At 71.0% G+C, this 228,401-nt stretch carries 206 protein-coding genes, 1 tRNA gene, 1 pseudogene and 2 riboswitches (2 of these 210 only partly in view); of the genes and pseudogenes, 76 read left to right on the plus strand and 132 right to left on the minus strand.

The features are described 5' to 3' along the window. Positions 1-1,897, minus strand: partial view of an FAD-dependent oxidoreductase gene (locus ACIBVN_RS10285; RefSeq protein ID WP_397134736.1) — the 5' portion only. The gene continues 461 nt to the left of window position 1, outside the view; only the first 1,897 of its 2,358 coding nucleotides appear in the window; the start codon lies at positions 1,895-1,897; its stop codon lies beyond the left edge, outside the window. 68 nt (positions 1,898-1,965) lie between these two features. On the opposite strand from ACIBVN_RS10285, the gene ACIBVN_RS10290 reads away from it, so the two are divergent. Both ACIBVN_RS10290 and ACIBVN_RS10295 read left to right on the plus strand, forming a co-directional pair. Continuing rightward, positions 1,966-2,871: a phosphotransferase gene (locus tag ACIBVN_RS10290; RefSeq protein ID WP_397134738.1), complete on the plus strand. Its 906-nt coding sequence runs from the start codon at positions 1,966-1,968 to the stop codon at positions 2,869-2,871. 4 nt (positions 2,872-2,875) lie between these two features. Beyond that, positions 2,876-3,475 (plus strand): DUF4126 domain-containing protein, encoded by a 600-nt coding sequence (locus ACIBVN_RS10295; RefSeq protein WP_397134740.1) that lies wholly within the window; start codon positions 2,876-2,878, stop codon positions 3,473-3,475. A gap of 27 nt (positions 3,476-3,502) precedes the next feature. On the opposite strand, the gene ACIBVN_RS10300 is transcribed toward ACIBVN_RS10295, so the two are convergent. Then, on the minus strand, positions 3,503-4,297 hold the full coding sequence (locus tag ACIBVN_RS10300) for an alpha/beta fold hydrolase (protein ID WP_397134742.1): 795 nt from the start codon (positions 4,295-4,297) through the stop codon (positions 3,503-3,505). After that, positions 4,298-5,062, minus strand: a complete 765-nt coding sequence (locus ACIBVN_RS10305) for a glucose 1-dehydrogenase (RefSeq protein ID WP_397134744.1) — start codon at positions 5,060-5,062, stop codon at positions 4,298-4,300. A 121-nt stretch (positions 5,063-5,183) separates the two neighbouring features. Between ACIBVN_RS10305 and ACIBVN_RS10310 the strand changes: the two genes are divergently transcribed. The 3 genes from ACIBVN_RS10310 to ACIBVN_RS10320 all read left to right on the plus strand — a co-directional run bounded on the left by ACIBVN_RS10310 (position 5,184) and on the right by ACIBVN_RS10320 (position 7,366). Continuing rightward, positions 5,184-5,789, plus strand: a complete 606-nt coding sequence (locus ACIBVN_RS10310) for a hypothetical protein (RefSeq protein WP_397134746.1) — start codon at positions 5,184-5,186, stop codon at positions 5,787-5,789. Between the two features lie 21 nt (positions 5,790-5,810). Next, on the plus strand, positions 5,811-6,086 hold the full coding sequence (locus ACIBVN_RS10315) for a hypothetical protein (protein ID WP_397134748.1): 276 nt from the start codon (positions 5,811-5,813) through the stop codon (positions 6,084-6,086). Positions 6,087-6,490: 404 nt separating this feature from the next. After that, on the plus strand, positions 6,491-7,366 hold the full coding sequence (locus ACIBVN_RS10320; protein WP_397134750.1) for a serine protein kinase RIO: 876 nt from the start codon (positions 6,491-6,493) through the stop codon (positions 7,364-7,366). A 285-nt stretch (positions 7,367-7,651) separates the two neighbouring features. Here the strand turns inward: ACIBVN_RS10320 and uvrB are convergent, their stop codons facing one another. The 3 genes and pseudogenes from uvrB to ACIBVN_RS10335 form a co-directional block, all read right to left on the minus strand. Then, entirely contained in the window at positions 7,652-9,760 is a 2,109-nt protein-coding gene (gene uvrB, locus ACIBVN_RS10325) for an excinuclease ABC subunit UvrB (protein ID WP_397134752.1), read from the minus strand. Positions 9,761-9,829: 69 nt separating this feature from the next. Continuing rightward, positions 9,830-10,058 (minus strand): annotated as a pseudogene (locus ACIBVN_RS10330) (transcriptional regulator). Then, positions 9,959-11,575, minus strand: a complete 1,617-nt coding sequence (locus tag ACIBVN_RS10335; protein ID WP_397134754.1) for an IS200/IS605 family accessory protein TnpB-related protein — start codon at positions 11,573-11,575, stop codon at positions 9,959-9,961. The pseudogene ACIBVN_RS10330 and the gene ACIBVN_RS10335 overlap by 100 nt, the downstream one beginning before the upstream one ends. Positions 11,576-12,073: 498 nt before the next feature. Here ACIBVN_RS10335 and ACIBVN_RS10340 point away from each other — a divergent pair, with 498 nt between their 5' ends. From ACIBVN_RS10340 to ACIBVN_RS10365, 6 genes are all read left to right on the plus strand, one after another. Then, positions 12,074-13,678, plus strand: a complete 1,605-nt coding sequence (locus tag ACIBVN_RS10340) for an SPFH domain-containing protein (RefSeq protein WP_397134756.1) — start codon at positions 12,074-12,076, stop codon at positions 13,676-13,678. A 1-nt stretch (position 13,679) separates the two neighbouring features. Then, positions 13,680-14,921 (plus strand): SPFH domain-containing protein, encoded by a 1,242-nt coding sequence (locus ACIBVN_RS10345; RefSeq protein WP_397134758.1) that lies wholly within the window; start codon positions 13,680-13,682, stop codon positions 14,919-14,921. Positions 14,922-14,930: 9 nt separating this feature from the next. After that, positions 14,931-15,704, plus strand: coding sequence for a sporulation protein (locus ACIBVN_RS10350; RefSeq protein WP_397134760.1), 774 nt, complete (start codon positions 14,931-14,933; stop codon positions 15,702-15,704). Between the two features lie 113 nt (positions 15,705-15,817). After that, entirely contained in the window at positions 15,818-16,906 is a 1,089-nt protein-coding gene (locus ACIBVN_RS10355) for a hypothetical protein (RefSeq protein ID WP_397134762.1), read from the plus strand. Continuing rightward, the gene (locus ACIBVN_RS10360) at positions 16,903-17,520 is read left to right on the plus strand and encodes a hypothetical protein (protein WP_397134764.1); all 618 of its coding nucleotides are present in this window, start codon (positions 16,903-16,905) and stop codon (positions 17,518-17,520) included. The genes ACIBVN_RS10355 and ACIBVN_RS10360 overlap by 4 nt, the downstream gene beginning before the upstream one ends. A 10-nt stretch (positions 17,521-17,530) precedes the next feature. After that, on the plus strand, positions 17,531-18,358 hold the full coding sequence (locus ACIBVN_RS10365) for an inositol monophosphatase family protein (RefSeq protein WP_397134766.1): 828 nt from the start codon (positions 17,531-17,533) through the stop codon (positions 18,356-18,358). Positions 18,359-18,409: 51 nt separating this feature from the next. On the opposite strand, the gene ACIBVN_RS10370 is transcribed toward ACIBVN_RS10365, so the two are convergent. Continuing rightward, the gene (locus ACIBVN_RS10370) at positions 18,410-19,582 is read right to left on the minus strand and encodes an SLC13 family permease (protein ID WP_397134768.1); all 1,173 of its coding nucleotides are present in this window, start codon (positions 19,580-19,582) and stop codon (positions 18,410-18,412) included. Between the two features lie 67 nt (positions 19,583-19,649). On the opposite strand from ACIBVN_RS10370, the gene ACIBVN_RS10375 reads away from it, so the two are divergent. Next, the gene (locus ACIBVN_RS10375) at positions 19,650-25,223 is read left to right on the plus strand and encodes a TIR domain-containing protein (protein WP_397134770.1); all 5,574 of its coding nucleotides are present in this window, start codon (positions 19,650-19,652) and stop codon (positions 25,221-25,223) included. A 173-nt stretch (positions 25,224-25,396) separates the two neighbouring features. Here the strand turns inward: ACIBVN_RS10375 and coaE are convergent, their stop codons facing one another. The 7 genes from coaE to polA form a co-directional block, all read right to left on the minus strand. Further along, positions 25,397-25,999: a dephospho-CoA kinase gene (coaE, locus tag ACIBVN_RS10380; RefSeq protein ID WP_397134772.1), complete on the minus strand. Its 603-nt coding sequence runs from the start codon at positions 25,997-25,999 to the stop codon at positions 25,397-25,399. Between the two features lie 58 nt (positions 26,000-26,057). Next, positions 26,058-26,537, minus strand: coding sequence for a GNAT family N-acetyltransferase (locus tag ACIBVN_RS10385; protein WP_397134774.1), 480 nt, complete (start codon positions 26,535-26,537; stop codon positions 26,058-26,060). Next, complete coding sequence (locus ACIBVN_RS10390; protein ID WP_397134776.1) at positions 26,534-28,003, minus strand: alpha/beta fold hydrolase; 1,470 nt, start codon at positions 28,001-28,003, stop codon at positions 26,534-26,536. The genes ACIBVN_RS10385 and ACIBVN_RS10390 overlap by 4 nt, the downstream gene beginning before the upstream one ends. A 91-nt stretch (positions 28,004-28,094) precedes the next feature. Continuing rightward, positions 28,095-29,228 carry an epoxide hydrolase family protein gene (locus tag ACIBVN_RS10395; RefSeq protein WP_397134778.1) on the minus strand — a complete coding sequence of 378 codons (1,134 nt, stop codon included), beginning with the start codon at positions 29,226-29,228 and terminating at the stop codon, positions 28,095-28,097. Positions 29,229-29,369: 141 nt separating this feature from the next. After that, on the minus strand, positions 29,370-30,851 hold the full coding sequence (gene rpsA / locus ACIBVN_RS10400; RefSeq protein ID WP_357598304.1) for a 30S ribosomal protein S1: 1,482 nt from the start codon (positions 30,849-30,851) through the stop codon (positions 29,370-29,372). 192 nt (positions 30,852-31,043) lie between these two features. Beyond that, positions 31,044-32,138: a polysaccharide deacetylase family protein gene (locus ACIBVN_RS10405; protein ID WP_397134779.1), complete on the minus strand. Its 1,095-nt coding sequence runs from the start codon at positions 32,136-32,138 to the stop codon at positions 31,044-31,046. 59 nt (positions 32,139-32,197) lie between these two features. Next, positions 32,198-34,888, minus strand: coding sequence for a DNA polymerase I (gene polA, locus ACIBVN_RS10410; protein ID WP_397134780.1), 2,691 nt, complete (start codon positions 34,886-34,888; stop codon positions 32,198-32,200). An 80-nt stretch (positions 34,889-34,968) separates the two neighbouring features. Between polA and ACIBVN_RS10415 the strand changes: the two genes are divergently transcribed. The 6 genes from ACIBVN_RS10415 (at position 34,969) to ACIBVN_RS10440 (ending at position 40,227) form a co-directional block, all read left to right on the plus strand. Beyond that, positions 34,969-35,364 (plus strand): PaaI family thioesterase, encoded by a 396-nt coding sequence (locus ACIBVN_RS10415; protein WP_397135301.1) that lies wholly within the window; start codon positions 34,969-34,971, stop codon positions 35,362-35,364. Positions 35,365-35,748: 384 nt separating this feature from the next. Beyond that, the gene (locus ACIBVN_RS10420) at positions 35,749-37,041 is read left to right on the plus strand and encodes a branched-chain amino acid ABC transporter permease (RefSeq protein ID WP_397134781.1); all 1,293 of its coding nucleotides are present in this window, start codon (positions 35,749-35,751) and stop codon (positions 37,039-37,041) included. A gap of 16 nt (positions 37,042-37,057) precedes the next feature. After that, on the plus strand, positions 37,058-38,056 hold the full coding sequence (locus ACIBVN_RS10425; protein WP_397134782.1) for a branched-chain amino acid ABC transporter permease: 999 nt from the start codon (positions 37,058-37,060) through the stop codon (positions 38,054-38,056). After that, on the plus strand, positions 38,046-38,984 hold the full coding sequence (locus tag ACIBVN_RS10430) for an ABC transporter ATP-binding protein (protein WP_397134783.1): 939 nt from the start codon (positions 38,046-38,048) through the stop codon (positions 38,982-38,984). Before ACIBVN_RS10425 ends, ACIBVN_RS10430 begins: the two co-directional genes overlap by 11 nt. Further along, positions 38,981-39,763: an ABC transporter ATP-binding protein gene (locus ACIBVN_RS10435; protein ID WP_397134784.1), complete on the plus strand. Its 783-nt coding sequence runs from the start codon at positions 38,981-38,983 to the stop codon at positions 39,761-39,763. Before ACIBVN_RS10430 ends, ACIBVN_RS10435 begins: the two co-directional genes overlap by 4 nt. 89 nt (positions 39,764-39,852) lie before the next feature. Then, the gene (locus tag ACIBVN_RS10440; RefSeq protein WP_397134785.1) at positions 39,853-40,227 is read left to right on the plus strand and encodes a hypothetical protein; all 375 of its coding nucleotides are present in this window, start codon (positions 39,853-39,855) and stop codon (positions 40,225-40,227) included. A gap of 46 nt (positions 40,228-40,273) precedes the next feature. Here the strand turns inward: ACIBVN_RS10440 and ACIBVN_RS10445 are convergent, their stop codons facing one another. Further along, positions 40,274-41,572, minus strand: coding sequence for an ABC transporter substrate-binding protein (locus ACIBVN_RS10445; protein ID WP_397134786.1), 1,299 nt, complete (start codon positions 41,570-41,572; stop codon positions 40,274-40,276). 301 nt (positions 41,573-41,873) lie between these two features. On the opposite strand from ACIBVN_RS10445, the gene ACIBVN_RS10450 reads away from it, so the two are divergent. After that, positions 41,874-42,602 (plus strand): hypothetical protein, encoded by a 729-nt coding sequence (locus ACIBVN_RS10450; RefSeq protein WP_397134787.1) that lies wholly within the window; start codon positions 41,874-41,876, stop codon positions 42,600-42,602. 19 nt (positions 42,603-42,621) lie between these two features. Here ACIBVN_RS10450 and ACIBVN_RS10455 read toward each other — a convergent pair whose 3' ends face one another. After that, a complete protein-coding gene (locus ACIBVN_RS10455) occupies positions 42,622-43,206 on the minus strand; it encodes a response regulator (RefSeq protein WP_360711417.1) in 585 nt (194 codons plus the stop codon). Positions 43,207-43,320: 114 nt separating this feature from the next. Between ACIBVN_RS10455 and ACIBVN_RS10460 the strand changes: the two genes are divergently transcribed. From ACIBVN_RS10460 to dapD, 4 genes are all read left to right on the plus strand, one after another. Further along, positions 43,321-43,393 (plus strand) — tRNA-Leu (locus tag ACIBVN_RS10460). Between the two features lie 152 nt (positions 43,394-43,545). Further along, entirely contained in the window at positions 43,546-44,217 is a 672-nt protein-coding gene (locus tag ACIBVN_RS10465; protein ID WP_397134789.1) for a hypothetical protein, read from the plus strand. A gap of 117 nt (positions 44,218-44,334) precedes the next feature. Next, positions 44,335-44,757 (plus strand): pyridoxamine 5'-phosphate oxidase family protein, encoded by a 423-nt coding sequence (locus ACIBVN_RS10470; protein ID WP_397134791.1) that lies wholly within the window; start codon positions 44,335-44,337, stop codon positions 44,755-44,757. A gap of 90 nt (positions 44,758-44,847) precedes the next feature. Then, a complete protein-coding gene (dapD, locus tag ACIBVN_RS10475; protein ID WP_397134793.1) occupies positions 44,848-45,810 on the plus strand; it encodes a 2,3,4,5-tetrahydropyridine-2,6-dicarboxylate N-succinyltransferase in 963 nt (320 codons plus the stop codon). A gap of 301 nt (positions 45,811-46,111) precedes the next feature. On the opposite strand, the gene pyk is transcribed toward dapD, so the two are convergent. The 4 genes from pyk to ACIBVN_RS10495 form a co-directional block, all read right to left on the minus strand. After that, positions 46,112-47,542, minus strand: coding sequence for a pyruvate kinase (gene pyk, locus ACIBVN_RS10480; protein ID WP_397134795.1), 1,431 nt, complete (start codon positions 47,540-47,542; stop codon positions 46,112-46,114). A gap of 34 nt (positions 47,543-47,576) precedes the next feature. Further along, complete coding sequence (locus tag ACIBVN_RS10485) at positions 47,577-47,927, minus strand: DUF2784 domain-containing protein (RefSeq protein ID WP_397134797.1); 351 nt, start codon at positions 47,925-47,927, stop codon at positions 47,577-47,579. Continuing rightward, entirely contained in the window at positions 47,924-49,591 is a 1,668-nt protein-coding gene (locus ACIBVN_RS10490) for a S8 family peptidase (RefSeq protein ID WP_397134799.1), read from the minus strand. The genes ACIBVN_RS10485 and ACIBVN_RS10490 overlap by 4 nt, the downstream gene beginning before the upstream one ends. Positions 49,592-49,738: 147 nt before the next feature. Next, positions 49,739-50,800, minus strand: a complete 1,062-nt coding sequence (locus tag ACIBVN_RS10495; RefSeq protein WP_397134801.1) for an aldo/keto reductase — start codon at positions 50,798-50,800, stop codon at positions 49,739-49,741. Between the two features lie 93 nt (positions 50,801-50,893). On the opposite strand from ACIBVN_RS10495, the gene ACIBVN_RS10500 reads away from it, so the two are divergent. Then, a complete protein-coding gene (locus ACIBVN_RS10500) occupies positions 50,894-51,727 on the plus strand; it encodes a helix-turn-helix domain-containing protein (protein ID WP_397134803.1) in 834 nt (277 codons plus the stop codon). Positions 51,728-51,768: 41 nt separating this feature from the next. Here ACIBVN_RS10500 and ACIBVN_RS10505 read toward each other — a convergent pair whose 3' ends face one another. Continuing rightward, positions 51,769-53,247, minus strand: coding sequence for a glutamate synthase subunit beta (locus ACIBVN_RS10505; RefSeq protein WP_397134805.1), 1,479 nt, complete (start codon positions 53,245-53,247; stop codon positions 51,769-51,771). A 14-nt stretch (positions 53,248-53,261) separates the two neighbouring features. After that, positions 53,262-57,767 (minus strand): glutamate synthase large subunit, encoded by a 4,506-nt coding sequence (gene gltB, locus ACIBVN_RS10510; protein ID WP_397134807.1) that lies wholly within the window; start codon positions 57,765-57,767, stop codon positions 53,262-53,264. A gap of 443 nt (positions 57,768-58,210) precedes the next feature. Between gltB and ACIBVN_RS10515 the strand changes: the two genes are divergently transcribed. Further along, positions 58,211-59,755, plus strand: coding sequence for a bis-aminopropyl spermidine synthase family protein (locus tag ACIBVN_RS10515; RefSeq protein ID WP_397134809.1), 1,545 nt, complete (start codon positions 58,211-58,213; stop codon positions 59,753-59,755). A gap of 53 nt (positions 59,756-59,808) precedes the next feature. Here ACIBVN_RS10515 and ACIBVN_RS10520 read toward each other — a convergent pair whose 3' ends face one another. The 7 genes from ACIBVN_RS10520 to ACIBVN_RS10550 all read right to left on the minus strand — a co-directional run bounded on the left by ACIBVN_RS10520 (position 59,809) and on the right by ACIBVN_RS10550 (position 65,792). After that, on the minus strand, positions 59,809-60,396 hold the full coding sequence (locus tag ACIBVN_RS10520; RefSeq protein WP_397134811.1) for a hypothetical protein: 588 nt from the start codon (positions 60,394-60,396) through the stop codon (positions 59,809-59,811). Positions 60,397-60,718: 322 nt separating this feature from the next. Beyond that, a complete protein-coding gene (locus ACIBVN_RS10525; protein ID WP_397134813.1) occupies positions 60,719-61,405 on the minus strand; it encodes a hypothetical protein in 687 nt (228 codons plus the stop codon). A 377-nt stretch (positions 61,406-61,782) separates the two neighbouring features. Further along, the gene (locus tag ACIBVN_RS10530; RefSeq protein WP_397134815.1) at positions 61,783-61,938 is read right to left on the minus strand and encodes a hypothetical protein; all 156 of its coding nucleotides are present in this window, start codon (positions 61,936-61,938) and stop codon (positions 61,783-61,785) included. Between the two features lie 756 nt (positions 61,939-62,694). Beyond that, a complete protein-coding gene (locus ACIBVN_RS10535; protein ID WP_397134817.1) occupies positions 62,695-63,399 on the minus strand; it encodes a VIT1/CCC1 transporter family protein in 705 nt (234 codons plus the stop codon). After that, positions 63,396-64,535 carry a prolipoprotein diacylglyceryl transferase gene (lgt, locus tag ACIBVN_RS10540; RefSeq protein WP_397134819.1) on the minus strand — a complete coding sequence of 380 codons (1,140 nt, stop codon included), beginning with the start codon at positions 64,533-64,535 and terminating at the stop codon, positions 63,396-63,398. The genes ACIBVN_RS10535 and lgt overlap by 4 nt, the downstream gene beginning before the upstream one ends. Before the next feature lie 26 nt (positions 64,536-64,561). After that, the gene (locus ACIBVN_RS10545; protein ID WP_397134821.1) at positions 64,562-65,320 is read right to left on the minus strand and encodes a DsbA family protein; all 759 of its coding nucleotides are present in this window, start codon (positions 65,318-65,320) and stop codon (positions 64,562-64,564) included. After that, positions 65,307-65,792, minus strand: coding sequence for a MauE/DoxX family redox-associated membrane protein (locus ACIBVN_RS10550; RefSeq protein ID WP_397134823.1), 486 nt, complete (start codon positions 65,790-65,792; stop codon positions 65,307-65,309). Before ACIBVN_RS10550 ends, ACIBVN_RS10545 begins: the two co-directional genes overlap by 14 nt. Before the next feature lie 175 nt (positions 65,793-65,967). On the opposite strand from ACIBVN_RS10550, the gene ACIBVN_RS10555 reads away from it, so the two are divergent. Together ACIBVN_RS10555 and ACIBVN_RS10560 are read left to right on the plus strand one after the other, a co-directional pair. Continuing rightward, entirely contained in the window at positions 65,968-66,561 is a 594-nt protein-coding gene (locus ACIBVN_RS10555) for a TetR/AcrR family transcriptional regulator (RefSeq protein WP_397134825.1), read from the plus strand. Then, entirely contained in the window at positions 66,558-67,037 is a 480-nt protein-coding gene (locus tag ACIBVN_RS10560; protein WP_397134827.1) for a VC0807 family protein, read from the plus strand. Before ACIBVN_RS10555 ends, ACIBVN_RS10560 begins: the two co-directional genes overlap by 4 nt. On the opposite strand, the gene ACIBVN_RS10565 is transcribed toward ACIBVN_RS10560, so the two are convergent. From ACIBVN_RS10565 to ACIBVN_RS10610, 10 genes are all read right to left on the minus strand, one after another. After that, entirely contained in the window at positions 67,024-70,893 is a 3,870-nt protein-coding gene (locus ACIBVN_RS10565; RefSeq protein ID WP_397134829.1) for an endo-alpha-N-acetylgalactosaminidase family protein, read from the minus strand. The two genes, ACIBVN_RS10560 and ACIBVN_RS10565, sit on opposite strands and share 14 nt — an antisense overlap. A 136-nt stretch (positions 70,894-71,029) precedes the next feature. Next, positions 71,030-71,824: a tryptophan synthase subunit alpha gene (gene trpA / locus ACIBVN_RS10570; RefSeq protein ID WP_397134831.1), complete on the minus strand. Its 795-nt coding sequence runs from the start codon at positions 71,822-71,824 to the stop codon at positions 71,030-71,032. Between the two features lie 97 nt (positions 71,825-71,921). Further along, the gene (trpB, locus tag ACIBVN_RS10575; protein ID WP_397135303.1) at positions 71,922-73,142 is read right to left on the minus strand and encodes a tryptophan synthase subunit beta; all 1,221 of its coding nucleotides are present in this window, start codon (positions 73,140-73,142) and stop codon (positions 71,922-71,924) included. A 23-nt stretch (positions 73,143-73,165) separates the two neighbouring features. Next, positions 73,166-74,005, minus strand: coding sequence for an indole-3-glycerol phosphate synthase TrpC (trpC, locus tag ACIBVN_RS10580; RefSeq protein ID WP_397134833.1), 840 nt, complete (start codon positions 74,003-74,005; stop codon positions 73,166-73,168). A 120-nt stretch (positions 74,006-74,125) separates the two neighbouring features. Further along, a complete protein-coding gene (locus ACIBVN_RS10585) occupies positions 74,126-74,557 on the minus strand; it encodes a DUF2752 domain-containing protein (protein ID WP_397134835.1) in 432 nt (143 codons plus the stop codon). A gap of 23 nt (positions 74,558-74,580) precedes the next feature. Continuing rightward, positions 74,581-75,144, minus strand: a complete 564-nt coding sequence (locus ACIBVN_RS10590) for a CD225/dispanin family protein (RefSeq protein WP_397134837.1) — start codon at positions 75,142-75,144, stop codon at positions 74,581-74,583. A 162-nt stretch (positions 75,145-75,306) separates the two neighbouring features. Beyond that, the gene (locus ACIBVN_RS10595; RefSeq protein ID WP_397134839.1) at positions 75,307-75,930 is read right to left on the minus strand and encodes a DUF4190 domain-containing protein; all 624 of its coding nucleotides are present in this window, start codon (positions 75,928-75,930) and stop codon (positions 75,307-75,309) included. Positions 75,931-76,066: 136 nt separating this feature from the next. Beyond that, positions 76,067-76,624 (minus strand): Trp biosynthesis-associated membrane protein, encoded by a 558-nt coding sequence (locus ACIBVN_RS10600; protein ID WP_397134840.1) that lies wholly within the window; start codon positions 76,622-76,624, stop codon positions 76,067-76,069. Positions 76,625-76,633: 9 nt separating this feature from the next. Continuing rightward, entirely contained in the window at positions 76,634-76,981 is a 348-nt protein-coding gene (hisI, locus tag ACIBVN_RS10605; RefSeq protein ID WP_349447928.1) for a phosphoribosyl-AMP cyclohydrolase, read from the minus strand. Positions 76,982-77,045: 64 nt separating this feature from the next. Further along, positions 77,046-77,381, minus strand: coding sequence for an STAS domain-containing protein (locus tag ACIBVN_RS10610; protein ID WP_397134843.1), 336 nt, complete (start codon positions 77,379-77,381; stop codon positions 77,046-77,048). A gap of 89 nt (positions 77,382-77,470) precedes the next feature. Between ACIBVN_RS10610 and ACIBVN_RS10615 the strand changes: the two genes are divergently transcribed. Next, positions 77,471-78,352, plus strand: a complete 882-nt coding sequence (locus ACIBVN_RS10615) for an MEDS domain-containing protein (RefSeq protein ID WP_397134845.1) — start codon at positions 77,471-77,473, stop codon at positions 78,350-78,352. Further along, positions 78,345-78,734 (plus strand): ATP-binding protein, encoded by a 390-nt coding sequence (locus tag ACIBVN_RS10620; RefSeq protein ID WP_397134847.1) that lies wholly within the window; start codon positions 78,345-78,347, stop codon positions 78,732-78,734. Before ACIBVN_RS10615 ends, ACIBVN_RS10620 begins: the two co-directional genes overlap by 8 nt. Here the strand turns inward: ACIBVN_RS10620 and ACIBVN_RS10625 are convergent, their stop codons facing one another. Together ACIBVN_RS10625 and ACIBVN_RS10630 are read right to left on the minus strand one after the other, a co-directional pair. Further along, positions 78,735-80,516, minus strand: a complete 1,782-nt coding sequence (locus tag ACIBVN_RS10625; protein WP_397134849.1) for an ABC transporter ATP-binding protein — start codon at positions 80,514-80,516, stop codon at positions 78,735-78,737. After that, positions 80,513-82,297 carry an ABC transporter ATP-binding protein gene (locus ACIBVN_RS10630; RefSeq protein WP_397135304.1) on the minus strand — a complete coding sequence of 595 codons (1,785 nt, stop codon included), beginning with the start codon at positions 82,295-82,297 and terminating at the stop codon, positions 80,513-80,515. Before ACIBVN_RS10630 ends, ACIBVN_RS10625 begins: the two co-directional genes overlap by 4 nt. 115 nt (positions 82,298-82,412) lie before the next feature. Here ACIBVN_RS10630 and ACIBVN_RS10635 point away from each other — a divergent pair, with 115 nt between their 5' ends. From ACIBVN_RS10635 to ACIBVN_RS10645, 3 genes are all read left to right on the plus strand, one after another. Beyond that, on the plus strand, positions 82,413-83,042 hold the full coding sequence (locus tag ACIBVN_RS10635) for a TIGR03085 family metal-binding protein (protein WP_397134851.1): 630 nt from the start codon (positions 82,413-82,415) through the stop codon (positions 83,040-83,042). Between the two features lie 139 nt (positions 83,043-83,181). Then, positions 83,182-83,397, plus strand: coding sequence for a hypothetical protein (locus ACIBVN_RS10640; protein ID WP_344985121.1), 216 nt, complete (start codon positions 83,182-83,184; stop codon positions 83,395-83,397). Between the two features lie 61 nt (positions 83,398-83,458). Beyond that, positions 83,459-84,820: a glutamine synthetase family protein gene (locus tag ACIBVN_RS10645; protein WP_397134854.1), complete on the plus strand. Its 1,362-nt coding sequence runs from the start codon at positions 83,459-83,461 to the stop codon at positions 84,818-84,820. A 95-nt stretch (positions 84,821-84,915) separates the two neighbouring features. Here the strand turns inward: ACIBVN_RS10645 and hisF are convergent, their stop codons facing one another. The 9 genes from hisF to hisD are packed head-to-tail and all read right to left on the minus strand — an operon-like array spanning position 84,916 to position 90,941. Further along, a complete protein-coding gene (gene hisF, locus ACIBVN_RS10650) occupies positions 84,916-85,677 on the minus strand; it encodes an imidazole glycerol phosphate synthase subunit HisF (protein ID WP_349447935.1) in 762 nt (253 codons plus the stop codon). Continuing rightward, positions 85,674-86,084 carry a Rid family hydrolase gene (locus tag ACIBVN_RS10655; RefSeq protein WP_349447936.1) on the minus strand — a complete coding sequence of 137 codons (411 nt, stop codon included), beginning with the start codon at positions 86,082-86,084 and terminating at the stop codon, positions 85,674-85,676. Before ACIBVN_RS10655 ends, hisF begins: the two co-directional genes overlap by 4 nt. Positions 86,085-86,105: 21 nt before the next feature. Next, complete coding sequence (gene priA / locus ACIBVN_RS10660) at positions 86,106-86,828, minus strand: bifunctional 1-(5-phosphoribosyl)-5-((5-phosphoribosylamino)methylideneamino)imidazole-4-carboxamide isomerase/phosphoribosylanthranilate isomerase PriA (protein ID WP_397134857.1); 723 nt, start codon at positions 86,826-86,828, stop codon at positions 86,106-86,108. After that, positions 86,829-87,158 carry a hypothetical protein gene (locus ACIBVN_RS10665; RefSeq protein ID WP_397134859.1) on the minus strand — a complete coding sequence of 110 codons (330 nt, stop codon included), beginning with the start codon at positions 87,156-87,158 and terminating at the stop codon, positions 86,829-86,831. 28 nt (positions 87,159-87,186) lie between these two features. Then, complete coding sequence (hisH, locus tag ACIBVN_RS10670; protein ID WP_397134861.1) at positions 87,187-87,819, minus strand: imidazole glycerol phosphate synthase subunit HisH; 633 nt, start codon at positions 87,817-87,819, stop codon at positions 87,187-87,189. After that, positions 87,816-87,971, minus strand: coding sequence for a hypothetical protein (locus ACIBVN_RS10675; protein WP_349447940.1), 156 nt, complete (start codon positions 87,969-87,971; stop codon positions 87,816-87,818). Before ACIBVN_RS10675 ends, hisH begins: the two co-directional genes overlap by 4 nt. Further along, positions 87,968-88,561 carry an imidazoleglycerol-phosphate dehydratase HisB gene (gene hisB, locus ACIBVN_RS10680; RefSeq protein ID WP_349447941.1) on the minus strand — a complete coding sequence of 198 codons (594 nt, stop codon included), beginning with the start codon at positions 88,559-88,561 and terminating at the stop codon, positions 87,968-87,970. Before hisB ends, ACIBVN_RS10675 begins: the two co-directional genes overlap by 4 nt. Beyond that, on the minus strand, positions 88,558-89,628 hold the full coding sequence (locus ACIBVN_RS10685) for a histidinol-phosphate transaminase (protein WP_397134864.1): 1,071 nt from the start codon (positions 89,626-89,628) through the stop codon (positions 88,558-88,560). The genes hisB and ACIBVN_RS10685 overlap by 4 nt, the downstream gene beginning before the upstream one ends. Next, positions 89,625-90,941 (minus strand): histidinol dehydrogenase, encoded by a 1,317-nt coding sequence (gene hisD / locus ACIBVN_RS10690; RefSeq protein WP_397134866.1) that lies wholly within the window; start codon positions 90,939-90,941, stop codon positions 89,625-89,627. The genes ACIBVN_RS10685 and hisD overlap by 4 nt, the downstream gene beginning before the upstream one ends. A gap of 390 nt (positions 90,942-91,331) precedes the next feature. Between hisD and ACIBVN_RS10695 the strand changes: the two genes are divergently transcribed. The 3 genes from ACIBVN_RS10695 (at position 91,332) to ACIBVN_RS10705 (ending at position 94,114) form a co-directional block, all read left to right on the plus strand. Beyond that, positions 91,332-91,517 carry a hypothetical protein gene (locus ACIBVN_RS10695; RefSeq protein WP_397134868.1) on the plus strand — a complete coding sequence of 62 codons (186 nt, stop codon included), beginning with the start codon at positions 91,332-91,334 and terminating at the stop codon, positions 91,515-91,517. A gap of 20 nt (positions 91,518-91,537) precedes the next feature. Then, entirely contained in the window at positions 91,538-92,545 is a 1,008-nt protein-coding gene (gene ligD, locus ACIBVN_RS10700; RefSeq protein ID WP_397134870.1) for a non-homologous end-joining DNA ligase, read from the plus strand. A gap of 105 nt (positions 92,546-92,650) precedes the next feature. After that, the gene (locus ACIBVN_RS10705; protein ID WP_397134872.1) at positions 92,651-94,114 is read left to right on the plus strand and encodes a trypsin-like peptidase domain-containing protein; all 1,464 of its coding nucleotides are present in this window, start codon (positions 92,651-92,653) and stop codon (positions 94,112-94,114) included. A gap of 8 nt (positions 94,115-94,122) precedes the next feature. Here the strand turns inward: ACIBVN_RS10705 and ACIBVN_RS10710 are convergent, their stop codons facing one another. After that, positions 94,123-95,259 (minus strand): MFS transporter, encoded by a 1,137-nt coding sequence (locus ACIBVN_RS10710; RefSeq protein ID WP_397134874.1) that lies wholly within the window; start codon positions 95,257-95,259, stop codon positions 94,123-94,125. A 53-nt stretch (positions 95,260-95,312) separates the two neighbouring features. Here ACIBVN_RS10710 and ACIBVN_RS10715 point away from each other — a divergent pair, with 53 nt between their 5' ends. Together ACIBVN_RS10715 and ybaK are read left to right on the plus strand one after the other, a co-directional pair. Next, the gene (locus ACIBVN_RS10715; protein ID WP_397134876.1) at positions 95,313-96,146 is read left to right on the plus strand and encodes an AraC family transcriptional regulator; all 834 of its coding nucleotides are present in this window, start codon (positions 95,313-95,315) and stop codon (positions 96,144-96,146) included. A gap of 59 nt (positions 96,147-96,205) precedes the next feature. Further along, the gene (ybaK, locus tag ACIBVN_RS10720) at positions 96,206-96,661 is read left to right on the plus strand and encodes a Cys-tRNA(Pro) deacylase (protein ID WP_397135306.1); all 456 of its coding nucleotides are present in this window, start codon (positions 96,206-96,208) and stop codon (positions 96,659-96,661) included. 15 nt (positions 96,662-96,676) lie between these two features. Here ybaK and ACIBVN_RS10725 read toward each other — a convergent pair whose 3' ends face one another. Further along, a complete protein-coding gene (locus ACIBVN_RS10725; protein ID WP_397134878.1) occupies positions 96,677-98,911 on the minus strand; it encodes a transglycosylase domain-containing protein in 2,235 nt (744 codons plus the stop codon). A gap of 74 nt (positions 98,912-98,985) precedes the next feature. After that, a complete protein-coding gene (murA, locus tag ACIBVN_RS10730) occupies positions 98,986-100,293 on the minus strand; it encodes a UDP-N-acetylglucosamine 1-carboxyvinyltransferase (protein ID WP_349448255.1) in 1,308 nt (435 codons plus the stop codon). A 66-nt stretch (positions 100,294-100,359) separates the two neighbouring features. Between murA and ACIBVN_RS10735 the strand changes: the two genes are divergently transcribed. Continuing rightward, complete coding sequence (locus tag ACIBVN_RS10735; protein ID WP_397134880.1) at positions 100,360-100,881, plus strand: hypothetical protein; 522 nt, start codon at positions 100,360-100,362, stop codon at positions 100,879-100,881. Between the two features lie 49 nt (positions 100,882-100,930). On the opposite strand, the gene ACIBVN_RS10740 is transcribed toward ACIBVN_RS10735, so the two are convergent. Further along, entirely contained in the window at positions 100,931-102,301 is a 1,371-nt protein-coding gene (locus tag ACIBVN_RS10740; RefSeq protein ID WP_397134882.1) for an amidase, read from the minus strand. After that, a complete protein-coding gene (locus tag ACIBVN_RS10745) occupies positions 102,298-103,146 on the minus strand; it encodes a lysostaphin resistance A-like protein (RefSeq protein ID WP_397134884.1) in 849 nt (282 codons plus the stop codon). The genes ACIBVN_RS10740 and ACIBVN_RS10745 overlap by 4 nt, the downstream gene beginning before the upstream one ends. Positions 103,147-103,271: 125 nt before the next feature. Here ACIBVN_RS10745 and ACIBVN_RS10750 point away from each other — a divergent pair, with 125 nt between their 5' ends. After that, positions 103,272-104,420 carry a sensor histidine kinase gene (locus ACIBVN_RS10750; RefSeq protein WP_397134886.1) on the plus strand — a complete coding sequence of 383 codons (1,149 nt, stop codon included), beginning with the start codon at positions 103,272-103,274 and terminating at the stop codon, positions 104,418-104,420. A gap of 77 nt (positions 104,421-104,497) precedes the next feature. After that, entirely contained in the window at positions 104,498-105,145 is a 648-nt protein-coding gene (locus ACIBVN_RS10755) for a response regulator (protein WP_397134888.1), read from the plus strand. A 210-nt stretch (positions 105,146-105,355) separates the two neighbouring features. Here ACIBVN_RS10755 and dnaE read toward each other — a convergent pair whose 3' ends face one another. Beyond that, positions 105,356-108,883: a DNA polymerase III subunit alpha gene (dnaE, locus tag ACIBVN_RS10760; RefSeq protein WP_397134890.1), complete on the minus strand. Its 3,528-nt coding sequence runs from the start codon at positions 108,881-108,883 to the stop codon at positions 105,356-105,358. Positions 108,884-109,050: 167 nt separating this feature from the next. On the opposite strand from dnaE, the gene ACIBVN_RS10765 reads away from it, so the two are divergent. Next, on the plus strand, positions 109,051-110,412 hold the full coding sequence (locus ACIBVN_RS10765; RefSeq protein WP_397134892.1) for an amino acid permease: 1,362 nt from the start codon (positions 109,051-109,053) through the stop codon (positions 110,410-110,412). Between the two features lie 278 nt (positions 110,413-110,690). Next, positions 110,691-111,548, plus strand: coding sequence for an SGNH/GDSL hydrolase family protein (locus ACIBVN_RS10770; RefSeq protein WP_397134894.1), 858 nt, complete (start codon positions 110,691-110,693; stop codon positions 111,546-111,548). 8 nt (positions 111,549-111,556) lie between these two features. On the opposite strand, the gene ACIBVN_RS10775 is transcribed toward ACIBVN_RS10770, so the two are convergent. After that, positions 111,557-112,408, minus strand: coding sequence for a chorismate mutase (locus tag ACIBVN_RS10775; RefSeq protein WP_397134896.1), 852 nt, complete (start codon positions 112,406-112,408; stop codon positions 111,557-111,559). 288 nt (positions 112,409-112,696) lie between these two features. Between ACIBVN_RS10775 and ACIBVN_RS10780 the strand changes: the two genes are divergently transcribed. Genes ACIBVN_RS10780 through ACIBVN_RS10805 form a run of 6 tightly spaced genes read left to right on the plus strand, consistent with a single transcriptional unit; the run spans position 112,697 to position 119,343 of the window. Continuing rightward, on the plus strand, positions 112,697-114,589 hold the full coding sequence (locus tag ACIBVN_RS10780; RefSeq protein ID WP_397134898.1) for a serine/threonine-protein kinase: 1,893 nt from the start codon (positions 112,697-112,699) through the stop codon (positions 114,587-114,589). Positions 114,590-114,599: 10 nt separating this feature from the next. Beyond that, the gene (locus ACIBVN_RS10785; protein ID WP_397134900.1) at positions 114,600-116,180 is read left to right on the plus strand and encodes a serine/threonine-protein kinase; all 1,581 of its coding nucleotides are present in this window, start codon (positions 114,600-114,602) and stop codon (positions 116,178-116,180) included. Further along, positions 116,177-117,019 carry an AraC family ligand binding domain-containing protein gene (locus ACIBVN_RS10790; RefSeq protein ID WP_397134902.1) on the plus strand — a complete coding sequence of 281 codons (843 nt, stop codon included), beginning with the start codon at positions 116,177-116,179 and terminating at the stop codon, positions 117,017-117,019. The genes ACIBVN_RS10785 and ACIBVN_RS10790 overlap by 4 nt, the downstream gene beginning before the upstream one ends. Positions 117,020-117,030: 11 nt before the next feature. After that, positions 117,031-117,693 (plus strand): AzlC family ABC transporter permease, encoded by a 663-nt coding sequence (locus tag ACIBVN_RS10795; RefSeq protein ID WP_397134904.1) that lies wholly within the window; start codon positions 117,031-117,033, stop codon positions 117,691-117,693. After that, positions 117,690-118,001, plus strand: coding sequence for an AzlD domain-containing protein (locus ACIBVN_RS10800; protein ID WP_397134906.1), 312 nt, complete (start codon positions 117,690-117,692; stop codon positions 117,999-118,001). Before ACIBVN_RS10795 ends, ACIBVN_RS10800 begins: the two co-directional genes overlap by 4 nt. 10 nt (positions 118,002-118,011) lie before the next feature. After that, positions 118,012-119,343: a serine/threonine-protein kinase gene (locus tag ACIBVN_RS10805; protein ID WP_397134908.1), complete on the plus strand. Its 1,332-nt coding sequence runs from the start codon at positions 118,012-118,014 to the stop codon at positions 119,341-119,343. 63 nt (positions 119,344-119,406) lie between these two features. Here ACIBVN_RS10805 and ACIBVN_RS10810 read toward each other — a convergent pair whose 3' ends face one another. From ACIBVN_RS10810 to ACIBVN_RS10820, 3 genes are read right to left on the minus strand one after another with little or no spacing between them, the layout of a single operon-like run. Next, positions 119,407-120,336: an RluA family pseudouridine synthase gene (locus ACIBVN_RS10810; protein ID WP_397134910.1), complete on the minus strand. Its 930-nt coding sequence runs from the start codon at positions 120,334-120,336 to the stop codon at positions 119,407-119,409. Beyond that, a complete protein-coding gene (gene lspA / locus ACIBVN_RS10815; RefSeq protein ID WP_397134912.1) occupies positions 120,329-120,838 on the minus strand; it encodes a signal peptidase II in 510 nt (169 codons plus the stop codon). The genes ACIBVN_RS10810 and lspA overlap by 8 nt, the downstream gene beginning before the upstream one ends. A gap of 47 nt (positions 120,839-120,885) precedes the next feature. Further along, positions 120,886-121,278 (minus strand): TraR/DksA family transcriptional regulator, encoded by a 393-nt coding sequence (locus tag ACIBVN_RS10820; protein ID WP_397134914.1) that lies wholly within the window; start codon positions 121,276-121,278, stop codon positions 120,886-120,888. Positions 121,279-121,742: 464 nt separating this feature from the next. Here ACIBVN_RS10820 and ileS point away from each other — a divergent pair, with 464 nt between their 5' ends. Next, the gene (ileS, locus tag ACIBVN_RS10825) at positions 121,743-124,889 is read left to right on the plus strand and encodes an isoleucine--tRNA ligase (RefSeq protein ID WP_397134916.1); all 3,147 of its coding nucleotides are present in this window, start codon (positions 121,743-121,745) and stop codon (positions 124,887-124,889) included. A gap of 469 nt (positions 124,890-125,358) precedes the next feature. Here the strand turns inward: ileS and ACIBVN_RS10830 are convergent, their stop codons facing one another. From ACIBVN_RS10830 to mraZ, 18 genes are all read right to left on the minus strand, one after another. After that, a complete protein-coding gene (locus tag ACIBVN_RS10830; protein WP_397134918.1) occupies positions 125,359-127,662 on the minus strand; it encodes a hypothetical protein in 2,304 nt (767 codons plus the stop codon). Positions 127,663-127,704: 42 nt separating this feature from the next. Then, positions 127,705-128,580, minus strand: a complete 876-nt coding sequence (locus tag ACIBVN_RS10835; protein WP_349447968.1) for a DivIVA domain-containing protein — start codon at positions 128,578-128,580, stop codon at positions 127,705-127,707. A 106-nt stretch (positions 128,581-128,686) separates the two neighbouring features. Beyond that, on the minus strand, positions 128,687-128,974 hold the full coding sequence (locus ACIBVN_RS10840; RefSeq protein WP_397134921.1) for a YggT family protein: 288 nt from the start codon (positions 128,972-128,974) through the stop codon (positions 128,687-128,689). 80 nt (positions 128,975-129,054) lie between these two features. After that, complete coding sequence (locus tag ACIBVN_RS10845; RefSeq protein ID WP_397135308.1) at positions 129,055-129,555, minus strand: cell division protein SepF; 501 nt, start codon at positions 129,553-129,555, stop codon at positions 129,055-129,057. A 139-nt stretch (positions 129,556-129,694) separates the two neighbouring features. Further along, entirely contained in the window at positions 129,695-130,387 is a 693-nt protein-coding gene (locus ACIBVN_RS10850; RefSeq protein WP_397134923.1) for a YggS family pyridoxal phosphate-dependent enzyme, read from the minus strand. A gap of 100 nt (positions 130,388-130,487) precedes the next feature. Beyond that, complete coding sequence (gene ftsZ / locus ACIBVN_RS10855; RefSeq protein ID WP_397134925.1) at positions 130,488-131,972, minus strand: cell division protein FtsZ; 1,485 nt, start codon at positions 131,970-131,972, stop codon at positions 130,488-130,490. A 323-nt stretch (positions 131,973-132,295) separates the two neighbouring features. Continuing rightward, positions 132,296-132,961 (minus strand): cell division protein FtsQ/DivIB, encoded by a 666-nt coding sequence (locus ACIBVN_RS10860; RefSeq protein WP_397134927.1) that lies wholly within the window; start codon positions 132,959-132,961, stop codon positions 132,296-132,298. Between the two features lie 289 nt (positions 132,962-133,250). After that, positions 133,251-134,651 carry a UDP-N-acetylmuramate--L-alanine ligase gene (gene murC / locus ACIBVN_RS10865; protein WP_397134929.1) on the minus strand — a complete coding sequence of 467 codons (1,401 nt, stop codon included), beginning with the start codon at positions 134,649-134,651 and terminating at the stop codon, positions 133,251-133,253. Continuing rightward, entirely contained in the window at positions 134,648-135,724 is a 1,077-nt protein-coding gene (gene murG, locus ACIBVN_RS10870; protein WP_397134931.1) for an undecaprenyldiphospho-muramoylpentapeptide beta-N-acetylglucosaminyltransferase, read from the minus strand. Before murG ends, murC begins: the two co-directional genes overlap by 4 nt. Before the next feature lie 12 nt (positions 135,725-135,736). Continuing rightward, positions 135,737-137,011 (minus strand): putative lipid II flippase FtsW, encoded by a 1,275-nt coding sequence (ftsW, locus tag ACIBVN_RS10875; protein ID WP_397134933.1) that lies wholly within the window; start codon positions 137,009-137,011, stop codon positions 135,737-135,739. Beyond that, a complete protein-coding gene (gene murD, locus ACIBVN_RS10880; protein ID WP_397134935.1) occupies positions 136,995-138,371 on the minus strand; it encodes a UDP-N-acetylmuramoyl-L-alanine--D-glutamate ligase in 1,377 nt (458 codons plus the stop codon). The genes ftsW and murD overlap by 17 nt, the downstream gene beginning before the upstream one ends. Then, positions 138,368-139,426, minus strand: coding sequence for a phospho-N-acetylmuramoyl-pentapeptide-transferase (gene mraY / locus ACIBVN_RS10885; protein WP_349447977.1), 1,059 nt, complete (start codon positions 139,424-139,426; stop codon positions 138,368-138,370). The genes murD and mraY overlap by 4 nt, the downstream gene beginning before the upstream one ends. Further along, entirely contained in the window at positions 139,423-141,435 is a 2,013-nt protein-coding gene (gene murF, locus ACIBVN_RS10890) for a UDP-N-acetylmuramoyl-tripeptide--D-alanyl-D-alanine ligase (RefSeq protein WP_397134937.1), read from the minus strand. The genes mraY and murF overlap by 4 nt, the downstream gene beginning before the upstream one ends. After that, positions 141,435-142,973 (minus strand): UDP-N-acetylmuramoyl-L-alanyl-D-glutamate--2,6-diaminopimelate ligase, encoded by a 1,539-nt coding sequence (locus tag ACIBVN_RS10895; protein WP_397134939.1) that lies wholly within the window; start codon positions 142,971-142,973, stop codon positions 141,435-141,437. Before ACIBVN_RS10895 ends, murF begins: the two co-directional genes overlap by 1 nt. A 40-nt stretch (positions 142,974-143,013) precedes the next feature. Then, positions 143,014-145,164 carry a penicillin-binding transpeptidase domain-containing protein gene (locus tag ACIBVN_RS10900; RefSeq protein WP_397134941.1) on the minus strand — a complete coding sequence of 717 codons (2,151 nt, stop codon included), beginning with the start codon at positions 145,162-145,164 and terminating at the stop codon, positions 143,014-143,016. Between the two features lie 497 nt (positions 145,165-145,661). Beyond that, on the minus strand, positions 145,662-146,333 hold the full coding sequence (locus ACIBVN_RS10905) for a hypothetical protein (RefSeq protein ID WP_397134943.1): 672 nt from the start codon (positions 146,331-146,333) through the stop codon (positions 145,662-145,664). After that, complete coding sequence (rsmH, locus tag ACIBVN_RS10910) at positions 146,323-147,312, minus strand: 16S rRNA (cytosine(1402)-N(4))-methyltransferase RsmH (protein ID WP_397134945.1); 990 nt, start codon at positions 147,310-147,312, stop codon at positions 146,323-146,325. The genes ACIBVN_RS10905 and rsmH overlap by 11 nt, the downstream gene beginning before the upstream one ends. 195 nt (positions 147,313-147,507) lie before the next feature. Then, positions 147,508-147,939 (minus strand): division/cell wall cluster transcriptional repressor MraZ, encoded by a 432-nt coding sequence (gene mraZ, locus ACIBVN_RS10915; protein ID WP_397134947.1) that lies wholly within the window; start codon positions 147,937-147,939, stop codon positions 147,508-147,510. A 408-nt stretch (positions 147,940-148,347) separates the two neighbouring features. On the opposite strand from mraZ, the gene ACIBVN_RS10920 reads away from it, so the two are divergent. From ACIBVN_RS10920 to ACIBVN_RS10930, 3 genes are read left to right on the plus strand one after another with little or no spacing between them, the layout of a single operon-like run. Further along, entirely contained in the window at positions 148,348-149,388 is a 1,041-nt protein-coding gene (locus tag ACIBVN_RS10920; RefSeq protein WP_397134949.1) for an AAA family ATPase, read from the plus strand. Continuing rightward, positions 149,385-150,647 carry a DUF58 domain-containing protein gene (locus ACIBVN_RS10925; protein WP_397134951.1) on the plus strand — a complete coding sequence of 421 codons (1,263 nt, stop codon included), beginning with the start codon at positions 149,385-149,387 and terminating at the stop codon, positions 150,645-150,647. Before ACIBVN_RS10920 ends, ACIBVN_RS10925 begins: the two co-directional genes overlap by 4 nt. A gap of 46 nt (positions 150,648-150,693) precedes the next feature. Then, on the plus strand, positions 150,694-153,123 hold the full coding sequence (locus ACIBVN_RS10930) for a transglutaminaseTgpA domain-containing protein (protein ID WP_397134953.1): 2,430 nt from the start codon (positions 150,694-150,696) through the stop codon (positions 153,121-153,123). Positions 153,124-153,327: 204 nt separating this feature from the next. Here ACIBVN_RS10930 and ACIBVN_RS10935 read toward each other — a convergent pair whose 3' ends face one another. The 8 genes from ACIBVN_RS10935 to ACIBVN_RS10970 form a co-directional block, all read right to left on the minus strand. Continuing rightward, a complete protein-coding gene (locus ACIBVN_RS10935) occupies positions 153,328-153,732 on the minus strand; it encodes a DUF3040 domain-containing protein (protein WP_349448257.1) in 405 nt (134 codons plus the stop codon). 229 nt (positions 153,733-153,961) lie between these two features. Continuing rightward, entirely contained in the window at positions 153,962-155,203 is a 1,242-nt protein-coding gene (gene dinB / locus ACIBVN_RS10940) for a DNA polymerase IV (RefSeq protein WP_397134956.1), read from the minus strand. 26 nt (positions 155,204-155,229) lie between these two features. Continuing rightward, entirely contained in the window at positions 155,230-155,982 is a 753-nt protein-coding gene (locus ACIBVN_RS10945) for a methyltransferase domain-containing protein (RefSeq protein WP_397135310.1), read from the minus strand. Between the two features lie 186 nt (positions 155,983-156,168). Then, complete coding sequence (locus ACIBVN_RS10950) at positions 156,169-156,507, minus strand: MmcQ/YjbR family DNA-binding protein (protein ID WP_397134958.1); 339 nt, start codon at positions 156,505-156,507, stop codon at positions 156,169-156,171. A gap of 133 nt (positions 156,508-156,640) precedes the next feature. Next, positions 156,641-157,051: a transcription antitermination factor NusB gene (nusB, locus tag ACIBVN_RS10955; protein ID WP_397134960.1), complete on the minus strand. Its 411-nt coding sequence runs from the start codon at positions 157,049-157,051 to the stop codon at positions 156,641-156,643. 1 nt (position 157,052) lies between these two features. Further along, complete coding sequence (efp, locus tag ACIBVN_RS10960; RefSeq protein WP_397134962.1) at positions 157,053-157,613, minus strand: elongation factor P; 561 nt, start codon at positions 157,611-157,613, stop codon at positions 157,053-157,055. Positions 157,614-157,639: 26 nt separating this feature from the next. Continuing rightward, positions 157,640-158,689: a M24 family metallopeptidase gene (locus ACIBVN_RS10965; protein WP_397134964.1), complete on the minus strand. Its 1,050-nt coding sequence runs from the start codon at positions 158,687-158,689 to the stop codon at positions 157,640-157,642. A gap of 66 nt (positions 158,690-158,755) precedes the next feature. Next, the gene (locus ACIBVN_RS10970) at positions 158,756-160,207 is read right to left on the minus strand and encodes a protein kinase (RefSeq protein WP_397134966.1); all 1,452 of its coding nucleotides are present in this window, start codon (positions 160,205-160,207) and stop codon (positions 158,756-158,758) included. Between the two features lie 135 nt (positions 160,208-160,342). Here ACIBVN_RS10970 and ACIBVN_RS10975 point away from each other — a divergent pair, with 135 nt between their 5' ends. Further along, entirely contained in the window at positions 160,343-160,531 is a 189-nt protein-coding gene (locus ACIBVN_RS10975; protein ID WP_397134968.1) for a hypothetical protein, read from the plus strand. Further along, positions 160,531-160,740, plus strand: a complete 210-nt coding sequence (locus tag ACIBVN_RS10980) for a helix-turn-helix transcriptional regulator (protein WP_349447994.1) — start codon at positions 160,531-160,533, stop codon at positions 160,738-160,740. The genes ACIBVN_RS10975 and ACIBVN_RS10980 overlap by 1 nt, the downstream gene beginning before the upstream one ends. A 19-nt stretch (positions 160,741-160,759) precedes the next feature. Here ACIBVN_RS10980 and ACIBVN_RS10985 read toward each other — a convergent pair whose 3' ends face one another. Continuing rightward, positions 160,760-162,043, minus strand: a complete 1,284-nt coding sequence (locus tag ACIBVN_RS10985) for a dicarboxylate/amino acid:cation symporter (RefSeq protein ID WP_397134970.1) — start codon at positions 162,041-162,043, stop codon at positions 160,760-160,762. Between the two features lie 225 nt (positions 162,044-162,268). Further along, positions 162,269-163,309 carry an LLM class F420-dependent oxidoreductase gene (locus ACIBVN_RS10990; protein WP_397134972.1) on the minus strand — a complete coding sequence of 347 codons (1,041 nt, stop codon included), beginning with the start codon at positions 163,307-163,309 and terminating at the stop codon, positions 162,269-162,271. A 94-nt stretch (positions 163,310-163,403) separates the two neighbouring features. On the opposite strand from ACIBVN_RS10990, the gene ACIBVN_RS10995 reads away from it, so the two are divergent. Beyond that, positions 163,404-164,291 carry an endonuclease/exonuclease/phosphatase family protein gene (locus ACIBVN_RS10995; RefSeq protein WP_397134974.1) on the plus strand — a complete coding sequence of 296 codons (888 nt, stop codon included), beginning with the start codon at positions 163,404-163,406 and terminating at the stop codon, positions 164,289-164,291. Here the strand turns inward: ACIBVN_RS10995 and ACIBVN_RS11000 are convergent. The 34 genes from ACIBVN_RS11000 to pyrR all read right to left on the minus strand — a co-directional run bounded on the left by ACIBVN_RS11000 (position 164,277) and on the right by pyrR (position 200,282). Next, positions 164,277-164,843: an NTP transferase domain-containing protein gene (locus tag ACIBVN_RS11000; RefSeq protein ID WP_397134976.1), complete on the minus strand. Its 567-nt coding sequence runs from the start codon at positions 164,841-164,843 to the stop codon at positions 164,277-164,279. The genes ACIBVN_RS10995 and ACIBVN_RS11000 overlap by 15 nt on opposite strands. Then, positions 164,840-165,931, minus strand: a complete 1,092-nt coding sequence (locus ACIBVN_RS11005) for an XdhC family protein (RefSeq protein WP_397134978.1) — start codon at positions 165,929-165,931, stop codon at positions 164,840-164,842. The genes ACIBVN_RS11000 and ACIBVN_RS11005 overlap by 4 nt, the downstream gene beginning before the upstream one ends. Continuing rightward, complete coding sequence (locus tag ACIBVN_RS11010) at positions 165,924-167,006, minus strand: VWA domain-containing protein (RefSeq protein WP_397134980.1); 1,083 nt, start codon at positions 167,004-167,006, stop codon at positions 165,924-165,926. Before ACIBVN_RS11010 ends, ACIBVN_RS11005 begins: the two co-directional genes overlap by 8 nt. Further along, positions 166,999-167,889: an AAA family ATPase gene (locus ACIBVN_RS11015; protein WP_397134982.1), complete on the minus strand. Its 891-nt coding sequence runs from the start codon at positions 167,887-167,889 to the stop codon at positions 166,999-167,001. The genes ACIBVN_RS11010 and ACIBVN_RS11015 overlap by 8 nt, the downstream gene beginning before the upstream one ends. A 32-nt stretch (positions 167,890-167,921) precedes the next feature. Continuing rightward, the gene (locus ACIBVN_RS11020; RefSeq protein WP_397134984.1) at positions 167,922-168,374 is read right to left on the minus strand and encodes a PH domain-containing protein; all 453 of its coding nucleotides are present in this window, start codon (positions 168,372-168,374) and stop codon (positions 167,922-167,924) included. Between the two features lie 19 nt (positions 168,375-168,393). After that, on the minus strand, positions 168,394-168,861 hold the full coding sequence (ribH, locus tag ACIBVN_RS11025; RefSeq protein WP_397134986.1) for a 6,7-dimethyl-8-ribityllumazine synthase: 468 nt from the start codon (positions 168,859-168,861) through the stop codon (positions 168,394-168,396). After that, positions 168,858-170,087, minus strand: coding sequence for a bifunctional 3,4-dihydroxy-2-butanone-4-phosphate synthase/GTP cyclohydrolase II (locus ACIBVN_RS11030; protein WP_397134988.1), 1,230 nt, complete (start codon positions 170,085-170,087; stop codon positions 168,858-168,860). Before ACIBVN_RS11030 ends, ribH begins: the two co-directional genes overlap by 4 nt. Then, positions 170,084-170,743, minus strand: a complete 660-nt coding sequence (locus tag ACIBVN_RS11035; RefSeq protein ID WP_397134990.1) for a nicotinamide riboside transporter PnuC — start codon at positions 170,741-170,743, stop codon at positions 170,084-170,086. The genes ACIBVN_RS11030 and ACIBVN_RS11035 overlap by 4 nt, the downstream gene beginning before the upstream one ends. Then, the gene (locus tag ACIBVN_RS11040) at positions 170,740-171,330 is read right to left on the minus strand and encodes a riboflavin synthase (protein ID WP_397134992.1); all 591 of its coding nucleotides are present in this window, start codon (positions 171,328-171,330) and stop codon (positions 170,740-170,742) included. The genes ACIBVN_RS11035 and ACIBVN_RS11040 overlap by 4 nt, the downstream gene beginning before the upstream one ends. Further along, positions 171,311-172,513, minus strand: coding sequence for a bifunctional diaminohydroxyphosphoribosylaminopyrimidine deaminase/5-amino-6-(5-phosphoribosylamino)uracil reductase RibD (gene ribD, locus ACIBVN_RS11045; RefSeq protein WP_397134994.1), 1,203 nt, complete (start codon positions 172,511-172,513; stop codon positions 171,311-171,313). Before ribD ends, ACIBVN_RS11040 begins: the two co-directional genes overlap by 20 nt. A 109-nt stretch (positions 172,514-172,622) precedes the next feature. Further along, a riboswitch (FMN riboswitch) is annotated at positions 172,623-172,753 on the minus strand. A 77-nt stretch (positions 172,754-172,830) separates the two neighbouring features. Then, positions 172,831-173,640 (minus strand): oxygenase MpaB family protein, encoded by an 810-nt coding sequence (locus ACIBVN_RS11050; RefSeq protein ID WP_397134996.1) that lies wholly within the window; start codon positions 173,638-173,640, stop codon positions 172,831-172,833. A 30-nt stretch (positions 173,641-173,670) separates the two neighbouring features. Continuing rightward, positions 173,671-174,333: a ribulose-phosphate 3-epimerase gene (gene rpe, locus ACIBVN_RS11055; protein ID WP_397134998.1), complete on the minus strand. Its 663-nt coding sequence runs from the start codon at positions 174,331-174,333 to the stop codon at positions 173,671-173,673. Between the two features lie 12 nt (positions 174,334-174,345). Next, a complete protein-coding gene (locus ACIBVN_RS11060) occupies positions 174,346-175,326 on the minus strand; it encodes a phosphatase PAP2 family protein (RefSeq protein WP_397135000.1) in 981 nt (326 codons plus the stop codon). Between the two features lie 259 nt (positions 175,327-175,585). After that, positions 175,586-177,238, minus strand: a complete 1,653-nt coding sequence (locus tag ACIBVN_RS11065) for an RsmB/NOP family class I SAM-dependent RNA methyltransferase (RefSeq protein ID WP_397135002.1) — start codon at positions 177,236-177,238, stop codon at positions 175,586-175,588. Positions 177,239-177,254: 16 nt separating this feature from the next. After that, the gene (locus tag ACIBVN_RS11070) at positions 177,255-177,956 is read right to left on the minus strand and encodes a hypothetical protein (RefSeq protein WP_397135004.1); all 702 of its coding nucleotides are present in this window, start codon (positions 177,954-177,956) and stop codon (positions 177,255-177,257) included. A 41-nt stretch (positions 177,957-177,997) separates the two neighbouring features. Continuing rightward, a complete protein-coding gene (gene fmt / locus ACIBVN_RS11075) occupies positions 177,998-178,924 on the minus strand; it encodes a methionyl-tRNA formyltransferase (RefSeq protein WP_397135006.1) in 927 nt (308 codons plus the stop codon). A 4-nt stretch (positions 178,925-178,928) separates the two neighbouring features. Continuing rightward, positions 178,929-179,477 carry a peptide deformylase gene (def, locus tag ACIBVN_RS11080; RefSeq protein WP_397135008.1) on the minus strand — a complete coding sequence of 183 codons (549 nt, stop codon included), beginning with the start codon at positions 179,475-179,477 and terminating at the stop codon, positions 178,929-178,931. A gap of 27 nt (positions 179,478-179,504) precedes the next feature. Then, positions 179,505-180,839: a hypothetical protein gene (locus ACIBVN_RS11085; RefSeq protein WP_397135010.1), complete on the minus strand. Its 1,335-nt coding sequence runs from the start codon at positions 180,837-180,839 to the stop codon at positions 179,505-179,507. A gap of 37 nt (positions 180,840-180,876) precedes the next feature. Further along, a complete protein-coding gene (locus ACIBVN_RS11090; protein ID WP_397135012.1) occupies positions 180,877-182,316 on the minus strand; it encodes a hypothetical protein in 1,440 nt (479 codons plus the stop codon). A gap of 49 nt (positions 182,317-182,365) precedes the next feature. Beyond that, positions 182,366-184,630 carry a primosomal protein N' gene (locus tag ACIBVN_RS11095; protein ID WP_397135014.1) on the minus strand — a complete coding sequence of 755 codons (2,265 nt, stop codon included), beginning with the start codon at positions 184,628-184,630 and terminating at the stop codon, positions 182,366-182,368. Positions 184,631-185,137: 507 nt separating this feature from the next. Then, positions 185,138-186,325 carry a methionine adenosyltransferase gene (gene metK, locus ACIBVN_RS11100; protein ID WP_397135016.1) on the minus strand — a complete coding sequence of 396 codons (1,188 nt, stop codon included), beginning with the start codon at positions 186,323-186,325 and terminating at the stop codon, positions 185,138-185,140. Positions 186,326-186,454: 129 nt separating this feature from the next. After that, positions 186,455-186,817, minus strand: coding sequence for a hypothetical protein (locus tag ACIBVN_RS11105; RefSeq protein ID WP_397135018.1), 363 nt, complete (start codon positions 186,815-186,817; stop codon positions 186,455-186,457). Between the two features lie 145 nt (positions 186,818-186,962). After that, positions 186,963-188,378 carry a bifunctional phosphopantothenoylcysteine decarboxylase/phosphopantothenate--cysteine ligase CoaBC gene (gene coaBC / locus ACIBVN_RS11110; protein WP_397135020.1) on the minus strand — a complete coding sequence of 472 codons (1,416 nt, stop codon included), beginning with the start codon at positions 188,376-188,378 and terminating at the stop codon, positions 186,963-186,965. An 8-nt stretch (positions 188,379-188,386) separates the two neighbouring features. Further along, a complete protein-coding gene (gene rpoZ, locus ACIBVN_RS11115; protein WP_043638590.1) occupies positions 188,387-188,656 on the minus strand; it encodes a DNA-directed RNA polymerase subunit omega in 270 nt (89 codons plus the stop codon). A gap of 5 nt (positions 188,657-188,661) precedes the next feature. Beyond that, the gene (gene gmk, locus ACIBVN_RS11120) at positions 188,662-189,255 is read right to left on the minus strand and encodes a guanylate kinase (RefSeq protein WP_397135022.1); all 594 of its coding nucleotides are present in this window, start codon (positions 189,253-189,255) and stop codon (positions 188,662-188,664) included. A gap of 116 nt (positions 189,256-189,371) precedes the next feature. Then, on the minus strand, positions 189,372-189,695 hold the full coding sequence (mihF, locus tag ACIBVN_RS11125; RefSeq protein ID WP_020541698.1) for an integration host factor, actinobacterial type: 324 nt from the start codon (positions 189,693-189,695) through the stop codon (positions 189,372-189,374). 719 nt (positions 189,696-190,414) lie between these two features. Next, complete coding sequence (gene pyrF, locus ACIBVN_RS11130) at positions 190,415-191,110, minus strand: orotidine-5'-phosphate decarboxylase (protein WP_397135312.1); 696 nt, start codon at positions 191,108-191,110, stop codon at positions 190,415-190,417. Positions 191,111-191,168: 58 nt separating this feature from the next. Beyond that, positions 191,169-192,146, minus strand: a complete 978-nt coding sequence (locus ACIBVN_RS11135) for a dihydroorotate dehydrogenase (protein WP_397135024.1) — start codon at positions 192,144-192,146, stop codon at positions 191,169-191,171. Continuing rightward, positions 192,136-193,002 carry a dihydroorotate dehydrogenase electron transfer subunit gene (locus ACIBVN_RS11140; protein ID WP_397135314.1) on the minus strand — a complete coding sequence of 289 codons (867 nt, stop codon included), beginning with the start codon at positions 193,000-193,002 and terminating at the stop codon, positions 192,136-192,138. Before ACIBVN_RS11140 ends, ACIBVN_RS11135 begins: the two co-directional genes overlap by 11 nt. A 23-nt stretch (positions 193,003-193,025) precedes the next feature. After that, complete coding sequence (carB, locus tag ACIBVN_RS11145; RefSeq protein ID WP_397135026.1) at positions 193,026-196,313, minus strand: carbamoyl-phosphate synthase large subunit; 3,288 nt, start codon at positions 196,311-196,313, stop codon at positions 193,026-193,028. Continuing rightward, positions 196,300-197,406, minus strand: a complete 1,107-nt coding sequence (gene carA, locus ACIBVN_RS11150; RefSeq protein ID WP_397135028.1) for a glutamine-hydrolyzing carbamoyl-phosphate synthase small subunit — start codon at positions 197,404-197,406, stop codon at positions 196,300-196,302. The genes carB and carA overlap by 14 nt, the downstream gene beginning before the upstream one ends. Continuing rightward, positions 197,403-198,761: a dihydroorotase gene (locus ACIBVN_RS11155; RefSeq protein ID WP_397135030.1), complete on the minus strand. Its 1,359-nt coding sequence runs from the start codon at positions 198,759-198,761 to the stop codon at positions 197,403-197,405. The genes carA and ACIBVN_RS11155 overlap by 4 nt, the downstream gene beginning before the upstream one ends. A 61-nt stretch (positions 198,762-198,822) precedes the next feature. After that, positions 198,823-199,740 carry an aspartate carbamoyltransferase catalytic subunit gene (locus ACIBVN_RS11160; RefSeq protein ID WP_397135032.1) on the minus strand — a complete coding sequence of 306 codons (918 nt, stop codon included), beginning with the start codon at positions 199,738-199,740 and terminating at the stop codon, positions 198,823-198,825. Beyond that, positions 199,737-200,282, minus strand: coding sequence for a bifunctional pyr operon transcriptional regulator/uracil phosphoribosyltransferase PyrR (gene pyrR / locus ACIBVN_RS11165; protein WP_349448028.1), 546 nt, complete (start codon positions 200,280-200,282; stop codon positions 199,737-199,739). Before pyrR ends, ACIBVN_RS11160 begins: the two co-directional genes overlap by 4 nt. A gap of 191 nt (positions 200,283-200,473) precedes the next feature. On the opposite strand from pyrR, the gene ACIBVN_RS11170 reads away from it, so the two are divergent. From ACIBVN_RS11170 to ACIBVN_RS11190, 5 genes are all read left to right on the plus strand, one after another. Continuing rightward, complete coding sequence (locus ACIBVN_RS11170) at positions 200,474-201,718, plus strand: arginine deiminase (RefSeq protein ID WP_397135034.1); 1,245 nt, start codon at positions 200,474-200,476, stop codon at positions 201,716-201,718. Positions 201,719-201,730: 12 nt separating this feature from the next. Beyond that, complete coding sequence (gene arcC, locus ACIBVN_RS11175) at positions 201,731-202,666, plus strand: carbamate kinase (protein ID WP_397135036.1); 936 nt, start codon at positions 201,731-201,733, stop codon at positions 202,664-202,666. 10 nt (positions 202,667-202,676) lie between these two features. Continuing rightward, the gene (locus tag ACIBVN_RS11180; RefSeq protein ID WP_397135038.1) at positions 202,677-204,098 is read left to right on the plus strand and encodes an amino acid permease; all 1,422 of its coding nucleotides are present in this window, start codon (positions 202,677-202,679) and stop codon (positions 204,096-204,098) included. After that, complete coding sequence (locus ACIBVN_RS11185; RefSeq protein ID WP_397135040.1) at positions 204,099-204,959, plus strand: universal stress protein; 861 nt, start codon at positions 204,099-204,101, stop codon at positions 204,957-204,959. A 301-nt stretch (positions 204,960-205,260) separates the two neighbouring features. Continuing rightward, positions 205,261-205,755 carry a transcriptional regulator gene (locus ACIBVN_RS11190; RefSeq protein ID WP_055503136.1) on the plus strand — a complete coding sequence of 165 codons (495 nt, stop codon included), beginning with the start codon at positions 205,261-205,263 and terminating at the stop codon, positions 205,753-205,755. 567 nt (positions 205,756-206,322) lie between these two features. Here the strand turns inward: ACIBVN_RS11190 and ACIBVN_RS11195 are convergent. The 3 genes from ACIBVN_RS11195 to ACIBVN_RS11205 form a co-directional block, all read right to left on the minus strand. Further along, a complete protein-coding gene (locus ACIBVN_RS11195; protein ID WP_349448033.1) occupies positions 206,323-206,709 on the minus strand; it encodes an SAV_6107 family HEPN domain-containing protein in 387 nt (128 codons plus the stop codon). 475 nt (positions 206,710-207,184) lie between these two features. Then, on the minus strand, positions 207,185-207,376 hold the full coding sequence (locus ACIBVN_RS11200; RefSeq protein WP_349448034.1) for a ferredoxin: 192 nt from the start codon (positions 207,374-207,376) through the stop codon (positions 207,185-207,187). Between the two features lie 6 nt (positions 207,377-207,382). Further along, positions 207,383-208,576: a cytochrome P450 gene (locus tag ACIBVN_RS11205; protein ID WP_397135043.1), complete on the minus strand. Its 1,194-nt coding sequence runs from the start codon at positions 208,574-208,576 to the stop codon at positions 207,383-207,385. 96 nt (positions 208,577-208,672) lie between these two features. On the opposite strand from ACIBVN_RS11205, the gene ACIBVN_RS11210 reads away from it, so the two are divergent. Both ACIBVN_RS11210 and ACIBVN_RS11215 read left to right on the plus strand, forming a co-directional pair. Continuing rightward, the gene (locus ACIBVN_RS11210; protein WP_397135045.1) at positions 208,673-209,293 is read left to right on the plus strand and encodes a TetR/AcrR family transcriptional regulator; all 621 of its coding nucleotides are present in this window, start codon (positions 208,673-208,675) and stop codon (positions 209,291-209,293) included. Between the two features lie 51 nt (positions 209,294-209,344). Beyond that, positions 209,345-209,875 (plus strand): hypothetical protein, encoded by a 531-nt coding sequence (locus ACIBVN_RS11215; RefSeq protein ID WP_397135047.1) that lies wholly within the window; start codon positions 209,345-209,347, stop codon positions 209,873-209,875. Here ACIBVN_RS11215 and ACIBVN_RS11220 read toward each other — a convergent pair. After that, entirely contained in the window at positions 209,866-210,741 is an 876-nt protein-coding gene (locus ACIBVN_RS11220; RefSeq protein ID WP_397135049.1) for an NAD(P)H-binding protein, read from the minus strand. The two genes, ACIBVN_RS11215 and ACIBVN_RS11220, sit on opposite strands and share 10 nt — an antisense overlap. A gap of 81 nt (positions 210,742-210,822) precedes the next feature. Here ACIBVN_RS11220 and ACIBVN_RS11225 point away from each other — a divergent pair, with 81 nt between their 5' ends. Continuing rightward, positions 210,823-211,212: a winged helix-turn-helix transcriptional regulator gene (locus tag ACIBVN_RS11225; RefSeq protein WP_397135051.1), complete on the plus strand. Its 390-nt coding sequence runs from the start codon at positions 210,823-210,825 to the stop codon at positions 211,210-211,212. Between the two features lie 3 nt (positions 211,213-211,215). Here ACIBVN_RS11225 and ACIBVN_RS11230 read toward each other — a convergent pair whose 3' ends face one another. Beyond that, complete coding sequence (locus tag ACIBVN_RS11230; protein ID WP_397135053.1) at positions 211,216-212,907, minus strand: hypothetical protein; 1,692 nt, start codon at positions 212,905-212,907, stop codon at positions 211,216-211,218. Between the two features lie 148 nt (positions 212,908-213,055). After that, the gene (locus ACIBVN_RS11235; RefSeq protein ID WP_397135317.1) at positions 213,056-213,763 is read right to left on the minus strand and encodes a peptidoglycan-binding protein; all 708 of its coding nucleotides are present in this window, start codon (positions 213,761-213,763) and stop codon (positions 213,056-213,058) included. Positions 213,764-213,980: 217 nt separating this feature from the next. Here ACIBVN_RS11235 and ACIBVN_RS11240 point away from each other — a divergent pair, with 217 nt between their 5' ends. Together ACIBVN_RS11240 and ACIBVN_RS11245 are read left to right on the plus strand one after the other, a co-directional pair. Continuing rightward, positions 213,981-214,457, plus strand: coding sequence for a YbaK/EbsC family protein (locus tag ACIBVN_RS11240; protein ID WP_397135055.1), 477 nt, complete (start codon positions 213,981-213,983; stop codon positions 214,455-214,457). Positions 214,458-214,467: 10 nt separating this feature from the next. Then, the gene (locus tag ACIBVN_RS11245) at positions 214,468-215,028 is read left to right on the plus strand and encodes a GNAT family N-acetyltransferase (protein WP_397135057.1); all 561 of its coding nucleotides are present in this window, start codon (positions 214,468-214,470) and stop codon (positions 215,026-215,028) included. A 470-nt stretch (positions 215,029-215,498) separates the two neighbouring features. Here ACIBVN_RS11245 and metF read toward each other — a convergent pair whose 3' ends face one another. Further along, entirely contained in the window at positions 215,499-216,419 is a 921-nt protein-coding gene (gene metF / locus ACIBVN_RS11250) for a methylenetetrahydrofolate reductase [NAD(P)H] (protein ID WP_397135059.1), read from the minus strand. Between the two features lie 168 nt (positions 216,420-216,587). Between metF and ACIBVN_RS11255 the strand changes: the two genes are divergently transcribed. Next, positions 216,588-217,655, plus strand: a complete 1,068-nt coding sequence (locus tag ACIBVN_RS11255; protein ID WP_397135061.1) for a polyprenyl synthetase family protein — start codon at positions 216,588-216,590, stop codon at positions 217,653-217,655. Positions 217,656-217,839: 184 nt separating this feature from the next. Here ACIBVN_RS11255 and thiE read toward each other — a convergent pair whose 3' ends face one another. From thiE to ACIBVN_RS11270, 3 genes are read right to left on the minus strand one after another with little or no spacing between them, the layout of a single operon-like run. After that, positions 217,840-218,478 (minus strand): thiamine phosphate synthase, encoded by a 639-nt coding sequence (thiE, locus tag ACIBVN_RS11260; RefSeq protein WP_397135063.1) that lies wholly within the window; start codon positions 218,476-218,478, stop codon positions 217,840-217,842. Further along, positions 218,456-218,830: an Rv2175c family DNA-binding protein gene (locus ACIBVN_RS11265; protein WP_397135065.1), complete on the minus strand. Its 375-nt coding sequence runs from the start codon at positions 218,828-218,830 to the stop codon at positions 218,456-218,458. Before ACIBVN_RS11265 ends, thiE begins: the two co-directional genes overlap by 23 nt. A gap of 30 nt (positions 218,831-218,860) precedes the next feature. Continuing rightward, positions 218,861-220,030: an NAD(P)/FAD-dependent oxidoreductase gene (locus ACIBVN_RS11270; protein ID WP_397135067.1), complete on the minus strand. Its 1,170-nt coding sequence runs from the start codon at positions 220,028-220,030 to the stop codon at positions 218,861-218,863. Positions 220,031-220,084: 54 nt separating this feature from the next. After that, a riboswitch (TPP riboswitch) is annotated at positions 220,085-220,201 on the plus strand. Here ACIBVN_RS11270 and thiO point away from each other — a divergent pair. From thiO to ACIBVN_RS11320, 10 genes are all read left to right on the plus strand, one after another. Next, complete coding sequence (thiO, locus tag ACIBVN_RS11275; RefSeq protein ID WP_397135069.1) at positions 220,191-221,288, plus strand: glycine oxidase ThiO; 1,098 nt, start codon at positions 220,191-220,193, stop codon at positions 221,286-221,288. Its footprint overlaps the riboswitch before it by 11 nt. Further along, entirely contained in the window at positions 221,285-221,485 is a 201-nt protein-coding gene (gene thiS, locus ACIBVN_RS11280; protein ID WP_397135071.1) for a sulfur carrier protein ThiS, read from the plus strand. Before thiO ends, thiS begins: the two co-directional genes overlap by 4 nt. Further along, entirely contained in the window at positions 221,478-222,233 is a 756-nt protein-coding gene (locus ACIBVN_RS11285) for a thiazole synthase (protein ID WP_397135073.1), read from the plus strand. Before thiS ends, ACIBVN_RS11285 begins: the two co-directional genes overlap by 8 nt. Before the next feature lie 111 nt (positions 222,234-222,344). Continuing rightward, the gene (pknB, locus tag ACIBVN_RS11290) at positions 222,345-224,249 is read left to right on the plus strand and encodes a Stk1 family PASTA domain-containing Ser/Thr kinase (RefSeq protein ID WP_397135075.1); all 1,905 of its coding nucleotides are present in this window, start codon (positions 222,345-222,347) and stop codon (positions 224,247-224,249) included. A gap of 124 nt (positions 224,250-224,373) precedes the next feature. Continuing rightward, positions 224,374-224,874, plus strand: a complete 501-nt coding sequence (uraD, locus tag ACIBVN_RS11295; RefSeq protein WP_397135077.1) for a 2-oxo-4-hydroxy-4-carboxy-5-ureidoimidazoline decarboxylase — start codon at positions 224,374-224,376, stop codon at positions 224,872-224,874. After that, positions 224,871-225,170 carry a hydroxyisourate hydrolase gene (gene uraH, locus ACIBVN_RS11300; RefSeq protein WP_349448054.1) on the plus strand — a complete coding sequence of 100 codons (300 nt, stop codon included), beginning with the start codon at positions 224,871-224,873 and terminating at the stop codon, positions 225,168-225,170. The genes uraD and uraH overlap by 4 nt, the downstream gene beginning before the upstream one ends. 2 nt (positions 225,171-225,172) lie before the next feature. Further along, positions 225,173-226,033 (plus strand): factor-independent urate hydroxylase, encoded by an 861-nt coding sequence (pucL, locus tag ACIBVN_RS11305; protein WP_397135079.1) that lies wholly within the window; start codon positions 225,173-225,175, stop codon positions 226,031-226,033. 5 nt (positions 226,034-226,038) lie between these two features. After that, positions 226,039-226,899, plus strand: a complete 861-nt coding sequence (locus ACIBVN_RS11310) for an FAD binding domain-containing protein (protein WP_397135081.1) — start codon at positions 226,039-226,041, stop codon at positions 226,897-226,899. Then, on the plus strand, positions 226,899-227,372 hold the full coding sequence (locus ACIBVN_RS11315; RefSeq protein ID WP_397135319.1) for a (2Fe-2S)-binding protein: 474 nt from the start codon (positions 226,899-226,901) through the stop codon (positions 227,370-227,372). The genes ACIBVN_RS11310 and ACIBVN_RS11315 overlap by 1 nt, the downstream gene beginning before the upstream one ends. Beyond that, positions 227,369-228,401: the 5' portion of an 8-oxoguanine deaminase gene (locus tag ACIBVN_RS11320; RefSeq protein ID WP_397135083.1), read on the plus strand. The gene runs 356 nt beyond the window's last position; 1,033 of the gene's 1,389 nt are visible here — the first part of the coding sequence; the start codon lies at positions 227,369-227,371; its stop codon lies off the right edge, out of view. The genes ACIBVN_RS11315 and ACIBVN_RS11320 overlap by 4 nt, the downstream gene beginning before the upstream one ends.

Consider the following 228,401-nt stretch of genomic DNA (forward strand, 5'->3'; position numbering starts at 1 on the left):
TGGAGCAGTACAGCTCCCAGCCCGTCTCGCCCACGAACGTGACCCGCAGCGCCAGCACCGGCACGTCGCCCACCGTGATCTCGCGCGAAGACATGAACGGGAAGTCCATCGGGTCCGGGGTGAGCCCCGCGATGATCTCGGGCGCGCGTGGCCCCCACAGGGCGAAGCACGCGTGCTGGCCGGTGACGTCCGCGATCCTGGCCGCCGAGCCGGTGAGCGCGGCCTGCTTGCGCAACCAGCCCAGGTCGTGCGAGCCGGACGCGGTGCCGGTGACGATCAGGAACTCCTCCGCCCCGCGCCTGGTGACGGTGAAGTCGCACTCGATGCCGCCGCGCCGGTTGAGCGCCTGGGTGTAGGTGACGGCGCCGATCTCGCGGGCGACCCGGTTGTCGCACACCCACTCCAGTAGCTCGGCCGCGTCCGGCCCGGTGACCTCGATCTTGGCGAACGAGCTCTCGTCGAACAGCCCCGCCGTGGTGCGGGTGGCCCGGTGCTCGACCCCGATGGCGGGCGACCAAAGCCGCCCGGCCCACCCTTCCGGGCGCTCGTCCTCGTCGGAGAGGTTCGAGCGGTAGTGGTTGACCCGCTCCCACCCGGCCTTCTCGCCGAAGACGGCGCCGTGGGCGGCGTGCCAGCCGTACACGGGCGAGACCCGCAAGGGGCGGCCCGCCGACCGCTCGTGGCCGGGGTAGCGGATGTCGTAGTACGTCTCGTAGTTCTCGATTGCCCGCTTGATCGTGTACGACGGCGAGCGGTACTGGCGGCCGAAGCGGCGGATGTCCATGTGCCGGACGTCCATGCTCGGCTCGCCCTCGACGATCCACTCGGCCATCACCTTGCCGATGCCGCCCGCGCCCGCGATGCCGTGCGCGCAGAACCCGGCCGCGACGAAGAACCCGCCGACCTCCGTCTCCCCGAGGCAGAACTCGTTGTCGGGGGTGAACGCCTCCGGGCCGTTGATCAGCTTGCGGATGCCGACGTCGGCCATCACCGGCACACGAATCCGCGAATTATCGGAAATTTCCTCGAATCTTGGCCAGTCTTCGGACAGGAGGCGGCCGTTGAAGTCGGCGGGGACGGCGTCGTAGGCGTTCAGCCCGGCCGTCCAGGGGGCGCAGGTGCGCTCGTACCCGCCCATGACCAGGCCCTGCACCTCCTGCCGGTAGTAGACGAGCAGGTCGGGGTCGCGCAGCGTGGGCAGCCCCGTGTGGTCGTGGCAGGCGTCGGTCACCACGTACTGGTGCGACATGGGCACGATCGGGATCCGCACCCCGGCCATGCGGCCGATCTCGGCGGCGAACATGCCGCCGCAGTTCACCACGATCTCGCAGTCGATGTCCCCCTGGTCGGTGCGCACACCGGTGACGCGGCCGTTCGCCGTCCTGATGCCGAGCACCCTGGTGTGGGTGCGGATCACCGCGCCGCCCTCACGGGCCCCCTGGGCGAGCGCGTAACAGAGCTGCGACGGGTCGATCTGCCCGTCGGTGGGCAGGTACGCGGCGCCCACGACCCCTTCGGGATCCATGAGGGGGAACAGCTCGACCGCCTCGGCCACCGAGATCTCCTCCAGCGGCAGCCCGAACGTCCGCGCCCAGCCGATCTGCCGGCGGATCTCCGCCATGCGCTCGGGCGTGGCGGCCAGCTTGATGCCGCCGCACTCCGTCCACCCGGCGTCGAGCGTGCGGTAGAGCTCGACGGAGTACTGGTTCATCCTGATCAGCGTGGGGTCGGCGCGCAGCTGGCCGACCAGGCCCGCCGAGTGGAAGGTGGAGCCGCTGGTGAGCTCGTCCCGCTCCAGCAGGACGACGTCGCGTTCGCCGAGTTGGGTGAGGTGGTAGGCGACGGACGCGCCGCCCACTCCGCCGCCGATGATCACGATGCGGGCCGAGTCGCTCATGGGGCGAGGCTAGCCCTCCGGCCATAAAAGGTCTAGACCGTTTAGCGTCGCACGTCCTAGCATCGAGCATGGCCCTGCCCGAGGTGCTCGACCGCATCCCCTTGCTCTCCGGCGTGCCGCGTTCCGTCGAGGAGCTGCCCGGTGGGCTGACGAACCGCAACTACAAGGTCACGACCCCCCGCGGCGTGTACGTGGCGCGCGTGTGGGCCGGCGACGGCTCGCTGCTGGGGATCGACAGGGACGCCGAGCACGCCTGCTCGCTGGCCGCCGAGGCGGCCGGGGTGGGGGCGCCGGTGCACGCGTACCTGCCTGACCTGGGGGTGCTAGTGGTGGGGTTCCTGCCGGGGCGGACGTTCACGGAGGCCGATCTCCGCGACCCGGCGAACCTGCCCAGGGTGGCGGAGGCGTGCCGTCGCCTGCATGCCGGGCCGCGGTTCGTACGGGACTTCGACATGTTCGACGTCCAGCGGCGTTACCTGGGGATCGTGTTGGGCCGCGGTTACCGACTTCCTGCGAAATATCTCGATTTCATGCCCGCTGTTGACCGGATCCGGAAATGTCTGGAAATACGGGCAGAAGGCACCGTGCCGTGCAACAACGACCTCCTGCCCGGCAACATCCTCGACGACGGCCGCCGCCTCTGGCTGATCGACTACGAGTACGCGGGCAACAACGACCCCTGCTTCGAGCTCGGCAACATCTGGAGCGAGTCCGACCTGCCGCCCGGCCACCTGGAGGAGCTCGTCACCGCGTACTACGGCCGCCGCCTCCGCCACAAGATCGCCCGCGCCCGCCTGCTCGGCCTCATGTCCAAGTACGGCTGGACGCTCTGGGCCTCCATCCAGGACGGCTCGAACGAGACCATCGACTTCGACTTCTGGTCGTGGGGCATGGAGAAGTACGAGCGGGCGGTGGCCGAGTTCACCGGATCCGGCCTTACGGACATCATGGACGAGGCGGCGCGGGCAGACTAGAGGCATGATCGCCGCACTGACGGGCCTGGGGCTGTCCACGGCCGCCGGACTGAACGCCTACATCCCGCTCCTGGTCGTGGGCGTCCTGGCCAATTTCACCGACGCCGTGAAGCTCCCCGACGGCTACTCCTGGCTCTCCAACTGGGGCGTGCTCGCGGTGATCGCCGTCCTGCTGGCGGCCGAGTTCGTCCTGGACAAGGTGCCCGCCGTGGACAGCATCAACGACACCATCCAGACCGTGGTGCGCCCGGCGTCGGGCGGCGTGGTCTTCTCGGCCACGAGCGCGGCGGCCGAACTGGACAACTCCACCTGGATGGCCGAGCACCCGTGGGCCAGCTGGCTGCTGGGCATCGTGATGGCGCTGGCCGTACACGCGATCAAGGCCGTCGCCCGTCCGATGATCAACGTCGGGACGGCGGGCGTGGGCGCCCCGGTGGTGAGCACGATGGAGGACGCGGGCTCGCTGGGCATGAGCGTGGTCGCCGTCTTCGCCCCCGTGCTCGTGATCGTCGCGCTGCTCGTGCTCGCCGTGCTGGCGTGGTGGCTGATCAGGCGGGTACGCCGATTCCGCGCCCGCAGAAGGGCGGCGCGCGGTCAGATCTGAGCGTGCGCCGCCCTTCTGCGGGCGCGGTCAGATCTGAGCGCGCAGCCACTCCTCCACCAGGCCGACGAACTCCTCCGGGCGCTCCTCGTGCAGCCGGTGGCTGGCGCCCTCCCAGCACACGACCTTGGACGCGGGGTCCTTGAGCAGGCCCGACTCCCAGCTCGCCCGTTCCTGGTCCGACCAGATCGACAGCACAGGGCACTGCCTGCGCACCAGGTAGCCGTCGCTGGCCGGGCGCAGGCCGATGGCGTCACGGGCCGTGAACATGGCCTCGAACGCCTGGGCCAGCACGTGCGGCGGCATGCCGTACAGCCTGCGCTTGTGCCAGCGCCTGAGTACCGGGGGCGTGCCGGCGTTCGTGCACCACTCGTCGATCCGCTCGGCGACGGCGTGGGCGTGCTCACCGCGCAGGCCCGCGACCATCCTGGGGAACCTCTGGGCGATCTCGTCCGTCATGCCGTAGCCGGGGTCGACGGCGACGAGCGCGCGCACCAGTTCGGGGTGCTCGACGGCGAGGATGGACACCACCTGGGCGCCCATCGAGTGCCCGACGGCGATCACTTGGGGGATGCCGAGGCCCTCCAGGAGAACCCGCAGGTCCTCGGCCATCATGCGCGGGGTGTTGCCGTCCTCGGGGACGGATGAGTAGCCGTGCCCGCGCAGGTCGACGGCGACCACCCGGTGAGCGGCGGCCAGCGCGTCGATGTGCCAGGACCACTGGTGGGAGTCGGCGCCCCACCCGTGGACGAGCAGCAGTGGCGGCCCGTCCCCGTCGTCGGTGTAGAAGAGCCGGATATCTCCGCCTACGTCCGCGTACGGCATCTACCGCCCCCCACCCTGCGCCCAGGACATCAGCGCGCCCTCGCCGGCCGTCCACCCGCCGTCCACGGCCAGCTCCGCACCCGACACGTACGAGGCCGCGTCCGACAGCAGGAACACGATCGCCTCCGCCACCTCCTCCGGCTCGCCCCACCGCCCGGCGGCGGCGAGCGGGAAGGTGCCCTCTCCCGACACGGCCCCGAGCGGCTGCGTCATCGGGGTGACGATCATCCCGGGATGCACGGAGTTGACCCGGATGCGGTCCTTGCCGAACTCCAGGGCTGCGATCTTGGTGAGCCCGCGCACGCCCCACTTGGACGCGCCATAACCGGCCGTACCGGGGAGGGCCGTGAGGCCCGCGACCGACGACAGGTTCACGACGGCGCCGCCGCCGGACTCGCGCATGGCCTTGACCACCGATTTGAGGCCCAGGAAGACGCCCACCAGGTTCACCTGGAGCACGCGCTCGAACTCCGCCGGCGACTGGTGCTCGATCGTCTGGGTGAGGGCGATGCCCGCGTTGTTCACCAGCCCGTCCAGCCGCCCGTACGCCGCCACGGTGTCGGCGACCACGCCCGTCCACTGGCCCTGATCCGTCACGTCATGGGCCATGAACCGGGCGCCCAGTTCCTTGGCGGTGGCCGTACCCTCCTCCACCAGCACATCGGTAATGACAACCTGTGCCCCGGCCGCGACGCAGCGCCGCGCGGTGGCCGCCCCCATCCCCCTGGCGCCACCCGTGATGATCACAACTTTGCCACTGAGCACGTCGCCCTCCTGCCAGCACTGAAGCACAGCCCCACCCATCTGATCAAGTGCTTGCTTGGTAGCAGGCTGCGCCGGACCCGCCTCGGCGCACTATCCTTCAATTCATCAACACCGACAGGGGGTGACGGAGATCAGCGAGTTGCTCGTCGTCCTACTGGTGATCCTGGCGTTCGTCCTGCTGCTGGGAGGCGTGGGCATCTACTTCCTGGTCAAGCTGGGCAGGAAGGCGGCGTCCAAGGCCAAGCAGGCCACGACACGGCTCACCACGCACGTCAACGCCATGGGCACGGGCGACGCCGCCGAGGTCGAGCGCCTCCGGCTCGACCTGCGCCGCGAGGTGTCCCTGACCCGCCAGGCCGTCGACCAGGCCCAGAGCCAGGGCTGGGGCCTCGGCGACCTGCCCCGCCTCTTGGCCGACCTGTCGGCGCAGGCGGACGTCCACGACGGGCAGCTCGGCATGTACGCCCAGCAGCGCCGCGTGTCGCCGTACGTCGACCACGCCACACTCGACCGGCTCAGGGAGCACCAGGCCAAGCTGACGGCCATGTGCGCCCGCATCCGCGCCGACCTCCTGGGCGACCAGGTCCGGCACACGGCCACGGGCATCGCCGACCTCAACTCCCGCACCGACCTGGAGATCGAGGCCCGCCGCCACGCGCCCGACCCGCTGGACCAGATCGACGAGCTCTACCGCCGCTCGATGGAGGAACGCAAAGACCTCTCCTGACGGCTACTCACTGTGGCAGCAGTGATCCACTACGTGAGCCGGTCGAGGGGAGGCACGACGATGGTCGCCGTTCGGCTGTTCGAGCGGCATCTCCACCCGCCCAAGGGCTTGATGGCCCTTCGGGGGATGACGGTGACGCTGGGCGCACGCCAGCGTCCGGAGGCCGATGTCCTCGTGGTGAACAGGTCTGCGTTCACGCTGGCCACCACCTCCGTCAGTCCAGCAGACGTCCATCTTGTGGTGGAAGTGGCGTCAGAGGACTCGCTGGAAAGGGATCGCACCACCAAGCCGTCATGACCTATGTCCCCACCGGGATTCATCGCAAGCGCCTGCGGACCGACATCGGATTCGAGGTCGACATCGACCTCCATCTGGAGTGGCCACCACGCTAGGCCTCGCCTCATTCGCGGTAGTGGCTCCGGCGGGCTCCCCGTGACCGCTTTCGGGGCAGCGGCGCATGCCCGCACGTGGCAAGCCGGCCGCGCACCGCGTTTGTGCGTGCGCCATTAATGGGTTGCGAGCCGCTCGCCCGGCCCGGCATACTCGGGCGCGTTGATCGCTGAGCTTTGTGCGAAGGGAGAGTGAGACCGTGATGACGACTGTTCGCGTGCCGTTTTCCGCGTCCTCAAACCTTCCCACCGGGTGTCCGCCACTGATCTGATCGGCGCGCCGGTGGGCCTCACACCTGGAGCAATCCCACCGTGCCGAAGCACTCGCAGCACCGTACCCGTGGCAAGCACGCTCTCGACGCCGATGACATCGAATGGCTGGAGAGCACTCCCGAGACCGACGACGGGCCGCCCGAGGGTGACCGCTGGTCCACCTGGGACCAGAGCACACCGACCGAGAAGGGGCCCAAGCCGTACCCCGACTGGCTGGTCACCGAGCTGGCCGCCGTCGACACCGAGTACGGCGTGCTCAAGACCGGCAAGGAAGCCGACGTCCACCTGATCTCCCGCGGCGTGCCGGGCACGGACCGGGTCTGCCTGCTGGCCGCCAAGCGCTACCGTTCCTCCGACCACCGGCTCTTCCACCGCGACTCCGGCTACCTGGAGGGCCGCAGGACCCGCGAGAGCCGCATGAACCGGGCCATGGCCAACCGCACGGCGTTCGGCAAGCAGGTGATCGCCGCCCAGTGGGCGGTCGCCGAGTTCTCGGCGCTGTGCCGGCTGTGGGAGCTTGGGGTCCCCGTCCCGTACCCGGTGCAGATCGTGGGGACGGAGATCCTGCAGGAGTTCATCGGGACGGAGGACGGGTACGCGGCGCCGCGGCTGGCGCATGTGTCCGACGATCTGGACGATCTGTGGGAGCAGCTCGTGACGGCCATGCTCACGCTGGCCAGGGAGGGGCTGGCCCATGGCGACCTGTCGCCGTACAACCTGCTGGTCCACGACGGCAGGCTGGTGATCATCGACCTGCCGCAGATCGTGGACGTGATCGCGCACCCGACCGGCCCGTCCTTCCTCGACCGGGACGCGCACAACGTCGCCACCTGGTTCGCCGCCAAGGGCGTACCGGACGCCGACCCGGACTCCCTCGCCGCCCTCCTCCGCAAGGAGGCCGGACTGGCCTCCTGATCGCGAGCCTGCCGAAGCCGCCGCGTGCACCCGGCCGGGCAACCGCGGGTCCGACGGCGGCGGCGCGCCTCATGCGTCCGGACGAAGCGGTGCGGCGCGCCGCCTCATGCGTCCGGACGAAGCGGTGCGGCGCCCCTCGCGTCCCGGCGGGCGAGCAGTGTCCCGCACGTGCCGAGCACGCGACGCGACGAGCCGGGTGCCGCTCGGCGGCACGAAGCCGGGGCCCGCCCCCGAAGTCACGAGCCAAGCGAATGAGCGGCGCCTCCGCGCGTCACGCGCCTGGCGTCACTTGACCCCGGCCTCGCGCATGTCGCGCAGCTCGCGCTTGAGCTCCTTGATCTCGTCGCGCAACCGGGCCGCCACCTCGAACTGCAGATCGGCCGCCGACTGGTGCATCTGCTCGGTCAGCGACTCGATCAGGGACTCCATCTGCGCCCGCGGCATCTCGCCCGCGATCGCCTTGGCGTGCTGGCCGGCCTGCCGCGCCCCGAAGCCGGGCACCGGGGCCTTGCCGCGCGACTGCTGCCGGCCGCCGCCGAGCAGGCGGTCGGTGTCGGCGTCCTCACGCTGCAGCGAGTCGAGGATGTCGGCGATCTTCTTGCGCAGCGGCTGCGGGTCGATGCCGTTGGCCTCGTTGAAGGCGATCTGCTTGGCCCGCCGCCGGTTGGTCTCGTCGATCGCCCGCTCCATCGACGGCGTGACCTTGTCGGCGTACATGTGGACCTGGCCGGACACGTTACGGGCGGCGCGGCCGATGGTCTGGATCAGCGACGTCTCCGAGCGCAGGAAGCCCTCCTTGTCGGCGTCGAGGATGGCCACCAGCGACACCTCGGGCAGGTCGAGGCCCTCGCGCAGCAGGTTGATGCCGACGAGCACGTCGAACTCGCCCGTGCGCAGCTCCCGCAGCAGCTCGATGCGGCGCAGCGTGTCGACCTCGCTGTGCAGGTAGCGCACGCGGATGCCGAGCTCCAGCAGGTAGTCGGTGAGGTCTTCGGCCATCTTCTTCGTCAGCGTCGTGACCAGCACGCGCTCGTCGCGCTCGGCCCGGTCGCGGATCTCGTGGACCAGGTCGTCGATCTGCCCCTTGGTCGGCTTGACGACGATCTCGGGGTCGACCAGGCCGGTCGGGCGGATGACCTGCTCGACGACATCGCCCTTGACCCGCCCCAGCTCATAGGACCCCGGCGTGGCCGACAGGTAGACGGTCTGGCCGATGCGCTCCAGGAACTCCTCCCACTTCAGCGGCCGGTTGTCGAGCGCCGACGGCAGCCGGAACCCGTGCTCGACCAGCGTGCGCTTGCGCGAGGCGTCGCCTTCGTACATCGCGCCGATCTGCGGCACGGTCTGGTGGGACTCGTCGAGGACCAGGATGAAGTCCTCGGGGAAGTAGTCGAGCAGCGTGTTGGGCGCGCTGCCGGGCTCGCGCCCGTCCATGTGGCGCGAGTAGTTTTCGATGCCGGAGCAGGTGCCGATCTGCCGCATCATCTCGATGTCGTACGTCGTGCGCATCCGCAGCCGCTGCGCCTCCAGCAGCTTGCCCTGGCGCTCCAGCTCCTCCAGCCGCTCGGCCAGCTCCGCCTCGATGCCCGCCACGGCGGCGGCCATGCGCTGCTCGCCCGCGACGTAGTGGGAGGCGGGGAAGATGTAGAGCTCTTCGTCCTCCGTGATGACCTCGCCGGTCAGCGGGTGCATGGTCGAGAGCTTCTCGATCTCGTCGCCGAACATCTCGATGCGCACGGCCAGCTCTTCGTACTTCGGGATGATCTCGATCGTGTCGCCCCGCACCCGGAACGTGCCCCGCGTGAAGGCCAGGTCGTTACGCGTGTACTGCATGTCGACCAGGCGGCGCAGCAGCTGGTCGCGGTCGACGTCCATGCCGACGCGCAGCCTGGCCATGCGGTCGACGTATTCCTGCGGCGTGCCCAGGCCGTAGATGCACGACACGGAGGCGACCACGATGGTGTCGCGGCGGGTGAGCAGCGAGTTGGTGGCCGAGTGGCGCAGCCGCTCGACCTCGTCGTTGATCGAGGAGTCCTTCTCGATGTATGTGTCGCTCTGCGGAACGTATGCCTCAGGCTGGTAATAATCGTAATAAGAAACGAAATATTCGACCGCGTTGTTGGGCAGCATCTCCCGCAGCTCGTTGGCGAACTGCGCGGCGAGCGTCTTGTTGGGCTGCATGACCAGCGCGGGCCGCTGCAGCCGCTCGATCAGCCAGGCGATGCTGGCCGTCTTGCCGGTGCCGGTGGCGCCCAGCAGCACGCTGTCCTTCTCCCCGGCCTTGACGCGGCGCTCCAGCTCGGCGATGGCCGTCGGCTGGTCGCCAGAGGGAGTCATCTCGGTGACGACCTCGAACGGCGCCACCTTCCGCTGCAAATCTGTGACCGGTCGCATGTTGCCACTGTAGGCCGCTCCACCGACAGAAACGCCACCCCGCCCACCGGCCGGGAAACACTCGCTTCGTCAGGCGGACCGCTCCCCTATCCGGGGGAAGGGGGTCGTGGAGAAGACCACCTCGACGGGCACCTAGGAGTATTCGGCAATCTTCAACGCCACGTAAAGGCTCGGGGACGGTCTGGTAGTGCACCGTTCCTAAGGACTGAGCATGAGTTGCGCATGCTCGGCCGAATGCTCCGAACGGTGTTGAGCGTTCTGGTCGCCCGCGTTCGCGCCGTGTCCGGGCGGCACGGATCGTGTCCGTGGTCCGGGGATGCGGGGGCGGGGTCCCTCACGCCCGTGGGCTTGCGTTGCGGCCTGGATGGTCCGATGCCCCTGCTCATCGCTCTGGTGGGCAGGGGGCGGTGCCGTCCGTCGCCGGATCGGGTGCCCTTGGGCGCGTCTGCCGATCGCCACGGCGGCTGCGTCGTGGCGGGTGGTCGTACGTTTGGTGGTGGTGAGGGGCTTTTGCCAGTGCTGGGCGCCCCACTTGGAGGTGTAGGCCGGGTCGACGGCGATGATCGCGATCCCGCTCTGGTCGGCCATCGAGGTGAGCCGGGCGCGCAGCTTGCTGGTGGGCATGCCGGAGATCAATTGGCGGAAGCGTTTGCGGCGGCCGTGCTTCTCGCGGCTCTTTTCCGCCTGAAAGTCGAGGTCTTCGATGGCGATGGCCTTCACCCCGCAGGTGCGCGCCCAGTGCAGCAGCCGGGTCAGGGCGTGGCGGACCTGCGCGTCACGGTGCTCGGCGGTGCCGGACAGGTCGTAGGCGAAGCGGCGGGGGTTGCCGATCGGGTTGCCGTGGACATCGAGGCGCCAGGCGGCCAGGTGGTCGGCGTTGGCGTCCACCCCGATCACCCCGTGCGCGAGCGCGGCGGACATCGGCACGGCTGGGACTGGAGGAGTCTGCCAGGAGGCGGTGATGTACCAGCGTCCGCGCGCGGTGTCCAGATGGATGCGGTAGGCCACGGCCCGGTTGGCCTCGACCCGATCGGCCCATTCAGCGCCCCGGTGGGCGAAGGCCACCCGGCAGGCCAGCACGTAGCGGCCGTGTGGCGCGTTGGCCAGGTGCGCCAGCGGGACGGGCAGCTTGATCGACACTTGGCCGTCGGGGGTGATGCGGATGGTCTCGTTGCCGTAGCGTTTGCCGGACTCGCCGTCGGCGGCCAGGAACCAGCGTGCGGCCTCCCACCGCTGCCGCCATCCGTCCTGGGTGAGCCCGGTGGCGTCCAGTTGGTGCCGGGCGCGGGCGAGTCGTTTGCCGCCCCGCACCACACGGACCCGCCCGGCTCGATGATCGGCCCGCAGACGCTTCAGCCGGTCGCGCAGCACGCCCAGGCGGCGGGACTTAGCGAACCACTCCAGCCGGGAGCGGTAACCGCCCGGCTCCTTGCCGGTGCCCTTCTTTCCAACGGGCAGCGACAGCCGGCGCGTGATCGTGGCGATGGCAGCCTGGAGGCCGCGGATATGGTCGGCCTGGCCGCGGCGGGCCTGCGCCCACTGATCATGTGACGCCTTGGTGACGGCTCCCGCCCAGCGCGCCGACGACTGCACGGTCAGCTCACGCTTACGCGCCGCCCACGTGGCAGCGCAGTGCCCCAGCCCATCGGCGCACCGGGCTTTCAGGTCGGCGGAGGCCAACGCGCCCAGATGCACGCCCACCAGGCGCAACGCCTCGTCATCCTCAGGTGTGAGGTGCTTGAGCCGATCGCGGACGGCGACACCAGACGGGCCAGGCACCACGAATGCAGGGGCGATCGCGCGCAGCTCAGTCATGCTGGAGGACCTCCGGCGCGATGCCGGCACGGTCCGTGGCCGCCCCACCGGCACGAGCGGTCTGTACAGCTGGATGGGGGGCAAACGGGCACGCTGGCATGACTGGCACGCAACCTTCCTGGGTTTCACGTTGCGTGGTCGCAACGATACCAAGAGTTGACTCTTCTGGTAGAACATATGCGCGATACGCGCCAGCAAGCTCATATACAGCCCGCCCGGCTGAGCCATGATCGGCAAGCTGCCCTGACGTGACAGCGGTATTGCCGGACGAGGGCCGACCCCTTACGCACGTGCATGCCCAGCGAATCCGTAGGCAACCAGAGTCACCTCATACAGCACGAGCGTGGTCTCCACCAGCCGCCACGGAGCCGCCGATCTCCGCAGTAGCGGCCATGTGAGTCAGCAGCCCCGAATGCGTGCCGCGATGTGGCATTGCAAGCGAACAGTAAGTCACACCCGATACGGTCGGATTCGCCTGTAGCGGAAAAGGAAGGTTCGATGTCACGACCCAGAGAGGCAATGATCCAAGCGGGGCAGGGCATAGCCCAAGCGGTTGCCCAAGGGGGTGACGTACGGCAGGCGATGGGGCAGGCAGTGGGCCAGGTCGTGGACCAGGCCGGGCAACTGGCGGGCCAGGCCCGCGGCTTCGCGCTCAACCCGCACGACTTCGCCGCGGCGCGTGACGGCGGCGCGTCCGTCGGCACTCTCATCGAGGCCAAGTCGGCGTCGCTGAACGAGGCCGGCGAGATCGTCAACCGCAGCTTCGCCGAGAACGGCATGCACGTCATCTCGCCGGTGGTGATCCCCAAGGGCAGCACGGCGAAGGTGGTCGTGCCGCTGGGCATCCTGGTGGTGCTGGGACTGATCGGCGCGCTCGGCAACGTCATCCCGAACACCGAGCTGTTCTTCGGTCCCCACTACTGGGTGGTGCTGGTCCTGGCGGCCGGGTTCCTGTGGTGGCGGCGCAGCGTGGTGATGGTGCCCGAGGGCTGCAAGGCGCTGATCACGCAGTTCGGCAAGCTGGTGCACATCGCGGACCCGGGCCGGGTGACGCTGTTCAACCCGTGGAAGCGGGTCAGCTACATCGTCAACACCACGCGCGAGTACCCGTTCAACGCGCCGATCAGCGAGGCGCCTACCCAGCAGGGCGTCAAGGCGAGCGTGGACCTGTTCCTGCAGTTCAGGATCGAGAACCCGGCGGAGTTCATCTTCGTGCTCGGCTCGGTCAGCGGCTTCCAGTCCAAGCTCCAGAACGCCATCAGCGAGGTCACGCGTTCCCTCATCTACGCCCAGCGGGCCGAGGAGATCTACGACCTGGTGGGCGAGAGCACGCTGGGCATGCTGGAGAGCCTCAACCAGCAGTTCCTGCCCGCCGTACGGCTCACCGACGTGAACATCACGCACGCCGAGCCGTCCAGCCAGGAATACCGGATGGACCTGGCCGCCCCCGAGATGGTCCGCGTCGCCAAGGAGGCCTACACCTACGAGTACGAGCTCCAGCTGCGCAAGGAGCAGAACGAGGGCGACCTGGTCAAGGAGCTGGCCGGCCTCCAGGAGACGCTGAGCGCCATCCAGGCGGAGATCGCCGGTTACCAGGCCCGCATGGACACCGCGCTCGAACGCGCCAGCCACCAGGCCACGGCCCAGGCCAGGCAGCGCCTGGTCGAGGCCGAGTCCACGGCCAACGCCAACGCCGCACTCCTGGAGGCGCAGGCGCTGGACATCCGGGCGCTGTCGGCCGCGGAGGCGCCCGAGATCCTCGACTACCGCTTCCAGCAGGACCTGCTGAACAAGCTCGAGTCGGTCGCCACCAGGCTGCCGCAGGTGGTGCAGGTGGGCGAGGAGACCGACATCGACTTCCTGGCCCTGGCCCAGCAGCTCGTGGGCGGCAAGGACGCGGCGCTGTTCTCCGCCGAGGACATGGCCGCGATCCGCTCCAGGCTCGACGAGATCGGCGCGCGTGTGCAGAGCCGTGAGGCCGAGATCGCCGCCCTGCTCAAGAAGGCCGCCGCCGACGTGACCGAGCCCCAGGCCCCGCCGAAGCCCGACGAGGAGCTGGAGCGCACCGTCGAACGCCTGCTGCCCGGCAAGGGGGAGATCTGACATGACCCGCGAGTTCTCCAAGATCAAGGAATCGCTGGCCTCCTGGGGCGACATCCGCCAGCTGCTGCGCGGCGGCGAGCAGGGCCAGCTCGTGCCTGTCGTGATCCCCAAGGACCGGCGCGGCTTCGCGTGGATGGCGCTGGTGTTCCTGGCGCTGTACTTCGCCGGCATGGCCGTCCTGACCGAACTCACCCTGATCCCCGCGCTGGCCGCGCTCTTCTTCCTGGTCGTGGCGCTGGTCACGATGTGGCGCAAGGCCATCATCGAGATCGAGGAGGGCACCACCGGCGTGCGCAGCCGCTGGGGAGCCATCACCGGCACCCTCCCGCCGGGCCGCCACTACCTCTGGCTGCCGTGGGACCGGGTGGACGCGGTCGTCGACACCTCCACCGAGATCCCGTACTCGGCGCCGATCGTGGCCTGCCCGACCGCCGAGAGCGTGCCGCTGAAGTCGATCGAGTTCTTCCTCAAGTTCCGCATCGTGGACCCGGTCGCGTTCGTCCGCACGATCGGCGCGGGCAACTTCGACCTGGTGCTCTCCAGCGCGGTGCAGGACGCCATCAGGCAGCGCAGCCGCCGGGTCAACACCGAGCGCGCGTACGACCTGCGCGGCTCCGACGTCGGCGACATGCAGGACGCCCTCAACCGCCAGCTCGGCAGGTACGGCGTGCGCATCACGGGCGCCAACATCCCCGACGTCCAGCTGCCCGACCAGTACCAGCAGCACCTGGCCACCCGCGAGAAGGTGGCCAAGGAGCTCTCGGCCTACGAGCGCGAGTGGGAGCTGACCCGCAAGCGCCGCATCGACACCCTGCTGATGGAGATCGAGCGCTCCAAGAAGACCCGTGACGCCCGCGTCGTCGAGGTCAAGGCCGCCCACAACAAGGCACGCAAGGACGTGGCGCGCATGCTGGAGGAGCAGGAGACCGAGGCGCAGCGGGTGACGTGGGAGATCGAGGCGCGCGGCCGGGCCGAGCTGACCGCCGCCGAGAACGAGGCCAAGGCGCTGCGCCGCCTCGCCGAGTCGTACCGGGACAACCGGGCCGTGCTGCAGTACGAGCTGGCCCGCAGGCGCCTCGACGTGGGCGCCAAGCTCGCGGAGAACGCCCCCCAGCCGCTGGTCGTACGGACCCAGCAGGGCCAGTCGGACTCCGCACTCTCCACCCTCCTCCTCGCCCAGTTGCTCCCCCGCATCTCGGGCACGGGTACCGGCCAGCTGAACGGCCACACACCTTCCGCTTAGGAGAACCCCATGGTGTTCCGCAAGTTAATGGCCGCGTTCGGCGCGGGCGTCGAAGTCGACACGGTGCTGACCAACACCGGCGTGCGCCCCGGCGAGCTCCTGCGCGGCGTCGTCCACCTCCGTGGCGGCAACTCCGACTACAAGGTCGAGGGCATCCACATCAACCTGACCGCGGTGGTCGAGGTCGAGTCGGGCGACAGCGAGTACAAGACGACCTACAGCTTCCTGCGCCAGCAGGTCGCGGGGACGTTCCAGCTGGCCGCGGGCGGGCAGCACCAGCAGCCGTTCGAGATCGCGATCCCGTGGGAGACGCCGATCAGCGCCATCGCCGGGCATCCGCTGCACGGCATGAAGCTGGGCGTCCAGACGGAGCTGGCACTGGCGGGCGCGCTCGACAAGGGCGACCTCGACCCGCTGTTCGTCAGCCCGCTGCCGGCGCAGGACCACGTGATCGGCGCGCTCGACCGGCTGGGCTTCCAGTTCAAGAAGGCCGACCTGGAGCGCGGCACGCTGTACGGCTCGACGATGCCGTTCTTCCAGGAGATCGAGTACTACGCGGGCGGGCAGTGGCGGCGCCACTTCAACGAGCTCGAGCTGACGTTCATCGCCGGGCCGCGGCAGATGGACGTCATCCTGGAGGCCGACAAGCGGGGCGGCTTCCTGACCTCGAGCCACGACGCCTACAACCGTTTCACCGTGCGCTACGACGACCCGCCCCACTCGGCGGACGCGGCGCTGCAGCGCGGGCTGGAGACCATGGCCCGCCACCGCGGCTGGTTCTGATCCCGGCCGCCGCCCCGCCGATCGACGGCGGGGCGGCCGGCGGGTAGGTGATCGCTCCTTTGCGTGCCCTGGCAGTCGCATGGCGCTGTCGTTACCATGACGTCGGGGACTCAATGATCGTCGGACGGCGGGGCGAGGCGATGGCACGGTTCGTGGCGGCGGTGAAGCGGGTCGCCCCATGGGCGGCGCAGAACGCCGACGGCGCCATCGCCCTCCTGCTCGCGATCGTGATCGGCGTGCTGGGCGTGCTGCCCAACGAGATCGTCCCGACCGAGGTGCAGACGCAGCTGGTCAACGCCGCCACGCTGGTCATCATGGCGCTGGTGGCCACCGCGCTGCTGCGCGACCGCGCCCGCCAGGCCCCGGTCGAGGAGACGATCACCTCGGGCGCGCTGGCCGAGCTGCCCGTGCGCCTGGCGCGCATGGAGGAGATCGAGACGCTGGTCGGCAGCACCCGCAAGGCCCTCGACTCCCTCCAGCTCGTCAGGGTGCTGGGCAGCAAGCACGAGATCGCCCAGTCCCACGCGGAGGCGCGCAAGGACACCCCCAGGTGGAGCTTCAAGGGCGGCACCGGCACCTACCTGCGCGCGGTGACCCTGCCCGAGTGCGTCGCGGCCGCCCGCAGGGACAAGCGCCACCTCACGGTCAGGGTCGAGGTGATCGACCCGTCCAACCTCGAGGTGTGCGAGACGTACGCGCATTACCGCCGCTCGCTGTCCGACGCTCCCGACGGCACCGGCGAGACGTGGACGACCGACCGGGCCAGGAAGGAGTCGTACGCGACGATCCTGGCCGCCTTCTGGCACCGCCAGCGCTACGGCCTGCTCGACATCGCGGTGGGCCTGTCGTCGACGATGACCACGTTCCGCTGGGACCTGTCGGCCACCCGTCTCATCATGACGGTCGAAGACCCCAACAAGGCGATGACCGCGCTGGCCGGCACGTTCTACTACGAAAACTGCGACACCGAGCTGCGGCTCAGCTTCGAGCAGGCGCGGCGGGTGCCGCTGGAGATGTACAAGAAGGTGCCCCTCAGCGATGAGCCCACCATCGAGGAGGTGCAGGAGCTGTTCGAACGCATCGGGGTGCCCCTGCCCAAGTCCTACAACGGCCGCGACGTCGTCGACATCGCCCGCAAGGCGTTACGCGCCATGGACCCGTACGGTGAGCCGCGCCCGGCCGCTCACCCGCGAGAGCCATGAGCCATCACGGCGTCCACCAGCGGGTGCTCGGGGGTGAGGCCAGGTCGTGGGCCCTCGAGACGCTCTCCGCCGGCCACCTGACCGCGGTGCGCCACCCGCTCGGATTCGTCTGCCTGCCGCTGGAGCGCGACGGCGGCGAAGGGGTATGCATCCACCTGTGGTCCGACTCGCTCGCGCACGCCGAGAGCACCACCTCGCAGATCCACTGCCACAGCTGGGACCTGGTGAGCCACGTGCTCTACGGCCAGGTGCGCAACGTGCACGTGGTGGTCGCCGACACCGGGACGGACGCCACGCACCGGGTGTTCGAGGTGGTCAGCGGGGCCGACGGCGACCGCATCTCGCCGACCCGGCGCACCGTGCGGCAGGCCACGGGACTGGTGGAGGTGTTCGGTCCCGGCGAGACGTACACGCTGGCCGCCGGCCGCTTCCACAGCAGCGTCGTGCCCGAGGGCGGCGAGGCGGCCACGATCGCGCTCGGGCGGGGGCGCCCGGGCAGCCGCGACCTGTCGCTCGGCCCGCTGGACGGCGGGCCGCACCACGTGGCCAGGCAGCCGCTGGACGCCCGCGAGACCGAGCTGGCCGTACGCCTGATCACGGCCCACCTGACCTGAGAGGCACCCGATGGACCTGGATCACGCCCGCACGGTCGCCGTCGAAGCCGCCGAGGCCGCGGGAGCGCTGCTCCTGGAGGGCATGCGGGGCGCGGTCGGGGGCGCGGTCGGCGTCCGGGCCAAGGGGGACGCCGGCGACGTGGTGACCGATCTCGACCTGGCCTCGGAGAAGCTGCTGCTCGAGCGCATCCTGACGGCGTACCCGTCGCACGCGGTGATCGCCGAGGAGTCGGGGCTGGTCGGGGCCGCGGGCGGCGAGTGGACGTGGCTGGTCGACCCGCTGGACGGCACCAACAACGTGGCGATCGGCCTGCCCGCCTACGTGGTGGGCGTGGCGCTGTGCCGGGGCGGGCGTCCCGTGCTCGGGGTGGTGCACGACCCGGTCTCCGCGCAGACGTGGTCGGCGATCCGCGGGCATGGCGCCCTGTCCGCCCCGGCGGGGTCGTCCTCAGGGGTACGGCTGGCGCCCCCGTACGCGCCGAGACCGCATGGGCCGCTGCTGGCCTGGACCCAGGGCTACGACGTGACCAGGGACGACACGGCGGTGCGTGCGCTGAAGACGGCCCTGGAGCTCCACGCGCGCAGGCTGCTGCAGCTGTGGGCGCCGCTGCTGTCGTGGGCGATGCTGGCGCGCGGCGACATCGACGGCATCGTGGGCTACCGCGCCGAGGCGGTGGACCTGCCGGCGGGCGCGCTGCTGGCCAGGGAGGCGGGCATCGAGATCAGGGCGCTGGACGGCGGCCCGTTCGAGGAGTGCTTCGACGGCACGCCCGACGACCGCAGCTTCGTCGCCGCGCACCCGCGGGCCATGCCCGGGCTCCTCGCCCTCCTCACGTGAGGAGAAGTCCGCAGAAGACGAGGCGGCGGGGCTCGACGCCGCGGGGGCCGCTCAGCCGAACTGCACCAGCGCCCACACGGTGGCGAGCAAACCCACAACGGCCAGGCCCGTGCCGGTGAGCAGGAAGCGGCGCATCGGCACCTTGACGTCGTGGCGGCGGCACGACTCGAACCACAGCAGCGTGGCCAGCGACGCCCACGGCGTGACGACCGGCCCCACGTTGGCGCCGACCAGCAAGGCGAACAGCTGGTTGGTGTCGCCGGCCGGGATGACGGTCTCGACGGCCTTGTACGCGGGCAGGTTGTTGATCGTGTTGGCGAGCCCGGCCCCGACGGCGGCCGTGCGATAGGGGTCGCCCTCCGTGCCGACCAGCCAGGTCATAAGGTCGGACAGGCCGTGCCTGCTGAGCGTGGGCACCACGAGGAACAGCCCCGTGACGAAGACGACGAGCTGCCACGGGATCAGGCTCCACGTCAGGCGCTTGCGGTCCCGTACCAGGAAGGCCGCCACGACGATCGCGGCCGCCGCCGTGGCGGCGACGGCCACGTGCGCCTCGAACAGCAGCAGGGCGATGAACAGCAGGCAGCCGGCCGAAGCGGCCCCGAACAGCACGCGGTCGGCCACCGGCTCCAGCAGCGGCGGCGTGTAGCGCAGGTCGCGCCGCTCGCCGCGGCGCCAGTAGAACACCCACAGGAACGCCATCGTCACCGCGATCGAGGCCAGCTGCGGCGCCCACATGCGCGCGGCGAACTCCTGGGCGTCGAGGCCGATCTTCTCCATGCCCAGGAGGTTGGTCAGGTTGGAGACGGGCAGCAGCAGGCTCGCGGTGTTGGCCAGCCAGATCGTGGTCATGGCCAGGGGAAGCGCGGCGATGCGGGCCTTGGGGGCCAGGGCGAGCATGACGGGGGTGAGCAGGACCGCCGTCGTGTCCAAGTTCAGAAATATCGTGATAAATGACGCGAAAGCAGTGCAAAGAAAGAAGAGCGCGGCGTAGTTGCCGCGCCCGAGCACCGCCATCCTCGCCGCGATGGCGTCGAAGACCTGAGCCTCCTTGGTGAGCTCGGCCAGCACGATGATCGCCACCAGGAAGATCAGCAGCGGCCCGATCTCGTCGAGGCTCTCAGCCGCCGCCTCCCACGGCAGCAGCCCGGTCGGCACGAACGCCACACCGAGACCGAGCAGCCCGATCCTGATCCTGTCGAGCACGCCAAGACGCCGCCACACCCGTCGATCTTATGGCTTGGCTGGTTCAGTCGCTTAAACCCCCTGTCCCACAGGGGATACTGAGCTCATGGCGCGTGACGGCAGGCCCACAGAGATCTTCGTCAGCTACTCTCCGGCCGACACGGCCTGGGCCACCTGGATCGCATGGGAGCTCGAGGCGGCGGGCTACCGGACCATGATCCAGGCGTGGGACTTCGTGCCGGGCACCAACTTCATCGACTTCATGGACCGTGGCGTCAGCGAGGCGCAGCTGGTCGTGGCGGTGCTCTCGCGCAACTACCTGACCTCCCGCTACGGCCGGATGGAGTGGCAGGCGGCGATGCGGGCCGACCCCGACAACCCCTCCAACAAGCTCGTCACGATCAGGCTGGAGGACGTCCGGCTCGAGGGCCTGCTGTCCACGATCACCTGGGTCGACCTGCTGGGCGTCACCGACCCGGGGCAGGCCAGGGCGCTGCTGCTGGGCAGGGTTCGGGAGGCGATGGCGGGCCGGGCCAAGCCTGAGGCGGCGCCCGCGTTCCCCGACGGGTCGATCGTGGCGGCGCCCGCCCCGACGCTGCCCGAGCCGGGCGAGCGGGCCAGGGCGCGGCGCACGCCGGTGACGGCGCCGAAGTTCCCCCCGGCGGCCAAGTCCGACCGGGGGCGCGAGTCGATCAGCGTGCTGCACATCGGCGGCCCGAGGTTCGGCAGGGCGCTGCCCGATCCCGGCGAGCCGTTCACGCCGGAGGACATGCAGGCGCGGATCTGGGCGGATCTGACCGCCATGTACGACCGGGGCATGCCACGTCCGGACCTCATGGTGGTCAGCGGCGACCTGACCGAGTCCGGCAGCCTGGGGCAGTTCGGGCAGGCGACGCGGTTCGTGACCGACCTGCGGCTGCTGATCGGGCTGGAGCCGCACCGGCTGGTGCTGCTGCCCGGGCCGCGCGACGTGACCAAGGCCGCGGCCAGCGCGTACTTCATGACCTGCGAGGCCGACGACGTGAGCCCGCAACCTCCCTACTGGCCCAAGTGGCGGCATTTCGCGGGGTTGTTCGGCGAGGTCTACCAGGGGCTGGACGACCGGGTGTTCGACGGCGGGCAGCCGTGGACGCTCTTCGAGGTGCCCGACCTGAAGGTGGTCGTGGCGGGGCTCAACTCGACGATGGCGATGAGCCATCTGGAGCGCGACGCGTACGCGATGCTCGGCGAGGCGCAGGCGGCCTGGTTCGCCGAGCGGCTGCGGCCGTACGAGGAGGGCGCGTGGCTGCGGCTGGGCGCGATCGGGCATCCGCCGGGCGAGCTGCGGGACGCGCCGACCTTCGACCGGCTGCTCGCGCACCGGCTCAACCTGCTCTTCCACGGGGGTGCGGCCGACGCGCCGAGTGATGGGGAGGGGGGCAGGATCGCCGCGCCGCGCTCCGGGCGGCACCAGGTGGTCGAGATCACCCCTGACGGCCTGCGCACGTGGCTGCCCGACGCGGGCGAGCCCGAGCCGGCCCCGCACCGGTGGAGGGCCGTGCGGGCCACGTTCACCGGCGAGAGCCCGTCGGCCGAGCCGCCCGCGCCCAAGCCGGACGAGCGCGCGCCCAGCCCGGTCGAGCTGCTGCTCGACCGCATCGCCGAGGTCTGCGAGGCCCGGCACGAGCGGGCCAGGATCCGCAGGTTCGACTCGCATCTGGTGGTCACCCACCCCGAGGACGGTTTCGTCCGCCAGACCATGATCGGCGCCCACGTGGGCGAGCTGACCGGCGGCGCCGCCGACGGGTTCGTCCGGCAGGCGCACGCCACCGGTCTGGCCGCCGAGCTGGTCTATCAGGGGCCGCCCGCCTCCCGGGCGCTCCGCGACGACCTGATGCGCAAGGGGGTGCGGCTGCGCAGCTTCACCGAGTTCCAGGGCCTGCTCGACCTGACCGGCTACGTCACCGAGCAGACGGCCAGGCTGACGACCGACCGCCGCTACCCGCCCGACCTGTACGTGCCCCAGCGTTACCGCGAGCTCGACCGCCAGGGAAACCAGATCAGGCAGGGCCTGACCGACGAGCTCATGCGGCTGCTGGCCACCGACCACGGCCGCTTCCTGCTGCTGCTCGGCGACTTCGGCCACGGCAAGACGTTCGCGCTGCGCGAGCTGGCCCGGCGCATCCCGGCCGAGCTGCCGCACCTGACGCCGATCCTGATCGAGCTGCGCGCCCTGGACAAGGCGCACTCGGTGGACGCGCTGGTGGCGGCCCACCTGGCGAGCCACGGCGAGGAGGTCATCGACCTGAAGGCGTTCCGCTACCTGCTCAGGCAGGGGCGGATCGTGCTGCTGTTCGACGGGTTCGACGAGCTGGTGACCCGCTTGACGTTCGACCGGGCGGCCGATCACCTGGCCACGCTGCTGGCGGCGGCGGAGGACAAGGCGAAGATCGTGGTCGCCAGCCGCACCCAGCACTTCAAGTCGCACAGCCAGGCGCTGACCTCGCTCGGCGAGATGGTCGGGGTGCTGCCGCAGCGGCGGGTGCTCAGCGTCGAGGACTTCACGCACGACCAGATCCGCTCCTACCTGGCCAACCGGTTCGACGACGGCAACGAGGCCAGGGCGCGCATGTCGCTGATGAGCGAGATCGCGGACCTGCTCGCGCTGGCACAGAACCCGCGCATGCTGAGCTTCATCGCCGACCTCGACGCCGACCGCCTGCGTACGGTGGCCGGCGCCCGCCACACGATCAGCCCCGCGCTGCTGTACGAGGAGATCCTCAGCTCCTGGCTGGCCTTCGAGGAGCGGCGGGCCAGAGTCCCCGGCGCGGCCACCGCGCTGACCGTCGAGGAGCTGTGGCGGGTGGTGACCGCGCTGGCGGTGCGGCTGTGGGACACCGGCGAGTCGCTGCTGGGCGTGGACGAGCTGACCGAGATCGGCGAGACGCTGACCGACCTGGCCGACGGGCAGCTGTCGGCGGCGCACGCGGCGTACCGGATGGGCTCGGGCAGCCTGCTGGTGCGGACCGAGGAGGGGATGTTCGGGTTCATCCACGCGTCGGTGATGGAGTGGCTGATCGCCCGCCACATCGCCCTGGACAACCTCGCGCTGCTGTCACGCAGGCCGCTGTCGGCGCTGACCGTGGAGTTCCTGTGCGACCTGGCCGACGTGCGGGCGCTGCGCGCGTGGCTCGCCGACCCGCCGGGCGACGACGTGGCCAGGGCTAACGCGGTCAAGATCTCGGCCAGGCTGCGCACGCCCGCCCGCGCCGACCTGCGCGGCGCCAACCTGAAGGGGGAGGACCTGTCGGCCAGGGACCTGCGCGAGGTCGATCTGACCGGCGCCGACCTGTCGGAGGCCACCCTGGCGGGCACCAACCTGTCCAGGGCCACCCTGCGCGAGGCCAGGCTGGTCGGGGCGCGGCTCGACGGCGCGGCGCTGACCGGGGCCGACCTGACCGGCGCCGACCTGTCGGGGGCGCGGCTGGCGGAGGTGGACCTGAGTGACGCGGCGGTCGAGGGCGCCCGCTGGCACCGGGCCTCGCTGATCAACGTGACCGGCACGCTGCCCCACCTGCACGGCGCGGCGGTGGTGCCGGGGCAGCCGGTGGAGGTGGAGTTCGCACCGGCCGGCATCGGTGTCCCGTACGGCTACCACTTCCAGACCACCCGCCTGCCCGAGCCCATCACCTACAGCCCCGACGGCGCCACGATCGCGATCGGCAACGAGGACGGCGGCGTGCTGCTCTGCGTCGGCGGCGCGCCCGTGCGCACGCTGCAGGGGCACCGGGGCCGCGTCTACGCGGTCACGTTCGCGGGCGACCTGCTGGCCACGGGCGCGAGCGACGGCACCGTGGTGCTGTGGGACGCCCTCACCGGCGAACGCCTGCGGCGGCTGAGCGGCCACGCCGACGGTGTCTGGCCGGTACGCCTCAGCCCTTCGGGCGACCTGGTGGCGGCAGGCGGCGGCGACGGCGTCGTACGCGTGTGGGAGAGCGCCACCGGGCGGCTCGCGCACGAGCTGGGCGGGCACCGGGCGCCGATCTACACGGCGTCGTTCGGCCGCTCGACGCTGGTGACGGGCGACGCGGCCGGCGTGGTGCGGGTCTGGGACCTGGCGTCGGGGCAGGTGAAGGAGACGCTCGACGGCCATCGCGGCAGCGTCTACCGGGCCGTGCACAGCCCGGACGGCCGCCTGCTGGCCACCGGCGACGAGGCGGGCACCGTACGCCTCTGGGACGCCGCCACGTGGACGCCGCTGCACGTGCTGACCGGGCACGCGGGCAGCGTCTACTGCGTGGCGTTCTCCCCCGACGGCTCGCGGCTGGCCACGGGGGACACGGCGGGCGGCGTACGCGTGTGGGAGGCGTCGGGCGAATCCCTGGGCGTGCACACCACCCACGCGGCGGCCGTCTACCAGGTGACCTTCAGCCCCGACGGGCAGACGCTGGCCAGCGGCGACTCGGGCGGCGTGGTCCGGCTCCAGCCGATCGGCGGCGGGCGGCGGGTCGAGCTGACCGGGCACCGCAGCTCGGTCTGGCCGTTCGCGTTCCGGCCCGACGGGCAGCAGCTGGCCACCAGCAGCAACGACGGCACCGTACGCCTGTGGGACCCCGAGTCGGGCAAGTGCCAGCGGGTGCTGCGCGGGCACGGGCGGCGCATCTCGTCCGTCAGGTTCAGCGCCGACGGGTCGATGCTGGCGACCAGCGGCAACGACGGCGTCGTACGCGTGTGGGAGTCGCGCACCGGGCGGCGGCTGCGGGAGTTCACCGGCACGGCCGACCGGCTCATCTCGGCCCTGTTCTCCCCCGCCGGGCCGGTGCTGGCCACCTCCAGCAACGACGGCGGCGTGCACTTCTGGAACGCCACCACCGGCGACTACGAGCGCGAGCTGCACGCCGAGACCGACCACGTCTGGGCAGAGGCGTTCAGCCCCGACGGCGACCTGCTGGCCACGGCCAACGACGACGACAGCGTCAGGATCTGGTACCGCCCGACCGGGCGGCTGGCGGTCAACCTGGCCGACCACCGCGGGCGGGTGCGCTCGATCGCGTTCAGCCCGGACGGCGAGTACGTGGCCACGGGCTGCGACGACAAGCTCGTACGCCTGTGGCACGTGGCCTCCGGCGGCCGGGTGGCCACCCTCGAAGGGCACACCGACCGGGTCTACTCGGTGGCCTTCTCCCCCGACGGCCGCCACCTGGCCAGCGCCGGCAACGACGGCCGGGCGATGTTGTGGGAGCTGCGCCCCGGCCAGGCGTGGCAGCCCCGGCTGGTGCACGAGCTGCGGCACGAGGGGCGGCTGTGGAGCCTCGCCTTCAACGCCTCGGGCGACCGGCTGGCCACCGGCGGCGACGACCTGGTGGTGCGGGTCTGGGAGACCGCGACCGGGCGGACGCTGCAGGAGCTGGCCGGGCACGCCCGCCGGGTGTGGTCGGTCGCCTTCAGCCCCGTCTCCGACCTGCTGGCCAGCGCGGGTGACGACGGCGTGGTGATCCTCTGGGAGGGCGGTGAGCGGCGGGCGACCCTGCTCGGGCTGACCGAGGGGTGGGCGGCGCTGGCGCCCGACGGCCGCTACAAGATCCAGGGGGCGCCGGCGGGGCAGTTCTGGCACGTCATCGGGATGTCGCGGTTCGAGCTGGGCGAGCTCGACGCCTACCTGCCGGGGGTGCGGCAGGTGCCCCTCGACTCACCCTTCTGAGGCCTGCCCCTCTGCGGCCGGCCCTTCCGCGGCCGGCACGCGCGGAGACCGGCTGGAACACCTCGATGCGGTCCATGCTTCGGCACGGGGGTCCAGTCACAGGTGACACGCACGCGCAGCGTGTCGGCGGGACCGCCGTCGATGGAGATCGCGGCTGCCGTCGCCGCGATCGCTCAGCCGCGGGCGGCGCGCCTGGTCAGCTCCGCCCAGACCTCTTCCACCCGGGCGTCCAGCTCATCGAGCGCGCCCTCGTTGGGGATCACGATGTCGGCCACGGCCAGCCGGTCCTCCCGGCTCGCCTGGGCGGCGATGCGGGCCTTGGCGTCGGCCTCGGACATGCCGCGGTGCTCGGCCAGGCGTCTGATGCGGACCTCGTCTGCCGCGTCGACCACGATGACCACGTCGTACATGGGGGCCAGGTTGTTCTCCGCGAGCAGCGGCACGTCGTACACGGTGATCGCGTCGTCGGCCGCCCGGCTCTGCAGCTCCGCCACCCGCTCGCCCACCAGCGGGTGGACGATCGCGTTGAGCGCGGCGAGCCGCTCGGAGTCGGCGAAGACGATGGAGCCGAGCTTCTCCCTGTTGAGCGACCCGTCGGGGCGGAGCACCTCGTCACCGAACGTGGCCGCCACCCTGGCCAGCCCCGGCGTGCCTGGCTCGACGACCTCGCGCGCGATCCTGTCGGCGTCGATCACGACGGCCCCCCTGGCCGCGAGCCGTTTCGACACCTCGCTTTTGCCGGATCCGATCCCGCCCGTGAGCCCTGTCTTCAGCACGGCAAAAGCCTACGGGGTCATCGTCGAAGGTATGAAGTCCGCGATCGCCGCGCCATGGTCACGGCTGCCTGCGCAGGTGGATCAGCGTCAGGTGATCGTCCATCCGCTCCCGGTGCGTCTCCCGGTAGCCGAGACGGCGGTAGAGCTTGAGGTTGGCGTCGGACAGATGCCCCGTGAACAGGTCGAACGCCTCGGCCTCCGGGACCGCCTCGTGCAGGGCCGTCAGCAGGGCCGTGCCGAGGCCCTGGCCCTGGCGATCGGGCGCGACGACCAGGCGGCCGACCAGACAGGTCGTGCCGGCGACCTGTCCGCGCACCGAGCCGACGACACGGCCCGCGTCGAGCGCCTTGAGCACGACGGCGCTCTCGATGACCTTGCGGACCTGCTCGAGCGACTCGACGAGCGGCGGGATGTACGGGTCGCCGTACAGCTGGGCCTCGCTCACGTAGGCCGCCCGCTGCACGGTGAGGATCTCGCCCGCGTCCGCCGCCACCGCCCGTTCGATCAGCACGGGCAGCACCCTACCGCCACTAGTCACGAATAGAGGCTCGCCGTGAGCTCTCTGGGGCAGGAGGTGTCCTTCTCCGGCAGGACGCCGTTGACGAGGTAGTCGTGCACGTGCGTACGCAGGCAGGTCGCGCGGAGCTTGCCGGCCCCCTGGAGCAGGTACGCGCCGGGCCCGTCACCGTGCCACAGCACCCGCGCCCCGGGGATCTGCCCGAGCGGCTGGGCGGAGGTGTCCAGCCGCCCGACGCCGACCAGCACCGGGCGGCCGTTGCGCACGTCCGGCGCGTGCGGGGGCCAGCTCGGCGCGTCCTGCCGCGACATGCCCAGGCAGCGGGCGATCTCGTACCGGCCGGCCATCCACCCGACCCGCGGCGCCACCTCGCGCAGCCGCCTCTCCATGGCGAGGAAGCGCCGGTAGCTCGGCACGGCGGGCATGAAGTCGTGGCAGAACATGGAGCCCGTCACCGTCCCCGGCGGCGCCGGCGCGGTCACGGTGGCCATCGCGGCCAGCGTGCTCGCGTCGCCCTCCTTGGCCGCCGACAGGGCCCGGGCCAGCTCCGGCCAGTGCTGCGGGGCGAGCCCGGCGTTGACGGCGGCCAGCAGCCGCCTGACCTTCACCGTGTGCCCGGGGCCGGCGTTGAGCGGCGTGCTGCGGCGCAGGTCATCGAGGACCGACACGGGGTCATCGTCTTTGAGCGGGCACACCAGGCTGGTCCTGCACCAGTCGCGGAAGGCGATGAGCCGCCGCTCGGCCGCCCGCGCCTCGGCGGTCAGGCGCTGCTCCAGGCTGGGCTCGGTGTGGTCGAACCCGCCCTCGAGGTACATCCGCCCGGCCCGGTGCGGGAACAGCTCCAGGTACGCCTGCCCGTACACGGCGCCGTAGGAGGAGCCGAAGTAGCGCAGCCGCGGCTCGCCGAGCGCTTCGCGCAGGGCCTCGAGGTCGTGAGCGACCTGCCAGGACGTGAGGCCGTCGTAGACGGGCCCGGCGGCGGCCCGGCAGCTGTTGTCGTAGGCGGCGTTGTCGCGCGCGTAGGAGCGCCATCCGGCCCTTCCAGAGGCGAGGAGCAGGCGCAGCGGGTTGGGCTGCGCCACGGCGCAGCGCACCATGGCCGCGCTCCCCCGGTCGCCGAGCCCGCGCGGCTCGACGAGCACCACGTCGAACCACCTGGTCAGCTCGCTCACGGTGTCGGGCTGAGCGCGTACCGCCTCGATGGCCGGGCCATGGCCGGTGTTCACCACCAGGGTGCCGAAGCGCTGCTCCGGGATCTGCGCGGGCATCAGGGCGAGATCGATCTCGGTACGGGGCCCGCGCGGCCTGGCCCAGTCGACGGGGACGGACAGCTTGGCGCACCGCAACCCGTCGCCGCAGTCCTGCCACTGGGGAAGGGCCGTGGCGGCCCCGCCCCTCGCCGCCGGCGAAACGGCGGCGGCCGCCAGAACGGCCGTCACCAGGATGGTCACCCGCTGAGCCTTGCCCACCGCATCGTCCCTGAGCATCGTAGGTGTCAACAGCGCAGGTCAGTTTGGCAGCGCCGGGCCCGGCGAGTGGCGGGCTCGCGGGGACCTCAAGGTAAAATCTGCGGCCCGCTCAGCGGATCATCCGGAAAAAGGCGCGTATGCCCGCCACCAGCGGCTCCGGCGCCGCCATGGCGACCATGTGGCTGGGGCTCTGGGCGTCGCCCCAGTACACGATGTCGTTGTCCCGCTCGGCGATCCGCCGCATCAGCGCGGACCCGCCGTGCGTCACGCCGGTCGGCACCGCGCTCTGGTGGATCGGCAGCCCGGCGGCGCCCTCGTAGTATGTCCACGACGACGACCCGCCGGTGTCGGTCAGCCAGTAGACGGCCGCGTTGGTGAGCACCAGGTCCCGGTCGATCGGCTCGGCGCCCGTCCCCCACCCGTCGAACTCCTTGAACCGCTCCACCAGGTACGCGAGCTGCGCCACGGGCGAGTCGGCGAACCCGTGCGCGAGCGTCTGCGGCCTGCTCGCCAGGTAGGGCCCGTACCCGCTGCCTCCGGTCATCCACGCGGACATCTCCTCGAGCTCGTCCAGCTCGTCCTTGCTCAGCCCTTCGAGCTGTGCGGGGTCCCCCGTGGGGATGCCCAGCCCGGCCGTGATGAGCGAGCCCACGACGTGCTCGCTGTCCAGCGCGGCCAGCTGCGGCGTGACCAGCGCCCCGGCGTCGTTGCCGTGGGCGCCGTAGCGCTCGTATCCGAGCCCGCGCATGAGTTCGGCCCACGTACGGGCCACCCGCTCGATGCTCCAGGGCCGCTCGTCGGCCGGTTCCGGGAACGGCGAGAAGGCGAACCCCGGGAGGGAGGGCGCGACGACGTGGAAGGCGACGCCGGGGTCGAGCCCGTGCCTTCCCGGGTCGGTGAGCGGGCCGATGACGTCGAGGAACTCGGCGATGGAGTTCGGCCAGCTGTGCGTGATGATCAGCGGGAGCGCGTGGGGCTCGGGCGAGCGGACGTGCAGGAAGTGGATCGTCTGGCCGTCGATGTCGGTGGTGAACTGCGGGAACGCGTTCAGCCTGGCCTCCTGCGCCCGCCAGTCGAACCCGTCGGCCCAGTACTCGGCCAGTTCCTTCAGGTACGCCACGGGCACGCCCCTGCTCCATCCGCCGGGCAGCCGGCGCGCCCACCTGGTACGCCGCAGCCGCGCCCGCAGGTCGTCGAGGTCTTCCTGGGGGATGTCGATGCGGAAGGGCTTGATCGCGTTCATGGGGACGACCATAGGAGCCAATGCGGCAAGGATCGTTCCGCGTTCATCCTTTTCCGGAAGGTCCCGGTCGCAGAACGCGGAAGGCCCCGCACCACGTTCGGTGCGGGGCCTTCCGGAAAACGGGTCAGTCAGACCAGATCGTCAGCTCTGGCCGCCGGCGAGCTTCTCGCGCAGAGCCGCGAGGGCCTCGTCGGAGGCGAGGGCGCCACCGGCCGGGCTCGAGGAAGAGCCGCCCGAGGGAGCCTGCGTCTCGCCGCTGTAGGAGGAGGGAGCGGCCTCGCCCGCCTCCGCCTCGGCCTTGCGGGCCTCCTCGATCTGCTTCCTGTGAGCCTCGAAGCGCTGCTGGGCCTCGGCGTACTGCCGCTCCCACTCCTCGCGCTGCTTGTCGAAGCCCTCGAGCCACTCCCCGGTCTCCGGGTCGAAGCCCTCGGGGTAGATGTAGTTGCCCTGGTCGTCGTAGGTGGCCGCCATGCCGTAGAGGGTCGGGTCGAACTCGACCTCGGTCCCGACGCCCTCGTTGGCCTGCTTCAGCGAGAGGCTGATGCGACGACGGTCGAGGTCGATGTCGATGATCTTGACGAAGATCTCGTCGCCGACCTGGACGACCTGCTCCGGGATCTCCACGTGGCGCTCGGCCAGCTCGGAGATGTGGACCAGGCCCTCGATGCCCTCCTCGACCCGGACGAACGCGCCGAACGGCACCAGCTTGGTGACGCGGCCCGGCACGACCTGGCCGATCTGGTGGGTGCGGGCGAACTGCTGCCACGGGTCTTCCTGGGTGGCCTTGAGCGACAGGGAGACGCGCTCGCGCTCCATGTCGACGTCGAGGACCTCGACCGTGACCTCCTGGCCGACCTCGACGACCTCGGACGGGTGGTCGATGTGCTTCCAGGACAGCTCGGACACGTGGACCAGGCCGTCGACGCCGCCGAGGTCCACGAATGCGCCGAAGTTGACGATCGAGGAGACGACGCCCTTGCGGACCTGACCCTTCTGGAGGGTGTTGAGGAACGTCTGGCGAACCTCGGACTGCGTCTGCTCGAGCCAGGCGCGGCGCGACAGGACCACGTTGTTGCGGTTCTTGTCGAGCTCAATGATCTTGGCCTCGAGCTCGCGGCCGACGTACGGCTGCAGGTCGCGGACACGGCGCATCTCGACCAGGGACGCCGGGAGGAAGCCACGCAGGCCGATGTCGAGGATGAGACCACCCTTGACGACCTCGATGACCGTGCCGGTGACGATGCCGTCCTCGTCCTTGATCTTCTCGATCGTGCCCCAGGCGCGCTCGTACTGCGCGCGCTTCTTGGACAGGATCAGGCGGCCTTCTTTGTCCTCCTTCTGGAGAACCAGGGCTTCGACGTGCTCCCCGACCTCCACGACGTCAGCAGGGTCGACATCGTGCTTGATCGAAAGCTCGCGCGAGGGGATGACACCCTCGGTCTTGTAGCCGATATCGAGAAGAACCTCGTCTCGATCGACCTTGACGACGGTGCCCTCGACGATGTCGCCGTCGTTGAAATACTTGATGGTCTCGTCGATCGCCGCGAGGAAGGCTTCCTCGGACCCGATGTCGTTGACCGCTACCTGCGGGGTGCTCGAGGTGGCCTCAGTGCTGGACGTCATGTGTGGAATTGCTCCGAACGCGGACAGGATGTCGATGTGGCGGACTGCGCGGCAGGCCCTCTTCCGCATCAAGCCGAGGAATTACGACATCGACGTGACCGAGCGCGAGCCCGCTCCGTCTGAGGCGCGCGCGAGCCCACAGCGCAGCGATCAGCATATGAGACCTTCGCCACGCGGTCAATCCGGGGCCTGTCAATAGGCGATGATCTGGAGCCCACGCTTGGCGACGATATTACCCCGTAGTTTCTCCGGTATGGAGATCCGGGCCGGGTCACCGTCGGAGACGTAGCGCTCCCGGGGGTGCTTGTTCAGCCATTCCAGCCAGTACTGCGAGCACCACTTGCGGCACTCGCCCTTCTTGCCGTTGCTCTGGATGCGCTGGATCGCTCCCCTGTCGAATTTTTTCGCGTAGGGCGAAAGCGACGGCTCGGCTCCGGCGAGGAACACGCCGGCGAAATCATAGCGAGTGCCGTCCCAGGATCCGGTGCGGGCGACCTTCTTCGACCGGGGCATCGAGCCGAACGGCAGCGCCATGGTCTTGGACGGCGGCGCGCCGACCTTCTTCAGCAGGCGCTCGATCCGGACGATCTGCTCGCGGACCTTCTTCTTCCCCAGCACGCGCAGGTTGGGGTGGCCCCAGGTGTGGTTGGCCACCTCGTAGCCGTGGTCGACCAGCCACTTCACCGCCGTCGCCTGCGCCTGCCCGTCGGTCAGCCCGAACGGCTCCCGGTTGATCCAGAACGTGGCGACCGGCCGGAACGACGGGTATTTCCTGGCCACCTCCTGGATGACGCCCACCGCCGTGCCGGGCTTGGGGTTGCCGCTCTCGTCGAGCGCGAAGTGGCTCGGGTGCCCGTCGTCGAAGGTCAGCACGACGGGGAACTTCCCCGCCGGGACCCTGATGTCGCCGGTGGCGAACTCTCTGGCGGTGATCGGCACGTAGCCCTGCTTGGCCAGCTTCTCCAGCTCTTTCCTGAGCTGGCCGGGCGTGCGGTCGATCGAGGCCAGCCGCTTGGCGACGATGCGGTGGTACATCAGCACCGGCACCAGCCCGCCCTCGTTGGCGTGCACCTGGCGGGCGAAGTCGGGGGTGGCCACCACCCCCGGCGGCTCGCCCACCGGGGAGGGGCTCGGCGGCTCGGTGCTGCCCTGGACCTTGGCCACGGTCTTGGTCCTGGCGGGCGGATGGTCGTCGCCCGGTAACAGGATCAGGCCGATGACGGCCACCGTGACCACCACGACGTTCGCGACACCGATGATCCGTGTGGAGAACGCTGAGATCCGCACAGAACTCCCGCCCGCTCGGTGAAATTACGTTCAGGCTAGTGCAGATCTACCCAAAAAAATCAGTGACCTGCGTCCTCCCAGGTCCGCCCGACGCCCACGGAGACCTCCAGCGGAACCCGCAGGTGGTAGGCGGCGTTCATCTGGTCGCGCACGAGCTGGGTGAGCTGCTCCAGCTCCCCTGCCGCCACCTCGAACACGAGCTCGTCGTGGACCTGCAGCAGCATCCTGGAGGTCAGCCCCTCCTCGCGCATGGCCTGGTGGACGTTGAGCATGGCGACCTTGATGATGTCGGCGGCCGAGCCCTGGATGGGGGCGTTGAGCGCCATCCGCTCGGCCATCTCGCGGCGCTGGCGGTTGTCGCTGGTGAGGTCGGGCAGGTAGCGGCGGCGGCCCATGATCGTCTCGGTGTAGCCGTCGGAGCGCGCCTGCTGGACGATGGCCTGCAGGAAGTCGCGCACGCCGCCGAACTCCTCGAAGTATTCCTCCTTCAGCGCCCGCGCCTCCGACACCGGGATGTTGAGCTGGCCGCCGAGACCGAAGTCGGACAAGCCGTAGGCCAGGCCGTAGTTCATGGCCTTGATGCGGGCCCGCAGCTCGCCGTCGATCTGCTCGGGCGGCAGGTCGAACACCCTGGCCGCGGTGGCCTGGTGGAAGTCGTGGCCCGACTCGAAGGCCGCGATCAGCGACTCGTCGCCCGACAGGTGGGCCATGATGCGCAGCTCGATCTGGCTGTAGTCGGCCGTCAGCAGCGTCTCGTAGCCCTCGCCGACCACGAACCCCTGCCGGATGCGGCGGCCCTCGGCGGTGCGGATCGGGATGTTCTGCAGGTTGGGCTTCTCCGACGACAGCCGGCCCGTGGCGGCGATGATCTGGTTGAACGTGGTGTGGATGCGCCCGTCGTCGGCGATCTCCTTGATCAGGCCCTCGACGGTGGTGCGCAGCTTCTGCTGGTCGCGGTGGCGCAGCATGATCGTCGGCAGCTCGTGATCGGTCTGCGTGGCCAGCCAGGCGAGCTGGTCGGCGTCGGTGCTCCAGCCGGTCTTGATCTTCTTCGTCTTCGGGAGGTTGAGCTTGACGAAGAGGATCTCCTGCAGCTGCTTGGGCGAGCCCAGGTTGAACTGCTCGCCGACGGAGCGGTGCGCCTCCTCCACGGCGTGCTTGACGGCAGCCCCGAACTCGGCCTCCAGGCCCGCGAAGTATTCGCCGTCGACCGCTATGCCCGCGCGCTCCATCTCGGCCAGCACGGCCAGCAGCGGCAGCTCGACGTCGGCCAGCAGCTGGGTGCCGCCGCGGCCGGCCAGGAAGGTCTCGAGCGCGTCGGCCAGCTCGCGCACGGCGTGGGCGCGCAGCGCGAGGTCCTTGGCCGGGGCGTCCTCGTCGTCGCCGAACAGCGCGGCCTGCCCGGTGGACTCCTCCTCGGCCCGCAGGTCGCGGTTGAGGTAGCGCCTGGCCAGGTCTTCCAGCGCGAACGTGCGCTGACCCGGCATCGCGAGGTAGGCGGCGAGCGCGGTGTCGCAGCCCAGGCCGCGCAGCTCCATGCCCTGCGCCCAGAGCGCCAGGATGGGCCCCTTGGCGTCGTGGACGGCCTTGGGCTTGGTGTCGTCGGCCAGCCAGGCCCGCAGGGCCACCTCGTCGGCCTCGGTGAGCTTGATGGGGTCGATGTGGGCGGCGGTGCCGCCGGGCGAGGCGATGGCGATCCCCTCGATGCGGCCGGTGCCGCTGCCGTAGACCCCCTTGAAGGCCAGCCCGGCCCGCCCCTCGGGCAGCGCGGACAGCCAGCCCGCCACGCGGTCGGGGCCGAGCAGCACGGTCTCGACCTCGAAGCCCTGGTCGGGCTCCTGCTCGCCGGAGCCGAACACCTTGAACACCCGCTCGCGCAGCTCGCCGCGGAACTGCAGGCTGTCGAACAGCTTGTTGATCTCCTCACGCTCCCAGCCGCCCTGCGTGAGGTCGCCGAGGTCGACGTCGAGCGGGACGTCGCGGAGCAGCTCGGTCAGCCGCCGGTTCATCAGCACCTGGGCGACGTGCTCGCGCAGCTTGTCGCCGACCTTGCCCTTGACCTCGTCGACCCGGTCGACCAGCGCGGTCAGCGAGCCGAACTCGCGCACCCACTTGGCGGCGGTCTTCTCCCCCACGCTGGGAATGCTCAGGAGGTTGTCGCTGGGGTCGCCGCGCAGGGCGGCGAAGTCGGGGTATTGCGCCGGGGTCAGGCCGTATTTCTCCATGACCGCCTCGGGCGTGAACCTCGTCATGTCGCTGATGCCGCGCCGCGTCATCAGGACGGTGACGCGCTCGTTGACCAGCTGCAGCGCGTCGCGGTCGCCGGTGACGATGAGGACGTCCATCCCCTGCTCGTCGGCCCGGGTGGCGAGCGTGGCGATGAGGTCGTCGGCCTCGAACCCGGCCTTGGACAGGCGCGGGATGCGGAAGGTGTCGAGCAGCTCGAAGATGAGCTGCATCTGACCGCGGAAGTCCTCGGGCGTCTCGCTCCTGTTGGCCTTGTATTCGGAGTAGGCCTCGTGGCGGAAGGTCGGCTCCGACCTGTCGAAGGCCACCGCCACGTGGGTCGGCTGCTCGTCGCGCAGGACGTTGGTCAGCATCGAGGTGAACCCGTAGACCGCCTCGGTGTGCTGACCGTCGGTGGTCATCAGGTTGGCGTCCTTCAGCGCGAAGAACGCGCGGTAGGCCAGGGAATGCCCGTCAAGCAGCAGGAGGCGCGGGCGGCTGGGGGTCACTTCACTCTTCGGCACACACGCAGCCTAGTCTGCGTCTGCGACAGAAAACCTGAGCTCGGAAGAGTGGAGACGTCCCTTTGACGCAGACCAACCCCATGGACTTCTCGCTGTACGGCGCCACGCACGAGGGCACGTTGGCCGATCGCATGGGCATCGAGTTCCTCGAGGCCGGCCCAGAGCGGGTGGTGGGCCGGATGCCGGTCGAGGGCAACACCCAGCCCTACGGCCTGCTGCACGGCGGGGCGTCGGCGGTGCTGGCCGAGACGCTCGGCTCGGTGGCGGCGGCCATCCACGCGGGACCCGAGCGCATCGCGGTGGGCATCGAGATCAACGCCACCCACCACCGCCCGGCGACCTCGGGGTACGTCACCGGGGTCGCGACCAGGCTGCACGGCGGCCGGACATTGGCGACATACGCCATTGAGATCACCGATGAGGGCGGAAAACTCATCTGCACCTCTCGCCTCACTTGCATGCTGCGCGACAGCTGAAACTTCCATCCCTTTGCGCGCGGCGCCCGCGGGTCGCTACGGTGGTCCGAACGCGAGCCCGCGGGGAGGCTTAGTAGATAACGTGTACGGCCGGGGAAGCCTTACACGGCCCCAAAGGCCGCCTCGCGGGCTCGTCCAGCTTTTTCGTTGATCGTTACGCATTCGTTCCATAAAGCGCCAGGCGTCTACCTCGATTTAGCCCCTGACCAGGCTTGTTGGTTCCTCACATGAGTGACACGCACTTGTCACTAATTGGTGACGAACGATACTGAAACGGGCGGCACCAGAATAAGCTCCCGCCACAGCATCCCAGTTGTGCCTGCGATGCGCGCGTGTCGAGACGGAGGGGCACAACCCCTTCTTGACCTACTTGAGGGAGCACCATTGCGCAGAGCCGTGATCGCGTTCACGGCCTTCCTGGGTGGACTCGTCTTCCTGCTGGCAGCACCCGCGTATGCGGGTCCCGCCGATTGCCAGGGACTGAAGGGGACACTCAAACTCCAAGGCCAGCCAGTGAACGGCGCCAAAATCGCCGTGACCACCGAGAGCGGACAACCCGTCAAGGAGGTCACCAGTAACGCACAAGGCGCGTGGGACGTTCAGGTCGACAAGCCGGGCAAGTACAAGGTCACCCTGGATGTCAGCACCCTCCCGAAGAATGCTGAAGTGCGGGGCGGCAACAATGTCCGCACGCCGACCGTCTACGAGGGCAACTGCTCGACGGTCCTGTTCGCGCTCACGCCCAAGGGCGCCCCGGGCCAGCCGCAGCAGCAGGGCACCGGCGGGGAGTCCTCGTTCCTGGACGAGGCCGCCCAGCTCACCTTCGAGGGGCTCAACCTGGGCCTCATCATCGCCCTGGCCGCGCTCGGTCTGTCGCTCATCTACGGCACGACCGGCCTGACCAACTTCGCGCACGGGGAGCTGGTCACGCTCGGCGCAGTCCTCGCGTACGCGTTCAACGTGGGCATGGGCCTGCATCTCATCCCCTCCGCGGTGATCGCCGTCGCGGTCGCCGGCATACTCGGCTACCTGCAGGACCGCCTGTTCTGGGGCCAGCTCCGCAGGCGCGGCACCGGCACCATCGCCATGATGATCATCTCGATCGGCGTGGCACTCGTGCTCCGGTACGTCTTCCTGATCTTCTTCGGCCCCCAGAACGAGGCCTACGCGCAGTACACCGCGCAGCCGGGCATCGACATCGGCCCGATCACGGCGGCCCCGAAGAACTTCGTCGCCATGGGCCTCGAGCTCGCGGTCCTGATCATCGTCGGCATCGCGCTGCTGCGCACCCGCACCGGCAAGGCGGCCCGGGCCGTGGCCGACAACCCCGCGCTCGCGGCCTCGTCCGGCATCAACGTCGACCGGGTCATCCGGATCATCTGGACCGTGGGCGGCGCCATCGCCGCGATGGCGGGCATCATGCTCGGCCTGTCGCAGAACCTGAGATACACGATGGGCCAGGACGTCCTGCTGCTCATCTTCGCCGGCGTGACGCTCGGCGGGCTCGGCACCGCCTTCGGCGCGCTGGTCGGCTCGCTGGTGGTGGGCCTGTTCATCCAGGTCTCCACGCTGTGGGTGCCGCCGGAGCTCAAGAGCGTCGGCGCGCTGGCCGTACTCATCATCGTGCTCCTCGTCCGGCCACAGGGCATCCTGGGCCGCCGCGAGCGGATCGGCTGATCGGGGGAGGATCAGAATGGACTGGATCACGATCATCAGCACCACGCTCAAGGCCGCGATCGGCGTCGAGACCGTGCTGTACGGCGTTGCCGCCATCGGCATCAACATCCAATTCGGCTACACCGGCCTGCTCAACTTCGGCCAGGCCGCCTTCATGGGCGTCGCCGGCTACGGCCTGGCGGTCACCGTCAGCACCTTCGGCCTGCCGTTCTGGCTGGGCCTCGCCATCGGCGTGGTCGCGGCCGTGATTTTGGCGATCCTGCTCGGCATACCGACCCTGAAGCTGCGTGCCGACTATCTGGCCATCGTCACCATCGCGGCCGCCGAGATCGTCAGGCTCGTCTTCCGCTCGGTGAAGTTCAAGGAGGTCTTCGGCGGGTCCGACGGCCGGCGCGGCTTCTCCGACGGCTTCTACGCCCTCAACCCCTTCCCCGAAGGGCAGTACGGCATCAACCTCGGCCCGGTGCCCATCTTCTGGAGCGAACGGCAACTGTGGGTCATCCTCGTCGGCTGGGTGCTGATCGCGCTGTGCTGCGCCCTGGTCTACCTGCTCATGAAGAGCCCGTGGGGCCGCGTGCTGAAGGCCATCCGCGAGGACGAGGACGCCGTGCGCAGCCTGGGCAAGAACGTCTTCTCGTACAAGATGCAGTCGCTCGTCCTGGGCGGCGTCGTCGGCGCTCTCGGCGGCTTCCTCTACGGCCTTGCCTACGCCTCCGTGCAGCCCGACGTGTTCGGCACCGAGACCACGTTCTACCTGTACACGATGGTCATCCTCGGCGGCGCGGCCCGCGTGCTCGGCCCCGTCGTCGGCTCGATGCTCTTCTGGGGGCTGCTGGTCCTCATCTACAACGTGTTCGCCGAGGCGGTCGGCGCCGGGTACATCACGTTCATGAACAGCAACCAAGTCGGCGCCATCCGCTGGATCCTGGTCGGCCTCGGCTTGATCCTGTTGCTCATCTTCCGGCCACAGGGCATCTTCGGTGACAAGAGGGAGATAGCAATCGATGCACGCTGAAACCACTGCCACCGGGCGCAAGGCCGCGGCCCTGGCGGCGTTCAAGGACCTGGCGCACGAGCCCGGCGTGCCCAAGCCCGACCCCATCCTCGTAATAGACAACGTGGTGCGCCGCTTCGGCGGCCTGACCGCCGTCGAGGTCGACCACGTCGAGATCCAGCGTGGCTCCATCACCGCGCTGATCGGCCCCAACGGCGCCGGCAAGACCACGTTCTTCAACCAGCTCACCGGGTTCGACACGGCCGACTCCGGCTCGTGGACGTTCAACGGGCGGCCCATGAACGGCGTGCCCGCGCACAAGGTGGCGCGCGCCGGCATGGTGCGCACCTTCCAGCTCACCAAGGCTCTGTCCCGCCTGACGGTGCTGGAGAACATGCGCCTGGGCGCCCAGCAGCAGCTCGGCGAGACCTTCTGGCGGGCCCTCATACCGTCGTTCTGGCGCGCCCAGGAGGAGGAGATCACCGACCGGGCCAAGGAACTGCTGACGCGGTTCAAGCTCCACGCCAAGCAGGACGACTTCGCCGGGTCGCTGTCCGGCGGCCAGCGCAAGCTGCTGGAGATGGCCCGCGCGCTGATGGTCAACCCCGAGCTGGTCATGCTCGACGAGCCCATGGCCGGGGTCAACCCGGCGCTGACCCAGTCGCTGCTCGGCCACGTCAAGGACCTGCGCGAGCAGGGCATGACGGTGCTGTTCGTGGAGCACGACATGGACATGGTCCGCGACATCAGCGACTGGGTGATCGTCATGGCGCAGGGCGCGGTCATCGCGGAGGGTCCACCCGGGACGATCATGTCCGACGAGCGCGTGATCGACGCCTACCTCGGCGCGCACCACGACGCACCGCTGTCGGAGACCGAGCTGACGGCCCAGCTCCACGAGGCGGAGGCGGCGCTGGAGGCCGAGATCGAAGAGGAGACGCAGAAGTGACCGTCCCCGAGTCCAAGGCGGCCGTCACCGACCGCAGCGCCCACCTGGAGGGCGCCGAGGACGCCGTGCTGCGGTGCGACGAGCTGATCGCCGGCTACCTGCCGGGCGTCAACATCCTCAACGGCTCCGACCTCTACGTCAAAGAGGGCGAGCTGATCGGCATCATCGGCCCCAACGGCGCCGGCAAGTCGACGCTGCTCAAGGCCATGTTCGGGCTGGTCACCATCCGCAGCGGCACGGTGCTGCTCAAGGGTGAGGACATCACGAACATGAAGGCCCACGCGCTGGTCTCCCGCGGCGTCGGCTACGTGCCGCAGACCAACAACGTCTTCCCCAGTCTCACCATCGAGGAGAACCTCGAGATGGGCGCCTTCCAGGTGCCGGGGAAGTTCAAGGAGCGCTTCGAGTTCGTCGCCGAGCTGTTCCCCGCGCTCAAGGAGCGGCGCAAGCAGCGCGCCGGATCCCTGTCCGGCGGTGAGCGGCAGATGGTGGCGATGGCCAGAGCCCTCATGACCGAGCCCTCCGTGCTGCTGCTGGACGAGCCGTCGGCCGGCCTGTCGCCCAAGCTGCAGGACCTGGTGTTCATCCAGGCCCAGCAGATCAACAAGGCGGGCGTCACGGTGATCATGGTGGAGCAGAACGCGCGCCGCTGCCTGCAGATCTGCCACCGCGGCTACGTCCTCGACCAGGGCCGCAACGCCTACACCGGCACCGGGCAGCAGCTGGCCAACGACCCCAAGGTCATCCAGCTCTACCTCGGCACGCTCGCCAAGGCGTAAAACGCGATCGAGAACGGCGGAGGGGCTCCCATGAGCCCCTCCGCCGTTCTTTAATGAGCGTTGTGAAACGTTTAGCGGCAGTAGCGCTCATGATCCCCGCCCTACTCGTGGGCTGCCAGGGAAACGCCTCCTCGACGGCGAAGTACAGCACCGGCGGCGACCCCACCGACGACCCCTGCGCCCGCGTGGTCTCCGCCATCGGCTACGCCGGCCTCCTGCTGGAGCCGAAGGGCCAGGAGGACCGGCAGAACTTCGAGGACGCCCTGATCGGCCGCCTGGCGGAGGCGCGCGGAATCACGCTGGAGTACGGCGACCGGCTGCCCCAATCACTGCACGGGGCCGCGGAGCGGGTCAAGACGGCGACCGGAGGCCTGTCCAAGGGCGACCTGCCGCGAGAGCGGCAGGTCGCGCTGCTGAAGCAGTACCGGGTGGCCGCCGACGAGATCGTGGCGGGGTGCAAGTAACGCGAAAGGGCCCGGTCGCGAAGACCGGGCCCTTTCTTACGCCTGCCTAGCCGGCGATGTTGCCGTTCTTGTACTCGACCGCCTTGGCGGGGTAGGTGTTGTCCTTGCCGTACTGGTAGATGCCGATGGACGCGACGGACGGGTCACCGGCCTCGTTGAACTCGACCGGACCGCTGACGCCGTCGTAGTCGATGTCCTTGCCCGCCTTCAGCAGGTCCGCGCACTCCTTGAAGTTCTTGCACTTCTCGCCGGTCTTGCTGACCTCGATCAGCTTGGCGGCGATGTCGGTGCCCGCGTCGCTCTTGGCGGCCTCCGCCGCCAGCGCGATCAGGTTCGTCGCGTCATAGGACTCGCTGGCGTAGGGGTAGTCCTTGAGGTCCTTGTTGATGCCCAGAAGCTTCTTCCGGAACTCGTCAGGAGCCGCGGCGCCGGGGTACGTGCCCTTGACACCGTCGAGCGTGCCCTTCGGGAACTTGAGGAAGTTCTCGTTCGACAGGTTGCCGTCGACCATGTACCACTTGTGCTTGTCCGCCGTCAGGCCCTGCTTGACCAGCTCCTGCACGACCTTGGTGGTCTCCTCGAAGCCGATCAGGACGATGCCCTTGGGGTTCTTCGCCTTGATCTTGGCGACGTCGGCGGAGAAGTCAGCGGCCTTCGGGTCGTAGTCGACGCGCTCGACCACTTCGCCACCGCCGTCGGTGACCGTCTGCTGCACCTGGTCCGCCAGGCCCGTGCCGTACGAGTCCTGCATCGCCAGGATGCCGACCGTGTCGTTGCCTTCGGACACCACGAGGTCACCCAGCACGCGGCCCTGCAGCTTGTCCGGCGGCGCCGTACGGAAGAACAGACCCCTGTCGTTGACCGTGGTGAGCTCGTTGGAGGTGTTGGCCGGCGAGAACTGCACGACACCCGCGCCCGTGATCTTGTCGATCACCGACAGCGACACCGAGGACGACGCCGCACCGATGATGGCGTCGGCCTTCTGCGCCAGCAGCTTGTCCACCGACTGCGAGGCGATGTTGGTGGACGTGTCACCCGAGTCGGTGTCGTACTTGGTCACCGGCTTGCCGAGAACGCCCCCGGCCTCGTTGATCTCCTTGACCGCGAGGTCGACCCCCGCGAACTCGGGCGGGCCGAGCTGGGCGAGCGAACCGGTCTGGGGCAGCAGCGTGCCGAGGGTGAGCGTGCCGTCGCCCTTCGCCGCGGGTGCCGACGAGGCGGGCGCCGCAGAACTAGGGGAAGTCTGCGTGGCGGTGTCGCCGCCGCCACCGCCGCAGGCTGTCAGGGCGAGGCTGGTGGCAGCCACGACAGCCAGCGCCCGCCCCACGGGAGCAATGCGGATCATGAAGTGTCTCCTTCAATGCCAGGCCGGGATCGTCAGCACCGCCGAGCGTTCCCGATCGAATGCTGGAAAGGTATAAAACCGCAGCGTGTTCCAACCAGATCCGGCGAGGAACTGTCGGCACTTGGATGCGGAGTCGTAATCAGTCCTCAACTTACGGACCTGGGCAAGGAGGCTTAATGTTCATCGAGTGAAGCGTTTTACGCCACTTCTTACCTTAGGCATGCTCGTCGCCAGTTGCGCCAGCTCCGAGCCGCCGGCAGCCCCACCTGCCACACCGCCCGCAGGCGTATCCGTCTCCCTGGTGCAATGGCGCTCCGACGAGCCGCTGCACGCGCTTCATGTAGCCGTCCGTAATACCACCGACACGCCAGTACATTTCGCGGACCTCCAGCTGGTCACGCCGTCCTTCAAAACGCTCCCCGCGGAAAAGACCGACGCCGTGCTCAAGAGGACCGAGCGCACCGACCTGCGCATCCCGTACGGCGTCGGCAACTGCCCGCCCCAGGGCCTGCCCGAAGTGAGCCCCGCCACCGTCGTGGCCCACCTCAGCACCGGCTCAGGACAGCCGTACAAGGTGGTCTTCAAGGTGCCCCACCCCGACCCGCTGCTGGCCAGGCTGCTCCGCGACGAATGCTCCGCGTACCTGATCAGACAAGTGGCGGACATCGAGTTCGGCCCGGAGTGGAAGCCGTCCGGCAAGACCATGCGAGGCGAGCTGGTGATCAAACGCCGCAACCCCGGCGAAGTGACCTTGAAGGACATGGGCGGCACCACCCACTACCAGGTCGAGCCCGAGCACCGGCCGCTCGCCACGCTCGAGCCGGACCGGCAACGACTGGAAGTGCCGATCACGCTCACTCCGGCCCGCTGCGACTCCCACGCGTTCGCCGAGGCCAAGAAGGCGTTCCTGTTCCCCGTGCGGGCAAGCGTCGACGGAGGCCAGGAACGCGTGGTCATCGTGACACCGCCCAAGCCACAGCAGGACTACCTCATCAAATGGGCAGCCAAGGTCTGCGGCCTGACCCACTGACCGCTGTAGACGGCCGAGCTCAGCCCCGCTCGGCCGCGTCGTCTATAACGATCTGGGCAACCTCACGCATGCTCAACCGCCGATCCATCGACGCCTTCTGAATCCACCGGAACGCCTGAGGCTCGCTCCAGCCGTGCTGCGTCATCAGCAGCCCCTTGGCGCGCTCCACCAGCTTCCGCGTCTCCAGCCGCTCCGACAGGCTCGAAACCTCGGCCGCCAGCGCCACCATCTCCTCGTGCCTGCTGACCGCCATCTCGATCGCCGGCACCAGATCCGCCTTCGTGAACGGCTTCACCAGATAGGCCATCGCCCCCGCGTCCCTGGCCCGCTCGACCAGGTCACGCTGGGAGAACGCGGTCAGGATCAGGCACGGGGCGATCCGCTCCGCCACGATCCGCTCTGCCGCCGAGATGCCGTCGAGCACGGGCATCTTCACGTCCAGGATGACGAGGTCGGGCTTCAGCTCGGCGGCCAGCCGGATCGCCTGCTCACCGTCCCCGGCCTCACCCACGACGACGTAGCCGTCCTCCTGGAGCATCTCCTTGAGGTCGAGGCGGATCAGGGCCTCGTCTTCCGCGATCACTACTCGCCGCTGCGTACTCACGAGCAGAAGAGTACCGATGTCCGGTACATTAGATCCACGCCGGACTGGTGTGGCCCCAGCTTGAGCTAAGCTTCAGCCGTGCGGCCCCAATGAGTCTGGCATTTCCGGATTCAAGCCCCGGTAGACCAACGGCAGAGTCAATGGATTCAAAACCCATACAGTGTGGGTTCAAATCCCACCCGGGGCACCGACCAGCCGCCCGGCCCTTTCGGCCGGGCGGTTTGTCGTACCCAACTGCAACACTCTCCGCATGTACGATCTCGCTGTGCGCAACCGCACGCTCCGTCTGCTGGAGTCCGGTCTCAGCATTCGCGAGGCAAGCCGTCAGACCGCATCAGCATGAACACCATCCGGCGGTGGCAAGACCTGCCTGACACGCACTCTCCCATAACCCGCAGTTGCCCCCGTTGTTCGCCGATCCCGCTCTCTCCGACACCCGCCGACAGCTATGCCCATCTGCTCGGCCTCTACCTTGGCGACGGCCACATCGTGCACTGCCCCAAGGGGGTCTACCTGCTCACCATCTACTGCGACGACAACTGGCCCGGCCTCATCGAGGAAGTCGCCGCCACGATGGCACAGGTGATGCCCGCCTCAGCAGTAAGCCGACGCAGACGCAACGGCTGCACCGAGATGAAAAGCCTCTCCAAGCACTGGCCGCACCTGTTCCCCCAGCATGGGCCTGGTAAGAAGCACGAGCGGCCGATTGTGCTCGAGCCCTGGCAGCGGGAGATCGTCACGTCCCATCCTGGGCGGTTCGTGAGGGGCCTTATCCACTCCGACGGCTATCGCGGGATGAATCGGGTGCGTCGTCCGCTCCCCGGCGGCGTGCGCTGGTACGAATACCCCCGCTACCTGTTCAAGAACGAGTCCTCCGACATCCTTGCCCTCTGCGGTGAGGCGCTCGACTTGCTCGGCATCGCCTGGCGGTTCAACAACCGCAACGAGTTGTCCGTCGCCAGACGGGAAGCCGTGGAATTGCTGGACCTTCACGTAGGGCCGAAATACTGAGGCGGCGTCACGGTGTCCGCCGCCTTCACAAGGGGGCAAAAGCCGTGGTGATGAGCTTTCGGGATCGCTCCCACCGGGAATAGCCGTCTCAAGATCGATGAAACGGGGTGGGGTGGGATGCCGTTGAGCGTGGCGGCGCGGGAGGCGTTCCTGGCGGAGCCGCACATCGCGAGCCTGGCCGTGGAGGCGGATGACGGGCGGGCGCCGCTGACCGTGCCCGTCTGGTACGACTACGTCCCCGGCGGGGACGTCCGGTTCCTGACGGACGGTGACTCGCGCAAGGCGCAGCTGATCGCGAAGGCCGGCAGGTTCTCGATGCTGGTGCAGCGGGTCAGCCCGACATATCGGTACGTGTCCGTTGAAGGCCCCGTCATATCCTCCGAGCCCACCACGCTGGAGGACCTGACCCGCATCGCCTCCCGCTATCTGCCGCCCGACGCGGTGGAGGGATACGTGCAGGGCTCGGACCTCCACGTGCTCATGACGTTCACGATGCGGCCAGAGCACTGGCTGTCCGCCGACCTGGGCGCTCTCGGCTGACTCCCGGCCGACGGGCTCTCAGCCGGCCTGGACACACCACGGCGGACCTGCGCGCTCTCCGCTGACCCGGGAAACGGTATTTTTGGGCCCGTGACTGCTATCGATCCCACCTCGACCGGCGCTTTCGGCGTCGGACTCGCGACCATCGCCACCGACGGCACCGTACTCGACACCTGGTTCCCCGCCCCCGAGCTGGGCGACGCGCCCTCGACGGGCACCGAGCGGCTCTCCGCCGGCGAGGCCGGCGAACTGGCCGGGCTGACGGGTCCAGACGCGGCGCGGGGCGTGGAGGTGGTGGCGGTGCGCACCGGCATCGCCAAGCTCTCCGAGCCGCCCGTGGATGCCCACGACGTCTACCTGCGGCTGCACCTGATCTCCTCGCGCCTGGTCAGGCCGCACGGGGTGAACCTGGACGGCGTCTTCGGCCTGCTCGCCAACGTCGTGTGGACCAATTTCGGCCCCTGCCCGGTGCCGGGCTTCGAGCAGACGCGCCTGCGGCTGCGGGCCAGGGGCGCGGTGACGGTGTACGGGGTGGACAAGTTCCCGCGGATGGTGGACTACGTGCTGCCTTCCGGCGTGCGGATCGCCGACGCCGACCGGGTGCGTCTCGGCGCCCACCTGGCCAGCGGCACCACGGTCATGCACGAGGGCTTCGTCAACTTCAACGCCGGCACCCTGGGCGCCTCCATGGTGGAGGGCCGCATCTCGGCCGGTGTGGTGGTCGGCGACGGCTCCGACGTGGGCGGCGGCGCCTCGATCATGGGCACGCTCTCGGGCGGCGGCAAGCAGGTCATCTCGATCGGCGAGCGCTGCCTGCTGGGCGCCAACGCGGGGATCGGCATCTCGTTGGGCGACGACTGCGTGGTCGAGGCGGGGCTGTACGTGACGGCGGGCACGAAGGTCGCCCTCCCGGACGGCACGGTGGTGAAGGCGGCCGAGCTGTCCGGCTCGAACGGAATCCTGCTGCGCCGCAACTCGCAGTCGGGCGCGGTTGAGGCGGTGCCCCGCACCGGCGACGGCATCGAGCTCAACGCCGCTCTGCACGCCAACTGACACCCTGCTCTTCGCGGGCGGCGCTGCGGGCCTGGGGCCCACGCCGCCCGCACACCACTGTGTGTGGCGGGCCTGCGCCCCAAGGCCACCCTGCCGCCTGCTCGGCGCCGCGTGTGCGGGCACGACGGCGTAAGCGCGAGCCGCATGGCCATCGCCATCCGCGCCACCCAGGGCACAGAGGTCATCCCACGACCGGCTCGCCGGCGTGCCGGTCGAACGGGGGCCACGGCGCGCCGGTGAGGCGGGTAAAGCGGCTCCGTAGAGCAGCACTCACCGTACGCAGCCGCAGCGGACCTGAAGCTCAGTGGGCGTGGGACACCGCGGAGCCGATGGTGTGGACGCGGAGGGCGTTGGTGGAGCCAGGGGTGCCGGGAGGGGAACCGGCCACGATGACGACCTTGTCGCCCTTCTCCAGCCGCCCGGACGACAGCAGCGACGCCTCCACCTGCCGCACCATGTCATCCGTGTGGTGCACGAACGGCACGTGGAACGTCTCCACCCCCCACGTCACCGACAGCTGCCCCCGCACGTGGGGCGACGAGGTGAAGGCCAGGAGCGGGATCGGGGAGCGGTAGCGGGCCAGGCGGCGCGCCGTCTCCCCCGACATCGTGAACGCCACCAGCGCCTTGGCCCCGACGACGGCCCCCACCTCGGCGGCGGCGCGCGCGATGGCGCCGCCGGTGGTCTCCGGCATGCGCTCGAGCTTGTGGGTGGCGCGCAGGGACGTCTCCTCGGCGGCGCAGGCGATGCGGTCCATCGTGGAGACGGACTCGATCGGGTAGTTGCCGACCGACGTCTCGCCCGACAGCATGACCGCGTCGGCGCCGTCCATGACCGCGTAGGCCACGTCGGAGGCCTCGGCACGGGTGGGCCGCGGGGAGCTCATCATCGAGTCGAGCATCTGGGTGGCGACGATGACCGGGTGGGCCTTCTCGCGGCAGAGCTCGATGATGCGCCGCTGGACGATCGGCACCTGCTCCAGCGGCAGCTCGACGCCGAGGTCGCCGCGGGCCACCATGATGCCGTCGAAGGCGTCGACGATCTCGGGGAGGCGGTCGACGGCCTGCGGCTTCTCGATCTTGGCGATCAGCGGCAGGCGTACGGCCTCCTGCTCCATGATGTTGCGCACCACGTCGGCGTCGGAGGGGCGGCGCACGAAGGACAGGGCGATCATGTCGAAGCCGGTGCGCAGCGCCCAGCGCAGGTCGGCCTCGTCCTTGTCGGTCAGCGCGGGGGCGCTGACGTTGACGCCTGGGAGGTTGAGGCCCTTGTTGTCGGAGATCATGCCGCCGATGACGACGCGGGTGATGACGCGGTCGCCGTCGACGCGGGTGGCCTCGAGCACGAGGCGGCCGTCGTCGACCAGGATCGTGTCACCGGGGTGTACGTCGTTGGGCAGCCCCTTGTAGGTGGTGGAGACCTGCTCACGGTCGCCCGGCACGTCTTCGGTGGTGATGGTGAAGACGTCGCCGAAGCCCAGCCTGACGGGGCCCTCCTCGAAGGTGCCCACGCGGATCTTGGGTCCCTGCAGGTCGGCGAGCACGCCTACGCCGCGGCCGAGGTCGGCCGCCACCTCCCTGACCCGGTCGTAGACCTCTCTGTGCATGTCATGGTTGCCATGGCTGAGGTTGAACCGTGCCACGTCCATGCCTGCGGCGATCAGCTCACGCAGGCGCTCTTTGGAGGATGTGGCGGGGCCTAGGGTGCAAACGATTTTCGCGCGACGAGTCACGAGTCCTACCTTAATTGGTACAGACCACTGGCAGTCACTGACGACGGAGAACGTAGCCCACATAAGAGAACAGAACGAGAACGGCAACCCCCAGGCGTGCCAAGTTCGTGTACTCCTCGGGGTAGATGACGCCCTCGATGTAGTTGTCGATGAACCCGCTGGGCGGCAGCCCCCGTAACCCTGCCTGGTGGCGTGCCCAGTCCTCGAGCACCGTCAGTGGGCACTCGACGCCGGTCACGATCGAGATCACGCCCCAGGCTGCGACCGCTGCATGCACCCATATCGTACGCCGCCACCGCCACGCGACGAACCCGCCCACCACCAGGTAGGCCAGGAAGGCGAAGTGCACCACCATCGCGGCGTCCGCGATGATGCGATACGTCATGGCTCGACGATGGCCGCGTTCCAGGCGTTCACGACGCCGCGGCCGTAGAAGCCGTTGTCGGCCTGGTCGCCCTCACAGTCCTGCGTCACGGTCTCGCCATAGGTCTTGTACACGTACTTGCGGGGCGTCGGGCAGGCCTTCTGGGTCGCCGTCTTGTACAGCAGGTCCTCGACCGTGGCGGGAGGCAGGTCGAGCCCGCCCTTGCCGGGTTTGCCGAAGCGGCTGATGAGGATCGCGGCGACGCCCGTGGCGTGGGGGGCGGCCATGGAGGTGCCGTCGAGGTACTGGTAGTACGAGCAGGGGCCGGCCGTGCAGTCCTTGACGACGTCCGCGCCCTTGGGCTCGCCCTTCGCGTCGATCCGCCCGGCGGCGCGCAGCACGCGCTCGGGCGCGGCGGCCAGGATCGACCTGGTGGCCTTGGCGCCCTTGCCGTCCAGGGCGTCGCCGCCGGGCGCGGCCAGGTCGGTCTGCTCGACGCCGTAGTCGCTGTAGATCGCCTTGCGCCCGGAGGGGCCGAGCGCGGAGACGGAGATGACGCCGCCCGACTCGGCGGGCACGTCGATGCAGGAGTTGTCGATCTGGCGGACCTTCTTCTCGCCCGCCGGGTAGCCGGGGCTCGCCTTGTCGACCTTGGGGTTGCCGAGGTCGATGGACTCGTTGCCGAGGGCTGAGATGAGCGTGACGCCGTGCTGGCGGGCGTAGTCGAGTGCCCGCTGCATGCCGGTGATGATGGCCTGCTGTTCGAGCTGCTGCTTCTTCGTGTCGCCCTTGTTGGCCTTGCAGTTGAACAGCCAGGGGTCGACGTAGTAGCTCATGTTCACGACGTCCACGCCGATGTCGGCGGCGTAGGTGAGCGCGTCGAGGCTGGGCTTTAGGAAGAAGAACCCGGAGTCCTGCCCCGCCCGGATGTTCACGATCTGCACGTTGGGGGCCACGCCCGCGATGCCGATGCCGTTGATGGGGGAGGCGATCGTGCTGGCCACGTGGGTGCCGTGGCCGTCGTCGTCCTGGTCCACGGGGTCCTTGCAGCCGCCGGCCTCGCATGGCCCGTCGAGCGTCTCGCCGTTCTCGTCCTTGGGCTTGTCGGTGACGAAGTTGCGGCTGAGCTCGCGGTTGAAGTTCGGGGCGATGTCGGGGTGCTTGCCGTCCACGCCGGTGTCGATGACGCCGACCAGCACCTGCTTGGTGCCCGGCGCCTTGGCGTTGGCGCGGTCCGCGCCGATCATCCGCATGTCCCACTGGCGGCCGGCCAGCGGCTCTCCGGCGCGGTTCTTGGTGAACGACCCCGCGTCGGGGAAGGACGCCGTACTCGACTTGGATCCGGTACGGCCGGCGGGAGCGAGGACGCGGTTGGTGGCGAAGCCGATGCTCCGGTCCGGGGACACCCCGATGACGGCCCGGTTCGCGCCCACCGCCTCCACGAACCCGCCGCTGCCCGAGGCCATCAGGTAGCCGAGTCTGGCGTCCCCGCCCATCGTGGTGCCGCCGGCCCGCTCGACGGCCTCCCGCGCCTGGCGCTGCTGCCCTTCGGCGTAGAAGACGAGGTATTCGGCGCCCCGGGGGGCGGCGGGCTTTCGCGGGGTCGTGGTCGGGGTCGAGGTGGAGCAGGCGGTGAACGTGGCCACGGCGGCCAGCGCCACCAAGCCAGAGGCGACTCGCCGCATACTTCCCCCATCCACCCAGTGCCGCAGATTCTGCATCTTCCCGACAGCCATCGGCTGATGCAACTTCGCAGTGAAATTTCGGATGGGAAGGAGGGAAGCGGACCCCAGCCATGGGGTCCGCTTTGCCGTGCGTCCGGGCCGGGTCGGTCAGCGGGTGAGGTCGAGCTTGACGCCGCCCAGCATGACCTGGCGTGGCATGGGACGGTTCAGGAACTCGTGCGGGAACCCCAGATCCACCCGGCTGGCCTCCTCCAGCGTGGCCAGCTGGCTCTCGCTGAACCGCACCTCCAAGGCCCCCAGGTTGTCCTCCAGCTGCGCCGGCGTGCGCGCTCCCACGATGGGCGCCGTGACGCCCGGGTTGAGCGTCGTCCAGGCCAGGGCGACCTGCGACGGCGTCACGCCCAGCTCGGAGGCCACCTGCTTGACCACGTCGGCGATGTCCAGGGCGCGCTCGGTCAGCGACCCGTTGGCCGCCGCGACATTCTTGCGCGTGCCGGACGGATCGGCGGAGACCTGCTGGTCGAGGTCGGCGCGGCTGTACTTGCCGGTCAGCACTCCGCTGGCCAGCGGCGACCACGGGACGACCCCGAGCCCCATCTCCCGCGCCATCGGGATGAGGTCACGTTCGACGGTCCGCTCGACCAGGCTGTACTCGATCTGCAGGGCGATCAGCGGCGCCCACCCGCGCAGGTCGGCGATGGCCTGCATGCGGGCGACCTGCCAGGCGGGCGTGTCGGAGATGCCGGCGTAGAGCACCTTGCCCGCCCTGACGAGGTCGTCCAGGCCGCGCAGGATCTCCTCCACCGGGGTGGTGAAGTCCCAGGCGTGCAGGTAGAGCAGGTCGATGTAGTCGGTGTTCAGCCGGCGCAGGCTCGACTCCACCGACTGCACCATGCTCTTGCGGTGGTTGCCGCCGGAGTTCGGGTCGCCGGGCCGTCGGGCCAGGGTGTACTTGGTGGCCAGCACCAGCTGCTCGCGCCGCCCCGACGCGAACTCGCCCACCAGGGTCTCCGAGGTGCCCTCCGTGTACTGGTTGGCGGTGTCGATGAAGTTGCCGCCGCGGTCCACGTACGTGTCGAAGATCCGGCGCGACTCGTCCTTGTCCGAGCCCCAGCCCCAATCCGTGCCGAACGTCATGGTCCCCAGCGCCAGCGGCGAAACGCGCAGTCCGGACCGCCCGAGCAGGCGGTAGGTGTCAAGAGTCGTCATGCCATCAAGGCTGCTCCGCCGGCGGGCGGGGCGGAAGGGAAGGCTCTTCCTGGGAAGAGCCTTCCTAGGCAGGCGCGTCGTAGGATCGAAGGGATGAGCACCGTGGATCAGACCCGCGAGCTCGCGGCCTTTCTCCGCACCCGCCGCGAGCGACTGACTCCCGGCGACGTCTCCCTGCCCGCCCGCCGCGCCCAGCGCCGCACTCCGGGCCTGCGCAGAGAGGAGGTCGCCGAGCTTGCGGGCGTCAGCGTCGACTACGTGATCCGCCTGGAGCAGGGCCGCGGTCTGCGCCCCTCGCCCGAGGTGCTGGAGGCGCTGGCCGGCGCGCTGCGGCTGAACGAGGACGAGCGGGCCTACCTGTTCGACCTGGCCCGCCAGCGGCCCACCCGGCAGGCTCCCCCGGCGGACGAGGCCGGTCCGCTGGCGCAGCTCGTCCTGGACCTGTCGCCGCTGCCCGCCATGCTGGTCAACCACCGCTTCGACATCCTGGCGTGGAACCCGGAGATGGCGGCGCTGCTGTCGCTGGACCTGGCCGCGCTGCCCCCGCCGCAGCGCAACACGCTGTGGCTGTGCATGCTGCATCCGGGCCTGCGCGACTACTTCGGCGACAGGGAGCGCGCGCTGCGCGAGGGCATCGCCGACCTGCGGGCCTCGTGGGCGGCCCACCCCGACGACAAGGCGCTCACGGAGCTGATCGACGAGCTCACGACCGGCAGCGAGGAGGTCGCGCGGCTGTGGGCGCAGCGCGACGTGCGGGTGAACGGCCGGGGCCAGAAGCGGCTACGGCACAGGACGCAGGGCCCGCTGACCGTCGACTACGAGGTGCTGGCCCCGCTCCAGACTCCTGAGCAGCGGCTGATCATCTACCGCGCCGCCGACCCCGACTCGCAGAGCGTGCTCGACGCCATCGCCCGCGAGTGCACGTGAAAAAGCCCGGGGCTGCGCTGATGGCAGCCCCGGGCTGAATGTCACACGAGCGGCCGTGCGGTCGGCAGGATCGGGTACGGCAGCGCCGTGTCCCCGGTCAGATACCGGTCCACGCCCGAGGCGGCGGCGCGCCCCTCGGCGATGGCCCACACGATGAGCGACTGCCCGCGCCCCATGTCGCCGGCCACGAAGACGCCGTCCACCTTGGACATGTACGTCTTGTCACGCGAGACGTTGCCCCGCGCGTCGTAGAAGCCGTCACCGGCGACCTCGGCGAGGTCCTGCAGCAGCGAGCCCTTCTCCGGCCCGACGAAGCCCATGGACAGCGTCACCAGCTCGGCCGGGATCTCCCGCTCGGTGCCCGGGATCGGCTTGAACCCGGACTGCGGGCCCCCGACCTCGACCAGCCGCAGCGCCCGCACGTTGCCGTCGGCGTCGCCGACGAACTCGGTGGTGGAGACCGCGTAGACCCGCTCTCCCCCGCCGTCGGCCAGCTCCTCGTGGGCGCTCTCCATCTTGAACAGGATCGGGAACGTCGGCCACGGCTGGCTGCCTGGCCTGCTCGCCGGCGGCTGAGGCATGATCTCCAGCTGGGTGACGGACTTGGCGCCCTGCCGGATCGCCGTGCCGATGCAGTCGGCGCCGGTGTCGCCGCCGCCGATCACCACGACGTGCTTGCCCTCGGCCGAGACGGGCGACTTGTCGAAGTCGCCCTCCTGGACCTTGTTGGACAGCGGCAGGTACTCCATCGCCTGGTAGACGCCCTTGAGCTCGCGCCCGGCCACCGGCAGGTCGCGCCACTGGGTGGCCCCGCCTGACAGCACCACGGCGTCGAACTGCTCGCGCAGCTCGGCGGCGGTGATGTCGACGCCGACGTTGACGCCGGTGCGGAACTCGGTGCCCTCGGCCCGCATCTGCTCCAGGCGGCGCTCGATGTGCCGCTTCTCCATCTTGAACTCGGGGATGCCGTACCGCAGCAGCCCGCCGATCCGGTCGGCCCGCTCGAACACGACCACGTCATGCCCGGCCCTGGTGAGCTGCTGCGCCGCGGCGAGGCCCGCAGGACCCGAGCCGACGACCGCGACCTTCTTGCCGGTCTTGACGGCCGGGGGCTGCGGGGTCACCCAGCCCTCGGCGAACGCCCGGTCGATGATCTCGACCTCGACCCGCTTGATCGCCACGGGGTCGGAGTTGATGCCGAGCACGCACGCCGCCTCGCACGGGGCCGGGCAGAGCCGGCCCGTGAACTCGGGGAAGTTGTTCGTGGCGTGCAGCCGCTCGATCGCCTCGCGCCAGTCGGTGCGGTAGACGAGGTCGTTCCACTCGGGGATGAGGTTCCCGAGCGGGCAGCCGTTGTGGCAGAACGGGATGCCGCAGTCCATGCAGCGGGCCGCCTGCTTGGTCAGCTTCTCCTGCGAGAAGTCCTGGTAGACCTCGCGCCAGTCGCTGATGCGGACGTCCACGGGGCGGCGCGCCGGCAGCTCCCGGTCGTGCGTGAGAAAACCCTTCGGGTCAGCCATTCGGTACGCCTCCCTTAACCCTGAACCGCGGCCGCCATGACGGCCTCGTCGATGTCCCTGCCTTCGATGCGGGCGGCCTCGGCGGCCGCCAGCACCCGCTTGTAGTCGGTCGGCATGATCTTGCCGAACCGGGCGAGCGCCGAGTCCCAGTCGGCCAGCAGCTCCTTGGCGACCGGCGAGCCGGTCTCCGCGAAGTGCTTCTCGACCGCCTCCTTGAGGAACTCGCCGTCCTCCTCGGTGAGCGTCTCGATGGCGACCATCTCGCGGTTGACCCGCTCGGGCTTGAGGTCGAGCAGGTACGCGATGCCGCCCGACATGCCGGCCGCGAAGTTGCGCCCGGTCGGGCCGAGCACCACGGCACGACCGCCGGTCATGTACTCGCAGCCGTGGTCGCCCACGCCCTCGACGACCGCCGTGGCGCCGGAGTTGCGGACGCAGAACCGCTCGCCGACGACGCCGCGGACGAACACCTCGCCGGACGTGGCCCCGTACAGGGCGACGTTGCCGGCGATGATGTGGCCGTCGAGCGGGGCCTCCTCGTGCGGCCGGACGGTGATCCGCCCGCCGGACAGGCCCTTGCCGAGGTAGTCGTTGGCGTCGCCGGTCAGCCTCAGCGTGACCCCGCGCGGCACGAACGCGCCGAACGAGTTGCCCGCCGAGCCGGTGAACGAGATGTCGATCGTGTTGTCGGGCAGGCCCTTGCCGCCGTACCGCTTGGTCACCTGGTAGCCGAGCATGGTGCCGACCGTGCGGTTGACGTTGCGGATGGGCAGCTCCAGCGTGACCGGGGTGCCCTCGTTGAGCGCGCCCTCGGCGAGCTGGATCAGCGTGTTGTCCAGCGCGTGCTCCAGCCCGTGGTCCTGCTCGATGACGCGGCGCAGCGGCGTGCCGGCGGGCAGCTCGGGCTTGTGCAGGATCGGCGCCAGGTCGAGCCCGCTGGCCTTCCAGTGGTCCTCGGCCGCCGACATGTCGAGCATCTCGACGTGGCCGATCGCCTCGTCGAGCGAGCGGAAGCCCAGCTCGGCCAGGTATTCGCGGATCTCCTCCGCGATGAACTCGAAGAAGTTGACCACGAACTCCGGCTTGCCGGTGAAGCGCTTGCGCAGCTCCGGGTTCTGCGTGGCGACGCCCACGGGGCAGGTGTCGAGGTGGCAGACCCGCATCATGACGCAGCCGCTGACGACGAGGGGCGCGGTGGCGAAGCCGTACTCCTCGGCGCCGAGCAGCGCGGCGATGACGACGTCGCGGCCGGTCTTGAGCTGGCCGTCGACCTGGACGACGATGCGGTCGCGCAGGTCGTTCAGCAGGAGCGTCTGCTGGGTCTCGGCCAGGCCGAGCTCCCACGGCGCGCCCGCGTGCTTGAGCGACGTGAGCGGTGAGGCGCCGGTGCCGCCGTCGTGCCCGGAGATGAGCACCACGTCGGCGTGCGCCTTCGACACGCCCGCGGCCACCGTGCCGACGCCGACCTCGGCGACCAGCTTCACGTGGACCCTGGCCTCCGGGTTGGAGTTCTTCAGGTCGTGGATGAGCTGGGCCAGGTCCTCGATCGAGTAGATGTCGTGGTGCGGCGGCGGCGAGATGAGGCCGACGCCCGGCGTGGAGTGCCTGGTCTTGGCGATCCACGGGTAGACCTTGTGGCCGGGCAGCTGGCCGCCCTCGCCGGGCTTGGCGCCCTGGGCCATCTTGATCTGCAGGTCGGCCGCGTTCACCAGGTATTCGCTGGTGACGCCGAACCGGCCGGAGGCGACCTGCTTGATCGCGGACCTGCGGGTGTCGTCGTAGAGCCGCTCGGGGTCCTCGCCGCCCTCGCCGGTGTTGGACTTGCCGCCGAGCCGGTTCATCGCGATGGCGAGCGTCTCGTGCGCCTCCATCGAGATGGAGCCGTACGACATCGCGCCGGTGGAGAACCTCTTGACGATCTCCGAGGCCGGCTCGACCTCCTCGATCGGGATCGGGTTGCCCTTGCGCAGCTTGAACAGGCCGCGCAGGGTCATCAGCCGCTCCGCCTGGGAGTCCACGAGGTTCGTGTACTCCTTGAAGATCTCGTAGCGGCGGGTCCGCGTGGCGTGCTGCAGCTTGAAGACGGTCTCGGGGTTGAACAGGTGGGGCTCGCCCTCGCGCCGCCACTGGTACTCGCCGCCGACCTGGAGCCTGCGGTGGGCGTTCTCCGCGCGCGGGTAGGCGTGGCGGTGGCGCTGCGCGACCTCCTCGGCCAGCACGTCGAAGCCGACGCCGCCGAGGCGGGAGGTGGTGCCGGCGAAGCAGGAGTCGATGACCTCCTGGCTCAGGCCGAGCGCCTCGAAGATCTGCGCGCCGGTATAGGAGGCCACCGTGGACACGCCCATCTTGGACATGACCTTGATGACGCCCTTGCCGTACGCCTTGATCAGGTTGCGCACCGCCTTGCGCTTGTCGAGTTGGAGCACGCCGGTGTCGACCAGGTCCTCGATGGTCTCGATCGCGAGGTACGGGTTGATCGCGCCGGCGCCGTACCCGATGAGCAGCGCCATGTGGTGGCACTCGCGGGCCTCGCCGGTCTCGACCACCAGGCCGATCTTGGTGCGGGTCTTCTCCTGGATCAGGTGGTGGTGCACCGCGCCGGTCAGCAGCAGCGACGGGATCGGCGCGAGCGTGTCGGACGAGCCGCGGTCGCTCAGCACGATGATCCGCGCGCCGTTCGCGATCGCCTCGGACGCCTCGGCCCTGATCTCCTCCAGGCGGCGCAGCAGCGCCTCGCCGCCGCCGGCGACCTCGTACAGGCCACTGATGACGTACGGGTGGAAGCCCGGCAGGTCGTGCTCGTCGTTGATGTGGATGATCTTGGCGAGCTCGTCGTTGTCGATCACCGGGTACGGCAGCACGAGCTGGCGGCACGACGACGGACCCGGGTCGAGCAGGTTGCCCTCGGGGCCGATGGTGCTGGCCAGCGAGGTGACCAGCTCTTCACGGATGGCGTCCAGCGGCGGGTTCGTGACTTGCGCGAACAGCTGCGTGAAGTAGTCGAACAGCAGGCGCGGCTTCTCGCTCAGCACGGCGACGGGCGTGTCGGTGCCCATCGAGCCGATCGGCTCCTGGCCGGCCTTGGCCATCGGCGACAGGATGATGCGCAGCTCTTCCTCGGTGTAGCCGAAGGTCTGCTGCCGCTTGACGAGCGCCTCGTGCGTGGGGATCTCCCGCTGCCGCGCCGGCAGCTCCTCGAAGCGGACGAGCCCCGCGTGCAGCCAGTCGGCGTACGGCAGCTCGGCGGCCAGCTCGGCCTTGATCTCGTCGTCCTCGATGATCTTGCCGCGGGCGGTGTCGATGAGGAACATGCGGCCCGGCTGGAGGCGGCCCTTCCTGACCACGTCCTCCGGCTTGAAGTCCAGCACGCCGGCCTCGGAGGCCAGCACGACCAGGCCGTCGGCGGTCACCCAGAAGCGGCCCGGGCGCAGGCCGTTGCGGTCGAGCACGGCGCCGGCCAGGGTGCCGTCGGTGAACGTGATCGACGCGGGGCCGTCCCACGCCTCCATCATCGAGGAGTGGAACTCGTAGAAGGCCCGGCGCGCGGCGTCCATCTCGGTGTGGTTCTCCCACGCCTCCGGGATCATCATCAGCACGGCGTGGGGCAGGCTCCGGCCGCCGATGTGCAGCAGCTCGAGGACCTCGTCGAAGCTCGCGGTGTCGCTGCCATCCGGGTCACAGATGGGGAAAAGTCGCGAAATTTCGCCCGGGATGTGGGCAGACTGCAGCATCGCCTCGCGGGCCCGCATCCAGTTGCGGTTGCCCTTGACCGTGTTGATCTCGCCGTTGTGGGCGACGTAGCGGTACGGGTGGGCCAGCGGCCAGCTCGGGAACGTGTTGGTGGAGAAGCGCGAGTGCACCAGCGCGATCGCCGTCTCGTAACGCTCGTCGCTCAGGTCGGGGAAGAACGGCTCGACCTGGTCGGGCGTGAGCATGCCCTTGTAGACGATCGTCCTGGCGGACAGCGAGGGGAAGTACACGTCGGCCTCGTGCTCGGCCCGCTTGCGCACGCAGTACGCGAGCCGGTCGAGCTCCAGCCCCTCCCGGCCCTCCGGGTCCGAGACGAACAGCTGGGCGAAGTGCGGCATGACGGCCCTGGCGCTCGGCCCGGGCAGCGCGCGGTCGACCGGCAGCTCGCGCCAGCCGAGCACGGTGAGACCTTCCTCTGCGGCGATCTCCTCGATCAGGCCCTTGGCGACGCTCCTGGCCTGCTCGTCGATCGGCAGGAAGGCGATGCCGGCCGCGTACGCGCCGGCAGGGGGAAGCGCGAACGGCGCGCTCGCGCGGAAGAACCCATCGGGGATCTGCGTCAGGATCCCGGCTCCGTCGCCGGTGTCCGGCTCGCTACCCTTGGCCCCCCGATGATCAAGATTGCACAGAGCCGTCAGCGCCTTGACCACGATCCCGTGTCCCCGGCGTCCGGCGACGTCGGCAACCATGGCGACACCGCAGGCATCATGCTCGTTGGCGGGGTGGTACAGGCCCTGGGGCTCGGGGAACCCGAGGTGGGCAGCAGGCATTTAATCCCTCCCGTCGTCATCGTCTGTCTAGAACTGCTTTACAGGCGGGGACGACGTTGGCCCTGCTGCATATCGTGGGTAGAGATTACCGCACGCTGCCGGAATGGTGCCCGGCACGTCCGCATTGCGAACATTCGATCTCATCCCAGCATCCGAACTCTCTATCTCAAACCCGGGATCTGGGCTCCACATTCCCGCTGGGCAGGCACGTTTTCCGCCACGGGGAGCGACTCCCACCCTCGCCGCTCCGCCCCGCCCGCCAACCGCCACTCCCACCTCACCTCACACCGGCTGCCCTTTGGCCTCTTCACCGCCTCCTGCACCGGCCAAAACGCAAGCATCAGGAACACCTCATCAGCCCCGCAGGCGCCCTCCGGCGCAGCGGCGCCGGCGCACCGTGGCCGGCGGCCAGACGGCCGGAAGACCCTCGATAGGGTTGCCTCATGGAGCGTGACGGGGTGGAGCGTCTGCTCGCCGAGGCCGGGGCCGACAGCAGGCGGCTGAGGCACGCCCTGACCCTCCTGTGCGACGCCCGGTGGTGGACGCTGGCCGACCTGGTCAGGGAGACCGCCACGTCCAGGCGCACCATCGAGGCCCTGCTGCGCGAGCTCCCCATGGAGCGCAGGGGCGACACCTTCCGGATCCCGCCGGCCCACGGCCCCGACTACCAGGACCTCATCGCCCTGGCCCCGCCACCCGAGGACCCGGTGGCCCACCTGCTCCCCCACTACACGCACGAGCTGGACCGGCTCAACGACCTCATCGCCAGAGCCCCGCGCGGCCGTCACGTGCTCGACCACGTCTCGGCCACGCCGGAGACGGTGCTGCGGCGGGCGCTGCTGCTGGGCTCCCGGTTCTGGCTGCCCGGCACGCGCCTGCTCTGCGTGGGCGACCACGACCTCACCTCCCTGGCCGTCAAGCTGGTCCACCCGGAGACCGACGTCACGGTGGTCGACATCGACGAGCGCATCCTGGCCTACATCGACGACCAGCGGCTGGGCGTCCGCACCCGCTGGGCCGACCTGCGCCTCGGCCTGCCCGCCTCCGCCCGGGACCACGACCTGGCGATCACCGACCCGCCGTACACGCCGGAGGGCACTGGGCTGTTCGCGGCACGCGCCGCCGAGGGCGTGAAGGACAACGGCCGCATCCTGCTCGCGTACGGCGCCGGCGAACACACCCCGATGCTGGCGCTGAAGGTCCAACAGGCCCTCGGGGAGCTCAACCTCGCCTACGAAGCCATTTATCCCGACTTCAACCGATATTTCGGGGCAGAGGCCATCGGTTCCGCCGCCGACCTGTACATCCTCCGCCCCACCACCAAGACCCGCCCGGCCGTGACGTCCCGTCTAAGCCGTCAAACCACCGCTATCTACACACAAGGCCCACAATCGGTCGAAAGCGCCCAGAGCGCCCTCTCAGCGCCGCTGGAGGCCGTTCAGGGCTTCGACCCCGACCTGCTGGTGGGCGACTGGCCCAAGGAGCTCACCCAGCCCCGGACCCGGCTCTCGACCTGGCTCTCCAAGCCGTACGCCGCCGCCTCGGACCGCGTGGCCGTGGCCCTGCCGCCCGGCCTCGAGGCCGCCCTGCCGCGCCTGCTCCTGGCGACCCGCGCGTCCCACGTACGCGTCGTAGGGTCCGGCCTCCCGCCCCTGCCGGACGTGCTGTCCACCGTCTACAAACTGAGCACCGCCGGCGGCATCCTGGATGCCGTACGCCTGCCGCAGCCGGACGGCGAGGCCGCCTCGGTGCTGCGCAGGATCCTGGACAACGGGCACGCCAAGCTGGCCAACACCTGGCGCGAGGCCCTCATCGCGGTGGCCCGCGCTCAGGGCACGACCCTGACCAAGAACGAGGCCCGCGCGCTCATCGGCGAGGCGGCGCCGTGGGCGGAGGGCCTGACCCCGCTGGAGGCCCCGCTCCACCGCCTGGCCGGCCTCCCTGAGGCCGTCACCGCGACCGTCACAGCCCTGACGACGACCACCTGACCACCCCCCGGCCCCGGCGGCGTCCACTCGTGAGGGTCGAGCCGGCTCTTGGGTCAGGTCGCGGCGACGATGCGGCTCTGGACCACTCGTCCGAGCCCGTCGAGCGCCACGAGGGCGCTGATCAGATCCTGGTCGGGCGCCGTCCCTCCGACCCAGCTCACGGTCACGTAGTGGCCCATCGCCCGCGCCTGGGCCCGGCTGCGGGCGGGCTCGAACACGCCGTCCTGCCGTACGAACCCGTCCTTGCCCAGCGCCGACACCAGCGCGTCGGCCGCTCGCCCGTCGCTCACGTTGAAGATGAGGAACTGGCCCGACACCGTGCTCCCCCTGTACGTCGCCTGAAGCGCCTGCGTGCAGCCGGTGGCGGAGACGCCCCGGAGCACCTCGTCGCAGTCGGTGACCTGCCGCGTGGAGTCCAGCCGCATGGTGCCGAGGGTCCGGGTGGCCGGGGTGAAGACCTCGTTCAGGGTCAGCGGGGCGGCGTCGTTCTGGCGGGTGTCGATGGCGGCGTAGAAGGCGGAGGTGGGCTCGGCGCGGAGGCTGGCGGGCCTGGGGGCGTCGCGACGCAGCGACAACCAGCCGCCCACGGCGATGGCGGCCACGCTGACGAGCACAACGGGGATGACGACACGACGCGACATCAGCCGACCACCCCCAAGAACGCGACCCCAGCACAGGACCTCGGATGACCACCCCTGGTGGCCGTCACAACGTCACAAGGCATCGGCGGACCGCCATGGGATCGAGGCCGCGGCGCACGGGTCACCACCCGGCACGACGCACCGGATCGAGGCCACGGCGCAAGGGACATCATCCGGCACGAGACCCCGGATCGGGACCACGGTGGACGTGTCACCACCCGGCACGAGGCAACGGAGCTCCGGCCAGAGCAACTGGGGCCCCGATCGCCGATGACCGGAGCCGGGTGGCGTGACCTGGCGGACAAGGCTGGATGGCTTGACGTCAAGAGGATGGCCCTGCGATCGATACGACGCGGCGGTATACGGCCTTCTCCGCTCCGCGCAACGCCAGCGTGAGCGAGACGAAGTCGTCCTTGGCGCCTGGCTCCGCGCCGTCGGCCCTCCCGAGCCACACCAGGCCGACATAGTGGCCGAGCGCGTAGCCGCCCGCCTCGGAGTAGCCACCTGCGGGGAAAGCGGCCTTGGTGGACTCCAGGGGTCGCGTCCACCCGCCCCGGTAAAGAGTCTTCAACGACTCGACCAGGTCAGCGGCGGACTGGCCGTCTTTGAGGTTGAGCAACGTGTACTGGCCGATGTAGCGGCCGTCGGAGCTGGCGTAGAGGCCGCGCGCGGCTTGCGTGCATCCGGCGTCCGACACCTGCTCGAGGAGGCTCGCACCCCACAGTGCCGCGGAGCAGTCGGTGTCGAGCTTCTTGCTGACGAGCTTGAGCTTGAGCTTCTTGGAGACGGCGAGCTCGCGCTGGCCGAACACCTCCTTCTCGGTGAGCGCCCGCTGGTCCTTGGCCCGGTCCGTGACGGGTTCGAACAGCTTGGGCGAGCCCCAGCCCCTGAAGACGTGCGGCAGCGCCGTGTCGGGCCCCACCACGGCGGCGCCGGTCTGACGTTCCGGGGCGGAATAGGTGCCGAGGGAGTTGACGACGGCCACCAGCCCGCCCAGGCCCGCCAGCACGCCGACGACCGAGACGATGATGACGAGCAGCCGCTGCTGCTTCGGCCGCAGCCCCCAGTCGGTGAGCAGCGGAAGCTGCCAGTCAGAGGGCGGGGTACGCCGCCGCTTGCTCGAGAACCGACCGGACCGCCCACCATCGACTTCACCGGCGGACTTCCCACCATCGGCACCGACCGCCGAAGGAACGGCCTCATCCGCCGAACCCCGATCGTGGAACCCATCTGCGGGATAGCCACCACTTACCCGTCCGGTCGACCGCCGGCCACGCGACCCGCCAGCCGAACGACCGCCCGTCGCCCCATCGGCCGAACGACCGCCCGTCGCACTGTCGGCTGAACGACGACCCTCCCCGACAGCCGAATCGCCACCATCGGCCGCTAATCCACCACGATCCCCACCGACCGGAGCTCCACCATGAGCCGGTCCACCACCGTGGATTGGCCCACCACCATGGGCCGGTCCACCACCATGGGCCGGACCACCACCATGAGCCAGCCCGCCGCCATGGGCACCAGCAGGTGAAGCGCCATCATCGGCCGCCCAGTTGCCGGCATCGGCATCGCCCGCCGAGCGGCCGCGCCGCATGCGCGCCGCCCTCCGCCCGCCACGCGACCCCGCCGAGCGCCCGCCGTCGTCGGCTCCAGCCACCGACCGGCCGCCGGCACTCGACTTCCAGCCACCGTCCGCGCCGGCCGCCGGCCAGCCGCCAGAGGCGTGACCACTGACACCACTGCCCGTGTCCGCCGCCGACCAGCCACCGCCGCCACTCGCCGACCGGCCACCATCTGCCGCGGCCCAGCCACCGCTCTCCGCGCCCGGCGACCCACCGCCGTTCGCTGCGGGCCAGCCGCCACTCGCCGACCGGCCACCATCCGCCGCGGCCCAGCCACCAGCCCGATCGGCACCAGCCGCGTCCTCGCCGAACGAACCGGAGCCGTCAGCGCCCTGTGCGGACCGGCTGCCACCATCCGAACCACGCCTGGCCCGGCGGCCACCTGAACCACGCCTGGGCCGACCGCCGCTGTCGGCACCTTGCGCGGACCAACCGCCACCGTCCGCACCTTGTGCGGACCAGCCGCCGCCATCCGCACCCTGCGCGGACCAATCACCACCATCGGCACCCTGCGCGGACCAACCACCACCATCGGCACCAAGGCTCGGTCCGGTGCCGTCCGTCCCGGTGGGGCCGTCGGTGACCGGTGCATGGCGGGTGCCGCGGGGGCGCCCCGTGTCGTCCGTACCCGGCGAAGGTCTGCCGTGCGACCCGGAGCCGGCTCGTCTGCGCGCCATCACACCCCCGCCGCGCCGATGAGGTTGCCGACGCCGAACGTGACCGCCGCGGCGACCCCGCCCACCGCCAGCTGCCGCAGCCCCGAGAACCACCAGCTGCGCGCCGTCACGGCCGAGACCAGCGCGCCCGCCGCGAACAGCGCCAGGCAGGACAGCACAGCGGAGAACACCAGCTCCCGGGCTCCCAGCAAGTACGGCAGCAGGGGCAGCACCGCCCCCACGCTGAAGGACAGGAACGACGACACCGCGGCCACCATCGGCGAGGGCAGCTCGCCGGGGGCGACGCCCAGCTCGTTGCGGGCGTGGATCTCCAGCGCGCGGTCGGGGTTGCGGGAGATCTGCCTGGACACCTCGGCGGCCAGGTCAGGTGCCACGCCCTTGTCGATGAAGGTCTGCGCCAGCTCCGCCTGCTCGTCGTCAGGGTGGCGGGCCAGCTCACGCTGCTCCACGGCGATCTCGGCCTGGGCCAGCTCGCGCTGGCTGGCCACCGAGACGTACTCGCCGCCCGCCATGGACAGCGCACCGGCGGCGAGACCGGCGACGCCCCCGAGGGCGATGACCCTCGTGTTGGCCGTGCCGCCCGCGACCCCCGCGATGAGCGCGAAGTTCGACACCAGGCCGTCCATCGCGCCGAACACCGACGGCCGCAACCAGCCGCCGGTGACGTCGCGATGCTGGTGGTGCATCTCCGCGCGCCCGCTCATCTAGGGTTCTTCTCCTTCGTCACGACCTCGCCGTCAGGGTCAGAGGACTCCGGTGCGGCCTCAGCCTCGGAGGCTTTGGCGTCAGAGGCGTCCGGCCCCGGCTCCTCGGCGGCTTCCTGCTCGGGAGCCGCCGGGTGCTCGGTCTCGGAGGCTGCCGCAGTGGCGTCCCCTGGCGTGTCAGGATCCGCTGCCCGGTCGTCCCCTGACCGATCCTCCTCCGGCCGGTCGGCGTCCGGCGCATCGGCCCCCGGATCGCCGTCCTGCGGCGCCTCGGCACCCGTCGAGCCGGCCTGGTCGGGCGGCAGCACGACCTCCGCGCTGTCCCGCTTCCTGGCCAGCCAGAAGTACGCCAGCGCCGCCACGAACAGCACGATCGACGTCCACTGGTTGAGCCGCAGCCCGAGGAACGTCACCGCGTGGTCCACCCCGCCGACGGGGTCGATGCGCAGCCCCTCGATCCAGAAGCGGCCCAGCGTGTAGCCCGCGACGTAGAGGGCGAACAGCCGCCCGTGGTGCAGCGCGAAGCGCCGACCCGCGAAGAGGAGCACGAAGCCCAGCCCCACGTCCCACAGCGACTCGTACAGGAAGGTCGGGTGGTAGGTGGCCACGTCCTCGTAGCCGTCCAGCCGGTGGGCGGCGTCGATCTCGAGGCCCCACGGCAGCGTGGTGGGCGAGCCGTACAGCTCCTGGTTGAACCAGTTTCCCCACCGGCCGATGGCCTGGGCGAAGGCGATGCCGGGCGCGACCGTGTCGGCGACCGCGCCCATGGAGATGCCGCGCCGGCGCACGGACAACCAGACGCCGAGCGCGCCGAGCGAGATCGCGCCCCAGATGCCGAGGCCGCCCTCCCAGATGTAAAGCGCCTGGATCGGCTCCTTGATCGCGCGGCTGCCGAAGTAGGTCTGCCAGTCGGTGATGACATGGTAGAGGCGGCCGCCGATCAGGCCGAAGATGACCGCGGGGACCGCGATGTCGACGATCGTCCCCTTCTGGCCACCGCGGGCCTGCCAGCGCCGCTCGCTAAGCCAGACGGCGACGATGACGCCGAGCACGATGCATAGCGCATAAGCCCGGATCGGGATGATTCCGAGATACCAGACCCCCTGGGAAGGGCTGGGAATCGAGGCAAGGGGCATGTCAGGTGAGGGTAGCGGAACTGAGCCTACTTAGCCGCCCCCGTAATCGCTTGGCGCAGCTCCTGCGGGCTGAAGAGTGCGGAATTGTCGATTTCCGTACCGTTCAGTTTCACCGTCGGCGTATGGTTGATCTTCTGCGCGTCGATGACCTTCTTGCTGTACGAGAGCTGCGCGTCTGAGTTCTTCCCCGTCGTGACGCACTGGTCGAAGTCCGGCGCGCTCACCCCGGCCTGCTTGCCCCAGCTCTTCAGCTGATCGGGCGTGAAGCCGGCCTCGGTCTCGGAGGGCTGGTTCTGGAAGAGCAGCTCGTGGAAGGCCATCCACTGCTTCCCGTCCGCGACGCACCGGGCGGCGGCGCCCGCGCGCACGGAGTTGGACTTGGTCGGCTCCTGCGAGAAGATCGTGATCGGGTGGTAGACGACCTTGGCCTTGCCTTCGGCGGCGAGGTTCTTGAACGTCTGGCCGCTGACCCGTTCGAGCTCCTTGCAGGCCGGGCACTGGAAGTCCTCGTAGATGTCGACCACGGGCGCGGTGACGCCCTGCTTGGCCATCACGACCGCCCCGTCGGCCTGCACAGTGATCGGCGCGAGGTCGCCGGCGGCCTCCTCCGAACGCGAGCTGCTGGCCGCGTACCACCAGCCGAGGCCCACCGCCGCCACCGCGACCGCGCCCGCGGTCACGTAGGTGGTGATCCGCTTGCGCTTGTCACGGGCGCGTGCGGCGGCCTGCTGTTCCTTGATCTTCTCGCGCGCCGTCTTGGCACTGGTGCGCTCAGCCTTGCTCATCGTCGTACTCCCCCTCATTACGATTGTCGCCCCCCAGGCCCAGGGCTCCGTCAAGCGCGTAGCGGCCCGGCGGGAAACGCACGGTCCAGGCGCCGAGCAGCACGAGCCCGAAGTCGCGCAAGATGTCGAGCAGGTATGCCGGCTCCTGTCCCGCCCCGAGCTCGCCGCCGCCGCCGAAGCAGCCGCAGTCGATCCGCAGGCCGTTCGCCCAGGCCCAGGCGATGCCGAACACGAACGCGAACATGAGCAGCCCGGCGATCACCGCGGCCACCCTGGTCAGCAGACCGACGACCAGCAGCAGGCCGACGACGATCTCCAGGATCGGCAGGGCGTAGCCCACCGTGACGGCGACCGACTCGGGCAGCAGCTGGTATGCCTTGACCGCCACGACCGAGTCGGCCGGGTTGCCGATCTTGAGCGCGCCCGCCGCGATCAGCACTCCGCCCAGGACCAGCCGGGCAACGGTCGTCACCCAGGGTATCGCTGAAAAGGCGCTGCGTGACGGTAGTGACGCGTCCACAGGTCATCTCCTCTTTCTCTGTGCCGGGATGGGCACAGTACCGGGATCCCATATGACCACGTGGCAGATAAGCACTGATTAAGCAGCGGTCCTTGTCGGAGTTACTCAGCCAAGTTAATATTTACTCGTGTCAGTAACTGTCACGGGCTCCGCGAGGCGGGCGCAGATCGTGACCGCGACCATCGCGACGATCGCCGAGCTCGGCTACCAGCACGCGTCATTCGCCCGGATCGCCGAGCGCGCCGGGCTCAGCAGCACGCGCCTGATCTCGTACCACTTCGACGGCAAGGACGAGCTGATCGGCCAGGCCATCGTCACGATCTACGGGAAGCTGTCGGCGTTCATGAGCGAGCGGGTCAGCGCCCAGCGCACGCCCGGAGCGGCGCTGGAGACGTACATCCGCTCGCTGGTGGAGTACATCAGCGAGCACCGCGCGGAGATGCGCGCGGCCACGGAGATCTTCCTCAACTTCCACCCGCAGGGCGGCTCGCCGGCGCGGGAGGCGGCCACCGACCTGTCGGCGCTGTCCCACGTCGAACGGCTGCTGGCCTGGGGTCAGGAGACGGGAGAGTTCGGCGAGTTCAACGTGCGGGTGACGGCCATGGCGATCCAGCGGGCCCTCGACGGGCTGCCGTTCCTGCTGGAGGCCGACCCGGACGCCGACCTGGCCGAGTACGCCGACGAGCTGGCCGGGCTGTTCGCCCGGGCGGTCAAGGCATGAACACCCGGCTCAGGGGCCTGCTCACCCTGGCGGTGGACATCGGGCTCCCCATCGGCCTCTATTACGTGCTGCGCGCCTTAGGCACCGGCTACCACACCGCGCTGCTGATCAGCTCGCTCGTCCCGGGCATGAGCGTCGTCTCCGACCTCGTACGCCGCCGCAGGCCCGAGCGCCTGGGCCTGTACATGACGGTCATGATGCTGAGCAGCGCCCTGGTCTCCCTGCTCGTCCACGACACGCGGTTCCTGCTGGCCAAGGACGGCTGGTTCACGGCGGTGGCGGGTTTGTGGTTCCTGGCCAGTGCGCGCGGCGAGCGGCCGCTGGCGTTCGTGTTCACCCGCTTCCTGCTGGAGGGCCGGGTCGGGCCGAACCGCGAGTCGTGGGACGTGCTGTGGGAGCGGCTGCCCGCCTTCCGCCGGATCTGGCGGGTGGTCACCGGCCTCTACAACCGCTACTCCAGCCTCAGCCGCACCTGAACCTGGCCTCACCCCAGTCCGCGTGGTCGTTGCCGTTGCCGTCGCCGCCGTCCCCGGCCACGAGGTCCACGTACCGGGCTCCTGACACGTCGGCACTCAGCTCGTACGCCGCGTCGGCGGCTCGCAGCACCGGGCTGCGCGCCTTCTCCACGCCGTCGGCGACCACGCTGAACTGCACGGAACCCCGCGTGGCCTGCACGTCGTCAACACCGACGAACGCTGTGAACCCCGTACACGCTCCCCTCAAGTAGAAACGCACTTTGGCGGGCGCGTGGGTGCCGAGCCCCTTGGCGAACGTGCGCCCGCCGATGACGATCGGCCCGCCGTCGGCCTCGCCGGTGTCGCCGTTGGACCGGTCGCGCTCGACCGGGCCCCAGCCGTTGGCGGCGCTGACCCACTCCAGGTCGCTCGCGTAGGCGTCCCCGGTGGGCGGCGGGGGCAGCGTGCGCACGGTGGCGGAGGCGGTGAGCCGCTTCGCCGCCCCTCCTGCGGTGTAGGTCGCGGCGGCCGTGAGCTGGTAGGCGCCGTAGGCGGCGTCCGCGGGCGGGGTGACCTGCCAGGTGGTGGTCAGCTTCCCGCCGGGCTCCACCGTACCGGTCCCGTCGCCGCTGACCGCCCACCCGTCCGGTACGCCCAGCACCACGCGGACGTCCCTGACCGTCACGTCCTCGAGGTTCGTGAACGTGGTGACGACCTCGCCCGCCGCCCCCTGCTCGAAGACGGCGGCGGGCGCCACGTCCAGCGACCCGCACGCCGGCGCGTCCGGCGCCGGGCCGAGGCCGGTCACGGAGAAGTCGTCGAGGATGAAGTCGGCCCCCGCCTGCTCGGGCTTGAGCGAGCGCAGCCCCACCCACACGTCACCGCAGCCGCCCACCACGCGCTCGGTGAACGTGGCCGTGGCGCGCCGCTCGGGGATCGGCGTGCGCCGCGTCTCGACGCTGGAGCCGCCCTTGTCGTAGCCGGTCACCCACTGGTACGTGTCCGCCTGCGCGCTCTGGTAGCGGAACGACACCTCGTACGCCTGCCCCGGCTCGAACCGCGCCGTCCACGGCAGCGTGCGGTAGATCAGCCCCTGCCGCTCCTCGTGCGCCTTCAGCGACCAGTTCCCGTTCAGCACGTCGTCGACCGTCTTGCCGTTCCACCCGGCCTGCGTGTACGGCTCGTGCCGCTCCGCCAGGTGCGTGCGCGCGTCGAACGACCCGCCCGCGTCGCCCTTCACGAACGGCCCCCAGCCGGGCTCCGCCGACTCGAACGTCTCCACCTGCCCCTCCGGCTCCCGCTGGAACAGCCGCACGTCGTCCACCCGCACATCCCCCTCGGCGGCGGCGGCCGTGATCCGCAGCGTGGCCGACTCGCCCGGCGCGGTGAACGTCACCTTCGCCCGCTGGAAGAAGGTGTCGTGCTTCTCGTCGGAGGCGATGTAGTTCCTGGCCGTGGACCGGCTGACGGTCACCGACCGCCCGGCGACCTCCAGGGTGGTCTCGCGGGTCTTGCCCGGCTCGACCTCGACGAACGCGGAGGCGGTGTACGTACGTCCCGGCTGCAGCCCGCTCAGGCGCTGCTCGAGCCGCGCCCGCGCGCCGCCGCCGAGCAGCGCCACCCGGTGACCCAGCTCGTTCTTCCCCACGCTCACCGGACCGGTGACGGTCCACCCGCGGAGCCGGTCGCCGTTGAAGCCTGGGTCGCGCACGCCGCTGCCCTGCCCCCAGTCAGGCTCGGCCTGCTCGGGCGCCCTGCCGGGGTAGAGCACGTACGGCACGCCCGCCTCCGCCCGTAACGTGATCTTCCCGTCGACCGGGGTGACCGTGCCCGCCTTGACGCGGCCCTGGTCGGTGAGCCGGTAGACGGTCATCGGCCGGTCGGCGTCCCAGCTGGTGGCCCCTCCTGCGGGGTTGAAGTGGTAGTACTTGCCCTGCCACGGCAGCAGGTACGTGGACCCGTCGAGCACCTTGTGCCCGCCGGCGAACAGCTCGCGCTTCCCGTTCCGGTACGTGCCGCGCACGCCGCCGGTGAAGACGATCTCGTCCGCGTTCCAGTCGATGATCTTGTAGTGCTGCAGGAACTTGACCGGCAGGTTGTGCTCCCAGATGTTGCGGTAGAACGCGGTGAAGTCGTTCTTCGCCTGCCAGCCCTCGAACTCGACGATGCGGGCGTTGCCGAGAATCGGGTGGGCGTTCCAGACGTCCTTCTCGTCGTTGCGGATGAACCGGATGATCTGCGAGTTCAGCCCCTTGTTGGTGACCCCGCCGTAATCGAGGTCGTTGGCCCAGTGCGACCACAGCGACGAGCGTTCCAGCTTGTCCGACCACTCGGTGGTCACCTGCCATCCCTGCCTGCGCAGCTCGGCCAGCGTGCGGTCGGCGATCCAGCCGAACGGCCGGAACACGTCCACGTACAGGACGGCGAGGTTCCTGTCGGTCTCCGCGCGCAGCCGCCCGAACCGCCGCGCGAGCGTGCCCCTGGTCAGGTCGCCGCGCTGGTCGATCAGGTAGGCCTGGTCGAGCCAGTTCCAGCCCTTGGTGTCCTTGTTGACGAGTTGCTCGCTGAAGCTCCTGGCCTCGGGGTAGGACTCGGTGGCGTTGACGTGCACGCCGAACGTGGCGTTCCACCCCTTCCCGGCCTTGAGCAGCGTGTTCAGGTCCTTCAGGCCCCCGGCGCGCCGGTTGTAGTTGCCGCCGTAGTCGGGGTGGGCCGAGTCGTGGCCCTCCGACTGGTAGCCCTTGAGCAGCGCGAGCTGGCCGAGGCCGTCGGTGGCCAGCGAGATGCGTTTGACGTCGTCGAGCGTGCGCAGGAACGGGTGCGTGGCCTGGCTGGAGAAGTTGAACGGGATGTGGGTGACCACGCGGTCCCTGGTCTGCTCGGCGCCGGGCGGCTTGACGGCGATGTCCCTGAAGGCCACCGCGCCGTCCTGCCAGTCGAGCCTCCCGTCACCGTTCGCGTCCGGGGTGACCACGACCTTGGCCCAGGGCGGCTCCTCGGTGAACGGCGAGCCGTCCGCGCGGTGCGTCCACTGCCCGCTCCACACGCCCACCGCGACCGTGCCGCCGGCGTCCTTCCTGGCCTGGTGCCAGAGCCTGGCCGCGTCCTTGTCGGTGACGCCGGAGGGGCGGTCGTAGGTGGAGTTCGACTCGACCGCCGCGGCCAGCCGATCGGTGTTCACGATCGCGTACGTCGCCCCGACCGGACCGGCGTCGGGCGCGGTGTCCGCCGTGACCTGGGCGAAGACGTCGGCGGTGCGGGTCGAGTTCGGGTCCAGCCGGGTGAACGCGGTCGCCGCGCCCGGCTGCGCGCTCGACACCGACACCAGGTCGTGGCCCGGCAGGTCGATCGTGTTGACGCGGAACGCCTCGGTGTCGGCGACCGAGTCGATCCTGAACGTCGTCACCCGGCCCTTGACCCCGATGCTGGCTCCCAGGAAGACGCCTTCGAGATCGGGGAAGGCCAGCCGGTAGCGCGCGGTCGCACCGTCGTTCCCGGTCAGCGTCACGGCGGCGGTCCGCGCCTGGCCGTTGAGCACGACGGCGGGCACGCCCGCGCCGCCGCCGAGCCAGGCGCCGCCGGCGCGGTCGAGGTAGCGCAGGACGCGCGGGAAGCCGGGGTCCAGCTCCACGGTGAGCGCGGGCGACGAGATCGTGATCGGGTTCGCCACGTCCGCGGGCCTCGGCGGCACGTTCTGCGCCGTGGGGCTGGACGAGGGCGCTCCGGTCGCGGACGGCTCCGGGGACGACAACTCGTACGTGGGCGCGGGTGTGGGGTCGGCGGACGCCGGGGCGGCCCCAATCATCGCCATGGTCCCGGCGATGAGTGAGGACGTCAGGGTGAGGGCTGCCGCGAAGATGACGGGACTGGGACGCATAGGTGTCCTTTCGGGTCATGCGTCACACCGCTCGGGGAACCGATCATCACCCGTGCCGGACCGCACGCCAAGGACCTAAGCGCCAGAACCTTGCACTAATCGCGAAATTTCGTCATATGGCCGGTAAAGCTCTGCCCTACCGGCGTACGCCCTTGGCCATGTCGCCGGCCAGCTGGGCGATGGAGGCCCGGCCCGCCGCCTCGTCGGGCGCGTCGAGGATGCGCCGGATGAACGCCGACCCCACGATCACGCCGTCGGCATAGGCCGCCACCTCGGCCGCCTGCGCTCCCGTGCCGACCCCCAGGCCCACGCACACCGGCAGGTCCGTGTGCGCACGGGTGCGCTGGACCAGGCCCTCGGCGGCGGAGTTGACCGTCTCCCTGGCGCCCGTGACGCCCATCAGCGAGGCCGCGTACACGAAGCCCGTGCAGCAGTCGACGACGGCCTTGATGCGCTGCTCCGTCGAGCTGGGCGCCACCAGGAAGACCGTGTCGATGCCCGCGCCCGCCGAGGCCGCCCGCCACGGCTCCGACTCCTCCGGCGTCAGGTCGGGCGTGATCGTGCCCACGCCGCCGGCGTTGGCCAGGTCGCGGGCGAACCGCTCGGCGCCGTACCTGTCGATCGGGTTCCAGTAGGTCATGACGAGCGTGGCGGCGCCGGTGGCGGCGACGCCCTCGACCGTGCGCAGCACGTCGGCGATGCGCGTGCCGTTGATCAGCGACCTGTGCACCGCGTCCTGGATCGTCGGCCCGTCCATGAGCGGGTCGGAGTAGGGCAGGCCGATCTCGATGACGTCGCAGCCGGCCTCCACCAGGGCCGCGGCGGCGGCGACGTCGCCGCCCTTGGAGGGGAAGCCCGCGGGCAGGTAGCCGACGAGCGCGGCCCGGTTGTCCGCCTTCGCCTTGGCGAAAACCGTCTGAAGAGTCGTCATGTCTGTCCGTTTCGAAGGTCGAGTCTCACCATGATGCCCTGCCGTACTCCTACTCCTGAATGAGCGCGGTGGGCGGCCCGGCGCAGGCCGTCGCGGATTAGAGGTTGAAGTACTTCATGGCCGTGCCCATGTCCTTGTCGCCGCGCCCCGAGAGGTTGACCAGGATGGTCGCCTCGGGGCCGAGCTCGCGGCCGAGCTGCAGCGCGCCCGCCAGGGCGTGGGAGGACTCGATGGCCGGGATGATGCCCTCGGTCCTGGCCAGCAGGGAGAACGCGGCCATCGCCTCGTCGTCGGTGACGCCGTGGTAGGTGGCGCGACCCGAGTCCTTCAGCCAGGCGTGCTCGGGGCCGACGCCCGGGTAGTCGAGCCCGGCCGAGATCGAGTGGGACTCGATGGTCTGGCCCTCGTCGTCCTGCAGCACGTAGGTGCGCGAGCCGTGCAGCACGCCGACCGAGCCCGCGGTGAGGGTGAGCGCGTGCTCGCCGCTCTCCAGGCCGTGCCCGGCGGCCTCGTAGCCGTGCAGCTGGACGCCCTGGTCGCCGATGAAGGCGTGGAAGATGCCGATCGCGTTGCTGCCGCCGCCGACCGCCGCGCACACCGCGTCGGGCAGGCTGCCGGTCAGCTCCAGCATCTGGCGGCGGGCCTCGACGCCGATGATGCGGGCGAAGTCGCGCACGATCTCGGGGAACGGGTGGGGGCCCGCGACCGTGCCGAAGAGGTAGTGGGTGGTGTCGACGTTGGTCACCCAGTCGCGGAAGGCCTCGTTGATGGCGTCCTTCAGCGTCTGGGAGCCGTTGGTCACCGGGATCACCGTGGCGCCGAGCAGCTTCATCCTGGCGACGTTGAGCGCCTGGCGCTCGCAGTCGACCGCGCCCATGTAGATCACGCACTCCAGGCCGAGCAGGGCGGCCGCGGTGGCGGTGGCCACGCCGTGCTGGCCCGCGCCGGTCTCGGCGATCACGCGCTTCTTGCCCAGCCGCTTGGTCAGCAGCGCCTGGCCCAGCACGTTGTTGATCTTGTGGGCGCCGGTGTGGGTGAGGTCCTCGCGCTTGAGGATGATCCTCGCGCCGCCTGCCTGCTCGCTGAAGCGCGGCACGTCGGTCAGCGTGGTCGGCCGCCCCGCGTAGGTGCGCAGCAAGTGATCGAACTCGCGGATGAACTGCGCGTCGTTCTTGGCCTTCTCGTAGACCGCGGCCACCTCGTCGAGCGCCGGGATGAGCGCCTCGGGGACGAACCGGCCGCCGAAGATGCCGAACTTGCCGTGCACGTCGGGGTCGTCGCCCTGTGCGCCGTTGCCTGCCAGGTCGGCGGTGGTCAGGATGGAGCCTTCGTGTGCCACTGCTATCCCTCTGCTGAGTGGTCGGGGCGCGTCGACGGATGGGCGCCGGCGGTCACGAGCGCCTCCACTGCCTTGCGCGGGTCCTTGCCGGTGACCAGGCTCTCTCCCACCAGAACGGCGTCGGCGCCGGCCCTGGCGTAGGCGAGCAGGTCGTGCGGGCCGCGCACGCCCGACTCGGCGATCTTGATCACATTGTCCGGGATCTTCGGCGCCAGCTTCGTGAAGACCTCGCGGTCGACCTCGAGTGTCTTCAGATTGCGCGCATTGATCCCGATGACCCGGGCGCCGGCGGCGACCGCCCGCTCGAGCTCCTCCTCGGTGTGCACCTCGACCAGCGGGGTGAGCCCGATCGACTCGGCCCGCTCGATCAGCGACACCAGCGCCTCCTGCTCCAGGCAGACGACCATCAGCAGCGCCAGGTCGGCGCCGTGGGCCCTGGCCTCCCAGAGCTGGTAAGAGGTCAGAATGAAGTCTTTGCGCAGAATCGGGATGTCGACCCGGGCCCGGACGGCCGCCAGGTCGTCGAGGCTGCCACCGAACTTGCGCCGCTCGGTCAGCACACTGATGACGTGAGCGCCGCCCTCTTCGTAGTCGGCCGCGAGCGCGGCCGGGTCGGCGATCGCGGCGAGCGCGCCCTTGGACGGGCTCGACCGCTTCACCTCTGCGATCACTGAGATCCGGTCACCCCCGAGCGCGGCCATCGCGTCTCGCGGGGCCTGGGCCCGCTCGGCCCGCCGCTTGAGATCGTCAATGGACACGGCCTGCTGACGGGCGGCGAGGTCGGCGCGCACCCCGTCGAGGATGTCGTCGAGGACACTCGGCCCTTCCGTCCGCTCACTCACGCGCTTGGGGTCCCTCCGGTCGACAGTGGGGGCGGCGGAGAGTTCGCGTCGCGTCCGCTCTCTGCCTTGTCCTGCGATGGTATCGGCCCGAGTGGGGTCACCTCACCACAGGCCCCCTGACTAGGGAGCGAGGAACGCCCCGAAAGGCAGGTTTCGGACGACCCAGTAGACCATGATGAGGGCGATGAAGGCCCACAGCCACGCCGGATGGGCGAGCGTGGTGCGTCTCGGCCGGCCCTGCCAGGCGCGCACGACCCATCTCCCCCACCAGAACAGCAGGAGCGGGATCATGGCCACCGCGAGCGGGTTGAGCCCGAGGGCGGTGACGGGGTCGAGGTGGGCCAGCGCGTGGATGGTGCGCAGCGTGCCGCAGCCCGGGCAGTAGAGGCCGGTGAGCCAGAGGAACGGGCAGGTCGGGTAGTGGCCGGGCTGGTTGGGGTCCACCACGCCGACGAACGCGAACACGGCGCCCGTCGCGCCCGCAACACCGAGCGGCGCGAGCAGCGCCTTGAGGCGACCCGTGCCGCGCCGCTCGGTGGTTGCGATGCTCATGTTCCTAGTATCCGCCTTCCAGCTCAGTAGGAGGACGTGCTCGGGACGCTGGCAGCCAGGATGACGAACAGCAAGATGTAGCCGACGATGACCAGCACCCACCAGATGATGCCGGCGATCAGGCTCCGCTTCCACCAGGTCTTGGCCTCTTCGGACGCCTGCACGGCTCCCTGGTAGTCGCCCATCTGCCACTTCGAGTTGACCTGCGTCGACTTGACGATCGACACGATGCCCAGCGGAAGGCAGCAGAACAGGGTGGTGATGATGGCCCAGACCAGGTGGTTGTCCGGCGGGGTCCCCCCGGCGGGAGGCTGCCCGTAGCCGCCACCGTAACCGCCGCCGCTCGGCGGCTGCTGGCCGTAGCCGCCACCGCTCGGGGGCTGCTGCCCGTAACCACCGCCGTAACCACCGCCACTCGGCGGCTGCTGGCCGTAGCCACCACCGCTCGGGGGCTGCTGGCCATAACCGCCGCCGCCACTCGGGGGCTGCTGCCCATAACCGCCGCCGCCGCTCGGAGGCTGCTGTCCGTAGCCGCCGCCCGGCGGCTGGGCCCCGTAGCCGCCGTCGCCCTGGTTGCCGTAACTCATGCTAATGACCCCTCATGTCGTCATCTTTGTGGTGAGTCGCGCGGCAGCCTAGCGAGGATGCGTGCCCTACGTGGAAAAACGTCCATTTTGCGGACAATTCGTAATCGGACCGCAAGCGGCTCGTCACGGTCCGGCTACGTGGATCAGCAGCTGATCGAACGGTCAGTAGTCGTACGAGGACGACGTGGCGGCGGCGCTGAGGCCGATGAGGGAGAGCAGCATGCCGCCGAAGATGATCCAGCACAGCACCCAGAGCACGACGGTGATGTACGACGTCACCAGACCGCCGACGGCCATGCCCGAGCCTTCCTCGCCGGTCTTCTTGATCCGGTTGAGCGCGATGTGGCCGAGGATCACACCCGGGATGCTGGTGAGGCCGCAGAAGATCAGGCCGACGATGCCCAGGACGAGCGAGGCCACCGCCATGCCGTTGGTCGGCTTGCCGGGCTGGGGCGGCGCTCCGTACTGGCCGTAGCCCTGCTGGCCGTAGCCGCCGTAGCTCGGGGGCTGCTGGCCGTACCCGCCACCGCTGGGCGGCTGCTGGCCGTAGCCGAGCGGCTGCTCCTGCGGATAGCTCGGCGGCTGCTGGCCGTACCCGCCGCCGTAGCTGGGCGGCTGCTGGCCATAGCCACCGCCCCCGCTCGGCGGCTGCTGGCCGTATCCACCACCCCCGCTCGGCGGCTGCTGACCGTATCCGCCATCCCCGCCGGGCGGCTGCTGGCCGTATCCGCCGCCGGGCGGCTGTGCGCCGTAGCCGCCGCTACCGCCCTGATCCCCGTAGCTCATGCCCTTGGCTCCTCAAAAAGTTCGTGGCGAGTTGCAACGGCAGCTTATTGAGGAAACGTTTGCCAAGCAGACACAGGATCAAAACAGTAAAGAAAACGTCATAGCCGGTGCGGGCTCGCCGCAGGCCCGGCGGGGCTCAGCGCAGATCTGTGGGGTCGTCGCCGCGGTCAAGCGCGTCCCAGAGCGCCCGGTCGTCCTTGGCCTGGGCCCGGGGCTTGCCGTCGGTCCTGTCGTAGCGTGCCGACATCCCCGCCCACCTGCCACCGCGTACGACGGCGACGATCCCGCCGGCGATCACCAGGACCGCGCCGGCGGCGGCGACGGCGGGCCAGAGCGGCGTGACCTCCCAGGGGAGGTCGGCGGTGCCGCGCAGCACGTTGCGCTCGCGCAGCCAGCCGGTCACGGTGTCGCCGTTCAGCGCCGCCCACGTACCGGCCGCCGCGCCCGCCCCGCACAGGGCGATCAGCGCGCCGACGACGCGCCGCCCCGCGCCTCTGGTGGCCAGCACGGCCACGATCCCGGCCAGCCCGGCCAGGGCCACGGGCGTCAGCACGGGGCTGAGCTCCCCGCCGGTGGGCGCGCCCGCGCCTCCCGGCTCCAGGAGGCGCACCCAGGCGCGGCTCGCGGCGAACAGCACGAGCACGCACCCCAGGGCGGTCGCCCCCAGCCAGCCCCACAGCTCTCTGTGCCCCATCTGGCCCCGCTAACCCAGCGCGATCTCGAGCTGGTCGGCGTCGAAGCACGTGCGGTCTCCGGTGTGGCACGCGGCGCCGACCTGGTCGACCTTGACGAGGAGGGCGTCGCCGTCGCAGTCGAGCGCGACGGACTTGACGTGCTGGACGTGGCCGGAGGTGTCGCCCTTCACCCAGAACTCGGCGCGGCTGCGGGACCAGTAGGTGGCCCTGCCGGTGGTGAGCGTGCGATGCAGCGCCTCGTCGTTCATCCAGGCCAGCATGAGCACCTCGCCGGTGTCGTACTGCTGGACGATCGCGGCGACGAGGCCGTCGGGGTTGCGCTTCAACCGCGCGGCCACCTTGGGGTCGAGGGACATGCACCCATTCAACCAGCCCACCCGCACGCCCCCGCCACCACCGCACCCCCTCCCGTTGGGTGGGTCAGGCCAGGGCCTGGGAGAGGGTGTCGTAGATGGGGAACAGCGGCGCCAGGTTCGTACGGCGCAGCCGCCGGAGCACCTGGCCGTCCGGGGCCACCAGGGCCAGCGTGCCGTTGCGCTCGCGCAGCGTGGCCAGCAGGCGCACCAGCACCCCGAGGCCCGTCGTGTCGATGAAGGTCAGCCCCGTCAGGTCGACCACCAGCCGCGGCCTGGGCGCCGAGGCCGCCTCGTCGAGGCACTGCCGGACCTGCGACACGTTGTCCACGTCGACCTCGCCCGCCAGGCTGACCACCACGAGATCGCCGTGCTGGCGTCGCGTCATCCGCAGGATATCCACGCCCGTGCTCCTCATGCCTTCTCCCGCCCCGCCGAAAAGGTACACCTGTCTGCGGCGCGTCACGGTAGGTTTTCCTGACAATGCGCTGCGTGACGACTCCGGACGGAGTAGCTTCGGGGCGCGACGTGTGCAGGGAGGACACCATCGTGGTGCAGGGCTCCGTCCTCGATCCCGACCTGGGGGATCATGTGTGCCTGCCGTTCGAGGACGAGCGCGAGCGGATGGCGGCCACGACGGTGTTCACGGTGAACGGCCTGCGCCGCCGCACCAAGGTGGTGATCATCACCCATGCCGACAGCCCGGAGCGCACGCGCGGCTGGCTGGCGCCGCTCGTGCCGGGGTTCGCCGACGCCGAGTCGGCCGGGCAGGTCGAGATCCTGGCCTGCGCCGACACCCACTTCACCGACGGCCGCCTGGACCCGGACCGGGTGCTCAGGAAGCTGGCCGACGCCGAGGACCGGGCGCGCAAGCACGGGCAGCACGGCGTGTACGCCCTGGTCGACGCGTCCTGGGGGGTGTGCGACGCGCCGGGGCAGGCGGCGTTCGAGGCGGCGGCCAACGAGTTGTTCGGCGACCGGTGGCTGGCGGCCGTCTGCCAGTACGACCGCAACCTGTTCCCACGCGAGGCCATCGAACGGGCCATGTCCGTGCACCCGATCGCACCCGAGCAGGCGCTGCTGCGCTTCGCCAACGAGCCCTGCGGGCTGCGGGTCTGGGGCGACGTCGACCTGACCAACAGGCAGGCGTTCGCGTCGCTGCTAGGGCGGCTGGAGAAGGAGCCGGCCGAGGTCGTGATCGACGCTTCCGATCTCGCCTTCATCGACGCCGGCTCGGCGCAGCTGCTGACCGTCACGGCCATGGCCAGGCCCCGGGGGTCCACCGTGGTCGTCTGCGGCGAGTCCATGGCCAGGGTGCTCCGGCTGATCAGGGCGGATGAGTTCATCACCGTTCGCCGGGTGGGCGATGCGTAGACAGATAATGTGCGCGAGCTTCGCGCGCGGGCGCATCACGCTCCTTCGCAAGGCGGTCGCCGAGCACGCCGCCTACGAGGGGCTGAGCGGAAGGCGCCTGGAGGACTTCGTGCTCGCGGTCAACGAGATCACCACCAACGCCGTGGTCCACGGCGGAGGGTACGGGCGGCTGCGGCTGTGGTCGCACGGCGGCCGGTTGTGGTGCGAGGTGACCGACGAGGGGCCCGGGCTGCCCACGGGGTGGATGGGCGACACGCGGCCGCCCGCGGGGTTCGAGTTCCGCGGGCGGGGGTTGTGGTTGACGCGGATGTTGTGCGAGCACATCACGATCGTGTCCGGGCCAGGGGGCACGACGGTGACCTTCGCCGCCGTGGCCCCCTGATCACGAATGGGCGGCCGAGACCCAGGAGGCGTGCAGGTCGGCGTACACGCCCGGCTCCTTGACCAGCTCGGCGTGCGGCCCGCGCTGCACCAGGCGGCCCGCGTCGAAGACCAGGACCTCGTCGGCGTTCTCCGCGGTCGACAGGCGGTGCGCGATCGAGATGGCCGTACGGCCCCGCGTGACGCCCTCCAGCGCCCGCGCGAGCCGTACCTCCGTCGCCGGGTCCACCGCCGAGGTGGCCTCGTCCAGCAGGAGCAGGTCGGGGTCGGCCAGGTAGGCGCGCGCCAGCGCGACGAGCTGCCGCTCGCCGGCCGACAGGGACTCGCCGCGCTGGCCCACGGGGGTGTCCAGGCCCGCGGGCAGGCCCTCCAGCCAGTCGGCCAGGCCCAGCTCGGTCATCGCGAGCTCGATCTCCTCCGTGGTGGCCGACGGCTTGCCGTAGCGGATGTTCTCCTCCAGCGTCCCGTCGAACAGGAAGCCGTCCTGCGGCACCATGACGATCCGCTCGCGCAGGGAGGAGAAGCGGATCTCGCGCAGGTCGCGGCCGTCCACCGTGACCCGTCCCGCGGCCGGGTCCATGAGGCGGGTCAGGAGTTTGGCGAACGTGGTCTTGCCCGATCCCGTCTCCCCCACCACGGCGACCCGGGAGCGCGGCGGGATCTCCAGCGTGATCTCCCGCAGCACGGGCGCGCCGCCGGGATAGGAGAAGTGCACGTCCTCGAAGGCGATCGAGATGGGGCCGCGGGGCAGCTCCACGCCCTCGTCGCCGGGGTCGGCGACGTCGGGCGGGGTGTCGAGGACGCCGAGGATGCGGCGCCAGCCGGCGACGGCGTTCTGCGCCTCGTTCAGCACCTCGGTGGCGGTCTGCAGCGGCGAGACGAAGAGGGTGACCAGGAAGAGGAACGCCACCAGCTCCCCCTGCGTGATGTCCCCCGACAGGCCGAGCCGCACGCCGAGCAGCACGATCCCGGCGATGGCGACGGCGGCCACGATCTCGGTCAGCGGGAAGACGAAGCCGACGATGGTCTGCGCCCTGACCTGGGCGCTCCTGTTGGCGTTCACGGCCTTGTCGATGCGCTCGGCGGTGCGGCGCTCGGAGGCGTACGCCCTGATGACGGCGGCCCCGACGACGGACTCGCTGACGGCCGCAAGCATGTCGCCGGTGCGCTCGCGCACGACCGTGTACGCCCGCGACAGCAGCTTCTGGAAGCGCGGCAGCGCGATCATCAGCGGGACGAAGCAGGCCCAGACGAGCAGCGTGAGCTGCCAGGAGTAGACGAACATCAGGGCGGTGGCCACGAAGAGCTGGCCGAACGCCACGATGATCATCAGCCCGCCCCACTGCATGAAGTTGCTGATCTGATCGATGTCGTTGGTGACCCGCGAGACCAGGGCGCCGCGCCGCTCGGTGTTCTGGGTGAGCACCGACAGGTCGTGCACGTGGCGGAAGCCGCGCACGCGCAGGGTCGCGAGGGACGACTCCGTCGCCTTGTAGAGGCGGACGTTCATGATGTACGCGGCGAGCGCCGTGAGCAGCACGGCAACCGCGCATATCAGGACGGCTCCGGTGATGTAGGGAATGTCCGGAGAGCCGCTCTTGAGGCCCGTGTCGATCGTCTGCTGGACCGCGATCGGCACAATGATCTTGCCGGTGGTCGCCACGACGGCCAGCGCCAGCGTCCCCGCCAGCCCCTTGCGGAACTCTGGAGCGAGCGCGAGCCCCTGCCGGATCGTGGCCAGCGCGGAACGTTCGGAATTGCCCTGGATGCTCTGCGCCGTCATGCGCCGACCTCTTCCCCTTCCACTGTCACCTCTATGGCAGCGCGCTCGGCCTCCTCGCGCTCGTACGCGGTCACCAGGTTGCGGTAGCCGGCGCAGCGCCCGAGCAGCTCCTCGTGCGTCCCGCGGTCCACGACGCGGCCGTGGTCGAGGTAGACGACCTCGTCGGCCAGGGCGATCGTGGCCATCCTGTAGGCGACGACCACGACGGTCGACGCCTCGGCCGCGTCCCGCAACCCGTACAGGATCTTGGCCTCGACCTGCGGGTCCACGCTGGAGGTGGCGTCGTCGAGGATGAGCAGGCGCGGCCGCCGCACGACCGCGCGGGCCAGCGCGAGCCGCTGGCGCTGGCCGCCGGACAGGGACGCGCCGCGCTCGCCGACCCGGGTGTCGAGCCCGTCGGCGAGCCGGGCGACGAACCCCTCTGCCTGGGCCAGCCGCAGGGCCGCCCACACGTCCTCGTCGCCGGTCTCCAGCCCGAGCGCGATGTTGCCGCGCACGCTGTCGTCGAACAGGAACGTCTGCTGCGGCACGAGCGCCACCGACTCGGCGATGCCGCCGTAGGCGAGATCGCGCAGGTCGACGCCGTCGAGCAGCACGCGCCCTGAGTCGGGGTCCACGAGCCGGACGAGCAGCTGCACGAGCGTGGACTTGCCCGCTCCGGTGGGCCCGACCAGGGCCACGGTACGGCCGGCGGGCACCTCGAAGCTCACGTCGTGCAGCACCTCGGCCTCGCCGTAGGCGTAGGAGACGCCCGAGACCTCCAGCGCGGCCGGCGCGGAGGAGGCCGTGGTGGACTGCCCGTACTCCATGGAGCCGGTCGCATCCAGCACCGCCTGCACCCGCTGCCAGCCGACGACGCTGCGCGGCAGCTCGGCCAGCACCCAGCCGAGCGCTCTGATCGGGAAGGCCAGCAGCGTGAACAGGTACGCCACCTGCACCAGGTCGCCGGAGTCGATCGAACCGGCCGACAGCCGCATCGCGCCGACGGCAAGCACCGCGAGCACGCCGATCGTCGGCAGCGCCTCGAGCAGCGGGTCGAACAGCCCGCGCACGCGCCCGACCGCGATGTTCGCATCGCGCAGCTCGTGGGCGCGCCGCCGGAACCGGTCGGTCTCCAGCCCCTCCCTGCCGAGGGTCTTGACGACGAGCGCGCCGTCGAAGCTCTCGTGCGCGATCTCGCTGACCTCGGCGCGCAACTGCTGGGCGCGGGTGGCGAGCGGGCTGAGCTTGCGCTGATAAATCAGGTTAAGTACGGCGATAGCCGGAAAAATCAGGAAACCGACCAAGGCGAGCATGAGGTCGGTGAACACCATCGCGATCGCCGCGGTGAACAGCATGACGATCACGCCCACGGCCATGGGCAGCGGCGCGAGCGGCGCCCACGCGGCCTCGGCGTCGGCGCTGGCGTTCGACAGCAGCTGCCCGGTCGGGTGCTGATGGTGCCAGGACAACGGCAGACGCAGGTACTGCTTGGTCACGTCCCTGCGCGACCTGGCCTGCATGCGGTACTGGATGACCCCGGCCAGGATGCGCCGCCCGGCCACGCCGAACGACTTCAGCAACGCCGCACCCAGGATCAGCAATGTGCCCACCCACAGCGCTCCCGAGGCGACGTGGCCCTGGGCGAACGTGGGCAGCACCACGTGCTGCGTCGCCCAGCCGAGCGCCCACGCGGAGCCCACGGTCATGCCGCCGTAGAGCGCGCTGGCCAGCACCGCCAGCGCGAACATCGCCTTCTCCGTGCGAATGGCCACCCCAAGGACACGGAGCCCTTGACGCATCACGGCCGAGGTGACCTTGGTCGCCACGCGGAATTGATCCCTTCAATCTGCTATTTCTACCTAAGTCACTATCACTCCAGATCTGCACGTTATTCCCGCGGGTAGGGTTGCCCATGTGACTCATGCTCGCGACGAACGCTCCGCACTCTGCGACCTGTTCGACCGCCTCGGCCCCGACGCGCCGACGCTCTGCACGGGCTGGAGCACGTACGACCTGGCCGCCCACCTGGTGCTGCGCGAGCGCAGGCCCGACGCGATGGGCGGCATCGCGATCACGCCGCTGGCCGGCTACACCGCCTCCGTGCAGAACGGTCTCAAGGCCAGGCACCCCTACCCCGAGCTGGTCGGCATCGTGCGCAAGCCGGGCGGCGTCTACGGGCTGCTGCCGTTCCTCGACGAGGCGGTCAACACGCTGGAGTTCTTCGTCCACCACGAGGACGTCCGCCGCGCCCAGCCGGATTGGGCGCCCCGCGAGCTGTCCGAGGAGTTCGAGCAGCTCATCTGGAAGCGGGTCACCTCGGGTGCCCGGCTGATGCTGCGCAAAGCGCCGGTGGGCGTGGTGCTGCACCGGCTCGGCGGCGGCGTGGTGCTCGGCGGGCCCCGCGGCGACACCAGGGTGGAGGTCACCGGCCGGGCTGCCGAGCTGCTGATGTTCTGCTTCGGGCGGCAGCGGCACGCCCGGGTGGAGCTGACCGGCGACCCCGAGGCCGTCGACCGGCTCCGCGACGCCCCTCTGGGCGTGTAGCCGGGCCGCCCGGTGATCCGGATCCCCTATCGCAGAATTCCCGGTGTCGTAGGGGCTCGCGAGCGGGTTCTAGCCCGTACCATGGCAGAGGAAAGAAGCCCCCCGGTTATGATCATGAACATCTTCACAGAAGATGCCGATGATCGCCCAGATCCGGGTATATACGGCTGGGAATGGACTGCAGGAGGCCCCCATGCAGGTCAAGAAGGTGCTCACCTACGTGGCTGTCGCGTTCGTGGTGTTCTACCTTTTCACCAAGCCGGCCCAGGCTGCGGCGGCGGTCAACGGAGTGTTTGATGGAATCCTCCAGGGCGCCAACCAACTGGCTGTCTTCTTTACAAATGTTCTGACCTGACGCGAGGTTCTGTCTGCGGTAGATGCTTCCCCGCGCTGCCAGATCGTGTTACGCAGGCAGAATGAGAGATCGCCCGAGCGGCACCAAGATCAATCAGCTCGACCCCAATGCGCGGCGGATCCTCGAGCGAACCGAGCTCGAGGGCATCGAGCTGATCCGTTTTCTCTACGCCGACCACGGAGGCGTGATCCGGGGTAAGGCGGCATCGCGGTCGCGGTTGGCCGAACGGCTCAGCACGGGCATCGGGCACACGGTGGCCATGATGGCGATGAACATGCTCGACCAGCTCCAGGAGGTCGAGCACATGGGTCCGGTGGGCGAGGTGCGCATCGTTCCCGACCCTGCCACGTACGTCCCGCTGCCCCACGCCCCCGGCGCGGCGGCGATGCTGTCGGACCTGCGCCTGCCGGACGGCACGCCGTGGGGGGCCTGCCCACGCACCTTCCTCAAGGACGCCGTCGCCGAGCTGGCGACCGAGGGCTACACGCTGGTGGCGGCGTTCGAGCCGGAGTTCACTCTCGGCCGCCGCCTGCCGGACCCGGCGGGCGGCCCCGACCGGCTGGTGCCCATGGACGACTCGCTCTGCTACGCGAACGTCGGGTTCGACACGGCCCACGACTACACGATCAAGCTCATCCACGCCCTGGAACAGCAGGGGATGCGCGTCGAGCACTACCATCCCGAGCTCGGTCCTGGACAGCAGGAGCTGTCCGTACGCCACGCGCCCGCGCTGCGCGCCGCCGACAACCACGTCCTCTACCGCGAGACCGTGCGCGGCGTCGCCCTGCGCATGCAGATGTGGGCCACGCTCGCCCCCAAGCCGCTGGCCGACCAGGCCGGCAACGGGGCCCATCTGCACCTTTCGCTGTGGAACGACACGCAGAACGTGTTCGCCGAGGAGAGCGAGGTGCGCGACGGGTTCATCGGCGGCCTGCTCGCCCACCTGCCCGCCCTGACGGCACTGACGTGCGGGAGCGTCAACAGCTTCCGGCGGCTGGCGCCCCGCACGTGGTCGAGCGCGTACGCCGTCTACGGGCCCGACAACCGGGAGGCCGCGGTCCGCGTGTGCTCGCCACTGGGTGAGACCGGCGAGCCGAACCTGGAGCTCAAACCGTCGGACTCCTCCGCCAACCCCTACCTGTCGCTCGGGGCCGTCATCCACGCGGGCCTGGACGGCATCCGGCGCAAGCTGGACCCCGGACCCGCCGTGGACGTGGACCCGGACACGCGGCCCGGCCAGTACGCGCGCCTGCCTTCGTCACTGGACGAGGCGCTGGACGCGCTGGAGGCCGACGAGGTGCTCATGGAGGCACTGGGGCCGCTGCGGCGCAGCGCGTACCTGGCCGTGAAACGCTCGGAGGCGGCGGCGTTCGCGGCCAAGGACGTCGCCTACGAGCTGTTCCAGCACATGCGGGTGTTCTGAGGGACCCCCGCCCGGCCGGCGGCCCCGCGACCCGGCGCCGCGCCACGACCCGGCGCCGCGCCACGACGCGGCGCCGCATCACGACGGGCGCGCGGTCAGCGGACCGGGTGGCCCGCCAGCCGGAGCGTGTCCTTGACCTCGGAGATCTTGAGCGTGCCGAAGTGGAACACCGAGGCCGCGAGCACCGCGTCGGCGCCCGCCGCCACCGCCGGAGGGAAGTCCTCCAGGCGGCCGGCGCCGCCGCTGGCGATCACCGGGACCCGCACCGCGGCTCGCACGGCGCGCAGCATCTCCAGGTCGTAGCCGTCGAGCGTGCCGTCACCGTCCATCGAGTTGAGCAGGATCTCGCCCACGCCCAGCTCCTCGCCGCGCGCCGCCCACTCGACCGCGTCGATCCCGGTGCCGCGCCGCCCGCCGTGGGTGGTGACCTCGAACCCGCTGGCGGTGCCGGGCGCGCGCCGGGCGTCCACGGACAGCACGATGCACTGGGCGCCGAACCGCCGGGACGCCTCGGTGAGCAGCTCGGGCCGGGCGATGGCGGCCGTGTTGAGCGACACCTTGTCGGCCCCGGCCCGCAGCAGCCGGTCGACGTCCTCGACCGCGCGCACGCCGCCGCCGACGGTCAGCGGGATGAACACCTGCTCCGCCGTCCTGCGTACGACGTCGAGCATGGTCTCCCGCTCGCCGGACGACGCGGTGATGTCGAGGAAGGTGAGCTCGTCGGCGCCCTCCTCGTCGTAGCGCCTGGCCAGCTCGACGGGGTCGCCGGCGTCGCGCAGGTTCTCGAAGTTGACGCCCTTGACCACGCGCCCGGCGTCCACGTCGAGACAGGGGATGACTCTTACGGCTACGGTCATGCTCGAACAGCCTCGATTTCGATCTCGACCAGCATTCGAGGGTCGACCAGCCCGGCCACCCTCACTCCAGTGCAGGCGGGACGCACCTTTCCGAAGACCTCGCCGATGGCCTGACCGACGAGGTCGAAGTGGCGCTGCTCCACCACATAGTAACGGACCATGACCACGTCCTCGCAGGTCAGACCGCCCATCGTGACGGCCTCCAGCGCGATGTCGATCGCGGTCAGGCTCTGCCTGTAGGCGTCGCCCACATGGCGCACCTCTCCGTCGACCGTGGCCGTGCAACCGGACACGATCACCCGATCACCCGCGATGACGGCGCGGGCGTAGCCGTACCTCTCCTCCCAGATGCCGCCGGAGAACACCCGCGAGCCGGTGCTTTCCATGCCGAAGATGCCAACGCTCATCTCGCCCCCTCCCGGCAAGAGCTACACGCGTACTGCGTCAAGCGCGTTTTCCAGTGTGAACGCGTGAGCGTAGAGCGCCCTGCCCACGATGGCCCCCTCCAGTCCGTCGGGGACGAGGGAGGCGAGTGCGACCAGGTCATCCAGGCTGGAGACGCCGCCGCTGGCTATGACGGGCCGGTCGGTGCGGGCCAGGATCCGGCGGTAGAGGTCGAGATTGGGGCCCTGGAGCATGCCGTCCTTGGTCACGTCGGTGACGACGTAGCGGGGGCAGCCGTCGGACTCGAGCCGGTCGAGCACCTCCCACAGGTCCCCGCCCTCCTCGGTCCAGCCCCGGGCCGCCAGCGTGGTGCCGCGCACGTCCAGCCCGACCGCGATCTTGTCGCCGTGCTCGGCGATGATCTTCCGGCACCAGCCGGGATTCTCCAGGGCGGCGGTGCCGATGTTGACCCGGCGGCAACCGGTGGCCAGCGCGGCGGCAAGGGAGTCGTCGTCGCGGATGCCGCCGGACAACTCCACGTTCACGTCGAGCCTGCCGATGACGTCGGCGATCAACTCCCGGTTACTCCCGCGGCCGAACGCGGCGTCGAGGTCGACCAGATGGATCCACTCGGCCCCCGCCTCCTGCCAGGCCAGCGCGGCGGCGAGCGGCTCGCCGTAGCCGGTCTCGGTCCCGGCCTCGCCCTGCACCAGGCGTACGGCCTGGCCATCGGCGACATCCACGGCGGGCAGCAATACGAGCGACATTCAGGTCCTCCGGTCGAAAGCGAGGGTCACGACAACGGGCGCGAGCAGCAGCGAGAAGATGAACACACCGAAACTGAGGAAGACCGATCCCCACATCAGCCAGACGATCGCCTGCACGAACAGGAAGCCCAGCGCGATCACGACGTTCTGGGCACGGTGACGACGGGCGATCAGGCCGCCCTGGCGGTAGAACCGCACCGGGCGCGGGGTCAGCCTGGCCAGGAGCGCGCGGCGGCGCGCCCGGCGCGCCTGCCGCTCCTCGTTGGCCCGGATCGCGCGCGCCCGCTCCGCCTCCCGCTCGGCCCGCCGGCGCGCGCGCTCCTTGCTCATGGTGCCCCGGACCGGGTTTTCAGGGCGCTCACAGCGTCTGCAGCCAGTTCTTCAGCAGTACGGCCCCGGCGTCGGCGGACTTCTCCGGGTGGAACTGGGTGGCCATGAGCGGACCGTTCTCCACGGCGGCCACGAACGGCACGCCGTGCTCGGCCCAGGTGACGAGCGGCTCGGCGAACCCGTCGCCGGCATGCAGTTCCCACTCGCGCACACCGTAGGAGTGGACGAAGTAGAAGCGGGTCGCGGCGTCGAGCCCGGCGAACAGCACGCTGCCCGCCGGCGCCTTGACCGTGTTCCACCCCATGTGGGGCAGCACGGGCGCGTCGAGCCGTTCGACCGTGCCTGGCCACTCGCCGCAGCCCTCGGTCTCCACGCCGTGCTCGACGCCCCTGGCGAACAGGATCTGCATGCCGACGCAGATGCCCAGCACCGGACGCCCGCCGGACAGGCGGCGGCCGATGATCTGATCGCCGTGCACGCTCTTGAGCCCGGTCATGCACGCCTCGAACGCGCCGACCCCCGGCACCACCAGGCCGTCGGCGTTGAGGGCGGCGTCGAAGTCGGGCGTCACGGTCACCTCGGCGCCCACCCTGGCCAGCGCCCGTTCGGCCGAGCGCAGGTTGCCCGAGCCGTAGTCGAGGATGACGATGTTCTTCTTCACCACCAGAGCACCCCTGCCGTGATCGCCATCGCGGCGCCCAGCGCGCAGATGGCCGCACCGATCTTGAGACCCTGCCTGAACAGGGAGAACACTCCGCCGATGAGGAACAGCCCGAGGAAGACCATCACGCCGGCGATGAGGTTGTCGGTCATAGGACGCCCTTGGTGCTGGGCACGCCCGTCGCGCGCGGGTCGAGCTCGGACGCCTCGCGCAGCGCCCTGGCCAGGGCCTTGAACTGGGCCTCCACGATGTGGTGGGCGTTGCGCCCGTACGGGACGTGGACGTGCAGGCAGATCGCGGCCTGCGCGACGAGCGACTCCAGGATGTGGCGCGTCATCGTCGTGTCGTAGTCGGGGCCGATCATCGGCGCCATGCCCTCGGGCTCGGAGTGCACGAGGTATGGCCGCCCGGACAGGTCGACGGTGACCTGGGCCAGCGACTCGTCCAGCGGGCACGACGCGCTGCCGAACCTCCTGATGCCCGATTTGTCGCCCAACGCCTCGCGGAACGCCGCGCCCAGCGCGAGCGCGGTGTCCTCGATCGTGTGGTGGGAGTCGATGTGCAGGTCGCCCTCGGTCTTGACCGTCAGGTCGAACAGCCCGTGCTTGCCGAGCTGGGCCAGCATGTGGTCGAAGAACCCGACCCCGGTCGCGACCTCGACCCGGCCGGTGCCGTCGAGGCCGACCTCCACCAGGACCGAGGTCTCCTTCGTAACGCGCTCGACGCGGCCTACGCGGCTCACAAGACTCCTTCCAGGGCGGCGCGGAAGGCCGCCATCTCCTCACCGGTGCCGATCGACACACGCAGCCATTGTGGCGGGCCGACCTCGCGGATGAGCACTCCGCCCGCCAGCAGCCCCTCCCACACCTTGCGCCGGTCGGGGAAACGCCCGAACAGCACGAAGTTCGCGTCGGAGTCGGCCACGGCCAGGCCCTTGGAGCGCAGCCACGCGACCGTGTCGTCGCGCTCGCGCCGCAGCGCGTCGACCGTGCCCAGCAGCTCGGCGCGGTGCCGCAGCGCGACGCGCGCGGCCGCCTGGGTGAGCGTCGACAGGTGGTACGGCAGCCGCACCAGCAGCAGCGCCTCCACCACGGCGGGGTGGGCGGCAAGGTAGCCGAGCCGGGTGCCCGCCATGGCGAACGCCTTGGACATCGTCCTGGTGACGATCAGCCTCGGGTGCTCGGGCAGCAGGGTGAGCGCCGACGGCGTGCCCTCGCGGGCGAACTCGGCATAGGCCTCGTCCACCACGACCATGCCCTTGGCCGCCGCCAGCACGGCCTTGATCGTCTCGAGCGGCTGGGCGGTGCCGGTCGGGTTGTTGGGCGAGGCCAGGAACACGATGTCGGGCTGGTGCTCCTCGATCGCCGCCGTCGCCTTGCCTGGGTCGATGGAGAAGTCGTCCTCGCGGCCGGCCGCGATCCATTCGGTGTTGGTGCCGCTGGTGATGATCGGGTGCATCGAGTATGACGGCTCGAAACCGATGGCTGTGCGCCCGTGGCCGCCGAAGGCCTGCAGGATCTGCTGGAGCACCTCGTTGGAGCCGTTGGCGGCCCACACCTGCTCGGTGGTCAGCCCGTGGCCGAGGTAGGCGGCCAGATCGGCGCGCAGGGCCGTGGCGTCCCTGTCGGGGTAGCGGTTGAGGTCTCCGGCGCTCGCCCGGACCGCCTCGGCCAGGTCGGCGACCAGCTCGGGCGAGGGCGGGTAGGGGTTTTCGTTGGTGTTGAGCCTGACTGGGACGTCGATCTGGGGCGCGCCGTACGGCGACTTGCCGCGGAGGTCGTCCCTGATGGGCAGGTCGTCGAGGTTCACGAGGTCTCCGTGGGGACTTGCCAGTCGAATCGGGCGCGGATGGCGGCGCCGTGGGCCGGAAGGTCCTCGGCGTCGGCCAGGACCGACACATGGGCCGCCGCGTCCGCGAGCGCCTCGCGGGTGTAGTCGACGACGTGGATGCCACGCAGGAACGTCTGCACCGACAGGCCGCTGGAGTGGCAGGCGCAGCCGCCGGTGGGCAGCACGTGGTTGGAGCCGGCGAGGTAGTCGCCCAGCGACACCGGCGCGTACGGGCCCACGAAGATCGCCCCGGCGTTCCGGATTTTTCCGGCTATCTCCGCGGCGTTGGCGGTGTGGATCTCCAGGTGCTCGGCCGCGTACGCGTCCACGACCTTGATGCCGTCCTCGATGGAGTCGACCAGCACGATGCCCGACTGCCGGCCGCTCAGCGCCTCGGCGATGCGCTCGGAGTGCTTGGTGGCCGACACCTGGCCCGGCAGCTCCTTCTCGACCGCGTCGGCCAGCTCGGCGCTGGTGGTGACCAGCACGGCGGCGGCGATCACGTCGTGCTCGGCCTGGCTGATCAGGTCGGCGGCCACGTGGACCGGGTCGGCCGTCTCGTCGGCCAGGATGGCGATCTCGGTCGGCCCCGCCTCGGAGTCGATGCCGATGCGACCCTTGAGCAGGCGCTTGGCCGCCGCCACCCAGATGTTGCCAGGACCGGTCACCATCGTGGCGGGCGGGCACTCCTCCGTGCCGTAGGCGAACATGGCCACCGCCTGCGCCCCGCCCACCGAGTAGACCTCGTCCACGCCGAGCAGCGCGCACGCGGCCAGGATCGTGGGGTGCGGCAGCCCGCCGTACGCCTGCTGCGCCGGGCTGGTCACGGCCAGCGAGCCGACGCCGGCCTCCTGAGCCGGTACGACGTTCATCACCACGCTGGACGGATAGACCGCGCGGCCGCCGGGGACGTAGAGGCCCACGCGGTCGACCGGCACCCACCGCTCGGTCACGGTGCCGCCGGGCACGACCTGGGTGGTGACGTCAGAGCGCCGCTGGTCGCGGTGGACCAGCCTGGCCCGCCTGATCGACTCTTCCAGCGCCGCCCGCACCTTGGGGTCGAGCTCGCTCAGTGCTCGCTCGATGGCCTCGGCGGGGACGCGGGTGGTGGTGATCTCGACACCGTCGAACCTGGCGGTCAGCTCCCGTACGGCTGCCGCCCCGCGATGGCGCACGTCGTCGCAGATGGGCCGCACCTTCTCCAGGGCGGCCTCGACGTCGAGCTCGGCGCGGGGCAGCACGTCGCGCAGGTTCTCCGGCAGGGAACCGCGCATGTCGATACGGGAAATCACCCGTACAGTCTACGGAGTCCGGCTCCCGAATCGGGTTTTGTCCACCATCCGGGACGTCCGCCACCCGCGATCCCTGCGGGAATGCAGGGCGGCCGTGGGCGACGCTCGCCGACGTCGCGCCCACGGCCGCCGCGACCCCGGACCGGGCCTGCCGGGGCAGCCGCCGCGACCGTCACGGGGGGTACGGCCACGGCCGGGAAAGCTCAGGACCACACCACTGCCCGCCAGGAGCGCTCCCCTAACGTGTCACGCCAAAAAAGCGCCAAGCAGTTTTTGCCGAGCGGTCACGGAGGTACGTGTCGCGGCGCGGCGGGGTCACACCGGCCATCGAGGCCAGGTGAGTACTTTCACATTGCGTGTCCATTATGTCCGACCCCATACGCTTGCCGCGTGGGACAGTGGCGAGGCCCGGACGGGCTCCTGGTGGAGGCGATCATTCTCGACGATCGCCCGCTGCTGCGTGTCTCACACCAGGTCAACGGCAGGACGTACCTCCGCGGCTACTGCGCCACCGTCGCCGAGCTGGCCGCCCACGGCGTGGACCTGGCCGAGCTCGTCGAAGATCACCCGACTTGACCATTGGCAGGGCATGCACCATGGTTCGGCTGCCGGCCTACACGCCGATGCTGGCCCAGCTCGGCTCACTCAACTCCGTCCAGGGCGCCGGCTGGGCCGTGGAGATGAAATGGGACGGCGTACGCGCCCTCGCCTACATCGACGACGGCGCCGTCCGCCTGATGTCGCGCAACAACAAGGACATCACCCCCGCCTACCCCGAGCTCCAGCTCATGGCCGGCGCCACCGGCGGGCACGCGGCCGTGATCGACGGGGAGATCGTGGCGTTCGACGAGACCGGGCGGCCCAGCTTCGAGGCGCTGCAGCCCCGGATGCACCAGCGCAACCCCGCGGCGATCGCGGAGCTGACCAGGTCGGTCCCGGTGACGTACATGGCGTTCGACATCCTGCACCTCGACGACGACAGCACCGTCTCCCGCCCCTACACCCAGCGCAGGGAGCTGCTCGAGACCACGTTCACGCCCGGCTACCGGTGGGAGGTGCCGGTGTGGTTCGCCGACCACGCCGGGCTCGCGTTCGACTCCTCCAGGCAGCTGGGGCTCGAAGGGGTCGTGTGCAAGCGGATGGGCTCGCCGTACCGGCCGGGCAGGCGCAGCGCCGACTGGACGAAGGTCAAGAACGTGCGCACCGTCGAGGTCGTGGTCGGCGGATGGAAGCCCGGGGGCGGGCGGCGGTCCGGGATGATCGGGTCGCTGCTGCTCGGCGCGTACGACCCCCAGGGCCGGCTGCGGTACGTCGGGCACGTCGGCACCGGGTTCACCGAGGCCGCGCTGCGCGACCTGGGCGAGCGCCTCTCCCAGCTGCGGCGGCCCGACCCGCCGTTCGACGAACCCGTGCCGCGCGAGCACGCCAGGGACGCCCGCTGGGCCGAGCCGCGCCTGGTCGGCGAGGTGCAGTACGCCGAGGTCACCGGCGACGGCCGGCTGCGCCACCCGTCCTGGCGCGGGGTACGACCCGATCGCGAGCCGCACGAGGCCACCACGGCGGAGATCCTGCCGGGCCGCGACACCGACACGGCAGCTGGCTGACCGCCGCGCGGACACGTCACGCTCTCGCGCACGGCGGCGGCCACCAGGACGACACGCACCACTCAATTACTTTTCGACTCCAGGGCGTGACTTAGAGTCATCGCTGTGTCGAAGACTTTGATCACCACGCTGATCACGCTGGCCGGCACCGCGCTCCCGATGCCCGCGGCCGCCGCCGAGCCGCCGCCGCCCGCGACGCCGGCCACGGTAAGTTCCTGGGGCGCCGCGTCGTCCCCGCTGATGCACCCCGGCCAGGCCGTGCGTTACTGGACCGCGAGCAAGCAGGCCAAGGCCAGCGGCGCGGACCTGCCGAAGACCCTGCGCAAGCCGGTTCCGGCCTCCGCGCGGCGCAACGTGCCGTCCGGCAAGCGGCTCACCCCCGGCGGAGACGGCAACGGCTACGCCCGCGTGCGCCGCCCGTACAGCGGCTCGGCGGCCAGCAGGATCACCGGCCGGCTGTTCTACGTCAACGCGAGCGGGAAGGACGACGCCTGCACCGCCTCCGTCGTGCGCTCCGCGGCCAAGGTGCTCGTCGTCACCGCGGCCCACTGCGTGTTCGGGGTGCCGATGGGCTCCTCGGCCGGCCGGTGGCACTCGAACTTCGCGTTCGTGCCCGCGTACGACGGGCGGGCGAGAACTGTGCGGCAGCGCGAGCCGTACGGGCGGTGGGGCGCCCGGCGGGCGTGGAAGCCCGCCGGCTACACCGGACTGAGCGGCGGCGACTGGAACTCGATCTACGACGTCGCCCTCCTCGAGGTCGGCAAGAAGAACGACCGCACGCTCCAGGACGCGGTCGGCGCCTTCACCCCGATGCTCAACCAGGGCCTCCGGCACACCATCGCCACCTCGGGCTATCCCGGCGTGTCCGGGAGGAGACCGTACGACGGCAGGGACCAGCTCTGGTGCCTGGGCAAGGCCACGCCGGCCGGCGGGATCATCGACGGCGCTCTCTACACTGCCTCCGGCAGCGCCCCCGTGCCTGAGGACGGGCGGATCGAGACGTACAACTGCCATCTGTTCAGGGGCCACAGCGGCGGCCCGTGGCTGATCAAAGGCACCCGCGACCTGGTCGGCGTGCTGTCGGCGGGCACCGAGGACGGCGAGGACGGCGGCTTCTCCGTCGCCAACGCCCTCAACGCCGAGAGCTACGGCGCCATCGTGAAGAAGGCCGACCCTGGCGGCGTGTACGACGCGCTGTCCATCAGCGCCGCGGGCCCGAAGACCCCGGTCAAGCCCGGCGGCACCGCCCTCGTCACGGCCACCGTGGCCCTGCGCGGGCTGACGTCCGCCGCGCGGGTGCCCGTCACGTTCACCCTGCCGAAAGGCACGAGCCTGTCCTCGGTGGAGGGAGCCTCCTGCAAGCAGGCCGGCCAGCAGGCCAGCTGCACGATCGCCACCGTCCGCCCCGGCGCCCCGGTCCGGCTCTCGGCCCGCGTCCAGGTCTCCCGCGACGCCGGCGCCTCACCGCGCATCACCGCCCACGTCGGGTCCACCGGCCTCGACCCGTCCCAGACCGACAACACCAGCACGATCTCGCTCCCGACCGCCCCCGCGTCCGGCAGCCTTTGACCGCCTGGTCACGGCCGCGGTCGGGCGGCAGGCTCAACAGCGGGCTCCTTCAGCGTCCGCGCCAGCAACCAGGCCAGCGCCGGGAAGGCGATCAAGCACGCCAGCGCCGTCCTCAGGGTGGTGGCCTCCGCGAGCGCCCCCACCAGCGGGCTGGTCAGGCCGCCCACGCTCACCGCCAGTCCCAGCGTCACGCCGCCCGCCGTGCCCACCCGGGTGGGCAGGAAGTCCTGACCCAGCGTGACGTGCAAGGAGAACGGGACATACAGCGCGATCGAGGAGGCCGCGACGAAGGCGTACGCGATGGGGCCGGGCGCGAGCACCACGCCCGCGACCGCCGGGACGGCCAGCGCGTAGGCCAGGCGCATCGTGCGCACCCTCCCCCAGCGGGCCGCCAGCCTGCCGCCCAGCACGGTCCCCGCCGCCCCGCCCGCGAACAGCACGAACAGCGCCACCGCGCCCGCCGCGCCGCCTCCCATGAACAGGGCCACGAAGGCGCTCAGCCCGACGTACACGATCGAGCGGAAGACGATCACCAGCGTCAGCCTGACGAACGACGGCCAGTCGTCCCTGCCGGACACCGGCGCCGCGCCCCGCGCCGCCTGCCCTCCCCCGGCCAGCGCCAGGACCGCCGGGAGCGTCGCCACCGCCCCCACCACCGCCGGCACCGCGAGGAACGGCGAGGCACCCAGCCCCCACCCCGCCAGCAACGGCGTCACCAGCACGGGAGCCGACGCGAAGCCCAGCGTCCCGCCCATCGAGAACCAGCTCATCCGCACATGACTGCCCTCGCTCGCGATCCTGGCCAGCCGCGCCGACTCCGGATGGTAGGCCGCCACGCCCAGACCGGACAGCGCCACGGCCAGCCAGGTCAGCGCGTACGAGTCCGTCACGCCGCCGAGCGCCACCCCGGCGCCCGCCACGACCATGCTCAACGGGATCAGCCACGGCATCCGCCACCGGTCGGTCAGCATGCCGAACAACGGCTGCACGATCGACGACAGCAGCGTCGCGGCCAGCACGATGCCGGAGACCGCGACGTACCCGTAGCCGCGCCCGGCCACCAGGAACGGCACGAGCGCGGGCACGGCGCCCTGGTAGAAGTCCACGGCCGCGTGGCCGGCGGCGAGCATGGGGATCCTGTTCACGCTCCGATCATTTCCCGGCTGCGGCTGGCTCGCTTCCGATAAAATGACAACCCATGCCGCAAATCCGCCACCTTTCCGAGGCCCCCACGGGACGGCGGCCGCTCGCGCCCGGAGCGGGCATCGACGCGCACCGGCACGACACCCACCAGATCGTGTACGCCTGCCGCGGCGTGCTCTCCGTCACCACCGGCGCGGGCACGTGGGTGGCCCCGGCGAACCGCGCGATCTGGATCCCGGCCGGCACGGTCCACGAGCACCGCGCCCACGGCGACACCGACCTGCGCCTGGTGGGCCTCACCGGCAACCCCCTCGGCCTCGACCGCCCGGCCGTCCTCGCCGTCGGCCCGCTGCTGCGCGAGCTGATCATCGCCTACACGGCGGACGCCGGACGGGACCCACGCTCCACCGTCCCGCCTCATCCCGCCGACGCGCGCGGCGGCGATCATGCAGCCGGTGCCCGACGCGGCGGCGAGCGCAGCGGTGGCGGCGACGGCGGGGAGCGGGAGCGGTTGTGGGCGGTGCTGCTCGATCAGCTCAGACGGGCGCCCGAGCAGCCGCTCCACCTGCCCACCGCCCAGGACCCCCGCCTGGCCGCCGTCTGCGCGATCCTGCACCGCGATCCCGCCGACGGCAGGACCCTCGCCCAGCTGGCCGGCCAGGTGGGCACCAGCGACCGGACACTGGCCAGGCTGTGCCGGCGCGAGCTGGGCATGAGCTTCCCGCAGTGGCGCACCCAGCTCCGCCTGCACCGCGCGCTCCTGCTCCTCGCCGACGGCGTCCCCGTGACCACCGTGGCCCACCGGTGCGGCTGGGCGTCGGCGAGCGCGTTCATCGACGTGTTCAGGCGGGCGTTCGGGTACACCCCGGGCAAGGCCTTTACATTGTAGATTCGCTACAATGGGCTCCCGTGAGCAAATCGAAAGGCAAGGGCGGCACTCCGGCCACCATGGCGCTGACCAAGGCCAAGGCCGAGTTCACGCTCCACCCCTACGAGCACGACGCCGCGGCGCAGGCCTACGGCGAGGAGGCGGCGGACGCGCTCGGCGTGCCGTATGAGCGGATCTTCAAGACGCTCGTGGCCGAGGTGGAGAGCGGCCTGGCGGTGGCGGTCGTGCCCGTGTCGGGCAAGCTCGACCTCAAGGCCCTGGCCGGCGCGCTCAACAGCAAGCGGGCCGCCATGGCCGACGCCGCCAAGGTGGAGCGGGTGACCGGCTACGTGGTGGGCGGCATCAGCCCGCTGGGCCAGCGCAAGCAGCTCCCCACGGTCGTCGACTCCTCGGCGCTCGACTTCGAGACGATCTACTTCTCGGCCGGGAAGCGCGGCCTGCAGATCGAGACCGCCCCCGACAACCTCATCACGCTCACCAGGGCCGTCACCGCCCCCATCGGCAAGGCCGGCTGAGCCCCTGCTCGGCTTCTAGTGCCTTCGCGGCGGCCACTCGAGCTCCGGTTCCAGTGGTGCCTGGCCCACCAGCCACTTGAAGAGCCGGTGCCGCCGGAAGAAGGGGCGCTCGCCCCGTCTCCGCTCACCCCGTCCGTCCCGGGCCTCGCGCCGCCTCTCCTCCTCCAGCAGCTTCTCCAGCCCGGGCGTGAAGCCGCCGCCGAAGCGGGACATGTCCGGCCCGGGAAAGCCCCTGGGCTCGACGCGCCGCAGCGCGGACCCCATCGAGTCCACCCAGATCGGCCCCGGCAGCGACGCGCCCTGCACCGACCCGTAGTAGCGGTCCCCGATCTGCACGCCCTGCAGCGGGAACCGGTACGAGCCCCGGATGTCCCCGACGCTGACCGCCGCCGCCAGCGCGGGCGTGTAACCGGCGAACCAGGCCGAGGTGTAGCCGTTGTTGGTGCCCGTCTTCCCGGCGGCGGGCCGGTCGATGCCCTGCCCCTGCATCGTGCCCTTGGTGAACACGCCCTGCAGCACGTAGTTGACCGCGTCCGCGACCTCCTCCTCGAGGGCCCGCTCGCACGCCGGCGGCACGTGCGTACGCCGCCCGTCCCTGCCGATGATCTCCACGATGGCCAGCGGCCGGCAGTAGACCCCCCTGGCCGCGAAGGTCGCGAACGCCGCCGCCACCGTCACCGGGTCCATCTCGTTGACGCCCAGCGTGAACGTCGGCACCTCCTTCAGCGGCTGCCCGTCCGCCCGGGTGATGCCGAGCGCCTTGGCCGTGCGCACCACGTTGCAGAGCCCGACCTTGCGCTCCAGCATCATGTAGAAGATGTTCACCGACTTCCAGGTGCCGGTCTCGATGCTGTGCGGGCCGCCCGAGCCCTCGCCGCTGGCGTTGAGAACGCGGGCGTCCGGGTCGTTGACGGGCCGTCCCGAGCAGTCGCGGTAGCCCTGCGCGGGCACGAGCGCGCCCGGCGTCATGAAGCCGTCGTTGAAGCGCCACCCCTGCTTGAGCGCCGTGGCCAGGGTGAACACCTTGAACGTCGACCCGGCCTGGAAGCCCTGCCCCCCGCCGTGCGCCACGTCCGCGGCCAGGTTGAAGGTGGTCTTGGGGCCGTTCTTCCGGTCGCCCGGGTTGCGGCCGAACCGTTTGCTGGCGGCGATCGCCCTGACCCGCCCGGTCCGCGGCTCCACCATGGCCTCGGCGGCCACCTCGGTGTCCTCGGGCGAGACGTAGCGGCGGATGGCCTGCTCGGCGGCGCGCTGCGCGATCGGGTCGAGGCTGGTCCTGATCACCAGGCCGCCCCTGGCCATCCTGGTCCGCCGCTCGGCCGCCGTGTTGCCGAACACCGGGTTGGACAGGAGCTCCCGCTGCACGTACAGGCAGTAGAACGGGTACGCGCTCTGCTCGCACCCGCCAGGCTCTGGCTTGAGCCTGATGTCGAGCGGCGCAGCCTTGGCGCGCGCCGCCTCCTCCTGGCTGATCAGCTTCAGCCCGGCCATGCGGTCGAGCACGAGGTCGCGCCGCATCTTCAGGCGCGCCCGGTGCGCCGGGCCGAGCGAGGGATCGGTCGAGAACGGCATGCGCACCGCGCCCGCCAGCGTGGCCGCCTGGGTCAGCGTCAGCCTGGAGGCCGACGTGGAGAAGAAGCGCCTGGCCGCCGCCTGGACGCCGTGCGCTCCCGCGCCGAAGTAGGCGATGTTGAGGTAGCGCTCCAGGATCTCGTCCTTGCGGTACTTCTTCTCCAGGGCCAGCGCGAGCCGCAGCTCAGTGATCTTGCGGGCCAGGTTCGGGGCGCGGGCCCTGTCGCGCTCGGCCTCGGTGCGGGCGCTCTCGACCAGGATGTTCTTCACGAGCTGCTGCGTCAGGGACGAGCCACCCTGCCTGATGCCGCCGGCCTGGGTGTTGGTGAGCAGCGCGCGGAGCGTGCCCCTGACGTCGAGGCCGCCGTGCTCGTAGAAGCGGGCGTCCTCGATGGCCACGATCGCCCGGCGCATCACCGGCGCGACGGCACTGAGCGGGACGGCTGTCCTGTTCGCCTCGTAGAACTGGGCGAACGGCCGGCCGTCCTTGTCCAGCAGCCTGGTCACCTGCGCCAGCGGCTCCTCGCGCGGCGCGGGCGGCAGTTCGATGAAGGTGTTCGCGACGTTCTTGGCGGCCATGCCGCCCCCGCTGACCACGGGCGCGGCCAGTGCCGCGGTCAGCACGCCACCGAGCGCCCCCGCCAACGCGAGTGCGCCGACGGATCTGAGTACGGTCACGTACCTTGATGTGCGACGTCCGGATCCGTGCCAAACGACCGCTTGTCACCTGTTTACCGTTGCCTGCGGGACCCTTACCGCTGGCGGCGGATGTGCAGGCCGAGCGACGCGAACTGCTCGAACGGCCGGTGGTAACCGCGTTCGATGTGGTGCACGCCGCGCAGTGTGGACGGGCCGTCGGCCACCGCGGCCGCCAGCACGGCCGAGAACCCGGCCCTGATGTCGGGCAGCGTCACGTCGGCCCCCTTGAGCTTGGACACGCCGCGCACGACCGCCGAGTGCCTGGCGTTGGTGTCGTGGTAGCGGCAGGCGGGGCCGCCCAGGCACTGATCGAACACCTCGATCTCGCAGCCCATCTTCTGCAGCGCGGGAACGTACACCAGGCGGTTCTCGAAGACCGTCTCGTGCAGCACCGACATGCCCTGGCTCTGCGTGAACAGCACCATGAGCGGCGTCTGCCAGTCCGTCATGAACCCAGGGTGGGTGTCGGTCTGCACGGCCGCCGAGCGCAGCCCCTCCGGCGGCGCGGTGGCGCACAGGTACTCGTCGTTGATGTCGAACTGGGCGCCCATCCTGGCCAGCGTGGTGATCGCAGTGACCAGGCGGTCCTGCGGGCAGCCGTGCACGCGCACCTCTCCCCCGGTGACCAGCCCCGCCGCCAGGTACGAGAACGCCTCGATGCGGTCACCGGTCAGCCAGGTGGATGCGCCGCGCAGCCGTTCGACGCCCTCGATGACGATCCTGCGGTCAGGCGAGAGCTCGATCCTGGCCCCCATCCGCTGCAGGAACAGCGCCAGCTCCACGACCTCGGGCTCCATCGCGGCGTTCTTCAGCACCGTCTTGCCCTCGGCCAGCACGGCCGACATCAGGACCGTCTCCGTGGCGCCCACGCTCGGGTACGGCAGCTCGATCCTGGTGCCGTGGAGCCGACCGGCCTTGGCGAAGATGCCGGTGTCGCCCACCTCCACCTCGGCCCCCATCGCGCGCAGGGCCTCCACGTGGAAGTTCACCGGCCGCCGCCCGATCGGGTCGCCGCCGACCAGCGGGACGAACGCCTCCCCCGCCAGGTGCAGCAGGGGGCCGAGCATGAGGATGGGGATGCGGTTGAGCCCTGTGAAGGCGTCCGGCACCCTCGGCTCGATCTCCCGGCCACGCTCGATCCTGATCTCCGTACGGGAGATCTCGACGTTGATGCCGAGCGCCCGCAACATGGCGGCCGTGATCTCCACCTCGCCCACCTCGGGGGCGTTGTGGATGCTGCTCTCGCTGCCGCCAAGCATGGCGGCGACCATGTGCTTGGAGACTCCGTTCTTGGAGCCGCGTACTTGGACGTCCCCCCGGAGCGGGCCGGAGGGTTCTATCAACCAGACCTCTTCTTGCATCACGAAGCGAGCCTAGCCGGGGGATACCATCGAGCTGATTCAGACGTACATGTGAGGGGGAGTGGCGTGGCGAGGGAAGTGCGCGCTTTTGCGGTAACTGTCCTCACACTCGCCACTCTCGGAGCCGCCGCCGGACTGCTCTGGTCGGGGCTCGCGCCACGGGCTCCGTACCAGGTCACGGAGCAGGGGACGGTGCTGGCCGACCCGTCGACCCAGGCGCTGATCGCGGCCGACGGCTGGTTCGCGGTGATCACCGGCGGGCTCGGACTGCTGTGCGGCGGGGTCGGGTGGTTCATCGGGCGGCGATGGATGTTGCCGGTGCTTCTCGGGCTCTGCGCTGGCGGGGTGCTGGGCGCGATGCTGACGTTGTGGGTCGGGTCGACGTTCACCATCGGCGCGGTCGTGATCGAGGCCGCCGCCCAACCCGGCGCCAAGGTCGTCCCCGGGGCGCTGAAGCTGACCGCCTCAGGGGTGCTGGTCTCCTGGCCGCTGCTCGCGGTGGGGCTGTTCGCGCTGCTGGAGGGCATGCACGGCTATCGGGAGTCCTCCCTCCGCCACCCGTACGGCGACCCGCCCGAGCCCCTCTGACCACCAGGCCGGCAGCCCCCTCACTGAGCCGTGACACGGGGAGGGAGAGCTAGAGCGGCGGATGGCGGAGACCGTACCCGGTGGCCTGCTCGAACGCACGGGCCACGCGCAGCACCCTGGCGTCCTCGAACGGCCTGCCCACGATCTGCACCCCCACCGGCAGCCCGTCGGAGGTGAACCCGGCAGGCACGGACGCAGCCGGGGCGTGCAGCACGCTGATCCAGTAGGCCGAGCGCATCCAGGCGAGGTAGTCGGGCATCTTCTCCCCGTTGACCTCCTCGACGTAGGGCTGCTCGACCGGGAACGGCGGCACCTGGCTGACCGGCGCGATCAGCACGTCGTAGGTGTCGAAGAACGCGGCCATCCGCTGGTAGAGGCGGCTGCGCGCCTGCTCGGCCCTGGCCAGGTCGGCGCCGGTGACCTTGCGGCCCTGCTCGACGTTCCACTTGGTGTTGGGGCCGAGCCCGGTCAGGTCGCCGAAGGACAGCGTGTAGTTCCATGCCCGGTAGGTCCTGAACGCGTCCTCCGCCTCCGACAGGTCCAGTTCCACCTGCTCGACACGCGCGCCCAGCCGCTCGAACACCGTCGGCGCCGTCGCGGTGACCTCCGCCGTCCTCGGGTCCACCGGCAGCCCGCCGAGATCCGGGCTCCACGCCACCCGCAGGCCCGCCACGCCCTCCTCGGGCTCCGGGGCGAAGACCTCCTTGATCGAGTAAGGGGAGCGCCGGTCGAACCCCGCGATGGCCCCGAACATCAGCGTGACGTCCTCGACCGTCCGCGCCATCGGCCCCTGCACGGACAGGGTGTACCAGGCGGCGGTGTCGGACGGGTGGGGGACGCGCCCGGGAGTGGGGCGCAGGCCGACCACGTTGCAGAACGACGCGGGATTACGCAGGGAGCCGCCCATGTCGGACCCGTCGGCCAGCGGGACCATGCCCGTGGCCAGGGCCACCGCGGCGCCCCCGCTGCTGCCTCCGGCGGACCTGGACAGGTCGTAGGGGTTCCTGGTGGCGCCGAACACCTCGTTGACGGTGTGGGAGCCGGTGCCGAACTCCGGGGTGTTGGTCTTGCCCATGGTGATGGCCCCGGCGGCGCGGAGCCGCTGGACGATCACCTCGTCCCGGGTGGGAACGTTGTCGGCGAAGAGCGGCGAGCCGTAGGTGGTGCGGATGCCGGCCGTGTCGACGAGGTCCTTGTGCGCGACGGGTAGTCCGTGCAGCGCCCCGGCCGGTTCCCGCTCGTCGGCCGCCTCGGCCGCCTGGAGTGCCTGCTCGGCGACCAGGGTCACGATGGCGTTGACGTGCGGGTTGACCTGCTCGATGCGGTCGAGGTGGGCTTGGACGACCTCTACGGCGCTCACCTGCCTGGTCCTGATCAGGTGTGCCAGCTCGGTCGCGCTCAGGTAGTGGAGTTCGCTCACCCTTGTGATCCTGCCCCACGAGCTGCGGGGCGGCGAGGGTTGCCCAGCCCTCCGGCTCGTGTGTCCGGGGCCGCCGCGTGTCCTCCCCTCCGCTGGAGCAGGATGAGCAGCCCCGTGACGGTGAGCGTGCAGGCCAGGATGACGAGCTCCACGGAGAACTGGCTGATCTTGATCGGGAACGTCCTGTTGGCGATGTGGAAGCCGAGGTGCACGCCGACCGCCATCCACACCGTTCCGGTACGCGCCCGCGCCGCCCCGCAGGCGAAGCCGAGGCCGGCCGCGTGCACGATGTAGAGCAGGCGTTCGGCGAGCGTGTCGGCCCCGCTCTTGGAGAAGATGTGCATCGCGCCGAAGGCCACAGCCGTCACGATCAGCACGGCCCTCGGCGACAACCGGCCCGACAACGTGTCGAACAGGTGCCCGCGCCACAACAACTCCTCGGGGAACGCCTGCCCCAGCAGGAGTATGGCGATCATTAACGGGAGAGCGGACAGCTGAGGGAGGACCACGTCGTCCGGCGCCCAGGTGGCCACGCCGAACGCCACCGACAGCGCGCCGGCGGCGACGACCGCGACAGCACCCGCCAGAACCCCCGCCAGCAGGTGCGGCGCCGCCCGCCACGACCGAGTGAGGCCGACACCTCGCCATGGCTGGCGGCCGAGGAATCGGCGGATCAGATAGACGAAGCCGAGCGAGGCCAGCGTGATCCCGACCACGCCCACCGGCTCGTAAAAGGGGTTGCTCTCGTCGAAGAGCAGCATCGTGGGAAGGGCGCCGAGGAACACCTGCGCGAACATGGCGGCGATGGTGATCAGGACGGCCCAGACAGGGTGGGTGGCTTTCATGGATCGCCACGTTAGGTAGCCCGGCGGCCTTCGCACATCGGACCGTGGACGGAACCCGTCATGACCTTCGTCATGGGTACTCAGGGAGGATCACAACACGCGCGCGGCAAATTAATGTCGGAGCCATGCTGCGTCGTCTGGCCTGGCTGCGTGACTCCGACCGGCCCATGCTGTTCAACGTCGTCTTCTGGGTGGTGCTCGCCGCCACCGGGGTCGTCGCGTACGCGGCCGAGCCCGGGACCCCGCCATGGGCCACGCCGTTCGCCGTCAACCTGGCGCTGGTGGCCGCGCTGTGGCTGCCGCTGCCCTGGCGGCGCACCGGCGGATGGCGGCGGCCCCTGCCGATAGCGTTCCTGCTGGCGACGTTCGCGCTGGGGTACACCGGCTCGGCCGAGGTCCACCAGCTGCTGGGGCTCTTGGCCATCGCCAACGTGGCGTTCGTCCACAGTGTGCGGACCGCCGCCGTAGTCATCGGGTGCATGACGGGCACGATGTTCGTCACGATGGTGGTGTCCGGCCGCAGCCCGTTGGATGCCACCGTGCAGATCGTCGCCATCATCGTCTTCGCCTCGTTCGTGCTGGGCATGGCGTCGGCCGTGCTGGAGGCGCGGCGCAGGCGGGCGGAGGCGCAGCGGCTGCTGGCCCGGGTCAGGGAGCTGACGGTCGCCCAGGAGCGGGCGCGGATGGGCGCGGAGATGCACGACTCCATCGGCCACCACCTGACGGTGGTCAAGCTGAGCCTGGAGAACGCCGAACGTTTCCGCACGCGCCGCCCCGAGGCCGCCTGGGACGAGGTGCGCCAGGCGAAGGAGCTGACCGTGGCGGCGCTGGCCGACGCCCGCCGCTGGGTCCGCGCACTGCGCCCGCTGGCGCTGGAAGGGCGCGTCGGCGGCGCGGCGCTCGAACGGCTCGCGGCGTCGTTCGACGGCACAGGGCTCGCGGTGTCCTTCGAGGTGGTGGGCGGTGAGCCGCCCCTGGAGCCCGACGTGGAGCTGGTGCTCTACCGCGTGCTGCAGGAGGGCCTGACCAACGCCGTCCGGCACGCGGACGCCCGCCACGTGACCGGCACGCTCGCCTTCGACGGCGAACGCGTCGTCCTGGTGGTCGCCGACGACGGCAGGGGCCGCGACCGCGACGCGCGCGGCGGATTCGGCCTGCACTCGCTGGCGGAGCGCGCCCGCGCCGTGGGCGGCACCCTGATCGCGGGCGATCGGCCGGGCGGCGGATTCGAGGTGCGGGCGGAGCTCCCCATCCGGGCGAAGGTGGCGACATGAGCGATCAGTGTGAAAGCCGCGGCCGGAGCGAGCCACGCAAACGCCCCGACCGAAGCGATCCAGGCGAAGGTGGCGACGTGCGCGCGATCAAGGTGCTGCTGGTCGACGATCAGGAGCTGATACGCCAAGGGCTGCGCAAGATGCTGGAGATCGAGGACGGCATCGAGGTGGTGGGCGAGGCCGCCGACGGCGAGGAGGCGCTGCCGGCGGTCGCGGCGTGCCACCCGGACGTGGCGCTGGTGGACGCCAGGATGCCGAGGATGGACGGCGTCGAGCTCATCTCCCGCCTGTCCGCCCGGCACCCCGACGTGGCCGCGATCGTGCTCAGCACCTTCGACGAGGACGACTACATCTTCGGCGCGCTGCGCGGCGGCGCCGTCGGCTACCTCCTCAAGGACTGCACGCCGCACGAGCTGGTCGACGCCGTCCGCCGGGCCGGTCGCGGGGAGACGGTGCTGGCGTCTCCCGTGGCCGCGCGCCTGGTCGCCGAGCTCCGCCGGACCCCGGCCGCACCGAGCGTGCCGCGGGAGGGGGAGCGGTTGTCGGCCCGCGAGGCGCAGGTGGCCGGGCTGATCGCCACAGGCGCCTCCAACCGGGAGATCGCGGCCCGGCTGCTCATCACCGAGGGCACGGTGAAGAACCACGTCTCCAGCCTGCTGCGCAAGTACGGCCTCCGCGACCGCACCCGCCTCGCCCTCCACCTCAAACACGACCCTGGGCCGTGACGCCCGCCGTCCCGCGCACCGCTGCGCCGGGTCGACTTCCCCGTGCGTGGCCCCAGCAGGACCGTTCGACGGGCCCCGGGAACGGCCGACCGGCCGAGACGCCGCGTCAGGCGCCCACGCAGGCAGGGCCGAGACGCGCGTCAGGCGCCCAGGCAAGCAGGGCCGAGACCCCGCATCAGGCGCCCACGCAGGCGGGGCCGAGACTCCGCGTCAGGCGCCCAGGCAGGCGGGGCCGAGGAGCTGCTTCAGGTCGCCCATCAGCGCAGGCGAGGGCGTCACGCGCAGCCGGTCGTCGACGCGCATCACCGTCGTCTTGGGCCCGTTGTGCACCTGAAGGTGCACCTCCGACGTGCCCGGATGCGTGGTGAGGATCTCCTTCAAGCGGCCCACGACGGGCGGCGTGCAGCGGGCCAGCGGCAGGCTGACCAGCAGCGGCCCGCCCGCCTCCTGCGTCAGGTCGGGCGCCGTCACCTCCATGGCGATGATCTTGGCGACGTCCTCCCGCTTGTCGATCCGCCCCTTGACGAAGACGATCGCGTCCTCGGCCAGGATCGTCGAGCACAGCTGGTAAGCCGACGGGAAGATCATCACCTCGATCGAGCCCTCGAGGTCCTCCAGCTGGGTCAGCACCCAGGTGTCACCCTTCTTGGTGACCTTGCGCTGCACCCCGCTCAGGATCCCGCCCACGGTCACGACCTGCCCGTCGGCCCGGCTCTCGTCCTGGACCGCCGCGATCGAGCAGTCGGCGCCCGCCGCGAGGATGTGCTCCACGCCGAACAGCGGGTGGTCGGACACGTAGAGGCCGAGCATCTCCCGTTCGAACTGCAGGAGTGTGTTCTTGTCCCACTCCCCCACCGGGATCTGCACGTCGAAGGTCTGGTCCTCGCCCCCGTCGATCGCCCCGAACAGGGAGTCCTGGCCGATGGCCTCGTTCTTCTTGATGTCGATGATCGCGTCGACGGCCTGCTCGTGCACCAGGACCAGGCCCTTGCGCACGTGGCCCAGCGAGTCGAACGCGCCCGCCTTGATCAGCGACTCGATGACCCGCTTGTTGCAGACGATGGCCGGGACCTTGCGCAGGAAGTCCTTGAACTCGGCGAAGCGGCCCTTCTCCTGGCGCGCCTTCAGGATGCCGTCGACGACGTTGCCGCCGACGTTGCGGACGGCCGACAGGCCGAAGCGGATGTCGGTGCCGCGCGGCGTGAAGTCGAAGTCGGAGTCGTTGACGTCCGGCGGGAAGACCTTGATGCCCATGCGGCGGCACTCGTTGAGGTAGAGGGCCGACTTGTCCTTGTCGTCCTTCACCGACGAGAGCAGCGCGGCCATGTAGGCGGCCGGGTAGTTGGCCTTGAGGTAGGCGGTCCAGTAGGAGACCAGGCCGTAGCCGGCGGTGTGGGCCTTGTTGAAGGCGTAGTCGGAGAACGGCAGCAGGATGTCCCACAGCGCCTTGATGGCCGCCGCCGAGAAGCCGTTGTCCTGCATGCCCTTCTCGAAGAACTCGAACTGCTTGTCCAGCTCGGACTTCTTCTTCTTGCCCATCGCGCGCCGCAGCAGGTCGGCGCCGCCCAGCGAGTAGCCGGCGACCTTCTGCGCGATGGCCATGACCTGCTCCTGATAGACGATCAGGCCGTAGGTCGTGTCGAGGATCTCCCTCAGCGGCTCCTCGAGCTCGGGGTGGATCGGGGTGATCTCCTGCTGGCCGTTCTTGCGCAGCGCGTAGTTGGTGTGGGAGTTGGCGCCCATCGGGCCGGGGCGGTAGAGGGCGAGGGCGGCGGAGATGTCCTCGAAGTTGTCGGGGCGCATGAGCCGCAGCAGCGAGCGCATGCCGCCGCCGTCGAGCTGGAAGATGCCCAGCGTGTCGCCCCTGGCCAGCAGCTCGTAGGACTTGCGGTCGTCGAGCGGCAGCTTCAGCAGGTCGATCTGCTCGCCGGTCGTGGACTCGATCATCTTCACGCAGTCGTCGATGATCGTGAGGTTGCGCAGGCCCAGGAAGTCCATCTTCAGCAGGCCGAGCGTCTCGCAGGTCGGGTAGTCGAACTGCGTGATGATCGCGCCGTCGGAGTCGCGGCGCATGATCGGGATGTAGTCGGTCAGCACCTCGGCCGACATGATCACGCCGGCGGCGTGCACGCCGGTCTGCCTGATCAGGCCCTCCAGGCCCTTGCCGAGGTCCATCGTCGCCTTGACGTCGACGTCCTCCTCGTAGAGCTTGCGCAGCTCGCCCGCCTCGGCGTGGCGGGGGTGATCCTTGTCGAAGATGCCCGACAGCGGGATGTCCTTGCCCATGACGGCGGGCGGGAACGCCTTGGAGACCCGGTCGCCCAGCGCGTAGGGATAGCCCAGGACGCGGCCGGCGTCCTTGATGGCGGCCTTCGCCTTGATGGTGCCGAACGTGGCGATCATGGCGACCTTGTCGGCGCCCCACTTCTCGGTCACGTAGCGGATCACGTCGCCGCGCCTGCGCTCGTCGAAGTCGATGTCGACGTCGGGCATGGACACGCGCTCGGGGTTGAGGAAGCGCTCGAAGATCAGGCCGTGCGGGATCGGGTCGAGGTCGGTGATGCCCAGCGCGTACGCCACCAGCGAGCCGGCGGCGGAGCCACGGCCGGGGCCGACGCGGATGCCGTTGTTCTTCGCCCACATGATGAAGTCGGCGACCACGAGGAAGTAGCTCGGGAAGCCCATCTGGATGATGACGCCCAGCTCGTTCTCCGCCCAGGCGCGGTGCTCCTCGTCGACGCCCTCGGGGAAGCGCCGCTCGAGGCCCTTCCAGACCTCCTGGCGGAAGAACTGCTCCTCGGTCATGCCGTCGGGGATGGGGAAGGTCGGCATGAGGTTCTTGTGCTGGAAGAACCCCTCAGGGTCGACCCTCTCGGCGACGAGCAGCGTGTTGCGGCAGCCCTCGGCCCACAGGTCGGAGGAGTCGACCGCGCGCATCTCGTCGGCGGTCTTGATGTAGTAGCCGCTGCCGTCGAAGCGGAAGCGGTCGGGGTCGGACAGCTGCTTGCCGGTCTGGATGCACAGCAGGGCGTCGTGGGAGGCGGCGTCGGACTCGTAGGTGTAGTGCGAGTCGTTGGTGACCAGCGGCGGGATGCCGAGCTCCTTGCTGATCCTGGTCAGCCCGTCGCGGACCCTGCGCTCGATGTCGAGCCCGTGGTCCATGATCTCCAGGAAGTAGTTGTCCTTGCCGAAGATCTCCTGGAACTTCGCGGCGGCCTTGACCGCCTCGTCGTACTGGCCGAGCCGCAGCCTCGTCTGCACCTCGCCCGACGGGCAGCCGGTGGTGGCCATCAGGCCGTCGGCGTGCTCGGCGAGGATCTCGGCGTCCATCCGCGCCCATTTGCGGACGAACCCCTCGGTGTAGGCGCGCGAGCTGAGCTTCATCAGGTTGTGCAGGCCCGTCTTGTTGCGCGCCCAGATCGTCATGTGGGTGTAGTAGCCACCCGCCGAGACGTCGTCCCTCTTCTGGTGCGGCTCGCCCCACAGCACCGGCTTCTTGTTGTGGCGCAGCTCCGGCGCGACGTAGGCCTCGATCCCGATGATCGGCTTGATCCCGGCGCCCGTGGCCTGCTTGAAGAAGTCGTACGCGCCGTGCATGTTGCCGTGGTCGGTGATCGCGATCGCGGGCATGCCCAGCTCGTCGACCTTCTTGAACATCTGCTTGAGCCGGGCGGCCCCGTCCAGCATCGAGTATTCGGTGTGCACGTGCAGATGGACGAACGACTCGCTGGACGACATGGAGCGGCGCCTCCCGGTCTCGATGTGGTTGTGCGCTCCGACTCTAGTGGTCCGGACCGACATCCCGGAGCAGGTGGCGTGCACGTCTCCGACCGGCGCGCCGGAAGCCTCGCGACCAGCAGCGCGGATATCGTCGTACTCACTGTAAGTAGTTGAGGAGACACTCGGTGCGCACGCAGACCGACGAGGGATACCGGCACGCGCTCGGCAACCGCCAGGTCCAGATGATCGCCATCGGCGGGGCGATCGGTGTCGGGCTGTTCCTCGGTTCAGGGGGCCGGCTGGCCGCCGCGGGGCCCGCCCTGGTGCTCTCGTACGCCGCCGCCGGGATCGCCGCCTTCTTCGTCATGCGGGCGCTCGGCGAGCTCGTGCTCTACCGCCCCGTGTCGGGGTCGTTCGTCGAGTACGCGGGCGAGCTCATCGGCCCGTGGGCGGCGTTCGCCAGCGGCTGGATGTACTGGCTCAACTGGGCGTTCACCGGCATCGCCGAGCTGACCGCCATCGCCGCCTACATCCATTACTGGGCGCCCGCGTTCCCGCAGTGGCTCACGGCGCTCATCGCCCTGGGCTCGGTCCTGTCGGTCAACCTGCTGTCGGTGCGGCTCTTCGGCGAGCTGGAGTTCTGGTTCGCCATGCTCAAGGTCCTGGCGATCACCGTCTTCCTGGTCGTCGGCCTGGTGCTGGTGGTGTTCACGGTCGGCCAGGCGAGCCCGCACAACCTCGTCGCCCACGGCGGTTTCTTCCCCAAGGGCTTCCCGATGGTGCTGATGAGCCTGCAGTCGGTGGTGTTCGCGTACGCGTCGATCGAGCTGGTCGGCATCGCGGCGGGCGAGACGGCCAGGCCGCACCAGGTCATGCCGAAGGCGATCAACGGCGTCGTGTGGCGCATCGCGGTCTTCTACGTGGGATCGGTGGCGCTGCTGGGGATGGTCCTGCCGTGGACCGCCTACCACGCGGGCGTCTCGCCGTTCGTGACGGTCTTCTCGGGCCTCGGCGTCCCGTGGGCCGCCGACGCGATGAACCTCGTGGTGATCACCGCCGCGCTCTCGTCCTGCAACTCCGGCCTGTACGCCACGGGCCGCATCCTGCGCTCGATGGCCATGAAACAGGAGGCGCCCGGGTTCGCGGGCACCCTCAGCTCCCGGTTCGTCCCGCTCGGCGGCATCCTGTTCACGGCGGTCATGTTCCTGGCCGGGGTGGCGCTGTTCTACTTCCTGCCCGAGCGGGCCTTCAACATCGCCACGGCCGTCGCCTCCCTCGGCGTGATCACGACCTGGGGCGTGCTGGTCTACTGCCAGATGCGGCTGCGCAGGTCGGGGCACCGGTCGGTGTTCCCGATGCCGGGCACCCCGTACACCAACTGGCTCACGCTGGCGTTCCTGGCGCTGGTCGTGCTGCTGATGCCCTTCGCCGACGAGGACCAGCGGGTCGCGTTCTTCCTCATCCCCGCGCTTGTCGTGGCCATCGCCCTCGGCTGGCAGGTGGTCAACCGCCGCCGCGCCCGCGACGGGACGTCGTCGATCACCTGACTGGGTAGTCTCGATGTCGCTGACACGGAGCAGCCACACGGGGGGAGGCCGCACTGGACGAGGCGACACTGCAGAGACCGGAACGGGCGCGGAAACCAGCGGGGCGAGGGCGAGGGATCATCCAGACCGCGGCGGCGGCAGCCGCCGGCATCGCCCTCGCCCTGGCGTGCTTACCTCTGGGCGTCTTCCCCAAGCTGGCCTGCGCGGTCCTGGACGCGGGCTGCCCGGCCGCACAGGAGCCGGACGGGCGGCTGCCGCAGGCGACCCGCCTGACACCCGTGCAGGTGGCGCAGAGCGGCATGTACGTGGCGCTCGGCGACTCCTACTCCTCCGGCGAGGGCGTCTACGACCTCGACAAGAAGCCCGTCAACGACGGCGCCGACCGCTGCCACCGGGCGTCGGGCTCGTACGTGCCGCTGGTGGCGCAGACCTACCGCTTCGGCGGCGGCACCGCCTTCTACGCCTGCAGCGGCGCCACCACCGGCCAGCTCCTGTCCGGCCAGCACGGCCAGCCGCCCCAGATCACCCGCGTGGGCCCCTCCGCCAGCCTGGTGACGCTGAGCATCGGCGGCAACGACGCCGGCTTCACGAAGGTGCTCACGGGCTGCATCATCAAGCTGCCGTGGTCGTCGGCGTGCGTCGAGCAGGACGCCGCCGTCGCCCGCCGCATCGAGGAGCTGCGGCCCAGCGTGCTCAAGGTGCTGCGCGAGCTGCGGGTGCGCGCGCCGAACGCGCGCATCATCGTCCTCGGCTACCCGCGGCCGTTCCCCGAGGAGCCGGTGGAGAGCGTCGACAACCTCAGCGCGGCCGACCAGAGCTGGCTCAACGAGGTGACACGCCGGCTCAACGCCGCGGTGGGGTCGGTGGTGGCCGACTTCGACCGCGCGATCGCGGCGTTCGGGGCGCCGGGGAGCGTGGAGTACGTGGACGCGTACGAGGCGTTCGCGGGGCACGAGGTGGGGCGGCCCCAGCCGTACCTGAACGGGTTGAACATGAACATGGAGGAGCTCACCGTCAACGCCCGCAGCTACCACCCGACGGGCGACGGCTACCGCCGCTTCGCGGAGCTCATCACCAAGCAGATCGCCGCCGGCCCCGGCCGGCCCATGAACAACTTCCTCCTGGCCACCCCCTGACCCGGGGGTCACCGGTCTGAGCGTTCCTCCGCCAGGTGGAGGCCCGCCTCGATGACGGCGTTCATGATGGGCGCGAGCCGGGCCTCCCCCAGCGACGGCGCCCGGAGCGCCATCCGGGCCACGAGCGCGCGCTCCCGGGCGAGGTCGCGCCCCGCGAACCCGCCGACCGGCTTGATCCGCTGCACGATGCCCGCCAGCGCCGCCCGCCGCTCGAGCAGCGTGGCCAGGGCGGCGTCCACCCGGTCGATCGCCTGCCGGCACTCCGGCAACGTGGCGGGCGACTCCGGCCGCACCAGCGCCCCGACGACCGTCACGGCCTCCTCGGCCACCCGCAGCGCCGACGCACCGGTCCCGTCCAGGACGAGGCCGTCGGCGCCCGCCGCCACCGCCGCGGCCGACAGCCCCACGTCATGGGACACATCGGCGAGCACGGGACGCCCCGAGGCGGCGCGGGCCGCGCGCATCAGCCCCAGGTCCAGCGGGCCGCCCTCACACAGGATCACCCGCCCGTCGCCCGCGTCCGCGCAGTAGTCGGCCAGCCCCAGCCACTCCTCCATGGAGGCCGACGCCCGCCGCTCCACCACCACCGGCAACCCCAGCCCGGCGGCGGCGCGTACCAGCGGGATGTCGCGCGTCCACGACGAGCCCACCACCACCGCGTCGGCCCTGGAGGCGATCGCCGGCAGGTCGGCGGCCGAGTACGGCTCCACCAGCGTGGCGTGCTCTCCCAGCGCCTCATGCGCGTCCACCTGCCCGTGGCGCGCCCGCAGACTGACCCGTCCGCCGATCACCACGGCGGGTCCCTCGCCCACGAGCAGGTCGCCCACCGCCACAGAGTGCCGTTCCAAGGTCGATGACATCCTCGACTCCCCAACTCGGGCCGGCCCCCGGAAGCCGGCGAGAAAACCAAAAAGGCAGAGACGGGTGTCTCTGCCTCGTGCCGGCTCCAGGTGGTCGCTAGCTGACGACCGGCTCTCCCGGAGCCGGCTCGGTAAACGCGTAGCGACAAGTCATGTCTGAAACCCTACACCCATGCCTCCACCTGCTGCGCGGCACATTCCACATGGCGGGCTGACCTTCAAGCGAGTCGCCGTTGATCCCTCGCTATGGGAGTATTTCTTGGCCAGGAGGAGGGTTTGAGGCCGTTGATGTCGGATCGCAAGCAGGACGGACGCCGCATCGCCGGCCGCTACCAGCTGCAGGAACCCATCGGCAGGGGCGGAATGGGCATCGTCTGGCGTGCCTATGACGAGCTCCTCGACCGCACGGTCGCGGTCAAGGAGGTCAGGTACGCCGCCGCCCTGGGCGAGGAAGTGCAGCTGCTGAACCGGCGCACAATGCGCGAGGCGAGGGCGGCGGCGAGGTTCGAGCATCCCAACGTGATCGTCGTGCACGACGTGATCGAGGAGGACGACCGGCCCTGGATCGTCATGCAGCTCGTCCAGTCACGTTCGCTGGGCGCGGTGATCAAGGCGGACGGGCCGCTGCAGCACAAGCGGGTGGCCGAGATCGGCCTGGCCGTGCTGGACGCGCTGCACCGCGCCCACGAGGCGGGCGTCCTGCACCGCGACGTCAAACCCGAGAACGTGCTGCTGGCCGACGACGGCCGCGTCGTGCTCACCGACTTCGGCATCGCCACGCTCGAGACCGAGACACAGCTCACCGTGACGGGACTGGCCGGCACGCCGGCGTTCATCGCGCCCGAGCGGCTCAAAGGGCTGCCCGCCCGGCGCGAGTCGGACCTGTGGTCATTAGGCGCCACGCTGTACACGGCCGTGGAGGGCCGCTCTCCCCACGAGCGGGGGATGGCCCTGGCCACCATGCACGCGGTGCTGACCGACGAGCCCGACCCCATGCCGCACGCGGGCCCGCTCACCGACGTGATCAGCGGGCTGCTGCGGAAGGAGCCGGTGCAGCGGCTCACCTATGAGGAGGCGCAGCGGATGCTGCGCCAGGTCATCGCGCAGGCGAGCCCGCCGCCGACCATGCAGTTCCCCGCGCCTGAGACGGTGCGCGTGCCCACCCCGTTCCGCAAGACCGCACCGCCGCCGCCACCGCCGCCGCCCGCCAAGGAGCCCTCCCAGGACCGGGCGCGCCCGTACGGCGAGCCGCGCACCTATGGCAAGCCGCGCACGTACGGCAAGCCGCGTCCGGCGCCCGTCGAGGACGACACCCCCACCGATCCGCACGCGTCCCGGTCCTCGGCCTCGGCCTCGGCACCGGTGCCGGCGCCGGCCGCCCCCGAGACCGGCTCGCGGATCACCCCCGCGCCGACCGTGGACCCGGCGCCTCCCGCCGAGTCCACGATGGACGCGGCCAAGCCGGACCGGCTGCGGGCCGGGCCGGTCGTCGCAGCGGGCGTGGCGGTCGTGCTGGTCGCCGCGGTCGGCGGCTACCTCGGCCTTAGCTCCGCCCCGGAGGACAGCACGCCGGACAAGGACAAGTCCCAGGCCGCGGTCGTCACGGCGAGCCCTTCGCCGGCCTCGCCGAGCGCGTCCCAGCCGCCGCCGACGGCCACTCCCACGGTGTCGCCCACGGTGTCCCCCACGGTGTCCCCCACGCAGAGCCCGTCCCCCAAGAAGCCGGAGGACGCGCTGCCCAAGGGCTGGAAGATGTACAAGGACAAGAAGCTCGGCTTCTCCGTCGGCCTGCCCAAGGGCTGGGACGTGCTGACCCGCGACGACAATCAGGTCAGGTTCAGGGGCCCGGGCGCGGCTTCCAACGCGTACCTCATGATCGAGGATGGCGGTAAGTCCGACGCCGACCCGTACAAGGACTGGAAGAAGCAGGAGCCGAAACTCAACAACGTCTTCGGCGGCTACAAGAAACTCGGCATCCACCGGGTCGACTACCAGAAGGCCGCCGCCGACTGGGACTTCACCTGGCGGACCAACACCGGCCTGACCCGCGTGCGCAACCGGGGCTTCATCACCGACAACGGCAGGGCGTACGCGATCTACTGGCACACGCTGAAGAGCCACTGGAAGAAGGACTACGACTTCTTCGAGGGCTTCTGCGCCACCTTCAAACCGGCGAAGTAGGCTTCACGGCGTGGAACGGCAGGTCAGCAACCGGTATCGCCTCATCGAGCCGCTCGGCGAGGGCGGGATGGGCGTGGTCTGGCGTGCCTACGACGAGCTGCTCGACCGTACGGTGGCGATCAAGGAGGTCCGCTACACGGGCGTCGGCGACGCCAAGCGGGCCGAGCTCAACCGCAGGACCATCAGGGAGGCCAGGGCGGCGGGCCGCCTCGACCACCCGTCGGTGATCGTCATCCACGACGTCGTCGAGGAGGACGGCCGGCCGTGGATCGTGATGCAGCTCGTGCGCTCGCGCTCGCTGGCCGAGGTGCTGCGCGAGCAGGGGCCGCTCACGGTGGGGCAGGCCGCGGTGATCGGCGGGCGGGTGCTGGACGCCCTGCGCGCCGCGCACGCCACCGGGGTGCTGCACCGCGACGTGAAGCCGGAGAACGTGCTGCTGGCCGACGACGGCCGGGTCGTCCTGACCGACTTCGGCATCGCCTCGCTGGAGGCCGAAGGGGGGCTGACGGCGACCGGCGGGCTGGTGGGCACGCCCGCGTACATGCCTCCAGAGCGGCTGAACGGCGAGCCCGCCCGGCCGGAGTCGGACCTGTGGTCGCTGGGGGCGACGCTGTACGCGGCCGTCGAGGGCGAGCCGCCGTTCAAGCGCGACTCGTGGGCGGCGACGGTGGCGGCGGTGCTGCGCGACGTGCCCAGGCCGCCGGCGCGGGCGGGCGCGCTGGAGCCGGTCATCATGGGGTTGCTGCACAGGGACCCGGCCGGGCGGATGCCCGCCGACGAGGCCTCGAGGATCCTGTACGAGGTCGCCGCCGCCCGTCCCGCGCCCGGCGGCGGCCCCCACCCGCCGGGCGGCGCCCAGAGCCACGCGAGCGGCGGGACGGCCGCCTGGCACGCGACGGCCGACAGCGCGCCGCGCCCCACGCTCGCCTCGCGCGCCAGGCGTGGCAAGGCGCTGTGGATCGGCCTGCCCGCCGCCGTGGCCGCCGTGGCGGTGCTGGGCACGGGCGGCGTCCTGCTCTCCGACCGCTGGACGGGCGCCCCCACGACGACCAGCCCCGAGCCGACCGGCAGCCCTGCGCCCTCGGTCACCCCGCAGACCGCGAAGGCGACGCCCGCCGGCGAACCCACGGTCGCGGTGCCCGCCGGCTGGCGGACTTTCACCAGCGCGGCGGGCCGCTTCTCGATCGCCATGCCCCGGCAGTGGCAGGCGACCAAGCACCCCCAGAGGGACAGCATCACTTTCAAAGGTCCCGGCACCTCCGGGGCGATGATGGTCGAGTGGACCGTTCCTGAGGTCGCGTGGCGGGACCCGGCGCGGCAGTGGCTGGCGCTGGAGAAGGAGATCCAGGCCAAGGGCCAGTTCGCGAGATACACCCGCATCGGCATCGACCGCACCAGATATCTCGGTCTGCAGGCCGCCGACTGGGAGTTCACGCGGGTACGCGACGGCGTGCTGATCCACGTGATCAACCGCGGCTTCCGCACCTCCGACGGCCGCCCGTACGCCCTCTACTGGGAGACGCCCGACTCCCGCTGGAGCGCCGACAGGCGCTACTTCGAGACGTTCGCGAAGACGTTCAGACCCGCATGAAGGAGCAGGCGCACTTCTGGCGGCATCCGGCGGTGCCGGGCACCGACCTGCTCAAGGCCCGCTACGTCACCCACCGCTTCACCCGGCACGTGCACGACGGCTACGCCATCGGCGTGATCGTCAGGGGCGTCGAGGAGTTCGACTACCGCGGCACCCTGCTGCGCGCGGGCGCGGGCGAGGTGGTGCTGGTCAACCCCGACTCCGCGCACACCGGCCAGGCGGGCACGCCGGACGGCTGGTCGTACCGCATGCTCTACCCGTCGATCGACGCCCTGGCCGGGATCGCCGCCGAGCTGGGCGCGCCCTACGCGACGCCGCACTTCCCCGAACAGGTCGTGCGCGACGACGCGGTGGCGGCGCTGCTGGCCAGGGCGCACCAGGCGGCCGAGCGCGGCGACGCGCTGGCCGCCTCGACCCTGAGCCGCACGCTGTTCGCCCGGCTGGTCACCCGCCACGCGACTCCCCGCCCTGCCGCGGTCCTGCCCGCCGGGGGCGCGCGGGCCGTGCGGGAGGCGCTCGATCTGCTGCACGAGAGCCTCCTCGACCCGCCGACGCTGGAGGACCTGGCCGGCGCGGTGGGCGCGCGGCCGTTCGCGCTGCTGCGGGCCTTCAAGGCCGTGACGGGCCTGCCGCCGCACGCCTACCTCACCTCGCTCCGGGTACGCCAGGCGCGCCGCCTCCTCCAGTCCGGGGTACGCCCCGCGCAGGTGGCCGCCGAGGTGGGCTTCACCGACCAGGCCCACCTCAACCGGCATTTCAAGCGCATCGTGGGCGTGCCGCCCGCCGCCTACCAGCGTGCTGCAGGAACGTACAAGACCGGCGCTTCCCCCATCTCCTAGCCTCTTGCGGCATGGAACAGACAACACACCGTTCCGCCGCCGTGCGGGACGGCCTCGGCGTGGGCGTGGCCGTGGGGCTGTCGGGGGTCGCCTTCGGCGCCGCGGCGATCACAGCAGGCCTCAGCGTGCCGCAGGCGTGCGTGCTGAGCCTGCTGACGTTCACCGGCGCCTCCCAGTTCGCGCTGACCGGCGCGGTGGGCGCGGGCGGCGACCTGGTGACCGCCACCTTGGGCGCGCTGCTGCTGGGCGGCCGCAACACGTTCTACGGCCTGCGCCTGGCCGGCCTGCTGCGGGTACGCGGGCCGCGCCGGCTGCTGGCCGCGCACGGGGTGATCGACGAGACGACGGCCGTCACGCTGGCCCAGCCGGACGAGGAGGCCGCGCGCACCGGCTTCACGGTCACGTTCGCCAGCCTCTACCTCACCTGGAACCTGACCACGCTGGCGGGCGCGTACGGCGCGTCGTCCCTGGGCGACCCCGACATGCTGGGGCTGGACGTGGTGGGCCCGGCCGCGTTCCTGGCCATCCTGTGGCCCCGCCTGACCGCCGGCGCGCAGCTGCGCCGGCTGGCCGCGGTCGCGGCGGCGATCGCGCTGTGCGCCACCCCGTTCCTGCCGCCCGGGGTGCCGGTGCTGCTGTCCGCCGCGGCCGTCCTGGTGGTGATGGCGCGATGACGCTGTGGTGGGCCATCGCCGCGCTCTGCGCGGGCTGCTACGCGCTCAAGCTGGCCGGGCTGGCGGCGCCGCGCCGGGTGCTTGAGCATCCGGCGATGCGCAGGTTCGCGGAGCTGGTGCCGGTGGCGCTGCTGGCCGCGCTGATCGCGGTGCAGATGTTCACGGAGGAGGGCGGGCTGCGCGTCGACCCGGCCCGCACGGCGGGGCTGGGCGCCGCGGTCGTCGCGCTGCTGTTGCGGGCGCCCTTCCTGGTCATTCTGGCCGCGGCGGCCGTGGTCACCGCGCTTGTCCGGTTCTTTCTGGGGTAGTCGCCGGTGCATGTCCCAATCAGCGGAGATGGTGGGCGGGCGCTATCGGCTGCTCAGGACGATCGGCAAGGGCGGCATGGGCACGGTCTGGCAGGCCCACGACGAGGTGCTGGGCAGGGACGTGGCCGTCAAGGAGGTCCTGCCGCCGCCCGACCTCACGGGTCCCGAGCGCGATGTGTTCGCCGTACGGACGTTCAGGGAGGCGCGGGCGGCGGGCCGGGTGGCGCATCCTGGCGTGGCCACCGTGTACGACGTCCTTGAGGAGCACGGCCACCCGTGGATCGTCATGCAACTTGTGCACTCCCGCACCTTAGGAGAGCTGATTCGCGAGGACGGCCCCATGCCTCCGGCCGAGGCGGCGAAGCTCGGGCTGCAGCTCATGGAAGCGCTGCGCGCGGCCCACGCGGCGGGCGTGCTGCATCGTGACGTGAAGCCGGACAACGTGCTGCTCACCGAGGACGGGCGGGCGGTGCTCACCGACTTCGGCATCGCCACCACGGAGGACGAGGCGCCCGTGACGCGTACGGGCATCCTGATCGGCACCCCCGCCTTCATGGCGCCGGAGCGCGCGGCCGGCGGCCAGGCCAGGCCCGCCTCGGACCTGTGGTCGCTGGGCGTGACGCTCTACATGGCCGTCGAGGGCCACTCGCCCTTCCAGCGGGACAACGCCCTGGCCACGCTCAGCGCGGTCATGCACGCCGAGCCGGCGCCGCTGGCCCGCGCGGGCGTGCTCGCCCCCGTGCTGCTCGGCCTGCTGCGCAAGAACCCCGCGGAGCGCATGTCGCTGGAGGAGGCCGAGCGGCGGCTGGCCGCGATCATCGCGGGCGGCGCACCCGAGCAGACGGGTCCCGTCCCGATACCCGCGGCGGCGCCGCGGCCTCGGCGGCGCCGGCTGCCGGTGGCCGCGATCGCCGGGGGCGCGCTGATCGTGGCCGTCGTCACGGGCGGTGCGGCCTGGTGGTCCAACCGCCCGAGCGACCTGCCTCGCCACCCGAGCCCCGCCCCCGCCGTCGTGACCGCCACCCCGTCAACCACCGGGCCCGAGCCGACCCCGGAGACGTCCCCCCAGACGTCCCCTCAGACCACCTCGCAGAGCACCCCGCAGACCACCCCGCGGACCGCCTCCACGCCTCCCGCTCCGCCGAGCTCGCCGCCGGCCACCCGGGAGCAGGACAGGACGCCCACCGCCGAGCGCAAGAGCCCCAGCCGGGAGCCGACGCCCACCAAGAGCAAGACCAAGAAGGAGAAGAAGCCGAAGGAGAAGGACCAGACGCCCTCCCAGGCCCCGGGCTCGGTCGAGCCGTCGGACCAGGGGCGGAGGAAGGCCAGGCGGAACCGCTGACCCCGCGACCCCGCCAAGGCCCGGCACGGCCGGCGGCCTGGCACGGCGGTGTGCGCGGCCCGGTCAGGACTCGTCGCGGACGATGTCCAGCGCCTTCTGCAGGTCCTGCGGGTAGTCCGTGCTGAACGACATCCAATCCCCCGTGGTCGGGTGCTCGAACCCGAGCGCCACGGCGTGCAGCCACTGCCGCGTGATCCCCAGGCGGGCCGCCAGCGTCGGGTCGGCGCCGTACAGCAGGTCGCCGACGCAGGGGTGCCGCAGCGCCGCCATGTGCACCCTGATCTGGTGCGTACGCCCGGTCTCCAGCTTGATGTCCAGCAACGAGGCCGCGCGGAACGCCTCGACGGTGTCGTAATGGGTGACGGACGGCTTGCCCCCGGCCACCACCGCGAACCGCCCGTCCCCGGAGGGGTGCCGGTCGATGGGTGCGTCCACCGTGCCCCGGAACGGGTCGGGATGTCCCTGCACCAGCGCGTGGTAACGCTTGTCGACCGTGCGCTCCTTGAAGGCCCGCTTGAGCCGTGAATACGCGGTCTCGCTCTTGGCCACCACCATCGCCCCCGTGGTGTTGGCGTCGAGCCGGTGCACGATGCCCTGCCGCTCGGCCGCCCCGCTGGTGGCGATGGTGTGACCGGCGCCGAGCAGCCCGCCGATCACGGTCGGCCCGGTCCAGCCGACGGTCGGGTGGGCCGCCACCCCGATCGGCTTGTTGACCACGACGATGTCGTCGTCCTCGTACACGACCGTCATGCCGGGCACCGGCTCGGCGACCGGCATCGGCGTGGTGACCGGCGGCGGCATCGTCACGTCGAGCCACGCGCCGGCGTGCACCCGGTCCGACTTGGCCGGCTGCCGCCCGTCCACCAGCACCTCGCCCGCGACGATCAGCTCGGCCGCGCGGGTGCGGGAGAAGCCGAACAGCCGCGAGAGCGCGGCGTCGAGCCGCTCGCCCTCCAGGCCGTCGGGGACGGGAAGACTGCGCTGCTCACTCACCCTTCGCCACCTCCTTGGACCCGTCGATCTGCACGTTGCGCCAGGCCAGGAGCACCGCCAGGATGCCGCCGCAGACGATGGCCGAGTCGGCGATGTTGAAGACGGGGAAGTAGTCGATGACGGGGAAATGCCCGGGCAGCACCTCGATGAAGTCGACGACGTGCCCCTGGAGCTGCGTGGAACGCCCGATGCCCGACGGGTAGCGCAGCAGCCGGTCGGTGAGGTTGCCGAGCGCCCCGCCGAGCAGCAGGCCGAGCGTGATCGCCCAGGACCGGCTGCCCAGCTTGCGGGCGGTGCGCACGATGGCCACCACCACGCCCAAGGCGATGAACGTGAAGACGAAGGTCATTCCGGTGCCGATGCTGAACGCGGCACCGGAATTGAAGATCACCCGGAACTGCAGCACGTCCGGGATGACGACGAGCGGCGCCCGGCCCTCAAGTGTGCGCAGCACCACCGTCTTGGTGATGAGGTCGCCCGCGTAGATCACGGCCGCCAGCACGACGAGGACGGCGACGAGGCGCCCGCGGGACCGGCCCGCCGGCGCCGCTACCGGCGCTCCTCCTTCTGCTTGCAGGCCACGCACAGCGTCGCCCTCGGGAACGCCTGAAGGCGTTCCTTGCCGATCGGCTTGTGGCACGATTCGCACACTCCATAGGTCCCTGCGTCGATCCTGGCGATCGCACGTTCGTTCTGCGCGACCAGATCGCGCGCATTCAGGGTAAGGGCGATCTCGCGTTCGCGCTCGTACGTCTTGGCGCCGGCGTCCGCCTGGTCGTCGCCGGCTCCCTGGGTGACGTCTCCAGAGGCTATCTCCGTCTCGTGGCGGCGGATGTCCGCGTTGAGCTCGTCGATCTCGCTCTGAAGCCTGCCGCGTACCTCGGCCAGCTCCTGCTCCGACCACATCGACGGTGTAGCGGTGGTCTGCGTGACTGCCGCCATGGCTGCCTCCATTGCTGATCAAGGCCGTAAATGGTGCGGGCAGCTTAGGATCCAGATAACGGAACGGCAAACGACCCGCCGGACGGTTTACCTCCCCCGTACTATCCCGCCTCGCGCATTCAACTCCTCCACAGGGGCGTCCATTCCCACAACTTTGTCGGTTGCGTACCGACGTGGCCGCTGGAGGGCCGCCGGACGGTGCGTCCCCGGGAAACCAGGAAGCCTTCGCCTCCACTCTGCGTTATGGTTTGAGATTGCAAGGCGTTGATGGGGCCCGACTGTGAGGGATATCACCCCGGAGCCGCCGGAAGAACGGCTCGTGCGAGCTCATTAGACCCGGCAGCAGACCAAACGAAGAGGGCCTCCCCCCGGGTGAGGTCAAGAAGGGTGGTACCGCGGAGCCGCATGGCTTCGTCCCTTCACGCAAGCCTGCCGGCCGATGATGCGTGGAGGTCACGCCCGAGATGTCTTCCCCAACGTTCCGCTCTCTTCCCGCGCAGGTCGACCTGCCCGCGCTCGAGCGCGAGGTCCTCGACCGCTGGCGGGACGGGAAGATCTTCGAGCGTTCCGTGGAGCAGAACTCCGGTAACCCGTCCTGGGTCTTCTACGAGGGTCCGCCCACCGCGAACGGCCTGCCCGGCGTGCACCACGTCGAGGCCCGGGTGTTCAAGGACCTCTTCCCGCGCTACAAGTCCATGCGCGGATTCAGCGTTCCGCGTAAGGCCGGATGGGACTGCCACGGCCTGCCGGTCGAGGTCGGCGTCGAGCGTGAGCTGGGCCTGACCGGCAAGAAGGACATCGAGGAATACGGCATCGCCGAGTTCAACGCCAAGTGCCGCGAGTCGGTGCTGCGGCACGTGGACGCGTTCGAGCAGATGACCGAGCGCATGGGCTACTGGATCGACCTGTCCCAGGCGTACCGGACGATGGACCCGTCCTACATCGAGTCGGTGTGGTGGTCGCTGAAGGTCGTGTGGGACAAGGGGCTGCTGTTCCGCGACTTCCGCATCACTCCGTACTGCCCGCGCTGCGGCACGGGGCTGTCCGACCACGAGCTGGGCCAGCCCGGCGGCTACGAGAACGTCTCCAGCCCGTCGGTCTACGTCCGCATGCCGGTGACCTCCGGGCCGCTGACCGAGCTGGGCGCCTCCCTGCTCGTGTGGACGACCACGCCGTGGACCCTCGTGTCCAACACGGCGGTCGCCGTGCACCCCGACGTGACCTACGTCGCGGCCCGCACGGCGGACGGCGAGGTCCTGGTGGTGGCCGAGCCGCTGCTGCCGGTCCTGGGCGAGGGCGCGACCGAGGTGGCCCGCTACACGGGGCGCGAGCTGGAGCACACCACATACTCCCGCCCGTTCGACCTGGTCGACATCCCCGGCGCCCACTACGTCGTGCTCGGCGACTACGTCACGGTCGAGGACGGCACCGGCCTGGTCCACCAGGCCCCGGCGTTCGGCGCCGACGACATGGCCGTGATCAAGCGGTACGACATGCCCGTCGTCAACCCGATCGGCCCCGACGGCCGCTTCCTCGACGACGTGCCCATGGTCGGCGGCCGGTTCTTCAAGGACGCCGACGAGGAGCTGACCGAGGACCTGCGCGCCCGCGGGCTGCTCTACCGCGGCGGCCACTTCGAGCACGCCTACCCCCACTGCTGGCGCTGCCACACCCCGCTGCTCTACTACGCCCTCCCGTCCTGGTACATCCGCACCACGGCGGTCAAGGACAAGATGCTGGCGGAGAACGCCGACACCAACTGGTACCCCGAAACGATCAAGTGGGGCCGGTTCGGCGAGTGGCTGCGCAACAACGTCGACTGGTCGCTGTCGCGCTCGCGCTACTGGGGCACGCCGCTGCCGCTGTGGGTGTGCTCCGCGGACGAGTCCCACGTGACGTGCGTCGGCTCGCTGGAGGAGCTGGGCGGCCTGGCCGGCCAGGACATCTCGGCGCTCGACCCGCACCGCCCGTACGTCGACGACGTGACCTTCGACTGCCCGTCGTGCGGCGCTCTCGCGCGCCGCGTGCCGGACGTCATCGACGCCTGGTACGACTCCGGCTCCATGCCGTTCGCCCAGTGGGGCGAGCGCGGCAAGCCGGAGGGCGTCTATCCGGCGCAGTTCATCTGCGAGGCCACCGACCAGACGCGCGGCTGGTTCTACTCGCTGATGGCCGTCGGCACGCTCGTCTTCGGCCAGTCCTCCTACGAGAACGTGCTCTGCCTCGGCCTCATCCTCGCCGAGGACGGCCGCAAGATGAGCAAGCACCTGGGCAACATCCTCGAGCCGATCCCGCTGATGGACCAGCACGGGGCCGACGCGCTGCGCTGGTTCATGGCCTGCTCGGGCTCGCCCTGGGCGGCGCGCCGGGTGGGGCACAACGCGCTGGAGGAGATCGTCCGCAAGGTCCTGCTGACGCTCTGGAACACCTCGTCGTTCTTCACCCTCTACGCGAACGCCGAGTCCTGGTCGCCGTCCATGCTCGCGGAGGCCACGCCGGTGGCCGAGCGCCCGCTGCTCGACCGCTGGGTGCTGGCCGAGCTGCACAGGACGGTGAGCGAGGTCACGGCGTCCCTGGACGAGTACGACACCCAGCGCGCCGGCCGCCGTCTGGCCGACTTCCTCGACGACCTGTCCAACTGGTACGTGCGCCGCTCGCGCCGCCGGTTCTGGCAGGGGTCGCTGGAGGCGTTCGCGACGCTGTACGAGTGCCTCGAGACGGTGACGCGGCTGATGGCCCCCATCACGCCGTTCGTCACCGACTACCTCTGGGACGTGCTGCGCGCCCCGGACGCGCCCTCCTCGGTGCACCTGGCCTCCTGGCCCACGGTGCGCGAGGACCTGCTCGACCCGGTGCTGTCCGACCAGATGGCGCTGGTGCGGCGCCTGGTAGAGCTGGGCCGCTCGGCCCGCGCCTCCTCGGGCGTCAAGACCCGCCAGCCGCTCCGCCGGGCCCTGGTGGGGGCGCACGGCTGGCCGTCGCTGCCCGGTGAGCTCCGTGGGCTGGTGGCGGACGAGCTGAACGTCCACGCGCTCGAGGACATGTCCGGATTCAGCGCCGATCTCGTGTCCTACTCCGTCAAACCCAACTTCCGGGCCCTGGGCAAGCGCTTCGGCTCCCAGACCAAGCTGGTGGCCGCCGCGGTCTCCGCCGCCGACGCCACCCGCGTGGCCCGCGCCCTCCGCTCCGGCTCCACGGTCATGGTGGAGGCGGACGAGCTGGGCGAGATCATGCTCGGCCCCGACGACGTGATCGTCAACGAGCAGCCCCGCTCGGGCTGGGCGGTGGAGACGGGCGCGATCGGCACCGGCACGGGCGAGACGGTGGCCCTGGACCTGGAGCTCACGGACGACCTGCGCCGCGCCGGTCTCCTGCGCGAGGTCATCCGCCTGGTCCAGGACGCCCGCAAGTCGACCGGCCTGTCGATCACCGACCGGATCGACCTGTGGTGGACCACGTCCTCCCCTGACCTCGCCGCGGCCCTGCGTACCGAGGGGCACGTGGTGGCGGAGGAGGTCCTGGCGACCACGGTCACGGAGGGCACGGCGCCGGACCTCCCGTCCCACACGGACGAGGACCTGTCGCTGGCCTTCCAGCTCCGCCGCGCCTGACGACACCGGATGCTGCGGTGGGGGCCCGCCCCACCGCAGCTCCCCGCCCTGCCTGTATCGGCCACACCCGCCCGCCTCAGCGCCACCGGCTCGCCATCAACGGCTCATACCGCGCAGCACACACACTGCACCGCGCCTCGTCACTGGTTCCTGGCTGGCCTCAAGCGCCAATATGGCCACGCAGGGGTCACTGCAACCCTGTCACACCGCAGCCCGTCCTGCGTCAGGCCGCACATGGCCGCACACACCCACCGCACACTCGGCTCCGCTCCCCAACGCGCTGCGTAGGCCGCGCATGGCCCTGCGTATGCCGCATGGCCCCGCGCAGCGCCCACCGCGCCCGGGTCGGTTGACCGGCCGCGCGCCCACAGGGGGACGTCGACGCGCCGGTCGGTGCTCGGAACGGAGCGACGACCGGTTTGGCTCACCGCCTCGCGGTGGCTCTCACCTCACCGCCTCGTGGCAGCTCTCAGCTCACCGTCTCGCGGTCGTGCTGGCAGACCGAGCAGCTCGTCAGCCCGGCCGCCTCGGCTGCGGCCAGCGTCATCGTCTCCACGCCCGTCTCCCCCGCACCCCTGATCAACGGGCAGGCGGTGCTGTGGTAGCGGCGGGTGCCGACGATGACCTTCACCATCTCAGTGCGCCCGCCCTTGCCTCCTGCCCCGGCGCCCGCAGGGCCGGTGGGCTCGTCACCGCCCTTGGCGGATCCGGGGGCCTCAGGCTTGGCGGCGCCGGTCTTGGGCGCGGCCGAAGCATCGGCCTTCGGCGCGGTGGCGGCGCCCGTCTTTGGCGGGGCGGACGCACCCGTCTTGGAAGCAGCCGAAGCACCCGTCTTAGGCGCAACCGAAGCGCCTGCCTCAGGAACGGCCGAAGCACCCGTCTTAGGCGCGGGCGAGGCACCGGACTTGGATGCCGCGCCGGTCCCCTCTCCTCTGGACGCCCCGCCCTTGCCGGCGCCGGCATCGGGCGTGTCCCCCTTGAGGGCGGACGGCTTGGCCGCTGCGGTCTTGGGAGCGTCCGTGCCGGACGTGTCGCCGTCGGAGCGTGGGCCGGAGGATCCGGGCTTCGGACCCGCACTGCCTGATCCGGCCGCACCGGGTGCGCCCGTCGCCTTGGGCGGCCGGCCACCGGTCTTGGACGGAGTCGCAGGCGGTTGTTCCGGGCTCGCGGCAGGCGGCCGCTCGGAACCTGTGCCGGATGGACGGCCCGAACCCGCGCCGGGCGGGCGTCCCGTGCTCGCGCCCGTGGCGGGCGGCCGTTCGGGGCTGGTCTTTCCCGTCGCCGCCGGCTTGGCGGCCGGGCCCGTACCGGAAGGGCGTCCCTCGGGTGATCTCGCGGTCGTGGCGGAGCCGGGGGGAAGCGGGCCCTTGGGCTTGGCCTCCGACTCGGCCGAGGACGCGGGCCGCTCGGGCACCACCGCACTCTCCCCGGTCGTGGCGGACCCCTTGGCGGCCCCAGAAGGACGCTGTGACGGCCCGGACGCCCCACCCTGGGCACCTGGACGTGCCGGCACCGCCGAAGAGGGCACGCGCGGCTGCGGCGCCGTGGCGGGCCCCGAGGAGTCGTCCTCATCGGCCGCGGCAGAGGGCTGTCCCGGTTTCGTCCCGGACGGCCGGGGTGCGCCGGTGGATGCACCGGGCTTGTTCCCGGGCTGCTCGGGCGTGGCGGCTCGCTGCGACGGCTTGCCCGCCGGCGCTCCGCTCTTGCCCGAAGCGCCCGAAGCGCCCCGAGCGGGCTCGTCCGTGGCAGGCGACGCGGAAGGCTTGGCAGGCGACGCCGAGGGCTTGGCGGGCGACCCGGAAGAGGGCGCATCCGTGGAGCGTCCACCCGGAGCAGGGGCGCCGGCAGAGGCCCCGCTCGACGGCGATGTGCCCTTGGCGGGCGCGTCCTTGGCGGGGCCGCCCGCGGAAGAGGGTCCGGAAGCGGGGCGGGGCGGCGTCGAGCCGGGCCTGCGCGCGGCGGACGGCGGCCGGAAATAAGAAGTCTGCTTCTCCGCCTGATCCTCGTCAGGTTCGGCGGCGGCGGAGGTGGAGGGGCGGCCGAACCACCCGGTGGCGCCTTCCTCGTCGGTGGCGGCAGGCTCCGGGGTGGGGGTGGAAGCCTTCTTCTCGGGCTTCGGCGGGGCGACCGGCGGACGTACGTCGCGGGTCTCCGCGGAGTTTTCCGCCCGGCTCTCCGCCGTGGCGGCGGGGCCGGGTGCGACGACGGGCTCGGGGTCGGCGGCAGGCGGCAGCTGCCGTCCGCCGAGCGCTGCGTCAGGCAGGCACGTCGTGCAGGGCGTGAAGCCCTCCTCGCGTGCCTCCTCGTAGGTGAGCTCCTCGCTGTCCCGGCCACTCAGCTGCCGGCAGCCGGACACGTGGTAACGCTTGCGTCCGGGGATCACCAGCACGATCGCATCCGGGGAGATGCCGCTCGCCGCGGGGCGGCGCGGAGCGGCGGGAACGGTCGCCGTCCGCTGCGGCGTCTGCGGATGCGGTTGTGGCCTCGGAGGCTGATGGTGAGCCGTGGGGCCGGCCTGGGTGACCGTAGGGCCGGTCTGGGTGTACGGCATGCCCGGCGGCATGAGCCCTTTCGGTGGGGTGGCCGGCGCAGCGGCCTGCCCACCACCGGGAAAAAGCTCGTTTCGCCGCAGGAACGCCCCGATCACGAGGAACAGCGCGGACAGCACGCTGACCACGATGGACCACATGATCAGGAACGGCTTAGCCAGTACGAAGCCCGCGATCAGCAACACGACTGCCGCGAGCACCAAACCAGCACTGATAAGGATCACAGGGGAGCTCTTTCGAGTGACAGGTCCTAGTGACCCGTTACTTTACCGGCGGTCGTTGTGAGGACCGTCACCGCCGGGAAAGGCGCCCTGCGGAGCCTCGCCGCCGAACGGGCTGGGACCACCGGGAAGAGGCTGCTGGCCGCTCTGCGACACGGCGTGCGACATGGCGGGAGCCTGACCCTGCGGACCACCGGACATCACCGGGAACCCACCGCTGCCCTCTGCGGAGACGTTGAGCTCGGCGAGCTGGTTTTCCAGGTAGAGCTTGAGCCTGCTGCGGTATTCGCGCTCGAAGCTGCGCAGCTCCTCGACCTTGCGCTCGAGCTCGTCGCGGGTCTGCACCAGCGAGCCCATCGCCTGGCGGTGGCGCTCCTGCGCGTCGCGCTCGAGCGTCTCGGCGCGGGCACGGGCGTCGCCGATGACCTGCTCGGCCTGGCGGCGCGCCTTGGTGAGGATCTCGTCGGCCTCGCGGCGGGCGCGGGTGACCGTCTCGTCCGCCTCCCGGCGGGCGTCGGAGATCGCCTGGTCGGCGGTCTGCTGGGCGAGCGCGAGCACGCGGGCCGCGGTGTCCATGTTGTCCTCGGCGGGAGGCATGTTCATGGCCACGGGCACCGGCTGCTGCACGGGGGGCGGCTCGGGGGCACGCATGGGCTCCGGCTGCGGGGGCGGAGCCATCATCTCGGGCTTGGGCTGCTCCTGGACCGGGGCAGAGGCCATGGGCATGTTCATGCCGCCCGGCACCTTCCCGCGCAGGCACTCGGCCAGCTTCGCGCGGAGCTCCTCGTTCTCTTGGATCAGACGGTCCAGCTCAGCCTCCACCTCGTCGAGGAAGGCATCGACCTCTTCCTCGTCGTAGCCCGGCCGCAGCCGGGTGGTACTGAACTGCTTGTTCCGCACATCAGCGGGCGTCAGCGGCATTTTTTGGTCTCCTTGGCGCGCTTTGGAGTCTGTCCGGAGGGACGGTAACCCGAATCACTTCAGCGCGGACACGAGTTTGAACACGACCGGCGCGACACCGGCCCGGTCATCGCAGCGCTCCGGCGATCTGGATCAGGAGCAGCACGACGATGAACAGGACAGTGAAGCTTAGGTCAAAGGCCACCGTACCCAACCGGAGCGGAGGAATGAAACGGCGGAGGAACTTGAGTGGTGGGTCGGTTGCGGTGTAGGTGGCCTCGGCCAGCACCAGGATGACACCGGATGGGCGCCACTGGCGGGCGAAAGCCTGCACCGTCTCGAAGATCATCCTACCTATGAGCAGCACCAGGTAGAGAGACAGGACTACGACCAAGATCTGGCTTACGATCCCCACGGCCCGGCCGCGCCTCCACTTCTGATGTGCCCTCCCGGCCTCGGCGAGACCTGGTTGGGTGCGATAGACATACAGAGACTCTAACTCTGGTTGAAGAACCCGCGCTCCGCGATTCGGGCCTTGTCCTCAGCGGTCACCTCGACATTGGCAGGGGACAACAGGAACACCTTGTTGGTAACACGTTCAATGCTGCCATGTAGGCCAAAGACCAGACCTGCCGCGAAATCGACAAGCCGCTTGGCGTCGCTGTCAACCATCTCTGTCAGGTTCATGATGACCGGGGTGCCGTCGCGGAAGTGCTCACCGATGGTACGCGCCTCGTTGTACGTACGCGGATGGAGGGTCGTGATGCGGGCCAGATCGGTCGTGCGACGCTCCAGGACGGCCGCAGCGGGTCTCGGCGCGGGCACTCCCGCTTCGGGCTCGTCGTCGCGGTCCTGGACCGCCACGGGCCGCTCCTCGCCGGCTCGCTGCCCCTCGTCCTCGTAGGGGTAGTCGTCCGTGTACGTCTCATATCTCTCGTAGCGGTCGTCCTCCACGAGACCGAGGTAGACCGCCATCTTGCGCATCGCGCCGGCCATCGCTACGTCGTCCTCCTGCTCCTGGTCGCACTCGCTCGGGTCCGTCGCCGGAGCCCGAGGCGGTAGCCGTACCCCCTTGGAGCTCACCGCTGATCGACCTCTACTTGGTCGTGAGCCTGAAGACCCACTTGGGGGGACATTACCTGACGAAGGGCTTGCGGCGACCGAGCAACGCCGTACCGATCCGCACGTGTGTCGCGCCGTACGCGATGGCTTCCGTGAGGTCTTCGCTCATTCCGGCCGAAATCATCGTGGCACGCGGGTGCTGCTCCTCCAGGCGCGTGGCCACGTCGCGCAGTCTGGCGAACGCCTTGGCGGGCTCCTCGTGCAGCGGCGCCACCGCCATGACGCCCCCGAGCCACACGCCCTCGGCCAGGGCCACCTCGTCGGCCAGCTCGAGCACGTCGGCGGGCCGGGCGCCACCCCTGGCCGGGTCGTCGTCGAGCGCGACCTGGATCAGGCAGCCGATCCTGCGGCCCTGGCGCACCGCCTCCCCGCTGATCGCCTCCACCAGCCGCAGGCGGTCCACCGAGTGGATCACGTCGGCGTACGAGACGACGGAGCGGACCTTGTTCGTCTGGAGCTGGCCGACGAAATGCCAGGTCAGCGAGAGCCCCGCGAGCTCCTGCGCCTTGGCCGCGGCCTCCTGGTCGCGGTTTTCGCCGATGTCACGCACGCCCAGCTCGGCCAGGATCCGCACGTCCTCGGCCGGACGGGTCTTCGTGACGGCGACCAGCGTGACCTCTCCGCGGTCGCGCCCCACCGCGTGGCAGGCCGCCGCGATGCGCGCGTCGACCTCGGCGAGCCCGGCCGCGATCTCGTCCCTTCTCACGTGAGTCTCCCTTTCACTACAGGCCGGCCCAGGGTACGCCTTCCCGCACACGACGGCGCCGCTCCCGGATCCTGCCGGGGAGCGGCGTCAGGCGGCCGGGCTATTTGAGGAAGTCGGGGACGTCGAGCTCCTCTTCCTGGTCCTCGAAGATCACCCTAGGACGTTTGGCGGGCTCCGACATGCGGGAGGTGATGGGCGTGGGCGGATTGGCGGGCTCGGGCGTGGGCCGGGGGATCGAGACGGGGCCGGACGGCTCCTCGGCGGCGGGCTCGGCGTCCACGGGCTCGGCGACCTGCGCCGGCTCCACCGGCCGCACCGGCTCGGGGCGCGGCGGCTCTGGGCGGGGCTCAGGACGCGGCTCGGGCCTGAACTCGGCGCGCGGCTCGGGGCGGGGCTCCGCTCTGAACTCGGCACGCGGCTCAGGACGGGGCTCAGGGCGGAACTCGGGGCGCGGCTCGGGCCTGAAGTCCCCGCGCGGCTCCGGACGCACCTCAGCGCGCGGCTCAGGGCGCACGGCGGGCTGCTCCGACTTCACGCTGGGGGAGGCGACGCTCGGCCGCACAGGCGACGACACGGGTGGCGCGGCGGGCTGGGCGGGGCGGCTCGCCGGGCGGGGCACCTGCTTGTCCACCGGCGGCGGCACGTCGTCGAAGCCGGCCGCGATCACCGTCACGCGCACCTCGTCGCCGAGCGCGTCGTCGATGACCGTACCGAAGATGATGTTGGCGTCGGGCGCGGCGGCCATGGACACGAGCTGCGCGGCCTCGTTGATCTCGAACAGGCCCAGGTCGGAGCCGCCCGCGATCGACAGCAGCACGCCGTGGGCGCCGTCGATGCTGGCCTCCAGCAGCGGGCTGGAGACCGCCATCTCGGCCGCCGCCACCGAGCGGTCGTCGCCGCGGGCGTGGCCGATGCCCATGAGCGCCGAGCCGGCGCCCGACATGACCGACTTGACGTCGGCGAAGTCGAGGTTGATCAGACCGGGAGTGGTGATCAGGTCGGTGATGCCCTGGACACCCGAGAGCAGCACCTGGTCGGCCGCCTTGAACGCGTCGAGCACGCTCACCTGCCGGTCGGAGATCGACAGCAGCCGGTCGTTGGGGATCACAATCAGCGTGTCGACCTCGTCGCGCAGCGTCTCGATGCCGGCTTCGGCCTGCATGGCCCTGCGCCGGCCCTCGAAGCTGAACGGCCTGGTCACCACGCCGATGGTCAGCGCGCCGAGCGACCTGGCGATGTTGGCGACGACGGGCGCGCCGCCCGTGCCGGTGCCGCCGCCCTCGCCTGCCGTGACGAAGACCATGTCGGCCCCCTTGAGGACCTCCTCGATCTCCTCACGGTGGTCCTCGGCCGCCTTGCGCCCCACGTCGGGGTTGGCGCCGGCGCCCAATCCGCGCGTGAGCTCGCGGCCCACGTCGAGTTTCACATCGGCGTCACTCATCAGCAGCGCCTGGGCGTCGGTGTTTATCGCGATGAACTCGACGCCCTTGAGTCCCTCTTCGATCATCCGGTTGACGGCGTTGACTCCGCCGCCGCCGATGCCGACGACCTTGATGACCGCGAGGTAGTTCTGCGGTGCTGCCACGACGAGGGGCCTTTCCGCTCGTTGACTTGCCATTTCGGTGCGGATTGTCTCCGCTTTTGTCTCTTCGGATAACTCTCAACCTCAGGTTGAGATTTAGATTTATGTCAACCTGAGGATTGATACGGACAGTAGGAGTCCCCTGCCTGGCGGGTCAACTAACCGCGCCGCAAGCACGTCCGGCGTGTCGCGGGCTGTCCGTTTCGCTCCGAAGTCGCGCCTGGTCGGGGGCTCCTCCGCCCGACGTACGACTTAAGGCTCTCACGCCGTGACCCCCACCTCGCACAAGCTCGGCCATGCCTTGCCGCGGACTTGCCCACTCTTGATCACTTCAGCGTCACCACATCCGGTGAGCTGACGTCGTACACCGTGGCTTTCTCCCGTTTGAGCAGCGAAGTCAGGATGCGGCCCTTCTCCTCGGGCCGGTCGGCGCCGCCCCAGATGACGGTCCGCCCGTCCGACAGCTTCAAGGTCACGCCCTCGGCCGTTCCCGCGCGCACCTCCCTGATCTTGGGTGCCACCTCGTCAGGAACCGCCTGGATCACCTGGATCGCCGCCTTCATGGCCGGGTCGTCCGCCGCGGGCGTGTCGACCTTGAGCACCGGCAGCATGGGCGGCGCCGCGGACTTGACCTCGATCACCACGCCCTGCTTGTCGACGATCGCGAACTTGCCGCCCGCGGGGATCGCGGCGACGGGCTCGCGCTCGACCACCTCGATCTTGAGCGTGCCCGGCCAGACCCGGTCCACCTTGGCGCTGGCGAGCTGTCTGATGCCCAGGACGCGGCCCTCGACGTCGGCGAGGTTCACGGTGGCGAGAGGGTGGAGGTCGGCCACGCCGGCCTGCTGCTTGATGCGCTCGCTCGGCACTGTGAGATTTCCCACGATCTCGATCGAGCGCACGCCCAGGACGGGCGAGAAGAACACCAGCCAGGCGGCCGAGCCCACCACTCCCGCCGTGAGCAGCACCAGGAACGCCGTCCGCGCCTTCATCGCCCTCCCCATGCCGGCCCATGCGCGTCGGCACAGAACCTACGCCGACGCACGTCGCAACACCGCACGCCACGCCCAAACGGCGGCAAGCCCGCCCTCATCGCCCCCCCAAGGGACCTCAGCGGGATCGAGACCCTCTCGCCACCACACCGCGCGCATCCCCTCCCCAGGGGACCCCAGCCCGCACGGCAGGACGGCAACGCACCCGCCGTCCCGGGTCGCGGTCCTTCCGGGGCCAGATGAACGCCCCCCAAGGGCCCTCGCGGCGGGGCGGAGACTCTCCCGCCGGTCAGGAGGAGAGACGGGCCACGATCTGCGGTCCGAGCTCCGTGACGTCGCCCGCGCCCATGGTCAGCACGATGTCGCCGGGCCGCGCCCGCTCGGCCACCAGCGCGGGGACCGCGGCCCGGTCCGGCGCGTACGCGACCCGCTCGGGAGGCAGCGGCACCCGCCCGGCCACCAGCGCCCCGGAGACCCCAGGCTCGGGATCCTCGCGCGCCCCGTAGACGTCGAGCACGATGGCCTCGTCGGCCAGCCCGAGCGCCGCGCCGAACTCGTCGGCGAAGAACCGGGTGCGCGAGTAGAGGTGCGGCTGGAAGACCGCGATGACCCGGCCGTCGCCGGAGTAGGAGGCGACCACGTCGCGGGCAGCCTTCAGGTCGGCGGTCAGCTCGGTCGGGTGGTGCGCGTAGCTGTCGAACACGGCGATGCCGCCGGCCTCCCCCTTGGCCTCGAAGCGCCGCTTGGCCCCCGTGAAGGCGCCGAGGCCCTGCCTGATCTCCTCGAACGGCAGCCCCAGCTCATCGGCCACGGCGATCACCGCGGTGGCGTTGAGCGCGTTGTGCGCGCCGGGGACGGCCAGCCGCACGTCGCCCCTGCCCTCGATGTAGAAGACCGTGCCGAACCCGTCGGGCCTGATCCCGCTCACGCGGTAGTCCTCGCCCTGCACGCCGTACGTCGTGACCCGCAGCCCCCGCTCGCGCGCCCGGCGAGCCAGCTCGGCCGCGCCCGGGTCGTCGGCACAGGCGATGAGCAGCGAGCCGACCCGCTCGGCGAACCTGGCGAAGCTGTCGTGCACGGCCCGCGGGTCGCCGTAGTTGTCGAGATGGTCGGCCTCGACGTTGGTCACCACGGCGATGTCGGGCGCCAGCATGAGGAACGAGCCGTCGCTCTCGTCGGCCTCGGCCACGAACACCTGGCCTTCGCCGTCGTCGGCGCCGAGCCCGGTGGTGACGAGCTGGCCGCCCACGCAGTAGGACGGGTCGGCCCCGCACTTCTGCAGCGCCACGGTCAGCATCGAGGTGGTGGTGGTCTTGCCGTGGGTGCCCGCGATGGCCACGGCGGTGCGCCCGGCCATGACGGAGGCCAGCGCGGCGGCCCGCGGGATGATCCGCAGCCCCTGCTTGAGCGCCTCGCCCAGCTCGGGGTTGGAGTCGCGGATGGCGGTCGAGACGACCACGGTGTCGACGTCTCGCACGTGCGACGCGGCATGGCCGATGTGGACGGTGGCGCCCAGCTCGCGCAGCTCGGTGATCTGCTCTGAGCTGCGCGCGTCGCTGCCCGACACCCGCACGCCGCGTTTGAGCAGGATGCGGGCGATGCCCGACATGCCTGCGCCGCCGATGCCGATGAAGTGCACCCGCCCCAGGTCCGCTACGGCGACGGGATCGACCAGCTTGACGAGACTCATCGGGCTATCTCCAACACTTTCCTGGCGAGCATGATATCGGCGTCCTTGCGTCCCAGTCTGGACGCCGCCCCTGACATGGCGACGACCCGCTCGGGATCGCGGAGGATGGGCAGCACGTTGTGAATGATCCATTCGGGTGACAGGTCGGCGTCGTCGACCATCAGGCCGCCGCCGCCCTGGGCGATGCGCCCGGCGTTGATGGCCTGCTCGCCGTTGCCGTGCGGCAGCGGCACGTACGCGGCGGGCAGCCCGACCGCGGTCAGCTCCGCGCACGTCAGCGCGCCGGCGCGGCACAGCACGAAGTCGGCGGCGGCGTAGGCGAGGTCCATGCGGTCGACGTAGGGCAGCAGCACGTACTGCGGGTCGCCCGGCGGGGGCTCGCGATCGACGGTGTTGTTCGGGCCGAGCACGTGGAGCACCTGCACCCCCGCCCTGCGCAGCACGGGGGCGGCGCCGAGCGCGGCCTCGTTGAGCGACCTGGCCCCCTGCGAGCCGCCGAACACCAGCAACGTCGGCCGGTCGTTCTCCAGCCCGAACCAGGAGCGCGCCTTGTCGCCCATGGACAGCCGGTCGAGGTTGACGATCTCGCGGCGGATCGGGGTGCCGATGTATTCGGCCTTGGACAGCGTGGTGTCGGGGAAGCCGGTGAAGACGTGGTCGGTGAGCCGGGCGCCGAGCCGATTGGCCAGCCCGGGGCGCGGATTGGCCTCATGCACGACGATCGGCACGCCGCGCCGCTTGGCCGCCAGGTAGGCAGGGGTCGCGACGTAGCCGCCGAAGCCGACGAGGACGTCGGCCTCGGCGCGGTCGAGTATGCCGGCCGCCGCGTTGATCGCACCTGCCAGCCTCCCTGGCACGGTGAGCAGGCTCGGAGTGATCGCCCTTGGCAGCGGCACGGCCGGCACCAGCGCCAGCTCGTAGCCCCTGGCGGGGACGAGCCGGGTCTCCAGGCCGCGCTCCGTGCCCATGCAGGTGATGCCGGCGCCCCGGTCAAGATGGCGCAGCGCGTCCGCAAGGGCGAGCGCGGGCTCGATGTGCCCGGCCGTCCCCCCACCGGCGAGGACCACCCTCATCTCGGTCACTCCCTAACGTGTCACTCGGCCTCTGGTCGTAGCCCCCAGGCCAAGCCAGCTTAGGCCCCTGGCGGCCGGCCCGGGGCCACGAGCTGCCAAGGCTTCTCGCGCGCCTGGCTCGCGTTTGGCGAACGACAGCAGCATGCCGAGCGCGGCGAGCGTGGGCAGCAGCGATGAGCCGCCGTACGAGACCAGCGGCAGCGGGATGCCGGTGATCGGCAGGACGCCGAGCACGGCGCCCATGTTGACGGTCGCCTGCCCGACGATCCAGGCCACCATGGCGGCGGCGGTGAGCCTGGTGAAGGCGTCGTTGACGCGGACGGCGACCCGCAGCCCCGCGTAGCCGAGCAGCCCGAACAGCGCCACCACCAGCAGCGTGCCCATCAGCCCGAGCTCCTCGCCGAGGATGGCGAAGATGAAGTCGCTCTCGCCGTGCGGCAGCCAGCTCCACTTCTGCCGGCTGGCGCCGAGTCCGAGCCCGAACCAGCCGCCCGAGCCCATCGCGATCTGCCCCTGCACGGCCTGGTATCCGGCGTTCTGCGCGTCGGCCCACGGGTTGAGGTAGGCCCCGATGCGCTTCATCCGGTACGGCTCCACCTTGATCATGATGATCGCGGCGAGCACCGCGAGCGCCATGAGGCCGCCGAACAGCTTTATCGGCGCCCCCACGACCCACAGCAGCGCCAGGAAGATCATGAACAGCACCAGCGTGGTGCCCAGGTCGCGCCCGAGCATGACCATGACGGCCAGGATCGCGGTGCCGGGCATGAGCGGGATCAGCATCTGCCGCCACTCGATGCGGCCCTGTCGCGCCCTCCTGGCCAGCAGGTCGGCGCCCCACAGCACGAGCCCGAGCTTGGCCGGCTCGGACGGCTGGAGGGTGAACGGGCCGACGTAGATCCACCGCTGCGCGCCCAGCTCGGACGAGCCGATGAACAGCACCATGACCAGCGCCAGAATCGACAGCGCCATCATGGGATAGCCCGCCCACCGGAAGAACTTGACCGGCAGCCGCGAGCAGGCCCACATCAGCGGCAGGCCCACGGCGGCCGACATCGACTGCTTGAAGAACCACGAGAACGGGCTGCCGGTCTTCTGCAGCGCCTCGACGCTGGAGGCCGACAGCACCATCATCAGGCCGAGCGCGAGCAGCAGCGCGCTGCACATGATGATCAGGTAGTACGTGGTCAGCGGCTTGTCGAGCAGCTCCTTCAGCGCGCCGAGCTGCTCGCGTACCCAGCTGCCCGGCCCCTCGTCGCCGCGCGGCTTCTCACCGCCCGTGCTCACGTCGCCGCCTCAGCTCACGTACGGCGTGCGCGAAGGCCTCCCCCCGCGCCGGATAGTTGGCGAACATGTCAAGGGAGGCCCCCGCCGGGGAGAGCAGCACGGTGTCCCCGGGCGAGGCCAGCCGGGCGGCTTCGGTGACGACTCTTTCCATCGCACCAGTGTCCCGATCGGCGATGTCCACGACGGGGACATTCGGCGCGTGTCGCGCGATGGCTTCCGCGATCGCCGCGCGATCGGCGCCCAGCAGCACCGCGCCGCGCAGCCTGGGGGCCGCCTGGCGCACCAGCTCGTCGACGTCGGCGCCCTTGAGCTGGCCGCCCGCCACCCACACGATCGAGGGGTACGAGGCCAGCGCCGCGGCGGCGGCATGCGGGTTGGTCGCCTTGGAGTCGTCGACGTAGTCGACGTCGCCGATCCGGTCGACGTGGGCGAGGCGGTGGGGGTCGGGCACGAAGTCCCGCAGTCCCTGGCGTACCGCCTCGGAAGGGACGCCGAGCGAGCGGGCCAGGGCAGCGGCTGCCAGGGCGTTGGCGACGTTGTGCGGCGCGAAGGGACGCACGTCCTCCAGCGTCGCCAGCTCCTCGGCCGCCTCCACGGGATCGGCCACGAACGCCCGGTCGACCAGCAGGTCCTCCACCACGCCGAGCTCACCCCGCCTGGGCACCCGCAGCGTGAACCCGACCGCTCCCGGATAGGGCGCGGCCAGCCTGGTCGCCTCGGGATCGTCGGCGTTGTAGATCACGGTCTTGGCCCGCTCGTAGATGCGGCCCTTGGCGGCGGCGTACTCCTCCATGGAGCCGTGCCAGTCGAGGTGGTCGGGGGCCACGTTGAGGATGGCCGCGGCGTGCGGGGCCAGCGTGCTCGACCAGTGGAGCTGGAAGCTGGACAGCTCGACGGCCAGCACGTCGTACGGTTCGGCGACGGCACGCACCACGGGGACGCCCACGTTCCCGACGGCCAGGGCCTTGCGGCCGGCGGCGAGCAGGATCGAGGTGAGCATGCGCACGGCGGTGGTCTTGCCGTTGGTGCCGGTCAGCGCGAGCCATGGCGCCGCCTGCGCGGGCCGCAGCCGCCAGGCCAGCTCGACCTCGCCCACCACCTCGACGCCCGCGCCGAGCGCGGCGGCGATCAGCGGGTGGTGCGGCGCCCAGCCGGTGGTGACCAGCCGCGTCGCCCCTTCCGGCACCTCCATCGCCCCGAAGCGGGTCTCCACCCCCACCGTGGCCAGCTCGGCGGCCGCGGCGAGCTGCCGCTCGCCCTCCGTCGCCTCCACGACCACGACCCGCTCGCCGCGCTCGGCCAGGACCCTGGCCACGGCGGTGCCGGAGACGCCGAGCCCGGCCACGCACGTCACGCTCATGGCCTCGGCATCCACTCGACGTAGAACAGCCCGAGGCCGAGTGCCGAGCAGAGCATCGCGATCAGCCAGAACCTGACCACGATCGTGGTCTCCGCCCAGCCCTTCAGCTCGAAGTGGTGCTGCAGCGGCGCCATCCTGAACACCCGTTTCCCGGTCATTTTGAAGGACCCGACCTGGATGATCACCGACAGTGTGATGATCACGCACAGGCCGGCGAGGATGATCAGCAGGAGCTGGGTACGGGTGGCGATGGCCAGCCCGGCCAGCACGCCGCCCAGCGCCAGCGAGCCGGTGTCACCCATGAAGATGCGCGCGGGCGGGGCGTTCCACCACAGGAACCCGATCAGCGACCCCAGCACGGCCGCGGCCACCACCGCCAGGTCGAGGGGGTCTCGCACCCAGTAGCAGTTGGGTCCGAGCTGGTCGATGCAGTTGTTGCGGAGCTGCCAGTTGCCGATCAGCACGTACGCGGCGAGCACGACGCCGGTCGCGCCGCTGGCCAGGCCGTCGAGACCGTCGGTGAGGTTCACCGCGTTGGAGAACCCGACGATCATGAAGAGCACCCAGATGGTGAAGCCGACGATGCCGATCGACGGGCCGATGTCCCGCAGGAACGACACGCGGGTCTCGGCGGGGGTGATGCCGTAGACGTTCGGCTGGCGCACCACCAGGAACGCGAAGACCGCGCCGATGACGAGCTGGCCGAGCGCCTTGGCGCCGCTGCGGAGGCCGAGGCTGCGCTGCTTGTAGATCTTGATGAAGTCGTCGAGGAACCCGACCGCGCCGAGCCCGGTCATCAGGAACAGCACCAGCATGCCCGACACGGTGGGCGCGGCGAAGGTGGCCAGGTGGGAGGCGCCGTAGGCGAGCAGCGCGGCCAGCACGAACACGATGCCGCCCATCGTGGGGGTGCCCCGCTTGCCGAGGTGGGCCTGCACGCCCTCCTCGCGGATCTCCTGGCCGTAGCCGCGCCGCGAGAACAGCCTGATCGCCAGCGGGGTGCCCAGCATCGAGAGGATCAGGCCCACCGCACCGGCGATGATGATCTCGGTCACTGGGCGGCACCTCCGAGCAGCAGCTCGGCCGTCCGTTCCAGTCCCATGGCTCTCGGTCCCTTCACCAGCACAGCGTCTCCAGGACGCAACCATCCGCCCAGCTCGGCGGCGGCCGCCTCGGCATCGGGCACATGCACAATTCGCATCGCCTGCGCAGGATACGCGGCCCCGGCCCCCGGCTGTCCCCCGCTGGGAGATCCACCGACCGGCGCTCCTCCCACGACGGGCCCGCCCACCGGCGGCGCCGGCGGCTGACCGGGCGCGGCTCCCCCCATCGGCGGCTGCCCGGCCGCCGGCCCACCGGCCGGAGGCTGACCGGCCACGGGTCCACCCGCCTGGGGCCCACCGGCCGCAGGCGCATGCCACCCTTGCTGGGCGGCGGCTTCGTTCCCCTGCCACGCGAGCTGAGGCCCGCCCTGCCCGCCACCGTGCCACTCCTGCGGCGCGCTGCCGCCATCCGGCGCCTGCCAGCCCTGTGGCGCGGCGCCCGGCGCCTGCCAGCCTTGCGGCGCGGCGGCGTCAGTCCCCTGCCGGCCGGGCTGCGGTGCCCCTTGCTCGGGGACGGGCCCGTGCCAGCCCTGTGGCGCGCCCTGATGGGGGCCGGGGGGCAGCGGCCCGGCAGGGCCCAGAGGCCCTCCGGAGGCGTGCGGTCCCGGCACCTGCGGTCCCGAGGCGGACGGTCCCGGCACCTGCGGTCCGGAAGCGGGCGGGAGTCCGGCCGCGGCGTTGGCCGCCGCCTGCGCGTCCAGTGACGCCTGGGCCGCGGCCTGGGCCTGCGCCGCGGCCGCGCGTGCGCCTTCCAGTACGGGCCCCGCGTCGGGACCCGCCACAATCAGCCCCGCGAGCCCGGAGCCGCCGGCCAGCCGGCCCAGCTCGGCGTTGAGCGCGGGCCCGTCCTCGCCCAGCTCCCGCAGCGCCGCGATGACGGCGAAGCGCCGCCGCCCCCGCCCCAGCACCGCGAACGCCTCGAAGGCGGCCCGCATCGAGTCCGGATTGGCGTTGTACGCGTCGTTGACGACCGTGACCCCGTCGGCCCGGTCCGTGACCTCCATCCGCCACCGGCTGCGCGGCGTGGCCTCCGACAGCTCCGCGGCGATGGTGGCCACCGGCAGGCCCAGCTCGTAACCGGCCGCCGCGGCGGCCAGGGCGTTCTCGACCGCGTGCTCGCCGTACAGCTTGAGCGACACGGGCGCGGCCCCCGAGGGCGTGCGCAGCGTGAACGAGGCCCGCCCCCGGGCGTCGACCGAGACGTTCTCGGCCCGGATGGAGGCGGACTCGGCGCGCCCGAAGTACGTGACGCGCGCTTCCGTGCGCGAGGCCATGGCCCGCACCAACGGGTCGTCGGCGTTCAGCACGGCCACGCCGGTGCGCGGCAGCGACTCCACCAGCTCGCCCTTGGCCTTGGCGATGGCCTCCTTGCCGCCGAACACGCCGAGGTGCGCGGTGCCGACGTTGAGCACCACGCCGATCTGCGGCGGCGCGATGCGGGTCAGGTCCTTGATGTGGCCGATGTTGCGCGCGGCCAGCTCCAGCACCATGAAGCGGGTGTCGAGGTCGGCCCGCAGCACGGTCAGCGGATGGCCGAGCTCGTTGTTGAAGCTGCCGACGGGGGCGATGGTGGGCCCGACCCGGGCGGTGAGCTTGGCCAGGAGGTCCTTGGTCGTGGTCTTCCCCGCCGAGCCGGTCACGCCGATCACGGTGACCTTGGGCAGCGACGCCACCTGGGCGGCGGCCAACTCGGCCAGCGCGGCGGCGGCGTCGGGCACGATCACCGAGGGGACGTCGACCGGCCTGGTGGCCAGCACGGCGACGGCTCCGGCCCTGATCGCCTGCGCGGCGTAGTCGTGGCCGTCGACCCGCGCTCCCTCGAAGGCGACGAACAACGATCCCGGTTCGACGGCCCGCGAGTCGATCACGACGGGCCCGCGCACCACCGCGCGGGGATCGGCCATGCCCGACAGGGCGCCCGAGGTTATCTCGGCGATCCTGGCCAGAGGCAACGGGATCATCAGTGCTTCCTGCTTTCCGTGCTTTCCTTGCGTGCGGCGATCGACTCGGCGACCACCTCGCGGTCGTCGAAGGGGATCACTTCGCCTGAAACGTACTGGCCCTGCTCGTGACCCTTGCCGGCCACGACGACCACGTCGCCGCGCCCGGCCCGGGCGATCGCCAGGTCGATGGCGGCCGCGCGGTCGGGCTCAATGATCACATGAGCGCGGTCGTGCTGCGGAACGCGGAGCGCTCCTTCCGTCATCGTCGCGAGGATGGCGAGCGGGTCCTCCGAGCGCGGATTGTCGCTCGTGAAGATGGCCACATCCGCCAGGCGAGCGGCGAGTTCGCCCATGATAGGCCGTTTGCCCTTGTCACGGTCGCCGCCGCAGCCGAGCACGATCGTCAGCGTGCCCGCCGTGACGGACCGCAGCGAGCGCAGCACCGACTCCACGGCGCCGGGTTTGTGTGAGTAGTCCACGACGGCCTGGAACTCGTCGTCCGCGGCCGTGATCCGCTGCATGCGCCCGGGAACGCCGGTGAGCGTCCCGACGCCGTGCACGGCGGCCTGCAGCGGCACACCGGCCTCGACGAGGGTGACGATGGCGCCGAGCGCGTTGGCGACGTTGAACGGGCCCGGCAGCGCGATCTGCGCGTCCGCCTCGACCCCGCCGGGACCCACCACCCTGAACGCGCTGCCGTCCGCGCCCAGCCTGGCGTCCAGCGCCCGCCACTCGGCCTCCGGGTCGCCCAGCGCCGAGAACGTGGTCATCGGCACCTTGGCCAGGTCGAGCAGCTCCCGCCCGTAGCGGTCGTCGATGTTGGTCACGCCGACCCGGCTCAGCTCCGGCTGGAACAGCCGCACCTTGGTCGCGAAGTAGTCCTCGAAGTCCTTGTGGAAGTCGAGGTGGTCCTGGGAGAGGTTGGTGAACAGGGCGACGTCGTAGTAGATCCCGTCGACCCTGCCGAGGGCGAGCGCGTGGCTGGAGACCTCCATGACGGCCGCGCTGACGCCCTCCTCGCGCATCAGGGCGAACAGGCCGTGCAGCTCCGACGCCTCCGGCGTGGTGAGCGTGGGCTGGAAGCGCACGTCGCCCGCGTGGATCTCGACGCCGCCCACCAGGCCCGACGTGTGGCCGGCGGCCCGCAGGCCCGCCTCGATCATGAACGTGGTGGTGGACTTGCCGCTGGTGCCGGTGACGCCGAGGATCTGGATGTCGTGGGCCGGCTGCCCGTACACCCAGGAGGAGATCTGCCCGAGCAGGGCACGCGGGTCGGGCACGACCAGCACGGGAAGCCCGGTGGCGACGGCCGCCTCGCGGCCGTCGCGGTCGGTGAGCACGGCCACGGCCCCCTTCGCCATCGCGTCGGCGGCGAAGTCGGCGCCGTGGGCCTGGTTGCCGGGCAGGGCCACGTAGAGGTCTCCGCGCCTGACGTTGCGGGAGTCGATGGTGACGCCGGTCAGGGCGGCATGAGGCGACCGGGACGAGCCTGAGTCGGCATCGAGCATGGTCGCGAGCCCGGTCAGCGGACGGGGCTGGCTGGTCGTGGGACGCATAGACGACGGGGGACGCACGGCGAGAGCGTACCTTCCCTGCTCACTGTCCCGCGCGCGTCCGCACTGGCGGCGCGGTGGAGCCTGTGGGAGGAATCTTCTTGCTCTTGATGGCGAACGTCATCACATCCTTGAACACGGGGGCCGCCAGCTGCCCGCCGAAGTGGCCGTTCTTCGGGTTCTGCAGCACCGACAGCACGACCAGCCGGGGCTGGTCGGCGGGCGCGAACCCGACGAACGAGGCCGTGTAGCCCTTGTAACGGCCGAGCTCCGCATCGTAGCGGTTGGCCGTGCCCGTCTTGCCCGCCACCCGGTAACCGGGGATGGCGGCGAGCAGTCCCGTGCCCTCCGCGCTCACCGCTGCCTCCAGCATCGTCGTGATCTCCTTGGCCGTCGTCGCGCTCACCACCCTGGTCTGCTTACCTGGGGGAGCGGGAACGAACCTGCCGGACGCGTCCGTCGCACCGGCGACGATCTGCGGCTCGACCTTGACGCCGCCGTTGGCGATGGTCTGGTAGACGCTGGCCATCTGCAGCGCGGTCACCGACACGCCCTGCCCGTAGGCGACGGTGCAGTGCTGGCTGCCCGACCAGTTCTTGTAGTCGGGCAGCAGGCCCGCCTCCGCGCTCGGCACGCCGCCGCCGGGCGTCGTGCCGAACCCGAACGCCTTCAGCATCCGGTAGAGGCGCTCACTGCCGACCTTGCGCGCGGCCATGATCGTGGCCACGTTGCTGGACTCGGCCACCGCCTGGCGGAAGGTCAACGTCTCGACCTTGTGCGCGTGCGCGTCGCGCAGCACCTGGTCGGCGCACCTGATCCGGTCGGGGACCCGGAACACTGTGCCGGGCGTCACCTCGCCGGCCTCGATCGCGGCGGCCGCCGTGATCACCTTGTTGGTGCTGCCCGGCTCGAACACGTCGGCGGCGGCCTTGTTGATGTAGGCCGAGGCGGGGGCCTTGCGCCAGTTGTTCAGGTCGAGCTCGGGGGCGTTGGCCATGGCGACGATCTGGGCGGTCCGCACGTCCATGACGATCACCGTGCCGCTGTCGGCGCCGGCCTTCTTGACCTGCTCGGCGATGGACTCCTGGGCGGCCCACTGGATGTCGCGGTCGATGGTCAGCCGCACGTCCTGCCCGTTCACGGGGGCGGTGTGCTGGCTGCTGGTCATCGGGATGCGCAGGCCGTCGCGGCCTGTCTCGACGCGCTGCTCGCCGTCGCGGCCGGCCAGCAGTTTGTTCTTGGCCTGCTCCATGCCGCCGAGGCCGTCGCCCTCGTCGCCGACGAACCCGATCAGGCTGCCCGCCAGGTCGCCCGCAGGATAGAGCCTGCGGTACGTCTTCTTCGCCGACAGCGCGGGCACGCGGGCCTGCAGCAGGCGGCCGGCCACGACGGGGTCGACGTCCGTGGCCAGGCGCTGGTATCGGGTGTTCGTCCTGGCCAGCTTCGCGGCGATCTCCTGCTCGCTCTTCCCGAGCTGCTGCGCCAGGAGCTTGGTCACCTCCGCGCGCTTCTCGGGGAGCACCTTGGAGGGGTCGATCGACAGCTCACGGGCCTCGACGGTGACGGCCAGCCCGTGGCCGTTGACGTCGGTGATCGAGCCGCGTTTGGCGGGGATCTCCTCGGTGTGCGTGCGCTGGCCCACCGCCGCGGCCTCGTACACCTTGGAGTCGAGACCCTGCATCTGGATCAGCCGCCCGGCGAAGATCGACAGGATGAACGTCATGCCGATCAGGCCGATGTTGATGCGCCTGCGCGGGTTGCCCAGCCGCAGCACGAGTGGCGGCCTGGGCGGTCGCGGCGGCGGCCTGCGCGGCCCTCTGGGGGGCGGCACGTCCCCGCCGCGGCGCACGGCTCCCGGCTCGCGGCCGCGCGCCGGCTCCGGCCTGGCCTGCGGCCTGGGGCCGCCCGCCTGGGTACGCCGAGCCCCTTCGTCTCTGCCCCGGCTCCGGAGGTCGTCCTCCGGCCTGCCGCGCACCCGCTCGTCGCGCCCTCGGAGCCGATCGGCGTCATCGCGTCCTTGGGGAGCACGCCCCCTTGGACGATCGCCCTCATCACGCCCCTGCCCGGCCCGCCCCCTCGGCCGGTCGTCCTCGTCACCGCCGCGCAGGTTACGGCTTCTCGGCCGGTTGTCCTCGTCGTGCGGGGGCCTGCGGGTGCCGCGGTCGGCCTCGCCGCGCGAGCGGGCGCGGGGCACCTCGCCACGGGAACGGCCCGCCGCGCCACCCTGCCGGCCACGGTCCTGGCCCCCTTGGCGCGCGCCACCGGAGCCGCCGGAGCGGGAGCGGCCCGAACGGCCCTGATCGCCCCGGTCGGCGGCGCCCCGCGGCGAACGGCCGGAACGCCCTTGATCGGCGCGGTCGGCGTCGTCCCTGGGCGAGGCGTCGTCCCTGGGAGGGCGGCCGCGCGCGTCGTCGCCGGAGTCGCGCGGCGAACGCCCGCGGGGCTCGTCATCATGGCCGAAGGGCAGGTCGAGAGGGTCCTGTGGGCGCTTGCGCGGCTGGCGCGGCGGGTTCTCCGGCGACGCCGGGCGCCCCGACCCATCAGAACGGGTCCCGTCAGAACGGGCCGAACCCCCTTGACGCCCTCCCCGTCCCGGGCCGCCGGGCGTACGACGAGCGGCGCCGGGCCCTCCTTGAGAGCCGGCGCCGCCAGCGCCGCGGCCGGGGCCCTGCCCCCTGCCGCCTGAATCCCTCACCGTTCCGTGTCCGCCTGGCCCGCCGGGTCGTCATCGCCGGTCCAGCTGTCGACCTTGTCCCAGTCCTTCTTCCAGCCCTGGTTCTCGGCCATCTCGGCGATGACGTTGGGCTGGTTTCTGAGCTCGTAGCGCTGCTGGATCTGCTCGTTCTCCCGGCGCGCCACCGCGATCTGGTCGCGCAGGTTGGCGTCGGTGATGGCGTCCTTGGCGAGCATGGTGTTGAGCAGCAGCAGGCTCACCAGGCCACCGCAGAGCAGGCCGACGACGAGCAGCACGAACGGCGCGCGCTGCCGCCGGGCGGGACGCCGTCGCAGCGCCGGCCGCCTGACCTGCGCGTCCGGCTGGCCGGGCCGGGTGCCCGCGGCGGGACGCGCCCGCTCAGTGGCCGGCCGCTTCTCGCCGAGGTCCGTGCGCGCGCGCGTCGAGGCATCCGTCCGTACGCTCGCGCCGTTCGTACGTGCCCGCTCGGCGCCGGACCGCTTGCCGTCGAGGTCGAGGCGCGCCCGCTCGGCGGCCGACAGCTTGGTCTCGTCAGGACGGGGCCGCGGCTTGGACTGGTGCGGCGCCCCGAGCCGGCGCGCGCCCGTCTTGAGCCCCTGCTTGGGCCCCGGCGTGGGCACTGCGCGGCGGACGGGCGCACCCCGGCCGGTCTCCTGCTCAGTCGTCAACACGGATCCTCTCTGCCGCCCGTAGCCGGGCCGAGGCCGCCCGCGGGTTGCGGGCGAGCTCTTCTTCGCTTGGGAGCTCGGCTCCCCTCGTCAGCAGGCGGAACCTCGGCTGGTGAGCCGGCAGCGGGACGGGCAGCCCGGGGGGGCTGGTGTCCCTGGTTCGCGCCGTGAGGGCCTGCTTGGTGAGCCGGTCCTCCAGTGAGTGGTAGGAGAGCACGACGACTCGCCCACCGAGCGCCAGCGCGTCGAGTGCCGCCGGGAGCGCCGCCTCCAGGGCGGAAAGCTCGGCGTTCACCTCAATGCGCAGCGCCTGGAAAGTCCTCTTGGCGGGGTTTCCCCCGGTGCGCCGGGTCGCGGCGGGAATCGCCTCGCGCACGATGTCCGCAAGCCGCTTGGTCGAGGTTATTGCCTCTTTAGCCCGTTCCTTAATGATCAGGGCCGCGACACGCGGAGCGAATCGTTCCTCGCCGTAGTCACGCAGGATGCGGGTCAACTCCGCCGCGGAGTAGGTGTTGACCACCCTCTCCGCCGTCAGCTCCTGCCCGGTGTCCATCCGCATGTCGAGCGGCGCGTCGTAGGAATAGGCGAACCCGCGCTCCGCCTCGTCGAGCTGCGGCGAGGAGACCCCCAGGTCGAACAGCACTCCGTTGACCGTGGTGCGCCCCGCGCGGGCGAGCACCTCGGCCAGGTCGCCGGAGGAGGCCTGGACCAGGGTGATCCTGTCTGCGTACGGGCTCAGCCTGCGAGTCGAGAAGTCGATCGCGAAAGGATCGCGGTCGATCCCGATCAGGTGCAGCTCCGGAAATGTGGCGAGCAGAGCCTCCGAGTGGCCACCGAGACCGAGGTTGGCGTCGACGACGACCGGTGACGCGCCGGACAGCGCGGGACCGAGCAGCTCCAGAACGCGCTCGAGCATCACCGGAACGTGACCACCCGTGCCAGCGTTGTCCTGCATCTCCAACCCCCCTCTCGCGTCCATGCTCGCGGATGACGCGTATAGATCGATCGCCGGTCATTCCAGAGTCCCCACCCGGCGCCGTCCGGCCAGGTCCCCATCCGCACCCTCTTCGTGGACGCCCGCCATCTGACACCGGGGAAGGTGCATCAGCTGACAAGCAGTGGTTGCGGGTGGAGACCTCGCCGAACGACAGCTCCGACGGATCGACCGTGGCTCCTACAAGATCCCTGGCAGCACCTCCTCCGACAGATCGGCGAACGCCTGCTCCTGTGCGCTGAGATAGGTGTCCCAGGCCTGCGCGTCCCAGATCTCCAGCCGGGTGTTGGCCCCGATGACCACGCAGTCACGCGCCAAACCCGCGTACTGACGCAGGCTCTGCGGGATCGTGATGCGCCCCTGCTTGTCCGGTTTCTCATCGGACGCGCTGGCGAAGAAGACGCGGCTGTAGTCACGCACCGCCTTGGCGGTGACCGGGGCGGTGCTGAGAGCCTCGGTAATGCGCTGGAACTCCTCCACGGGAAAGACGTAGAGGCATCGCTCCTGGCCTTTGGTGATCACAAGACCCTCCGCCAGCTCCTCACGGTACTTAGCCGGCAGGAACAGCCGTCCCTTGTCGTCCAGACGCGGTTGATGGGTGCCGAGGAACACCGGCCCCACCTCCCGTGCCTCGTGAAGCGCTCAGCGCTGGTGCACCGGGCCCTCCACTGCGCACCACCATACTCCACTTCTCCCCACCGTCAACTGATTCGAACCGTCTTCATCATTGCTTTCCGTTGCGTTACCGCAGGTCAGAGCGATGGAGCGGGGTGGAGGGCGGCGACCGGGCGGTCAACCCTCATGGGCGTGTCGAGGGTTCAAAAGCGCGTGGAAATAGGGGCTCGGCCCCTTCACGAAGCCCTCGGTGGGGGAAAGTGGGGGGCCCAGCGGGGCGTCGTGTCACGAGATTCGCACCGCTATGCGACAAGAACAGGAACATCACCAAGGTCCCCTGGAATATCCACAAATGTCGCTCGAGAACCCACAGCGTCGTAGGGTCGTACACACAATGGAAAAGGAATGGCATGGCTCCCGCAATGGCACAGTACGGGACAGCCGTCGCACTTCTCTCATGGAGGCCTGGTGGCAGTTACCCATGATGTCCCTCCCCAGCTCGACGAGCTGGTCTCCACCGCTCACCGGATCCGCAGCGCGATCGAGTCGGTGATCGAGGGCAAGAGCGACGCCGTGCGCCTCACGCTCACCGTCCTGCTCGCGGAGGGTCACCTCCTGATCGAAGACGTGCCAGGGGTCGGCAAGACCATGCTGGCCAAGGCGCTCGCCCGCTCCATCGACTGCCCGGTGCGCCGCGTGCAGTTCACCCCGGACCTGTTGCCCAGCGACATCACCGGGGTCAGCGCGTACAACCAGCAGACCAGGGAGTTCGAGTTCAAGCCCGGCCCGGTGTTCGCGAACATCGTGGTGGGCGACGAGATCAACCGCGCCTCCCCCAAGACGCAGTCCGCGTTGCTCGAGTGCATGGAGGAGCACCAGGTGACCGTGGACGGGGTGACGTACGAGCTGGACTCGCCCTTCATGGTGATCGCCACGCAGAACCCCATCGAGATGGAGGGCACCTATCCTCTTCCCGAGGCGCAGCGCGACCGCTTCACCGCCCGCATCGCGATGGGCTACCCCGAGCCGCACGCCGAGCTGGAGATGCTCGACGTGCACGGCGGCACCTCGCCGCTGGACAAGCTGGAGCCGGTGGCGACGACGGCCGAGGTGCGCGCCCTGATCGAGGCCGTACGCGGCGTGTACGTCTCCCAGGCGGTCAAGAAGTACGCCATCGACCTCGTCGTGGCCACCCGCCACTCCCCCGACCTGCGGCTGGGCGCCTCGCCCCGGTCCACGCTGCAGCTGGTGCGGGCCGCCAGGGCACACGCCGCGCTCTCCGGTCGCGACTACGTCATCCCCGACGACCTGCAGGACCTGGCCATCCCGGTGCTCGCGCACCGGCTGCTGCCCAGCGTCGAGGCCCAGGGACAGCGCCGCCTGCCCGAGCAGGTGGTGACCGATCTCATCAGGCGCGTGCCGGTGCCGGAGACACGGGCGTCATGAGAGCCGGGCTGCGGGCGCTGACCTCCAGGGGCAGGTCGTTCCTCGCCTCCGGCATCGCGGCGCTGCTGATGGCCGTCATCCTGGGCGAGAACGACCTGTTCAGGATCGGGGTGTTGGTGACGGCGCTGCCGCTGCTCGCGGCGATGGTGGCGGCGCGCACGCGCTACCGGCTGAGCTGTGCCAGGCGCCTCGACCCGTCCAGGGCCGAGGTGGGCGGTGAGGCCACCGTGACCCTGCGGCTGGAGAACGTCACCAGGCTGCCGACCGGCCTGCTGCTCATCGAGGACACCGTTCCTTACGCGCTGGGCGTGCGGCCCCGGTTCGTGCTGGACCGGGTCGAGTCCCGGGGCGTGCGGGAGATCGACTACCGGGTGCGCTCGGACCTGCGCGGCCGTTACATGATCGGCCCGCTGTCGGTGCGCATCGCCGACCCGTTCGGGCTGGTCGAGCTGACCCGTTCGTTCACGATCAGCGACACGCTGGTGGTGACGCCGCACGTCGCGGCGCTTCCCCACGTACGGCTGTCGGGCGAGTGGACGGGCGGCGGCGACAGCCGTACCAGGAGTGTGGCGGCGGCCGGCGACGACGACGTGGCGCCGCGCGAATACCGGCAGGGCGACGACCTGCGGCGGGTGCACTGGCGTTCGACGGCCCGCCACGGCGAGCTGATGGTGCGCCGCGAGGAGCAGCAGTGGCAGAGCCGCGGCGCGCTCCTGCTGGACACCCGCAGGTACGCGCACCGCGGTGAGGGCCCGCGCTCGTCGTTCGAGGTGGCGGTCTCGGCCGCGGCCTCGATCGGCGTGCACCTCGCCCGCGAGGGCCTCGGCCTGCGGCTGGTGACCGACCAGGGCGCCGAGCACCTGACGGACACCGGCCTGAGCTGGTCGCTGCTCGACACCCTGGCCGTGATCCGGCACAGCCCGGCCCGCTCGCTGGAGATGGGCGTGTCGGCTCTGCGCCAGGGCGGCGGCGACGGGCTGATCGTGGCCGTGCTCGGCGATCTCGATCCGGAGGAGGCAAGGGAGCTGGCCAGGCTGAGGCACAGCGGCATCACCGGGGTGGCGGTCCTGCTCGACGTGAACACGTGGGACGGCGGCGACCGGACGGCCGCGGAGAACCACCAGGCCGTTCAGACGGTCCTGGCCGGGTACGGCTGGCGCATCGTGCGGCTGCCCGCGGGCACCTCGATCGCCTCCGTCTGGCAGGACGCCGCCAACCGCGGCCGGTACGCGCTCAACCCGGCGGGAGGCGCGGCATGAGCGGGAGGCGCGGCATGAGTACGACCGCTGCGGCAGGAGGTACGACATGAGACTGACGACCGCCTCCGGGGTGGCCTCGTTCGCCGCCGCGCTCCTGCTCTACCCGCTCTTCCAGGGCGGCGCCTGGTTCTGGACGTCACTGGGCGCCGTGCTCGCGGTGATGTTCGCGGGCCTGGTGAGCAGCCGGCTTTCGCTGCCCGCGTGGGCGGCGCCGCTGGCCGCGCTGGTCACGACGTGGATCTACCTGACCGTGGTCTTCGCGTCCGGCAAGGCGTGGGCGCTGGTGGTGCCGACCAAGGAGTCGGTGGCGGAGCTGGGCAGGCTGCTGGGCGTCGGCTGGGCCGACATCCAGCGCTTCGCCGCTCCCGTGCCGGCGACGGACGGCATCACCCTGCTGACCGCCGGCGGCGTGGCGCTGATCGCGATCGCCGTGGACCTGCTCGCCGCGCGGCTGCGCAAGGCGGCGCTGGCCGGGCTGCCGCTGCTGGCGCTGGCCACCGTGCCGGCGACGATCCTGCCCGACCCGATCAGCTGGCCCGCGTTCATCCTGGCGGCGCTCGGGTTCGTCAGCCTGCTGATCGCCGACGGCCGCGAGCGGGTGGGCCACTGGGGCAGGGCGGTGCTGGTACGGCGCACGCGTGCGACCACTTCGCAGCCCGGGAACCGTGACCGGGCCGACACCAGTGGCCTGCGGCTGTCGGGCAAGCGCATCGGGTTCGCCGCGATCGCGCTGGCCGTGCTGGTGCCGGCGCTGCTGCCGGCGATGGAACCGGTGTCGTTCTTCACCTTCGGCGTGGGCGGCACGGGCCCCGGCAAGGGCAACTCGATCAGCATCCCCAACCCGATCGCGAACCTGAAGGGCCAGCTGGAGCTGCCGGAGCGGCGGGTCGTCCTCACCTACCGCAACAACGACGACAAACCCCGGTATCTGCGGATCTTCACGCTCGACACGTTCGACGGCCAGCAGTTCGGCATGACCGAGCCGAAGGGGTCGCCGCAGAACAGGACGGACAACGGCCCGCTCCCCGCACCGCCCGGCCTGAGCTCGCAGCCGAAGATCAAGACCGTGGACACGAACGTCCAGATCAGCGACGAGATCGAGAAGCTGCAGTTCCTGCCGCTGCCGTACCCGCCCAGGCAGATCCAGGTGGACGGCGACTGGCGGGCCGACGTGGACACGCTCATGGTCTTCTCCACCCGCGACGAGGCCGCGGGCCTTGAGTACGAGGTGAGCACGAGCGAGCCGGAGCCGACGCCGGACCTGCTGGAGTCGCTCGGCGGGACCCAGCCGAGCACCGACCCCCGCTACCTGAAGCTGCCGGACAACCTGCCTCCCGAGATCGCCGAGCTGGCGAACTCGCTGACCGCCGACGCCAAGTCGAGCTACGACGCGGCGGTGAAGCTGCAGCAGTTCTTCACCAAGGACGGCGGCTTCACCTACAACCTGCGCACGCAGGGGCACGGCAACTCGGCGCTGCGGGACTTCCTGCTGCGTGACCGAGCGGGCTACTGCGAGCAGTTCGCCGCGTCGATGGCGGTGCTGGCCAGGCTGGTGGGCATCCCGTCGCGGGTGGCCATCGGCTACACGGGCGGCACGAAGGTCGGCGACCGGTGGCAGGTCGGCACGAACGACTCCCACTCCTGGCCCGAGCTGTATTTCGAGGGCGTGGGCTGGCTGCCGTTCGAGCCCACCCCCTCCGGGCCGCTCGCCCAGGGCAGCGCGCGGGTGCCCGAGTACACGCAGCCCAGGCCGCAGGCCACGAGCGAGGCCACGACGCCGACGCCGGGCGCGACCAGCTCGTCTGCGGACGAGCCCGTCGACCCACAGGCCCGGCGTAACACGCGGGCGCTGGACCGCGAGGGCGTGGTCACCCCCGGCGGGCTGCCGCCGGACGATTCCATGCCGCTGATCGCCAAGATCGGCATAGGGGCGGGGGCGCTGCTTCTGGTAATGCTGATCCCCGCCGGCATCCGGCTGCTCACCAGGAACCGGCGCGTGCGCACCCTGGGCTGGAAGGTGTCGGCGCCCGCCGACGAGCTGACGGCCGCGATGGTGTCGGATACGTCACACCGCCGTCCGTCGGTGGCCGCGGCCTGGGCGGAGCTGGACGACGTGCTGTACGACTACGGCATGGCCCGCGAGCCCAGCGAGACCCCGCGGGCGCTGGCGCGGCGGCTGGCCCAGCAGTACGAGTTCGACGCGGAGTCGGCGGCGGCCATCGCGGCCATCGCCTCGGCGGTGGAGCGCGTGCTGTTCGCGCGGGACCCCGGGGAGATCGGGCCCATGCGCAAGGACCTGCGCAAGGTGCGCCAGGCCCTGGCGGCCACGGTGTCACGCGGGCGGCGGGTGCGGGCGGTGCTGCTGCCACCGTCGACGCTGCGGCGGCTGCGGGGCGTGGGAGATCGGCTGCTCGACGGGTTCGACCTGCTGGAGAACATCAGGCTGCGGCGGACGGCGGCCCAGAGGGACTCCTGATTGACGCGTCCGGCCGTTCCCTGAGGAACGGGAACGGCCGGACGCGTCAGTCCGCAGCAGGGCGGCCGGGTCACGCTCGGACGCCGGCACAACTGCCGGGTCACGCTCGGACGCCAACGCAACGGCCGGGGGAACGGCCGGTCAGGTCGCCTCCAACACGACGGCCGCCCGGACACGTGCCGGGCGGCTTCGCCGGATCAGAGGTCAGCGGTCGTCGTGGCGACGACGCCAGCGCTCTTCCATGCGCTCCATGAACGTGCCCCGGTTGCGCCGCGCCTGCTTGCCCGGCGGGGTGGCCGTGCCGGAGGAGGGAGGGGAGTCACCGAACCCATTCATGCGTTTCCAACTGGACAGGCCCCACAGACACGCGGCGAGCATGACCACGAAACCGCCGACGCCGAGCGGGATCAGCGCACTGCCACTCATCACCACGCCGACCATCATGATGACGACGCCGAGAGCAAAGCCGATGGAGGCCTTGATCAGGCGACGCTTGTAATGGCTGCGCGGGTCACTGATCCTTACGGTGTTGGCCCACTTCGGGTCCTCGGCGTAGAGGGCCTGCTCGATCTGGTCGAGCAAGCGCTGCTCGTGCTCAGAGAGCGGCACGGCGCCTCCCAAGGACGGCCCCAGGACGGGGAAGACGGCAACGGACGACACGGGGTGTCCGAACCTCGCGGTCGGTTATCCCCAGAATACGAGGCTGTAGACGTAGGCGAAAGCAAACGTCCAACGCAGACCAAACCGGAGGTGTCGTCATGGCTCCATTGTGGCCCATCTAGCCCCCTTTCCCCCAAAATCGCCACACCTAAGCCCCCAGCAAATCCGGACATCGGCGTCATGTCTCTGCTTCATCAAGCTTGCCACGTACGAGCGATGCTGGGACCACCGCATCGGGACCGAATCTCCGGATCGCCTTGTCCATCGCCTGCTCGGCCTCGCGCCAGCCGGTCTCCCGCTCCCCGATGCTGAGCTGCCGGGTGGCCTCCTCCGCCGGCCGCAGGTTTTCCATCCGGACTCCCACCAGGCGCAGCCGCACGCGCTGGAGGCCGGCCGCCTCGAAAAGCTCGCAGGCTGTGGCGTATATCACCTGAGCCACGTCGGTCGGCTCGCGCAGCGTGCGCGAGCGGTTGATCGTGGTGAAGTCGGCTCGGCGTAGCTTCACACTTACAGTCCTTCCCACGTGGCCGCCCTTACGCATCCTGGCGGCCACGCGCTCGGAAAGGCGCAGCAGCTCCCGCTTGATCACCTCGGGATCGTCCACGTCGGCCGCGAACGTCTCCTCGTTGCCGATGCTCTTGTCGGGCGCGTGGGCGCTCACCGCCCGCTCGTCACGTCCCCACGCCAGCGCCGCCAGGTGGCCGCCCACGGCCTGGCCGAGCTCGCGCTGGAGGGTCGCGGGCGGCACTCTGGCCAGGTCGCCGACGGTGCGGATGCCGAGGCGTACGAGAGCCTGCTCGGTGCGCTCGCCGACACCCCACAGCGCCGACACCGGCAGCGGGTGGAGGAAGTCCACGACCTGGCCGGCGGGCACCACCAGCAACCCGTCGGGCTTGCACTGCTTGGAGGCCAGCTTCGCCACGAACTTGCTGCCGGCCACGCCGACCGAGCACGTGATGCCGTAGCGGTCGAGGACCTGCTCCCTGATCATGGCGGCGATGGCGGCGGGCGGGCCGAGCCTGCGCCTGGCGCCCCCGACGTCGAGGAACGCCTCGTCGGATGCGATGGGCTCGACCAGCGGGGTGATCGTGTGGAAGATCTCCATCACGCCCTTGGAGACCTCGGAGTATTTGCCGTGGCTGGGCGGGATGACGGTGGCCTGCGGGCAGAGCCTGCGCGCCCTGCTCATCGGCATCGCGGAGTGCACGCCTTGGGCCCTGGCCTCGTACGTGGCGCTGAGCACGACGCCACGCCCGGCGGGCGAGCCCACGATCACCGGGCGGCCGCGCAGCTCGGGACGGTCGAGCAGCTCGACGCTGGCGAAGAAGGCGTCCATGTCGACGTGGAGGATCGGGCAGCCGCTGTCATCGGCCCCGGTGCGCGGAACGGGGCCGATGCCGGTGATCTGCTTGCGGGACACGCCGCGATTCTATCCGAACACGCGTTCTAAAGCCTATGGGCGAGCACGTGCAACTGTGTGGCGATGTCTCTCAGCACGGGGTGGGTGGCGGCGACCTGTTCGAGCGCGACGAGCGCATCCGCAGCGCCGGGCTCGCCGTCGACGAGCCTGCTCGGCACCAGGTCGGTGAAGACCCGGACGCCGTGCACGGCGCCCACGGAGAAGCCGGTCGCGGTCAGCAGCTCGGCGAGCGTCTCGGCGGCGAAGCGCCGCGGAGTGGGGTCGCGGTCGCCCCACGTGCCCTCGGGATCGTCCAGCACGGCCCGTGCCTCGTCGAACTGGCCCGCGAGCGCCCGATGGATGGCGCTGGCTACGGGGTTGGCGGCCAGCACGCTCACCGCGCCGCCCCTGCGCAGCACGCCCGCGACGGCGGTCAGCGCGCTGATCGGGTCTTCGACGTATTCGAGGACACTGTGGCACAGGACCAGGTCGGCGCTGTCCCGGCTGAGCAGCTCGCCCAGGCCGTCGGCGTCGCCCTGCAGGGCCCGCACGCCCACGCCCTTCTCCTTGGCGCGGCGTTCGAGCGCCGCCAGCGAGTCAGGGCTCGGGTCGACGACGGTGACGGTGTGGCCGAGCGCGGCCAGCGGCACGGCGAACCCGCCGGTGCCTCCTCCGGCGTCGACGATGTCGAGCGCCTCACGGCCGGTCGCCGCCGCCCGCTCGGTGAGCACGGACCGCAACGCGTCCCAGACGACGGCGGTCCGGGCCGCCGGGGTCCTCGTGGCGCCTTCAGCACGCAACGTCGGCTCGCCTCCCTCTCCCCACGCGACGGGGGCCTGACGCCGGGCCGTCACGAACGTGCACCTCGCGAACTGCTTCTCCGCGGTCGCGCCCCAGCCTACGCCGTGCACCGGCCTCCCGCCTCCCAAGCGCCACGCCGGGTCCGCGCTCCCCGCACAAGGGCGCACGAGCCGACAGGCGTGAGGCTAGGCGTCGAAAGCCGCCGCCAGCCGCTTCGGGGCCCGCAGCCGCCACGCCTCCGTCAGCAGCTCCCCCAGCTCCTCGCCGTCCACCGCCCCGAACCGCACCAGCACGACGGCGTGCCCGTCGTAATGCGGCGTCGTGAAGAACGTGCCGGGCTCGGCAGCGATGAGCCCGGCCTTCTCCTCCTGCGAGCCCACGGGCAGCACCAGCGCGTCGCCCTCCTGCCTGATGCGGGCGAACCACTTGCCGCGCACGTAGAAGGCGGGCGTGCCGTACATGGGCTTCTCAAGGGTCTCGGGCAGCGCCAGCGCGAGAGGCCGCACGTCGTTTTCGGTCACCATGCCCATACGATACGCACCGCGGGAACGGCGGAAAGGGGCGCGTCGCGGCTGGTGACGCGCCACTTGTCCGTCCGCTCCCACACCACCCGGCCGTGGTTGGAACGGTACCCCGAACACGCGCTCCTGACGGTGTCTAAAGGGTGAGGCTTGGCTTGAGCTGCTTGAAGCGGGCCAGCAGCCCGTTGACGAACTGCGGCGACTCGTCGGTGGACAGCTCCCCCGCCAGGTGCACCCACTCGCTGATCACCACGCCCTCGGGCACGTCGGGCATCCACAGCAGCTCGTACGTGCCGCCGCGCAGCAGGTTGCGGTCGACGGCGGGCATCCGGTCGAGGGTCCAGCCCTCGGCGTACGTGGTGATCAGCTCGTCGATGCGCACGTGGTGCCGGGCGACGCCCTCGACGATGGCCGAGGTGTATTCGTTCACCGGGGGCTCCTGCCGCTCCACGCGCTCGGCGAGGATCTTCAGCGGATCCTCGCCGCGCAGCTCGGCCTCGAAGAGGATGTCAAGCGCCCGCCGGCGTGCTTTGCCGCGTGCCGACACCTCAGGCCCGGCCGAGGTATTCGCCGCTGCGGGTGTCGACCTTGACCTTCTCGCCCGTGGTGATGAACAGCGGGACCTTGACCTCGGCGCCGGTCTCCAGCGTGGCGGGCTTGGTGCCGCCGGTGGAGCGGTCGCCCTGCAGACCGGGCTCGGTGTTGGCGATGGTCAGCTCGACGGCGGCGGGCAGGTCGACGTAGAGCGCCGAGCCCTCGTTGAACGCGATCGTGGCCAGAGTGTTCTCCAGCATGTAGTTGGCGGCGGTGCCGACCGTGGTGCTGGGCACGTTGACCATGTCGTAGGTCTCGGTGTCCATGAACACGAAGTCGTCGCCGTCCTTGTACGAGTACTGCATCTCGCGCTTGTCGACGTTGGCCACCTCGACCTTCACGCCGGCGTTGAAGGTCTTGTCGACGACCTTGCCCGAGAGGACGTTCTTGAGCTTGGTGCGCACGAACGCGCCGCCCTTGCCCGGCTTGACGTGCTGGAACTCCACAACGGCCCAGAGCTCACCGCCGTCGAGCTTCAGCACCATGCCGTTCTTGAGGTCGTTGGTCGTCGCCACTCGTTCTTCTCCCGCGTGCGGCCGCTCTAAAGGACGAGCAGCTCCTTGGTCGTCTTCGTGAAAAGTTCCGGCCCGCCCTCACGTGTCACGAGGGTGTCCTCGATGCGAACCCCGCCCCGGCCCGGGAGGTAGACCCCCGGCTCGACGGTGATCGGAACTCGATCCTCTAGTCTACCGGTACGCGAGGGGCCCAGGAACGGCTCCTCGTGGATCTGCAGACCGACACCGTGACCCAGGCCGTGCCGGAAGTGGCTGCCGTGGCCCGCGTCCTCGATGACGGTACGGGCCGCCGCGTCCACCTCCCTGGCCCCCGCGCCCGGGGTGAGCGCGTGCCTGCCGGCCCTTTGCGCCTCGGCGACCAGGTCGTAGATCTCGCGCTGCCAGCCGGCGGGCGCGCCCAGGCAGACCGTCCTGGTCATGTCGGCATGGTAGCCCTGGTAGCGGGCGCCGAAGTCCATGGTGACCAGGTCGCCGGCGCGCAGCTCCCTGCCGGTCGGCGCGTGGTGCGGGATCGCGCCGTTCTCGCCCGCGGCCACGATCGTGTCGAACGCGGGCTTGTCGGCTCCGAGCTCGGTCATGCGGTTGTCGAGGAGCCGGGCGAGGTCGCGTTCGGTGATCCCCGGGGCGATTTTCTCGGAAATATCGGCAAACGCCTGGTCGGTGATGTCGCAGGCCGTACGGAGGAGCTCCAGCTCGCCGTCGTCCTTGACCGCCCGCAGCAGCTCCACCACCGGCTCCAGCGGCACCAGTCCCTCGCCCAGCCGCCGGTACGTGGCCACGCTCATCCACGCCGCCTCGATGCCGACGCCCGGCCCAGTCAGGTTCTCAGTCAGCTTGTCCGCCACCTCGTACGCCTCGACCGAAGGGACGTCCAGCAGGCGAGCCGCCTCGATGTAACGGTTGTCGGTCGCCAGCAGCGCCGTGCCGTCGGCCCTGACCAGGACGGCGGCGTTGGAGCTGGCCAGCCCGGTGAGGTAGCGGACGTTCACCGGGGAGGTGACGAGCAGGGCGTGGACCTCACGGGCGGGCAGCAGCTCGGCGAGGCGCGCGCGGCGCCCCACGTAGTCGAAGGTCATGGCGCCAATGTACGTGTTCCTGCCCTCGCGTCACTATCGCCCGCCTCGCCCCAGAGCGGCGGCATGCTAGTCGTCAGGGAGCCGCCAGTCCCGCAGGACGTCCGCCGCCGGCCCCGAGCTCCCCATGTCGCCCTTCTCCTGAGCCTGCTCCAGGTCGCGGTAGACATCGGCGATCTGGCTCATGGCCGGGTCGATGCGCCCCTCGTCGAACCTCCTGGCCGCCTTCCTGATCTTCTCGCGGGCCTTGTCCGCCACGCTGGGGTTGATGGCACCCATCGCCTGCTGGGCCAGCACAGCCTTGTCGAACTCCGCCAGCCACTTGCGCCACCCGCCCGGCGGGATCGCCGCGCCCAGGGTGGCCTTGGGCTCGGCCGGGTCCTGGAGGACGGTCGCGTCGTCAGAGCCGGGTCCCGTGGTGATCACGAGGCCGGGCGACGGCTCGGAGGTGGGCGACTCGGTCGGCGGCGTGAACGTGGAGGGGGCGGCGGTCGGGGTGGACACGGGGACCGGCCCCTCCTTCCGCGAGCCGGCCCACGTCACCATGACCACGGTCACCACCGCGATGATCACCACGGCGGCGCCGAGCTGGAGGAAGAGCTTGCGGTTGGAGTTGGGTGCGGGTTCGAGGTCGCCCGCCTGGTAGACGGCGGTGTCACCGGCCCGGGAGCCCCCGCCCTGACCCGCGGCCTGGTGAATCGCGCCGGTCACGGGCATGGGTGGCGCGGCCGGGTTGGAGCGCGGCCGGGCGATGGCCGCCAGCGCACGCCTGATCGCCTCGCCGCTGGCGGGCCGCCTGGAGGGCTCCTCAGCGAGCATGCCCAGCACGAGCCGATCCAGCTCCGCGGGCACGTCGGCCCTGAACGCGCTGGGCGGCGCAGGCTCACCCCCGCGCCCGCCGGCGTCATCCGCGGCGTCACCGAACGGCGGACGGCCGCACAGCAGCTCGTAACAGACGCCCCCGAGCGCGTACAGGTCTCCGGAGGCAGTCGCCTCCTGCCCCGCGGCCCGCTCGGGCGCCAGGTGCCGGCTGGACGACGGCGCCAGGCCGTCCATCCCGAACCCGACGGCCTTGAGCACCCCGCTCCCGGCCCGCCGGAAGCTGTCCGGGCCGACCTGGCCGTGCACGACCCCGGCCCGGTGCGCGGCGTCGAGCCCGGCGGCCGCCTGCCCGATCAGGTCGCACACCTCGACGATCTTCATGGACCCCTGAGCGGCGAGCTCCTCGCCGAGGCTGAGCCCGGTGAGGTACTCCATCACCAGGAACGGCGCCCCGTCGTGGTCGCCGACGTCCAGCACCATGGCCACGTTCGGATGAATCACCCTGGCCACGGCCTGGGCGTGCTGCCTGAGCACCTCACGCGTGGCGCCCCCCGCCGCCCTGGCACCGAGCACCTTCACGGCCACGACCCAGTCGGCCCGCGTGTCGTACCCGCGCCACACCTCACCTATCGGCCCGCTGCCGATGCGCTCGTCAAGCCGGTAGCGGTCAGCGACCAAGGACGGCGTCGCGTCGGACATATCCCCGCCAATTACTCGAACATCAGGATTTCCGACCAACCATAGGGCCCCACGGCCCCTGCCGCCCCATCATCCGTCCGCACCACGACCACGGCCCGCCTCGACACAGGGGGCCGACGGCGGACGGGTTCGGCCGTGTCGGCCGTGCTCGGCACGGTCGCGGAGGCCATACTCTCCTCCATGCTGCCGGCCGAGAGCTACCCCTTCCACCCGCCGTCGAGCGCGCCGCTCCGGAGCCTCGTGGCGGGATCCGCCGCACCGGGCGTGCCGGAGATCGTGCGGCGGGGCCCGGCCCCGCTCGAAGAGGCCGAGGCCACCGTCTGATGGATGAACGCGCCATCAGGGTGCGGCTCGACGAGCTGCTCCAGGAGCGGGGCATGACGCTCACCGAGCTCTCGCACCGCGTGGAGATCACCGTGGTCAACCTGTCGATCCTGAAGAACGGCCACGCCAAGGCGATCCGGTTCTCCACGCTGAGCCGCCTGTGCGACGCGCTCGGCTGCCAGCCGGGCGACCTGCTCACGTACGAGTGAGCAGGTCGCCCGGCGGCGATCAAGCCGCGGCGGGCTGCGCCGCCTGCGAAGGCGCGCTGTCGAGCGGCGAGGGCGGCGCGTTGAAGACGGCCTCGTCCAGGCGCCCCTCCGAGCGGGCCACCAGGACGGGCACCACCATCTGCCCGGTGACGTTGGTGGCGGTGCGGATCATGTCCAGGATCGGGTCGATGGCCAGGAGCAGGCCGACGCCCTCCAGGGGCAGCCCGAGCGTGCTGAGCGTGAGCGTCAGCATGACGGTCGCGCCGGTCAGACCGGCCGTGGCGGCCGAGCCGACCACCGACACGAAGGCGATCAGCAGGTAGTCGCCCACCCCGAGATGCACGCCGAACACCTGGGCCACGAAGATCGCGGCCAGCGCCGGGTAGACGGAGGCGCATCCGTCCATCTTGGTGGTGGCGCCGAACGGCACGGCGAAGGAGGCGTAGTCGCGGTCCACGCCGTTGCGCTCGACGGTGACCCGCTGCGTCAGCGGCAGCGTGCCGACCGACGAGCGGGAGACGAACGCCAGCTCGATCGCGGGCCAGGCGTTGCGGAAGAACTGGAGGGGGTTGACCTTGCCCCACACCGCCAGCAGCGTCGGGTAGACGGCCAGCAGCACGATGAGGCAGCCGGCGTACACACCGAGGCTGAACTTGGCCAGCGGCGCCAGCAGGTCCCAGCCGTACGTGGCCACGGCCTTGCCGATCAGGCCCGCCGTGCCGATGGGGGCGAGGCGGATCACCCACCACAGCGCCTTCTGGACCAGCTCGAGGACGGAACGGGCGAGGTTCAGGAACGGCTCGGCCTTCTCCCCGACCGCCAGTGCCGCCGCCCCGAGCACGATGCCCAGGAAGACGATCTGGAGCACGTTCACCTCGGTGAAGGCCGTGACGATGTTCGTGGGGAGTATGCCGGTGACGAAGTCGAGCCAGGTGCCCGCGCCCTCGGTGTCCACGGCCTTGGCCGCGCCGGTGTCGAGGGTGACGCCCTGGCCGGGGTTGATGACCAGGCCGAGCCCGATCGCGAAGGCCACGGAGACGAACGCGGTGATGAGGAACCACAGCAGCGTCTTGGACGCGAGCCTGGCCGCGCCGTTGACGTTGCGCAGGTTGGCCACGCTGACCAGCACGGCGGTGAAGACGAGCGGCGGGACGGCCAGCTTGAGCAGCTGGACGAAGATCTGGCCGGCCTTGGTCAGCGTCTCGGCCAGCCAGGCCACGTCCCAGATCTTGGCGACGAAGCCCAGCGCGATGCCGGCCACGAGGCCGGCCAGCAGCTGAAGGGAGAAGGAGAATCTCTTCATGAGTGGGGAACTCCGGAGAATCACGGCATGCCGCAGCAAGCACAGTGCAAGCACACCAAAAGGAGGGGGAGGATCGCGAGCGTATCGGTCAGCGACAGAGAGATCCGCGCAGCCGGCACAGATCAACATGCAGCCGCTCGACGAGCCAGACGGACACCAGAGAGAACCTCACGAGCCGCTGCAACACCCACATAACCGGAGATATTCCCCTTAAAGGAGATAGGCTTAACCCGCGATTTCCTTGATCGTCTCGATCAGCCGCACCCGCTCCTCATGCGTCCTGCCGAACGGCGTCACGTTGAGCGTGGTCACCCCCGACTCCTTCAGCGCCTGCACGCGGTCGCGGACGAACCCCTCGCTGCCGATCAGCGACATCCTCTCCAGCAGCTCACCGGGCACCAGGGCGGCCGCCTCGTCCTTCTTGCCCTCGAGGTAGAGGTCCTGGATCTGCTCGGCCTCCTTCTCGTAGCCGTAGCGCCTGGCCAGGTCGTTGTAGAAGTTCTTGCCCTTGGCGCCCATGCCGCCGATGTAGAGTGCCGCCATCGGCCGGCCGAACTCCAGCAGCCCGGCCACGTCGTCGCCGATCGCCAGGGACGCCTGCGCGATCACGTCCAGCTCGCCCAGCTCCGGATCGCGCCTGGCCTTGCCTGCCGCCAGCGACGGACCCCACACGTCGGCGGCCTTCTCGGGAACGTAGAAGATCGGCTCCCAGCCCTCGGCCAGCTCAGCGGTCAGCTCGACGTTCTTGGGGCCGATGGCGGCGACCACGATCGGGATGCGGGGCCGTACCGGATGGTTGATGAGCTTGAGCGGCTTGCCGAGGCCCGTCCCCCGCTCGGGCGGGAGCGGCAGCGTGTAGTGCCGGCCGTCGTGCTCCAGGCGCTCGCGCCGCCACACCTTGCGGCAGATCTCGATGACCTCCCTGGTGCGCCCGAGCGGCGCGGTGTACGGCACCCCGTGGAAGCCCTCGATCACCTGCGGCCCTGAGGCGCCGAGGCCGAGCGTGAAGCGCCCGCCGGAGACGTAGTCCATGCCCGCGGCGGTCATGGCCAGCAGCGTCGGCGTGCGCGAGTAGATCGGCAGAATGCCCGAGGCGATCTCCAGCCGCTCGGTCCTGGCCGCAATGTAGCCCATCTGGCTGACGGCGTCGAACGAGTACGCCTCGGCCACGAACACGATGTCGAGCCCGGCCTTCTCGTAGTCCGCCAGCTCCGCCACGGTCTCCTTGAAGCCGCCCGAGTAGTTGAGTGCCATTCCGATGCGCATGCCGGGCTCCCAGTGAAACCGAATGATATTCCGTTGCGACGCGACAAGGCTATCGCGTCGGCATACCGGGCGGTGAGCCACTAGCCTGGATCGAGTGCTGAGTCGGCTCGTCATCGTCGTGAGCGCCGTGGTTGCCGTGGCCCTGGCGGGGCATCAGCTGATCCCGGCGCTCGGCGGGTTCACGCCCGTCATGGAGAGCCTGCTGCCCTGGCTGGGGGTGAGCGTTCCGCTGCTGCTCATGGCGGCCGCGGTGGCACGTTCCACCGCCGCCGCCCTCGCGGCGCTGGTGCCCGGTGTGGTGTGGGCGGCGATGTTCGGCTCCACGCTCTTGCGCACGGCGCCCGGCGGCCCGAGCGACCTGGCCGTCGGCACGGTCAACGTGGGCGTGACCAACAACGCCTCAGGCGAGGCCGTGCGCGCGATCGCCAAGGACCTCGACCTGCTGGCCGCCCAGGAGCTGACCAGCGGCGGACCGGCGGCCAAGCAGCTCAACAAGATGTTCAAGTACCACTACCCGGTCAGCACGGTCGGGCTGTGGAGCCGCTATCCGATCAGCGACACCAAGCCGCTCGACGTCGGCCTGGGCTGGCCGCGGGCCCTGCGCGCGGTGGTCGCCACCCCCAAGGGGAAGGTGACCGTCTACGTCATGCACCTGGCCTCGGCCCGGCCGGGGGCCACCACCTCGCGCGACGCCTCGCTCGCGCACGCGCGCAGGCTCATCGACGACGACCCCAGCAAGCGCATCCTGCTGCTCGGCGACCTCAACACCGCCACCACCGACCGGGGCATGCGGGGGCTGACCCCGCCGCTGACCGACGCGCAGACCGTGGCGGGCGACGGGTTCGGGTTCACCTGGCCGTCGGAGTTCCCGATCACGCGGCCCGACCACATCCTGTTCAAGGGCATGACGGCGACCAAGGCGGGCGTCGCCCCGGCCACCGGCAGCGACCACCGGGCCGCCATCGCCTCACTGCGGCTCTAGCAGCCTCAGGTCCCGCGGCGTGTCGATGTCGGCGGGGTCCCCGTGCTCGTCGCACGGCACCTCGGTGACCAGCTCGGGATGGGCCCTCATGAACGGCCTGGCCCCGACGTCCCCGACGGCCAGCTCCGCCACCCCGGCGAAGTGCTCGCGGGCGATCAGCACCGGGTTCCTGCGTTCGCCTCCATAGGTGGCGACCGCCAGGCCGGCGCCCGAGTCGATCAGGGCACGTACCGCGCCCGGGCGGATGAGCGGCTGGTCCACCAGCGCGATCACCACGGACTCGGCCGCCTCCGGCAGCGCGGCGAGCCCGACCCGCAGGGACGAGCCCATGCCGGAGGCCCAGTCGGGGTTGCGCACGGTCACCGCGCCGCGCACCTGCACGGTGGCCGCGCCGAGCACGACCACGACGGGATGGCAGCCGCCCTCCTCCAGCAGCCGCACCCCCCGGTCGACCAGCCGCTCGCCCGCGTACTCGACCAGCGCCTTGGGCGTGCCCAGCCGGGCGCCCTGCCCCGCGGCCAGCAGCAGCCCCGCCACCCTGGCGCTCTTCATGAGGCCTCGTGGTGGATGCGGCCCCGCGTGTCGGACAGCGGGCGCCCGGAACCGCCCCAGCGGAGCTGGATCAGCTCGGCGGCGATCGACACGGCGGTCTCCTCCGGGGTGCGCGCGCCGAGGTCGAGCCCGATCGGCGAGCGCAGCCTGGCCAGCTCTGCTTCGGTGAGCCCGGACTCGCGCAGCCTGGCCAGCCGGTCGTCGTGGGTCCGGCGCGAGCCCATCGCGCCCACGTACCCGGCCTTCGTCCGCAGGGCCACCTCCAGCAGCGGCACGTCGAACTTGGGGTCGTGAGTCAGCACGCAGATCACCGTACGCTCGTCCACCTGCACCGACGCGAGAAAGTCGTGGGGCCACTTGACCACCACCTCGTCGGCGTCGGGGAAGCGCTTGGCGGTGGCGAAGATCGGGCGGGCGTCGCAGACCGTGACGTGGTAGCCGAGAAACTTGCCCACCCTGGCCACCGCCGCCGCGAAGTCGATGGCCCCGAACACCAGCATGCGCGGCGGCGGCGCGAACGACTGCACGAACACCGCCAGGTCGTCCAGCCGCCGCTCACCCTGGCCGCCGTAGTGCCTGATGCCGGTCAGGCCCTGGGCGAGCATGCCGCGCGCGTCGTCGTCCACGGCCTCGTCGAGGCGCTCGAGCCCGAGGGTGCCGGACGACCGGCCGGACCAGATGACCCGGCGGGCGCCGACCTCGCCGGGGCCGGAGACGATGGTGGCCACGGCGACCGGCTCGTGCGCGTCCACGGCCGCAGCGATCTCCCCCAGCTCGGGGAAGGTCTCGATCGAGACGGGCTCGACGAGGATGTCGATGATGCCGCCGCAGGTGAGCCCGACGGCGAACGCGTCGTCGTCGCTCACTCCGTACCGCTGCAGGACGGGCTCGTCGATCTCGGCGGCCAGCTCGAACACGGCGCCCTCGACGCAGCCGCCCGACACGCTGCCGACCACCTCGTCGCCGCGTACCGCCATGGCCGCGCCCGGCTGCCTGGGCGCGCTGCTGAACGTGCTCACCACTGTCGCCAGCCCGAACCTGAGCCCCGATCTCCACCAGCTCATGATCTCCGGCAGCACGTCACGCATGGGCCAGCCTTTCGCTGAGTTGCTCGAAGGCGGCCAGGCTGTGCCCGGCCACCAGGTCGTCGAGGTACGGCAGGGCGGCTCGCATGCCGCCGGTGAGGGGCTGGTAGTCCTCGTACCCCTTGTGCGGGTTGACCCAGATCACCCGGTGTGCCTGCCTGGCCAGCCTTGCCATCTGGGCCCCCAGAAGCGCCGGATCTCCGCGTTCCCACCCGTCCGAGGCGATCACGGCGATCGCCCCTCGCACGCTGTAACGGCACAGATATTCCCTGAGTTCCTCCCCCAGCCGGGTCCCGCCGCTCCAGTCGGGGATGGCCTTGGAGACCTCGTTCAGCGCGGTGCCTGGGTCGCGGTGGCGCAACTCGGCGGTGATCGGGGTGAGCCTGGTGCCGACCGAGTAGACCCTGGTGGCCCGGGGCTCGCTCCTGACCAGCGCGTGGGCGAAGCGCAGCAGGGTCTCGGCGTACGGGGCCATCGAGCCGCTGACGTCCACGAACAGCACGACCGTGCGCGGCCGGGTGGTGTGCCTCCTGCGCCGGAGCCTGGCGACCTCGCCCTTCCTGAGCGCGTCGCGGATGGTGCGGCGCTGGTCGAGCACGCCCCGGTGCGCGCTCTCGAAGCGGCGTGAGAGCCGCCGGGCCCGCGCGGTCTTCAGCATGGCCAGCATCCGGTGCACCTCGGCCCGCTCGGCCTCGGTCAGCCGGGCCACGTCGCGGTGCCGCAGCACCTCGGCCCGGCTCGCCGTCGCCGGCGCCGCCGTCCCGTCGTCGCCGCTCTCCCCCTCCGGCTCGGCCGCCAGATGTCTGGTGACGCTGGTCGTGCTCGTCCGTGCGCCCTGTATGAGCACGGCCGCCCGCCGGCCGCCGAAGTACGCGGCGAAGCACCGGTCGTACCTGGGCAGGTCGTCGGGCGTGGCGCAGAGCGTGAGCCGGCCGGCCCAGTAGACCTCGCCCGGGTCGGACACGTCGAGGTGGTCGAGCGCCCGCAGCATGTTCTGCGTCCGCTCGTGGTCGGCCCCGACCCCGGCCGCCCGCAACGTCCTGGCGAACCCGGTCATGGTGGCGACCAGCTCATCCATGGGAGAGCAGCCCGTTGCCGAGCACATGGGCGACGTCCTCGCGATACTTCAGCGCCGCTCCCAGAGTGGCCGCGGCCAGCCCCGGATCGAGCTCCTTGGCGCCCAGCGTGAGCAGCGCCTCGGTCCAGTCGAGCGTCTCGGCCACGCCGGGCGGCTTGACCAGGCTGGCCTGCCGCAACCGCTCGGCCGCCCGCGCCACCTGCGCGGCCAGCGTCTCGGTGCAGTCAGGCAACCGCCGCAGCAGGATGGCGACCTCGCGGTCGAAGCTCGGGTGCTCCAGCCAGTGGTAGAGGCAGCGCCGTTTGAGCGCGTCGTGCACCTCGCGTGTCCTGTTGGAGGTCACCACGACCACGGGCGGCGTCGTGGCCCTGACCGTGCCCAGCTCGGGAATCGAGATGGTGAAGTCGGAGAGCACCTCGAGCAGGAACGCCTCGAACTCGTCGTCGGCGCGGTCGATCTCGTCCACCAGCAGCACGCTCGGCTGCGTCTCGACGGCTTTCAGCAGGGGCCGCGCGATCAGGAACCTGCGGTCGTAGATCTCGCCCTCGAGCCTGCTCACATCGGTGATCCCGGCGGCCTCGGCGGCTTTGAGGTGGAGGAGCTGGCGCGCGAAGTCCCAGTCGTACAGGGCCTGGGCCGCGTCCAGCCCTTCGTAGCACTGGAGCCTGATGAGCGGCGCGCCGAGCAGCGTCGCGAGCGTCTTGGCCAGCTCGGTCTTGCCGACCCCCGCCTCGCCTTCGAGGAAGAGCGGCCGGCCCATCTTCAACGCCAGGAAGGCGGCCGTGGCCAGCCCTTCGTCGGCCAGGTAGGCGTGCCGCTCGAGCAGCTCGATGAGCTTGTCCGGCGACTCGATGTCGATTGCCTTGATTGTCGGCCGCAGCACTCCTTCAGCCTACGTTCTCGCGCAGTGCCCGCCTACTCTTCGCGAGCCTCCCCACGCTCGCGGATCAGGGCCTCCAGCTCGGCCGTGGCCCGGCGGGCGCGGACCTTCTCCGAGCCCTGGATGCCCATCGCCCCGATGGTGCGCCCGTCCGAGAAGTCGATGCGCGGCCACGGGTCCCCCACGAGCAGCGTGACCTCCAGGATCTCCGGCCACGAGTAGCGGTGGGTGCGGACGGCGTTGACGATCGTGACGCCCTCGTCGTCCGCCTCCACCCGCACCCTCCCCAGCAGGTGCAGCACGAACGCCACCGCGCACCCGAACAGCACGATCCCGATCCGGTCGGGCAGCTTGAACGGCTCCGCGATGAAGATCGCCATGATCACCGCCCCCAGCACGATCAGGGTGGCGAAGCCGTACGCGACGATCCGCGGCCGGCCGGGCCGCCAGGTGACGGGCAGGGTCGGTGGAGGCACGAGCTCTGGCACGAAGGAAACCTATCTCAGCTCAGTGGAGGTCCCTCAGCAGGAGGGCGGTTTCGAGCGCGGCGATGGCCGACTCATACCCCTTGTCCTCCTTGCTCCCTGGGAGCCCGGAGCGGTCCAGGGCCTGGTCCAGGGTCTGGCAGGTGAGGACGCCGTTGCCGACCGGCGTCTCCTCGTCCAGCGAGATCCGGGTCAGGCCCGCGGTCACCGAGTCGCAGACGTAGTCGAAATGCGCCGTCTCGCCCTTGATGACCGCGCCCAGCGCCACCACCGCGTCGCAGCGGCGGGCCAGCGCCTGGGCGACCACCGGGATCTCCAGCGACCCTGGCACCCGTACCACGGTGGCCGTGGCGCCGCTGTCGTCGCAGGCCTGCACGGCCCGCGCCACGAGCTGGTCGGTGATCTTGGCGTGCCAGCTGGCCGCCACCACCCCCACGCTCAGCCCCGAGGCGTCGGGCGCCGCGGCGCCCGGCCGTCCTTCTCCGCTCATGAGGCCTCCCAGATGTGCCCCGAGATGTGATGGCCGAGGCGGTCGCGCTTGGCCAAGAGGTATCGCTCGTTGTGCGGGTTCATCGCCACGGGCAGGGGCTCGCGGCCGAGGACCTTGATGCCGTACCCGTCCATGCCCTTGAGCTTGGCCGGGTTGTTGGTGAGCAGCCGCACCGACTTGACGCCGAGGTCCGCGAGGATCTGCCCCGCGTTGGAGAACTCCCGCGCGTCCACCGGCAGCCCCAGCTCGACGTTGGCGTCGACGGTGTCGCTGCCGTTGTCCTGCAGGCTGTAGGCCTTGAGCTTGGCCAGCAGGCCGATGCCCCGGCCCTCGTGGCCGCGCAGGTAGACGACCACGCCCCGGCCCTCCTCCGCGATGGCCGACATGGCGTGGCTCAGCTGCACCCCGCAGTCGCAGCGCAGCGAGCCGAACACGTCGCCGGTCAGGCACTCGGAATGGGCCCTGACCAGGATGTTCTCGCCGCCTTCCAGGTCGCCGTAGACGAGCGCGACGTGCTCGCCGCCGTCGAGCGCGCTGGCGTAGCCGTACGCCCGCCACATCCCGTAGGCGTTGGGCAGCCGCGTCTCGGCCACCCTCGTCACCATGCTCTCGGCCCGGCGGCGGTAGTCGACAAGCTGCTCGATGGAGACCAGGGCCAGGTCGTGCTCGTCGCAGAAGCGGCGCAGCTCGGGCAGCCTGGCCATGGTGCCGTCGTCGTTGACCACCTCGGCCAGCGCGCCCGCGGGCGACAGCCCGGCCAGCCTGGCCAGGTCGACGGCGGCCTCGGTGTGGCCGCGCCTGGCCAGCACGCCGCCCTCCTGGTAGCGCAGCGGGAAGATGTGCCCGGGGCGCACCAGCTCGTTGGGCTCGGTGGCGGAGTCGGCGAGCGTGCGGATGGTCTTGGCCCGGTCGGCCGCCGAGATGCCCGTGGTGACGCCGTCGCGGGCGTCCACGGTGATCGTGTACGCCGTGCGCATGCGTTCCTTGTTGTGCACGACCATGAGCGGCAGCCCGAGCCGGTCGAGCTCCTTGCCTTCCATGGCCACACAGATCATCCCGCTCGTGTGCCTGATCGTGAACGTGCACACGTCGGGCGTGGCCTTCGCCGCGGCGAAGATCAGGTCACCCTCGTTCTCCCGGCTCTCGTCGTCGACGACCACGACGGGCTTGCCGTTGCGGATGTCCTCGATGGCCCGCTCGATCGGGTCCAGCTTGATGTCGCTCACTGCGCCACCGCCACACTGAGCTCGGCCGTCCGGTATTCGCGCAGCCACTTCACGAACCCGACGACGACCAGCACGAAGAAGATCCCGTACACCCAGCCGGAGACCACCAGCCCCGAGCTGAACGCCAGCGGCACGCCCACCAGGTCGACGGCCACCCACACCATCCAGAAGTCCACCAGCGCCCTGCCCTGCGCCCAGGTGGCCATCGCGCTGCCCACGAAGATGTAGGCGTCGGCGGCCACCAGGAAGGCGCCCTTGGGCAGCGGCACGTGCGCGCCCCACGACAGGCCGGTGACGAAGAACAGCAGCCCGACCACGGCGGTGCCCACCAGCATGACGCCGATCAGCAGCGAGCGCTCCCACCACTGCGCCGGCCGGACGGCGAGCTGCTTGCCGTCCTGCGTGCCGCGCCGCCACGCCCACCAGCCGTAGACCGCCAGCCCGGCGAACAGGGCCTGCTTGAGCGCGTTGCCGGTGACGTGCGCGTTGATCGAGGCGATGAACAGCAGCGCCGATCCGGCGAACTGCACCGGCCAGGTCCACATCGACTTGCGCATGGCGAGCAGGACCGTCGACAGGGCGGCGATGTTGCCGATCAGGTCGGTCCAGAGCACATGGGTGCCGAATACGTCGAATCCAGCGTCGGCCCAGTTCATTGCCTGACCACCAGCCTTTCCACATACTTCGCGATCACGTCGACCTCGATGTTGACCACGTCGCCGATCCGGCGCTCGCCCATGGTGGTGAGCTGGAGCGTGGTGGGGATGAGGCTCACACCGAAGCTTTCGTCGTCAACCGTCGTCACCGTCAGGCTGATTCCGTCGATCGCGATCGAGCCCTTCTCGGCCACGTACGGGCTGAGCGCCTCGGGGAGCGAGAACCGCACGTCGTCCCATCGCTCGCCGGGGTCCCGGGACAGCAGCACGGCGGTGCCGTCCACGTGGCCCTGCACGATGTGGCCGCCGAGGCGCTGGTCGGCGCGCACGGCGCGCTCCAGGTTCACGGAGGAGCCCTGGACGAGCCCGCCGAGGGAGCTGCGGTCGAGGGACTCCCGCATCACGTCCACGGTGAACACGTCGTCCTTGACCTCCACGACCGTGAGGCACACGCCGTTGACCGCGATCGAGTCACCGTGCTTGGCGTCGGAGGTCACGACCGGGCCGCGCACCGACAGCACGGCCCCGCCGCCGGCCTGTTCGATGGCGACTACTTCGCCCTTTTCCTCAATGATTCCGGTGAACATCACTACTCCCTGCCTGGTTGGGGGCGAGCCGGGCGATCAGCCGTATGTCCGGCCCAATAGGGGAAATTTCGTCGAATGTCAGGCGGTGGACCTCTCCGATCGTGCTCACCCCGGCGGTGCCCAGCGCGGCCCGCCCGGAGCCGAGCAACGCGGGCGCGACGTACGCGACCACGCGGTCGACCAGGCCCCGCCCGAGGAACTCGCCGGCCAGCGTGGGGCCGCCCTCCAGGAACACGCTGACGATCTCGCGCGCCGCCAGCTCTCGCAGGAGGGCGTCCAGGTCGAGGCCGTTCTCGTGGCGGGGCAGGCGGAGCAGGTCGGCCTTGAGGTCGGTGTCGGTGTCCTCGGCGACGGCGACGAGCGTGGGCGCGCTGTCGTCGAGCACCCTGGCCGACTGGGGCGTCCTGGCGCGGGTGTCGACCACGACCCGCAACGGCCCCGGCCCACCCGCCTTCCGCCCGTCGCGAGCCCCGCCACCGGCGCCCTGACCACCCGCGTCCTGACCGCCGGCGCTCGCGGCAGGACGCACAGCCGCCCCACCGCCGGGGGGACGTGCGGTGAGGTGCGGGTCGTCGGCGAGGACGGTGCCGATGCCGGCGACGATCGCGTCCGAGGCGGCCCGCAGCCGGTGCACGTCGGCCCTGGCCTCCGGCGAGGTGATCCACTTGCTGGTCCCGTCCGCGGCCGCCGACCGGCCGTCCAGCGTCGCCGCGAACTTCCACGTCAGGTGCGAGCGCCCGAGCCGCGCGTACGTCAGCCACTCCTCGTTGACCAGCGAGGCCTCGGCGGCCAGCACTCCGGTCGTCACGGACACGCCCTGCGACCGCAGCCGCGCCGCCCCGCCGGCGGCCTTCGGGTTGGGGTCGGCCACCGCGATCACCACCCGCGCGACCCCGGCCGCCAGCAGCGCCCGGCTGCACGGTCCGGTCCGCCCGGTGTGGTCGCAGGGCTCGAGCGTCACGTACGCGGTGCCGCCGCGCGCCCGCTCCCCTGTCTGTGCCAGCGCGACGACCTCGGCGTGCGGCCCGCCCGCGTACGCGTGGAACCCCTCGCCCGCGACCTGACCGGAAGCGTCGAGCACGACGCAGCCGACGACGGGGTTGGGGCTGGTGGTGCCGTGTCCGCGCGCGGCCAGCTCGACGGCGCGCGCCATGTGCACGGCGTCCTGCGGGGGGATCTCCACCCGGGTCTCCTACTCGCCAGTAGCTTCAAGCCACGGCGGGCCCCGGGGGATTTTCTGCCGTGATGCGCATACGCACCACGGCAAGCGCCCGGCTGGGACGCCGGACACTTCGCGCGCTTCCTCCCATCCGGACTTTAACCGTCGGTCCCGGAATTTCACCGGGTCAACCGGCCGATGGCATCGGCCGGGTCGCGGACTTTAACCGCCGGTTCGGAATTTCACCGACCCCGGAGCACGCTAGCTCTCTTCCGCTACCAGTGTGCCATGTCCGAAATGCCGCGCGCGACCACCCCTACCCCCTAGACCAAGCGCTAGGTTCAGGCGGCCATGAGCCGGCGCGCCCGCCGGGCGGCCGGGCTGTAGAGGACGTCCCCGGGGACCAGCCCGATCCCGGTGTGCAACGTGCGCAGCGTGGCAGTGGCCCACAGGTCGCCGACCGGCGTGGCGGGCAGCCCGTACAGGCGCCTCCCCCAGCGCGGCAGCGTGGCGAACGCGAGGAACGTCAGCGCGGGCAACGCGGGCTTGAGCGGCGTCAGCTTGAGCGGGAGGGGCGCGTTCAGCGACAGGCGGAGCGGATGGGCCGCCTCGGGCACGAACCGCAGCCCCGGACGCGCGGCCTCGATGTAGTCGTGCAGCTCGGCCACCGATCCTGGAACGTCCTCAGCCTTCAGCCCCACCACCTCCGCGGCCCGCCGCCACTCCGCGACGAACGCGTCCGCCTCGGCGTCCGTCAGCCGCACCCCGGCGCGGCGGGCGACCGACAGGTAGGAGTCGACCTCGCCTACGTGCACCCAGCGCAGCGCGTCGGGCTCGTCGAGATGGAAGGTGGTGCCGGTGTCGGGGTCGTAGGCGGTCAGCCTGGCGTGGATCTTGCGCACGCGCCGTCCCGCCCGTTCGACCTCGGCATTGGTCCCGTACGTACGCACGCGTACGAACTCCGTGGTCCGCACGAACCGCGACCAGGCCTCGTGCGGATCCATGAGCGCGGAGTTCTGCAGCACACCGCGCATCGCCCTCGGATGCAGACCCTGCATCAGCAGCGCCCTAATGCCGCCCACCAGCAGGATCGGCTCGCCCATCACCCGCCACGTCACCGAGCGGGGACCGAAGATCCCATGGTCGCCCATAAGTGAATGGTTACCCGGGGATCGACCGATCTATGCGTTCTTGACCGTAGCGGCGGCGCGGAGGGCGTCGACGGCCGAGGCCGGATCGGAGGCTCCGTAGACGGCGCTGCCCGCCACGAACACGTCGGCGCCCGCCTCCGCGCAGCGCTCGATGGTGCCGGCGTCCACTCCCCCGTCCACCTGCAGCCAGACCCGCCCGCCGTGCCGCTCGATCATCTCCCGGGCCCGCCGCACCTTGGGCAGCACCCCGTCGAGGAACTTCTGCCCGCCGAAGCCCGGCTCCACGGTCATCAGCAGCAGCATGTCGACCTCGCCCAGCAGGTCTTCGTACGGCTCCACGGGCGTGGCCGGGTTGAGCGCCAGGCCGGCCCGGGCGCCGAGCGCACGGATCTCGCGCAGGGTCCTGATGGGCCCCTTGGCCGCCTCGGCGTGGATGGTCACGCTGCCCGCCCCCGCCTCCGCGTACTGCGGCGCCCAGCGGTCGGGGTCGTCGATCATGAGATGGCAGTCGAGCGGCGTCGAGGTCGCCTTGCGCAGCGCCTCGACCACGGGCAGCCCGATGGTGAGGTTGGGCACGAAGTGGTAGTCCATGACGTCGACGTGCAGCCAGTCGGCGTTGGGCACGGCGGCGGCCTCATCGGCGAGCCTGGCGAAGTCGGCGGCGAGAATGCTGGGCGAGATCTGTACGGCCATGATTCCCCAAGTCTAGTGAACGGCCGGCACCCGGCTCTCCCGGGACATCAGTCCGAGCCTGATGAACGTCACCGGCGCCCCCACCTGCACCCAGAGCGCCAGGAGCGCGTACCCGGCGTACCTCGTCACGCCGGTCTGCGGCAGCACCTCGCGCTGGGCGTGCCAGATGAGCCCCGCCACGAGCGAGCCCAGCAGCCAGCGGGCGGCCCGCACGCCGAGCGGCCCGCCCGCGTCGAACCAGCCGAGCCTGTCCATGATCGACGTGCCGGCCAGCATGCCGAACAGCCCGCCCGACATGGCGACGATGGTGTCCAGGCTCTCGGGCGCGATCGTGCCGGCGCTGCTCCACGCCACGGGTGGCGACCATCCGGCGTAGGGCGCGTTGGCCAGCACGGCGGCGGCGAGCAGCGCGCCGGAGACCGCCACCGAGCCGGTCAGCTGCACCCACAGCGCCTGCCGCCGCCACCACGCCGTCGCGGGCCGCTCCAGTTTCAGCACGAGCACCAGTACGGCCAGCCCGAGCAGCACCCCGGCCACCACGTCGGAGATGAAGTGCACGCCCAGGTACACCCGGCTCAGGCAGACCAGCCCGATGACCGCCGCCCCCGTCCACCACGCCCACGGCCTGCCCGCCGCCGCCGCGAGCCTCGTCACGCCGGCGGTGCCGATCTGCGCGTGCCCGGACGGCAGCCCGAAGGAGCCGCTCTCGACGGAGAACGGCTGGATCCCCGCGTCGATCCAGTACGGCCTGGGCTGGTGCAAGGCGAGCTTGGCGACCGCGTTCGTACCGGCGGACACCAGAACCGTGAGGCCGAGGCGCACTCCTAGGGCCGGGTTGACGCACCAGTAGAGCACTGGCAGGCACACCAGGAAGAACGTGTCCGTGCCGAACACGGACACGCCCTCCATGACCGGCCGTACCGCGTCGGACCACCGCTGGAGCCAGACGATCGGCTCCAGCTCCATCATGTGCAGCTCGTCCAGAAGATCCACGCCACCGATCGGACCACATCAGCCGGCGATCCGCCCGTCGAACGCCTTACGCGACGGGACGGTTACCCGCCAAAGCACCGACCAGACCACACCGGCGCAGCACCGCCCGACAGACACCACACGCGACAAAGGCTGGCACCAGAACGCCGATCCGGCCGCACCTGCCGGAACCCGCCCGGCACATGCCAGGACGAACGCACGACAACGCCAGGAACGCCGATCGCACCACGCCGGGCGAGAAACCCGCCCGGCGGGCGCCTCACGCGACGGGTCGTTTGCGCAGCAACGCCAGGAACATGGCGTCGGTGCCGTGCCGGTGCGGCCAGAACTGGACGTGCGGGCCGTCGCCCAGGTCTTCCACCTCGGGCAGGTAGTCGCGGGCGTCGAGCTGTTCGACGTCGGACCTGCGCGCCATGACGTCCGCGACCACCACCAGGGTCTCGGCCAGGTGCGGTGAGCAGGTGACGTACGCGACGACGCCTCCGGGGCGCACGGCGTCCAGCGCGGTGCCGAGCAGCCGCCGCTGCAGCTTGCCCAGCTCGGCGATCCCGGCCGGGTCCCGCCGCCATCGCGCCTCCGGCCGCCGCCGCAACGCACCCAGCCCGGTGCAGGGCGCGTCGAGCATCACCCGGTCGAACACCCCTGGCCGCCACGCCGGCTCGGTGCCGTCGGCCGTCACCACGGCCGCGTCCCTGGTCGTCTGCCAGACCAGCCGGGCCCGGTGCTGCTGCACGTCGGCCGCCACCAGCCGCGCTCCCCCAGGAAACGCCACGGGACCGTCACCGGCCGCCGAACCAGTAGCCTCAGCACCCCCACCGGCCGCCGAACCGGGGGCCTCCACACCAGCGCCAGCCGCCGAACCAGTGGCCTCCGCACCAGCGCCGAACGCCTCCAAGCCCTTGGCCGGCTCCGGGCCGCCGGGCGCATCCGCCTCCACTTCGCCGGCCGCGCCTGCGCCGGCGGGAGTGGGTGGGTGCGGACGCTCCTTGCTCAGACCCGCGAGGTCACCGTGGGTGGCGATGGCGTCGAGGAGGCCCGCCTTGCCGCCGGGACCCGCGCACATGTCGAGCCACACCTCGTCCCCGTCCCCCTCGAGAGGGACCCGGGTCAGGGCCAGGGCCACCAGCTGGCTGGCCTCGTCCTGGACGGCGGCACGCGTCTCCGCCACGGCCTCGATCTGCCCGGGATCGCCCTCGCGCAGGTGGGCGGCGTACGGCGAATAGCGGGCGGGCATGGCGCCGACGTCTTCCAGCTCCGCCACCGAGCTCCGCCCGGGCCGGGCCACGAGAGTCACCAGGGGACGGGCGTTGTCGGCGTCGAGCAGGTCGGCCATCTCATCGGGACGGCCGAGGGCGTCGCGGAAGGCGGAGACGATCCAGCGGGGATGGCCGTAGGCGATGGCCAGGTGGCCCACCGGGTCGTCGGCCGGGTCGGGCGCGACGATGGGGATCCATTCTTCGAGCGTCCTGGAGCCGATCTTCCGCAGCACCGCGTTGACGAACTTGGCCGCCCCGGCGCCGATGCGCAGGCGTACCAGATCGACGGTGGTGCCGACGGCCGCGTGCGGCGGGACGCGCATGCGCAGCAGCTGGTGGGCGCCCAGCCGCAGCGCGTCGCGCACGTCGGGATCGGGCGCACGGTCGCTGCACATCTCGATGACGGCGTCATAAGTGCCGAGCCCGCGCAGCGTCCCGTACGCGAGCTCGGTCGCCAGCGCGGCATCGCGCCCCTTGATGCCGCGGTCGCGAAGGAGCCGTGGCAGGAGCAGGTTGGCGTACGCGTCGCGCTCGTCGACCGCGCGCACGACGTCGAAGGCCGCGTTGCGTGCCTGGTCGCGTGCCGGTCTCGGTGGCCTCCGCGCACGGCTTCCGCCGCCCCTGCCTCCGGTCCCTTGGTCCCCCCTCGTCCTCATCCCCTCAGACTTTCCTTCATGCCTTGGACGGCAGCCTCTCGAGCATCTCGCCGAGCAGCGCCCTGACGTCGATCATGTCGCTCTTGAGCCCTCCGACATCCGTCTTGAGGACCGTCTTCAGCTCTTTGACATCGACCTTGAGCTCCGCGACATCCGTTGTGAGCCCCCCTACATCCGCCTTGAGCCCTGAGACATCCGTGGTGAGCCCTGAGACATCCGTCTTGAGCCCAGCTATATCCGTCTTGAGGACCCCGACATCCGTCTTGAGGACCCCGACATCCGCCTTGAGCCCTGAGACATCCGTGGTGAGCCCTGAGACATCCGTCTTGAGCCCAGCTATATCCGTCTTGAGGACCCCGACATCCGTCTTGAGGACCCCGACATCCGTCTTGAGCCCCGCGACATCGACCTTGAGCTCCGCGACGTCTGTCTTCAGCTCCTTGACGTCGGCCTCCAGCACGGCCACGCGGCCGTCGAGCACTTCCAGCTTCTCCCTCGTCTGCATAGCCAGGCCGAGGGCCTTGTCGGTCTTCTGCTCGATCCGCGCCGCCTTCCCCTCCGCCTTGAGCATCGACCGGTCCATCCGGCGGGTCCAGCTGGTGATGTCGCGAATCCGGTCGCGCGCATCACAGATCGTCGCAAATGCGACATCCTGGTCCTCGCGGAGGTTGTCCATGCGCGCGATGAGCGCCTGCGCTTCGTTACTGGTTGTAGTCATGGCGTCGATGTTACAGAGCGCATCATGCTCGACACGCGGCGTCACTTGAAGATCTCTTTACCCTCTGGGCGAACCCCGCGAGCCCACTCCACGGCCCCCATCACCCGCTTGCCCTGCGGCTGCACCTCACCCAGCTCGACCGCATCGGTGGCGGTCCCGACCAGCACTTTCGTCTTCGTGGCGGCGATCTCGCCGGCGGGCAGCCGCTCCTCGGGAACCACCCGCACCGGCCCCAGCTTCACCCGCTGACCGCGGAACTCGGTCCACGCCCCAGGGGCGGGTGTGCAGGCGCGGACGAGCCGGTCGACGTGCAGGGCGGGCTTGGTCCAATCGACGCGGGCGTCGGAAACGGTGATCTTGGGTGCGATCGTCACCCCGTCGGCGGGCTGCGGCCGGGCCTCCAGGGTGCCGTCCTCGACGCCGTCGAGGGTGGCGGCGAGCAGCCCCGCCCCCGACACCGACAGCCGCTCCAGCAGCGCCCCGCTCGTGTCGGTGGTGCGGATCTCCTCGGTCACCACGCCGTAGACGGGCCCGGCGTCCAGCTCTTTGACGATCTGGAACGTCGTCGCCCCGCCGATCTCGTCGCCGTGCAGGATCGAGTGCTGCACCGGCGCGGCCCCGCGCCAGGCGGGCAGGATCGAGAAGTGCAGGTTGATCCACCCGTGCCGGGGGATGTCGAGCGCCGACTGCGGCAGCAGCGCACCGTACGCGACCACCGGGCAGCAGTCGGGCTCCAGGGCGCGCAGCCGGTCGAGGAAGCCGGGGTCGCCGGCCTTGACCGGGCGGAGCACCTCGATGCCCGCCTCCTCCGCGAGCTCGGCCACCGGCGAGGGGTGGACCTTGCGGCCCCGGCCCGACTGCGCGTCGGGGCGGGTGACGACCGCCACCACCTCGTGGCGCGGCGAGTCGATCAGGGTCCGCAGCGACGGCAGTGCCGTCTCGGGTGTGCCCGCGAAGACCAGACGCATGCTCTCAGAGTGCCTTTCCGCCGGTGGCGTGCGGCGAGACCTTGATCACGGGGGCGGCCAGGCCGCTCCACTCGGCCTCACGGACGGCCTTCATGGCCAGCTTGCGCTGCTTGGGGTCCATGCGGTCGATGAACAGGATCCCGTCGAGGTGGTCGGTCTCGTGCTGGAAGCAGCGCGCCATCAGGTCGGTGCCCTCCAGCGTGACGGGCTCGCCGTGCATGTTGAAGCCCTTGGCGACGGCGCGGATGGCCCGCGGCGTCGGGTATGACAGGCCGGGGAAGGACAGGCAGCCCTCCTCGCCCTCCTCGTCCATCTCCGAGGACAGGTCGAGGTCGGGGTTGATCACGTGGCCGAGCTGCTCGTCCACGTAGTAGGTGAACACGCGCAGCCCGACCCCGATCTGCGGGGCCGCCAGGCCGGCGCCCGGGGCGTCCATCATCGTGTCGGTGAGGTCTTTGACCAGCTTGCGGAGCTCCTTGTCGAAGTCGACGACCGGGGCCGCCGGGGTGCGCAGCACCGGGTCTCCGAACAGCCGGATCGACTGGATCGCCAAGGGGGTTACTCCGTTCTCACGCGTGGATCAACCCAGTTTAGTGTGCTCGAGCGAGCGCGCCTTCATCGCGGCCTTGCGCGCCGCCTTGACCACGGCCTGGTCGTCGTGGGCGGTGGCGAGCATGTCGAGCACGGCGATCGTGTCAGGGTGGCCCGTCCCCGGCATCTCGCCGACCAGCTTGATCAGGTCTTCCCCGGGCTCGGGTGTGTCGATGCGGCCCGCGGCGGGCCCCGACAGATGCATGAGGGCGGCCAGGGAGTCGACCGCCAGCCAGGTGTGGTCCTCGGGGCTGAGCGTGGGGGCCTCGAGGTCGCGGATGTGCAGCCAGGAGGCGGCGTAGCGGCGCATGAGCGGGTCGTCGAGGGCCTGCCTGACGGGCTTCTCGGCCTCCGGGCCCAGCTCCTCGAGGATGGCCCCGACCGCGCCGCGCTGCCCCGCCGTACCGGACGCGGCTATCTCGATCAGGTCGTGGGCCGCGGACTCCGGCGAGCGGCGCTCCAGCCACCCGGCGACGGCGCTCTGCGTGGCCGAGCCCTTGACCAGCGCCTCCACCAGCTCGGCCGCCGACAGGTCGGCGAACACCTCCACCTCGGCCGTCGTCGGCGCGTCGTGGCCCTCACGCAGCAGGTCGCGGCGGATGGCCCAGACGCCGAGCGGGGTCAGCGCGGTGCGGCCGGCGGCGGTCTGCTCGACGAGCCCGCAGTACGCCAGCAGCGAAAGCGCCTCCAGCAGCTCGGCGGGCAGCGCGGCGGCGAGCCGGCGCATCTCGACGGGGCCGGGCGCGCAGGCCACCTCGTGGGACTGGAGTATGCCCCTGGCGAGGTTGGCGGTGGCGACGCCGGAGCGCACGGAGTAGATCGTGGCGAGCATCTCGGCCAGGTGGCCGTCGACCACGGCCGAGCCCGTCAGGCCCTCGTCGGCACGGTCGAGCACGTCCATGACCACGCCGTCCCAGAACTCCAGCGTGGCCTCGACCGTGAGCTGCATCGACAGCGGGCCTCTTGAGGCGCGGCCGCCGAGGATCTGGAGCAGCCCGGTGTTGACGGCGACGATCCAGATCAGGCGCAGCCGGGAGGCGGGCAGGCCCAGCTCCAGGACGGCGGCCTCCGCGTCCGCCTGGGTCAGGTGCCCCTCCGTGGTGACGTCGCGGGTGCCCGTCCAGCCGGTGAGCCTGATGGCGTCGGCGACGAGCGGCACCGCGGGCACCGCCGCGGCCAGCTCCGCGTCGGGCGCCGGCAGCACCGGCGGGAACGTCAGCGCTTCGTGCTCCACGGAAGTCTCCTCAGGAGGCCGTGGCGGCACGGCGGCCTGCTCATCGATCAGCTTGCGCAGCTCGGCGAGGTCGAAGACGTTGTTTGCCACCCACGAAACTTACTGCACAGCAGTCACATGAGCGTACTCAACGGATGGCGCGGGACCGGGCTTTGAACGCCGCCTTGCGTGCCGCCTTCGCCACCGTGCCGTCGGAGATGGAGCGTCCGAGCAGCTCCAGGACCTCGACGACGTCGGGGTGATCGACCCGCCACATCTCCTCGATCATATGGGCGGGCGGGCCGGAGGCGGCCATGTTCTCGGCGAAGTTCTCGGGGTCCTCCTCGGCCGCGGGCATCGCGAGCGCGAGCATGTCGACGCTGACCCAGAGCAGCTCTTCCTGGGTGAGCTGCGGCGCGGGCAGCCCTCTGGCGGCCAGCCAGTGGATGGCGTGCGGGCGCAGCTCCTGGTCGTCGAGGTAGTCGCGTACCTGCGGCTCGGCCGCGGCGCCCAGCCGGTCGACGATGGTGATCGCGATGCCGCGGGCCACGGCGGGCGCGCCCGAGGCGGCGGCCAGCAGCTCGGCCGCGGCCTCGCCCGGCGACCTGCCGGTCAGCCAGCGGTCGATGTCCTGCTCGGCGAGCTCGGCGGGCACGCCTTCGAGCAGCCCCTCGATGAGCCCGAGCGCGTCGGATTCGGCCAGGTCGGGGGCCTCGGGCGCGTCGAGCCCGAGCGACAGGTAGTGCCGGCGCAGCCCCCAGACGGCCAGCGGGGTGAGCTCGGCGCAGTCGCCCGTGACGTGGATCATGCCGTGCCGGGCCAGGTGGCCGAGCGCGGCGTCCAGGTCGGCCTCGCCGTCGCCGGCGAACTCGTCGAGGTAGTCGCGGATCGCGGTGAGCGGCACGCGCACCTGGACCCGGTAGAGCATGTCGAACAGGTCGTAGAGCCCCTGGTCCGCATCGTCCTCGAGGAGCGAGGCGACCCGCTGCGCCCAGGCGTCCAGCGGCTCGCCGGTGTCGGGCAGCGGGTCCTCGGCCAGCACGGGTACGGTCTCCAGCGCCGCGAGCAGCTCCTCCCGTGAGGCGAGCCGGGCGGCGGGCAGCGGCGTGCACCCGGGGCAGTCGCAGGGCGCCTCGCCCAGGTCGGGCACCTCGCCGGAGGGGATGGCGATCGCCTGCTCGAGCGACTCCGGGCCGATGGAGCTGAACAGGGTCTTGGCCATGCCGAAGTTCGCCTGGTCGGCGAGGGCCTCGGGCATGCGCGGCGCGATGTCGTCGAGCCTGTCGCGCATGAGCGCCACCGTCTCCTCGGACACCGCGCCCGACTCGCTGAGGTAGTCGACGAGGGTGCGGGCGGCGGCGACCGTCTCCGGAGCGCTCTCCGGGGGCGCGATGACCTTGCGCGGGTAGATGGACAGCAGCAGCTCGTCGAAGGTCTCGGGGGTGAAGTCACCCAGTTCGTTGACGTTGAGGTAGTCGCTGGCGTAGTCGCAGAGCAGGCGGACCTCGTCCGCGTCCACCTCGACTTCCCGCGCGCGCCCCCAGGCACGCAGGGCGTCGATGGCCCGGTTCACCCATTCGATCGACACAGGGGCACGCTAACGGCTGGTCTTCAGATGAGCGAATCGGGGAAACGGTCTAAATCAGGTCGAGCGGGTCGACACTTACCTTCACGACATCTGGCGTCTTACGCGCCGCACGCACCCCACTGGCCCCTTTGAGCGCGGCGGCCAGCGCGGCGCCGCCGGATCGCCGTACCCGGATCATGGCCCGTTCCAGGCCGGACTCGTCCACGGGGACGGGGCCGAGCACCTGGGCGCCAGAGGGGAGGCGTACCTCCTCGAGCATCTGCCTGACCGCGCTCGCCGCGCCCGTGAGCGTCGCCATCCGCACCGCGGGCGGGAACCCCAGCTCGGCGCGGTCGCCCAGCTCGCGCTCCGCGTGGGTGACGGGGTCCCACCGCAGCAGCGCCTGTACGGCGGGCAGCGCGGCGTCGCCGAGCACCACCAGCTCGGCGGCGGGGCGGAGGAGGGCGGCGGCGTTCATCCACCGGCGGACCGTCTCCTCGGCCGCCCTCAGGTCGGCCCTGCCCAGGAGCGCCCACCCGTCGAGAAGCACGGCCGCCGCGTAACCGCCCCGCGCCACGGGCTCGGCGCCGGGCGTCGCCACGACCAGGGCGCGGGTGTCGGGGACGGTGGCCAGGACGCCGTCGCGGCCCGACGTGCGCACCTGTACGGAGGGGAAGGCCCTGCCGAGTTCCTCCGCCGTACGCCTGGCGCCGGTGACCACGGCGCGGAGCCTGGGGCTGCCGCAGGACGGGCAGCGCCAGTCGGCGTCCACCCGGCCGCACCAGCGGCAGTAGGGGGCCGCGTGACCACCCCTGAGGGCGAGCGGCCCGTGACACAGAGCCCTCGGCCAGTCCGAGCCCTGGGCCGCCGGCGCGCCCATCGCGTCCGGGGCCGCGATCCCCGCGCCAGGCAGACCCTCCGTCGACGCCGCCGCACCGGCGCGCCCCATCGTGGCGCCGCCGGACGCGGCGGAAGGACCCGCGGAGGGCGCGCCCAGCAGCGGTATGGCCGTCCCCGCCGAGCGGACGGCCGCGGCGGTGGGCGGGTCGGGGAACGGAACGGCCGTCCGGGTCGGGGGCAGGGTGCACCGGGCGGGGGCGCGGCAGTGCCGGCAGGCCAGGGCGGGCAGGTAGCCGCGTCTGGGCACCTGTACCAGCACAGGCCCGCTCTCCAGGCCCTGCCGGAGTGCTCGCCAGGCGATGCTGGGAAGCCTGGCCTGGCGGGCCGCCTGGTCCTTGGCCAGCTCGGCGTCCTCTCCCGCGGGGCGTACGCGGGGGGCGAGGCTCCTGATCGTCGTGCGGGCGGCCACGATGGGCCTGGCCCACCGGCCGGCGACGAGCTGGGTGGCCTCGGCGGTGCGGGCGTAGCCGCCGATGAGCATCGCCGCGCCCGTCCTGTGGGCGCGCAGGCCGAGGACCTCCCGGGCGTGCGGATAGGGCGCCAGGCGCTCGGCGTGCAGGTCGTCTCCGTCGTCCCAGATGGCCACCAGGCCGAGATCGGAGACGGGCGCGAACATGGCGGCCCTGGTGCCGACGACGGCCCGTACCTGCCCTCTCAGCACCTTCAGCCACCGCCTGTAGCGCTCGGCCGGGCCCAGGTCGGCGGTGAGCGCCACGTGCCTGTCCGGGCCCAGCACCCGCTCGAACTCGCCGTCGGCCAGCGCCACGTCCTTCCCGTCGGGCACCACGGCGACCGCGCCCTTGCCGCCGTCCAGCGCCGCCCGGACCGCCTCGGCCATCGCCCCCGCCCATCCCCTGGCGCCGGGCAGTGCCGACCACACGGCCCGGGGCGCGCGTCCGTCGCGCAGCGCGTCGAGGAAGGAGGGGCCGGTGGGGTACGCGTCCCAGGCGCTGTCGCCGGTGGGCGGTTCCGCGGCTGGAGGCTCCTGCTCGGGCGGCACTTCCGACTCGGCCTTGGCGTGGCGGGGCGGGACGGCCAGGCGGAGCACGTCGGTCAGTGTGCCCGCGTACCGGTCGGCGACCGCCCTGGCCAGCCCGGCGATCTCAGGCGTGAGCACGCGTTCTGGGGAGACCACGCGTTCGAGCGGCATGAGTCTTCCGTCGTGCTCGCTCTCGGCGGCCCGTTCCAGCAGGAACCCGTCGACCAGCTTGCCCGCGAACCGCACCCGCACCCGCACCCCCGGCTCGGCCGTCTCGTGCATGGCGGCGGGCACCAGGTAGTCGAAGGGGCGGTCGAGGTGCGGGAGCGGGCTGTCGACCGCGACCCTCGCCACGGGCCGGTCAGGGGCGGGTACGGGGGCGCCTTTGCTGTCCTTCGACGACGCTGGGGGCCGCACGGCGTCGAGCGGCAGAAGGGCGTCGTCGGAGTCGGTCACGCATAACGTCTACCAGACCCGACCACCCGAAACCTCCGCCACTCACATGCCCGGATCGCCACGCGCGCACGTCCGGAGCGTCACCCGCGGCCCATGCGGCGCGCCCGAGGCCGGACCCTGGCGGGGGCGCGCTCCGATGCCACGCGAGATCACGTGGCGGCGCTCCCCGCACGCCGAGGTGAGCCATATCGCCACCAAGCCGGAAAGCTGCGCCATCGCACGGCAGGCAGCACCGAATCGCCACAGAACCGGAAGGCCCGGGCCATCGCACGGCAGGCAAAGTGGTGCCGCCACCTGGCCCCATCAAGCCGCGTCGTCGCCGGCCACCTCACATCGGTGCGAGCGGTGCGGCAACGCCCCGCATCGAGTGCGATGAGCCCACGGCGGCATCATCCGGTGACGGCGCCGACCGGCGATTGGGATGGCTTGCGGTGGCGGCGGGCCGGCACATGACGCGGTCATCCCACGGCGGGGTCAACCCACCGTGGGATCAGCCCGCGATGAAGATCAGAGGCCCAGGGCGGTGCGCAGGGCCTCGGCGCGGTCCGTGGACTCCCAGGAGAAGCCCTCGCGGCCGAAGTGTCCGTAGGCGGCGGTCTCCGAGTAGATCGGGCGCAGCAGGTCGAGGTCGCGGATGATCGCCGCCGGGCGCAGGTCGAACACCTGGAGCACGGCGTCCTGGATCTTCTCCACCGGCAGCTTCTCGGTGCCGAAGCACTCCAGGAACAGGCCCACCGGCTGCGCCTTGCCGATCGCGTACGCCACCTGCACCTCGCACCGGTCGGCGAGGCCGGCGGCGACGACGTTCTTGGCGACCCAGCGCATGGCGTAGGCGGCCGAACGGTCCACCTTGGACGGGTCCTTGCCGGAGAAGGCGCCGCCACCGTGGCGGGCCATGCCGCCGTAGGTGTCAATGATGATCTTGCGGCCGGTCAGGCCGGCGTCGCCCATGGGGCCGCCGATCTCGAAGCGGCCGGTCGGGTTGACCAGCAGGCGGTAGCCCTCGGTGTCGATCTCGAGGCCCGCCAGCACCGGGTCGACCACGTGCTCCTTGATGTCCGGCGTCAGCATCTCCTTGAGGTCGATCTCCGCCGCGTGCTGCGTGGAGACGACCACGGTGTCCAGCCGGACCGGGGTGTCGCCGTCGTACTCGATCGTCACCTGGGTCTTGCCGTCGGGACGGAGGTAGGGCACCACGCCCGTCTTGCGCACCTCCGACAGCCGCTGCGCCAGCCGGTGGGCCAGGGTGATCGGAAGCGGCATCAGCTCGGGGGTCTCGCGGCAGGCGTAGCCGAACATGAGCCCCTGGTCGCCCGCGCCCTGACGGTCCAGCTCGTCGCCGTCGCCGTCGACCCGGTGCTCGTAGGCGCTGTCGACACCCTGGGCGATGTCGGGGGACTGCGCGCCGATGGACACCGACACGCCGCAGGAGGCGCCGTCGAAGCCCTTGTGTGAGGCGTCGTAGCCGATCTCCAGGATCTTCTCCCGGATGAGGGCCGGAATGTCGACGTAGGTCTCAGTCGTGACCTCGCCTGCGACATGGACCTGGCCGGTAGTGATCAGCGTCTCGACCGCGACCCGGCTCCTGGGGTCGTCCTTGAGCATGGCGTCGAGAATCGCGTCACTGATCTGGTCAGCGATCTTGTCCGGGTGGCCCTCTGTGACCGACTCGGAGGTGAACAGGCGACGTGACAACTCAGTGGCTCCTCATGCAGCGGCTGCTGACGGATGTAAGGCCCAGGACGCATGGGCACGCCTGAGCCTCGCCGAAGTCTAGCCCTACCCGGCGCCGGGGCGCGAAACCGTCCACTATCTGGCTTCCCATCACAGCTCGGGCAGAGGGTCGGGTGGCAGGGTCTCCGGCGCGAAGATCTCCGCGTCGGCGGCCGCCACCACGGCGGCGTACTCCTCATCGAACTCGAACGCCATCGAGTCTAACTCGATGATCGGTCCAGGCAGGATAGGGCCGAGCCTGGTGTCTCTCGGGAAGGCCGCGAGCACCGCGACCGGCCGATCGCTCCTGAGCGTCCTTGTGGCCAGCACCGAGATGGCCGAGTCGGTGACCACGATCAGGAAGTTCCCCGTCCCCGTCTGCCCCGCGGACACCGCGGGAAAGACGTAGTGGATCTCCTTGTGGTCGCCGAGCAATGTTCTACAACGATCCCTGACAGCAGAACCCACCGGCATTCCATCCCCCTTCGTCCCAAGTATTTGCAGGCGAGGGAAGATGTAGCAATAGACGATCAGGTAATCGGTCTTACACACTTTGGGGGCATTTGCGGGGCGCAGGTCGCCCTTTGCGGACGTACGGCCGGTACCGGAATCCCGCGGGTCAGGAGAGCCGGGCGGCGACCAGGTCCCACACGGCGTCGGCGACGTCCTCCTTGGGCCCGAACGGCACCTCGACCGGCTCGCCGCCCGCCACCAGCACGGTGGCCGCGTTGTCCGGGGTGCCGAAGGCGAGGCCCTCCCCCACCTGGTTGACGACCAGCAGATCGCAGCCCTTGCGGGCGAGCTTGGCCTGCCCGTTGGCGAGCACGTCGTGCGTCTCGGCCGCGAATCCGACGATCACCTCCGGGCACGCCCCGCGCCCTCCGCGCGGTGCGACGCCATCAGGCCCCGGCTCAGGGCTCCGCGGGACACCGTCACCCGCATCCGCCTCGAGGTCCGGCCGCGAACCGCTGGAGGCGCCGCCGCCCCAGGGCAAGGCCGGGTCGCCCGCCGCTCCACCGCCGGCATGCGCTCCACTGCCCGCACGCGCACCACCGCCCGCGCGCGTTCCACCGCCGGCATGCGCCCCTGCCGCGCGGGCGGCGCCGCGGAGGGCGCCGAGCTCGGCGAGGATGTCGGGATTCTTCGTCAGATAGACCGGCTCTGGCTCGCCGTCCGTCTTCTTGATCTTCGTCTCGTGCCGCGTCGCGGGCCGGAAGTCGGCCACCGCGGCGGCCATCACCACCACGTCGGCGTCGGCAGAGGCGGCGAGCACCGCCTCGCGCAGCTCGGCCGCCGACTCCACCCGCACGACCTTGGACCCGGCGGGGTCGGGCAGCGCCACGTTCGCCGCCACCAGGGTCACCTCCGCGCCCCGGGCGGCGGCCGTGCGGGCCAGGGCGTACCCCTGCAGCCCCGAGGAGCGGTTGCCGATGTAGCGGACGGGGTCGATCGCCTCGCGGGTGCCGCCGGCGGAGACGACGACCTTGCGCCCGGCGAGGTCGCGAGGCCGGCCCCGCAGCACGCGCAGGCAGATCTGGAAGATCTCGGCCGGGTCGGGCAGGCGGCCGGGGCCGGTGTCGGCTCCGGTGAGGCGGCCCACGGCGGGGTCGAGCACGACGGCGCCCCGCTCGCGCAGCGTCGCGACATTGGCGCGGGTGGCGGGGTGCTGCCACATCTCGGTGTGCATCGCGGGCGCGAACACGACCGGGCACGTGGCCGTCAGCAGCGTGTTGGTGAGCAGGTCGCCGGCCAGCCCGTGGGCCGCTCTCGCGAGCACGTCGGCGGTCGCGGGCGCCACCACGACGAGGTCGGCCTGCTTGCCGATCCGGACGTGGGGCACCTCGTGAACGTCGTCCCACACCTCGGCCGACACGGGGTTGCCCGACAGGGCGGCCCAGGTGGGCGCGCCCACGAACTTCAGCGCCTCGCGGGTCGGGACGACCCGCACCTCGTGCCCGGACTCGGTGAACAGGCGCAGCAGCTCACAGGCCTTGTACGCGGCGATGCCGCCGCTGACGCCCAGGACGACCTTCATCGAAGGGGTCAGACCGCGCCTTCGATCGGCTCGGCGTTGAGTAGACCCTCGGAGACCTCGCGCAGCGCGATGGACAGCGGCTTCTCCTGCGCGTGCGTCTCGACCAGCGGCCCGACGTATTCCAGCAGGCCCTCGCCGAGCTGGGAGTAGTAGGCGTTGATCTGGCGGGCACGCTTGGCGCCCATGATCACCAGGGAGTATTTGCTGTCGACGATGTCGAGCAGCGCGTCGATCGGCGGGTTGGTGATGCCCTCCGCGGCCGGGGTGGTGCCTGCCACGATTGTCAGACCTCTCGGTTGGTGGTTGTCGTGACCCCCTGAGGGTCAGTCATCAAGGCTATCAGCCGAGAGCACACGACTTGGACGTTCGTGTTCACGAGAGTCAGGTCGAACTCCGGCTCCGCGGCCATCTCGATCCGCCCCGCCTCGAGGCGGCGCGCGATGACGTCCTCCGGCTCGGTGCCGCGGCCGCGCAGCCGCTTCTCCAGCTCCTCCCAACTGGGCGGAGCAAGGAACACCAGCAGCGCCTCCGGCATGCTCCTGCGCACCTGCCTGGCGCCTTCGAGGTCGATCTCGAGCAGCGTCGGCACGCCGTCGGCGAGCTTCTTCAGCACCGGCTCGCGCGGTGTGCCGTAGCGGTTTCCCGCGAACTCCGCCCACTCGAGCAGCTCGCCGGCCGCCACGAGCCGGTCGAACTCCTCGCCGTCGACGAAGAAGTAGTGGACCCCGTTCACCTCGCCGGGCCGGGGCCTCCTGGTGGTCACCGAGACCGACAGCCACACCTCGGGGTGTGCCCGCCGGAGCTCGGCGACGACCGTGGACTTGCCGACGCCCGACGGCCCTGAAAGGACCGTCAGCCGCCGTTCGCTCAAGGGCAAGAATCCGACCTCCGCTCCGGGCCCGAATGCCTCGTAGGCACTGACTTCGCCGGACCAGGACCTGTCGGTCACTTTCCTACCCCCCGTTGAACCTGCGCTTTCTTGTGGAACAGAGATTAGCTCTCGTTGCCACCGAACTCGCGCTCGAGGGATGCCCTCTGGTTCGCGCCGAGACCCCGCACGCGGCGGGACTCGGCGATGGCAAGCCGCTCCATGAGCTGCTTGGCGCGGACCTTGCCCACGCCGGGGAGCGATTCCAACAGGGCCGACACCTTCATCTTGCCGATGACGTCGTCGGTCTGCCCATCCTTGAGCACCTCAGCCAGAGAAACCGCGCCATGCTTGAGCCGGTTCTTGACCTCGGCACGCTCTTTACGGGCCTTTGCAGCCTTCTCCAGGGCTGCGGCGCGCTGCTCAGGGGTCAGTGGAGGAAGAGCCACGCCGGGTCACCTCGAATTTCTGTCGATGTACTCGGACGGGAAGGGAAACTAGCTGGTCATCGCCCCCTAAGCAACGTCAAGCGCCGTTTCTCTCCGCACAAAATCCACTTCATCACTGTCCGTGTCCGTAAAATCACATTCCGCTGATCAAATCGCCCTCACTTCCCGCTTCGCGCGTCGGCTCACGACGGTGTCGCGAAACGCAACGATGATCGCATTCCAGCCACCCGCAAATGTCCGAAACCTCGCCCACACCAGGGCCGAAACCTCGAACGAAGATCGCGTACGAGCGCCTTCGCGGATGCATTACGATCTTGGGATGACCCCTGCACGCCCATGATCCGAAAGTTCGCGAAACCGGCCCGCGCCGCGGCGCCCGAGGGGTCCAGGCGACCATGATCCGTCGACCCGGCACGACGGGAGTCGCACGCGTGCGCACCGCGTCATCCGCGTCACGGTGGCAGTGGAGGCGCGGCCGGCGATTCGCCACGGTGGCGGTCAAGGACACGCGTCACCCACGAGTCGGCACGACAGGCAAGGATGCGCGTCACGGGCCTCGGCGGCCGGCCATGGCGGACGGCAAGGGACGTCGGCGCGTGCGGCCCACCCTGCGCAGCCGTGGCGAACGAGGCTCTTGACGGGCGCGCGGCCCACGGCGGCCCCACCGTGAGCCGAGCGCGCCGGCCATGGCAGGGCGAACGGGGGGAAAGCGGGGAACGTCAGGACGCTCGGCGCAGAGAGGCCGCGATGGCGGCGGCGGCCGCGCCGGGGTCCGGCGAACCGGTGATGGGGCGGCCGATGACGAGGAGGTCGGCTCCGTCGGCGAGCGCCTGTTCCGGGGTGGCCACCCGCGCCTGGTCCTGCGTGTCGGCCCCGGCAGGCCGCACTCCGGGCGTGATGAGCGTGATCCCCTCCCCCACCTCCGCCCGCACCGCGGCGACCTCGTTGGGCGAGCACACGAGCGCCGTGGCCCCCGACTCCACCGACAGCGCGGCCAGGCGGCGCACGGCGTCGTCGGCGGGCCCCACGAGCCCGATCCGGCTCAGGTCGTCCTCGCCCAGCGAGGTCAGGATCGTCACTGCGGCGATCTTGGTGTGCGGGTCGGCGGCGTCCACGGCGGCGCGGATCATGGCCGGGCCGCCGGCGGCGTGCACGGTGAGGATCGCCGGGCGCAGCCGGGACACGGCGCGGGAGGCGCCGGCGACGGTGTTCGGGATGTCGTGGAGCTTGAGGTCGAGGAACACGTGTACGCCGCTCGCCCCCCGCACGGAGGCGATCACGTCGGGGCCGTAGCGGAGGTAGAGCTCCAGACCCACCTTGACCGTGCTGACGTGCGGCGTCACCAGGGCCGCCCACTGGGCGGCGGTCTCCAGGTCGGGGGCGTCCAGCGCGACGGCGATGGGCGCGGGAGTCAGGAGGGGTGCGGGAGTCAAGACGTGCTCTCCTCGATATGGCAGAAATGACGACTGATGATCACGGGGTGCTCTCTTCGGAGTCGACGAGCAGATGGCGGGGGGCGCTCCCCGGCGGGCGGTGGGCGAGCCCCACGGCGTCGGCCAGACGCTGGAAGCCGCGGGCCCTCAGCAGGTCCTCCAGCTCGCGTTCGATGCGCAGGCAGGCGTAGGGGTCGTGGAACAGCGCCGTGCCCACCCCGACCACGCAGGCGCCCGCCAGGACGAGCTGGAAGGCGTCCCTGCCGGTCATCACGCCGCCGATGCCGATCAGCGGCACCCCCGGTAGCGCCGCGTGGACCTGCCACACGCACCGTACGGCCAGCGGCAGGATGGCGGGCCCCGACAGCCCACCGGTGACGGCGGCGAGCGAGGGCCGCAGCGCCTCGGTGTCGATGGCCATCCCGAGCGGGTTGTTGATCATGGACAGCGCGTCGGCCCCGGCGTCCACGCAGGCCCGGGCGACCGAGACGATGTCGGCCACGTCGGACGCGAGCTTGGCCACGACCGGCACGTCGTAGCGCATGATGGACCGCACCGAGGCGATCACCTCGGCCGCCGCGCTGCCCTCGCGGGCGAAGACGCGGCCGCGGTCCTCCATGTTCGGGCAGGAGAGGTTGACCTCCAGCGCGGTGACCCCGGGCGCGTCGGCGAGCCTGCGGGCCAGCTCGGAGTATTCGGCGACGGTGCCGCCGCCGATCGAGACGATGGTCTTGATGCCCCTCTGGGCGAGCCAGGGCAGCTCCCGCTCCAGGAACGCGTCGATGCCCGGGCCCTGCAACCCCACGGCGTTCAGCATGCCCGAGGGCGTCTCGGCCATGCGCGGCGTGGGGCGCCCCGCGCGGGGCGCCATGGTGATCGAGCGGGTGGTCAGCGCCCCGAGCCGGTGCAGGTCGAAGAACTGGGCGAGCTCCCGCCCTGAGGAGGCGCATCCGGCGGCCGTGGTGATCGGGTTCGCGAGCTCCACGTGCGCCAGAAATGTCCGCATATCAACTGACATGTCGTGCACCGCCTCCGGGGGCGCCGAGCGCGTCGAACGGGATCGTTCCCACGTCCTCGAAGCGCACCCGCTCCCCCCGGAACACCGGCCCTTCAGCGCACGCCCGAACCATCCTGGTCACTCCGTCGTCCCCGATGACGGGCAGCACGCACGTCATGCACACCCCGATGCCGCAGGCCATCGACTCCTCGACGGCCACCTGCACCGGGATGTCGAACTCCATCCCCACCGCCGTCACCGCCCGCAGCGTCTCCATGGGCGCGCAGGCGTAGACCGCGTCGGCCCGCGTGTCGGCGATCACCGAGGGTAGCGCGTCGGTGACCTTACCGCGTAGCCCGAGCGAGCCGTCCTCGGTGGTCAGCGTGGTGGTCTCGGCGATCCTGCGGGCCCGCATGGCCCCGAACACCCGCTCGGCCCCGGCTCCGCCCAGCACGAAGTCGACCCGGCAGCCCCTCTCCAGCAGCGCGTCGGCCAGCGGGAACAGCACCGCGGAGCCGTACTCGGAGCCGACCAGCACGCAGTGCGCGGGGTCGCGCGGCAGCGGAAAGGGCCGGCCGAGCGGCCCGACCAGGTCGAGCGTGTCGCGGGCGCGCCGCTCGGCCAGCCAGGCCGTGCCGGGCCCCGAGGCGGTGAAGACCAGCTCGACCGTGCCGCCGTAGTCGGACTTGACGTCATGGATGGACAGCGCGCGGCGCGTCACCATCGACGTGTAGGCCCCACCGACCGCCACGGAGACGAAGTGACCGGGGCGGTAGCGCTCGGCAATGCCGGGCGCCACCACCGTCAGCGCATGGTAGGCGTCGACCCGGCGCGTCGTGAGCACCGTGCCCGTCACCTGCACCGGAGTGCCGGCCAGTCGTCTTCACCTCCCGTGCGGGGTCAGCCCCGGAGTGCCTGCGCGTGCTCCTGGAGTGACCGTACGCCGACGTCGCCGCGCACGATCGCCTGGATGCCCGCCGCCGCGGCCGCGAGCCCCGAGACCGTGGTGATGCACGGGATGCCGCGCAGCACCGCGGCGGTGCGGATCTCGTAGCCGTCGAGCCGCGGCCCCGACTGTCCAGGGCTGCCGAAGGGCGTGTTGACGATCAGGTCGACCTCGCCGTCGAGAATGGCCTGCACGCTCGTGGGCTCACCTCCGGGACCTGTCCCCTCGCTGTGCTTTCGCACGATCTTGGCATGGACGCCGTTACGGCGCAGCACCTCGGCGGTGCCCTCCGTGGCCAGGATCTCGAAACCGAGATCCGCCAGCGCCTTCACAGGGAAGATCATCGCACGCTTGTCCCTGTTGGCCACGGATACGAACGCGCGTCCCTTGGTCGGGAGGTGGCCGTAGGCGCCTGCCTGGGACTTGGCGTACGCGGTCCCGAAGAACTCGTCGATGCCCATGACCTCGCCCGTGGAGCGCATCTCGGGCCCGAGCACGATGTCCACGCCCCTGAACCGGTTGAAGGGCAGCACCGCCTCCTTGACCGCGATGGAGGAGTCGAGCGGCAGCGTCCCGCCGTCGCCGGTCGCGGGCAGCATGCCCTCCTCGCGGAGCGAGGCGATCGAGGCGCCGAGCATCACCCGGGCCGCCGCCTTGGCCAGCGGCACCGCGGTGGCCTTGGACACGAACGGCACGGTGCGGCTGGCGCGCGGGTTGGCCTCCAGGACGTACAGGACTCCGGCCGACATCGCGTACTGGACGTTCAGCAGCCCGCGCACCCCCACGCCCCGGGCGATGGCCTCGGTGGCGGCGCGGATGCGCTTGATGTCGTGGCTGCCGAGCGTGATGGGCGGCAGCGCGCACGCCGAGTCGCCGGAGTGGATCCCGGCCTCCTCGATGTGCTCCATGACGCCGCCGAGATACAGCTCCGACCCGTCGTACAGCGCGTCGACGTCGATCTCGATGGCCTCGTCCAGGAACTTGTCCACCAGCACCGGGTGGCCGCCCTCCTGGGCCGCCATGTAGGTCGTCAGCGTGTCCTCGTCGTAGACGATGGCCATGCCGGCGCCGCCGAGCACGTAGGACGGCCGGACGAGCACGGGGTAGCCGATCTCCTCGGCGATCTCCCGCGCTTCCGCGACGGTGAGCGCGGTGCCGTGCTTGGGCGCGGGCAGGCCGGCCTCGGCCAGCACCCGCCCGAACGCGCCGCGCTCCTCGGCCAGGTGGATCGACTCGGGCGAGGTGCCGACCACGGGCACGCCCGCGTCCTTGAGCGCCTGCGCGAGCCCCAGCGGCGTCTGGCCGCCGAGCTGCACGATCACGCCCACGACCGGGCCGCTCTGCTGCTCGGCGTGCACGACCTCCAGGACGTCCTCCAGCGTCAGCGGCTCGAAGTAGAGCCGGTCGGAGGTGTCGTAGTCGGTCGAGACGGTCTCGGGGTTGCAGTTGACCATGACGGTCTCGAACCCGGCCCTGGACAGCTCGAACGAGGCGTGCACGCACGCGTAGTCGAACTCGATGCCCTGCCCGATGCGGTTGGGCCCGGAGCCGAGGATGATGACCTTCTCGCGCTCGCCGAAGGGGACCTCGCTCTCCTCGTCGTAGGTCGAGTAGAGGTACGGCGTCTTGGCAGCGAACTCGGCGGCGCACGTGTCGACGGTGTTGTAGACCGGTCGCAGCCCCAGGGCGTGGCGCAGGTCGCGCACCCTGGCCTCGTCGATGCCGCGGATCTCGCCGATCTGCGCGTCGCTGAAGCCGTGGTGCTTGGCCCGCTCGAGCACCTCGGAGGTCAGCTCGGGCGCGGCGGCGACCGCCTCGGCCTCCTCGTGGAGCAGGAAGAGCTGGTCGATGAACCAGGGGTCGACGTTGGTCGCCTCGAACAGCTCATCGGGCGTGGCGCCCGCCCTGATGGCCTGCTGCATGGTGCGCAGCCGCCCGTCGTGCGGGGTCCGGCATGCTGCCAGCAATTCGGACTTGTCGGAAATAGGCCCGGCCCAGGTGAAGGACGACTCCTTCTTCTCCAGCGACCGCAGCGCCTTCTGCAGCGCCTCGGGGAAGGAGCGGCCGATGGCCATGGCCTCGCCCACGGACTTCATGTGCGTGGTGAGCGTCTGGTCGGCGCCCCTGAACTTCTCGAACGCGAACCTCGGCACCTTCACCACGATGTAGTCGAGCGTCGGCTCGAAGGAGGCCGGGGTCTCCTTGGTGATGTCGTTGGGGATCTCGTCGAGCGTGTAGCCGATGGCCAGCTTGGCCGCGATCTTCGCGATCGGGAACCCGGTGGCCTTCGAGGCCAGCGCCGAGGAGCGCGACACGCGCGGGTTCATCTCGATGACGATCATGCGCCCGGTGCGCGGGTCGACCGCGAACTGGATGTTGCAGCCGCCGGTGTCCACGCCGACCTCGCGGATGACCGCGATGGCGACGTCGCGCATGTTCTGGTATTCGCGGTCGGTCAGGGTCAGCGCGGGCGCGACGGTGACGCTGTCGCCGGTGTGCACGCCCATCGGGTCGATGTTCTCGATGGAGCAGACGATGACGACGTTGTCGTTCTTGTCGCGCATGACCTCCAGCTCGTACTCCTTCCAGCCGAGGATCGACTCCTCCAGGAGCACCTCGGTGGTCGGAGAGGCGTCGAGCCCCGCGCCGGCGATGCGCCGCAGGTCGGCCTCGTCGTAGGCGAACCCGGACCCGGCACCGCCCATCGTGAACGACGGCCGGACCACGACCGGGTAGCCCAGCTCCCCGGCGGCGGCCACGCACTCGTCCATCGTGTGGCAGATGGCCGACATGGCCGACTCGGCGTTGAGCCCGTGCTCACGGGCGACCTTGGCGACGATCTCCTTGAACCGCTCGCGGTTCTCCCCCGCCTGGATCGCGTCGAAGTCCGCGCCGATCAGCTCGACCTCGTACTTCTCCAGCACGCCTGACTCGTGCAGCGCGACCGCCGTGTTGAGCGCGGTCTGCCCGCCCAGCGTCGGCAGCAGCGCGTCGGGCCGCTCCTTGGCGATGATCTTCTCGACGAACTCGGGGGTGATCGGCTCCACGTACGTGGCGTCGGCGAACTCCGGGTCCGTCATGATCGTCGCCGGGTTGCTGTTGACCAGGATGACCCGGAAGCCCTCGGCCCGCAGCACGCGGCACGCCTGGGTGCCCGAATAGTCGAACTCGCACGCCTGGCCGATCACGATCGGCCCCGAGCCGATCACCAGGACGGACCTGATGTCCTCACGCTTGGGCACGGCTCATGACCTCACAGAACTCGTCGAAAAGGTAGGCGGCGTCGTGGGGCCCCGCGGCGGCCTCCGGGTGGTACTGGACGCTGAAGGCGCGCCCGTCGAGCAGGCGCAGCCCTTCCACGCAGCGGTCGTTGAGGTTGACGTGGCTGACCTCGGCCTTGCCGTACGGGGTGTCGAACGGCCCGTCGAGCGGCGCCTGCACGGCGAACCCGTGGTTGTGTGCCGAGATCTCCACCTTCCCCGTGCGCACGTCCTGGACGGGCTGGTTGACGCCCCGGTGCCCGTACCGCAGCTTGTAGGTGGAAAGGCCCAGGGCCCGCCCGAAGAGCTGGTTGCCGAAGCAGATCCCGAAGAAGGGGACCTTGGCCTCCAGGACGCCCTGGAGCGCGCGCACGTCCGCGGTGGCGGGGTCGCCGGGCCCGTTGGAGAAGAACACGCCGTCCGGCTCGACCGCCATGATCTGCTCGTACGTGGCCGTCGCCGGCAGCACGTGCACCTCGCAGCCGCGCTCGGCCATCCGGTGCGGCGTCATGCCCTTGATGCCCAGGTCCACGGCCGCGACCGTGAACTTCTTCGCGCCGATGGCGGGCACGACGTAGGGCTCGGTGGTGGCCACCTCGGCGGCGAGGTCGGCGCCCTCCATGCGGGGCGACTGCCGCACCCGCTCCACCAGCTCCTCGACCGGCTGGGTGGGCGCGGTGAAGATGCCGGCGCGCATGGCGCCGCGCTCGCGCAGGTGGCGGGTGAGCGCACGGGTGCCGGAGATGGCGATCCCGACGACGCCCTGCTCCTTGAGGTAGTCGTCGAGCGAGCGGTTGGCCCGCCAGTTTGAGACGACTCTGGACGGCTCGCGCACGACGTAGCCCGCGACCCAGACGCGCCTGGACTCCGGGTCCTCGTCGTTGACGCCGGTGTTGCCGATGTGGGGCGCCGTCATGGCGACGATCTGCCGATGGTAGGACGGGTCCGTGAGGGTCTCCTGGTAGCCGGTCATGCCGGTGTTGAAGACCATCTCGCCGAACGTCTCGCCCTCGGCGCCGTACGGAGTTCCGTGGAAGACGCGGCCGTCTTCCAGGACGAGCACCGATGTGTTCAAACCAGCTTCCCTTCGAGAACGGTCGGCCTGCCGCGCAGGAACGTGGCCACTACCCTGCCGGGCAACGTCATCCCCTCGTACGGGGTGTTCCTGCTCTTCGACGCGTATGCCGACGGATCCACCTCGGTGCGTACGGACGGGTCGTACAGCGTGATGTTGGCCGGAGCGCCCGCCTCCAGCGGCTGCCCCTGGCCGGACAGCCGGCCGATGCGCGCGGGCACGACGGACATGCGCTGGGCGACGCCCGCCCAGTCGAGCAGCCCGGTCTCGACCATGGCCTCCTGGACCACGCTGAGCGCCGTCTCCAGGCCGATCATGCCCATGGCCGCGGCCGACCACTCGGTCTCCTTGTCCTCGACCGGGTGCGGGGCGTGGTCGGTGGCGACGACGTCGATCGTGCCGTCGGCCAGCGCGGCGCGCAGCGCCTCGACGTCGGCGCGGGTGCGCAGCGGCGGGTTGACCTTGTAGATCGGGTTGTACGCGCCGACCGGGGACTCCTCGACGAGGTCGTCGGTGAGCAGCAGGTGGTGCGGGGTGACCTCGGCGGTGACGTTCCAGCCCTTGGACTTGGCCCAGCGGATGATCTCGACGGAGCCGGCCGTGGAGACGTGGCAGACGTGCAGTCTGGAGCCGACGTGGGCGGCCAGGAGGCAGTCGCGGGCGATGATCGCCTCCTCGGCGACCGCGGGCCAGCCGGTCAGGCCGAGCCTGCCGGAGACGACGCCCTCGTTCATCTGGGCGCCGCCGGTCAGCCTGGGCTCCTGGGCGTGCTGGGCGACGACGCCGTCGAACGCCTTGACGTACTCCAGGGCGCGGCGCATCAGCACGGCGTCGTCCACGCACTTGCCGTCGTCGGAGAAGACCCGCACGCGGGCGGCCGAGTCGGCCATCGCGCCCAGCTCGGCGAGCTGCCTGCCCTCCAGGCCGACGGTCACGGCGCCGACGGGGTGCACGTCGCAGTGCCCGAACTCGTGCCCGAGCCGCCACACCTGCTCGACCACGCCCGCGGTGTCGGCCACGGGCGAGGTGTTGGCCATGGCGTGCACGGCGGTGTAGCCGCCCCGGGCCGCCGACTGCGTCCCGGTCTGCACGGTCTCGGCGTCCTCGCGGCCGGGCTCGCGGAGGTGCGTGTGCAGGTCCACGAGGCCGGGCAGCGCGATCGCGCCCGCGCCGTCCACCACGAGCTCCTCGTCGGGGTGCGCCGGGCCGCCCTTCCCCTTTTCTCCCGAAGGACGGCCACCACTGACCGCGGCCCCTTCGTGGCCGGCGGGAGTGATCGCGGTGATCACCCCGTCCGAGATGCGGATGTCGACGGGCTCCCCGCCGAGAATCCTGACATTTCCGATGATCATCATGCCTCCTTCGTCGGCACAATGATCAAGATGCTGTGCCTATTGGTTCGCTCGCTTCGCTCCCTCACGTGCTCTCTCCCCCAAGCAGCAGGTACAGGACGGCCATGCGGATGGTCACGCCGTTGGCGACCTGCTCGACGATCGTGGACCGGGCCGAGTCGGCCACCTCGGCGGCGATCTCCATCCCGCGGTTCATCGGCCCGGGGTGCATGACGATCGCGTCGTCGGGCATCTTGGCGAACCGGTCGCGGTCGAGCCCGTACCGGCGGGAGTATTCGCGCTCGCTCGGGAAGTACGCGGCGTTCATCCGCTCCTTCTGCACGCGCAGCATCATCACCACGTCCGACTTGGGCAGCACCGCGTCCAGGTCGTACGACACCTCGCACGGCCAGGAGCCGACGGCGACGGGCAGCAGCGTGGGCGGCGCCACCAGCGTGACGTCGGCGCCGAGCGTGTGGAGCAGCAGCACGTTGGAGCGGGCGACCCGGCTGTGCAGCACGTCGCCGACGATCGTGACCTTGCGCCCTTCGAGGCTGCCCAGGCGGCGGCGCATCGAGAAGGCGTCGAGCAGCGCCTGCGTGGGGTGCTCGTGGGTGCCGTCGCCGGCGTTGACGACGCTGCCGTGCACCCAGGTGGCCAGGCGGTGCGGCGCGCCGGAGGCGCCGTGGCGGATGACCACCGCGTCGGCGCCCATGGCCTCGAGGGTGAGCGCGGTGTCCTTGAGCGACTCGCCCTTGGACACGCTCGACCCCTTGGCCGAGAAGTTGATCACGTCCGCGGACAGCCGCTTGGCCGCCGCCTCGAACGAGATCCGCGTACGGGTGGAGTCCTCGAAGAAGAGGTTGACCACCGTGCGCCCGCGCAGCGTGGGCAGCTTCTTGATGGAACGTTCCGAGACTCTCGCCAGCTCCTCGGCGGTGTCGAGGATGAGCAGCGCGTCCTCTTTGGACAGGTCGCCGGCGGAGATCAGGTGGCGGTTCACTTGGCGTCCCCCTTCACGAGGAGCACGGCGTCGCGGCCGTCGATCTCCTGCAGGTAGACCCTGACCTTCTCGCTCTTGGCCGTGGGAAGGTTCTTGCCGACGTAGTCGGCGCGGATGGGCAGCTCGCGGTGGCCGCGATCGACCAGCGTGGCCAGCTGCACGGCGGTGGGCCGGCCGAGGTCGTTGAGCGCGTCGAGCGCGGCGCGCACGGTGCGGCCGGAGTAGAGGACGTCGTCCACGAGCACGACGACGCGGCCGTCGATGCCGTCCGGCGGCAGATCGGTGCGGCCGAGGGGCCGGGCGGGCTTGAGCCGCAGGTCGTCCCGGTACATCGTGATGTCGATCGAGCCGACGGGGATCTTGACGCCTTCGAACTGCTGGATGCGCTCTCCGAGCCGGCGGGCCAGCGTGGCGCCGCGGGTGGGGATGCCGAGGAGTATGACGTCGTCGGCGCCCTTGGTGCGCTCGAGGATCTCGTGCGCGATCCGGGTCAGCGCCCGATGGATGTCCGGGGCTTCGAGCACGGCTCTGGAATCGGACATGGCGAATCTCACCACCTTTCCCGCCTCACGGGACGGGTCTTAAAGGGTGTTGTGGTCGGCACACACAGTACCAGGGGCTACCAGGAACAATGCGAGGGGCCTCGCATGGCGTCACGACGCACCGACGGGGTACGGATGGCGTACCGGCCTCACCCGCCGGCGATGTGCCGTCTGGAGGAGACACAGCGGAGATGACCTTTCACGTCGATTCCGAGGTCGGGCGCCTGCGCCAGGTGCTCCTGCACCGGCCGGACCTGGCGCTCAAGCGGCTGACCCCGTCCAACAAGGACGCGTTCCTCTTCGACGACGTGCTGTGGGCCAAGCGCGCGATGGAGGAGCACGAGGAGTTCCAGCGGGTGCTGACCGACCGCGGGGTCAAGGTCCATCTGCTGGCCGACCTGCTCAGGGAGACCGTCGAGATCCCGGAGGCGCGCAAGCACATCATGGACGCGGTCATCGACGAGCGCTGGCTCGGTCCCGGGGCCATCGACGACGTGCGCAACGTCCTCGACAGCATGGACTCGGCGACGCTGCAGCTCTACCTGACCGGCGGCGTCACCAAACGCGAGCTGGTCGAGATGGGCTGCGACCCCGACTCTGTGACCTTCCACACCACCGGCGAGCACGACTTCATCCTGCCGCCGCTGCCCAACCACCTCTTCACCCGCGACACGTCCTGCTGGATCTACGACGGCGTGTCGATCAACGCGATGAAGAAGAAGGCCCGCATGCGCGAGACGGTCAACATGGAGGCCGTCTACATGTACCACCCGACGTTCGCCGACGGCTTCGGCCGGCCCGAGAGGGGCGGCTTCCACTGCTGGATGCCGGGGCAGTCGGTGGCGCCGGCCACCATGGAGGGCGGCGACGTGCTGGTCATCGGCCGGGGCGCGGTGCTGGTCGGCATGAGCGAGCGCACCCAGCCGCAGGCGGTCGAGATGCTGGCGCAGCGGCTGTTCGCCGCCGGCTCTGCGCGGCGCATCGTGGCGCTGGACATGCCGAAGGCGCGGGCGTTCATGCATCTCGACACCGTGATGACGATGCTCGACGTTGGCGTGTTCACCAAGTACGCGGGCCTCGGGATGCTGCCCGCGTACACCATCGAGCCCGGCGAGACGCGCAAGGAGCTCAAGGTCACCGATCACCCGCCCGAGCACATGCACAAGGCCATCGCCCACGCGCTCGACCTGGACGACATCAAAGTGCTGACCCCCACGCAGGACGTCCGCGCCGCCGAGCGGGAGCAGTGGGACGACGGCTGCAACGGGCTGGCGCTGGAGCCCGGCGTGGTCGTCGCCTACGAGCGCAACACGACCACGAACAACTACCTGCGCGACAACGGCATCGAGGTCATCACGATCAGGGGCAGCGAGCTCGGCAGGGGGCGCGGCGGCCCGCGCTGCATGAGCTGCCCGCTCGAGCGCGACGCGGCATGAGGGGGTAGGCGGATGCGGGTCATCGTCGCGCTGGGCGGCAACGCGGTGCTCAAACGCGGCCAGGCGCCGGACGCGGACGTCCAGCAGGCCAACATCCGGGCGGCCGTCAAGACGCTCGCCCGGCTGGCACTCGAGCACGAGCTGGTCATCACCCACGGGAACGGCCCGCAGGTCGGCCTGCTGGCCGTGGAGAGCGCCGCGGACCCGAGCCTGACCAGGCCGTACCCGTTCGACACGCTCGGCGCGCAGACCCAGGGGATGATCGGCTACTGGATGCAGCAGGCCCTGCAGAACGCGCTGCCCGGCCGGCAGGTGCTGGCCATGGTCACGCAGACGCTGGTGACGGCCGTCGATCCCGCCTTCGAGCACCCGGCCAAGTTCATCGGGCAGGTCTACACGCAGGAGGAGGCGGAGAAGCTGGCCGCCGAGTACGGCTGGACGGTCAGGCAGGACGGCTCCCACTGGCGGCGCGTCGTCCCCTCGCCCGTTCCCCGCCGCATCGTCGAGACCCGGCTGATCCGCACGATGATCCGCGAGGGCGTGGTCGTGATCTGCGCGGGCGGCGGCGGCATCCCGGTCGTCCGCGACGAGCGCGGCAGGCTGACCGGCGTGGAGGCGGTCGTCGACAAGGACCTCACCACCTCGATGCTGGCCGAGGCGCTCGACTGCGACGCGTTCCTGAGCCTCACCGACGTGCCGCGCGTCATGCGCGGCTTCGGCACGCCGCACCAGAGCGAGATCGCCCACACCACGCCGCACGAGCTGCGCGCCCTGGAGTTCCCCGCCGGGTCGATGGGGCCGAAGGTGGAGGCGGCCTGCCGGTTCGTGGAGACGACCGGCGACATGGCCGCGATCGGACGGCTCGACCAGGCCGAGCGCATACTCGACGGCTCGGCGGGAACGATCGTGACACCCAACGGCAGCTGGCCGCTGACGAGCACGCTGTAGGGGGTTTCCGGTGACGCTGGCCCGACGGCTCTTCCGAACCAAGCCCGCCGAGCGCATCGTCGCGGAGGGCGGTCACGGGGAGGGCGGCGAGCTGCGGCGGACCATGTCGCTGTGGCAGCTGACGCTCTTCAGCGTCGGCGCCACGCTCGGCACCGGCATCTTCGTCATCCTGGGGCAGGCGGTGCCCAAGGCGGGGCCGGCGGTGGTGCTGTCGTTCGTGCTGGCGGCGATCACGGCGCTGTTCTCGGCCCTGTCGTACGCCGAGCTGGCCGGGACGATCCCGGTGTCCGGCTCGTCCTACTCCTACGCGTACGCGACGCTGGGCGAGCTGGTGGCCTGGGTCTGCGGCTGGTGCCTCATGCTGGAGTACGCCGTCTCCGTGGCGGCCGTGGCCGTCGGCTGGGGCGAATACCTGAACGCGTTCCTGCGGGCCCTGTTCGGCTTCACGCTGCCCGAGGCGGTCACTCGCTCCCCCGGCCAGGGCGGCGGCGTGGTCAACGTCACCGCGATCGTCATCGTCCTGCTCGCCACGTGGCTGCTGCTGTACGGGGCCTCCGAGAGCGCCACGGCGAACGCGATCTTCGTGGTGATCAAGGTCGTGGTGCTGCTCTTCTTCTGCGCGGTGGCGTTCACGGCCTTCCAGGCCCGCAACTTCGCGCCGTTCGCCCCCATGGGGGTGGCCGGGATCACGGCGGCGGCCTCGCAGGTGTTCTTCTCCTACATCGGTTTCGACGCCGCCTCGACCGCCGGCGAGGAGGCCAGGAACCCCAGGCGCGACCTGCCCCTCGCGATCATCCTGTCACTGGCCGTCGTGACGGCCGTCTACGTGCTCGTGGCCGTGGCGGCCATCGGCGCGATGCCGTGGACGGACTTCGACCCGGACAGGACCGAGGCCGGCCTCTCCCACATCGCCGACCTGGCCGCCGGGGCGTCCTGGCCGGGCCTGATCGTCTCGTTCGGCGCGGTGATCGCCATCGCCAGCGTCGTGCTCACGGTCATCTACGGCCAGACCCGCATCCTGTTCGCGATGTCCCGCGACGGGCTCATCCCGCGGATCTTCCAGCGGGTGGACATGCGCCACCAGGTCCCCGTCGCCAACACCCTCATCGTCGCCGCGTTCATCTCCGTGCTGGCGGGGCTGGTGCCGCTCGGCCAGCTCGCCGAGGCCACCAGCATCGGCACCCTGTTCGCCTTCGCCATCGTGAACGTCGGCGTGCTGGTCCTGCGCTACCGCAGCCCCGAACTGCCACGCGGCTTCCGCGCGCCGCTGTTCCCCGCCACGCCGGTGCTCGGCGCGATCTTGTGCGTCGTCGTGATGGCGGGCCTGGCCGGGGCCACCTGGGTGGCGTTCGGGCTGTGGATGCTCGCGGGTCTGATCTGCTACTTCCTGTACGGCTACGGCCATTCGCGGCTGAATGCCGAGGTGACCTGAATGAAGCTCCACGACGTGCTGGCCGGCTACATGCCGGAGCCCAGGGGCCTGGACGGGCTGGCATTGGCCGTGCTGCTCAAGCGGCAGGCGCACGGGCGCCTGACGGTGGCGTTCGTGCAGCCGCCCGCGTGGTCCACGCCCGGGCCGGCCAAGGCCGAGGAGAGCGCGTGGCGGGCGTACCTGATGGAGCAGGCCGACGCGACGCTCTGGCAGGCGCGCCAGCTGGCGGGCGAGGAGGCCGACTACGTGGTCCACACGCACAAAGGCAGCGGACGCGGGCTGGTGGAGCTGGCACGCAAGCGCGGCGCCGACGTCGTGGTGATCGGCTCGGCCCCCGGCGGCCGCAAGGGCCGCATCGCCCTGGGCAGCACCGCCGACCAGCTCCTGCACTCGTCCTCCGTCCCCGTGCTGCTCGCCCCCCACGGCTACGCCGACAAGCCCCCCGCCGCCCTCGAACGCCTCACCGTCGCCTACCGCCGCGGCCCCGGCTGCGACGCGGCGGTCAAGGACGCCGCGGCGACGGCCGGGTCCTTGGGCATCCCGCTGCGGCTGGTCACGCTGGTGATCAGCAGCGGCAGGCCCGCCAAGGTCGAGGAGGAGATGCTCATGCGCCTGCGCGACGAGGCCGCCTCGAACCTGCGGGCGGCGGCCCACGGGCGGCCACAGGTGGTGGAGGTGGAGGTGCTGGAGGGCCCCAACGTCGCGCAAGCCCTCGGTGCGACCTCGTGGCTCCCCGGTGAGATGATCATATGCGCTTCGAGCGCCACCGGGCCACTCAGGCGGGTCTTCCTCGGCGACACCTCGATCAAGATCGTACGGGCTGCGACCTGTCCTGTCATGATTCTCACACGCGAGAAGTGACGAGGCGAAATTCCTCGTCAAACTATGACGAAGTACTGTTACAAATGGGACAGCAGGTGCGTTTGTGGCGTTCTCTACCGGACCGGATTCGGCATCTTTTTTCCAATCAGCTTGACCTTAGGCGTCCGCCCCTTTACCGTCACTGTCCGTAACCACACCTCGCGGCGTTCCGGGTTAAACCCGGGGCCACGGCTACCGTTGGTGCCTAGCTCGGCACCAGACCCCCCGGTGGCTAGGGCATACGCCGCAAGGGAGCACAATCTACTGAGAGCGATACATACGAGAGCCGGGGGGCCACACAATGCCGTCTGAGTACGCAAAGTCGCTGGGTGCACGACTGCGCGCCATCCGCACCCAGCAGGGCCTGTCCCTGCACGGGGTCGAGGAGAAGTCGCGCGGCAGGTGGAAAGCCGTAGTCGTGGGCTCCTATGAGCGTGGCGACCGAGCGGTGACCGTGCAGAAGCTTGCCGAGCTTGCCGATTTCTACGGGGTGCCCGTATCCGAGCTGCTGCCGGGCGGTGCCGCGCCCAGCCCGCTCGGTCCGACGCCCAAGCTTGTGATCGACCTGGAGCGCCTGGCGGCGCTGCCCAAGGAGAAGGCGGGGGCACTGGCCCGCTACGCCGCCACGATCCAGAGCCAGCGCGGTGACTACAACGGCAAGGTGCTGTCGATCCGCCAGGAGGACCTGCGCTCCCTGGCCGTGATCTATGACAAGTCGCCGAGCGAGCTGACCGAGGAGCTCATCAGCTGGGGCGTCCTCGACGCCGAGGCGCGCCGCGCCGTCGAGTCGTTCTAGCCGGTCTCGACCTGGAGGCAGGTCGTCCACCTGAGGGCTCGCCGCCGCACCGGCGAGCCCACCGGCTCCTCGCACCGGGGACGACCTGCCTCGCGTTTCTTCCCGGGGCCGAGCTCGGCGCACACCGCCGTGATCTCCGACCCTTCGATGTGTGATGAAGATCACCTTCGCCGTCGGCACGCCCGACCGGCCGCCTCGCGCGTAGCATCCGGGCCTCGTCTCGAGCGCGAACCTCGACGGGCATGGGATCGCACCGCACGCACACTCGGCACCCTTGGCCGGTGCCGCACTCCAAGCCCGGCGCACAGTGGCGTTCCTGCGGGGCCGCCATGCCGCTCCGGGCGCCGTATTCCGGACAGCGGGCATCCACGAGGCGCGTCCCTGGCGCAGGCCGCTCGTCCCTGACGCAGGCCGCGCGAGGCGAGTGCTCGGCTCAGACGCGGGCAAGCGTTCGCGGGCGGTCCGCGTTCGGCTCCCGAGCCCACGCGACGGGAGCACGCGCGGCCCAGGCCGAAGACCGCCGTGCCGGGTCGGCGAGCCGTGCCCCTGAGCGTGACAGGCAGGCGCTCAGCCCGCCAGGGGGACGTCCACCGGTAGCTGGGGCTGGGAGGGGACGCCCAGGAGGTCTTCCACCGTGGAGACGAAGGTCTCCGCCTCGGCCAGGAGCTCGTCGGCGTCGGCCGCGCTGACCTTGCTGACCATGCCCGCCTCGGCGGCGGCGCGCTTGGCGGCGCTCACCGAGAAGTAGGCCGCCCACTCGGCCAGGTGCGGCTCGGCCTCCGGCAGCAGGTCCCAGGCGCTGCGCAGGCGGCGCCTGCGGCCCTCCATGGGACGGGGACGGGCGGCCAGCATCGCCGCCGCCGCGCGAAGGGCTGCCAGGTGGGCCGCCACATATCGGGATGCCGGAGTGCGGGCGCCGGCCGCCTCCGCCAGGCAGGAACGTGAATCGGTCAAGTGTGCCCGAACCGCAGGCGACAGCCGGGGCCCGGGCGTGTCTCTAGGCCGTGGTGCCATCTTGCGCGCCTCCTTGGAGTCGTGGGCGGCTGCCGGCGTCCAGCCGGTGGAGCCAACACTTGCAGACCCCACTGACATTTCTGCCGGGCTGGCCGGACGAGGAGCTTCCCCTCTCCCCGTCCGGCCAGGACACGCCCACTCGTCTCCGCCGACGACGAGGACGCGCCCTTCGCCCGTGGAGCCTGGCCGCGGGTATCGCTTGGGGAAGCGAACGGCCCGCGACCAGGTCCTTGTGACGCTGAGCCGCGAGCCTCACCGTCACTAGGTCGAACATAATTTCGATCACGCTCGGTGTCAACCGATTCCACGAACACAGGTTCGACGTGTCGCGGCCCGCAGGAAGAAAAAGGCCGTCACCGCAGGAGAACGAGATGCGGCGACGGCCCTCGGGCCGTTCGGGTGCGTCAGACGCAGGTCAGGCGATGGAGATGGCCCCCGACGGGCACAAGGTCACGGCGCGGCGGACGCCGTCCTCCAGCTTCTCCGGCGGCACCTTCTGCAGGAGCACCACCGTGCCCTCGTCCTCGCTCTGGTCGAACACCTCCGGCACGGTCAGCGCGCACATGCCGGCGCCGATGCACACCGTCGTATCTGCCTTGATTTCCATGATTACCTACCAAGTGACTGGGAGGCGGTGCACCCCATAGATGCCCATATCGGAGCGCATCGGCACCTCCTCGGGTTTTACGGCCAAGCGTAGACCTGGGAAGCGGCGCAGCAGTGCGGGATACGCGATGCGCATCTCGGAGCGCGCCAGCTGCTGCCCCAGGCATTGGTGGATGCCGTGGCCGAAGGTCAGGTGCCCGCTCGCGGGCCTGGTGACGTCGAGCTGCTCCCCGTCGGGGAAGCGGGCCGGGTCGCGGTTGACGGCGGGCAGGTGGAGGGCGACGGTCTCGCCCGCCTTGATGAGATTGCCCTCGATCTCGACGTCCTCCAGCGCGGTACGGACCGGTCCGACGTGGATGATCGTGAGGTAGCGCAGCAGCTCCTCGACGCCGTTGTCCACCACTGACGGGTCGTCGCGCATGGCGGCGAGCTGGCCGGGGTTCGTGAGCAGCGCGTACGTCCCGAGCCCCAGCATGTTGGCGGTCGTCTCGTGCCCGGCCACCAGCAGCAGGAACGAGACCCCGGTGAGCTCCTCGTCGTTCAGCTCCCCGCCCTCGATGAGCCCGCTGAGCAGGTCGTCGGACGGCTCCTCGCGCTTGCGCTGGATCAGCCCGTACATGTATGCCATGACCCGGCCGAGCGCGGCGATCGCCTCCTCGGCCTTGGTCTCCAGGTTGAGCAGGAGCTTGGAGTCCTCCTGGAACTGCGTACGGTCCGCGTACGGCACCCCGAGCAGCTCGCAGATCACCAGCGACGGGATCGGCAGCGCGAACATCTCCACGAGGTCCACGGGACCGCCGGCGGCGGCCATGTCGTCCAGGCGGGCGTTGACGATCTCCTCGATCCTGGTCTCGAGCACCTTCATCCTGCGCACGGTGAACTGCCCGGTGAGCAGCTTGCGGTAACGCGTGTGGTCGGGCGGGTCCATTTGCAGGAAGACGCCGGCCGGCGGCTTCCCCTCCCGCCGCATCTTCGCCCGTTCCACCTGGCTCGGGAGCGGCGGATGCGCGAGCTCTTGACGGTTGCTGAAGTGCGGGTGCGCCAGGATGGCGCGGGCCGCCGAGTAGCGGGTCACCAGCCACCCGCGGTGGCCGTCGGGGTACGTCATGCGGTGCATGGCCCCCTGTTGTCGCAGCTCAGTGGCTTCGTCGGGCGGGTCGAACGGGCGCCGGCGGGCCATGGGAAACGTGACGTCGGACATGCTGCGGCTCCTTTCCGAGTGCGACTCCATAAAACCCCGCTCAATGCAAAATTGCAATCCATGCAAATAGTCAACGCTTGCAGTACAGTTCTGGACATGATGGAAAGCGGTGGCGTGGGACTGCGGGAGCGCAAGAAGCAGCGCACGCGCCGGGCACTGGTCGAGGCCGCGCTCCGGCTGTTCGACGAGAAGGGCTACGAGGAGACCACGCTCGCGGAGATCGCCGCGGCGGCCGATGTGTCGACGCGCACGTTCTTCAGCTACTTCGCCAGTAAGGAAGACGTGGTCTTCTACGACTCCGAGGGCCGGATGGAGCAGGCGGTCGCCGTGCTGGCAGACAGGCAGCCGGAGGAGTCACCGGCCGACGTGCTGCGCAGGATCGTGGAAGAGAGCCTGGAGTGGCTGACCACGTACGAGGAGTTCACGTTCGAGGACGCGGGGCTGCGGCTGCGGCTCGTCCTGAAGGAGCCCGCGTTGCAGGCGCGGGCGCTGATGATGCTGTTCGAGAACCAGGCCAGGCTGGCGCGGGCGCTGCACGCGGCATACCCGGACAAGCTGGACCCGGTGGAGGCGGCCGCCGCGGTGGGCGCGGTGTTCGGCGCGGTCAAACTGGCGATCCTCACGAACATGGACACCGACCGATCCGTGGAGGAGATGTGGGCCACGGCGCGGCGCGCGGCCGAGATCACGCTGTCCGGTCTGTGCTCGCTCGGTTAGCCCCGGGACGGCGCCGTCTGGGAAGCTGTCCGGAGCGGAGGAGGGAGCCGGATGGCGGGCAGAAGGTGGCCGGTCGCTCTCGGCCTGCTGGTGCTGGGGCCGGTCCTGGCGGCGGCGTACGCGGGCGTCAACCTCGTGGCCATCAAGGCGGCAGTGAAGGCGCAGATCACGAGCCCCGCGTGGGCGGGCGGGCGGCTCGGTCCCGACGGGATGACGGCGCTGGGCGCGGACACCTGGCAGCTGGTCTGGTGGACCGCGCTGCTCGCGGGCGTCCTGGGCATGGCCTACGCCGTCATCGGCGTGCTCCTGCGGCGGCCCGGCCGGGGCCGCACCATGCTGTTCGTGTTGTCGGGCGTCCTGGTCGTGCCGTACGTCCTGGCGGTCGTCGTCGCCCTGCTCAACCCCGTCAGGTTGACGGCGCAGCTCTACCGCTCCCCCGACTTCGCCGGCGGCCTTCCCGCGTGGCAGGCGGGCACGGTCTTGATCCTGGTGGCCGCCGGGCTGGCACAGGCCGCCGGGCTGTTCCTGGCCGCCGCCGAGGGCAGGCGGGCGGCCGGTGCTCTTCGTGAAGCTCAGCCCTGAAGGCCGGACTTCACCTCCGCGACGATCACGTCCCGCGCCGGCCTGGGCGGGTCCACGAACGCGGACAGGTCGCCGCGCCGGCCTTCGAGCAACCCCGCGTTGATGTTGGAGAGTATCGAGACGGTGTGCCCCACCTGGTACGGCTCCATCGACGCGAGCAGCGGCCGCACCTCGCCCAGGGGAGCCGTACGGTACTCGACGGGCCGCCCGAGCACCTCGGCGAGCACGCCCGCGAGGTCGTGCCCGCCGACCGCGCTCACCCCTTCCAGTTCGTACGTCTTGCCGGCGTGACGGCGCGGCCCGCCCGCGGACAGGTCGTGCCACGCCTCGGCCGCCACGCGCACGGCGACGGCCGCCAGGTCGTCCCTGGCCACGACCGGCACCCGCCCGTCCCCGAGCGGCGCCGCGAACACCCCGCCGCCGGCCGCCCCCGCGGCCCCGGCGAGCGCCAGCCCAGCCGCGAGCTCGGCATACAGGCCGTTACGCAGCACGGTGACGTCGAAGGGCGCCTCGGCCAGCCGCGCCTCGGTCCACCGGTGCGCGAGGGCTATCGTGAGCCGCTCGCCGGAACCGGCCAGGCTCGTGTAGATCACGTGCTTGACGCCCGCGGCGGCGGCCGCCCGCACCACCGCGCCGTGCCGGGCCAGGACGACGTCGTCCTCGGCGTACCCGGCCGACACGAACACCAGCACGTCCACGCCGGCGAACGCCCCCTCCAGCGTCTGCGGCCGGTCGAAGTCGGCCCGGCGAAGTGTCGTGCCATCCCCCGAACTGCTGGCCCCGGCCACCTCCAGCCCCTCCATGGCCCGCAGCCCGTCGAAGATCGAACCGCCCAGCGCCCCGGACACGCCCGTAACAAGAATCATCAGACACCCCTAATGTGGATCTGCCACATGAACAGCACCAGCATGGGCGGGGTCCGGCACCCGGCATAAGGAGGCACTCTCATGTCAGTCGCGCACACGGAGGTAACTTCCCAGGCCGAGGGCCCGTGCGGGGACGATGACTGCGGGATCCGCGACGTGCTCGACCGCATCGGCGACAAGTGGACGGTGCTGGTGATGGTGGAGCTGGTCAAGGGGGTGCGGCGATTCAGGGAGCTGCAGCGGGCGGTTCCCGGCATCTCGCAACGGATGCTGACGTTGACCACGCGGCGGCTGTGCCGTGACGGGCTGGTCGAGCGGACCGCGTACGCGACGATCCCGCCGCAGGTCGAATACCGGCTGACGCCGATGGGCCGCAGCCTGGCGGAGGCCATCGAGCGGCTGGCCGACTGGTCGCGCGAGCACAAGGCCGCCATCGAGGACGCCCGCGAGCAGTGGGACGCCGCCCAGTAGGGCTTACCGGCAGTGCCTGCTCGACCAGGTCGTCCAGCCCATCTGGGCGCCGCCCCGGCCGGTCGCGGCCCAGCCCGGCGGCGGGACCGACCCGTACGGGACGACGGCGGTGCAGGCGCCCTCCGGGGGCCGCCCGTCGTAGAGCTCGAGCTCGGTCCACGACACCCGGTACGCCAGCGGCACCCACAGGTTCCACCTCACTCGCCGGTCCACCGCCACCCGCCCCGGGGGCGGCGCTGGCAGCCAGTCCGCACCGGACGGGCGCGCGGGCGCCTGTTCGGCGGTGAACGCGATGTCGATCAGCGCCAGCACGCCCACCACCACGAGCAGCCGGGCGCGCCCGGTGGCGAGGAAGGCGGCTCCGGTCAGGCAGGCCAGCATGATCAGGGCGGGCACGGAGGCGGAGACCAGGTCCAGCGAGTCGCGCACGCCGGTGAGGAAGATCACCTCGGGGAAGTCGAACGCGATGAAGCTGTAGCGCTCCAGGCGGTCCCCCGCGTACCAGGCGGCCGCTCCGCCGGTCACCGCCGTCAGCCCGGCGGCGGACAGCGCGTGCCGCACGACGCCCAGGCGCCCGCCCTTCAGCAACACGAGCAGCCCGGCCAGGGTCCAGGCCACCGCGACGCAGGCCAGGTAGCGGCCGTAGACGTAGTTGCCGACGCGGTGCTCGTCCGGCAGGGCGGCTGAGGAGGCGTACGCGATGGCCAGGGTCGCGAGCAGCAGGGCGCCGGCCAGGACGCGGTGCTGGAGCGGAGCGGACCGCCGTACCAGGAGGGCCGCCGCTCCCGCCAGGCCGATCCCCGCGAGCCCCCAGGTGCCGACGATGAGGTACCAGAGCTGACCGGCGGCTCCCGACAGAGCCCATGCCTGCCCCTCGAGGCTCGTGAGCCTGGACAGGAGCAGCCCGGACAGGTCACGGGTCCCGCCCGGGTACAACGCGGCGGCCAGCGCCCCGTTGAGCGCCTTTCCCGCCGCCGCCACCGCGCCCGCGCTCACCAGCGCGGCGACCGCCGGCATCATCGCCTTCCGGCGTGACGGCACCATGTCCCGGCGGAACGACACCACCACCATGATCAGCACGCACACCGCCAGGACGACCGTCCCCCGCAGGTGCGCCGCCATCGCGAACGCCGACAGCGCGCCCGCCGCCGCCCCGGCCCGCACCGACCCGTACGCGACCAGGTCGTGCACCGCGACCAGCCAGGCCAGCACCAGCGTGGGCAGGATCGCATCGGTCAGCGCCAGCCCGGAGAACACCAGCAGTGCCGGCGAAAGCCCCGCCACGAACGCCGAGATCAGCGCCGCCCGCCCGCCCAGGCCCATCCGCCGCAGCAGCAGGTAACCGAGCGGGTAGGCGGTCGCCGCCGCCATCGACCCCACCACGACCACCAGGCGGTACGCCAGGACCGGGTCGGAGGTGAGCCAGAAGATCGGGACCAGCAGCGCCGGGTACGCGCCCTGGTAGAAGGTCGAGCCGGTCAGGTCGCCGCCCGGCCCGCCCGCCAGCCAGCGGGCCGCGAGGAGGTACCCGGTCTCGTCCGGGTTGGCCACCGGTCCGGTGTGGTACCGGTACAACCACAGCCGCAGCCCCACGTGCGCGACCCACCCGGCCGCCAGCACCCACCACAGCCGGGACCGCCCCTCGCGCCGCCCTGCCACGCGTGCGGGCGCGGGCGCCATGAACGTCGTCGTCATGAACTCCCCCCAAAAAAGGTCAGGAGGGAGTCCAGCAAAGGGCCCATAACGGCCCCGTCACGGTATTTGGTTATGTGCGCGTTATGCCGCCAAGGCCCCCGTCACGCCCGGCCGGGCGTGACGGGGAACGCAGGAGGTCCGGCCCGCCTCAGGCGCGGCTGAACTTGCCCCGGACGTGCACGGGCACACCCTTGCCCAGCATCCCGGGCAGGACCCCGGCCACGTTCATCGGCATGCGCACGCACCCGTGCGAAGCCGGATACAGCGGCACCGACAGCGCCCCGTGGAAGGCGATGCCGCCGTTGAAGAAGATCGGGTTGTAGAGTTGGCCCAGGTACGACCGGTGCCACCCGCGAGCGCGCCACGTCGTCTTATAGTCGCCCGTCGGCGTCCTGGCCGAGCCGCAGAACCGCTGCCGCTTGCCCTGCCAGGTGGCGGTCTCGCAGTAGGGGACGCCGCTGCCCGAGGAGATGTGGGTGATCAGCTTCACCTGGCCGCCGACGTACAGGACCATGATCTGCTTGGTCAGGTTGACCTCGGCCCGCGTCGGCTTGCCGTTCCTGACCAGGACCTTGGGCGACTTCGGTGCCTCGAGGGCGTCCCACGTGCGCTTGGCGACGGTGCTGGACGGCTTGATGCCGTTCACCTTCTGGAACGCCCACACGGCCGTCAGCGTCGACCCGCCATACCTGCCGTCGGCCTTGCCGGGGCGGTAGCCGAGCTGGGCCAGGCGGCTCTGCAGCCAGCGGACCGCCTTGCCCTTGGCGCCGAGCTTGAGCGTCTTGCGCGGCGCGACGACCGTGGCGGTGGGGCCGGATTGCGCGCCCGCCGCGAGATGCGTGACGACCGGGGGCACCGCTGTCAAGGCCGGTGACGCCGCCGTCGAATGTCGCGGCGCCTGAGTTCCGCAGCCCGAGAGTGCGACGGCGCCAGCCGTCAGAAGAGCAGCCACTCCGGGCAGCCGTCGAGCCCCCACTCGTACCACCTCTCATACCATTATTGAACAGATCATCGGACCCTACACCACTCACCATGAACCGGTAATGAAGCGGTCAACTGTTTAGAGTGTCTCCATGTCTGAGAAGTTGCCGCCGAATGCCGTCGTCGTTCAATCCGCGCTGCGTGAGCTGGGAGCGGGCGGCGAGATCGTCGTACTGCCCGAGAAGGCCCCCACGGCCGCGACCGCCGCGGCCCAGCTCGGGTGCGAGGTCGGCGCCATCGCCAACAGCCTGATCTTCGACGCGGACGGCGCGCCGCTGCTGGTGCTGACCAGCGGGGCGCACCGCGTGGACGTGGAGCTGATCGCCCGCACGGCGGGGGTGGGGAAGGTACGGCGGGCGACGCCGGAGTTCGTCAGGGCGGCGACCGGCCAGCCCATCGGCGGCGTGGCCCCGGTCGGGCACCCGGCGCCCGTGCGGACCCTGGTGGACAACTGGCTCGGCAAGCATGAGGTGGTGTGGGCGGCCGGAGGGCATCCGCTGACCGTGTTCCCGACGACGTTTGACGAGCTCGTGCGGATCACCGGGGGCACAGCGGTGGACGTCGAGTAGTGTGCGACGGGTGATCGAGTTTCGCGGGGCGGGTCCGGCCGAGTTCACGGAGCGGCTGGAGACGGTGATCGACATTTACACGGCTGCCATGAACCCGCCCGCGGACCAAATCAACGGCCGCAAGGCCATCATGCGAAATCACGCGACATATCCCCATTTTCAGTGTTATTTCGCAGAATTGCGGGATTCGTCCGTTTCTAGCCCTCGCACCGTCGGCTTCGCGTACGGCTTCCGCGGCGCGCCCGGGCAGTGGTGGCACGATGTGGTGCTCCGGGCCCTGACCGACCGTATCGGCCGGGAGGCCGCCAACGCCTGGCTGGGCTACGCGTTCGAGCTGGCCGAGATCCACGTCCACCCGGACTACCAGGGCAAGGGCATCGGCCGCGCCATGATCCGCACGCTCTGCGCCGGCCGCCCAGAGCGCTCGGCCGTGCTGTCCACCCATGACCAGCCCACCGCCGCCCGCCGCCTCTACGCCAGCATGGGCTTCACGGACCTCCTCACGAGGTTCGTGTTCCCGGGCGGCCACGAGGACTACGCCATCATGGGCCGCCGCCTGCCCTTGACCTGACCGCGGCCACTGAGGGAGACGTGACTGCTGGGTTTGTTTGGGCATGGGTTGGGGCACCATCCATTACGTAAGGTATCCGCCCCTTTACCCACCGTCTGCTGTCCCCTGCCCGTCACCCGCCCGGTCCCCCTGCGGGCGGGTGGCGGGCCACCCCACCCTCAGTGCGACGGTGCGACCCATCCGACGCGCCCCACCCAGCGCGCGGACCACCCCCGCCGCCCAGCCTCCCGCCATGCGGGTCCCCTCCGGCACCGGTGCGGCGGGACGGTGGCCGCGAAGCCCGGCGCAATCTGTGCGGCGGTCAACCCCGTGCGAGTCGGCGGGCGTCTCCCGGAAGCGCCCAGCCACATGCGGCGGACGCGCCGAGCGGTCGGCGAAAGTAGCGGATTTGTGCACTTACGGCGCCCACGTCTACCGGTCGCCGCAAGTGGCGCGGTGCGCACGTACGGCGAGTGTCGCCGCCGTCACCCTCAAGCGGAAAGAGCCACCCGCTCAAGGCGCTGGAAGACCTCACGCGAGGCGCTGGAGCGGTTGAACGTGATGAAGTGGATGCCCGGCGCGCCCTCGTCGAGCAGCCGCTGGCACAGCTCGGCCCCGTGGTCGATGCCGAGCCGCCGCACCGCCGCCGGGTCGTCCGCGACCGCCTCGAAGCGGGCCGCCACCTCCGGCGGGAACGGCGCCCCCGACAGCTGCTCCGACCGCGCGATCGTGCTCATCTGCGTCACCGGCATGATGCACGGGATGATCGGCGTCTCGCACCCTCTGGCCGCCACCCGGTCGCGCAGCCGCAGATAGTCCTCCGCCCGGAAGAACATCTGCGTGATCGCGTAGTCGGCCCCCGCCTGACACTTGCGCACGAAGAATTCGGTGTCGGACTCGATGGACGGCGAGCGCGGGTGCTTGTACGGGAAGGCGGCGACGCCGACGCAGAAGTCGCCCGCCTGCCTGATCAGCCGCACCAGCTCCTCGGCGTAGAGCACGCCGTCAGGGTGCTGCACCCACTCGGCCGTCGGGTCGCCAGGGGGGTCGCCGCGCACGGCCAGGATGTTGCGCACCCCGGCGTCGGCGAAGCGCCCCACCAGGTGGCGCAGCTCGCGGATCGAATGGTTGACCGCGGTGAAGTGCGCCACGGGCGTGAGCGTCGTGTCGTGGGCGATCCGCTCGACGATGCCGACAGTGCGGTCACGCGTGGAGCCGCCCGCGCCGTAGGTCACCGACACGAACGTCGGCCGCAGCGACTCCAGCTCCCTGATCGCCTTCCAGAGCTGCCGCGCTCCCTCGTCGGTCTTCGGCGGGAAGAACTCGAAGGAGAACGACCGGCCACCGGCGGCGAGCAGGTCGCGGACGGTGGGAACACGATCGGGCCGGATGGAGGGTCGACCAAGCGCCATGCCCCAAGGTTACAGGGCACCTCGCCGCCACAAGGTCACGGACTTGCTTCCTTAAGGGGCCGGCGCGCCACTCTAGGGGTCACAGCCATGTCACCTCCGGGGCCACCCGCCACACCTCTGGGACACCTGCGAATTCGAGTCCGGGCCCCCGGCCACTAGTCTCAAGGCATGACCACTGACGCCGCCGGCATGGACACCCTGCGCAAGCAGGTGGAGCGTGCCCTCGGAGAGTTCGTCGAACGGCAGTTGCCCGCCCCGGGCGATCCCGAGCTCGCGCCGCTGCGCACGGCCGCCGACGAGCTGCTGTCCGGCGGCAAGCGGCTGCGTCCGGCGTTCTGCTACTGGGGCTGGCGCGGCGCGGGCGGCACGGACGTGCCCGAGATCTTCACCGCCGCGGCCTCGCTGGAGCTGCTGCAGGCCAGCGCGCTGGTGCACGACGACGTGATGGACAAGAGCGACCTGCGCAGGGGGATGCCGTCCGCACACCGCCGTTTCCAGGCGCTGCACGAGAAGTCGGGCTGGCACGGCTCCGCGGAGCAGTTCGGCGAGGGCGCGGCGATCCTGCTGGGCAACCTGCTGCTGATCTGGTCGGGCGAGATGTGGCGCACCAGCGGCCTGCCGCCCGAGTCGCTGGCGGCGGCCCAGCCGGTGCACGACCACATGCGCACCGAGCTCATGTGCGGCCAGTACCTCGACCTGCTGGAGCAGGCGCACGGGGAGAACACGTTCGAGTCGGCGCTGCGGGTGGCGCTGTTCAAGAGCGGGAAATATTCGGTGGAGCAGCCGCTCAGGCTCGGGCTGGCGCTCGCCGCGGGCAAGCTCGCGCCGTGGATGGACGAGCTGTGCACGGCGTACGGCACGCAGGTCGGGATCGCCTTCCAGCTCCGGGACGACATCCTCGGGGTGTTCGGCGACCCGGCGCAGACGGGCAAGCCCGCCGGCGACGACCTGCGTGAGGGAAAGCGGACGATGCTCGTCGCCCGCACGCTGGCGGCCGCCTCCCCCGCCGACGCGGCGACCGTGCGGCGGCTCCTGGGGGATCCCGGGCTGGACGAGCACGGGGTGGACACGTTGCGGCGGATCATCGACGGCACCGGGGCGTTGCAGGAGTGCGAGGACCTGATCGGCGACTACCTGAGCAAGGCGTTGTCGGCGCTCGACGACGCCCCGGTGACCGCCGAGGCGCGTGCGGCGCTGGCTGAGCTGGCCATCGCCGCCACCTCCCGCAAGACCTGACACGCGCTCGGGTCGGGGCTGAGCGCGGACGCGCGCCCTCCAGGGACAGTACGCGGGGCGTGCGGAAAGCGTCCGCCACCACGCGGGCGCGCCGGTCGAGGGCCCGAGGCGCCCGCGGGGTGGCGGACGCCTCGGCGCGAGGTCGGCGGGACACGTGTGGCCGTGCCGGGGCGGCCTGCGGGGCTCAGCCGGAGGACAGGCGCTTGGCGAACTCCGCCGCGGCCGCCCCCGGGTCATCCGCGTCCGTGATCGCGCGTACGACCACCACCCGGCTCACCCCGTACGACATCACCTCGTCCAGGTTGGCGAGGTCGATGCCGCCGATCCCGAACCACGGCCGTGCGGTCTCCAGCGCGGCCGCGTGCCTGAGCAGCGGCGGGCCTGGGGCCGGGCGGCCGGGCTTGGTGGGCGTGGGCCAGATGGGGCCGCAGCAGAAGTAGTCGACGCCCGGCTCCACGGCCGCGGCGGAAGCCTCGGCGGCGGAGTGGGTGGACCGTCCGATGACGATGTCGTCGCCGAGTATCTCTCGCGCGACCGTCACAGGAAGGTCGTCCTGCCCCAGGTGGAGCACGTCGGGACGGGCGGCGTAGGCGATGTCCGCCCGGTCGTTGACGGCCAGCAGTTTGCCGTGCCGGTCGCAGGCGTCGCGGAAGACTTCGAGGAGCGCGAGTTCTTCGCGTGCCTCCAGGCCCTTCTCCCGCAGCTGGATGATGTCCACGCCGCCGGCCAGCACCGAATCGAGGAACTCTGCCAGGTCGCCGCGGTCGCGCCGGCCGTCGGTGCAGAGGTAGAGGCGCGCCTCAGAAAGCGAGGGCTTGGGCACGCCGCTTGACCTCGGTGTGACGGCCGGCCTTGATCGCCTCGATGGGCGACCCGGGCAGGGAGTCGTCAGGGGTGAAGAGCCAGCGCAGCGACTCGACATCGTCGTAGCCGGCGTCCTGCAACACGGTCAGTGTGCCGGGCAGGCCCTTCATCACGTCCTTTCCGTCGAGGAACACCGCAGGCACCTGCGGCCCGCCGCTGCCCCGGCGCACGCCGAGCAGCTTGTGGTCCTTGAGGAGTTGCTTGGCCCGCCCGATCGAAAGCTCCAGGCGCGAGGCCACTTCGGGGAGAGTGAGCCACTCGGCTACGAGCTGGTCGGTCTCCCGGTCGATCTGTGCAACAGAAAGCGTCACGAAACCACAACTACCACATGGCGTGCTTGCTCAAACAACACAATCCCGTAGAGGGACATCTGGATCTACCAGGCGTTCCACGTCGAGACGGTGTCCCGCGTCGATGATTCTGCGCCCCTGTACGAGGTCCCGCGGCCGGTCCACGGCGAGCACCGCCGCGGCGACGTCGTCTGCCGTGAGCCAGACGGCCGACCACTTGCCCTCCGGGTCGCCGCGGTAGACGAGCCGCTCCCCCGCCGGATGATGGCCCGCGTACTGCACCATGTGCCCGAACTGCTCCGACCAGAAGTACGGAACGGGATCGTAGGCCACGTCCTCGCCCAGCAGGCTCGCGGCGGCGACCTCGGGGGCGTTGAGCGCGGTGTCCCAGTGCTCCACCCTGAGCCTGGTCTGCCAGCGACGTGACCACCAGGCGGCGCAGTCGCCGACGGCGACCGTGTTGGGCAGCGAGGCACGCAGGTGCTCGTCCACGACCACGCCGTTGTGCAGGTCGATGTCGGCGCCGGTGAGCCATTCGACGGCCGGCCGCACGCCGATGCCCGTGACGACCACGTGGGCCGCCACGAACTCGCCGCCGACCAGGCGGACTCCGCCCTCGTCCACGGAGTCGACCATGGTGCCGAGCCGCAGGTCGATGTCGTCGTACCAGCGCTGGGTGCGGGCCCCGATCTCGGCGCCGACGGCGGTCGCGAGCGGCGCCGGGCCCGCCTCGATGACGGTCACCGCGCATCCGGCGCGGCGGGCGGCGGTGGCCACCTCGGCGCCGATCCAGCCCGCGCCGATGACCGCGACGCGGGCGCCCGGGACGAGCATGGCCCTGAGCTCGTGGGCGTCGTCGAGCGTGCGCAGCACGTGCTGGGGACCGTCGCCGGGCAGCCTGATCGGCTCGGCCCCGGTGGCGATGACCAGCCCGTCGTAGCCCACCTCGCCCTCGGTCGTCTCCACGACGCCCGCGCGCAGCGACTTGGCGCTGACGCCGGGGCGGAAGTCCACGTCGATCGCGGCCAGGTCGGTGCCGACGTAGCTGGTGTCGGCGTCGCCGAACAGCACGGCCTTGGACAGCGGCGGGCGGTCGTAGGGGCGATGGCGCTCCTCACCGATCAGCGTGATCCTTCCGCCGAATCCCCGCCCCCGCAGCGCTTCCACGGTGCGCACCCCGGCCAGGCCGGCTCCTACCACCACGACATGATTCACGTTCATGACCATAACGGAGGGCGGTGCCGGGCCGTCGCGGCGAGGCCGTAGGCTGGGGACGAAAAGACGCGCGGGAGTCCGGCCGTAACCGGGCTGAGAGGAAGGCTTCACCGGGCCTTCGACCGCAAGACACCTGATCCGGATCATGCCGGCGAAGGGAGCGCGGATGGATGTGATCGTGGGCGGCGGGGTCGTCGGGCTCTCCGTGGCCTGGCGGCTGGCTCGCGACGGACGACCTGTCACCCTGGTTGACCCCGCCCCGGCCTCGGGCGCCTCGCACGCGGCCGCGGGGATGCTGGCGCCGGTCAGCGAGGTCGCCTACACCGAGGTGCCGCTGCTGCGGCTGGGTGTGGCGTCGCTGCGCCGCTGGCCCGCCTTCGCCGCCGAGCTGGCCGCCGACGCGGGGCTGGCCGGCACCGAGGCCCTGGATCTGCGCTCCGACGGGACGCTCGACGTGGCGTTCGGGGCGGACGACCTGGCGGCGCTGGACGAGCTGGCCACGTACATGGAGAAGCTGGAGCTGCCCGTCGAGCGGCTGAGCGGGCGCGAGTGCCGCCGGCTGGAGCCCATGCTCGCCCCCTCCGTGCGGGGCGGGCTGCTGGCCCCCCGCGACGCCTGGGTGGACCCGCGCCGGGTGACGGCGGCGCTGCTCGCCGCCCTCGACCGGCTGGGAGTCCCGCTGGTGCGCTCGCGCGTCGGCGAGCTGCTGCGCGACGGCGACCGGGTCACCGGGGTGCTCCTCGGCGAGGGCGCCGAGATGCGGGCGGAGCGGGTCGTCCTGGCGGCCGGGGCGTGGAGCGCCGGGCTGGCGGAGGTGCCGGTGCGGCCGGTCAAGGGGCAGATCATGCGGTTGCGTTCCCCGCAGCCGCTGCTCACCCGCTGCGTACGCGGCACCGTGCACGGCACGCCGGTCTACCTCGTCCCCCGGGGCGACGGCGAGCTGGTGGTCGGGGCGACCCAGGAGGAGATGGGGTTCGACACCCGGGTGACCGCGGGCGGTCTGTACGAGCTGCTGCGGGACGCCAGGGAGCTGGTGCCGGGCGTCACCGAGCTGGAGGTCGCCGACGTGGTGGCCGGGCTGCGGCCGGGCACGCCGGACAACCTGCCGGTCATCGGCCCGAGCGGCACGCCCGGGCTCGCGCTGGCCACCGGCCACCATCGGGGCGGCGTGCTGCTGGCCCCGCTGACGGCCGACATCCTGCTGGGCGAAGAGGGCGAGCTGGCGGCATTGTGCGCGCCTGGAAGGTTTCGGGAAATTTCATGATTGTGACGATCAACGGGGCCGTGCACGAGGTGACCGACGGCATGACCGTGGCGCAGGCCGTACGCAGATTGACCTCGGCCACCACCGGCGTGGCCGTGGCCGTGAACGACGAGGTGGTCACGCGGAGCTCGTGGGAGACGACGGCGCTCGGCGAGCATGACCGGGTGGAGGTTCTGACGGCGGTGCAAGGTGGATGATCTGATCATCGCCGGGGAGAAGTTCGCTTCCCGGCTCATCATGGGGACCGGCGGCGCGCCCTCGCTGGAGGTGCTCGACCAGGCGCTGGCCGCGTCCGGCACCGAGCTGACCACGGTGGCCATGCGGCGGCTCGACCCGAACGCCCGCGGCTCGGTCCTCGACGTGCTGCGCAAGCGGGACATCAAGGTGCTGCCCAACACGGCCGGCTGCTTCACCGCGGGCGAGGCCGTGCTGACGGCGCGGCTGGCCAGGGAGGCGCTCGGCACGAACTGGGTCAAGCTCGAGGTCATCGCCGACGAGCGGACACTGCTGCCCGATCCGATCGAGACGTTCGACGCGGCCGAGCGGCTGGTGGCCGACGGGTTCGTGGTGCTGCCGTACATCGGGGACGATCCCGCGCTGGCGCGCAGGCTGGAGCAGGCGGGGTGCGCGGCCGTGATGCCGCTGGGCGCGCCGATCGGCTCGGGCCTCGGCATCCGCAACCCGCACAACATCGAGCTGATCGTCGAGGCCGCCTCGGTGCCGGTGGTGCTCGACGCCGGCATCGGCACGGCCAGCGACGCGGCGCTGGCGATGGAGCTGGGCTGCGACGCCGTGCTGCTGGCCACGGCGGTCACCAGGGCGCAGCGGCCCGACCTCATGGCGGCGGCCATGAAGGGGGCCGTGGCGGCGGGGCGGCTGGCCCGGCTCGCGGGCCGCATCCCGCGCAGGCGCTACGCGGAGGCGTCATCCCCGATGACCCCCTGAGGCGCGTGGGTGTCGTCACGCGGACGCGGGGGCGTTCCGCAGGGAACGTCTCCGCATCGGTTTCGGGCGGCAAGGCCCTGCGGGTGGTAAAACGCCCGTAAACTCAGCGGGGTGGATACGACGACTGCGGACCCCCTGGTCGGGCGACTCGTCGATGGCCGCTACCGCATCGAGAGCCGGATCGCCCGAGGCGGCATGGCGACCGTCTACCTCGCGCTGGACATCCGGCTGGACCGGACGGTGGCGCTGAAGGTCATGCACAGCTCGCTCGCCGAGGACCCGGCGTTCGTCCGGAGGTTCATCGGCGAGGCCAAGTCGGTCGCCAGCCTCTCGCATCCCAACGTGGTGCACGTCTTCGACCAGGGCACCGACAACGACGTCGTCTACCTGTCGATGGAGTACGTGCCCGGCAGGACGCTCCGCGACATCCTGCGCGATCGCGGCAGACTGCCCGCCCGCGAGGCGCTCGAGATCATGATCCCGGTGCTCGCCGCCCTGGGCGCGGCCCACCAGGCCGGGTTGGTCCACCGCGACGTGAAGCCGGAAAACGTCCTGATGACCGACGACGGCCGGGTCAAGGTCGTCGACTTCGGCCTGGCCAGGGCCATCGAGGCCACCAACCAGACCCGTACGGGCGTGATGATCGGCACGATCGCCTACATGGCGCCCGAGCAGGTCACCCTCGGCGCCGCCGACGTGCGCAGCGACGTCTACGCCGCGGGCATCATGCTGTTCGAGCTGGTCACGGGGCAGCAGCCGTATGACGGCCAGACGCCGATGTCGGTCGCCTACCGGCACGTCCACGACACCGTGCCCGCGCCGTCGTCGCTGGTCCCCGAGGTGCCGCCGCTGATCGACACGCTGGTGGCGCACGCGACGGCCCGCGAGCCGGACGCCCGGCCCGCCGACGCCACCGCGATGCTCGTTGCGGCCGTCGACGCGCACCGGATGCTGCCGCGGACGACCGATCCGCGGATGACGGCGCCGTCGATGTCCCACTCCCAGCCGCACGCCCGCACGGTCTCCGCCGCCCCCTCCATGCCGCAGGCGGCGCCGCCCCACACCATGATCCAGCCGCGGGAGGAGATGCCGAAGCGGCGGGGGTTCAGGCCCAACTGGTTCCTGGTGGTGCTCGCCGCCGTGATGGTGGTCGCGGTGGGGCTGACCGGCTGGTTCTTCGCACAGCCCGAGCTCGTCCACGTGCCCGAGCTGGTCGGCAAGAACCTCGAGCTGGCCAGGAAGACCGCCGTCGCGGCCGGCCTCAAGGTGCAGGAGGCCAAGGGCGAGAACGACGAGAAGACGGCCGAGGGCCTGGTGCTGCGCACCGACCCGGTCGCCGGCGCCGAGGTGGAGAAGGGCGGCACGATCACGCTGGTGCCCTCGCTCGGCCCCAAGCGCGTCGCCGTGCCCAACACGGCCGGCATGAGCGGCGACGAGGCCCGCAACGCGATCGCCGTCGCCGGGCTCACCGTGGGCGTGGTCAAGCGGCTGGCCAGCCAGCAGGTCGAGCGCGACAAGGTGATCCGCACCTCGCCGCAGGTGGGCGAGAAGGTGCGGGAGGGTGCCAAGGTCGACATCTACGTCAGCGCCGGGCTGGTCATGCCCGACGTCGGCGGCATGCCCAAGGACGAGGCCGCCGGATATCTGGGCGGGCAGGGTTTCCAGGTGCAGGTCAACGAGGTCGACGACGACGCCGAGCCGTGCACGGTCATCGCCCAGACACCCAAGGCGAAGTCCGAGGTGAACCCCGGCGCGCAGGTCATGATCACGGTGGCGCGGTGCCAGGACTTCTGGAACTGGTTCCGCGGCGACGACGACGAGGCCCGTGACGACCAGCAGTTCGCCCTGGTGCCGGTGGTGATCGGCAAGGACGTCAAGGACGCCAGGGCGGAGCTGCAGGCGCTCGGGTTCAAGGTGCGGGTGCAGCGGCTGGGCAATCGCGGCGTCGTGCAGTTCCAGCGTCCCCTGCCCAACAGCGAACGGCCTCAGGGCAGCACGGTCGTCCTCTGGCAGTGAGCTGAGCCGCTCTCCCCGCACCGGGCGGACTTGGAGCATGACACAAAAGTCCTGGCCGTCGGGGCGCTCAGTTCGGAGTTCTTGCGGATGGACCGGGCACGAAGCGCATGTGTGTACTTCTGACATGCCCGACACACTGACCGACTTCAACGCCAGATCCCCGGACGGCGCCGAGGAGGAGCTGCTCACCTGCTGCGCCTCCCGGGCCTTCGCCGCGAAGGTGGCGGCGCTGCGGCCGTACCGGGATCTGGGCGAGCTGGCCACGACCGCCGACGCCGCGGTCCGGGATCTCGCGTGGGACGACGTGCTGGAGGCGCTCGCGGCGCACCCGAGGATCGGGGATCGGGCCGCCGGGGACGGCAGGGAGGCGTCGTGGTCCCGGCAGGAGCAGTCCGGGGTGGAGGACGAGGTACGCCGGGCGCTCGCCGAGGGCAACCAGGCGTACGAGGAGCGGTTCGGGCACGTCTACCTGGTCTGCGCCACCGGGCTCACCGGGGCCCAGATGCTGGCCAGGCTCCGCGAGCGGCTGCGCAACGACGAGGAGAGCGAGCGCGCGGTCGTCAGGGGCGAGCTGGCCGCGATCACGCGGCTGCGGCTGGGCAAGCTCATGCGGGAGGGGACATGAGCTTCTCGACGCACGTGCTGAACGCGGTCACCGGGCTCCCTGCGCGGGGCGTCCACGTACGCCTGGAGCACGACGGCCGGGTCGTGGCCGAGGGGCGCACCGACGACGACGGCCGCATCAAGGGCTGGCATCCGGGCGCCGGGGTGCACCGGGTCGTCTTCGACACCGGGGCCTACCTGGAGGACACGTTCTACCCGGAGGTCGTGGTCACCTTCACCGTCACCGACCCCGGACGGCACTACCACGTGCCCCTGCTGCTCAGCCCGTACGCCTACTCCACCTACCGAGGGAGCTAGAGATGTCCGTCAGGCTCGGCCCCAACCGCTACGGCAAGGCGGAGACCAGGCTCGTCCGCGTGGTCAGGGACGGCCCCGTGCACCACGTCAAGGACCTCAACGTCAGCACCTCGCTCTCCGGCGACATGGAGGCCGTTCACCTGACCGGCGACAACGCCGCCGTCCTGCCGACCGACACGCAGAAGAACACCGTGTACGCGCTGGCCCGCGAGCACGGCGTGGGCCAGATCGAGGAGTTCGCGCTCGTGCTGGCCCGGCACTTCACCGAGTCGCAGCCGACGATCCACCACGCCAGGGTCGAGATCGACGAGTACGCGTGGAGCCGCGAGGGGCCGCACTCGTTCGTGCGCGAGGGCGGCGAGGTGCGCACGTGCGTCGTCCACCACGACAGGGACGGCCGGGCCACTGTGGTGTCCGGGCTGAAGGACCTGGTGGTGATGAACACGACCGGGTCCGAGTTCCACGGTTACATCGTGGACGAGTACACCACGCTCCAGCCTGCCACCGACCGCGTCCTCGCCACCGCCGTCGCCGCGCGCTGGCGGCACACCGGCGACACGCCCGCGTACGGCAAGTCGTACGAGCAGGTGCGGCGGTCCCTGCTGGAGGCGTTCGCGGGCACCCACAGCCTCTCGCTCCAGCAGACCCTGTACGCCATGGGCGAGCGCGCCCTGACCGCCTGCCCCGAGATCTGCGAGATCAGACTCGCGCTGCCGAACAAGCACCACTTCCTGGTGGACCTGTCGCCGTTCGGCCTGGACAACGAGAACGAGGTCTTCTACGCCGCCGACCGTCCTTACGGCCTGATCGAGGGCAGCGTGCTGCGCGAGGACGCACCTGACGCCGGATTCGCCTGGGAGTAGGGGAAATGGACTTCTTGCGGCCCACGACGTGGGAAGAGGCGCTGGCCGCCAAGGCGGACCGGCCCGACGCGGTGCCCATCCAGGGCGGCACCGACGTCATGGTCGAGATCAACATGGACGTGCGCAGGCCGGCGGCGCTGCTCGACCTCAACCAGGTGGCCGAGCTGCGGGAATGGGAGATGGTGGACGGCATGTGCCGGGTCGGGGCGGCGGTGCCGTACGCGGCGATCATCGAGGAGCTCGGCGGGCCGCTGCCGGGGCTCGCGCAGGCGTCGCGCACGGTCGGCTCGCCGCAGATCCGCAACCGCGGATCCGTCGGCGGGAACCTGGGCGCGGCCTCCCCCGCGGGCGACAGCCACCCGCCGCTGCTGGCCGCGGACGCCGTGGTCGAGGTGGACTCGCGCGAGCGCGGCGTGCGGATGATCCCGGCCGCCGAGTTCTACCTGGGGGTCAAGCGCAACGCGCTGGAGCCGGACGAGCTGATCAGGGCCGTCCACGTCAAGCCCGCGACGGGGCCTCAATACTTCTCGAAGGTCGGCACGCGCAACGCCATGGTGATCGCGGTGTGCTCGTTCGCGATCGCGCTGCACCCGGACGAGCGGCGGGTCGGCACGGGGATCGGATCCGCCGCGCCCACGCCGCGCCGGGCCTTTGACGCCGAGGAGCTGCTGGCCCGCGAGCTCGACTGGGCCGCGCCGCTCGACCCGGCGCTGGCCAGGCGGTTCGGGGAGCTGTGCGCGGCCGCCGCCGCGCCGATCGACGACGTGCGCGGCACCGCCGCCTACCGCGTGCACGCCGTCGGCGTGATGGCCCGCCGCACGCTCACCTGGGCCTGGAACGACCACCTAGGAAGGAGGGCGGCATGATGCGCGTCACGTTCACCGTCAACGGCCGCGAGGAGAGCGCCGACGACGTCTGGGAGGGAGAGAGCCTCCTGTACGTGCTGCGCGAGCGCATGGGGCTGCCCGGCTCCAAGAACGCCTGCGAGCAGGGCGAGTGCGGTTCCTGCACGGTCTATCTCGACGGCGTGCCGGTCTGCTCCTGCCTGGTCGCCGCCGGGCAGGCCGAGAGGCGGCAGGTGCGTACCGTCGAAGGGCTCGCCGAAGGGGACCGGCTCGATCCGGTGCAGGAGGCGTTCGTGGAGTGCGGGGCCGTGCAGTGCGGGTTCTGCACGCCGGGGCTGGTCGTGCAGGCGCACGACCTGATCGAGCGGGTGGGCCGCCCGTCCGACGCGGAGATCAGGGAGGCGCTCGCGGGCAACCTGTGCCGGTGCACGGGCTACGAGAAGATCATCGACGCGGTACGGCTGGCCGCGTCGCGGAAGGCGGCCGCCGAGTGAGCCTGCTCATCGAGAACGTGCACATCGCGCCGGTCGTCGGCCCCGAGATCGAATCCGGATATATCCGGATTGAGGGGGACCTGATCGCCGAGCTGGGCTCCGGGCCGGCCCCCGAGGTGCCGGGCGCGAGCAGGATCGACGGCACCGGCTGCCTGGCCACCCCCGGCCTGGTCAACACCCACCACCACCTGTACCAGTGGGCCTCGCAGGGGCTGGCGCAGGACACGACGCTGTTCGAGTGGCTGGTGGCGCTCTACCAGGTGTGGGCCGCCATGGACGCGGAAGTGGTCAAGGGCGCGGCCTCGGCCGGGCTGGGCTGGCTGGCGCTGTCGGGCTGCACCACCTCCAGCGACCACCACTACATCTTCCCCAAGGGCAGGGGCGATCTGCTCGCGGCCGAAATCGAGGCCGCGCGCGAGGTGGGCCTCCGCTTCCACCCCGCCCGCGGCTCCATGGACAGGGGCGAGTCGCAGGGCGGGCTGCCGCCGGACGTCGTGGTCGAGGAGCCGGCGGAGATCCTGGCCGCCACATCGGAGGCCGTGGACGCCTACCACGACCCGTCCTTCTCCTCGATGCTGCGGATCGCGGTCGCGCCGTGCTCGCCGTTCTCGGCCAGCGCCGAGCTGATGACCGAGTCCGCCGCCCTGGCCAGGGCCAAGGGCGTGCGCCTGCACACGCACATCGCCGAGACCCTGGACGAGGACGAGCACTGCGTGGCGCAGTTCGGGCTGCGTCCGGTGGACTACATGGAGAAGCTGGGCTGGCTCGGGCCTGACGTGTGGTTCGCGCACTCCGTGCACCTGAGCGACGCCGACATCGGCAAGCTCGCCGCCACCGCCACGGGCTCCGCGCACTGCCCCTCGTCCAACGGCCGGCTCGGCGCCGGGATCGCCCGCGTGTCCGAGATGCTGCGGCGCGGCGCGAACGTGGGCCTCGGCGTGGACGGCAGCGCCTCCTCCGAGCTGACCTCATTGGCCGGGGAGATGCGGCAGACCCTGCTGTTCCAGCGCGCCAGGTACGGTCCCGACG

Origin of the sequence: Nonomuraea sp. NPDC049400 (assembly GCF_044466425.1) — a bacterium.
Classification (GTDB): Bacteria; Actinomycetota; Actinomycetes; order Streptosporangiales; family Streptosporangiaceae; genus Nonomuraea.

Excerpts from the sequence above, each read along its gene's own strand:
- ACIBVN_RS10415 (WP_397135301.1), top strand. The coding sequence starts at position 34,969 with ATGGACTTCTCGCTGTACGGCGCCACGCACGAGGGCACGTTGGCCGAT.
- ACIBVN_RS10965 (WP_397134964.1), bottom strand. The coding sequence starts at position 158,689 with ATGACCTTCGACTACGTGGGGCGCCGCGCGCGCCTCGCCGAGCTGCTG.
- ACIBVN_RS10630 (WP_397135304.1), bottom strand. The coding sequence starts at position 82,297 with ATGCGTCAAGGGCTCCGTGTCCTTGGGGTGGCCATTCGCACGGAGAAG.
- ACIBVN_RS10640 (WP_344985121.1), top strand. The coding sequence starts at position 83,182 with ATGATCGCCCAGATCCGGGTATATACGGCTGGGAATGGACTGCAGGAG.
- ACIBVN_RS11230 (WP_397135053.1), bottom strand. The coding sequence starts at position 212,907 with ATGACGACGACGTTCATGGCGCCCGCGCCCGCACGCGTGGCAGGGCGG.
- ACIBVN_RS10595 (WP_397134839.1), bottom strand. The coding sequence starts at position 75,930 with ATGAGCTACGGGGATCAGGGCGGTAGCGGCGGCTACGGCGCACAGCCG.
- pucL (WP_397135079.1), top strand. The coding sequence starts at position 225,173 with ATGTCCGTCAGGCTCGGCCCCAACCGCTACGGCAAGGCGGAGACCAGG.
- ACIBVN_RS10930 (WP_397134953.1), top strand. The coding sequence starts at position 150,694 with ATGAGACTGACGACCGCCTCCGGGGTGGCCTCGTTCGCCGCCGCGCTC.
- ACIBVN_RS10365 (WP_397134766.1), top strand. The coding sequence starts at position 17,531 with ATGGACCTGGATCACGCCCGCACGGTCGCCGTCGAAGCCGCCGAGGCC.
- ACIBVN_RS11005 (WP_397134978.1), bottom strand. The coding sequence starts at position 165,931 with ATGCGTGACGTGCTGCCGGAGATCATGAGCTGGTGGAGATCGGGGCTC.
- ACIBVN_RS10775 (WP_397134896.1), bottom strand. The coding sequence starts at position 112,408 with ATGTCATCGACCTTGGAACGGCACTCTGTGGCGGTGGGCGACCTGCTC.
- ACIBVN_RS11255 (WP_397135061.1), top strand. The coding sequence starts at position 216,588 with ATGACCACTGACGCCGCCGGCATGGACACCCTGCGCAAGCAGGTGGAG.
- ACIBVN_RS11155 (WP_397135030.1), bottom strand. The coding sequence starts at position 198,761 with ATGATGATCATCGGAAATGTCAGGATTCTCGGCGGGGAGCCCGTCGAC.
- ACIBVN_RS11185 (WP_397135040.1), top strand. The coding sequence starts at position 204,099 with ATGAAGCTCCACGACGTGCTGGCCGGCTACATGCCGGAGCCCAGGGGC.
- ACIBVN_RS10620 (WP_397134847.1), top strand. The coding sequence starts at position 78,345 with ATGCGTAGACAGATAATGTGCGCGAGCTTCGCGCGCGGGCGCATCACG.
- ACIBVN_RS10565 (WP_397134829.1), bottom strand. The coding sequence starts at position 70,893 with ATGCGTCCCAGTCCCGTCATCTTCGCGGCAGCCCTCACCCTGACGTCC.
- ACIBVN_RS11240 (WP_397135055.1), top strand. The coding sequence starts at position 213,981 with ATGTCTGAGAAGTTGCCGCCGAATGCCGTCGTCGTTCAATCCGCGCTG.
- ileS (WP_397134916.1), top strand. The coding sequence starts at position 121,743 with ATGTCTTCCCCAACGTTCCGCTCTCTTCCCGCGCAGGTCGACCTGCCC.
- ACIBVN_RS10355 (WP_397134762.1), top strand. The coding sequence starts at position 15,818 with ATGATCGTCGGACGGCGGGGCGAGGCGATGGCACGGTTCGTGGCGGCG.
- ACIBVN_RS10625 (WP_397134849.1), bottom strand. The coding sequence starts at position 80,516 with ATGACGGCGCAGAGCATCCAGGGCAATTCCGAACGTTCCGCGCTGGCC.
- ACIBVN_RS10445 (WP_397134786.1), bottom strand. The coding sequence starts at position 41,572 with ATGATCCGCATTGCTCCCGTGGGGCGGGCGCTGGCTGTCGTGGCTGCC.
- ACIBVN_RS10395 (WP_397134778.1), bottom strand. The coding sequence starts at position 29,228 with ATGAACGCGATCAAGCCCTTCCGCATCGACATCCCCCAGGAAGACCTC.
- ACIBVN_RS10465 (WP_397134789.1), top strand. The coding sequence starts at position 43,546 with ATGAACACCATCCGGCGGTGGCAAGACCTGCCTGACACGCACTCTCCC.
- ACIBVN_RS11220 (WP_397135049.1), bottom strand. The coding sequence starts at position 210,741 with ATGATTCTTGTTACGGGCGTGTCCGGGGCGCTGGGCGGTTCGATCTTC.
- ACIBVN_RS10845 (WP_397135308.1), bottom strand. The coding sequence starts at position 129,555 with ATGGCCGGCGCGATGCGCAAGATGGCGGTCTACCTCGGTCTCGTGGAG.
- rpe (WP_397134998.1), bottom strand. The coding sequence starts at position 174,333 with ATGGCCGTACAGATCTCGCCCAGCATTCTCGCCGCCGACTTCGCCAGG.
- ACIBVN_RS10545 (WP_397134821.1), bottom strand. The coding sequence starts at position 65,320 with ATGAGCAAGGCTGAGCGCACCAGTGCCAAGACGGCGCGCGAGAAGATC.
- ACIBVN_RS10895 (WP_397134939.1), bottom strand. The coding sequence starts at position 142,973 with ATGCGTCCCACGACCAGCCAGCCCCGTCCGCTGACCGGGCTCGCGACC.
- ACIBVN_RS10600 (WP_397134840.1), bottom strand. The coding sequence starts at position 76,624 with ATGGGGCACAGAGAGCTGTGGGGCTGGCTGGGGGCGACCGCCCTGGGG.
- ACIBVN_RS10340 (WP_397134756.1), top strand. The coding sequence starts at position 12,074 with ATGTCACGACCCAGAGAGGCAATGATCCAAGCGGGGCAGGGCATAGCC.
- thiO (WP_397135069.1), top strand. The coding sequence starts at position 220,191 with ATGGATGTGATCGTGGGCGGCGGGGTCGTCGGGCTCTCCGTGGCCTGG.
- ACIBVN_RS10835 (WP_349447968.1), bottom strand. The coding sequence starts at position 128,580 with ATGCCGCTGACGCCCGCTGATGTGCGGAACAAGCAGTTCAGTACCACC.
- ACIBVN_RS10290 (WP_397134738.1), top strand. The coding sequence starts at position 1,966 with ATGGCCCTGCCCGAGGTGCTCGACCGCATCCCCTTGCTCTCCGGCGTG.
- rpsA (WP_357598304.1), bottom strand. The coding sequence starts at position 30,851 with ATGACGTCCAGCACTGAGGCCACCTCGAGCACCCCGCAGGTAGCGGTC.
- pyrR (WP_349448028.1), bottom strand. The coding sequence starts at position 200,282 with ATGTCCGATTCCAGAGCCGTGCTCGAAGCCCCGGACATCCATCGGGCG.
- murF (WP_397134937.1), bottom strand. The coding sequence starts at position 141,435 with ATGATCCCGTTGCCTCTGGCCAGGATCGCCGAGATAACCTCGGGCGCC.
- ACIBVN_RS10745 (WP_397134884.1), bottom strand. The coding sequence starts at position 103,146 with ATGAAAGCCACCCACCCTGTCTGGGCCGTCCTGATCACCATCGCCGCC.
- ACIBVN_RS10715 (WP_397134876.1), top strand. The coding sequence starts at position 95,313 with ATGCCGCAAATCCGCCACCTTTCCGAGGCCCCCACGGGACGGCGGCCG.
- ACIBVN_RS10505 (WP_397134805.1), bottom strand. The coding sequence starts at position 53,247 with ATGGCTGACCCGAAGGGTTTTCTCACGCACGACCGGGAGCTGCCGGCG.
- ACIBVN_RS10470 (WP_397134791.1), top strand. The coding sequence starts at position 44,335 with ATGCCGTTGAGCGTGGCGGCGCGGGAGGCGTTCCTGGCGGAGCCGCAC.
- ACIBVN_RS10440 (WP_397134785.1), top strand. The coding sequence starts at position 39,853 with ATGATCCCCGCCCTACTCGTGGGCTGCCAGGGAAACGCCTCCTCGACG.
- ACIBVN_RS10485 (WP_397134797.1), bottom strand. The coding sequence starts at position 47,927 with ATGACGTATCGCATCATCGCGGACGCCGCGATGGTGGTGCACTTCGCC.
- ligD (WP_397134870.1), top strand. The coding sequence starts at position 91,538 with ATGGTTCGGCTGCCGGCCTACACGCCGATGCTGGCCCAGCTCGGCTCA.
- ACIBVN_RS10920 (WP_397134949.1), top strand. The coding sequence starts at position 148,348 with ATGGCATGGCTCCCGCAATGGCACAGTACGGGACAGCCGTCGCACTTC.
- murD (WP_397134935.1), bottom strand. The coding sequence starts at position 138,371 with ATGAGCGTGACGTGCGTGGCCGGGCTCGGCGTCTCCGGCACCGCCGTG.
- lgt (WP_397134819.1), bottom strand. The coding sequence starts at position 64,535 with ATGCCCCTTGCCTCGATTCCCAGCCCTTCCCAGGGGGTCTGGTATCTC.
- ACIBVN_RS10350 (WP_397134760.1), top strand. The coding sequence starts at position 14,931 with ATGGTGTTCCGCAAGTTAATGGCCGCGTTCGGCGCGGGCGTCGAAGTC.
- ACIBVN_RS10790 (WP_397134902.1), top strand. The coding sequence starts at position 116,177 with ATGAAGGAGCAGGCGCACTTCTGGCGGCATCCGGCGGTGCCGGGCACC.
- ACIBVN_RS10645 (WP_397134854.1), top strand. The coding sequence starts at position 83,459 with ATGAGAGATCGCCCGAGCGGCACCAAGATCAATCAGCTCGACCCCAAT.
- ACIBVN_RS10495 (WP_397134801.1), bottom strand. The coding sequence starts at position 50,800 with ATGACGACTCTTGACACCTACCGCCTGCTCGGGCGGTCCGGACTGCGC.
- hisF (WP_349447935.1), bottom strand. The coding sequence starts at position 85,677 with ATGACCGTAGCCGTAAGAGTCATCCCCTGTCTCGACGTGGACGCCGGG.
- ribH (WP_397134986.1), bottom strand. The coding sequence starts at position 168,861 with ATGAGCGGAGAAGGACGGCCGGGCGCCGCGGCGCCCGACGCCTCGGGG.
- murC (WP_397134929.1), bottom strand. The coding sequence starts at position 134,651 with ATGAGTCTCGTCAAGCTGGTCGATCCCGTCGCCGTAGCGGACCTGGGG.
- ACIBVN_RS10500 (WP_397134803.1), top strand. The coding sequence starts at position 50,894 with ATGAGCACCGTGGATCAGACCCGCGAGCTCGCGGCCTTTCTCCGCACC.
- ACIBVN_RS10520 (WP_397134811.1), bottom strand. The coding sequence starts at position 60,396 with ATGTCGCGTCGTGTCGTCATCCCCGTTGTGCTCGTCAGCGTGGCCGCC.
- ACIBVN_RS11215 (WP_397135047.1), top strand. The coding sequence starts at position 209,345 with ATGGCGGGCAGAAGGTGGCCGGTCGCTCTCGGCCTGCTGGTGCTGGGG.
- metF (WP_397135059.1), bottom strand. The coding sequence starts at position 216,419 with ATGGCGCTTGGTCGACCCTCCATCCGGCCCGATCGTGTTCCCACCGTC.
- ACIBVN_RS10300 (WP_397134742.1), bottom strand. The coding sequence starts at position 4,297 with ATGCCGTACGCGGACGTAGGCGGAGATATCCGGCTCTTCTACACCGAC.
- ACIBVN_RS10335 (WP_397134754.1), bottom strand. The coding sequence starts at position 11,575 with ATGACTGAGCTGCGCGCGATCGCCCCTGCATTCGTGGTGCCTGGCCCG.
- ACIBVN_RS11035 (WP_397134990.1), bottom strand. The coding sequence starts at position 170,743 with ATGAACTGGGCCGACGCTGGATTCGACGTATTCGGCACCCATGTGCTC.
- ACIBVN_RS10490 (WP_397134799.1), bottom strand. The coding sequence starts at position 49,591 with ATGCGGCGAGTCGCCTCTGGCTTGGTGGCGCTGGCCGCCGTGGCCACG.
- ACIBVN_RS10970 (WP_397134966.1), bottom strand. The coding sequence starts at position 160,207 with ATGTCCGACGCGACGCCGTCCTTGGTCGCTGACCGCTACCGGCTTGAC.
- ACIBVN_RS11000 (WP_397134976.1), bottom strand. The coding sequence starts at position 164,843 with ATGAAGAGCGCCAGGGTGGCGGGGCTGCTGCTGGCCGCGGGGCAGGGC.
- ACIBVN_RS10750 (WP_397134886.1), top strand. The coding sequence starts at position 103,272 with ATGCTGCGTCGTCTGGCCTGGCTGCGTGACTCCGACCGGCCCATGCTG.
- murA (WP_349448255.1), bottom strand. The coding sequence starts at position 100,293 with ATGCAAGAAGAGGTCTGGTTGATAGAACCCTCCGGCCCGCTCCGGGGG.
- ACIBVN_RS10375 (WP_397134770.1), top strand. The coding sequence starts at position 19,650 with ATGGCGCGTGACGGCAGGCCCACAGAGATCTTCGTCAGCTACTCTCCG.
- ACIBVN_RS10560 (WP_397134827.1), top strand. The coding sequence starts at position 66,558 with ATGAACACCCGGCTCAGGGGCCTGCTCACCCTGGCGGTGGACATCGGG.
- ACIBVN_RS11105 (WP_397135018.1), bottom strand. The coding sequence starts at position 186,817 with ATGCCGGTGGGTTCTGCTGTCAGGGATCGTTGTAGAACATTGCTCGGC.
- ACIBVN_RS11205 (WP_397135043.1), bottom strand. The coding sequence starts at position 208,576 with ATGTCCGACGTCACGTTTCCCATGGCCCGCCGGCGCCCGTTCGACCCG.
- ACIBVN_RS10360 (WP_397134764.1), top strand. The coding sequence starts at position 16,903 with ATGAGCCATCACGGCGTCCACCAGCGGGTGCTCGGGGGTGAGGCCAGG.
- ACIBVN_RS11065 (WP_397135002.1), bottom strand. The coding sequence starts at position 177,238 with ATGAGGACGAGGGGGGACCAAGGGACCGGAGGCAGGGGCGGCGGAAGC.
- ACIBVN_RS11170 (WP_397135034.1), top strand. The coding sequence starts at position 200,474 with ATGACCTTTCACGTCGATTCCGAGGTCGGGCGCCTGCGCCAGGTGCTC.
- thiS (WP_397135071.1), top strand. The coding sequence starts at position 221,285 with ATGATTGTGACGATCAACGGGGCCGTGCACGAGGTGACCGACGGCATG.
- ACIBVN_RS11070 (WP_397135004.1), bottom strand. The coding sequence starts at position 177,956 with ATGACTACAACCAGTAACGAAGCGCAGGCGCTCATCGCGCGCATGGAC.
- ACIBVN_RS11135 (WP_397135024.1), bottom strand. The coding sequence starts at position 192,146 with ATGTCAGTTGATATGCGGACATTTCTGGCGCACGTGGAGCTCGCGAAC.
- ACIBVN_RS11200 (WP_349448034.1), bottom strand. The coding sequence starts at position 207,376 with ATGGAAATCAAGGCAGATACGACGGTGTGCATCGGCGCCGGCATGTGC.
- ACIBVN_RS10985 (WP_397134970.1), bottom strand. The coding sequence starts at position 162,043 with ATGAAGAGATTCTCCTTCTCCCTTCAGCTGCTGGCCGGCCTCGTGGCC.
- arcC (WP_397135036.1), top strand. The coding sequence starts at position 201,731 with ATGCGGGTCATCGTCGCGCTGGGCGGCAACGCGGTGCTCAAACGCGGC.
- ACIBVN_RS10655 (WP_349447936.1), bottom strand. The coding sequence starts at position 86,084 with ATGAGCGTTGGCATCTTCGGCATGGAAAGCACCGGCTCGCGGGTGTTC.
- ACIBVN_RS10805 (WP_397134908.1), top strand. The coding sequence starts at position 118,012 with ATGTCCCAATCAGCGGAGATGGTGGGCGGGCGCTATCGGCTGCTCAGG.
- ACIBVN_RS11270 (WP_397135067.1), bottom strand. The coding sequence starts at position 220,030 with ATGAACGTGAATCATGTCGTGGTGGTAGGAGCCGGCCTGGCCGGGGTG.
- ACIBVN_RS10530 (WP_397134815.1), bottom strand. The coding sequence starts at position 61,938 with ATGATGGCGCTTCACCTGCTGGTGCCCATGGCGGCGGGCTGGCTCATG.
- ACIBVN_RS11210 (WP_397135045.1), top strand. The coding sequence starts at position 208,673 with ATGATGGAAAGCGGTGGCGTGGGACTGCGGGAGCGCAAGAAGCAGCGC.
- uraH (WP_349448054.1), top strand. The coding sequence starts at position 224,871 with ATGAGCTTCTCGACGCACGTGCTGAACGCGGTCACCGGGCTCCCTGCG.
- hisI (WP_349447928.1), bottom strand. The coding sequence starts at position 76,981 with ATGTCCCTCGACCCCAAGGTGGCCGCGCGGTTGAAGCGCAACCCCGAC.
- ACIBVN_RS11225 (WP_397135051.1), top strand. The coding sequence starts at position 210,823 with ATGTCAGTCGCGCACACGGAGGTAACTTCCCAGGCCGAGGGCCCGTGC.
- ACIBVN_RS10925 (WP_397134951.1), top strand. The coding sequence starts at position 149,385 with ATGAGAGCCGGGCTGCGGGCGCTGACCTCCAGGGGCAGGTCGTTCCTC.
- ACIBVN_RS11050 (WP_397134996.1), bottom strand. The coding sequence starts at position 173,640 with ATGGGCGACCATGGGATCTTCGGTCCCCGCTCGGTGACGTGGCGGGTG.
- fmt (WP_397135006.1), bottom strand. The coding sequence starts at position 178,924 with ATGCGTCTGGTCTTCGCGGGCACACCCGAGACGGCACTGCCGTCGCTG.
- ACIBVN_RS10295 (WP_397134740.1), top strand. The coding sequence starts at position 2,876 with ATGATCGCCGCACTGACGGGCCTGGGGCTGTCCACGGCCGCCGGACTG.
- ACIBVN_RS10345 (WP_397134758.1), top strand. The coding sequence starts at position 13,680 with ATGACCCGCGAGTTCTCCAAGATCAAGGAATCGCTGGCCTCCTGGGGC.
- trpA (WP_397134831.1), bottom strand. The coding sequence starts at position 71,824 with ATGACGACTCTTCAGACGGTTTTCGCCAAGGCGAAGGCGGACAACCGG.
- ACIBVN_RS10780 (WP_397134898.1), top strand. The coding sequence starts at position 112,697 with ATGTCGGATCGCAAGCAGGACGGACGCCGCATCGCCGGCCGCTACCAG.
- ACIBVN_RS10820 (WP_397134914.1), bottom strand. The coding sequence starts at position 121,278 with ATGGCGGCAGTCACGCAGACCACCGCTACACCGTCGATGTGGTCGGAG.
- ACIBVN_RS10860 (WP_397134927.1), bottom strand. The coding sequence starts at position 132,961 with ATGAAGGCGCGGACGGCGTTCCTGGTGCTGCTCACGGCGGGAGTGGTG.
- uvrB (WP_397134752.1), bottom strand. The coding sequence starts at position 9,760 with ATGCGACCGGTCACAGATTTGCAGCGGAAGGTGGCGCCGTTCGAGGTC.
- ACIBVN_RS10430 (WP_397134783.1), top strand. The coding sequence starts at position 38,046 with ATGCACGCTGAAACCACTGCCACCGGGCGCAAGGCCGCGGCCCTGGCG.
- uraD (WP_397135077.1), top strand. The coding sequence starts at position 224,374 with ATGCCCGACACACTGACCGACTTCAACGCCAGATCCCCGGACGGCGCC.
- dnaE (WP_397134890.1), bottom strand. The coding sequence starts at position 108,883 with ATGTCGTCCAGCGAGTCGTTCGTCCATCTGCACGTGCACACCGAATAC.
- gltB (WP_397134807.1), bottom strand. The coding sequence starts at position 57,767 with ATGCCTGCTGCCCACCTCGGGTTCCCCGAGCCCCAGGGCCTGTACCAC.
- ACIBVN_RS10665 (WP_397134859.1), bottom strand. The coding sequence starts at position 87,158 with ATGAGCAAGGAGCGCGCGCGCCGGCGGGCCGAGCGGGAGGCGGAGCGG.
- ACIBVN_RS11010 (WP_397134980.1), bottom strand. The coding sequence starts at position 167,006 with ATGGATGAGCTGGTCGCCACCATGACCGGGTTCGCCAGGACGTTGCGG.
- ACIBVN_RS10990 (WP_397134972.1), bottom strand. The coding sequence starts at position 163,309 with ATGCGCATCGGAATGGCACTCAACTACTCGGGCGGCTTCAAGGAGACC.
- ACIBVN_RS10800 (WP_397134906.1), top strand. The coding sequence starts at position 117,690 with ATGACGCTGTGGTGGGCCATCGCCGCGCTCTGCGCGGGCTGCTACGCG.
- ACIBVN_RS10590 (WP_397134837.1), bottom strand. The coding sequence starts at position 75,144 with ATGAGTTACGGCAACCAGGGCGACGGCGGCTACGGGGCCCAGCCGCCG.
- ACIBVN_RS11190 (WP_055503136.1), top strand. The coding sequence starts at position 205,261 with ATGCCGTCTGAGTACGCAAAGTCGCTGGGTGCACGACTGCGCGCCATC.
- ACIBVN_RS11310 (WP_397135081.1), top strand. The coding sequence starts at position 226,039 with ATGGACTTCTTGCGGCCCACGACGTGGGAAGAGGCGCTGGCCGCCAAG.
- rsmH (WP_397134945.1), bottom strand. The coding sequence starts at position 147,312 with ATGGACGCGAGAGGGGGGTTGGAGATGCAGGACAACGCTGGCACGGGT.
- coaBC (WP_397135020.1), bottom strand. The coding sequence starts at position 188,378 with ATGAAGGTCGTCCTGGGCGTCAGCGGCGGCATCGCCGCGTACAAGGCC.
- murG (WP_397134931.1), bottom strand. The coding sequence starts at position 135,724 with ATGAGGGTGGTCCTCGCCGGTGGGGGGACGGCCGGGCACATCGAGCCC.
- priA (WP_397134857.1), bottom strand. The coding sequence starts at position 86,828 with ATGTCGCTCGTATTGCTGCCCGCCGTGGATGTCGCCGATGGCCAGGCC.
- ACIBVN_RS11040 (WP_397134992.1), bottom strand. The coding sequence starts at position 171,330 with ATGTTCACCGGAATCATTGAGGAAAAGGGCGAAGTAGTCGCCATCGAA.
- ACIBVN_RS10950 (WP_397134958.1), bottom strand. The coding sequence starts at position 156,507 with ATGGTGACCGAAAACGACGTGCGGCCTCTCGCGCTGGCGCTGCCCGAG.
- ACIBVN_RS11315 (WP_397135319.1), top strand. The coding sequence starts at position 226,899 with ATGCGCGTCACGTTCACCGTCAACGGCCGCGAGGAGAGCGCCGACGAC.
- ACIBVN_RS10390 (WP_397134776.1), bottom strand. The coding sequence starts at position 28,003 with ATGCTCAGGGACGATGCGGTGGGCAAGGCTCAGCGGGTGACCATCCTG.
- ACIBVN_RS10515 (WP_397134809.1), top strand. The coding sequence starts at position 58,211 with ATGGAGCGTGACGGGGTGGAGCGTCTGCTCGCCGAGGCCGGGGCCGAC.
- ACIBVN_RS10795 (WP_397134904.1), top strand. The coding sequence starts at position 117,031 with ATGGAACAGACAACACACCGTTCCGCCGCCGTGCGGGACGGCCTCGGC.
- ACIBVN_RS10980 (WP_349447994.1), top strand. The coding sequence starts at position 160,531 with ATGGATGAACGCGCCATCAGGGTGCGGCTCGACGAGCTGCTCCAGGAG.
- ACIBVN_RS10425 (WP_397134782.1), top strand. The coding sequence starts at position 37,058 with ATGGACTGGATCACGATCATCAGCACCACGCTCAAGGCCGCGATCGGC.
- ybaK (WP_397135306.1), top strand. The coding sequence starts at position 96,206 with ATGGCGCTGACCAAGGCCAAGGCCGAGTTCACGCTCCACCCCTACGAG.
- ACIBVN_RS10675 (WP_349447940.1), bottom strand. The coding sequence starts at position 87,971 with ATGACCGACAACCTCATCGCCGGCGTGATGGTCTTCCTCGGGCTGTTC.
- ACIBVN_RS10535 (WP_397134817.1), bottom strand. The coding sequence starts at position 63,399 with ATGAGCGGGCGCGCGGAGATGCACCACCAGCATCGCGACGTCACCGGC.
- ACIBVN_RS10585 (WP_397134835.1), bottom strand. The coding sequence starts at position 74,557 with ATGAGCATCGCAACCACCGAGCGGCGCGGCACGGGTCGCCTCAAGGCG.